Source organism: Cellulosimicrobium sp. NPDC030954 (genome assembly GCF_055571305.1).
Genome location: NZ_JBVIFN010000001.1, coordinates 485393 through 716078, shown reverse-complemented (window position 1 = coordinate 716078; position 230686 = coordinate 485393). Strand labels below are relative to the sequence as shown.

At 73.9% G+C, this 230686-nt stretch carries 163 protein-coding genes and 3 pseudogenes (1 of these 166 only partly in view); 53 read left to right on the top strand and 113 right to left on the bottom strand.

Annotated elements, in window-relative coordinates:
* From ACZ402_RS02930 to ACZ402_RS02790, 29 genes and pseudogenes are all read right to left on the bottom strand, one after another.
* On the bottom strand, window positions 1–642 hold the beginning of the coding sequence (locus ACZ402_RS02930; protein ID WP_375822304.1) for a serine/threonine-protein kinase. The gene continues 1170 nt to the left of window position 1, outside the view; only the first 642 of its 1812 coding nucleotides appear in the window; the start codon lies at window positions 640–642; its stop codon lies beyond the left edge, outside the window.
* Complete coding sequence (locus ACZ402_RS02925) at window positions 639–2297, bottom strand: FHA domain-containing protein (RefSeq protein ID WP_375822305.1); 1659 nt, start codon at window positions 2295–2297, stop codon at window positions 639–641. The genes ACZ402_RS02930 and ACZ402_RS02925 overlap by 4 nt, the downstream gene beginning before the upstream one ends.
* Window positions 2294–3151 (bottom strand): PP2C family protein-serine/threonine phosphatase, encoded by an 858-nt coding sequence (locus ACZ402_RS02920; protein ID WP_375822306.1) that lies wholly within the window; start codon window positions 3149–3151, stop codon window positions 2294–2296. The genes ACZ402_RS02925 and ACZ402_RS02920 overlap by 4 nt, the downstream gene beginning before the upstream one ends.
* Window positions 3148–4812 carry an RDD family protein gene (locus ACZ402_RS02915; protein ID WP_375822307.1) on the bottom strand — a complete coding sequence of 555 codons (1665 nt, stop codon included), beginning with the start codon at window positions 4810–4812 and terminating at the stop codon, window positions 3148–3150. The genes ACZ402_RS02920 and ACZ402_RS02915 overlap by 4 nt, the downstream gene beginning before the upstream one ends.
* Window positions 4809–7310 (bottom strand): transglutaminase-like domain-containing protein, encoded by a 2502-nt coding sequence (locus tag ACZ402_RS02910; RefSeq protein WP_375822308.1) that lies wholly within the window; start codon window positions 7308–7310, stop codon window positions 4809–4811. Before ACZ402_RS02910 ends, ACZ402_RS02915 begins: the two co-directional genes overlap by 4 nt.
* On the bottom strand, window positions 7310–8647 hold the full coding sequence (locus ACZ402_RS02905) for a DUF58 domain-containing protein (protein ID WP_375822309.1): 1338 nt from the start codon (window positions 8645–8647) through the stop codon (window positions 7310–7312). Before ACZ402_RS02905 ends, ACZ402_RS02910 begins: the two co-directional genes overlap by 1 nt.
* Window positions 8648–8756: 109 nt before the next feature.
* On the bottom strand, window positions 8757–9731 hold the full coding sequence (locus ACZ402_RS02900) for an AAA family ATPase (RefSeq protein ID WP_375822310.1): 975 nt from the start codon (window positions 9729–9731) through the stop codon (window positions 8757–8759).
* A gap of 46 nt (window positions 9732–9777) precedes the next feature.
* Window positions 9778–15798 (bottom strand): Ig-like domain-containing protein, encoded by a 6021-nt coding sequence (locus ACZ402_RS02895; RefSeq protein WP_375822311.1) that lies wholly within the window; start codon window positions 15796–15798, stop codon window positions 9778–9780.
* A 356-nt stretch (window positions 15799–16154) separates the two neighbouring features.
* Window positions 16155–17159, bottom strand: a complete 1005-nt coding sequence (locus ACZ402_RS02890; RefSeq protein ID WP_375822740.1) for a polyprenyl synthetase family protein — start codon at window positions 17157–17159, stop codon at window positions 16155–16157.
* 65 nt (window positions 17160–17224) lie between these two features.
* Window positions 17225–19000 carry an NADH-quinone oxidoreductase subunit NuoN gene (gene nuoN / locus ACZ402_RS02885; RefSeq protein ID WP_375822312.1) on the bottom strand — a complete coding sequence of 592 codons (1776 nt, stop codon included), beginning with the start codon at window positions 18998–19000 and terminating at the stop codon, window positions 17225–17227.
* A complete protein-coding gene (locus tag ACZ402_RS02880) occupies window positions 18997–20667 on the bottom strand; it encodes an NADH-quinone oxidoreductase subunit M (RefSeq protein ID WP_375822313.1) in 1671 nt (556 codons plus the stop codon). Before ACZ402_RS02880 ends, nuoN begins: the two co-directional genes overlap by 4 nt.
* A gap of 13 nt (window positions 20668–20680) precedes the next feature.
* Complete coding sequence (nuoL, locus tag ACZ402_RS02875) at window positions 20681–22711, bottom strand: NADH-quinone oxidoreductase subunit L (protein WP_375822314.1); 2031 nt, start codon at window positions 22709–22711, stop codon at window positions 20681–20683.
* A gap of 13 nt (window positions 22712–22724) precedes the next feature.
* Window positions 22725–23024 carry an NADH-quinone oxidoreductase subunit NuoK gene (gene nuoK / locus ACZ402_RS02870; RefSeq protein ID WP_047234414.1) on the bottom strand — a complete coding sequence of 100 codons (300 nt, stop codon included), beginning with the start codon at window positions 23022–23024 and terminating at the stop codon, window positions 22725–22727.
* Window positions 23024–23989 carry an NADH-quinone oxidoreductase subunit J gene (locus tag ACZ402_RS02865; protein WP_375822315.1) on the bottom strand — a complete coding sequence of 322 codons (966 nt, stop codon included), beginning with the start codon at window positions 23987–23989 and terminating at the stop codon, window positions 23024–23026. The genes nuoK and ACZ402_RS02865 overlap by 1 nt, the downstream gene beginning before the upstream one ends.
* Complete coding sequence (gene nuoI, locus ACZ402_RS02860) at window positions 23986–24705, bottom strand: NADH-quinone oxidoreductase subunit NuoI (protein ID WP_375822316.1); 720 nt, start codon at window positions 24703–24705, stop codon at window positions 23986–23988. Before nuoI ends, ACZ402_RS02865 begins: the two co-directional genes overlap by 4 nt.
* The gene (gene nuoH / locus ACZ402_RS02855; RefSeq protein WP_375822317.1) at window positions 24698–26113 is read right to left on the bottom strand and encodes an NADH-quinone oxidoreductase subunit NuoH; all 1416 of its coding nucleotides are present in this window, start codon (window positions 26111–26113) and stop codon (window positions 24698–24700) included. The genes nuoI and nuoH overlap by 8 nt, the downstream gene beginning before the upstream one ends.
* Entirely contained in the window at window positions 26110–28800 is a 2691-nt protein-coding gene (locus ACZ402_RS02850) for an NADH-quinone oxidoreductase subunit G (RefSeq protein ID WP_375822318.1), read from the bottom strand. Before ACZ402_RS02850 ends, nuoH begins: the two co-directional genes overlap by 4 nt.
* On the bottom strand, window positions 28800–30167 hold the full coding sequence (gene nuoF, locus ACZ402_RS02845) for an NADH-quinone oxidoreductase subunit NuoF (protein ID WP_375822319.1): 1368 nt from the start codon (window positions 30165–30167) through the stop codon (window positions 28800–28802). The genes ACZ402_RS02850 and nuoF overlap by 1 nt, the downstream gene beginning before the upstream one ends.
* A complete protein-coding gene (gene nuoE, locus ACZ402_RS02840; protein ID WP_375822320.1) occupies window positions 30164–31090 on the bottom strand; it encodes an NADH-quinone oxidoreductase subunit NuoE in 927 nt (308 codons plus the stop codon). The genes nuoF and nuoE overlap by 4 nt, the downstream gene beginning before the upstream one ends.
* On the bottom strand, window positions 31087–32466 hold the full coding sequence (locus ACZ402_RS02835) for an NADH-quinone oxidoreductase subunit D (RefSeq protein WP_375822321.1): 1380 nt from the start codon (window positions 32464–32466) through the stop codon (window positions 31087–31089). Before ACZ402_RS02835 ends, nuoE begins: the two co-directional genes overlap by 4 nt.
* A complete protein-coding gene (locus tag ACZ402_RS02830) occupies window positions 32463–33164 on the bottom strand; it encodes an NADH-quinone oxidoreductase subunit C (protein ID WP_375822742.1) in 702 nt (233 codons plus the stop codon). The genes ACZ402_RS02835 and ACZ402_RS02830 overlap by 4 nt, the downstream gene beginning before the upstream one ends.
* Before the next feature lie 71 nt (window positions 33165–33235).
* Window positions 33236–33787 carry a NuoB/complex I 20 kDa subunit family protein gene (locus tag ACZ402_RS02825; protein ID WP_047234408.1) on the bottom strand — a complete coding sequence of 184 codons (552 nt, stop codon included), beginning with the start codon at window positions 33785–33787 and terminating at the stop codon, window positions 33236–33238.
* 56 nt (window positions 33788–33843) lie between these two features.
* Window positions 33844–34206, bottom strand: coding sequence for an NADH-quinone oxidoreductase subunit A (locus ACZ402_RS02820; RefSeq protein WP_047234407.1), 363 nt, complete (start codon window positions 34204–34206; stop codon window positions 33844–33846).
* Window positions 34207–34312: 106 nt separating this feature from the next.
* Entirely contained in the window at window positions 34313–35647 is a 1335-nt protein-coding gene (locus ACZ402_RS02815) for a geranylgeranyl reductase family protein (RefSeq protein WP_375822322.1), read from the bottom strand.
* 277 nt (window positions 35648–35924) lie between these two features.
* Window positions 35925–36650 (bottom strand): hypothetical protein, encoded by a 726-nt coding sequence (locus ACZ402_RS02810; RefSeq protein ID WP_375822323.1) that lies wholly within the window; start codon window positions 36648–36650, stop codon window positions 35925–35927.
* Window positions 36647–37234: a signal peptidase I gene (locus ACZ402_RS02805; RefSeq protein WP_375822324.1), complete on the bottom strand. Its 588-nt coding sequence runs from the start codon at window positions 37232–37234 to the stop codon at window positions 36647–36649. The genes ACZ402_RS02810 and ACZ402_RS02805 overlap by 4 nt, the downstream gene beginning before the upstream one ends.
* On the bottom strand, window positions 37227–37703 hold the full coding sequence (locus ACZ402_RS02800; protein ID WP_375822325.1) for a hypothetical protein: 477 nt from the start codon (window positions 37701–37703) through the stop codon (window positions 37227–37229). The genes ACZ402_RS02805 and ACZ402_RS02800 overlap by 8 nt, the downstream gene beginning before the upstream one ends.
* Window positions 37704–38082: 379 nt before the next feature.
* A pseudogene (locus tag ACZ402_RS02795) lies at window positions 38083–38520 on the bottom strand (alternate-type signal peptide domain-containing protein); the annotation flags it as partial.
* 251 nt (window positions 38521–38771) lie between these two features.
* Window positions 38772–39467 (bottom strand): demethylmenaquinone methyltransferase, encoded by a 696-nt coding sequence (locus ACZ402_RS02790; RefSeq protein ID WP_375822744.1) that lies wholly within the window; start codon window positions 39465–39467, stop codon window positions 38772–38774.
* Between the two features lie 67 nt (window positions 39468–39534).
* Here ACZ402_RS02790 and ACZ402_RS02785 point away from each other — a divergent pair, with 67 nt between their 5' ends.
* Both ACZ402_RS02785 and ACZ402_RS02780 read left to right on the top strand, forming a co-directional pair.
* Window positions 39535–40923, top strand: coding sequence for an isochorismate synthase (locus ACZ402_RS02785; RefSeq protein WP_375822326.1), 1389 nt, complete (start codon window positions 39535–39537; stop codon window positions 40921–40923).
* A gap of 135 nt (window positions 40924–41058) precedes the next feature.
* A complete protein-coding gene (locus ACZ402_RS02780; protein ID WP_375822327.1) occupies window positions 41059–41595 on the top strand; it encodes a GNAT family N-acetyltransferase in 537 nt (178 codons plus the stop codon).
* Window positions 41596–41807: 212 nt separating this feature from the next.
* Here ACZ402_RS02780 and ACZ402_RS02775 read toward each other — a convergent pair whose 3' ends face one another.
* The 7 genes from ACZ402_RS02775 to pdxR form a co-directional block, all read right to left on the bottom strand.
* Window positions 41808–43544: a S1C family serine protease gene (locus ACZ402_RS02775; protein WP_375822328.1), complete on the bottom strand. Its 1737-nt coding sequence runs from the start codon at window positions 43542–43544 to the stop codon at window positions 41808–41810.
* A gap of 83 nt (window positions 43545–43627) precedes the next feature.
* The gene (gene menD / locus ACZ402_RS02770) at window positions 43628–45514 is read right to left on the bottom strand and encodes a 2-succinyl-5-enolpyruvyl-6-hydroxy-3-cyclohexene-1-carboxylic-acid synthase (RefSeq protein WP_375822329.1); all 1887 of its coding nucleotides are present in this window, start codon (window positions 45512–45514) and stop codon (window positions 43628–43630) included.
* Window positions 45515–45519: 5 nt separating this feature from the next.
* On the bottom strand, window positions 45520–46524 hold the full coding sequence (locus ACZ402_RS02765) for an o-succinylbenzoate synthase (protein ID WP_375822330.1): 1005 nt from the start codon (window positions 46522–46524) through the stop codon (window positions 45520–45522).
* Window positions 46525–46580: 56 nt separating this feature from the next.
* Window positions 46581–47297: a DUF1345 domain-containing protein gene (locus tag ACZ402_RS02760; RefSeq protein WP_375822331.1), complete on the bottom strand. Its 717-nt coding sequence runs from the start codon at window positions 47295–47297 to the stop codon at window positions 46581–46583.
* A gap of 59 nt (window positions 47298–47356) precedes the next feature.
* Entirely contained in the window at window positions 47357–47962 is a 606-nt protein-coding gene (locus tag ACZ402_RS02755) for a TetR/AcrR family transcriptional regulator (protein WP_375822332.1), read from the bottom strand.
* Window positions 47963–47967: 5 nt separating this feature from the next.
* A complete protein-coding gene (locus ACZ402_RS02750; protein ID WP_375822333.1) occupies window positions 47968–48291 on the bottom strand; it encodes a DMT family transporter in 324 nt (107 codons plus the stop codon).
* Window positions 48292–48353: 62 nt separating this feature from the next.
* Window positions 48354–49844: a MocR-like pyridoxine biosynthesis transcription factor PdxR gene (gene pdxR, locus ACZ402_RS02745; protein WP_375822334.1), complete on the bottom strand. Its 1491-nt coding sequence runs from the start codon at window positions 49842–49844 to the stop codon at window positions 48354–48356.
* Between the two features lie 67 nt (window positions 49845–49911).
* Between pdxR and ACZ402_RS02740 the strand changes: the two genes are divergently transcribed.
* Together ACZ402_RS02740 and ACZ402_RS02735 are read left to right on the top strand one after the other, a co-directional pair.
* Window positions 49912–50925: an EamA family transporter gene (locus ACZ402_RS02740; protein WP_375822335.1), complete on the top strand. Its 1014-nt coding sequence runs from the start codon at window positions 49912–49914 to the stop codon at window positions 50923–50925.
* 5 nt (window positions 50926–50930) lie between these two features.
* Complete coding sequence (locus ACZ402_RS02735; protein WP_375822336.1) at window positions 50931–51950, top strand: 1,4-dihydroxy-2-naphthoyl-CoA synthase; 1020 nt, start codon at window positions 50931–50933, stop codon at window positions 51948–51950.
* An 8-nt stretch (window positions 51951–51958) separates the two neighbouring features.
* Here the strand turns inward: ACZ402_RS02735 and ACZ402_RS02730 are convergent, their stop codons facing one another.
* Window positions 51959–52213 (bottom strand): hypothetical protein, encoded by a 255-nt coding sequence (locus ACZ402_RS02730; RefSeq protein ID WP_375822337.1) that lies wholly within the window; start codon window positions 52211–52213, stop codon window positions 51959–51961.
* A 138-nt stretch (window positions 52214–52351) separates the two neighbouring features.
* The gene (locus ACZ402_RS02725) at window positions 52352–53428 is read right to left on the bottom strand and encodes a DUF3048 domain-containing protein (protein ID WP_375822338.1); all 1077 of its coding nucleotides are present in this window, start codon (window positions 53426–53428) and stop codon (window positions 52352–52354) included.
* Between the two features lie 98 nt (window positions 53429–53526).
* On the opposite strand from ACZ402_RS02725, the gene ACZ402_RS02720 reads away from it, so the two are divergent.
* Window positions 53527–54789 carry an AMP-binding protein gene (locus ACZ402_RS02720; RefSeq protein ID WP_375822339.1) on the top strand — a complete coding sequence of 421 codons (1263 nt, stop codon included), beginning with the start codon at window positions 53527–53529 and terminating at the stop codon, window positions 54787–54789.
* Window positions 54790–54842: 53 nt separating this feature from the next.
* On the top strand, window positions 54843–55712 hold the full coding sequence (locus ACZ402_RS02715; RefSeq protein WP_375822340.1) for a 1,4-dihydroxy-2-naphthoate polyprenyltransferase: 870 nt from the start codon (window positions 54843–54845) through the stop codon (window positions 55710–55712).
* Between the two features lie 27 nt (window positions 55713–55739).
* Here the strand turns inward: ACZ402_RS02715 and ACZ402_RS02710 are convergent, their stop codons facing one another.
* Window positions 55740–56078, bottom strand: coding sequence for a DUF4229 domain-containing protein (locus ACZ402_RS02710; protein ID WP_375822341.1), 339 nt, complete (start codon window positions 56076–56078; stop codon window positions 55740–55742).
* 31 nt (window positions 56079–56109) lie between these two features.
* Here ACZ402_RS02710 and ACZ402_RS02705 point away from each other — a divergent pair, with 31 nt between their 5' ends.
* Window positions 56110–56580 (top strand): PLD nuclease N-terminal domain-containing protein, encoded by a 471-nt coding sequence (locus tag ACZ402_RS02705; protein WP_375822342.1) that lies wholly within the window; start codon window positions 56110–56112, stop codon window positions 56578–56580.
* A gap of 31 nt (window positions 56581–56611) precedes the next feature.
* Here the strand turns inward: ACZ402_RS02705 and ccsB are convergent, their stop codons facing one another.
* The 6 genes from ccsB to ACZ402_RS02675 all read right to left on the bottom strand — a co-directional run bounded on the left by ccsB (window position 56612) and on the right by ACZ402_RS02675 (window position 62460).
* Window positions 56612–57664, bottom strand: a complete 1053-nt coding sequence (ccsB, locus tag ACZ402_RS02700; protein WP_375822343.1) for a c-type cytochrome biogenesis protein CcsB — start codon at window positions 57662–57664, stop codon at window positions 56612–56614.
* A gap of 3 nt (window positions 57665–57667) precedes the next feature.
* The gene (resB, locus tag ACZ402_RS02695) at window positions 57668–59560 is read right to left on the bottom strand and encodes a cytochrome c biogenesis protein ResB (RefSeq protein WP_375822344.1); all 1893 of its coding nucleotides are present in this window, start codon (window positions 59558–59560) and stop codon (window positions 57668–57670) included.
* A 1-nt stretch (window position 59561) separates the two neighbouring features.
* Window positions 59562–60317: a cytochrome c biogenesis CcdA family protein gene (locus tag ACZ402_RS02690; RefSeq protein WP_375822746.1), complete on the bottom strand. Its 756-nt coding sequence runs from the start codon at window positions 60315–60317 to the stop codon at window positions 59562–59564.
* 110 nt (window positions 60318–60427) lie between these two features.
* Entirely contained in the window at window positions 60428–61060 is a 633-nt protein-coding gene (locus tag ACZ402_RS02685) for a TlpA family protein disulfide reductase (RefSeq protein ID WP_375822345.1), read from the bottom strand.
* 127 nt (window positions 61061–61187) lie between these two features.
* A complete protein-coding gene (locus ACZ402_RS02680) occupies window positions 61188–61859 on the bottom strand; it encodes a histidine phosphatase family protein (protein WP_253055050.1) in 672 nt (223 codons plus the stop codon).
* Window positions 61860–61929: 70 nt separating this feature from the next.
* Window positions 61930–62460, bottom strand: coding sequence for a MarR family winged helix-turn-helix transcriptional regulator (locus tag ACZ402_RS02675; RefSeq protein ID WP_375822346.1), 531 nt, complete (start codon window positions 62458–62460; stop codon window positions 61930–61932).
* A 172-nt stretch (window positions 62461–62632) separates the two neighbouring features.
* Here ACZ402_RS02675 and ACZ402_RS02670 point away from each other — a divergent pair, with 172 nt between their 5' ends.
* A complete protein-coding gene (locus tag ACZ402_RS02670) occupies window positions 62633–63184 on the top strand; it encodes a YceI family protein (RefSeq protein WP_253055048.1) in 552 nt (183 codons plus the stop codon).
* 124 nt (window positions 63185–63308) lie between these two features.
* On the opposite strand, the gene ACZ402_RS02665 is transcribed toward ACZ402_RS02670, so the two are convergent.
* Both ACZ402_RS02665 and ACZ402_RS02660 read right to left on the bottom strand, forming a co-directional pair.
* Window positions 63309–63983 (bottom strand): redox-sensing transcriptional repressor Rex, encoded by a 675-nt coding sequence (locus ACZ402_RS02665; protein ID WP_253055047.1) that lies wholly within the window; start codon window positions 63981–63983, stop codon window positions 63309–63311.
* A 58-nt stretch (window positions 63984–64041) separates the two neighbouring features.
* Complete coding sequence (locus ACZ402_RS02660) at window positions 64042–64335, bottom strand: glutaredoxin family protein (RefSeq protein WP_375822347.1); 294 nt, start codon at window positions 64333–64335, stop codon at window positions 64042–64044.
* 60 nt (window positions 64336–64395) lie between these two features.
* Here ACZ402_RS02660 and ACZ402_RS02655 point away from each other — a divergent pair, with 60 nt between their 5' ends.
* Window positions 64396–65277: an HAD family hydrolase gene (locus tag ACZ402_RS02655; RefSeq protein WP_375822348.1), complete on the top strand. Its 882-nt coding sequence runs from the start codon at window positions 64396–64398 to the stop codon at window positions 65275–65277.
* 202 nt (window positions 65278–65479) lie between these two features.
* On the opposite strand, the gene ACZ402_RS02650 is transcribed toward ACZ402_RS02655, so the two are convergent.
* Both ACZ402_RS02650 and ACZ402_RS02645 read right to left on the bottom strand, forming a co-directional pair.
* A complete protein-coding gene (locus ACZ402_RS02650; RefSeq protein ID WP_003792170.1) occupies window positions 65480–65578 on the bottom strand; it encodes a 30S ribosomal protein bS22 in 99 nt (32 codons plus the stop codon).
* A 223-nt stretch (window positions 65579–65801) separates the two neighbouring features.
* Entirely contained in the window at window positions 65802–67043 is a 1242-nt protein-coding gene (locus ACZ402_RS02645) for an acetoin utilization protein AcuC (protein ID WP_375822349.1), read from the bottom strand.
* A 166-nt stretch (window positions 67044–67209) separates the two neighbouring features.
* Between ACZ402_RS02645 and ACZ402_RS02640 the strand changes: the two genes are divergently transcribed.
* Both ACZ402_RS02640 and ACZ402_RS02635 read left to right on the top strand, forming a co-directional pair.
* On the top strand, window positions 67210–68586 hold the full coding sequence (locus ACZ402_RS02640; RefSeq protein WP_375822350.1) for a TrkH family potassium uptake protein: 1377 nt from the start codon (window positions 67210–67212) through the stop codon (window positions 68584–68586).
* A gap of 166 nt (window positions 68587–68752) precedes the next feature.
* On the top strand, window positions 68753–69457 hold the full coding sequence (locus ACZ402_RS02635; protein ID WP_087472801.1) for a potassium channel family protein: 705 nt from the start codon (window positions 68753–68755) through the stop codon (window positions 69455–69457).
* 58 nt (window positions 69458–69515) lie between these two features.
* Here the strand turns inward: ACZ402_RS02635 and ACZ402_RS02630 are convergent, their stop codons facing one another.
* On the bottom strand, window positions 69516–70091 hold the full coding sequence (locus ACZ402_RS02630; RefSeq protein ID WP_375822351.1) for an ArsR/SmtB family transcription factor: 576 nt from the start codon (window positions 70089–70091) through the stop codon (window positions 69516–69518).
* A gap of 77 nt (window positions 70092–70168) precedes the next feature.
* Here ACZ402_RS02630 and ACZ402_RS02625 point away from each other — a divergent pair, with 77 nt between their 5' ends.
* Window positions 70169–71482, top strand: a complete 1314-nt coding sequence (locus ACZ402_RS02625; protein WP_375822352.1) for an MFS transporter — start codon at window positions 70169–70171, stop codon at window positions 71480–71482.
* A 12-nt stretch (window positions 71483–71494) separates the two neighbouring features.
* Here the strand turns inward: ACZ402_RS02625 and ACZ402_RS02620 are convergent, their stop codons facing one another.
* The 21 genes from ACZ402_RS02620 to ACZ402_RS02520 form a co-directional block, all read right to left on the bottom strand.
* On the bottom strand, window positions 71495–72130 hold the full coding sequence (locus ACZ402_RS02620; RefSeq protein WP_375822353.1) for a hypothetical protein: 636 nt from the start codon (window positions 72128–72130) through the stop codon (window positions 71495–71497).
* 359 nt (window positions 72131–72489) lie between these two features.
* Window positions 72490–74508: an Ig-like domain-containing protein gene (locus tag ACZ402_RS02615; protein WP_375822354.1), complete on the bottom strand. Its 2019-nt coding sequence runs from the start codon at window positions 74506–74508 to the stop codon at window positions 72490–72492.
* Complete coding sequence (locus tag ACZ402_RS02610) at window positions 74505–76754, bottom strand: glycoside hydrolase family 127 protein (protein WP_375822355.1); 2250 nt, start codon at window positions 76752–76754, stop codon at window positions 74505–74507. The genes ACZ402_RS02615 and ACZ402_RS02610 overlap by 4 nt, the downstream gene beginning before the upstream one ends.
* 212 nt (window positions 76755–76966) lie before the next feature.
* Window positions 76967–79543, bottom strand: coding sequence for an immunoglobulin-like domain-containing protein (locus ACZ402_RS02605; protein ID WP_375822356.1), 2577 nt, complete (start codon window positions 79541–79543; stop codon window positions 76967–76969).
* Between the two features lie 113 nt (window positions 79544–79656).
* Window positions 79657–84594, bottom strand: a complete 4938-nt coding sequence (locus tag ACZ402_RS02600; protein ID WP_375822357.1) for a family 43 glycosylhydrolase — start codon at window positions 84592–84594, stop codon at window positions 79657–79659.
* A gap of 358 nt (window positions 84595–84952) precedes the next feature.
* Complete coding sequence (locus ACZ402_RS02595) at window positions 84953–87370, bottom strand: family 43 glycosylhydrolase (RefSeq protein ID WP_375822358.1); 2418 nt, start codon at window positions 87368–87370, stop codon at window positions 84953–84955.
* Between the two features lie 153 nt (window positions 87371–87523).
* Entirely contained in the window at window positions 87524–90418 is a 2895-nt protein-coding gene (locus tag ACZ402_RS02590; RefSeq protein ID WP_375822359.1) for a beta-xylosidase family glycoside hydrolase, read from the bottom strand.
* Between the two features lie 169 nt (window positions 90419–90587).
* Window positions 90588–94778, bottom strand: coding sequence for a beta-L-arabinofuranosidase domain-containing protein (locus ACZ402_RS02585; RefSeq protein ID WP_375822360.1), 4191 nt, complete (start codon window positions 94776–94778; stop codon window positions 90588–90590).
* Between the two features lie 247 nt (window positions 94779–95025).
* A complete protein-coding gene (locus ACZ402_RS02580) occupies window positions 95026–98898 on the bottom strand; it encodes an alpha-L-arabinofuranosidase C-terminal domain-containing protein (RefSeq protein ID WP_375822361.1) in 3873 nt (1290 codons plus the stop codon).
* 267 nt (window positions 98899–99165) lie between these two features.
* Window positions 99166–100143, bottom strand: coding sequence for a galactofuranose ABC transporter, permease protein YjfF (yjfF, locus tag ACZ402_RS02575; protein WP_375822362.1), 978 nt, complete (start codon window positions 100141–100143; stop codon window positions 99166–99168).
* A gap of 80 nt (window positions 100144–100223) precedes the next feature.
* On the bottom strand, window positions 100224–101282 hold the full coding sequence (locus ACZ402_RS02570; RefSeq protein WP_375822363.1) for an ABC transporter permease: 1059 nt from the start codon (window positions 101280–101282) through the stop codon (window positions 100224–100226).
* Window positions 101279–102820 (bottom strand): sugar ABC transporter ATP-binding protein, encoded by a 1542-nt coding sequence (locus ACZ402_RS02565; RefSeq protein ID WP_375822364.1) that lies wholly within the window; start codon window positions 102818–102820, stop codon window positions 101279–101281. Before ACZ402_RS02565 ends, ACZ402_RS02570 begins: the two co-directional genes overlap by 4 nt.
* 222 nt (window positions 102821–103042) lie before the next feature.
* Window positions 103043–104056, bottom strand: coding sequence for an ABC transporter substrate-binding protein (locus tag ACZ402_RS02560; protein WP_264031128.1), 1014 nt, complete (start codon window positions 104054–104056; stop codon window positions 103043–103045).
* A 462-nt stretch (window positions 104057–104518) separates the two neighbouring features.
* Window positions 104519–106027: an L-arabinose isomerase gene (araA, locus tag ACZ402_RS02555; protein ID WP_375822365.1), complete on the bottom strand. Its 1509-nt coding sequence runs from the start codon at window positions 106025–106027 to the stop codon at window positions 104519–104521.
* 156 nt (window positions 106028–106183) lie between these two features.
* Window positions 106184–106954 (bottom strand): L-ribulose-5-phosphate 4-epimerase, encoded by a 771-nt coding sequence (locus ACZ402_RS02550; protein WP_375822366.1) that lies wholly within the window; start codon window positions 106952–106954, stop codon window positions 106184–106186.
* Entirely contained in the window at window positions 106951–108621 is a 1671-nt protein-coding gene (locus tag ACZ402_RS02545; RefSeq protein ID WP_375822367.1) for a xylulokinase, read from the bottom strand. Before ACZ402_RS02545 ends, ACZ402_RS02550 begins: the two co-directional genes overlap by 4 nt.
* 142 nt (window positions 108622–108763) lie before the next feature.
* Window positions 108764–109816, bottom strand: a complete 1053-nt coding sequence (locus ACZ402_RS02540; protein ID WP_375822748.1) for a LacI family DNA-binding transcriptional regulator — start codon at window positions 109814–109816, stop codon at window positions 108764–108766.
* Window positions 109817–109851: 35 nt separating this feature from the next.
* On the bottom strand, window positions 109852–110733 hold the full coding sequence (gene proC / locus ACZ402_RS02535) for a pyrroline-5-carboxylate reductase (protein WP_375822368.1): 882 nt from the start codon (window positions 110731–110733) through the stop codon (window positions 109852–109854).
* 195 nt (window positions 110734–110928) lie between these two features.
* On the bottom strand, window positions 110929–111666 hold the full coding sequence (locus tag ACZ402_RS02530; RefSeq protein ID WP_375822369.1) for a hypothetical protein: 738 nt from the start codon (window positions 111664–111666) through the stop codon (window positions 110929–110931).
* A 168-nt stretch (window positions 111667–111834) separates the two neighbouring features.
* Window positions 111835–115002: a family 43 glycosylhydrolase gene (locus tag ACZ402_RS02525; protein ID WP_375822370.1), complete on the bottom strand. Its 3168-nt coding sequence runs from the start codon at window positions 115000–115002 to the stop codon at window positions 111835–111837.
* 518 nt (window positions 115003–115520) lie between these two features.
* The gene (locus tag ACZ402_RS02520) at window positions 115521–116060 is read right to left on the bottom strand and encodes a potassium channel family protein (RefSeq protein ID WP_375822371.1); all 540 of its coding nucleotides are present in this window, start codon (window positions 116058–116060) and stop codon (window positions 115521–115523) included.
* A gap of 76 nt (window positions 116061–116136) precedes the next feature.
* Here ACZ402_RS02520 and ACZ402_RS02515 point away from each other — a divergent pair, with 76 nt between their 5' ends.
* From ACZ402_RS02515 to ACZ402_RS02505, 3 genes are all read left to right on the top strand, one after another.
* On the top strand, window positions 116137–117597 hold the full coding sequence (locus ACZ402_RS02515) for a DNA repair protein RadA (protein WP_375822372.1): 1461 nt from the start codon (window positions 116137–116139) through the stop codon (window positions 117595–117597).
* A 122-nt stretch (window positions 117598–117719) separates the two neighbouring features.
* Complete coding sequence (gene disA, locus ACZ402_RS02510) at window positions 117720–118775, top strand: DNA integrity scanning diadenylate cyclase DisA (RefSeq protein WP_375822750.1); 1056 nt, start codon at window positions 117720–117722, stop codon at window positions 118773–118775.
* Between the two features lie 43 nt (window positions 118776–118818).
* Complete coding sequence (locus ACZ402_RS02505; protein WP_375822373.1) at window positions 118819–119541, top strand: class I SAM-dependent methyltransferase; 723 nt, start codon at window positions 118819–118821, stop codon at window positions 119539–119541.
* A gap of 386 nt (window positions 119542–119927) precedes the next feature.
* Here ACZ402_RS02505 and ACZ402_RS02500 read toward each other — a convergent pair whose 3' ends face one another.
* Both ACZ402_RS02500 and ACZ402_RS02495 read right to left on the bottom strand, forming a co-directional pair.
* Window positions 119928–124580 carry a galactose-binding domain-containing protein gene (locus tag ACZ402_RS02500; RefSeq protein WP_375822374.1) on the bottom strand — a complete coding sequence of 1551 codons (4653 nt, stop codon included), beginning with the start codon at window positions 124578–124580 and terminating at the stop codon, window positions 119928–119930.
* A gap of 537 nt (window positions 124581–125117) precedes the next feature.
* Window positions 125118–125945 carry a hypothetical protein gene (locus tag ACZ402_RS02495; RefSeq protein ID WP_375822375.1) on the bottom strand — a complete coding sequence of 276 codons (828 nt, stop codon included), beginning with the start codon at window positions 125943–125945 and terminating at the stop codon, window positions 125118–125120.
* A 205-nt stretch (window positions 125946–126150) separates the two neighbouring features.
* Between ACZ402_RS02495 and ACZ402_RS02490 the strand changes: the two genes are divergently transcribed.
* Window positions 126151–127101, top strand: a complete 951-nt coding sequence (locus ACZ402_RS02490; protein ID WP_375822376.1) for an HhH-GPD family protein — start codon at window positions 126151–126153, stop codon at window positions 127099–127101.
* A 39-nt stretch (window positions 127102–127140) separates the two neighbouring features.
* Here the strand turns inward: ACZ402_RS02490 and ACZ402_RS02485 are convergent, their stop codons facing one another.
* The 4 genes from ACZ402_RS02485 to ACZ402_RS02470 all read right to left on the bottom strand — a co-directional run bounded on the left by ACZ402_RS02485 (window position 127141) and on the right by ACZ402_RS02470 (window position 132594).
* Window positions 127141–129129, bottom strand: a complete 1989-nt coding sequence (locus tag ACZ402_RS02485; protein ID WP_375822377.1) for a glycoside hydrolase family 127 protein — start codon at window positions 129127–129129, stop codon at window positions 127141–127143.
* Window positions 129130–129248: 119 nt separating this feature from the next.
* Window positions 129249–130142: a carbohydrate ABC transporter permease gene (locus ACZ402_RS02480; RefSeq protein WP_375822378.1), complete on the bottom strand. Its 894-nt coding sequence runs from the start codon at window positions 130140–130142 to the stop codon at window positions 129249–129251.
* A 1-nt stretch (window position 130143) separates the two neighbouring features.
* Window positions 130144–131157: a carbohydrate ABC transporter permease gene (locus ACZ402_RS02475; protein ID WP_375822379.1), complete on the bottom strand. Its 1014-nt coding sequence runs from the start codon at window positions 131155–131157 to the stop codon at window positions 130144–130146.
* 120 nt (window positions 131158–131277) lie between these two features.
* Window positions 131278–132594, bottom strand: a complete 1317-nt coding sequence (locus ACZ402_RS02470; protein WP_375822380.1) for an ABC transporter substrate-binding protein — start codon at window positions 132592–132594, stop codon at window positions 131278–131280.
* A 324-nt stretch (window positions 132595–132918) separates the two neighbouring features.
* Here ACZ402_RS02470 and ACZ402_RS02465 point away from each other — a divergent pair, with 324 nt between their 5' ends.
* Window positions 132919–133950 (top strand): LacI family DNA-binding transcriptional regulator, encoded by a 1032-nt coding sequence (locus ACZ402_RS02465; protein WP_375822381.1) that lies wholly within the window; start codon window positions 132919–132921, stop codon window positions 133948–133950.
* Here ACZ402_RS02465 and ACZ402_RS02460 read toward each other — a convergent pair.
* Together ACZ402_RS02460 and ACZ402_RS02455 are read right to left on the bottom strand one after the other, a co-directional pair.
* Window positions 133943–134590 carry an amino-acid N-acetyltransferase gene (locus ACZ402_RS02460; protein ID WP_375822382.1) on the bottom strand — a complete coding sequence of 216 codons (648 nt, stop codon included), beginning with the start codon at window positions 134588–134590 and terminating at the stop codon, window positions 133943–133945. The two genes, ACZ402_RS02465 and ACZ402_RS02460, sit on opposite strands and share 8 nt — an antisense overlap.
* A gap of 23 nt (window positions 134591–134613) precedes the next feature.
* Complete coding sequence (locus ACZ402_RS02455; protein ID WP_375822383.1) at window positions 134614–135564, bottom strand: sugar-binding transcriptional regulator; 951 nt, start codon at window positions 135562–135564, stop codon at window positions 134614–134616.
* Between the two features lie 230 nt (window positions 135565–135794).
* On the opposite strand from ACZ402_RS02455, the gene ACZ402_RS02450 reads away from it, so the two are divergent.
* The 3 genes from ACZ402_RS02450 (at window position 135795) to glpK (ending at window position 140100) form a co-directional block, all read left to right on the top strand.
* Complete coding sequence (locus ACZ402_RS02450; protein ID WP_375822384.1) at window positions 135795–137543, top strand: glycerol-3-phosphate dehydrogenase/oxidase; 1749 nt, start codon at window positions 135795–135797, stop codon at window positions 137541–137543.
* 193 nt (window positions 137544–137736) lie between these two features.
* On the top strand, window positions 137737–138483 hold the full coding sequence (locus ACZ402_RS02445) for an MIP/aquaporin family protein (protein ID WP_375822385.1): 747 nt from the start codon (window positions 137737–137739) through the stop codon (window positions 138481–138483).
* Window positions 138484–138582: 99 nt separating this feature from the next.
* The gene (gene glpK, locus ACZ402_RS02440) at window positions 138583–140100 is read left to right on the top strand and encodes a glycerol kinase GlpK (protein WP_375822386.1); all 1518 of its coding nucleotides are present in this window, start codon (window positions 138583–138585) and stop codon (window positions 140098–140100) included.
* A 144-nt stretch (window positions 140101–140244) separates the two neighbouring features.
* Here the strand turns inward: glpK and ACZ402_RS02435 are convergent, their stop codons facing one another.
* Window positions 140245–140898, bottom strand: coding sequence for a maleylpyruvate isomerase N-terminal domain-containing protein (locus ACZ402_RS02435; RefSeq protein ID WP_375822387.1), 654 nt, complete (start codon window positions 140896–140898; stop codon window positions 140245–140247).
* A 119-nt stretch (window positions 140899–141017) separates the two neighbouring features.
* On the opposite strand from ACZ402_RS02435, the gene ACZ402_RS02430 reads away from it, so the two are divergent.
* The gene (locus ACZ402_RS02430) at window positions 141018–142319 is read left to right on the top strand and encodes an alpha/beta fold hydrolase (protein ID WP_375822752.1); all 1302 of its coding nucleotides are present in this window, start codon (window positions 141018–141020) and stop codon (window positions 142317–142319) included.
* A gap of 81 nt (window positions 142320–142400) precedes the next feature.
* On the opposite strand, the gene ACZ402_RS02425 is transcribed toward ACZ402_RS02430, so the two are convergent.
* Entirely contained in the window at window positions 142401–143846 is a 1446-nt protein-coding gene (locus ACZ402_RS02425; protein ID WP_375822754.1) for a helix-turn-helix domain-containing protein, read from the bottom strand.
* 181 nt (window positions 143847–144027) lie between these two features.
* On the opposite strand from ACZ402_RS02425, the gene ACZ402_RS02420 reads away from it, so the two are divergent.
* The gene (locus ACZ402_RS02420; protein WP_375822388.1) at window positions 144028–145980 is read left to right on the top strand and encodes a phosphoenolpyruvate carboxykinase (GTP); all 1953 of its coding nucleotides are present in this window, start codon (window positions 144028–144030) and stop codon (window positions 145978–145980) included.
* A gap of 104 nt (window positions 145981–146084) precedes the next feature.
* Here the strand turns inward: ACZ402_RS02420 and trpS are convergent, their stop codons facing one another.
* Together trpS and ACZ402_RS02410 are read right to left on the bottom strand one after the other, a co-directional pair.
* A complete protein-coding gene (gene trpS, locus ACZ402_RS02415; protein WP_375822389.1) occupies window positions 146085–147212 on the bottom strand; it encodes a tryptophan--tRNA ligase in 1128 nt (375 codons plus the stop codon).
* A 193-nt stretch (window positions 147213–147405) separates the two neighbouring features.
* Window positions 147406–147678: pseudogene (locus ACZ402_RS02410) on the bottom strand (EamA family transporter); the annotation flags it as partial.
* A gap of 37 nt (window positions 147679–147715) precedes the next feature.
* Here ACZ402_RS02410 and ACZ402_RS02405 point away from each other — a divergent pair.
* A pseudogene (locus ACZ402_RS02405) lies at window positions 147716–148375 on the top strand (RNA polymerase sigma factor); the annotation flags it as partial.
* Between the two features lie 4 nt (window positions 148376–148379).
* Here ACZ402_RS02405 and ACZ402_RS02400 read toward each other — a convergent pair.
* Window positions 148380–148775, bottom strand: coding sequence for a YybH family protein (locus tag ACZ402_RS02400; RefSeq protein ID WP_375822390.1), 396 nt, complete (start codon window positions 148773–148775; stop codon window positions 148380–148382).
* A gap of 147 nt (window positions 148776–148922) precedes the next feature.
* Here ACZ402_RS02400 and ACZ402_RS02395 point away from each other — a divergent pair, with 147 nt between their 5' ends.
* Entirely contained in the window at window positions 148923–149384 is a 462-nt protein-coding gene (locus ACZ402_RS02395; RefSeq protein WP_375822756.1) for a tRNA (cytidine(34)-2'-O)-methyltransferase, read from the top strand.
* 120 nt (window positions 149385–149504) lie between these two features.
* Complete coding sequence (locus tag ACZ402_RS02390) at window positions 149505–149837, top strand: hypothetical protein (protein WP_375822391.1); 333 nt, start codon at window positions 149505–149507, stop codon at window positions 149835–149837.
* Window positions 149838–149933: 96 nt separating this feature from the next.
* On the opposite strand, the gene ACZ402_RS02385 is transcribed toward ACZ402_RS02390, so the two are convergent.
* Together ACZ402_RS02385 and xylA are read right to left on the bottom strand one after the other, a co-directional pair.
* Window positions 149934–151526: a xylulokinase gene (locus ACZ402_RS02385; protein ID WP_375822392.1), complete on the bottom strand. Its 1593-nt coding sequence runs from the start codon at window positions 151524–151526 to the stop codon at window positions 149934–149936.
* Window position 151527: 1 nt separating this feature from the next.
* Window positions 151528–152718: a xylose isomerase gene (gene xylA / locus ACZ402_RS02380; RefSeq protein ID WP_375822393.1), complete on the bottom strand. Its 1191-nt coding sequence runs from the start codon at window positions 152716–152718 to the stop codon at window positions 151528–151530.
* A gap of 102 nt (window positions 152719–152820) precedes the next feature.
* Between xylA and ACZ402_RS02375 the strand changes: the two genes are divergently transcribed.
* Window positions 152821–154050, top strand: a complete 1230-nt coding sequence (locus ACZ402_RS02375) for an ROK family transcriptional regulator (RefSeq protein ID WP_375822394.1) — start codon at window positions 152821–152823, stop codon at window positions 154048–154050.
* Between the two features lie 41 nt (window positions 154051–154091).
* Here the strand turns inward: ACZ402_RS02375 and arfA are convergent, their stop codons facing one another.
* Together arfA and ACZ402_RS02365 are read right to left on the bottom strand one after the other, a co-directional pair.
* Window positions 154092–155615 carry an arabinosylfuranosidase ArfA gene (gene arfA / locus ACZ402_RS02370; protein WP_375822395.1) on the bottom strand — a complete coding sequence of 508 codons (1524 nt, stop codon included), beginning with the start codon at window positions 155613–155615 and terminating at the stop codon, window positions 154092–154094.
* 65 nt (window positions 155616–155680) lie between these two features.
* The gene (locus ACZ402_RS02365) at window positions 155681–156682 is read right to left on the bottom strand and encodes a LacI family DNA-binding transcriptional regulator (RefSeq protein WP_043654319.1); all 1002 of its coding nucleotides are present in this window, start codon (window positions 156680–156682) and stop codon (window positions 155681–155683) included.
* A gap of 308 nt (window positions 156683–156990) precedes the next feature.
* Here ACZ402_RS02365 and ACZ402_RS02360 point away from each other — a divergent pair, with 308 nt between their 5' ends.
* The 7 genes from ACZ402_RS02360 to ACZ402_RS02330 all read left to right on the top strand — a co-directional run bounded on the left by ACZ402_RS02360 (window position 156991) and on the right by ACZ402_RS02330 (window position 167561).
* Complete coding sequence (locus ACZ402_RS02360; RefSeq protein ID WP_114553153.1) at window positions 156991–157932, top strand: carbohydrate ABC transporter permease; 942 nt, start codon at window positions 156991–156993, stop codon at window positions 157930–157932.
* Between the two features lie 4 nt (window positions 157933–157936).
* Window positions 157937–158875 (top strand): carbohydrate ABC transporter permease, encoded by a 939-nt coding sequence (locus ACZ402_RS02355; RefSeq protein ID WP_043654299.1) that lies wholly within the window; start codon window positions 157937–157939, stop codon window positions 158873–158875.
* 110 nt (window positions 158876–158985) lie between these two features.
* Window positions 158986–160317, top strand: coding sequence for an ABC transporter substrate-binding protein (locus ACZ402_RS02350; protein WP_085388511.1), 1332 nt, complete (start codon window positions 158986–158988; stop codon window positions 160315–160317).
* 138 nt (window positions 160318–160455) lie between these two features.
* Window positions 160456–162696 carry a beta-galactosidase gene (locus tag ACZ402_RS02345; RefSeq protein ID WP_375822396.1) on the top strand — a complete coding sequence of 747 codons (2241 nt, stop codon included), beginning with the start codon at window positions 160456–160458 and terminating at the stop codon, window positions 162694–162696.
* A 203-nt stretch (window positions 162697–162899) separates the two neighbouring features.
* Window positions 162900–166511 (top strand): Ig-like domain-containing protein, encoded by a 3612-nt coding sequence (locus ACZ402_RS02340; RefSeq protein ID WP_375822397.1) that lies wholly within the window; start codon window positions 162900–162902, stop codon window positions 166509–166511.
* A gap of 247 nt (window positions 166512–166758) precedes the next feature.
* Window positions 166759–167091 (top strand): STAS domain-containing protein, encoded by a 333-nt coding sequence (locus tag ACZ402_RS02335; RefSeq protein ID WP_375822398.1) that lies wholly within the window; start codon window positions 166759–166761, stop codon window positions 167089–167091.
* A complete protein-coding gene (locus ACZ402_RS02330) occupies window positions 167088–167561 on the top strand; it encodes an ATP-binding protein (RefSeq protein WP_375822399.1) in 474 nt (157 codons plus the stop codon). Before ACZ402_RS02335 ends, ACZ402_RS02330 begins: the two co-directional genes overlap by 4 nt.
* A 50-nt stretch (window positions 167562–167611) precedes the next feature.
* Here ACZ402_RS02330 and ACZ402_RS02325 read toward each other — a convergent pair whose 3' ends face one another.
* Window positions 167612–169894 carry a SpoIIE family protein phosphatase gene (locus ACZ402_RS02325; protein WP_375822400.1) on the bottom strand — a complete coding sequence of 761 codons (2283 nt, stop codon included), beginning with the start codon at window positions 169892–169894 and terminating at the stop codon, window positions 167612–167614.
* A gap of 263 nt (window positions 169895–170157) precedes the next feature.
* Between ACZ402_RS02325 and ACZ402_RS02320 the strand changes: the two genes are divergently transcribed.
* The 3 genes from ACZ402_RS02320 to ACZ402_RS02310 all read left to right on the top strand — a co-directional run bounded on the left by ACZ402_RS02320 (window position 170158) and on the right by ACZ402_RS02310 (window position 172906).
* A complete protein-coding gene (locus ACZ402_RS02320; protein WP_375822401.1) occupies window positions 170158–170955 on the top strand; it encodes an ABC transporter ATP-binding protein in 798 nt (265 codons plus the stop codon).
* Window positions 170956–171072: 117 nt separating this feature from the next.
* Entirely contained in the window at window positions 171073–171510 is a 438-nt protein-coding gene (locus tag ACZ402_RS02315; protein ID WP_375822402.1) for a YciI family protein, read from the top strand.
* Window positions 171511–171538: 28 nt separating this feature from the next.
* Window positions 171539–172906: an RNA polymerase sigma factor gene (locus tag ACZ402_RS02310; protein WP_375822403.1), complete on the top strand. Its 1368-nt coding sequence runs from the start codon at window positions 171539–171541 to the stop codon at window positions 172904–172906.
* Between the two features lie 33 nt (window positions 172907–172939).
* On the opposite strand, the gene ACZ402_RS02305 is transcribed toward ACZ402_RS02310, so the two are convergent.
* Window positions 172940–173989 carry an aldo/keto reductase gene (locus ACZ402_RS02305; RefSeq protein WP_375822404.1) on the bottom strand — a complete coding sequence of 350 codons (1050 nt, stop codon included), beginning with the start codon at window positions 173987–173989 and terminating at the stop codon, window positions 172940–172942.
* 31 nt (window positions 173990–174020) lie between these two features.
* Window positions 174021–175067, bottom strand: coding sequence for a LacI family DNA-binding transcriptional regulator (locus ACZ402_RS02300; RefSeq protein WP_375822405.1), 1047 nt, complete (start codon window positions 175065–175067; stop codon window positions 174021–174023).
* A gap of 323 nt (window positions 175068–175390) precedes the next feature.
* Here ACZ402_RS02300 and ACZ402_RS02295 point away from each other — a divergent pair, with 323 nt between their 5' ends.
* The 3 genes from ACZ402_RS02295 (at window position 175391) to ACZ402_RS02285 (ending at window position 181960) form a co-directional block, all read left to right on the top strand.
* The gene (locus tag ACZ402_RS02295; RefSeq protein WP_375822406.1) at window positions 175391–177664 is read left to right on the top strand and encodes a discoidin domain-containing protein; all 2274 of its coding nucleotides are present in this window, start codon (window positions 175391–175393) and stop codon (window positions 177662–177664) included.
* A 154-nt stretch (window positions 177665–177818) separates the two neighbouring features.
* On the top strand, window positions 177819–179228 hold the full coding sequence (locus ACZ402_RS02290; protein WP_375822407.1) for a DUF1996 domain-containing protein: 1410 nt from the start codon (window positions 177819–177821) through the stop codon (window positions 179226–179228).
* 104 nt (window positions 179229–179332) lie between these two features.
* Complete coding sequence (locus tag ACZ402_RS02285) at window positions 179333–181960, top strand: discoidin domain-containing protein (protein WP_375822408.1); 2628 nt, start codon at window positions 179333–179335, stop codon at window positions 181958–181960.
* Between the two features lie 762 nt (window positions 181961–182722).
* On the opposite strand, the gene ACZ402_RS02280 is transcribed toward ACZ402_RS02285, so the two are convergent.
* Window positions 182723–183748, bottom strand: coding sequence for a 3-oxoacyl-[acyl-carrier-protein] synthase III C-terminal domain-containing protein (locus ACZ402_RS02280; RefSeq protein ID WP_375822409.1), 1026 nt, complete (start codon window positions 183746–183748; stop codon window positions 182723–182725).
* A gap of 146 nt (window positions 183749–183894) precedes the next feature.
* On the opposite strand from ACZ402_RS02280, the gene ACZ402_RS02275 reads away from it, so the two are divergent.
* Entirely contained in the window at window positions 183895–184947 is a 1053-nt protein-coding gene (locus tag ACZ402_RS02275) for a hypothetical protein (protein WP_375822410.1), read from the top strand.
* Window positions 184948–185018: 71 nt separating this feature from the next.
* Here the strand turns inward: ACZ402_RS02275 and ACZ402_RS02270 are convergent, their stop codons facing one another.
* From ACZ402_RS02270 to ACZ402_RS02250, 5 genes are all read right to left on the bottom strand, one after another.
* Window positions 185019–186563, bottom strand: coding sequence for a UxaA family hydrolase (locus ACZ402_RS02270; RefSeq protein WP_375822411.1), 1545 nt, complete (start codon window positions 186561–186563; stop codon window positions 185019–185021).
* Window positions 186560–187993, bottom strand: a complete 1434-nt coding sequence (locus ACZ402_RS02265) for a Gfo/Idh/MocA family oxidoreductase (RefSeq protein WP_375822412.1) — start codon at window positions 187991–187993, stop codon at window positions 186560–186562. The genes ACZ402_RS02270 and ACZ402_RS02265 overlap by 4 nt, the downstream gene beginning before the upstream one ends.
* 137 nt (window positions 187994–188130) lie before the next feature.
* Window positions 188131–189477 carry an ABC transporter substrate-binding protein gene (locus ACZ402_RS02260; RefSeq protein ID WP_375822413.1) on the bottom strand — a complete coding sequence of 449 codons (1347 nt, stop codon included), beginning with the start codon at window positions 189475–189477 and terminating at the stop codon, window positions 188131–188133.
* Between the two features lie 100 nt (window positions 189478–189577).
* A complete protein-coding gene (locus ACZ402_RS02255; RefSeq protein ID WP_375822414.1) occupies window positions 189578–190555 on the bottom strand; it encodes a carbohydrate ABC transporter permease in 978 nt (325 codons plus the stop codon).
* Entirely contained in the window at window positions 190548–191471 is a 924-nt protein-coding gene (locus ACZ402_RS02250; RefSeq protein WP_375822415.1) for a carbohydrate ABC transporter permease, read from the bottom strand. The genes ACZ402_RS02255 and ACZ402_RS02250 overlap by 8 nt, the downstream gene beginning before the upstream one ends.
* Before the next feature lie 241 nt (window positions 191472–191712).
* Here ACZ402_RS02250 and ACZ402_RS02245 point away from each other — a divergent pair, with 241 nt between their 5' ends.
* Genes ACZ402_RS02245 through ACZ402_RS02235 form a run of 3 tightly spaced genes read left to right on the top strand, consistent with a single transcriptional unit; the run spans window position 191713 to window position 195345 of the window.
* Window positions 191713–193692, top strand: coding sequence for a DUF6807 family protein (locus ACZ402_RS02245; RefSeq protein ID WP_375822416.1), 1980 nt, complete (start codon window positions 191713–191715; stop codon window positions 193690–193692).
* Complete coding sequence (locus ACZ402_RS02240; protein WP_375822417.1) at window positions 193689–194867, top strand: Gfo/Idh/MocA family protein; 1179 nt, start codon at window positions 193689–193691, stop codon at window positions 194865–194867. Before ACZ402_RS02245 ends, ACZ402_RS02240 begins: the two co-directional genes overlap by 4 nt.
* Before the next feature lie 58 nt (window positions 194868–194925).
* Window positions 194926–195345 carry a TIGR03618 family F420-dependent PPOX class oxidoreductase gene (locus ACZ402_RS02235; protein WP_375822418.1) on the top strand — a complete coding sequence of 140 codons (420 nt, stop codon included), beginning with the start codon at window positions 194926–194928 and terminating at the stop codon, window positions 195343–195345.
* A 27-nt stretch (window positions 195346–195372) separates the two neighbouring features.
* Here ACZ402_RS02235 and ACZ402_RS02230 read toward each other — a convergent pair whose 3' ends face one another.
* From ACZ402_RS02230 to ACZ402_RS02195, 8 genes are all read right to left on the bottom strand, one after another.
* Window positions 195373–196488, bottom strand: a complete 1116-nt coding sequence (locus ACZ402_RS02230; RefSeq protein ID WP_375822758.1) for a mannonate dehydratase — start codon at window positions 196486–196488, stop codon at window positions 195373–195375.
* Between the two features lie 2 nt (window positions 196489–196490).
* Window positions 196491–198131: a mannitol dehydrogenase family protein gene (locus tag ACZ402_RS02225; protein ID WP_375822419.1), complete on the bottom strand. Its 1641-nt coding sequence runs from the start codon at window positions 198129–198131 to the stop codon at window positions 196491–196493.
* Between the two features lie 185 nt (window positions 198132–198316).
* Entirely contained in the window at window positions 198317–199435 is a 1119-nt protein-coding gene (locus tag ACZ402_RS02220; RefSeq protein WP_375822420.1) for a Gfo/Idh/MocA family protein, read from the bottom strand.
* The gene (locus ACZ402_RS02215; RefSeq protein ID WP_375822421.1) at window positions 199432–200247 is read right to left on the bottom strand and encodes an ABC transporter ATP-binding protein; all 816 of its coding nucleotides are present in this window, start codon (window positions 200245–200247) and stop codon (window positions 199432–199434) included. Before ACZ402_RS02215 ends, ACZ402_RS02220 begins: the two co-directional genes overlap by 4 nt.
* Entirely contained in the window at window positions 200244–201266 is a 1023-nt protein-coding gene (locus ACZ402_RS02210) for an ABC transporter substrate-binding protein (protein WP_375822422.1), read from the bottom strand. Before ACZ402_RS02210 ends, ACZ402_RS02215 begins: the two co-directional genes overlap by 4 nt.
* A 69-nt stretch (window positions 201267–201335) precedes the next feature.
* Complete coding sequence (locus tag ACZ402_RS02205; protein WP_375822423.1) at window positions 201336–202229, bottom strand: ABC transporter permease; 894 nt, start codon at window positions 202227–202229, stop codon at window positions 201336–201338.
* Between the two features lie 62 nt (window positions 202230–202291).
* Entirely contained in the window at window positions 202292–203119 is an 828-nt protein-coding gene (locus ACZ402_RS02200; protein ID WP_375822424.1) for a sugar phosphate isomerase/epimerase family protein, read from the bottom strand.
* Between the two features lie 470 nt (window positions 203120–203589).
* Entirely contained in the window at window positions 203590–203877 is a 288-nt protein-coding gene (locus tag ACZ402_RS02195) for an adenine nucleotide alpha-hydrolase family protein (protein WP_375822425.1), read from the bottom strand.
* Between the two features lie 304 nt (window positions 203878–204181).
* Here ACZ402_RS02195 and ACZ402_RS02190 point away from each other — a divergent pair, with 304 nt between their 5' ends.
* Window positions 204182–205186: a LacI family DNA-binding transcriptional regulator gene (locus ACZ402_RS02190; protein ID WP_375822426.1), complete on the top strand. Its 1005-nt coding sequence runs from the start codon at window positions 204182–204184 to the stop codon at window positions 205184–205186.
* Window positions 205187–205340: 154 nt separating this feature from the next.
* Window positions 205341–208730 (top strand): 3-keto-alpha-glucoside-1,2-lyase-like domain-containing protein, encoded by a 3390-nt coding sequence (locus tag ACZ402_RS02185; protein WP_375822427.1) that lies wholly within the window; start codon window positions 205341–205343, stop codon window positions 208728–208730.
* A 156-nt stretch (window positions 208731–208886) separates the two neighbouring features.
* Here the strand turns inward: ACZ402_RS02185 and ACZ402_RS02180 are convergent, their stop codons facing one another.
* Window positions 208887–209924 (bottom strand): LacI family DNA-binding transcriptional regulator, encoded by a 1038-nt coding sequence (locus ACZ402_RS02180; protein ID WP_375822428.1) that lies wholly within the window; start codon window positions 209922–209924, stop codon window positions 208887–208889.
* Between the two features lie 118 nt (window positions 209925–210042).
* Here ACZ402_RS02180 and uxaC point away from each other — a divergent pair, with 118 nt between their 5' ends.
* The 6 genes from uxaC (at window position 210043) to ACZ402_RS02150 (ending at window position 217269) form a co-directional block, all read left to right on the top strand.
* The gene (gene uxaC / locus ACZ402_RS02175; protein ID WP_375822429.1) at window positions 210043–211560 is read left to right on the top strand and encodes a glucuronate isomerase; all 1518 of its coding nucleotides are present in this window, start codon (window positions 210043–210045) and stop codon (window positions 211558–211560) included.
* A gap of 74 nt (window positions 211561–211634) precedes the next feature.
* Window positions 211635–213671: an alpha-glucuronidase gene (locus ACZ402_RS02170; RefSeq protein ID WP_375822430.1), complete on the top strand. Its 2037-nt coding sequence runs from the start codon at window positions 211635–211637 to the stop codon at window positions 213669–213671.
* Between the two features lie 4 nt (window positions 213672–213675).
* A complete protein-coding gene (locus tag ACZ402_RS02165) occupies window positions 213676–215160 on the top strand; it encodes a serine hydrolase domain-containing protein (protein WP_375822431.1) in 1485 nt (494 codons plus the stop codon).
* A gap of 204 nt (window positions 215161–215364) precedes the next feature.
* Window positions 215365–215535 (top strand): hypothetical protein, encoded by a 171-nt coding sequence (locus ACZ402_RS02160; protein WP_313661785.1) that lies wholly within the window; start codon window positions 215365–215367, stop codon window positions 215533–215535.
* On the top strand, window positions 215535–215891 hold the full coding sequence (locus ACZ402_RS02155; protein ID WP_375822432.1) for a YciI family protein: 357 nt from the start codon (window positions 215535–215537) through the stop codon (window positions 215889–215891). The genes ACZ402_RS02160 and ACZ402_RS02155 overlap by 1 nt, the downstream gene beginning before the upstream one ends.
* Window positions 215892–215901: 10 nt before the next feature.
* On the top strand, window positions 215902–217269 hold the full coding sequence (locus tag ACZ402_RS02150) for an RNA polymerase sigma factor (RefSeq protein WP_375822433.1): 1368 nt from the start codon (window positions 215902–215904) through the stop codon (window positions 217267–217269).
* A 21-nt stretch (window positions 217270–217290) separates the two neighbouring features.
* On the opposite strand, the gene ACZ402_RS02145 is transcribed toward ACZ402_RS02150, so the two are convergent.
* The 7 genes from ACZ402_RS02145 to ACZ402_RS02115 form a co-directional block, all read right to left on the bottom strand.
* Window positions 217291–219402, bottom strand: coding sequence for a beta-galactosidase (locus ACZ402_RS02145; RefSeq protein WP_375822434.1), 2112 nt, complete (start codon window positions 219400–219402; stop codon window positions 217291–217293).
* A 34-nt stretch (window positions 219403–219436) separates the two neighbouring features.
* Window positions 219437–220168, bottom strand: coding sequence for a glycosyltransferase (locus tag ACZ402_RS02140; protein ID WP_375822435.1), 732 nt, complete (start codon window positions 220166–220168; stop codon window positions 219437–219439).
* Window positions 220165–221715 (bottom strand): GH39 family glycosyl hydrolase, encoded by a 1551-nt coding sequence (locus tag ACZ402_RS02135; RefSeq protein WP_375822436.1) that lies wholly within the window; start codon window positions 221713–221715, stop codon window positions 220165–220167. The genes ACZ402_RS02140 and ACZ402_RS02135 overlap by 4 nt, the downstream gene beginning before the upstream one ends.
* Before the next feature lie 128 nt (window positions 221716–221843).
* Window positions 221844–223505 carry an ABC transporter substrate-binding protein gene (locus ACZ402_RS02130; protein ID WP_375822437.1) on the bottom strand — a complete coding sequence of 554 codons (1662 nt, stop codon included), beginning with the start codon at window positions 223503–223505 and terminating at the stop codon, window positions 221844–221846.
* Between the two features lie 86 nt (window positions 223506–223591).
* Window positions 223592–224512: a carbohydrate ABC transporter permease gene (locus tag ACZ402_RS02125; RefSeq protein WP_375822438.1), complete on the bottom strand. Its 921-nt coding sequence runs from the start codon at window positions 224510–224512 to the stop codon at window positions 223592–223594.
* Window positions 224506–225555: an ABC transporter permease gene (locus ACZ402_RS02120; protein WP_375822439.1), complete on the bottom strand. Its 1050-nt coding sequence runs from the start codon at window positions 225553–225555 to the stop codon at window positions 224506–224508. The genes ACZ402_RS02125 and ACZ402_RS02120 overlap by 7 nt, the downstream gene beginning before the upstream one ends.
* Window positions 225552–227990 (bottom strand): beta-xylosidase/alpha-l-arabinosidase, encoded by a 2439-nt coding sequence (locus ACZ402_RS02115; protein WP_375822440.1) that lies wholly within the window; start codon window positions 227988–227990, stop codon window positions 225552–225554. Before ACZ402_RS02115 ends, ACZ402_RS02120 begins: the two co-directional genes overlap by 4 nt.
* Window positions 227991–228289: 299 nt before the next feature.
* Between ACZ402_RS02115 and ACZ402_RS02110 the strand changes: the two genes are divergently transcribed.
* Window positions 228290–229324: a LacI family DNA-binding transcriptional regulator gene (locus ACZ402_RS02110; protein ID WP_375822441.1), complete on the top strand. Its 1035-nt coding sequence runs from the start codon at window positions 228290–228292 to the stop codon at window positions 229322–229324.
* Window positions 229325–229495: 171 nt separating this feature from the next.
* Window positions 229496–230686 (top strand): glycoside hydrolase family 10 protein (locus ACZ402_RS02105; RefSeq protein ID WP_375822442.1); only part of this gene is annotated, 1191 nt, incomplete at its 3' end.

Here is a 230686-nt window from a genome sequence, read left to right as displayed (position 1 = left end):
CACCTCGAACGGCGTCCGGCCCGCGAGCAGCGTGTACGTGGTCGCGGCGAGCGCCCAGACGTCGGTCGCGATCCCGCTGCGCGGCGGCTCGGCGAACGACTCGGGCGGGGACCACGGGATCGACATGCCCTCGGCGCGCGCGGCGTCGTCGACCGTCGAGGAGATGCCGAAGTCCGTGAGCGCCGGGTGGCCGTACTCGGTGACGAGGATGTTCGCCGGCTTGATGTCGCGATGCAGGATGCCCGCGCGGTGCGCCGTCTCGACGGCGCCGGCGATCTGGACCGCCGTGCGCAGCGCCTCGGCGACCGAGAGCCGCTCGGTGCGGTACCGCGCGCCCAGGTTGGGGCGCGAGCAGTACTCCATGGCGAGGTACGGGCGACCGTCGTCGGCGATGTCCGCCTCGTACATCGTGACGATCGACGGGTGGGTCGAGAGCGTCGCCATGAGGTCGGCCTCGGCGTCGAACGCCGCGCGCTGCGAGTGGCTCGACCACTCGTGCAGCAGGACCTTGACCGCGACGCGCCGGCGAGGGCGCTGCTGCTGGTACAGGAAGACGTCGGAGAAACCGCCCGAGCCGACCAGCGAGACGTACTCGAAGCCCTTGATCTCCGGCGGTGGGGACGGCGCGCGCTTGGTGCTCACCGGATCCCCTCGAACACCAGGGTCACGCCGTCGCCGAGGTCCGCGACGTCGCCGTCGACGACCAGGACCGGCTCCGACGGGTGCAGGCGCCGCGGCGGCTGGCCCGCGCGCAGGAGCGTGGTCCCGTTCGTCGTCGCCATGTCGCTCACGAGCACGTGCCACCCCTCGAGCGTGATCTCGAGGTGCGAGCGCGAGATGTCCTGCTGCGGGCTGGGGACCGTCACCAGGCGGGGCAGCTCGGCCGCCTGCGACCGGGGCGTGCGCGGGCGCCGCCCCACGACGACGGGGCGGTCGAGCTCGACCGTCTGCCCCGTCGAGACGACGACGCGCCCGAGCGGCGGGCGGATCGCGAGCTCGGCGTCGCCCTCGAGCGGCCCGCCGCAGACCGCGCACGTGTCCCGCGACGGCGGGTTCGCGTGCCCCTGGGCGCAGGTGCGCGCCAGGATCTGCTGCTGTCCGGGCCCCGGCGGCGCGCTGAACGACGGCCGCGGCGGAACCGGGGCTGCCGCCCCGGCGTCCTGCGCGGCCGCGCGCAGGTCGGCGATGGCGGACGAGTGGACGGTGTGGCCGTCGTGGTCGAGCCCGGAGGCGGGCTCGGCCTCGGTGGGCTCGCCGTCCGGGTCGACGACGGTCGCGGCGCGGTGCGCCGCGGCGGGCGTCGCGCCCGTCCACTCCCGCGGGACACCCGCGATGAGCCCGTCGTCGGTCGGGGCCGGCGACGGCAGGGGCGGTTCCTCCGCGACGGGGGCCGGGGGGACGGGCGGGGTCACGAGAGCCGGGGCCGCGGGCTCGTCGTGCTCCTCCTCGTCCTCGGTGCGCACCGCCGCGTCCTCGACGGTCCGCAGGATGGTCGACCCCCACAGGTGGGAGTAGTCGTCGTCGGCGTCCTCCTCCGGCGACGCGGCGGCCTCGGGCTCCTCGGTCGCCGTCGCGGGCTCGTCCGCGAGGACCGGCGGGGCCGGGACGTCGGACTCCGGCTCGGGCGCGATGGTCTCCTCGGGGAGGCGGAGCGTCGCGCCGAGCGGTGGCGCGGCCACCACGGGGGCGGACGCGGGCTCCACGGCCGTGGGCGCGGCGGCCGAGCCCCAGGAGGGCCGGTCCGTGGGCGCGGGCTCGGCCACGGGTGCGTCGTCGTCCAGCACGTCCGCGGCAGCCGGCCGGGCGGGACGCTCGGCGAGGGGCCACGCGACGGCGCCCGCGAGGACCACGCCGGAGACGAGCGGCAGCGTGGCCGCGTCCCCGAGCAGGGGCTCGCCGGCGGGCGCCTCGTCGAGGGTGCCGACGACACCGGTCTCAGCGCGCACGAGCAGCTCGACGACGTCGTCCAGGACGCGCTCGGACCAGGTCGTGACGCCCTCGCCCTCGACCCGCACGCGCTCGCCGCCGTCGAGCTCGAGGGTCACGGTCACCCGCCCGCGCGCGGCGACGTGGACGCGACGGTCCGCGACCACCGCCACGACGAACGGCGGCACCGTCCGCAGGCTCGCGCCGAAGGCGCCCGTGAGGACCTGGAGCACCTCGACGACCCCCGCGTCGGTGCCGAGCTGGTCCCAGACCTGCTCGACGAGCGAGGCCTCCACCGGACCCGGCAGCACGACGACCGTGCCGCCTCGCACGACGGCGCGTGCGGTTCCCGTGACGTAGCGCAGCGTCACGTCAGACCCCCGATCTGCAGACGAACATCCCTGGGCAGCGTGTTCTCGTCGACGGCCGGACCCTGCGCCCCGGCGTGGTCGCGCGGTGTCGTGCTCCCACCGCCCGTGTCGTCGGACACGCCCGTCGCGTCGACGACGACGACTGTGATGTTATCCCGCCCCCCGGCAGCGATGGCCTCGTGGACCAGGCGCTCGGCAGCCGCCTGCGGGTCGGGCGTGGAGAGCAGGACCTCCGTGATCCGCTCGTCCGTGAGCTCGCCCGTCAGGCCGTCCGAGCAGACCAGGACGCGGTCGTGCCGCTCGATCGGCAGGTACCAGAAGTCCACCTGCGGGGCGTTGCGCGAGCCGAGCGCGCGCGTGACGACGTGCCGCCGCGGGTGCGTGAGGGCCTCCACGGGCGTCAGCAGCCCGGCGTCGACCATCTCCTGGACCTCCGAGTGGTCGACGCTCACCTGCTCGAGACGACCGCCGGCGAGGTGGTACGTGCGCGAGTCGCCGACGTTGACGACGAGCCAGTACGGGTTCCCGTCCTGCTCCGAGACGACGACCCCGGTGACGGTGGTGCCCGCACCCCGGCCGGGCTCGGTGACGATCGCCTGCACGTTCTCCTGCGCGACCGCGATCCGGTCGCGGACCTCGTCCGGCGTGACGACGTCGAGGTCGGCCAGGGGCCGGAGCGCCTCGACGGCCGTCGCGCTCGCGACCTCGCCCGCCTCGTGGCCGCCCATGCCGTCGGCCACGAAGAACACGGAGCGCGAGACGAGGAACCGGTCCTCGTTGAGGAGCCGGCGCGCGCCCCGGTGCGACGCCGCGCCCCAGGCGAGGTGGACCTCGGCCGGCAGCTCGGTCGTCATGCGGCACCGGGGTGGACGACGATGCGGCGGTCCCCGACGTGGATCGTCGCACCGACCGGGACGCGCACGCGCGTCCCCGGCTCGGCGACCCGCGGCGGGGAGCCCGGCACCGAGACGACCGTGCCGTTGGTGGAGCCGCGGTCCGTGAGCCACAGGCCGCTCGGGTCCGCCCGGAGCTCGGCGTGGGTCTTGGAGACGGACCGCGTCGGGTCGTCGACCGCGACGAGGTTCCACGGCCCGTCGTCGGGCGCCTGCGGGTTGCGGCCGAGCAGGGTCGGGCGGTCGACGGCGCGACGCTCTCCGGACTCGAGCTCGATGACGACCGAGACGTCGGGTGCGGGGTCCATGGCACGGACGTCCCGCGCCGTCATGCGCGTGCTGTCCCACTCCGCCTCGGCGGGCTCGGGCGTGGGCGCGGGGGCGGGCGCTGCGGCGGCGGGCGTCGCCACCGGGCCGGGGGTCACCGCGGCGGGCCGTGCAACGGGTGCGGGCGTGGCGGGGACCGGCGGCGCGGCCGGGGCCGGCCCGCTCCCGACGCCCGGGACGCCGGTGATCAGACCGTCGCCCGCGGGCGCCGGGGAGGACGGGAAGGCCCACGGGTCCGGGACGGGCGCGGCCGGTGCGGGACCCGCCGGGGCCGGTGCCGACGGGGCGAACGCGCCCGGACCGGCAGGTGCGGCCGGGGCCGCAGGACCCGGGCCGCCGACCGGGGTGGGCGGGTAGGGCGCGTACCCCGCCTGGGCCGGTGCGGGGGCGTACCCGGGCTGAGCCGGTGCGGGGGTGTATCCCGGCTGGGGCGTCGGGGCGTAGGCCCCGGCCGCGCCGTGGCCGGCGCCCGTGGGCGCACCGGCCATGAGCGAGGACACCCCCTCGTAGCCCGAGGACGACGAGGACGTGGGGGCGACGCCGCGCACGTCGAGCACGAGCGAGCGGCCGGCCTTGTCGTGCCAGCCCTGCGACCGGCCCGAGGAGTCGAAGCCCGGGCTGAGCAGGACGACGAGGATCCCGCCCGCCGGCACGACGCCGACGATGATCCAGCGCAGCGCGGCCCGGCCGAAGCCGATCGGCTCGCGCGTGCCGGCGTCGACCGTGCGGATGCCCGTGAGGAGGTTGCCGAGCGTCTTGCCCGTCGAGCCCTCCCAGAACCAGACGCCCACCCACCAGGCGAGGGCGAGCACGGCAGCCACGACGTAGACCACGAGCATCTTGCCGAGGAGCGCGGCGGCCTCGTCCTGCGTCACGACCTGGACGCTGCCGAGCGGCGTCCCGACGATCGCGAGACCCGCGACGACGACCACGAGCGCGACGAGGCCAGGGACCGCGACGTCGACCACGTAGGCGAGGAAGCGCCGTCCCCTCCCCGCGAACGGGGCGGTCGCGAGCGACGACGGCGACGGCGCCGCGACGGCCGGGCCGAACGCCTTCTGGGTCGCCGCGTAGACCTCGGGCTCCGTCGTGGTGTCCGGCGCCGAGTGGGGGGCGGCCGCGTACGGCAGGTCGCTCGCCGCGCGCGCGGCGACGGCCTGGACGCTCCCGACCGGGCCCGCGGCGGGCTCGGCGACCGGGCGCCCCGTCCGGGGGAAGGGCTGCCCGCACACCGCGCAGAACGCGGACCCCGAGGACTGCGCGGACCCGCACGCGGCGCACGTCACGTCGCTCATGACTCGTCTCCCTGTCGTCTCGTCGGCTCCGACGACGACCCTGCCGCCGGGGGCACGGCGCCACCCTTCGTGCCGGCGCGGCGGCCGGGCAGCCACCGGCGCAGGCCCGACGAACCGGAGGCTGCGCGGACGGACCGCAACGAGAGTGCGGCGCGGACGCGGGCCCGACGGTTCACGGAGGAGCGTAGCCCCCCGACGACGGTGTCCACGTCCGCCCAGAAGGCCTCGATCTCCTGCTCGGTCGGCTCGCCCTCGCCGAAGACCGTCGCGTCGGCACGGTGCGCGAGGGGGATCGTCGCCGTCGCACCGTAGGCCTGGGACAGGAGCCCGGCGCCCTCGCGCCGCGTGGAGCCCGCGGGGACCGGGGTCCCCAGGTCGGTCGCGGCGTCGAGGACCTCGCGCCACCCTCCGCTCACGCGGTCGACGGGTCGCGACGCCGCGCGGCGTCGGGCCCGCCGGCGCGCCTTGTAGGCGAGCACCAGGATCACCGGCAGGGCGAGCAGCGCGAGCGGCACCACCACGGCGACGGCGACGAGGGCCGCCTGGCCCCAGTCGAAGCCGTCGCTCTCGGCCTTCTCCTTCTCCTCGTCGTCGACCTTCCCGGCCTCGGCCTCGGCGGGCTCCTCCGGCGGCTCCGGGTCCTCGAGGATCGGGGGCTTGGGCACCTGGAGGCTCTTGGGCTCCGGCTGGATCTTGTTGTCCTCGTCGGGGATCGCCGTGATCGGCACCCACCCGTAGCCGACGAACGGCACCTCCGCCCACGCGTGCACGTCGGTCCCGGTCGCCGTGAACGGCTCGCCCGGCTCGAGCGGGTTCTTCTCCATGTCGGGGTAGAAGCCCATGACCACGCGCGCCGGGATGCCGGCCTGGTTCGCCATGAGTGCGAGCGCCACGGCGAACTGCTCGTCGTCGCCCACCATCTCCTCGTCCGCGAGGAGCGTGTCGATGCGCTCCGCGGAGTGGCCCGGACGCGACGGCGGCTGGGTGTCGAGCCCGCTGGAGAAGACGCCGCTGGCCACGAGGCCGTCTCGGAGCGCGAAGAGCTGGTCGACGGGCTCCGTCTCCTCCCCCATGAACTGCGCGGCCTTGCCCGCGAGCGACGCCGGCAGCGCGTCCTTGGGCGGCCTCGGCACCTCGATCGACTGGTCGATCGCGCCCGCCCGCAGGTCGTCCTCGGTGGGCTCGACCGTGACGAGCGTGTCGAGCGTGTACGAGTCGCCGGGTCGCAGCCCGGCGGTCGTCAGCGCCGTCCCCGTGGTCGAGTTGTAGTACGTCGTCTCGCCGAGCTCGCGCGCGCGGTCGCCCCCGTAGGTGATGCCCTCGAGCGTGCCGACGTCGGGCACCCACACGCCGGTGTAGTCCCCGACCTGGACGTCGACGCGCGTCGGCGTCCCGGACGCGACGGTCGCGATCTCCTCGCCCGCGCGCGTGTAGACGCCCGAGCCGGGCAGCCCGCTGGAGACGTCGTAGACGACGCCGTTGTACGTGTCGAGACCGGCGAGGCGGACCTTGGCGCCCGCCGGGAGCCCCTGCACGGTGAACAGCTCGTCCTCGCGCATGTCCTTGGCGTACTTGCGGAACGCCGTGAGCGGGCTCACGTACTCGTGCAGGTCCAGGGGCGGCACGACGGTCTCCCGCAGCACCGTGCGCGGCGCGTCCGGGAGCAGCACGGGGGCGGCGAACGCCGCGGCGACGCCGCCGACGACGAGCATCGCGGCACCGGTGCGCACCCGGTGCCACCAGAGCCGCCGCGTCGCGGCCTTGCTCGCCTCGGTCGTGATCTGGTGCGCGCCGAACCGTGCGGCCGTGACCCGCCACCCGGCCCACAGCAGGCCCACGCCGCCCGCGACGAGACCCTGCACCACCGGGAACGCCGCGATGACGGTCCCGAGGAGGATGACCCCGACGAACGCGACCACGACGGGCACGAGCGCCCACTCGGCGCGGCGCGCGCGCCACGCGATCGTCCCCGCGAGGAGCGCGGTGGCGAGCATGAGGAGGTACGGGACGACCGCGAGCTCCGGGAAGGAGTGCAGCGGCGGCACCGTGGTGACGAACTCCTTCCATCCCGTGACGGCGCCACGGAGCAGGTCGGTGATCGTCTGCAGCGACGGGAGCACCCCGCCGATCGCGTCGGCCGGCAGCGCGAGCGCGCCGCCGAGGAGCAGGTACGCGACGACCGCGACCACGAGGACCGTGGCGGCCGACCACCGGCGCCAGGCGCCGAGCCACGCGACCAGGAGCCCGACGACCGCTCCCCCGGCGGCCGGGACGAGGTAGCCCGTCGAGCCCCACACGGGCCCGAACCCGACGGCGACCGCGCCGAGGACGAGCACGAGCGCGAGCGCGTCGACGGCCCCCAGGGCCGTGAGCGCACGCGGGGTGTCGGCCCCGCGCAGCCGGGTCGTGTTGCGCTGCGAGGTGCCCGAGGACGGCGCGGGCGTGCCGACCGGGGTGGCGCGGCGCGAGCCGCGCGTCGTGGTGCTGGGAGCGCTCATCAGTCGTTCAGCCTCCGCAGGGCGAGGGGGAGCTCGCCGAGCTCGCCGATGGTGAGGACGACGAGCTCCGCGATCGCGTGCCGGCTGAGCGAGGCCCCGGGGACGCACTGGATCGCCATGACGCGGACGTCCTGGGGAAGCCGGGCGGACGCCGCCCGCAGCTCGGTGGGCGTGACCTTGCTGCCGACGATGAACGCCACGACCGACGCGTCGCTGATCGTCAGTCCCGCGACGCGCGCGACGTCCACGAGGGACGTCCGCTGCGCGCGCGTCTCGACGCGCGCGAGGTCGTCGAGCAGGCGGGTGCGGTGGTCGCCGCGCAGGTTGCCGTCGTTGACGAGGACCGTGACCCCGCGGTCCTCCTTGATCGCCTGGAGGCCGAGCGACCCGCACGCGCTCACGGCGAGCTCGAACTCGTCGTCGTGCGCGTAGTCCTCGGCACGCGTCGAGAGGAGCACCGCGAGGTGCGACCGGCGCGTCTCCTCGAACTGGCGGACCATGAGCTGCCCGGTGCGGGCCGTCGTCTTCCAGTGGATGTGACGACGGTCGTCGCCCGGGACGTAGTCGCGCAGCGCGTGGAACGAGACGTCCGAGTTGGAGATGTCCGTCGTGACGCGGCCCTCGAGGTCCTTGAGGAAGCCCGTGGACGAGCCCGAGAGGTTCTTCACGCGCGGGTGGACGAAGAGCTCCTCGGGCTCGGTCCAGACCACCTCGCGGCGCAGCAGCCCGAGCGGGTCCGCCCGCACCGAGCGCACGGGCCCCACGGAGATCACCGAGCGCCGGTGCGTCGGCACCGTGAAGATCTCCTCGTGGCTCGCCTGGGGGCGCAGGCGCGGGACGGGGAACGTCGCCATGCCCTGCCCCACCGGCAGCTCCATGACCGAGGGGAGCAGCGGCCGGCCCGAGTCGTTGCGCACGTCGAGCCGGCCGACGGCGCGGTCGCCGACCGTGACGCGCTGCTGCGCGAGGTCGAGCACGACGGCGTAGCGGAAGCGGCCCAGCACGAACGCCACCGCGGCGAGCAGCGACACCGTGAGCAGGATCGCCACCACCAGCAGCTCGAGCCACGAGAAGGCGAGCCCGGCCCACCACGCCCCGACGGTGACGACGAGCGCGGCCCAGCCGAACGGGCTGACCGCCGACGTCACCGGCTCGACCGCCCGCGTCACCGGCGCGAGCGCGCGCCCGATCGGCGCGGCGACCCGGGCGAGGGGCGCTGCGAGGGGTCGGAGCAGTCCGGCGAGGGCCGACGACGCGGGTGGCGTGCCGGCCCTGCCGCTCGGGCTGCTCGAGCGGGGGCTCGGGCGGCCGGTCGAGGGGCCGTGTGAGGCGTTCATGCGATGGGCTCTCGGTCGGTACGGGGGAGGACGGTCCGCCGGTCGGTGGTCCGCGCGGCGGCGGGACGGGCGGTGGGGGCGGGCGACGTGGGGAGCGCCGCGCGTCCGGTCAGGCGGAGCGTCGCTCCTGCGGCGCCGCGACGTCGGCGAGCAGGCGGCCGAGCACGGCCTCGTTCGTGGCGCCGGCGAACTCGGCCTCCGGGTCGAGCACGAGGCGGTGCGCCCACGCCGGCTGCGCGAGCTCCTTGATGTCGTCCGGCAGCACGTAGTTGCGGCCGTGGGCTGCGGCCCAGACCTTCGCGCAGCGCACGAGCGCGAGCGAGCCGCGGACGGAGACGCCGACGCGGACCTCGGGCGCGTTGCGCGTCTCCTCGGCGAGCCGGGAGACGTACTCCAGGACCGCGCCGTCGACGTGCACGCGCGCGCCGAGCTCGGCCATCTCCGTCACGGCCTGGGTCGTGATGAGCGGCTGGAGCGTCTTGCTCCGGTCGCGCACGGCGGCGCCCGACAGGATCTCGACCGTCGACGCGTGGTCCGGGTACCCGATCGACGCCTTCATGAGGAAGCGGTCGAGCTGGGCCTCGGGCAGCCGGTAGGTGCCGGCCTGCTCGATGGGGTTCTGCGTCGCGATGACCATGAACGGACGCCCGACGTCGTGGCCCACGCCGTCGACGGTGACCCGCCCCTCCTCCATGACCTCGAGGAGTGCCGACTGCGTCTTGGGCGACGCGCGGTTGATCTCGTCCGCGAGCACGATCGAGGCGAAGATCGGGCCCTGGTGGAACTCGAACTTCCCGGTCTTCTGGTCGTAGATCGTCACGCCGGTGACGTCCGAGGGGAGCAGGTCGGGCGTGAACTGGATGCGGTTGTTCGTGCCCTGGACGCTCGCCGCGAGGGCGCGGGCGAGCGACGTCTTGCCGGTGCCCGGCGCGTCCTCGAGGAGGATGTGGCCCTCGGAGAGCATGCACGTCAGGGTCAGGCGCACCACGTGCGCCTTGCCCAGGACGGCCTGGCCCACGTTGCCGACGAGGCGGTCGAAGGTCTGAGCGAACCAGGTGGCCTGCTCGGGGGTCATCGTGCTCATGAGTTTCCGTTTCTCGTTGCGTGCTGTGGAGAGGGCAGGCGTGGGGCTACCAGCCCATGACCGGTGTGCTCGTCCCGTCGGAGAACTTCACCTGGACCTGCTGGCCCGGCCAGCCGTAGTAGCACTGGAGCCGCTGGCGGCCGTTGCTGAGGTTGATCGTCCACCACTCGTTGGAGTAGCTCGACGACGGCGAGAACCGGTGCCAGCCGCCGTCCGAGCCCCAGCACTGGTACTGGACCGATCCGGTCGCGCCGTTGGGGTCGATGCCGAGCCAGCGGCACGAGTCGTCGCCGCAGCCGTCCTCACCCTTGGCGTTGGAGTGCTTGTAGAGCGTCGGGACCGGGCGCTCCTGGGTCTTGGCCGAGTCGCACGCCTCGGCGGACGTGTTGCCCTCGCTGTCCTTCGCGACGGCGCACAGCTTGGCGGTCTCGCCGTAGCCGAGCCCGCTCGCGGTGTACGTGTTCGACCCCGAGCCGGCCGACTGCGAGATGGTGAACGAGCCGGACTTCGCCCCGCTGACCGTGATCGTCACGTTGCGGCCGTTCGTCGAGCCGGAGACCTTGAAGGTCACCTGGCCCTTGCCGCCGCTCGCCGAGACGGACGGGCGCGGCGGCGGGCCGTACGGGGTGGCGGAGTTCGCGGTCGTCGCCGTGCCGGGTTCGTTCGCGCCGTCGACGCCCGCGACGGCGCGGACCTTGATCGAGTACGCCGTCCCGTTGGTGAGCCCGCCCACGATCTTGTTGTCGGCGAGCCTCGTCCAACCGCCGCCGGCGTCGTACTGGTAGAAGATCTCGCTCGCCTTCACGCCGTTGCCGGACGCCGCGCCGAACGAGAGCTGGACCTGCTTGTTCGTCCCGTTCGCCGTGGCCCTGAGGTTGCTCACCGTGCTCGGCTTGGCGAAGGCCCGCACCGGGTCGGACGCGGGCGAGAACTCGGCGTCGCCAAACTTGTCGGTCGCCTTGTTGTGCGCCCGCACGCGGAACGTGTAGCCGGTCGTGTCCGCGGAGACCCCGATCGTCGTCGAGGTCGCCCCCGCCCCGGCGGTGGCGGTCTTCACGACGGAGCCGCCCTGGAGCGCCTCGATCGTGTACTTCGAGATCGCCGCGCCGTTGTCGGACGGGGCGGCCCACGCGACCTGCATCTGCGACGTGTCGCCGACCGAGGTGCGCTTCGCGGTCGGCTTCGCCGGCGCGGCCGGCTTGCCCGCGGGCGTCTCTGCCGTCGAGTACTCGCCCCAGTCCGAGGGGTCGGGCGCGAGGTTGTTCGCCCGGACGCGCACCTTGTACGCGACGCCGTTCTTCAGCCCGTCCCAGGTCACCGAGGTTCCGACGAGCGCGGTCTTCTGGACCGCCCCGCCCGGCGGCGCCGGGGAGATCTCCAGGTCGACGGTCTCGATGGGCGAACGGTCGGTGTAGGCCTTGTTGGTCCAGGTGACGGTGAGGGACTGGTCGCCGAACTCGAGGGTGGGTGCGGCGGGCGGGTCGGGCTTCTCGTCGGGTCGGGCCTCGGCCGAGGGCGGGGAGGCGGGTCCGTCGCCGACGGCGTTGGTCGCGAACACGGTGAAGGTGTACTTGACGTTGTTGGTGAGGCCGTCGAGGGTGCAGGTGGTGGTGCCGCAGGCCTTCTCGTAGCCGTTCTGGGAGCGCACGGTGTAGCCGGTGATGTCGGCGCCGTTGTTGTTCGGCGGGTCCCAGGACAGCACGACCGTCTTGGACCGCACCTCCTCGACCTGCGGGGTCGCGGGAGCCTCCGGCTTGCCGAGGACCTTCATCTGGATCCGGCCCTCGACCTCGCGGTCGGGGTCCTTGGTCGCGTCCTGCACCCGGTACCGGACCACCATGACGCCCACGAAGTCGTCCTGCGGCGTGACGCTCACCTGGTCACCGGCCAGGTCGGCCGCACCCCGCCCGGTCTCCACGACGGCGTCGACGAGCTTCAGCGGTGTGTCCGGGAACGGGTTGGAGTCGTTCGCGAGCACGTCGATCTTCGTGGCCTTGCCCTGGTGGGCGTCGTCGACCGTGTCGGTGTTGGCGCGGACCAGGGGCCGGGTGGAGGCCACGACGGTCAGCGTCGCGGTCCCCTCGACCGGGGGGTGCTCGCCGTCGGTGACGGTGATCGGGACCTGCACGACCGAGCCCTTGGGCACCTCGGGCGTGGCCTGGGCGTGCAGCGTGCTGCCCTCGACCGAGACGGTGATGCCCTGTGCGCCGCCCGGGGACGCGGTGAACTTCAGCGGGTCGCCGTCGGCGTCCGTGGCGAAGCGTGCGAGGTCGACCGAGGCCTCCTCGCCCGCCGCCACGTCGACCGCCGGGGACCCGACGAGCTCGGGTGCGAGGTTCTCCGGAGGGAGGACCTGGACGGGGATGGTCAGGACGTTGGTGTGCCCCTCGGGGTCGTCGGGGCCGGAGCCGTCGGTCACCTCGAACGACACCGACGCCGGCCCGGTGTGGGCGGGGTCGGGCGTGTACACGATCTGGGTCACCGACGGGATCTCGCGCGAGCCCTCCGTGACCTTCACGGCGTCCTCGGTCGTCAGGCGCGGGGTCCTGCCCTCGACGACGAGCACGTGCTCGGTGATGTCGATGGGCAGGGACTCGCCGGCCAGCACCTCGAGCTGCGTCCCCGGTCGGAGCGTGGGCCTCTGGTCGGTGAGGCCGGGGACCTTGACGAAGGCCTTGGCGGTGAGGCCGTCGACGTCGGTCGCGGTGTAGGTCACGACCTGGCGGTTCTCGGTGAGGGTGATGACGAGCTCGCCGGCGTCGGTGACGGTGGCGGTGGTCGCGTCGGTGGTGACGGTGAGCTCGGTCGCGGCGCCGTCGGGGTCCTCGTCGTTGTCCAGGACGGGGACGGTGACCTCGGTCTTGCCGAGGATGTCCTCGACGGGCACGGTGTCGTCGCGGGCGACGGGGGGCAGCAGGGGTGCGTCGGCGGCGACGTTCACGGTGACGGCGCCGGTGGCGCGGGCGCCGTAGGTGTCCTGGACCTGGTAGTAGAAGGTGTAGGCGCCGTCGGCGTCGGGGGAGGTCAGGACGATGCGGTCGGTCACGACTTCGGCGTCCAGGTCGTGGGTGTCCTCGATGCCGCCGGGGACCAGGCCGACCTGGTCGCCGTCGGGGTCGGTGTCGTTGGCCAGGGCCGCGACCGAGACCGTGCGCCCGGGGCGCACCGTGATCTCGTCGTCCACCGCCACCGGAGGCTGGTTCGTCTCCCCCGGGCGCGCGATCCCCACGCGCACGGTGCCGGTCGCCGTCGCCCCGCGGGCGTCGAGCACCGTGTAGGTGAAGGCGTCGAGCCCCACCGCGTTCTTCGCGGCGGTGTACTCGAGGAAGCCGTCGACCACGCCGACCGTCCCCTTGCTCGCCGCGGACGCGATGCCGGTGACCTGGACGGAGTCGCCGTCGGGGTCGATCCCGTCCAGGGGCACCGCGATGCGCACGCTGGACCCGGACAGCACGCGCGCCTCGATCTCGCGCGGCTGCGGGGGTGCGTTGTCCTCCCCGTCGCGGATGCGGATCGTGACCTGGGCCGAGTCCTCCTGCCCGTTGACGTCGCGCACCCGGTAGATCGCGTACGCGGTCCCGGCCTCGGGGCCGGCCTTGAACCGCAGCGTGTCCTCGGAGACGAACGCCTCGCCCAGGGCGGGGTCCACGTCCTGCTCGAGCTCGGGCTGCAGGAACAGCTCCAGCCCGTCGGGGTGGGTGTCGTTCTTCAGCACCGGGACCGTCACCACGTCCCCCGCGTGCACCGTGACCTCGTCCGCGGCCGCCTGCGGCGGCTGCAACCGCGTCGGCGCCGGCACCGGGATGACCCGGACCTCCCCCGGGGCGGACTCCGTGCCGTTCGACACGGTGTACGTGACGGTGACGGGACCGTCGAGCTGCCGCAGCTCCGTGATGCGCAGCATCTGGTGCGCGAGCACGGCGACGGAGACGCCCGCGTCCGCGGGGACCTTGACCGACTGGACGACGAGGACGCCGCCGGCGGGGTCGGTGTCGTTGGCCAGCACGTCGACCAGGGTCGACCCGCCCGCGGGGAGCAGGGCGGTGTCGGTCACCACGATCGGGGCACCCGCAGCCTCCGACGGGGGCAGCACGTCCACCCGCACCAGACCCGTCGTCGCGTTCGGACCGTCCGTGACCTGGTACGTCAGGTCGTACGACCGCGGCTCCATCGACACGAACGTGAACGTCCCCGCGTCATAGTTCGGCGTGATCTCCGCCGGCGCGGACTCCGAGACCGACGCCAGCCGCAGCTCGTCGTCGTTCGGGTCGGTGTCGTTGCGCAACGGCTCCACCGTCACCGGCTGACCCGCCGGCACCACCACGTGGTCGTTCACCGCCACCGGCGGCTGCGGACCCGGCACCACGTCCACCAGGAGCTTGCCCTCGAAGACGCCGCCCTGCCCGTCCGCCACGGTGACCGTGACCACCTTGCGACCCGTCGAGCCGCCGCCGTCGCGGAACTCGACCGTGCCGTCCGGGCGCGAACGCACGTCGTCCCCGGCCACCGTCGCCGCGGCCGAGGCGAGGTAGAGGTCGTCGCCGTCGGGGTCCTTGAAGTACGGCAGCACCTTGATCGTCGCCCGACCACCCTGAGCCACCCGCAGCACCGGGTCACCCGTCTGCTCCGGCGGCGCGTTCTCCCCCCACGGCGACACCTTCAGCGTGACGCCGGCCTCGGCCACACCACCACGCCCGTCGGCCACCGAGTACCGGAACGTGCCCGTGCCCTGCGCGTCCTCGGGCACCACCGCCTGCAGCGCCGCACCACCCATGATCGCCTGCACCGTCGCGTTGCCCGGCGAGTCCCCCGCCAGCGACGCCGTCATCACGTCCCCGTCCGGGTCCACGTCGTTGCCCAGCACCGGCAAGATCGTCGTACGACCCGGACGCACCCCGAACGAGTCGTCCTGCGGCTGCGGCGGCTTGTTCGGCTGCGAACGGTCCGCGATGAACTGATCCACCTGCTCCGGGTTCGTCAGCTCCGCGTCAGACTCCTCCCCCTCGGCCTCCTCCGGCAACTGCACGTCCCAGTCGTCGACCTTCTGGTACTCGTCCGCCGCCATCCACAACGTCCCCGCCGACAGGTCGTTCAGCACGATCACGCGCCGGTTCACCCGGTACTCCAGGCGCGCCTGCGGGTCGATCCCCTCCAGGCGGGTGTCCAGGTCGCGGTCGGTGCCGTCGCAGTCGCGGACGACCTGACCCGTCGAGGCCCACGCCCCGTACGTGCAGCCGCCGAGCTGGACCGGCGCGCCGGGGCGTCCCTCGGCCGAGCGCCGCACGGCGTCCCCGCCCTTGAGCGGCTGCGTGACCAGTCCCCCGGTCGTCGCCACGACGACGTTCGCCGACCCCGCAGACGGCTGCTGGAGCCGCGCCTCGGCGCCGTCGTCCAGAGTCACCGTCTTGCCCCCCGGGAGCACGAGCTGCGAGCCCGACCGGTCGAGCACGACCGGCTTGTCGCCCACCGCGGTCACCTCGACCTCCGCGCCCTTGCCCACGGGCAGCGAGGAGGACGACGGGTCACCGTCAGCGGTGCCCTTGGACGTCGTCGCCACGGTCCACAACGTCCCCGTCGACGGGATCGCCGCGAAGACCGTCCCGTCCTGCGACACCGTGAGGGCTCCCCCGCCCTCGACCTCCGCGGTCGGGTCCGTCTTCTCCGCGTCGAACGAGGCCGCCCCGTCGAACGGCAGCACCCACAGCAGGCCCTCCTCACCGTCGAGGATCGCCGTCGTCGCACCACCGGAGACGACCTGCGCCCCCGCCGGCAGACGGACCTGCCCGTCCAGCTTCAGGTGCGCGACGTCGACCGGAGACGCCGTACCGGTGCTCGTGTCGTCGAGGAGCACACGGCCCGCGTCCTGCTGCACGTCGAACGACGCGCTGCCCGCGTTCAACGTCCCGTCCATCGCCTGGGACTCGTCGTTGAACCGACCCAGCAACCCGGCCGACGACTTCGTCACCCACACGCCCGAGTCGTTCAGGTCCACGTCCGCCGTGGCCTCGCCGTCGTACAAGAACGCCATCCCGACGAGCGCCGTCGAGAACACCGACACGGTGCTCACCGACGCGACGGTGCGGCGGTGCTCGTTCAGACGCGCCAGGAAACCCACAGGTCCTCCGAGGAGTTGGATCGGGAGACGACCGGCCCCCTTCTCCAGCCCCCTCGATCTCGCACGTACCAGGCGGCCCCACCGATCGCGCAACCGAGGATAGCGGGACACCGGGTGAAAACCGACACCCGTCCGATGGGGAGCACTCCCCACTCCGTGCTCCGTCGAGACGCGGTGGTGCCGGGCGGCCCCGCCCTACCGGGCACGTCCGAGCAGGTCAACTCGATGACGAAGGCAACGAAGTCGTCCCCGATCGACGCCGGTGCCGGCCACCGCGGACGGGGCGAAAGATCACCCCGGACGACGGTTCAGGAGGCGCGGTCGGCGAGCGCCTCCGCGAACGAGCGCAGCGAGTCGGCGACGGGCCCCGCGGGGAGCGCGTCGAGCTCCTCCACGGCGGCGCGCGCCCAGCGCACCGCCAGCGCGCGCGTCTCCCCGAGCACCTCGTGGCGTCGCAGCGCGGCCACGGCCGCGGCGAGCGCGGCGTCGTCGGTCAGGTCGGAGTCGAGCATCTCGACGAGCCGGGCGTCCGCCTCGCTCGCGGTGCCGTTCGCGATCCGGGCACGGAGCAGCAGGACCGGCATGGTCGGCACCTTCTCGCGCAGGTCCGTACCCGGCGTCTTGCCCGACTCGTCGCCCGACGACGCCAGGTCGAGCACGTCGTCGGCGAGCTGGAACGCGACCCCGAGCTTCTCCCCGTAGGCCGCGACCGTGTCGACGACGGCCGTCGGGCACCCGGCGAACAGCGCGCCGAGCCGCGCGGACGTCGACAGGAGCGACGCCGTCTTGTCCGCGAGCACCCCGAGGTAGTGCTCGACGGGGTCGTCGCCCTCGCCCGGGCCGATCGTCTCGTGGAGCTGGCCCAGGCACAGGCGCTCGAACGTGCGCGCCTGGATCAGCACGGCCTCGGGCCCGAGCGCCGCGACGGTCGACGCGGCACGCGCGAAGAGGAGGTCACCGACCATGATGGCGACCGAGTTCCCCCACACCGCGTGCGCGGACGGGGCACCCCGGCGCACCGGGGCGGAGTCCATCACGTCGTCGTGGTACAGCGACGCGAGGTGCGTGAGCTCGACGACGACCGCGGACTCCACGACCTCGGGACGCGTCCCGTCCCCGAGCTCGGCGGCGAGCAGGGTGAGCAGCGGCCGCAGCCGCTTGCCCCCCGCGTTGACGAGATGGCGGGACGCGGTGTCGGCGAGCGGGTCGGCGTGCGCGACGGCCTCGCGCAGCCGAGCCTCGACCCCCGCGAGCCGCTCGGTGAGGGCAGCGGCGAGCGCGGGGTCCGAGATCGGGATCGCGGTGGTCGTCACGGGCGCGGTCCGGTCGCGCGGGCCGCGGGGCCCGGCGGGCGCGGGCGGCACGGAAGGCACAGAGGTCACGGGACGAACTTAACCGCCTCGGCCGCCAGATCGAGAACCGGGGACGGGAACACACCGAGGAGGAGCACCCCGAGCGCGCACACGGCGATCGCGATCGTCGTCGGACCGGTCGACCGGACGACGGTCACGCCCGGCCCCTCGAGCGCGGCACCGTCGTCGTCCGTCCCGGCCGCGGACCCTCCGGAGGGCGCCGTGAAGAACATCAGCACGATGATCCGGACGTAGAAGAACACCGCGACGGCCGACGCGATGACACCGACGACGGCGAGCACCCACGTCGAGCCCCCGCCCTGGCCGTCGGGCCCGGCGATCGCCGCACCGAACGTCGTGAACTTCGCCACGAAGCCCGCCGTGAGCGGGATGCCCGCCATGGAGAGGAGGAAGAGGGAGAACACGCCCGCGAGCCAGGGGCTCCGGCGTCCGAGCCCGGCCCACTGGGCGAGGTGCGTCGCCTCGCCGAGCACGGCGACCGGCTGCTCCGCCGCCCCGTCGGTCACGTTGTCCGCGGGGTCGCCCGTCCCGCCGGCCGCGGCTCCCACCGTGGCCGGCACGCGCTCGCGCACCGGGGCGGTCTCGCGCACGAGCGTGACGACCGCGAACGCGCCGACCGTCGCGAGGCCGTAGACGAGCAGGTAGAAGACGGTCGCGCGCAGCGAGAGCTGCGAGAACCCGACGACGCCGACGAGGATGAAGCCCGCGTGCGCGATCGACGAGTAGGCGAGGAGACGCTTGACGTCGGTCTGCACGGCACCCACGACGGCGCCGACGACCATCGTCAGGAGCGTGACGATCCACAGCGCGACGAAGAGGTCCTCGCGCGAGGCGAGGGACGACTGCGCGAGGCCGAGGCTCACGACGTAGAGCACGCGCAGGAGCGCGCCGAACGCCGCCGCCTTGGTGCACGCGGCCATGAAGCCCGTGATCGGCGTCGGGGCGCCCTGGTACACGTCCGGGGTCCAGGCGTGGAACGGCGCGGCCCCGATCTTGAAGAGCAGGCCCGCGAGGATGAGCAGGACGCCGACGACGACGAGGCCGGGCATGGTCGCGAGCGGGCCCTCCGGCGTCGCGAGCGACTGGTACACCTCGACGAGGTCGACCGAGCCGGCGAAGCCGTAGACGAGCGCGACGCCGAACACGAACAGGGCGGACGCGAACGCCCCCAGGAGGAAGTACTTGAACGACGCCTCCTGCGACAGCAGACGGCGGCGGCGGGCCATCGCCGAGAGCACGTAGAGCGGGAGCGAGAGCACCTCGAGCGCGACGAACATCACGAGGAGGTTGCCGGTCGCGGGGAAGATCATCATGCCGCCGACGGCGAAGAGCACGAGCGGGTAGACCTCGGTCTGCTCGAGGCCCTTGCGCCGCGTGAGGCCCTCGTACGGCGAGCCGGGCACCGCCGCCGCGGACGGCGCGAACGCGTCCTGGCCGGTCGACGTCTTGTCGACGATCACGAGGATCGCCAGGAACGCGAGCAGGACGACGATCCCCTGGATCGCGAGACCGAACGGGTCGATCACCATCGACCCGCCGAGCACCCGCACCCCGTACGGTGCGCCGTCGGCGCCCTGCACGGCGGGGTCGCGCCACAGCACGACGACGAGCGCGAACGCCGCGGCCGTCGCGAGGAGCGCGAGGACGACCTGCGTCGTGCGCCGCACGCGCGCCGGGACGAAGGCCTCGATCAGCACGCCGACGACGCCGGCGCCCAGCACGACGAGGATCGGGGCGAGGTAGAGCCAGTCGACCGTGGGGGCCACGAAGGAGTCGTTCACGACTCGCTCCCTTCGTCGGAGCTACGAGTGACGGACGACCCCTGGCTCTCGAGGGCGGCCTGCTCGGCCCCCTCGGCGAACGGGTCGGAGCGCGGCGGGTCCTCGACGCCGGCGACCGCGAGGTCGGACAGGGTGACCTCCGCGGGCTCGCGCACGAGGTCGAGCGCGGGGGCCGGGTAGAAGCCGAGGACCAGGAGGACCGTGATCAGCGGCGCGACGACCCACCTCTCGCGCGCGTCGAGGTCGGGGAGCTGGTCGAGCCCCTCGCGGGTCCCGCCCGTGAAGATCCGCTGGTAGGTCAGCAGCACGTAGAGCGCGGCGAGCACGACGCCGAGCACGGCGAAGAGCGCGGCCCACGGGCTGCGCGCGAACGTGCCGACCAGCACCATGATCTCGCTGACGAACGTCGACAGGCCCGGCAGCGACAGCGCGGAGAGGCCGGCGACGAGGAACGTCCCCGCGAGCACGGGGACCACCTTCTGCAGGCCGCCGTAGTCTGCGATGCGCTGCGAGCGCTCCGGGTGCCGGGCGATGAGGAAGCCGGCGAGGAGGAACAGCGCCCCGGTCGAGATGCCGTGGTTCACCATGTACAGCGACGACCCGGACACGCTGAGCGACGTGAACGCGAAGATGCCGAGCACGATGAACCCGAAGTGGGACACCGACGTGTAGGCGATGAGGCGCATGAGGTCGCTCTGCCCGATCGCCATGAGCGCGCCGTAGAGGATCGACACGACCGCCAGCACGACCACGACCGGGGCCGCCCACGCGCTCGCGTGCGGGAAGAGCGGGAGGCACAGCGTGAGCATCCCGAACGTGCCGACCTTGTCGAGGACGCCGACGAGGAGCGTGGAGGTGCCCGCGGGCGCGTGCTGCGCGGCGTCGGGCAGCCAGGTGTGGACGGGGAAGAGCGGCGCCTTGATGGCGAACGCGAGGAAGAACCCGAGGAACAGCAGCCGCTCGGTGGTGACCGGCATCGGGTTCTCGGCGAAGTACCCCACGAGGTTCGACGTGAGGAACGCGTCCTCGGGGCGCGCGCCCGTCGTCGGGTCGATCGGCACCTGCACGTACAGCGCGATGACGGCCGCGAGCATGATGAGCCCGCCCGCGAGCGAGAACAGCAGGAACTTCACGGCCGCGTAGCGCCGCCGCGCCCCGACGCCGAACCCGCCGATCATGAAGTAGACCGGGATCAGCATCGCCTCGAAGAGGACGTAGAAGAGGAACACGTCGCGCGCGACGAACACCGCGACCATGAACGCCTCGAGCAGCAGCGCGAGCGCGAGGTAGTGGCGCAGCCGGCGCACGTCGCCGTCCTGCTCCTTCCACGCGGCCAGCACGACGAGCGGCACGAGCAGGACCGACAGCGCGACGAGCGCGAGCGCGACGCCGTCGGCGCCCACCGCGTAGCTCGCGCCGATCTGCGGGATCCAGCGGTACGTCTCGGCGAGCTGGTACGTGCCGGCCGCGGACGTGTCGAACGCGGTGAACGCGCCGACGAGGAGGCCGAGCTCGACGAGCGCGGCGCCGAGGGCGATGCCGCGCACGGTGCGCAGGGCGCCCGCACCGACGCCCCGCGTGCGGGCCGCGGCCGTGAGCCACACCGCTGCGGCCCCCACCAGGGGCCAGGCGACGAGCAGGGACAGCCAGGGGACGGAGGTAGTCATGGTTGTCTCCCTCTCAGCTCGCGGAGCCGGTGGTCAGGGCGAGGACGACGGCGACGATCACCACGAGGCCGCCGAGCATCGTCGCGCCGTACGAGCGCACGTAGCCGTTCTGCCACCCGCGCAGCCACTCCCCGATCCGGCCGACGAGGCCGGCGAGGCCCATCCAGCCGCCGTCGACCATCTCCTTGTCGGCGTAGACCAGCGAGCGCGTGAGGTACTGGCCGGGCCGCATGAACACGGCCTCGTTGACGTCGTCCTGGTACAGGTCGCGGCGGGCGGCACGCGTGAGCACGGAGCCCCGCGGCGCGCGGACCGGGACGCTCGACATCGCGTACTGCCGCCACGCGAGCGCCGCGCCCGCGAGGACCAGGAGGAGCGTCAGGGTGATGAGCGACCACACCGGCAGGACCGGCTCGTGGTGCTCGGCGTGCCCGGTGACGGGCTCGAGCCACGTGACGAACCGCGAGCCCGCGGCGAGGATGCCGCCGAGCGCCACCGAGCCGACCGCCAGGACGATCATGGGCCACGTCATGAGCCGCGGGGACTCGTGCGGGTGCTGGACCGGGCCGTCCTGCGGGCCGAGCCCGTCCGCCGACCCGCTGCCGTCGTTCCAGCGACGGCGTCCGGAGAACGTCATGAAGAACAGGCGCGACATGTAGAACGCGGTGATCCCGGCACCGAGCAGCGCGACGCCGCCGAAGACCCACGCCCGCCACGGCTCGCCGTCGACGGGGACGAACGCCGCCTCGATGATCTTGTCCTTGCTCCAGAAGCCGGAGAACGGCGGGATCCCGAGGATCGCGAGCCAGCCCATCATGAACGTGATCCAGGTGATCTTCATGTACCGCGCGAGGCCGCCGAACCGGCGCATGTCGACCTGGTCGTCCATGCCGTGCATGACGGAGCCCGCGCCGAGGAACATCCCGGCCTTGAAGAAGCCGTGCGTCACGAGGTGGAAGATCGCGAACGCGTACCCGATCGGCCCGAGCCCCGCGGCGAGGATCATGTACCCGATCTGGGACATGGTCGACGCGGCGAGCGCCTTCTTGATGTCGTCCTTGGCGCAGCCGACGATCGCCCCGAAGAGCAGCGTCACCGCGCCGACGATCACGACGACGAGCTGGGCGGTGGGCGCGCCCTCGAAGATCGGCGCCGACCGCACGACGAGGTAGACGCCCGCCGTGACCATGGTGGCCGCGTGGATGAGGGCGGAGACCGGCGTCGGGCCGGCCATCGCGTCCCCGAGCCACGCCTGGAGCGGGAACTGCGCCGACTTGCCGCACGCGGCGAGCAGGAGCGCGATGCTCGTCGCGGTGAGCACCGCGGTCGACGCCTCGGGCGCCTGCGCGAACACCGTGGTGAAGTCGACCGCGCCGAACGTCGCGAACATGAGCATGAGGGCCACGATCAGGCCGATGTCGCCCACGCGGTTCATGACGAACGCCTTCTTCGCCGCGACCGCGTACGCGCGGTTGTGGTTCCAGAACCCGATGAGCAGGTACGACGCCAGGCCCACCCCCTCCCAGCCGACGAACAGCAGGAGGTAGGAGTCGGCGAGGACGAGGACGAGCATCGCCGCGACGAACAGGTTGAGGTACGCGAAGAACCGGCGCCGGTCGCGGTCGTGCGCCATGTAGGCGACCGCGTAGACGTGGATGAGCGTGCCGACGAACGTCACGAGGAGCACGAACGTCAGCGACAGCGGGTCGATCCGCAGGCCCATCGCCAGGTCGAGACCACCGGAGACGATCCAGTCACCGATGCGGAAGTCGACCACGCGCTCGTCGACGGGCAGCCCGAGCATCACGAGGAAGAGGACCAGGCCCACCACGAACGCGGCGCCCGACATGAGGACGCCGAACCACGCGCCCCAGCGGTCGCTGCGGCGACCGGCGAGGAGGAGGACGGCCGCCCCGAGGAGCGGGAGCAGCACCAGGAACGGTGCCGCGAGGAACGCGCCCGGCACGGTCTCGGACGCAGGCACGACGTCGGTCGCGGCCAGCAGTCCGCTCGCCGTGGGCAGGGCGGGAAGGAGCGTCGTCATCGGTGCCGGCCCCTCAGCTCTTGAGCAGGTTGACGTCGTCGACCGAGGCGGACCGACGGGTGCGGAAGATGGACACGATGATCGCGAGGCCGACGACGACCTCCGCCGCCGCGACGACCATGACGAAGAACGCGAGCACCTGCCCGGTCACGTCACCGTGCATGCGGGCGAAGGTGACGAACGCGAGGTTCGTCGCGTTGAGCATGAGCTCGATGCCCATGAACACGATGATCGCGTTGCGCCGCAGCAGCACGGTCGCGGCGCCGATCGAGAACAGGATCGCCGCGAGCACGAGGTAGTTGGTGAGCTCCATCAGTCCTCTCCTCCCCGGGTCGCGGCGGGGTTCCCGTCGGGCACCGCGTCCGCGGTGCCGCCGGGCACGCGGGACCGGCCCGGGTCGTCCGGCCCGCCGACCTCGCCGGCGGGCGCCTCGCCCTGCGGCTGGTCGGCGGTCGCGGCCTGCACCGTGCGCTCGTTCGCGTCCTGGGCCCGCAGCGCGGGCAGCGCCCGCAGCGGCTCGTGCTCGACGAGCACCTCGCGCTCGGCCTCGAGGATCGCCCCGGCCGACCGCTCCTGACCGCGGATGCGCAGGATGCGGGAGACCGACTCCTCGATGGGCCGGCCCTGCGGGTCGAGCGCCGGGGTGTCCATGGCGTTGTTCTGCGCGTAGACGCCGGGCGCGGCGAGCGGCGTGAGCCGGCCGCCCGCGGGCAGCGCCGCGACCTTCGCGTCGGCCTGCTCGCGCTGCCCCACCTTCGGGGTGAGGCGCCGCCGGTGCGTCAGCACGAGCGCGGAGACCGCCGCGGTGATGAGCAGGATGCCCACGACCTCCATGGCGAACACGTAGTCCGCGAAGAGCACGCGGGCGAGCGCCACGGGGTTGGTCGCGGCGTTGGCGAGCTCGAGCCCGACCGACGGCGGGAACGTCGCCTGCGCGACCACGCCCACCAGCACGACCCCGAGACCGAGCCCGAGGAGCACGCCGACCCAGCGCTGCCCGCGGATCGTCTCCACGAGCGAGTCCGACGCGTCGACCCCGACGAGCATGAGGACGAAGAGGAACAGCATCATCACGGCGCCGGTGTAGACGACCACCTGGACGACGCCGAGGAACGACGCCTCCTGCGCGATGTAGAGGATCGCGAGGTCGACCATGACGAACATGACCGCGATGGCGGCGTGCACCGCCTTGCGCGCGAAGAGCAGCGAGAGCGCCGCGAGGACCATGAGGGGGGCGAGGACCCAGAAGAGGACCGCCTCGCCGCCGCTCGCGGTCACCGGGCGGCCTTCCGGGCCGACCGACCCGACGACTGCGCGACCCGCCGGACCTCCGGCGGCGGTCCCGTCGGCTCGGGCGGGAGGGTCGGGTCGTCCGGTCGGTGCTCGCGCACCCACTCCACCTGCTCGGCCACCGGGCCGCTCACCTCCCCGCGGTAGTACTCGGTGTCCGAGGTCCCGGGCACCATCGGGTGCGGCGCGGCGAGCATCCGCTCCTGGAGCGGCGCGAGCAGGTCCTGCTTCTCCCAGATCATGCCCTCGCGCGTCGGCCCGGCGAGCTCGTACTCGTTGGTCATCGTCAGCGCGCGCGTGGGGCACGCCTCGATGCACAGCCCGCAGAAGATGCAGCGCAGGTAGTTGATCTGGTAGACGCGGCCGTACCGCTCGCCCGGCGACATGTGGCCGCCGTCGGGCAGGTCCGCGTTGTCCGCGCCCTCGACGTAGATCGCGTCCGCGGGGCACGCCCACGCGCACAGCTCGCAGCCGATGCACTTCTCGAGCCCGTCGGGGTACCGGTTGAGCTGGTGCCGCCCGTGGTACCGCGGCTTCGTCGGCACCTTCTGGCGCGGGTACTGCTCGGTGACCGTCGGCCGGAACATCGAGGCGAAGGTCACGCCGAACCCGGCGACGGGCGCGAGCGCCTCGCGCAGTCCCTTCGCCTGGGGGCGCCGGACCTCGTACTCGCCGGGCCCGCCCGGCTTCTGGTCGTCAGCCACGGTCGACCTCCTTGTCGTGCGGTGTGTCTCGGGGGGCACCGGTGCCCGGCGAGCCGGACGCCCCGGGCGACCCCGCGTCGTCGGGCACGAGGGCACGACGGCGGGGCGAGGGCGGGAGCGACTGGCCCGGCAGCGGCGGGACGGGGAACCCGCCCGCGAACGCGTCGAACGGCTCGGGCCCGGTGCCCGCGGCGCGGGGCGTCGCTCCGGGTGGGGCCTTCTTCTCGGGCCAGAACCAGACGACCACCACGACCACCAGGGCCAGCGCGACGGCGATGCCGACGAAGACCCGGAGGTCGACGTCGAGGAACTGGCGCACGGCCTGCGCGACGGCGAGGAGCACGAGCCACGCGAGGGCGAACGGGATGAGGACCTTCCAGCCGAACCGCATGAACTGGTCGTAGCGCAGGCGCAGCAGCGTGCCGCGGACCCACACGAAGAAGAACATGACGGCCCAGACCTTGACGAGGAACCAGAGGATCGGCCACCAGCCCTCGTTGAACATGCCGTCGTTGATCGCCGAGAGCGGCCACGGGGCGCGCCACCCGCCGAGGAACAGCGTCGTCGCGACCGCGGAGACGTTGAGCATGTTGATGTACTCCGCGAGAAAGAACCACGCGAACTTCATGGACGAGTACTCGGTCATGTACCCGGACACGAGCTCGCCCTCGGCCTCGGGGAGGTCGAAGGGCAGACGGTTCGTCTCGCCGACCATCGAGATCACGTAGATGACGAACGCCGGCAGGAGCGGGAGGAACCACCACAGCTGCGTCTGCGAGTCGACGATGCGCGAGGTCGACATCGACCCCGCCATGAGGAAGACGGAGACGAGCGAGAGGCCCATCGCGAGCTCGTAGCTGATGACCTGGGCCGTCGAGCGGACCGCCCCGAGCAGCGGGTACGTCGACCCGGACGACCAGCCGCCGAGCACGATCCCGTACACGCCGAGCGACGCGCACGCGAGGATGTAGAGCGTCGCGACCGGGAAGTCGGTGAGCTGCGCCGGCGTCACGTAGTCCGTGAACGGGATCTGCACCTCGGGCCCGAACGGGACGACCGCGAACACCAGCAGCGCGCAGAACACGGAGATCATCGGCGCGAGCAGGTAGACGAACTTGTCCGCCGCCTTGACGGTGATGTCCTCCTTGAGCAGGAGCTTCATCGCGTCGGCGAGCGACTGGAGCAGGCCGAACGGGCCGTGCCAGTTGGGGCCTGGGCGCACCTGCATGCGCGCCACGACCTTGCGCTCGAACCAGATCGCGAACAGCACGCTCGTCAGCAGGAACACGAGGATGAGGACGGCCTTGACGAGGTACGTCCAGCCGTTGTCCTGCGAGAAGTTCGCGGTGATCCCGGGCACGCCCGGGGTCTCGGCCGCGAGCGCGTGGACCAGGTGCGCGCCGGTCATGCGTCCTCCCCTCCGTCGGTGCTCCCAGGCCCGAGCCGGACGACGTCGCCCGGCACGGCGCCGAGCGCCGCGTGCACGGACGACCCCGGCGACCGCAGCGGCAGCCACACCACGTGGTCGACCATGTCGGTCACCACCACCGGGAGCGTGACCGCTCCCCGGTCCGTCGAGACGCGCACGAGGTCGCCGTCGAACACGTCGACCGCAGCCGCCGTCGTCGCAGACAGCCGCGCGACCGGGCGCTTCGCCGTCCCCGCGAGGTAGCGCTCGCCGTCCTGGCCGCGCGCGTCGTCGAGCAGGAGCCGCCAGCTCGCGAGGACCGCGGTCCCGGGTGCGACGGCGGGCGGCTCGGTGGTCTCGACGGCCGGCGCGGCGGCGCGCTCGCCGTCCCACGCGCCGTCGCCCACGAGCTGGTCCAGCTCGGCGCGCACCGCGTCCACGGTGCCGAGGCCGAGGCTGACGCCCGCCGCGTCGGCGAGCGCGTCGAGCACGCGGTGGTCCGTCATCGCCGTCGAGGCGAGCGCCGCCGGGAACCGGCGCACGCGGCCCTCCCAGCTCACGAACGCCCCCTCGCGCTCGACGGGCGGCGCCACGGGGAGCACGACGTCCGCCAGCTCGGTCACCGCCGAACGCCGCACCTCGAGCGAGACGACGACGTCCGCCGCCTCGAGCGCGCGGCGCGCGTGCGCGGGGTCCGGCAGGTCGTCGAGCTCGAGGCCGCCGACGAGCACGCCCGCGAGCTGGCCGACGGACAGGGCGTCGAGCATCTCCCCGACGTCGCGGCCCGCCGTGGCGGGCAGACCCGTCGGCTGCGCGTCGGTGGCGGTCACGCCCCACACCGTCGCGACGTCGACGCGGGCCGCCGCGTCGGCGACAGGCCGTCCGCCCGGCAGGAGGTTCGGCAGGGTGCCGGCCTCGACGCCGCCGCGCTCGCCCGCGCGGCGCGGGACCCACGCGAGCCGCGCGCCCGTCGCGGCGACCGCGCGGAGCAGCGCGCTGTACCCGCCGCGCGTCGCGGCGAGCCGCTCGCCGACGAGGATCACGGCACCGGGTGCCCGCAGCGCGTCGCTGACCTCGGCGAGGAGGTCGGTGCCCTCGGCCTCGTCGAGCGTGCGGACCTGGTCGCCCGCGGCGATGCCGTCGAGCCACTCGGCCTCGGTGCCCGGCGCGGCCGGGAGCAGCGTGCCGTGCATGCGCTGCACGCCGCGCGTCGCGAACGGCGCGACGGAGAACACGCGCACCCCGTTCCGCACGGCGCCCTTGCGCAGGCGCAGGAAGGTCACGCCCGCCTCCTCCTCGGCCTCCAGGCCGACGAGGAGGACGGCGGGCGCCTTCTCGAGGTCGGTGAACGTCACCCCGCCGGCGTGGCCGACGGCGCGCCCCGCGACGGCGTGCGCGAGGAAGTCCGCCTCCTCCGCGCTGTGGGCGCGGGCGCGGTGGTCGACGTCGTTCGTGCGCAGCCAGGTCCGGGCGAGCTTCGCGTACGCGTACGCGTCCTCGACCGTGAGGCGCCCGCCCGGCAGGACGCCGACGCCTCCGGCGTCGCGTGCCCGGGTCAGGGCGTCGGCCGCGACCTCGAGCGCCTCCGCCCACGAGGCGGGGCGCAGCTCGCCGCGCGTCACCGACCCGTCCGGGGCGACCTCGCGGTCGCGCACGAGCGGGTGCGTGAGGCGGTCCGGCGCGGACTGCCACGTGAACGCGAAGCGGTCCCGGTCGGTGATCCACTCCTCGTTGACCAGCGGGTCCTCGCCCGCGAGGCGGCGCAGCACGACGCCGCGGCGGTGGTCGACGCGGATCGCGGAGCCCGACGAGTCGTGCTCCGCGACCGACGGCGTCGAGACGAGGTCGAACGGGCGCGACCGGAACCGGTACGCCGCTCCCGTGAGCGCGCCCACCGGGCAGATCTGCACCGTGTTGCCGGAGAAGTACGACGCGAACGGCAGCCCCGACTCGTCCTCGAGCGCGAGCCCGACCGGGCGGTCGCCCGGCGCCTGTCCCGCGGGCGGCGCGAAGTCGAGGACCGCCTCGTCGAACCGGCCGATCTGCTGCGCGGCCCCGCGCTTCTGCAGGTCGATGAAGACGTCGCCCGCGATCTCCTGGGAGAAGCGCGTGCACCGCTGGCACAGGACGCAGCGCTCGCGGTCGAGCAGGATCGTCGTCGAGACCGCGATCGGCTTGGGGAACGTGCGCTTGACGTCCACGAACCGGCTCGTCGCGCGACCGTTGCTCATCGCCTGGTTCTGCAGCGGGCACTCGCCGCCCTTGTCGCACACCGGGCAGTCGAGCGGGTGGTTGATGAGCAGCAGCTCCATGATCCCGTGCTGCGCCTTGTCGGCGACCGGGCTCGTGCGCTGCGTCTTGACCACCATGCCGGGCGTCGCCTCGAGCGTGCACGACGCCTGGGGCTTCGGCATGGGCCGGACGTTGCCCTCGCGGTCCGGCGTCGCCACCTCGACGAGGCACTGGCGGCACGCGCCCGCCGGCTCCAGCAGCGGGTGGTCGCAGAACCGCGGGATCTGGATCCCGATCTGCTCGGCCGCGCGGATCACGAGCGTGCCCTTGGGCACCGACATCTCGACGTCGTCGATCGTGAACGTCACGTGGTCCGCGGGGACCGGGGGCTTGGCCGCGCCACCCGTGGGAGCGGCGGCGGAGCCGGTGCCCGGGGCGGGGGTCGTGGTCGTCATCAGTGCACTCCTGCCGTCAGGACGCGGGCCGGGCGGGGCGTGTAGTCGAAGAGGGCCGCTGCGGCGGGGTCGAACGGGCAGCGGTGCTCCGTGATGTGCGCCTCGTACTCGTCGCGGAACAGCTCGATGCTGCTCGTCACCGGAGACGTGGCGCCGTCGCCGAGCGCGCAGAACGCGCGGCCCAGGATGTTGTCGCACGTGTCGAGGAGCAGGTCGAGGTCGGACTCCGTGCCCCGGCCCGCCTCGATGCGCGCCAGGACCTGCTTCATCCAGTACGTGCCCTCGCGGCACGGGGTGCACTTGCCGCACGACTCGTGCGCGTAGAAGTCCGTCCACCGGCTCACGGCCCGCACGACGCACGTCGTCTCGTCGAAGAGCTGCAGCGCGCGCGTGCCGAGCATCGAGCCCGCCGCCGCGACCGACTCGTAGTCGAGGGGCGTGTCGAGGTGCGCGTCCGTGAACAGCGGCGTCGACGAGCCGCCCGGCGTCCAGAACTTCAGCTTCTTGCCGCCCCGGATCCCGCCCGCCATGTCGAGCAGACCGCGCAGCGTGGTGCCCAGTGGCGCCTCGTACTGCCCCGGCCGCGTCACGTGGCCGGACAGCGAGAACAGCCCGAACCCGGCCGAGCGCTCGGTACCCATCGACGTGAACCAGTCGGCGCCGCGCGCGACGATCGACGGCACGCTCGCGATGGACTCGACGTTGTTGACGACCGTCGGGCGCGCGTACAGGCCCGCGACCGCCGGGAACGGCGGCTTGAGCCGCGGCTGCCCGCGGCGCCCCTCGAGCGAGTCGAGCAGCGCCGTCTCCTCGCCGCAGATGTACGCGCCGGCACCCGCGTGGACCGTCACGTCGAGGTCGAAGCCCGAGCCCTGGACGTCCTTGCCCAGGAATCCGGCCTCGTAGGCCTCCTCGACCGCGCGCAGCAGGCGGCGGTACACGTGCAGCACCTCGCCGCGCACGTAGATGAACGCGTGGTCGCAGCCGATCGCGTACGACGTGATCGCCACGCCCTCCACGAGCGCCTGCGGGCTCGCCAGCATCAGCGGGATGTCCTTGCACGTGCCCGGCTCGGACTCGTCCGCGTTGACGACGAGGTAGCGCGGCCCGCCGTCGGGCGCGGGCAGGAAGCCCCACTTCATGCCCGTCGGGAAGCCCGCGCCGCCGCGGCCGCGCAGGCCCGACGCCTTGACCGTCGCGACGACGTCCGCCGGGTCCTGGGCGAGCGCCGCACGCAGCCCGGCGTACCCGCCGCGGTCCACGTACGACGCCAGCGTCCAGGACCGGTCCGCGTCCCACGTGTCCGACAGGACGGGGGTCAGCGGGTCCGGGGTCGGCCGGGCCACGGTGCCCTGCTGCTCGCTCATGCGTCCGCTCCCTTCGACGGGTCGGGCTGGGTGCCGGGAGACTCGGCCTTGCCGCCGGGGTCGACGTCGGCGCCGGTCGTCGGCTTCCGCTCGGCGCTCGACTGCTCGCCGCCGGTGACCGGCTTCTCGGGCGTGCCCTCGCCTGCGGCGGAGGAGGCGGCGTCTGCCCCACCTGCCGAGGTAGAGGCCTGGTCCGGCGAGGTAGAGGCCTGGTCGGTACCGGGGGCGGTCCAGCCCTGCTCGCGCGCGAGGCGGAGGCCGGCGAGGGTGGGCTCGCCGGCGCCGACGCCCTCGTCGGCGCGACCGTCGGGGAAGCCCGCGAGGATGCGGCTCATCTGCTTGAAGGAGCACACGCTCGCGGCGCCGCGCGTCGGGGCGACGGCCTCGCCCGCCCGGAGACGGTCGACCACGTCGGTCGCCGAGCCGGGGGTCTGGTTGTCGAAGAACTCCCAGTTGACCATCATGACCGGCGCGTAGTCGCAGGCCGCGTTGCACTCGACGCGCTCGAGCGTGATCGCGCCGTCCTCGGTCGTCTCGTCGTGGCCGACGCCGAGGTGGTCGGAGAGCTCGTCGAAGATCGCGTCGCCGCCCATGATCGCGCACAGCGTGTTGGTGCAGACGCCCACGGTGTACGTCCCGTTGGGGTGGCGCTTGTACTGCGTGTAGAACGTCGCGACGGCGGAGACCTCGGCCGCGGTGAGGCCGAGCCGCTCCGCGCAGAACAGGATGCCGTCGCGCGAGACGTAGCCGTCCTCGGACTGCACGAGGTGCAGCATCGGCAGCAGCGCCGAGCGCGACTCGGGGTAGCGCGCGACGATCTGCGCGGCGTCGGCGGCGAGGCGCGCCGTCGTCTCCGCGTCGTACCCGGGGCGCGGCCCGCCGGCGGGCGCGCCGTTCGTCGCAGGTCCGGCGTCGATGGTCATCGGTCCACCCCTCCCAGCACGGGATCCAGCGACGCGACGGCGACCACGACGTCGGCCACCTGGCCGCCCTCGCACATCGCTGCCACGGCCTGGAGGTTGTTGAACGACGGGTCGCGGAAGTGCGCCCGGTAGGGGCGCGTGCCGCCGTCGGACACGACGTGCACCCCGAGCTCGCCGCGCGGGTGCTCCACGGTCTGCCACGCCTGGCCGACCGGGACGCGGAAGCCCTCGGTGACGAGCTTGAAGTGGTGGATCAGGGCCTCCATGGAGGTGCCCATGATCTCCTTGATGTGGTCGAGCGAGTTGCCCTGGCCGTCGCTGCCGATCGCGAGCTGCGCCGGCCACGCGATCTTGCGGTCGCCCACCATGACGGGCTGCCCGGCCGTCCTCTCGAGGCGCTCGAGGCACTGCTCGACGATGTGCAGCGACTGGTAGCACTCCTCGAGCCGCAGCACGACGCGGTCGTAGCTGTCGGCGCCGGTCGCGGTGGGGACGTCGAAGTCGTACGTCTCGTAGCCGCAGTACGGGTCGGACTTGCGCACGTCGTACGGGTGCCCGGTCGAGCGCAGCACCGGCCCGGTGATGCCGAGCGCCATGCAGCCCGCGAGGCTGAGGTGCCCGACCCCGACGAGGCGGCCCTTGAAGATCGGGTTGGCGAGCAGGAGGTCGCCGAGCTGGCCGAGGTACCGGCGGATGAGCGGGTCGGCCTCGCGGACCTGCTCGACGAGGTCCGGCGGCACGTCCTGCGCGACGCCGCCGGGACGCACGTAGGCGTTGTTCATGCGCAAGCCCGTGACCGCCTCGAAGATCCGCAGGATCTCCTCGCGCGCGGTGAACGCGATGGTCATGACGGTCGTCGCGCCCATCTCGTTGCCGCCGGTGCCCAGGCACACGAGGTGGGACGCGATGCGGTTGAGCTCCATCATGAGCACGCGGATGACGCTCGCCCGCTCGGGGACGTCGTCCGTGATGCCGAGCAGCTTCTCGACCGCGAGGCAGTACGCCGTCTCCTGGAACAGCGGCGCGAGGTAGTCCATGCGGGTGCAGAACGTGACGCCCTGCGTCCACGTCCGGTACTCCATGTTCTTCTCGATACCGGTGTGCAGGTAGCCGATGCCGCACCGTGCCTCGGTGACGGTCTCGCCGTCGATCTCGAGCATGAGGCGGAGCACGCCGTGCGTGGACGGGTGCTGCGGCCCCATGTTGACGACGATGCGCTCCTCGCCGAGCGCCGCCGCCGCGACGGCGCTCTCGGCGATGTCCGCCCAGTCGCCGCCCGACGCCTCGAAGCTCGGGACGCCCTCGTCGAAGTCCCCGACCGGCGGCCGGGTCGATCGCGGTGCGGCGCCGGGGGCGCCGGTGGTGTGCGTGCTCACGAGTACGACCTCCTCGTGTCGGGCGGGGGCACGGTCGCGCCCTTGTACTCGACGGGGATCCCGCCGAGCGGGTAGTCCTTGCGCTGGGGGTGGCCCGGCCAGTCGTCGGGCATCTCGATGCGCGCGAGCGACGGGTGGCCGTCGAAGACGATGCCGAAGAAGTCCCACGTCTCGCGCTCGTGCCAGTCGTTCGTCGGGTAGACGGACGTCGTGCTCGGCACGTGCGGGTCGGCGTCGGGCACCGACACCTCGAGGCGCAGCCGGCGCCCGTGCGTGATCGACGTGAGGTGGTACACGGCGTGCAGCTCGCGGCCGACGTCGTGCGGGAAGTGCACGCCGCTCACGCCCAGGCTCAGCTCGAACCGCAGGTCCTGGTCGTCGCGCAGCGCGCGGCACACGTCGACGAGGTGGTCGCGGTGCACGTGGAGCGTCAGCTCGGCGTGCGCACCCGGCGGGTCCACCACGACGCGCTCCACCGCGGCCTCGAACCGCGTGCCGCCCTCGGCGAGGACCTCCGCGAGGACGTCGACGACCTCGTCGAACCAGCCGCCGTACGGCCGCGGGCTCGCGCCGGGCATCGCGACGGGCTGGACGAGCCCGCCGTACCCCGACGTGTCGCCCGAGCCGTGCACGCCGAACATGCCCTCGCGCACCTCGACGACCTCGAGCGTGCGCGGCGCGCCCGCCCCGGTCACCAGGTCGCCCGACCGCGGTCCGGAGACCTCCTCGGGCTGCGGCACCGGCGTGCCGCCGCCCGTCTTCTCGTCCGTCACCGCAGCAGCCCCTTCATCTGGAACGTGGGCGTCGCCTCGAGCGCGGCCGCCTCGGCGGCGCGCGCCGCCTCCTTGCGGTTCACGCCGAGCGGCTCGTGCTGGATCTGGTCGTGCAGCGCCAGGATCGCGTTGATGAGCATCTCCGGCCGCGGCGGGCAGCCGGGCAGGTAGATGTCCACGGGCACGATGTGGTCGACGCCCTGCACGATCGCGTAGTTGTTGAACATGCCGCCGCTGGACGCGCACACGCCCATCGAGAGCACCCACTTGGGCTCGCTCATCTGGTCGTAGACCTGCCGCACGACCGGCGCCATCTTCTGGCTCACGCGCCCGGCCACGATCATGAGGTCCGCCTGGCGCGGCGAGGCCCGGAAGACCTCCATGCCGAAGCGCGACAGGTCGAACCGCGACGCGCCGGCGGCCATCATCTCGATGGCGCAGCACGCGAGCCCGAACGTCACGGGCCACAGCGACGCCTTGCGCAGGTACCCCGCGAGGTCCTCGATCGTGGTGAGCAAGAAGCCCGAGGGAGCCTCCTCGATCCCCATGGTGTTCTCCTAGTTCTCTCGCCGGTGCCCGCTGGCGCGAACGATCGGTCGCCTGCTCAGTCCCACTCGAGACCACCCCGGCGCCACTCGTAGACGAACGGGACCGTGATGAGCGCGAGGAACGCGAGCATCGCGACGAGGCCGAAGGTCGCGAGCGTCGCGAAGTCGACCGCCCACGGGTAGAGGAAGACGACCTCGATGTCGAAGACGATGAACGTCATGGCGACGAGGTAGTACTTGATCGGGAAGCGCCCGCCGCCGATCGCGTGGGGCGTGGGCTCGATGCCGCACTCGTAGGCGTCGAGCTTGGCGCGGTTGTACCGCTTGGGGCCGATGACCGCGCTCGCGGCGACACCGCCGAGAGCCAGCACGGCGGCCACGCCCATGAGGACGAGAAGCGGTACGTACGGGTTGGTCATCGCGTACTCCTCGAGTGGGGGCTCGGGACGGGGACGCCCGGGCGGTGCCCGGGAAGACCTGCAGGTGGTGCGAGCGCCCGCGTCGTTGCGGGCCCACCTCGTGGGCTCATGACGAGGGCACCACCCTCGTCAGCCCCGCGATGACGCGGTCGACCCAGTCGCCGCCGCGGGGCTCGTAGCAGTCGGACAGGAGCTTGAGCACGAACCGCATGACGACCGGGCGCGGGAGCCCGTAGCGCGTGCAGATCCGCATGATCTCGGGGTGCTCGATGAGCTTCACGAAGTACCGGCCGAGCGTGTAGTAGCCGCCCAGCTCGCGGCGCATGATCCGCGGGTAGGTCTGCAGCGCGCGCTCGCGGCCGCCGTCGGTGAGCCGCACGCGCGACTGGGCGACGACGTCGGCCGCCGCCCGCCCGGCCTGCATCGCGTACGCGATGCCCTCGCCGTTGAACGGGCTGACCATGCCGCCCGAGTCGCCCACGAGGAGCACGCCGCGCGTGTACAGCGGCGTGCGGTTGAAGCCCATGGGGAGCGCCGCGCCGCGCACGGGGGCGAGCCGGTTCTCCTCCGTGAACTCCCACTCCTCGGGCGCGTTGCGCATCCAGGTGGCGAAGAGGTCCTTGTAGTCGACGTTCGCGGCCGACTGGCGCGCCGGGGTCGAGCTCACCGAGCCGAGCCCGACGTTCGCGGTCCCGTCGCCGAGCGAGAAGATCCAGCCGTACCCCGGCAGCAGGTTCGACTCGCGGGGCTTGCCGTCCCACAGCTCGAGGTGGGACTCCATCCACGGGTCGTCGTGGCGCGGGGTGCGGAAGTACGTGCGGACGGCGACGCCGATCGGGCGGTCCTCGCGCCGCGCGAGGCCGAGCGCGAGCGCGAAGCGCGACGAGACGCCGTCGGCCGCGACGACGACGGGCGCGCGGTAGGTGACCTCGTCGCCCGCACGCCGACCCTTGTCGTCCACCGGCCGAGCGGTGACGCCGACGACGCGTCCGGTGCGCTCGTCGAGCACGGGGCCCGTGACCGCGGTGCGCTCGAGGAGCTTGGCCCCCGTGCGCTGGGCGTGCTCGGCGAGCGTGCGGTCGAACGAGTGGCGGGCGCGGGCCATGCCGTAGCTCGGGTACGACGCGAGGTCGGGCCACGCGAGCTCCCACGAGCGGCCGCTCGCGACGACGCGCAGGCCCTGGTTCCGGATCCAGCCGTCCTCGGCGCGCGTCGGGACGCCCATGCGCACGAGCTCGGCGACCGCGCGCGGCGTCAGGCCGTCGCCGCAGATCTTGTCGCGCGGGAACGACGACTTCTCGAGCAGGAGGACGCTGAGGCCGGCGGCGGCGCAGTAGTGGGCCGCCGCGGAGCCCGCCGGACCCGCGCCCACGACGATGACGTCGGCGTCGTCGAGCCTCGCGCCCACCGTGCTCACCTCACCGTCCGGTCGTCGGGACATCTCCTGGTGGTCCACCGTGACCCGGGTCGGGACACGGCGCACCCACGGTCCTTGTGAAGTCGGTCACAATGGACATCGTCACTCTAGTCACTCCCGACGCGGGATGTGTAGCAAGGTGACCCTTCCCTGGGAGATCTTGTGACGAAGGTCCTCGCGCGCGGCGACTCCCGGCCCTGTGGATCGGGACCGGCGGGCAAGGGGGCCGGCGCGGCGATGGCCTAGCCTCCCCGCGCCGCCCCCGGTCGCGCGGCGAGCCTCCGCCGCGCGTCGCCGCAGGTCAGCGGCCGCCGGACGACGCTGCGTGCCCTCGTCCCAGGCGGGCGAGCGCCAGGCCGGCGCCGACCGCGAGCGCCGCCGCGGTCGCGAGCCACCACGTGTCGGCCCCGGTGCGCGCCAGGGCGGGGCCGGTCGACGGCGGCTCCCCCGGGGCCGGCGCCGGGCCGGTCCCCGGGACGCCCACGAGGTGCACCGCCTCCAGCACCCCGGCGACCGACCGGCGCGTGGACGACGGCGCGTCCGCCGACATCGCGCCGCTCACCTCCACCCGGCCCACCTCCCCGGGGTCGAGCACGGGCCCCTCCCACGTCGCGGCGCCCGGCGCCACGCCGTCCAGCCGGACGTCGAGCCACGCGCCGAGCCCGGTCCGCGCGACGGCCGGGTCGACGTCGGCGGCGAGGTCCACGAGGACGCGCGCCGCCGTCGGGCCGTCGTTGCGGACCCACAGGTCGCGCGCGACGGTCGCCCCCGGCACGACGAGCGCGTCCGGGCCGAACAGGGACGCCGGGAGGCCCGTCGCCCACGTCGCGCCGTCGGCGCTCAGCCGGAGCGCGTCCTCCTCCCCCGGCGCGGCGCCGGCGCCGGCGCCGGACGAGGCCCCCAACGAGGTCCCCGCTGCGGTGCTCGCCGTCGTCCCCACCGCCGCCTGGCCCGGCCCGGCGAGCACGGCCGCGAGCAGCACGCCGGCGAGCGCGCGGAGCGACCCTCGGGCCGGGCCCCGGCTCACGGGACCACCGCCGGGGTCCTGCGGCGCCGCGAACCTTCGCGCAGTCCCGCCGCGACCTGCCAGGCGCCCCACCCGAGGAGCCCGGCGGCGGCCACGACGGCGACGGTGCGGCGCGTGTCGCCCGACACCGCGGAGCTCACCCACCCGAGCAGCGGGACCGCGTAGACGACGGACCCGCGGAGCTGCACGGGCCGGACGGGCTCCGGGTCGGGCGCGGCGTTCGCGTCGCCCTGCGTCGTGAGGACCCGCGCGTCGTCGGGCCCCACCCCGACGGCGACGACCCGGTGGGTGACGACCTCCGGCCGGCCCGACGCGAGCTGGTACGTCACGACGTCGCCCGGGGCGACGCGCGCGACGTCGACCGGCCGCACGACGACCATCGTCCCGGGCGCGTACGTCGGCCGCATCGACCCGGTGAGCACCGTGTACGGCGTCGCCCCCAGCACGAGCGGCACGACGACCCCCACGAGCGCGAGAGCGACGGCGCACCCGAGCGCGAGCACGCCGAGCGCCCGGGCGAGCGGCCCGTGCCGCCGCGTCGTGCCGCGCTCGCGGTGCCGCCCGCCGCGGGGCCGCTCAGCCACAGGAGACTCCCGAGAGCCCGGTGCCCGCGAGGAGCGCGCCGCGGACCGGGACCGCGTTGCCCGGGACGGAGACCCATCCCGACGCGTGCACGGACTGGACGCTGACCTGCAGGATCGTGCCGCCCAGCAGCAGGTCGAGGATCGACTGCCGGAGCCCGCCGAGCAGCGACTCGGTGATGACGAGCTGCGTCGCCGTGGTCTCGGTGGTCGTCGACTGCCCGCCTCCCGCGATCGTCACGCGGTAGCGGGCCGGGGCGGGCGTCGGGGCGGTCCACCGCACGGTCGCGCTCCGCGCGAGGTTGGTGCCCGTCGTCGTGCACGTCGTCCCGGTCGGGGCGGGGATCGTCGCCGCCGACGCCGTCGTCCAGAGCGACCCGCTCGCCGTCCACCACGCGACGGCCGGGCCGCCGACGAGCGCGAGCGCCACGGCCAGCGCGGCGACCACCCGGAGCCGGGCGCCGCGCGTCACGACGGCCTGCTCTCGAGCGTGACCGTCACCGCGACCTGGGCGCTCAGGCCCTGCCAGTCGCTCGGGCTCCCCGCGGGCAACGTGTAGCGGACGCACACCTGCGTCGTCGCGCCCCGCGCGTACGTCTGCGGGCTGAGCGTCCCGGCGGGCAGGGCCGTCCCCGTGCACGCCCGACCGCACGTCCGCGCCGCTGACCGGCTGCGAGGCCGACCACGTCGCCCACGCCGCGGCCGCCGAGAGCGGGAGCGCGGCGAGCGCGAGCACGACGGCGCCCCGCGCGACGGCACGGCCGCGAGGGACGCGGCCCGCCCCCTGGTCCGGGGTCGGACCGTGCGGCCGTGCGCGGCGGCGGGAGCGGTCGACGCCCACCGTGGGCCTCTCAGAGGTGCTGCTCGAGCGTGAACGTCAGGCTCGACAGGTTCACGACCGAGCTCGTCGCGACCTGGTCCGGCGTGGTCTCGTCGAACGTCAGCGTGACGTCGGCGTCGACCGCCGGGTAGGCCGCGGTCGACGGCGCGACCTCGAACGTCCCGTCGCCGTTGTCCGTCGCCCACGACGGCGGGCCGTCGAGCACGAACGCCACGTCGAGCGCGTCGAGGAGCGCCTGGTCGCCCGTGAGCGTGTCCGTGCCCGCGACGGCGAGCGTCGACTGCAGCGAGTCGCCGGTCGCGGTCACGGTGACCGGCTGGCTGAACGCCAGCACGTCGCCCGGGACGATGCGGACGGCCGTGACGTCCGCGACCGCGGTCCCGTTGAGCGTCCAGGCGGCCGTCCCCAGGGCGAGGTCCAGATCACCGGAGCTGATGTCCCCCGCCTCGGCGACGGCCTGCGAGTCGGACTACAGCGCGTAGGTCCCGGCCCCTCCGAGGAGGAGCAGCGCCCCCGCCCCGATCGCCAGCGCACCCTTGGTCAGGCGTTCCATGTCGTGCCCCCTACGTACCGCGCGCGGGCCCCCGTTGGCCGCGCTCGTCCCTCGACGATAGGTCGGACGACGCGGACCGGCTCGCCCGGGCGCCGTGCGGTACGGGTGAAGTCGCCGCCGGCCGGGGCCCGGGCCGGGCGGTGGGGTCAGGCGGGGCGCGTGCCCCGGTGGAGCGCGACGATCCCGCCGGAGAGGTTGCGGTAGGCCACCTTCTCCCAGCCCGCGCGGAGCAGGAGCCGGCCGAGCCCGACCTGGTCGGGCCAGGCCGCGATGGACTCCGCGAGGTACTCGTACGAGCCGCCCTCGCGCGTCACCGCGGCGGCGATGCGCGGCAGGGCCTGCACGAGGTACTCCTGGTAGACGACCCGGAACGGCGCCCACGTCGGGGTCGAGAACTCGCAGATCACGACGCGCCCGCCCGGCCGCACGACGCGCAGCATCTCGCGCAGCGCCCCGTCGGTGTCGACGACGTTGCGCAGGCCGAACGAGATCGTCACGGCGTCGAACGTCCCGTCCGCGAACGGCAGGCGCGTCGCGTCGCCGGCGACGAACGGGAGGTCGGGCCGGCGCTCCTTGCCGACCTGGAGCATGCCGAACGAGAAGTCGCAGGGCACGACGCGCACCCCGTCGTCGGCGAACGGCTCGGACGACGTCCCGGTCCCGGCCGCGAGGTCGAGGACCTTCTCCCCCGGCAGCGCGCCGACCGCGCGCACCGTCGCCCGGCGCCAGGCACGGTCCTGGCCGAACGACATGATGTCGTTCGTGAGGTCGTAGCGCGAGGCGATCCCGTCGAACATCGACGCGACCTCGGAGGGCTTCTTGTCCAGGTTGGCGCGGGGCATGCCGCCCATGCTTCCACGTCCTCGCACCGCAGGGCGCACCCGCGCGCGCGGCTTACGCTGGGAGGCGATGACTGCAGAACCGTCGGCCACGGCCGCACAGCCCCGACCCCGGCCGAGCATCGTCGTGCGGACCACCCGGGTCCCCGACCTGCCCGGCGGCCTGGGCGCCCTCGTCGACCTCCTGCCCGACGCGCGGCCCCTCGCCTGGGTGCGCCGTGGCGACGGGATCGTGGGCTGGGGCGAGGCGCTGCGGCTCGAGACGTGGGGCCCGGGCCGGTTCGCCGACGCCGAGGCCGCGTGGCACGAGACGCTCGCGCGCGCCGTCGTGCGCGACGAGGTGGGGCTGCCCGGGACGGGTCCGGTCGCGTTCGGCTCGTTCGCGTTCGACGACTCCGCCCCCGGCGACGACGCCCACGACCCGGTCCGCGCGGGCGGCGTGCTCGTCGTGCCGCGCGTCGTCGTCGGCCGACGCGACGGCCAGGCGTGGCTCACGACCGTCGACACCGCCGGCTCCCTGTCGTCCTCCCCGACGGACGCGCTGCGCCGCACGCCGCGCACCCCCGTCACGGCGCCCGGCGAGGTCGCGTGGCACGACGGCGCGCTGCGGGCCGACGACTGGGCCGCCGTCGTGGCGGAGGGCGTCGAGCGCATCCGCTCCGGCGCGCTCGAGAAGGTCGTGCTGGCGCGGGACGTCGTCGCGCACACGGCCGAGCCCGTCGACCCGCGCTGGCTGCTCGCGCGCCTGGCGACGGCGTACGAGGCGTGCTGGACGTTCTCCGTCGACGGCCTCGTGGGCGCGACGCCCGAGCTCCTGGTCCGCAGCGAGAAGGGTCTCGTCACGTCGCGCGTGCTCGCGGGGACGATCCGCCGCGGCGGGCTGTCCGACGACGAGGCGCTCCTGCGGGCGGCCCAGCTCGCCCGGTCGTCGAAGGACCTCGAGGAGCACGAGTACGCCGTGCGGTCGGTCGCGCAGGCCCTCGCCCCGTTCTGCTCGTCGATGAACGTCCCCGACGCGCCGTTCGTGCTGCACCTGCCGAACGTCATGCACCTCGCGTCGGACGTGACCGCGGTCCTCGCGCGCGGCGCGGTCGCGCCGACGACGCCGGGCGGCACCCCGACCCGCACCGCGGCGGGGCCCACGAGCCTCGCGCTCGCCGCGGCCCTGCACCCGTCGGCGGCCGTGTGCGGCACGCCGACGAGCGTCGCGCGCGACGTGATCCGCGAGATCGAGGGCATGGACCGCGGCCGGTACGCCGGGCCCGTCGGGTGGCTCGGCGCGGACGGCGACGGCGAGTGGGGCATCGCGCTGCGCTCGGCCGAGCTCTCGGCGACGGACCCCCGGTCGGTGCGGCTGTTCGCGGGCTGCGGGATCGTCGCCGCCTCCGACCCGGCGGCCGAGGTCGCCGAGTCCGAGGCGAAGCTCGAGCCGATGCGCTACGCGCTCGGCGGAGCCTGAGGACCGCGACGCGCCGTCCGCCTCGTCCGGGCGGTCACGCCTGCGTGCCTGCGTGCGGAACGTCACCCCCGTCGACTTTCGACCGCCACCCGGACGACCGGGCCGGGCGCCCGCGGCGCTGCTAGGTTTCGGGAGGTGTCCGACTCCTCCCAGTTTTCCCGTCCTCGCTCCGCCTCCCCGTCCGGCGTGCTGGTCCGCCGGGCCGTCGTCGCCGACCGCGACGCGGTGTGGCCGCTCGTCCTGGAGCTGCCTCGCCACGACCCCGAGCGGGAGGCGTTCGAGCGGTCCTTCGGCCCCCTGCTCGCCGCGCTCGACACGTACTTCGCGGTCGCGGAGCTGCCCGACCACGGCGTCGTGGGGTACCTGCTCGCGAACCGGCACCTGACCTTCGCGTCCAGCGGCGTCGTCTGCCGGGTCGAGGAGGTCGCGGTCCTCGGGCCGCACCGCCGCCAGGGCATCGGGCGCCACCTGCTCGAGAGCGCCGAGGAGTGGGCCGCCGAGGTCGGGGCGCGCCGCGTCGGGCTCGCGACCGGTCTCTCCAAGGAGTTCTACGTCTCCGGCGGCTACGCCGAGACGGCCGGCTTCTTCACCAAGCGCGTGGAGGCACCGGCCGCGCCGGCCGCGGCCGGCGGCGACGCTCCGTGGGCTCCGAGCCCCGCCGCCGCCGACTGAGCGGGGCCGCACCGACGACGAGCGGCCGGCACGGGATCCGTGCCGGCCGCTCGGTGCGTGCCCGGACCGCGGGGGGACGTCCGTGGCCCGGGCACCCGCCCGCCGCGTTCAGGGGTCGCGGCGGGACGTGGCGCGGGGTGCGGGTCGCGCGTGCCGGCACGACGACCCGCCCCCGCAGATCGTGGGCGCCCCTCGCGGGGCGCCCGCCAGGGTCAGCCCTGGCCGCCGAAGAACCAGTCGAACGGGTTCGGCACGTTGCCCGGGTCGGTCGGGTCGGTCTGCTGGCCCTGGTCGCCGCCCTGCTCGCCCTGGCCGGGGAGCTGCCCCTGACCGCCCTGGCTGCCGTCCTGGCCCGGGAGCTGGCCCTGGCCGGTGGTCTCGTCGTCCGCGGGGCGCGTGGCGAGCGTGACGTCGAGCTCGAGCGTCTTGCCGTCGCGCACCACGGTCAGCGTGGACTTCGCGCCCGCGGCGCGCTCGCGCACGAAGGCGGTGAGCGACTCGGCGCCGCCGACGGCGTGGCCGTCGATCGCGACGATCACGTCGCCGGACCGGATGCCGGCGTCGGCCGCGGGCGACCCGTCGGTGACCTCCTGGACCTCGGCACCGCGACGCGTGACGCCGTCCGCGGTCGCGGTGGCGTCCGCGAGCGTCACGCCGAGGAACGCGTGCTCGGCGGTGCCGTTCGCGATGAGCTGCTCGCTGATCGACTTCGCGAGGTTCACGGGGATGGCGAACCCGAGGCCGATCGAGCCGGACTGGGTGCCGCCTCCCGACAGCGTCGCGATCGACGACGTGATGCCGATGACGCGACCCTGCGCGTCGAACAGCGGGCCGCCGGAGTTGCCGGGGTTGATCGCGGCGTCGATCTGGATGGCGTTCGTCACGACGGACGTCCCGCCGTCCTCGCCCGACGCGGAGACCGGGCGGTCCACGGCCGACACGATGCCGGTCGTCGCGGTGTTCGCGAGGCCGAGCGGGTTGCCGACCGCGAGGACCGACTCGCCGACGCTCACGTCGTCGGAGTCGCCGAGCGTCGCGGGCTGCAGGTCGTCGGGCGCGTCGACGAGCTGCACGACGGCGAGGTCCGTCGCCGGGTCGAGCCCGACGATCTTCGCCTCGAAGAGGCGGCCGTCGCTGAGCGTCACCTGGACGGTGTCGTTCTCCGCGCCGGACACGACGTGGTTGTTCGTGAGCACGTGGCCCTTGTCGTCGATGATGACGCCCGACCCCTCGGCGCCACCCTGCTGGGTCTGCACCTGGATCGCGACGACCGACGGTGAGACGGCCTTCGTCACGGACTCCCAGTTCGGGTTCTGCGAGGACGAGTCGGAGACGGGCGCGGCCGTGTTCTCCTGGTGCTGGCCGACGTCGGCGAGCGACGCCGAGTCCTGGTCGGTGCCGAACGCGCCGGTGAGGCCGGCGGTGCCGACGCTCGCGAGGACCGCGGCCGCGGCGGCCGCGCTCACGACCGGCACCCACGTGCGGCGACGCCGCGGGGCGCCGTCCGCGCCCTGCGCCACCGGGACCGGCGGTGCGGGCGGCGGGCCGTAGGCGCCCGACGGCGCGTGCGGACCGGCGGGGGCGCCCTGGGCGGGGCGCGCGTACGGGTCGTGCATCGGCGTCGCGGCCGCGTGCCCCGACGGCGCGGGCCGGGGCGGCGCGACGTGCTGCACGTGCTGCGGCGCGGCGAGCGGCTGCGTCGGGTGCGTCGTGGGGTACGCGGGCGCCAGCTCGCCGGCGGCGGCCGGGGCGGGGTCCGCGGCCGGGAGGGGCTGCGTCGCGGCGGCCGGGGCCGGCGGCTGCGCGGGCGTCTCGACGGCGACCGTCGCGGCGCGCTCCGCGGCGGCGGGCGTCGTCGCACCGGGCGTCGTGGGCGCCGGCGCCGCGGCGGCCGGTGCGTCGGTGGTCGGCGTGGTGGGGGTGGGCTCGGTGCCCGGGGTGTGGGTCATGGTGGGCCTCCTCGTTTCTGCCCACCACTTCACACCCGCGCGCTTGAACGACGCTTGAACGAGCCTGGGAGTTTGCTGCGAGTTCAGGCGAGCGCCGCGCGCACCGCCTCGTGGACGCTCCCGGCGAGGCGCTGCCCCGCCTCGCGCCGGTCCGCGCGGGGTACGCGCACCTCGAGGACCTGGACGCCGTGGCTCGGCGCGGCCAGCGCGTGCCGCAGCGACGGGACGTCCTGCACGAGCTGGTGGTCCACGCCGTAGCCCGCGCAGAGCTGGGCCAGGTTGGCCCCGTGCGGGGTCGCGAAGACGCGCTCGAACGTGCGGCCCGCCGCCTCCGACGTCTCCCCCAGCGCGCCCGGCTCGAGCCCGGCGAAGATCGAGCCGCCGTCGTCGTTCACCACGACGAGCTGCAGGTCGACGTGCGGCTCGTGCGGACCGCGCAGCAGGCCGCCGGCGTCGTGGAGGAACGTGAGGTCGCCGAGCAGCGCGCGCGTGCGCCGGTGCGGGCGGGCCGTGGCGACCGCCGCGCCGAGCGCGGTGGACACGGTGCCGTCGATCCCGGCGAGGCCGCGGTTCGCCAGGACGCGCGGCGCGTCGGCGTCGAGGCCGAGCACGAGGGCCAGGTCGCGCACGGGGTTGGACGACCCGACGACGAGCAGGTCGTCCGGACCGCACGCGCCCACCACGGCGCGCGCCACGCTCGGGCCGTCGGCCCGCGAGCCGTCGCTCGCGGCGGCGACCACCGCGCCCGCGGCGGCGGAGGCCGCGCGCCAGCGGGAGAGCCACCCGGAACCGGCCGAGGGGTCGCTCGTCGCGGCCGCGCGGTCGTCGGGGCGCGGGTCGAGCCAGGCCGCGGGGACGGCCGGCAGCACGGTCGAGGCGTTGCGCGCGGCGTCGGGCCACGGGCCGGCGCCGGGCGCGACGACGCTCACCGTGACGTCCCACCGCCCGAGCAGGCGCTGCACGGGACGCGAGAGCGTCGGCCGGCCGAGCACGACGACGTGCTCGACGTCGGCCACCAGCGCGTCGACGCCGAGCACGAGAGCGTGCGCGACGACGTGGTTCGGGCCTCCGGCCGCCCCCGACGAGGGTTCGGCGAGCAGCGGCCAGCCGTGCGCCTCGGCGAGGTCGCGGGCGGCCCGACCCGCGCCGTCGCCGGCCACGACCACGGTGCGCGCGCCGGGCGCGGGCACGGAGGCCTCGACGACGGTGCGGCCGGGGAGCACCGCGGCGGGCGCGACCGCGCCCAGGGGGTCGGCGCCGGGCAGCGCGAGCGCGCCGGCGCCCGGCCCGACGCCCGGTCCGGCGACGGCTCCGACGACGGGGACGACGACCGGGACGAGCGGCTCGCGGTACGCGAGGTCGAGGTGCACGGGTCCGGGGTGCCCCCGCCGGGTGCCGGTGGCCTCCCCGAGCGCGCGCGTCACGACGGCGAGGAGGTCGCGCACCTCCCCGGGGCGGCCGTCGGGCGCCGGGACGTCCGCGGCGAACCGCACGGCCGGGCCGAAGATCCCGGCCTGGTGCGTCGTCTGGTTCGCGCCCGTGCCGCGCAGCTCGTGGGGGCGGTCCGCGGTGAGGAGCACGAGCGGGACGCCCGTGTGGTGCGCCTCGAGCACCGCGGGGTGCAGGTTCGCGACGGCCGTCCCCGACGTCGTGACGACGGCGACCGGGCGGGGCAGCTCGACGCCGCCGCGCACGAGCGGCCCGGCGCCGCGCGACAGGCCGAGCGCGAGGAAGCCGGCCGCGCGCTCGTCGACGCGCACGTGCAGCGTGAGCAGGCCCGCGTCGGAGGCGGCCGCGAGCGCGTACGCGAGCGGGGCGCTGCGGGAGCCCGGCGCGAGGACGACGTCCGCGACGCCCTCGTGCAGCAGCCGGTGGACGAGCGCGAACGCGCTGCGGACCGCGGGCGGCTGCTCGTCGAGGCCGTGCAGGAGCGGGTCGACGGGCGTCGCGTCGTCGTCGAGCGGGTGCACCGGGTTCACCGTGCACCGCCCGCGGTCGCGAGCCGGGCGGCGACCCGGTCGAGGCGTTCGCGCCAGCGCCGCTCGGTGTCCGGGTCGGGCGCGGTCGCCGCGAGCGCCGCCTGGGCGGGGACCGGGCGGGTCACGGGCAGGGCGCCGTCGACGGGGACGAGCGGGTGGTCGACGACGTCGGCCGCGAAGAGGTTCACGGTCGCGAGCCCGCACGCGTACGGGAGCTCCGGGAGCGCGGCGGCGAGCGCGACGCCCGCGGCGATGCCCACGGACGACTCGAGCGCGGACGACACGACGACGGGGAGCCCGACCTGCTCGGCGAGCTCGAGGCACGCGCGCACGCCGCCGAGGGGCTGGACCTTGAGGACGACGACGTCCGCGGCGTCGGCCCGCACCACGGCGAGCGGGTCCTCGGCGCGGCGGACCGACTCGTCCGCGGCCACGGGCACGGCCGTGTCGCCCGGCTGCCCGCGCCGGACGGCCGCCAGCCCCGCGACGTCCGCGCACGGCTGCTCGACGTACTCGAGCCCGCCCGCGGCGCGGTCGAGGAGCGGCAGGCGCCGCAGGGCCTCGTCGGCGTCCCACCCACCGTTGGCGTCGACCCGGACGTGCCCGCCCGGCCCGAGGGCGTCGCGCACGGCCTCGAGGCGCGCGACCTCCGCGGCCACGGGCTCGAGCGTCCCGTCGGGTCCGCGCTGGGCGACCTTGACCTTGGCGGTGCGGCACCCGCCGGACGCGGCGACGAGCGCGCGGGCACGGTCGGGCCCGACGGCGGGGACGGTGACGTTGACGGGCACGCGGTCGCGGACGGCGGCGGGCCAGCCCTCGTCGGCCGCCTCGCGGGCGGCCCGGAGCCAGGCGGACGACTCGGCGTCGTCGTAGTCCCAGAACGGCGAGAACTCGCCCCACCCGGCCTCCCCGCGCAGCAGCACGCCGTCGCGGACGTCGAGCCCGCGGAACCGCGTGGTCAGGGGGGTGCGGTAGACGACGGTCTCGAGGCGGTCGGGCACGCCTCCAGGCTAGGCCACCGCGGGCGGCCGCACGCCGCCCGGCGCCGGGTCCCCGCTCACGCGTTGACGAGCACCACGACGACGAGCGCCACGATCACCGCGTTGAACGCGAACGCCACGACGGCGTGGGTCGTGACCATCCGGCGCGTGGCGGTGTCGAGCACGGTCACGTCGGCGGTGGAGAACGTCGTGCTCACGCCCGCGGCGAGGTAGACGTAGTCGGCGAAGGCGCGCGGCCCCCGCCCGGGAAAGGCGAACCCGTCGTCGCCCGCGGCGACGTCGCGCCGGGCGTAGTGCACGGAGTAGGAGACGAGGACCGTCACCCACGAGACGACGATCACCGCGACGCCCAGCACCGTGATCGCGGGGACGGCGGCCCACGCGACCCCCTGCGCGAGCACGAAGCCGACGAGGAGTGCCATGAGCGCGAACTGGACCGACCACGCCGCGGACCCCCCGCCGAGGAGCCACGTGCGCGCCCGGCCCCGGCCCTCGGGGTGCGCGGCGACGAGCGCCCGCTCGAGCGCGGGCCCGCGGCGCCCGGCGAACGCCACGCACGTGAGCGCGCAGTACAGGCCCGACAGCAGGACCCACACGAGGAGGCCGGCCGCGACGGGCGCGGTGTCGTCGTCGAGCCCGAGCGGGCGCGCCGCGAGGACGGCGGCGAGGGGTCCCAGCACGAGGGCGACGCCGGTCGAGGTGAGCGAGCGGACGCTCTCCGGGACCAGGCGGTCGCGCAGCGCGGGTCGGGCGGGCGACGGTCGGGTGCTCATGGGCCGCGAGGCTATCCCGGCGGTCCGGCGTGGTGCCCGCGCCGTCCCCCGCGCGGTCGTCAGGCGGCGCGCGCCCGGCCGACGAGGTCGCCGACGAGCTGCACGGCGAGCTCGCGCACGTCCCGGCCCTCGCTGAGCGCGCTCACGGCGGCCCCGTCCACCACGGCGACGAGCAGCCCGGGCGGCACGGACGCGAGGCCGCGCACCGCGAGGAGCTGGCCGACGGCGTCGTCGAGCCCCTGGCGGCCCTCGCCGTACGCGCGCGCGAGCGCCGGGTAGCGGCCCGCGCCGACGAGGTGCTCGTAGAAGCCGCGCAGCTCGCTCTCGCCGCCGGGAGGCAGCACGGCGTCGACGAGCACGTGCGCGTCCTGGCGCGCGTGGTCCCCGCCCCGCGCGGCCCGCTCGGCGGCGCCGCGCGCGTGGTCCGCCCACCCGGCGACGACGACCTCGCCGGCCGCGCCGATGAGGTCGTCGAGGCCGGTGAAGTAGTAGGTCGTGGCGGCGAGCGGGACGTCGGCCCGGGACGCGACGGCCCGGTGGGTCACCGCGGCGGGCCCCTCCTGGAGGATGAGGTCCACGGCGGCGCGCACGATCGCGTCGCGGCGCGCCACGCCGCGCGCCTGGCGGCGCGGCGCGGGCCGCGGGTCGACGGTCTCGGTCGGCATCGGTGTCAGTGCCCTCCCCCGGAGAGGTTGAGCCCGACGACGCCGGCGACGATCAGCACGAGGGAGATCACCTTGAGGACCGTCACGGGCTCGTCGAACAGGACGACGGCGAGGACGGCGGTGAGCGACGCGCCGATCCCCACCCAGACACCGTAGGCCACGCCGACGGGCAGGGACTTCAGGGCGATGCTCAGGCCGACCATGCTCAGGACGAGCATGCCGACGAACCCGACGCTCGGCCACAGCTTCGTGAAGCCGTGCGACGCCTTGAGGCTGAGAGCCCAGCCGGCCTCGAGCATGCCGGAGAGGATGAGGACGATCCATGCCATGGGGAGACTCCCTCGGGTCGGCGCACCGGGTGGCAGGCCCGCCGTCGTGCGCAGAACTGGTACTAACGTACCAGTTTCTCGGAGCCGGTCAAGGACGCCGCCCGCAGCACGCGGACCACGCGCTCGACGTCGCCGTCGCGCACGCGCGCGGTGCCGACCACCACCCCCGGCTCGTGGCGGTCCACCCCCGTCCCGCTCAGCGGCTCGGCGGGCACCCCCGCCGCCAGCAGCCCGGCGACCGCGGCGCGCTCGGCGGCCGGGCCCGGGAGCGGGACGACGAGGTGCAGCCCGGCGGCGACCCCGCCCACCTCGACCCCCGGCAGGGCGCGCGCGAGCGCGTCGAGCAGCAGGCGCCGCCGCCGCTGGTACACGAGCCGGGCCCGGCGCAGGTGGCGCTGGTAGGCACCCGACCCGAGCAGCGCCGCGAGCGCCGCCTGCTCGGGCACGGACGTCCCGAGGTCCGCGTGCCGCTTCGCCTCCACCAGGGGCCCGACGACGCGCGGCGGCACCACGACCCAGCCGAGCCGCAGCGCGGGCGAGAGCAGCTTCGACACGGAGCCGAGCAGCACGACGCGCTCCGGGTCCAGGGCCTGCACCGAGGCGACCGGCTCCCGGTCGTAGCGCAGCTCGGCGTCGTAGTCGTCCTCGAGGACGAGGCGGTCGCCCGCCGCGGCCCAGGCGAGCAGGGCGCGCCGTCGCGCGGGACCGAGCACGACCCCGCGCGGGAACTGGTGGGCGGGCGTCACGAGGACGGCGCGGGCGTCGTCGGGCAGCAGGTCCGCGCGCAGGCCCTCGACGTCCACGGGCACGCCGACGGTCTGCAGGCCGGCGTCGCGCAGCAGCTCGAGCGCCCCGCGCGACGACGGGTCCTCGACCGCCACGCGCACGGGCCCCGCGGGTCGTGCGCCCGCGACCCGGCCTGCCGTCAGCAGCCGGGCGAGGAGGGAGAGCGCCTGCGCGACCCCGCTCACCACCACCACGTCCTCCGCCGCGACGTGGGCCCCCCGCGCGCGGCGCAGGTGGACCGCGAGCGCCTCGCGCAGCGCCGGCAGCCCCTGCGGGTCCGGGTAGCCCAGGTCCGCGTCGGCCAGTCCCCGCACCCCGTCGCGCACGGCGCGCGCCCACGCGGCGCGGGGGAAGAGCGCGGGGTCGGGCGTGCCGACGCTCACCGGCCGCGCCCCCGGCGCCGGGCGGGGCCCCGAGCCGGGCTCGGTGTCGGGCCAGGTGCCGGGCGCCGCACCGCCCGTGCGGGGCGCCACGGTCCCCGCACGGCCCGACGGCGGCGCGGGCAGCGCCGCGACGACCACCCCCGACCGGGGCCGGGCCACGAGCAGCCCCTCCCCGACGAGCACGTCGACGGCGGTGGTCACCGTGCCGCGCGAGACGCCGAGCGCCGCCGCCGCGTCGCGGCTCGACGGGAGCACGGCGCCCGCCTCGAGGCGCCCGTCCGCCACGGCCGCGCGCAGGCCGGCCTGCAGCCAGCGGCCGACGTCACGACCCGGGCGCGGCCCGAGGAGGAGCAGCAGCGCGTCGGGCTCGGTCCGGGTCGTCATCTGGCCCAGTGAACCAGGCACGATCTGGACCTGCACCCTGGTCCAGGCTCGTCCCTACCGTCGACGCATGACCCTCGCTCCTCGCTCTCCCCGCGGCGTTCCGTCCGACCGCGCACCCGACCGCCCCGGAACCGCGCGGTCGGGCGACGTCCGGTGCGCCGCCGGCATGGTGATCGTCGGCTCGTCGTTCGTCGCGTCCGCCGCCCTCGCCGACTTCCCGGTGCTCGGCGGGCAGGCCGCGCGCTACGCCGTCGCGGCGCTCGTCCTGCTCGCCGTCCTCGCCGCGCGCCGCGTGCCGTGGGTCCTGCCGTCGCCGCGCGCGCTGCTGCGCCTCCTCGCGCTCGCCGCGACCGGGCTCGTGGGGTTCAGCGTCCTCGTCGTCGAGAGCGCGGGCCGCGCGGACCCGTCCCTCGTCGGGGCGGTCGTCGGTGCCTCGCCGGTCGTGCTCGCGGCGGCGGCCGCGCTGCGGGCGCGCCGCGTCGCGGTCCGGACCCTCGCGGCGGCGGCCGTGGTGACGGCCGGCGTCGTGGTCGTGGAGGGCGGCGGCGCCGGCGACCCCGTCGGCGTCGCGCTCGCGCTCGGCGCGCTCGCGTGCGAGGTGTGCTTCTCGCTGCTCGCCGTGCCGCTCCTGCCGACGCTCGGTGCGCTGCGCGTCTCCGCGTACGCGTGCGTCCTGGCCGTCCCGCAGCTCGCGCTGCTCGGCCTCGTCCGGCAGCAGGTCACGGGGCAGCCGTTCCTCGTCGTGCCCGACGCGGCCGAGCTCGCCGCGCTCGCGTACCTCGCCGTCGTCGTCACGGCCGTGGCGTTCCTGCTCTGGTACTCCGGGCTCGCCGCGATCGGCCCCGCGCGGGCCGGGCTGTTCGCGGGTCTCCTGCCCGTCGCGGCGCTCGGGGCCTCCGTCGCCCTCGGGTTCGAGGCGCTCGACGCCCGCTCCCTCGTCGGGACCCTCGTCGTCGGGGCGGGACTCGTCCTCGGCCTCGCGACGACGTCGCGGCGCCCCGACGTGCCGGCGCCCGCACGCCGCGTCGAGGGGCCGGCCCCCGCACCGAGCGCGGGTCTCGCCCCGCAGCGGCTACCGTGACGGTCGTGAGCAGCACCGACCCCGCCCCCGCCACCCCCGCCGACGCCCCCCGCCCGCACGCGCTCCCGCGCCAGGTGTCCGAGACGTTCGACCCGAGCGCCTGGCGCGACGTCGCCGGGTTCGAGGAGCTGACCGACGTCACCTACCACCGGGGCGTGGAGCGCGACGTGGACGGCGCCGTCGTGCGCGACCTGCCCGTCGTGCGCGTCGCGTTCGACCGGCCCGAGGTGCGCAACGCGTTCCGCCCCCACACCGTGGACGAGCTGTACCGCGTGCTCGACCACGCGCGCATGACGTCCGACGTCGGGACCGTGCTCCTCACGGGCAACGGGCCCTCGCCCAAGGACGGCGGGTGGGCGTTCTGCTCGGGCGGCGACCAGCGGATCCGCGGACGCTCCGGCTACCAGTACACGACCGCGCCCGACGGCGGCGGCGAGGTGCACACGCGCGACGCCGTCGACCCGGGGCGTGCGGGGCGCCTGCACATCCTCGAGGTGCAGCGGCTGATCCGGACGATGCCCAAGGTCGTGGTCGCGGTCGTCAACGGGTGGGCGGCCGGCGGCGGGCACTCGCTGCACGTCGTCGCGGACCTGTCGATCGCGAGCCGCGAGCACGCGCGGTTCAAGCAGACCGACGCGAACGTCGGCTCGTTCGACGGGGGCTACGGCTCGGCGTACCTGGCGCGGCAGGTGGGGCAGAAGCGGGCGCGGGAGATCTTCTTCCTCGCGCGGGAGTACTCGGCGCAGGACGCGTACGAGTGGGGCGCGGTCAACGAGGTCGCGGACCACGCCGACCTGGAGGCGCTCGCGATCGAGTACGCGCGGGTGATCGCGACGAAGTCGCCGCAGGCGGTCCGGATGCTCAAGTTCGCGTTCAACCTCGCGGACGACGGGCTCATGGGCCAGCAGGTCTTCGCGGGCGAGGCGACGCGGCTGGCGTACCTCACGGACGAGGCCGTGGAGGGCCGCGACGCGTTCCTCGAACGCCGCGACCCGGACTGGGGCCGGTTCGGCTACGCGTTCTGACCTGCGGGTCAGGAGCCGCCGACGAAGCTCGTCAGCATCTCGATGAGGCCGCGGCCGACGAACGCCGCGGCGACGGCGAGGCCGAACAGGAGCCCCACCGAGATCGCGACGGGCGCGGCCGAGCGGGCGACGCCGGGCTCGTCGTCGCGCGGCGTGCGCGGCGCGTAGGACGGCGGGAGCCGGCCCTCGGTCGAGCGCGGGGCGCCCTCACCGGGGGTGCCGGGCTGGGACGGGTGGACGGGGTGCGGGACGACGGTTGCCATGACTCCACGGTGCCGCCCGGGACCCCGTCGGCGCGTCGGCCCCGCGGCTCGACCTGCGTGGCCGGCGGTCCCCCTCGGGGCGGAGCGGTCGTACGCCGTGGGGAGGACCCGGGAGTCCGCCACCGGACGAGGGGGCCGTCAGGAGATCTCCCAGCTCCCCGACCCGATCGGCACGAGCTCGATCCACGACGCCCCGGGCTCGAGCTCGACGGGCGCGCCGTCCGCCCCGGTGAGCACGAGCGGGGCGTCGACGGCTTCCTTGGACCACGACACCGCCACCTGCTTGCCACCGCTCGCGACGACGCCCTCGCCGGTCCCGACGAGCTTCGTCTCCGGGACGGGCACCCCCGCGGGGTCCTTGAACGAGGTGTTCTCCATCGTCGCCGCGAGCAGGACGACGTTCGTGGCCGCGAGCCGCACCTCGTCCGACGACACGGCGGGCGTGTCGCCCTCGCTGCGCACGTACCGGCCCTCGTCGGCGCTCCACTCCCACACGGCGCGGCTCGCGTGCGTGAGCCGGACGTCGAGCCGCGTCGCGGGCGCGCCCCCCACGGTGGCCGTCGCGGTCCCCGGCTCCCGGGCGAAGGCGAGCTGGGCGGGCGGGGGCGACGTGCGGTCGCCGTCGGCCTGGGCCCAGAACGCCTCCGGGCTGCCGTACACGTTGTGCGGCGCGCGGCGCGCCCGGGTCGTGGTGAACCCGTCGTCGCCGTGGTCCATCACGACCGACTGGGTGCCCGCCGCGCCGACGGCGTCGACGAAGGGATCCTGGCCGCCGGTGTACGCGAGGATCCCGTGCAGCGGCCCGACGATCGCCGGGTCCATGGGCCGGACGGACCGGACGGGCCCCACGGTCTCGGGGACCTGCGAGTGGTAGACGGCGACGAAGCGCGTGATACCGCCCTCGACGACCTCCTCCCACACGACGTCGGCCTGCTCGAGGCCCGTCTGCGGGCGCGCCTGCGGCGCGTTCTCGATCTTCACCGCGAGCGCCGGCCGGTCGGCGACCTCCTCGGCCGCGACCCCGGTGAGCGGCCACACCAGCGGCACGTCCGGCTCCGGCGGCGTGCCCTTGTCCGCGGAGACGTCCGCGTCGACCGTCTCCGTGGTGGGCGCGGCCGGCTCGCCGCCGCACCCCGCGAGCAGGACCGTCGCCGCGGCGAGCGCGGCGACCAGCCCCGCCCGGAGCGCGCCGGACCCTCGTCCCGTCCTCGTCATCCTCGACCTTCCCGTCGGCCCAGGACCCGGTCCTGGGGCAGCCCCTGCGACGGACGTGCGTTTCCCGGCCACCCTACGGCCCGGCCTACGCTGATCCGGTGAACCGCGCCGTCGTCCCCGCCGATCTCGACGCCCTGGTCGCGGCGGTCGGCGCCGCCCTGGACGGCGAGGGCGCCCCGGTGGCGCCCGTCGAGCCGCTCTCCCGGGCCGGGCGCGCCGACGTGCCGCCGGGCGCCGCGCTCGTCCTGCGCACGTCGGGCTCGACGGGCGAGCCGCGCGAGGTCGTGCTGTCCGCGGCCGCGCTGCGGGCCTCGGGCGCCGCGACGCACGACCGGCTGGGCGGCCCGGGTCACTGGCTCCTCGCGCTCCCCCCGACGCACGTGGCGGGCGTGCAGGTCGTCGCCCGCGCGCACGCGGCCGGGCGGGGACTCACGGTCGCGCCGCCGGACGAGCCCTTCACCCCCGCCGGCTTCGCGGCGCTCGTCGGCCGCACGCCGCCCGCCGAGCGGCGGTACGCGTCGCTCGTCCCCACGCAGCTCCACCGCCTCCTCGCCGCGGCGGACGCGGGCGCCGACGGCGGCACGGCGGGCCTCGACGCGCTCTGCGCCCTCGACGCGGTCCTGCTGGGCGGTGCCGCGACGCCTCCCGCCCTGCTGCGCCGCGCGCGGGCGGCGGGCGCGCGCGTCGTCACGACCTACGGCATGACGGAGACGAGCGGCGGGTGCGTGTACGACGGCGTCCCGCTCGCGGGGGTGCGCGTGCGGCTCGGCGCGCCGCAGGAGGGGACGGACGCCCCGGGAGGGACCGCGGGCGTCGTCGAGCTCGCCGGGCCCGTCCTCGCGGACGGCTACCTCGGTGACCCCGACGCGACCGGGCACGCGTTCCGGACCGACGACGACGGCACGCGCTGGTTCCGCACCAGCGACCTCGGCCGGCTCGACGGGCCGCCGGACGGCCGGACGCTCACCGTGCTCGGCCGGGCGGACGACGTCGTCGTCTCGGGCGGCGTCAACGTCGCTCCGGCCGCGGTCGAGGCCCTCGTCGGCGAGGTCGACGGCGTGGGCGAGGCGTGCGTCGTCGGCGTGCCGCACCCGGAGTGGGGGCAGGAGGTCGTCGCGGTCGTCACGACCTCCCGGACGACGCCCCTCGGCCCCGGGCACGTCGCCGGGGACGCGGTCGCGGACGCCCCGGCCGCGCTCGTCGCCGCCGTCCGGGACCACGTCGCGGATAGGCTGGAGCGCGCGGCCGCACCGCGTCGCGTGCTCGTCGTCGCGGAGCTCCCGCGCCGCGGGCCCGGCAAGGTGGACCGCGCCGCGGTGGCGCGGCTCGCCGTCGGGCACCTCCAGGTCTCCCCCGGCTGAGCCGCACGAGGTCCCACCCCCCTGCACGACCCGCACGACCGAGACGGAGCACCATGGCCAGCACCACCGAGTGGGTCGCGGGCGCGCGCCCGCGCACCCTCCCCGCCGCCGCCACGCCCGTCATCGTCGGGTCCGGCGCCGCGGCCCAGGTGGACGGCTTCGCCTTCTGGCCCGCGCTGCTGGCCCTCGGCGTCGCGCTCGCGCTCCAGGTGGGCGTGAACTACGCCAACGACTACTCCGACGGCGTCCGGGGCACCGACCTCGACCGCGTCGGCCCGATGCGCCTCACCGCGACCGGCGCCGCACGGCCGGGCCAGGTGCGCGCCGCGGCGTTCGGCGCGTTCGGCGTCGCGGCCGTGCTCGGGCTCGTGCTCTGTGCGGTCACCGGCCACTGGTGGCTGGTCGCCGTGGGCGCGCTCGCGATCCTCGCGGGCTGGTACTACACGGGCGGGCGCAACCCCTACGGCTACCGCGGGCTCGGCGAGGTCGGGGTGTTCGTCTTCTTCGGGCTCGTGGCCACGCTCGGCACCACGTACACGCAGGCGGGCGTCGTGACGTGGCCGTCGGCCGTCGGCGCGGTCGCGGTGGGCCTGCTCGCGTGCGCGATCCTCATGGTGAACAACATCCGGGACATCCCCACCGACGTCGTCGCGGGCAAGCGGACCCTTGCGGTGCGGCTCGGCGACTTCCGCGCCCGCCGGGCCTACGTCGCGATGATCTGGGTCCCGCTGCTGCTGGCGGTCGTGTGCGCGTTCGCGGCGCCCTGGTCGCTCGCCGTCCTGCTGCTCCTGCTGCCCGCGGTGCTGCTCACGGTCCCGGTGATCGCGGGCGCACGCGGGCCGCTCCTCGTGCCGGTGCTCGCCGGGACCGGGCTGTTCGAGCTCGCGTACGGCGTGCTCCTGGGGGTCGGGCTCGCGCTCTGAGCGCCGTCCGGACCTGTGCCGGAGGGCTCAGCGGGCCGACGGCGCCCCGGGCTGCTCGGTCGGCGTCGCGTCCGCGTCGGTCGAGGCCGCGTCCTCCTGCGCGTCGAGCGCCGCGTCCTCGGCCGCGGCGTCGTCCTCGATCTCGCGCGAGAACCGCTCACCCGTCCGGGCACGGTGCTCGGCCCGCTCGGCGAGGTAGCGCGACGCCGCCTCACGGGGCTTGCGGAGCGTCAGGTAGGACAGCATGAGCGCGACGACCGCGGCGACGAGGACGAGCAGCCAGCCCCGGAGACCGGCGAACCAGAGGACGCCCAGCGCGGCGGCGAAGAGCAGCAGACGCAGGACGGAGTAGATCACGACAGGCACGAGTCCAGGGTACGGCCCGTAGGCTGGAGCCATGCTTCGCGTGCTGCTCCCCCTCATCGCCGTCGGCCTCGCGGTCTACGCGCTCGTCGACCTCGCCTCGAGCGACGAGGAGGAGCGCGGCGGCATCCCCAAGGGCCTGTGGATCGTCCTCATCATCCTGCTGCCGTTCCTCGGTCCGATCGCCTGGATCCTCGTCAAGCGCTCCGCGGGGCGCTCGGGCTCGCGGTACGCGGCCGGCCGCCCGTCGGGCGGCTCGTCGAACGGCGGCACGCGCCGGCGCCGCAACACGCCGCTCGCGCCCGACGACGACCCCGAGTTCCTCTGGCGGCTCGAGCAGCAGCAGCGCCGCCAGGCCCGCGACGTGGCGCCCTCGCCCGCAGCGGACGACGCTCCTCCCGCCGGCCGGGACACGCCCGAGGACGGACGGACCGAGGACGACGGCGACGCCCCGCGCCCCGGGGCGAGCAACGGGTCCGACGACGGCGACGACGCCGCCCGCTGACCCCTCCGCTCACGCTCGGCGTAGGCTCGGGTCAGTCGCTCGGGTTGAGGCCCGAGTACGAGTGCTTGCCGTTGAACAGCAGGTTCACGCCGGTGAAGTTGAAGAGCACGCACGCGTAGCCGACGATCACGAAGTACGCCGCCCGGCGCCCGGACCAGCCGCGGGTCGTGCGTGCGTGCAGGTACGCCGCGTACACGATCCAGACGACGAAGCTCCAGACCTCCTTGGGGTCCCAGCCCCAGTACCGGCCCCAGGCGTGCTCGGCCCAGATCGCGCCGCCGATGATGGTGAACGTCCACAGCACGAACGCCACCGCGTTGAGGCGGAAGCTCAGCGCCTCGAGCTGCAGCGGGCCGGGCGTCGAGTCGAGCCAGCGCCAGCCCCGGGCGCCGAGGAACGCGTTCCCGGCGTCGCGCGAGTCGCGCAGCAGCTGGAGCACCGACGTGACGAACGCGACGGTGAAGATGCCCGTCGCGATGATCGCGACGCCGACGTGGATCACCAGCCAGTAGGACTGGAGCGCGGGCTGCACGCCGGTCGCGGCGACGAAGAACGCGTTCTGCGCGAGCACGAGGAAGAGCACCGCGAGGCCGGTGACGAACGACCCGAGGAAGCGCACGTCCCGCTTGACCGACACGGCCAGGAACACCGCGAGCGCGACGAACGCGCCGACGAGCGTGAACTCGTACATGTTGGCCCACGGCGTGCGACCGGCGGCGATCCCGCGCGTGACGATCGCGACGAGCAGCAGCGCCGTCCCGAGCCACGTCAGCGAGATCCCGATGTTCGCCGCCTTGCGCGACGGCGCGGGAGCCGCGACCGCGTCGGCCGACGCGTCGTCGGCGGTGCCGGACGCGTCCGGGCCGTACGGCGAGGCGGACGACGCGCCCGCGCCCGCGAGCACCTCGGCACGGTCGGCGTCCTGCACCCGGGCGTCGGCCCGCTCGCCGGCGCGCACGGTCGTCTGCTCGGCGTCCACGCGTCCGGCGAGGCGCGCGAGGTCGATCGCGAACGCCACGAGCGCCACGGTCAGCGCGGTCGCCGCGGCCCAGACGAGGTCCTGGCTCAGCTCGGCTACGGTCATCGGTCAGCCTTTCGTGCGCGGTCGCGCGGTCGGGTCCTGTGCGGGACGCGCGGTGGAGCGGGTGCGGTCGGCCGGTGCGCGTCCCGGCGACGAGGTGAGGTCACCCTCACCCGATGGTGCCACGCCCGGGAGCGCGGCGAGAAGCGAGTCCACCTCGCCCTGGAGCCCCGCGTCGTCCCCGCGAGCGAGGCCTGCGACGGCGACGACGGTGCGCCTGCGCGGGGCGTCGTCGCCCGCGCCGGGAACCTCCTCGCGCCAGGCGCGCACCCACACGCGGCGGCGCGGGGTGAACAGCGAGACGGCGAGGCCCGCGAGCGCGCCGAGCGAGAACACGAGCACCCACGTGAGCGACGGGTCGTGCCGCAGGTCGAGGGCGACGTAGCGCGGCAGCGAGTCGAACGTGATCGTGCCGAGGCCGTCGGGCAGGTCGACCGTCTCGCCCGGGGCGACGAGCAGCTTCACGCGCTCGCCGTCCTCGTCGACCGACGGCGTGAGGTCGTCCGTGTCGAGGCGGTAGACGTTCTGCGGCAGGCCCTCGTCGAGGCCGAGGTCGCCCCGGTAGACCTCGAGCACGAGCAGCGGGTTGATCGGCTGCGGGTACACCGACTCGGCGGTCTTGCCGTCCTCGCTGAGCTGGGCCGTCGGCAGGAAGTACCCGACGAGCCCGACCTGGTCGAGGCCGGACGACACGTCGGGCACCTTGATGACGCCGCGCGAGGTGTACATCGTGTCCTCGGGCAGGAACGGCACGCGGCCGGAGAACGCGACCTCGCCGTCGGCGTCGTGCACCGTGACCTCGGGCGCGAACCCGTTGCCCTGGAGGTAGATCTTGGCGCCGCCCGCGGTGAGCGGGTGGTTGACCTTGATGGTCTCCTCGTGGGACTCGCCGTCGGGGTCGCGCACGGTGACCGTCGCGGTGAAGTCGCGCGACTGCGCGAACGCGACGGAGTCCTGGGCGAACTCCGACTCGAACGCGTCGAGGGTCATCGAGAACGGGACGAGCGACGACGGCCGGAACCACGCGCCGTTCTCGAACGTGTCGTAGTCGACGACCGCGTTCGCGAACCCGCGTCCCTCGGTGACGATCGCCTGGCCGCGGTAGTGCAGGAGCTGGCCGGTCGCGACGGCGACCAGGAGGCCGACGAGCGAGAGGTGGAAGAGCAGGTTGCCCGTCTCGCGGACGTAGCCGCGCTCCGCGGACACCGTGCGCGCCGCGGGACGCGCGGCGGCGCGACCCCGCGCCGGGGCGGCCTCCTCGGCACCCGTGTCGACGCGGAACGTGGGCAGCAGGCGCAGCGGGCCACGCAGGTGGGTGCTCGCGGCCGCGACGACGTCGTCCGGCGACGCGTCGGTGACGGCGCGCGCCTGCGCGGGGAAGCGGTCGAAGCGCCGCGGCGTGCGCGGGGGGCGTGTGCGCAGCGCCTGCCAGTGCGCCCTGGTGCGCGGCAGGATGCAGCCGACGAGCGAGACGAACAGCAGGATGTAGATGGCCGAGAACCACACCGACGCGTAGACGTCGAAGAACCCGAGCCGGTCGAGCCACTCCCCCGTCGTCGGGTTCTCCTGGAGGTACCGCAGGACGGCCGCCGGGTCCTGGGGGCGCTGCGGCAGGACGGAGCCCGGCACCGCCGCGACCGCGAGCAGCATGAGGAGCATGAGCGCGACGCGCATGCTCGTGAGCTGGCGCCACGTCCAGCGCAGCGTGCCGCGCCACCCGAGCCTCGGGAGCGCCGGGCCGCCGTCGCCTCCCGCGCCGCCCCCGCCACCCGACGGCGTCCGGTCACCCGGGCCGTCGCCCGCGGAGAACGCGTCGTCGATGCCCTCGGGGCGGTAGCCCGTCGGCGTCGTCGGACGCTCGTCTGATCGCTCGGCCTGGCCGGTGGTCCGCTCGGTCATCTCACACCACCGTCACGTAGCCGTCGATCCAGCCCTGCATGGTCGACGTCCACGTCGTCCACAGGCCCGTGACCAGCGCGAGGCCGATGAGCACGAGCAGCCCGCCGCCGATCCGCATGATCGCGAGGCGGTGCCGCCGCAGGAAGCCGAGCATGCGCTGCGAGCTCTGGAGCCCGAGCGCGATGAGCAGGAACGGCACGCCGAGCCCGAGGCAGTAGGCGACCCCGAGGATCGCACCGCGCCCCGCGGAGGCCTCGTTCAGCGACAGCGACTGCACGGCGACGAGCGTCGGACCGAGGCACGGCGTCCAGCCGAGCCCGAACACGATGCCGAGCAGCGGTGCTCCCCACAGCCCGGCCTGGGGGCTCAGGTGCAGGCGCCGCTCGCGCTGGAGGAACGGGACCGCGCCCATGAAGGCGAGCCCCATGAGGATGACGACCACGCCGAGGACGCGCGTGATGACGTCCTCCCAGCGGACCAGGTGCACACCGATCGCGCCGGCCGCGACCATGAGCGCGACGAAGACCAGGGTGAACCCGGCGACGAAGAGCCCGACGCCAGCGAGCACGCGCCCGCGGCTCGGCGCGGCGACCCGGGTGGCCGTCGCCGTGCCCCCGGACGCGCCGCGCCCGCTCCCGGCGTTCGCCGCGGCCATGCCGGAGACGTAGCCGACGTACCCGGGCACGAGCGGCAGCACGCACGGCGACGCGAAGGAGACCAGCCCCGCCAGGATCGCCACCGGGACCGCGAGGAGCATGGAACCGCTCCAGACCGTCGCGGCGAACGTGTCGCCGACGCTCGTCGCGGCGGCGGCGGGGAGCGCGGCGGCCGGGACGGTGGCGGCGAGGGAGGCGAGGGTGACCACGGTCAGCCGGCCGCCTCGTCCTCGGCGAGCACGTCGTCGACGAGCGCGTTCAGGGTCGAGCCCTCGGCGAGCCCGATGACGCGCGCCGCGACGCGGCCGTCGCGGTCGAGCACGACCGTCGACGGCACGGCCTGGAGCGGGACGGTGCCGGAGAGCGCCGCGACGACCTCCCCGCTGCGGTCGTCGATCGACGGGTACGGCACCTCGAACCGGCGCTGGAACGCCTGCGCGGCGCCCGCCTCGTCGGTCGTGTTGATGCCGAGCACCTGCACGCCGTCGTCGGCGCGGTCGTTCGCCAGGGCCACGAGGTCGGGCGCCTCCGCCCGGCACGGCGCGCACGCCGCGTACCAGGTGTTGAGCACGACGACGTCGCCCAGCCAGGCGCTCGTGTCGACCGGCTCGCCCTCGTAGTCGGTGCCGGTGAGGGCGACGACGTCGCCCCGCTCGCCCGCGTCCCAGGTGCGGACCGAGCCGTCGCCGGAGACGTAGCCCTGCCCGACGACGTCGGTCGTCGCCCCGGACTCCTGGGCGCAGGCCGCGAGGCCGAGCGTCGCGGCGAGCACGACGCCCGCCGTGAGCGCGCGGCGGAGGGGCGGGAGGGCGCGCGCGGCACGCGCGCGCGAGCTGGCGGTCACAGCGGCATCACGGGAGGCACCCTGCCCGGGGATCCTGGACGCCACCTGGGAGACGTGACCTCCGCCACTCCCGAACGGGACGGTTCGGGCGTCCGGACGGCGCCGACGGGGCGGGACATGACCGACGTCACGCCCCCGCGACGGTCGCGGCGCCCGGGAGGAGGTCGGCGACCGGCTCGGAGTAGTGCAGGCCGACGAGGCGGTCGTCCTCGAAGTGCAGCGACGTGAGCGACGCGAGCGAGCACTGCCGCTTGCGCGGGTCGTGCCACAGGCGGCGGTTCTCGAAGCTCAGGCGCGTGAGCCACACGGGGAGCTGGTGGCTCACGAGGAGGGCCTCGTGGCCCGCGGCCTTGTCCCGGGCGTCGGCGACCGCGGCGCGCATGCGCGCGACCTGCTCGGTGTACGGCTCGCCCCACGACGGACGGAACGGGTTCCACAGGAAGCGCCAGTGCTGCGGGTGGCGCAGCGACCCGTCCCCGACGCCGAAGGTCATGCCCTCGAAGTGGTTCGCGGCCTCGATGAGCCGGTCGTCGGTGCCGAGCTCGAGCCCGAACGCCTCGGCGGCGGGCGTGGCCGTCTCCTGGGCGCGCTGGAGCGGCGACGCGACGACGACGGCGAGGTCCGCGCGCGGGCGCGACGCGCCGTCGGGCCCGGGCTCGCCCGCGAGGTGCGCGGCGACGCGGCGGGCCATCTCGTGGCCCCGCTCGGAGAGGTGGTAGCCGGGGATGCGGCCGTACAGGACGCCGTCGGGGTTGTGGACCTCGCCGTGGCGCAGGAGGTGGACGATGGTGGAGACCATGCGCACCAGTGTCCCGCACTCCCGGCCCTGACCGGCACCTGCGGGGCGGCGGCTCCCGGAGCGACCCGGGTCAGGAGTCGCGGTCGGCCTTGCACGCCTCGGCGACGGCCGCCATCGCCTCGCCGAGCGCCCGGAACTGCTCCGGCGTGAGCACGTCGACCATGAACCGGCGGACGGCGGCCACGTGCGCGGGCGCCGACGCCACGAGGACGCGGTAGCCCTCGGTCGTCATCTCGCAGTTGACCCCGCGGCGGTCGCCCGTGCTCGCCGAGCGCCGGACCAGGCCGCGCGCCTCCATGCGCGCCACGGTGTGGGTCACGCGGCTGCGGGACCGGGCGAGCCCGTCGGCGAGGGCGGACATCCGCAGCGTGTGGTCCGGGCTCTCCGAGAGCCGCACCAGCAGCTCGTACTCGTTGAGCGACACGTCCGACCGCTCCTCGTGGTCGCGCCCCAGCGACTCGATGAAGCGCACGGTCCCGTCGAGGTAGGCGCGCCACAGGCGCTGCTGCTCGGCGTCGAGCCAGCGCGGCTCCTCGCTCGCGCCCGCGGTGGTCCCGCGGGCGGTCGTCGTCAGCTGGTGGTCGACGTCGTTACTGGTCATGGGTCCTCGGGCGCTGGCGGACGGGGGCGGGTTCAGGGGTGGAACCTCGCCGAACATTGTTCCACCTCACCGGGAATAGACGGATCACCCCCTGCGGTTGATACGCTCGTACGAAGTTGAACCTTCAACCAAGTTCGGTCCCCCGGGACCCTCGACCCCTTCAGGAGCACCCATGGCCACGCCGCTGCCCGCCGGGCTCAACGCTGGTACCTACGCCCTCGACTCGTCCCACTCGCAGGCGGCCTTCACGGTCCGCCACGCCGGCATCTCCAAGGTGCGCGGCACGCTCGCCATCACGGCCGGCACCATCACCGTGGGCGACGACCTCGAGTCGACCTCCGTGACCGCCGAGCTCGACGCCGCGTCCGTGAGCACGGGCGACGCGAACCGCGACAACCACCTGCGCAGCGCGGACTTCTGGGACGCCGAGAACAAGCCGACGTGGACCTTCGCGTCGACCAGCATCTCCGGCGACGGCGACGACTTCGTCGTGGCGGGCGACCTGACCATCAACGGCGTCACCAAGCCGGTCGAGCTCGAGACCGAGTTCGCGGGCACCGCGACCGACCCGTTCGGCAACGCGCGCGCCGGGTTCGAGGCGACCACGGAGATCTCCCGCAAGGAGTTCGGCCTGACCTGGAACGCGGCGCTCGAGACCGGCGGCGTGCTCGTGGGCGACAAGATCAAGATCGCCCTCGACGTCTCGGCCATCAAGCAGGCCTGACGACCGACTCCCGGGACCCCCTTCCCGGGGCCCCCTTCCTCGGGACCCTTCCCGGAGCACTGCACCCACCGGCAGGGGTGCCGCCCCGAGGGGCCGCGTGCGCGAGCACGCGGCCCCTCGTCGTTCAGCGGTCCTGGGCCTCGGCGAGCGCGCGAGCCTGGGAGTGGAACGCGAGGATCTGCAGCTCGCTGCCGACGTCCACGCCGCGCACGTCGACGTCCGCGGGCACCTGGAGCGCGCGCGGCGCGAAGTTGAGGATCTCCCGCACGCCCGCCGCGACGACCCGGTCCGCGACGGACTGCGCGTGCGCCGCCGGCGTCGCGAGGACCACGATCGACACCTTCTCCCGCGCCACGACCTCCTCCAGCGCGTCGACGTGCTCGACGACGAGGCCCGCGGCCCGCGTGCCCACGACCTCCGGCGACGCGTCGAGGAGCGCCGCGACGTGGAAGCCCCGCTGCTCGTACCCCGAGTAGTTCGCGAGCGCGTGCCCCAGGTTGCCGATCCCGACGATCGCGATGCGGTGCTCGTCCACGAGCCCCAGCGCCTCGGTGATGTACTGCGCGAGCGAGTCGACGTCGTAGCCCACGCCGCGCGTGCCGAACGAGCCCAGGAACGACAGGTCCTTGCGGAGCTGCGCCGGACCGACGCCGGAGAGCTCGGCGAGCTCGACCGACGACGTCGTCGCGACGCCCCGCGCCACCAGGTCGCGCAGCGCCCGCAGGTAGGACGGGAGCCGCGCCACCGTCGCGCTCGGGATACCCGGCGCCGTCACCTCACCGACTACCTGCTCAGCCACCCGTCACCCCGTCGTCCTGGGACCGTCCTCGTCGACGGTCGCGCTCCACCGGGAGGAATCATCCCAGGTCCGCGCGCGCCGTCGAAATCCGACCCACCGCGCGCGCGAGCCGGCGGGCGTCCACCCGCCAGAACCCCTGCTGGACGCCGCCGACCGTCACGACCGGCACGTACTCGCCGTACTGCTCGCGCAGCGCCGGGTCCGCGCCCGGCGCGTCCACGTCCACCTCCGCCCACGCGACCCCCGCCTCGGCGCACACCGCCTCGACGACGGCCCGCGCGTCGTCGCACAGGTGGCACCCGGCGCGGCCGTAGAGGAGGACGGGAGGGGTCGGCGCGTCGGAGGTGCTCACGCCTCCCAGGGTACGAGGACGCGGCCCCGGGCCGGGCGGGAGACCCCCTAGAGTGGGGACATGGCGACGTCTTCCGGTCCGGGCCCCGTCCCGACCCCCGGGTCGACCGCCCCCGAGGACGCGCCCGACGCCGGCCGCACGCCATCGGCCCCCGCGCACCGCACCGCCGCGTTCTTCGACGTGGACAACACGATCATCCGCGGCGCGTCGTCGTTCCACCTCGCCCGCGCCCTGTACCAGCGGCAGTTCTTCTCGACGCTCGACATCGTGCGCTTCGCCGTGCACCAGGCGCGCTACCTCCTGTTCGGCGAGAACAAGCAGCAGATCGACCGCATCCGGTCGCGCGCGCTCGCCCTCATCGCGGGTCGCTCCGTCGCGGAGGTCACCGCGATCGGCGAGGAGGTCTACGACACCGTCCTCTCGCTGCGCATCTACCCCGGCACGCGTCGCCTGCTCGACGAGCACCTCGCCGCGGGCCACCAGGTGTGGCTCGTCTCCGCGACCCCGGTCGAGATCGGCGAGCTCATCGCCCGCCGCCTCGGCACGACCGGCGCCCTCGGCACCGTCGCGGAGCACGAGGAGGGCTTCTACACCGGCCGCCTCGTGGGCGACATGATGCACGGCCGCGCCAAGGCCGCCGGGGTGCGCGCCCTCGCCGAGCGCGAGGACATCGACCTCGACGCGTCCTACGCCTACGGCGACTCGCTCAACGACGTCACGATGATGGAGACGGTCGGCCACCCCTGCCCCATCAACCCCGACGCGCGGCTGCGCAGGCACGCGCAGGACGTCGGCTGGCCCATCCGCGAGTTCCGCGGCCGACGCCGCCGCGTCGCCCGCAGCAGCGTCCGCACCGCGAGCTGGGCCGGGGCCGCCTGGGCCGCCGCGCTCGTCCTGCGCTCCGTCCGCCGCGCCGTCGACCGCCGCATCGCCCGCCTCTGACCACCCGCTCCCCCCGAGCCGGCACCCTCGCCCCGCCAGGGTGGACCCTCGTCACGCGAGGTAGAGCCCTGGTCCGCAGAGGTAGAGCCCTGGTCACGCGAGGTAGAGCCCTGGTCGCGTGACCGTCGGAGACGCGTCGAGCCCGGTCCCTCGGGAGGGGCCGGGCTCGACGACGGGTCGGCGCGTCAGGACGCGCGCGACGTCACTTCTTGTTGCGACGCTGGTGACGCGTCTTGCGAAGCAGCTTGCGGTGCTTCTTCTTGGCCATGCGCTTGCGGCGCTTCTTGATGACGGAGCCCATACGGTCCTCGCAATGCTCGAGCGGCGTGTCGGTCGGCGACCGGTCGACCGGCCGCGTGTGGTCCACGGTTGATCGGGGCGCCCCGGCGACCACGAGGGCGCCGCGAGCCGACCAACACGAGAGAAATCCGCCCCCTAGACTACCTGCTCGCGCTCGTGCCCCGGTACGCCGCGCGCCGCGCGGGCTCGCACGACGCCACCGCCACCGGGGCGGGGCGACCGCGTCAGTCGAAGTGCGGGTCGAGGCCGAGCAGCGGGAAGACGGCGCGGCGCGTGGCCGCGACGGCGCGATCGACGTCGTCGTCCGGGTCGTAGCCGCTGCTCCAGCGCCGCACGTCGACGGGCGGACCGAAGGCGAGCGGAGCGTCGAACCCGGCGACCTCGGCGACACGGGCGCGCCACTCCTCGGGGAGCGGCTCGCCCGCCGTCACCGGCCGGTGCACGACCTCCCCCACGACCGCCGTCCACACGAGCGGCACGACGCGCGCGATCGCGTACCCGCCGCCGCCGAGCGCGAGCCAGCGGCCGCCGGTGAGCTCGTGCGCGAGGTCGTGCACCTGGGCGAGCGCCGTCCGCTGGGCGTCCACGGAGACGTCGAGGTCGGAGAGCGGGTCCTCGCCGTGCGCGTCGCACCCGTGCTGGGTGACGAGGACCTCGGGCCGGAACGCCCGCAGCACCGGCGGCACGACGGCGTCGACCGCCCGCAGCCAGCGCGCGCCGTCCGTGCGGCGCGGGAGCCCGACGTTGACCGCCGTGCCCTCGGCGCCCGCGCCCCCGACGTCGGTCGGGTGCCCCGTGCCGGGGAAGAGCGTCGTCCCGCTCTGGTGGACGGACACGGTGAGGACGCGCGGGTCGTCCCAGAACGCCTCCTCCACGCCGTCGCCGTGGTGGGCGTCGAGGTCGACGTACGCGACGCGCGCGACGCCGTCGTCCAGGAGGCGTCGGATCGCGACGGCCGCGTCGTTGTAGACGCAGAAGCCCGACGCCGCGCCGGCCTTCGCGTGGTGCATGCCTCCCGCGACGTTCACCGCGTGCCCGACGCGCCCCGCGGCGATCTCCCCCGCCGCCTCGTAGGAGCCCGCGACGATCCGGGCCGCGGCCTCGTGCATCCCCGGGAAGACCGGGTCGTCCTCGGTGCCGAGACCACGGGCCGGGTCGGGGGTCCCGTGCTCCGACGCCGCGCGCACGGCCGCGACGTACGCCGGCTCGTGCACGAGGCCGAGCACGTCGTCGCTCGCGGGCTCCGGTCCGACGACGCGGGGCGCACCTGGAGCCGCCCCGTCGCCGTCGAGCAGGCCCAGCGCGCGCACCAGGCCCATCGTCAGGTCGAGCCGGGCCGGGGACATGGGGTGCCCGGGACCGAAGTCGTACCCGAGGAGCTCGGGGCTCCACACGACGCAGGATCCGGGCGCCGCGGCGCTCGCACCGGCGGGGGCGGGCGACGACGTGGGGTCGGTCGTGGGCATGGCTCACGGTAACGCCCGGCGACGCGCACCCGCCCCGACGGACCGGTCACCGGACCCCGGTGCGGCGCGCGGGGGCCGGAGGCGGCATGATGTCCCGGCGCCGGAACGGCGACATGACGGGTCACCAGGCCCGTGGCAGAGTGACGCGAGTGGTGAGGGAGGCTCCATGCCGACGAGCATGACCGGGCGCCTGTTCAAGGGGCGGGAGATCGTCGACCGCCTCGCCCGGCAGTCGCCCGCACGCCTCGCCGTCACCGTGTTCGCCGCCGTCATCGCGGTCTTCACCGCGCTCCTCATGGCCCCCTGGGCGACCGCGAGCGGCCGCGCGGCCCCGTTCGTCGACGCCCTGTTCACCGCGACGTCCGCGGTGTGCGTCACGGGTCTGGTCGTCGTCCCGACGGGCACGTACTGGTCGACGTACGGGCAGGTCGTCATCCTGCTCGGCATCAAGATCGGTGGCCTCGGCGTCATGACGCTGGCGTCGATCCTCGGCATGGCGGTGTCGCGGCGCATCGGCCTCACGCAGAAGCTGCTCACCGCGTCCGAGACGAAGACGACGCGGCTCGGCGAGGTCGGGTCGCTCGTGCGGGTCGTCATCATCACCTCGACGTCGCTCGAGCTCCTCATCGCGCTGCTCCTGCTGCCCCGCTTCATCGTCCTCGAGGAGACGTTCGGCGAGGCTGCGTGGCACGGCATCTTCTACGGCATCTCCGCGTTCAACAACGCGGGGTTCATCCCGACCGAGCACGGGCTCGCGCCGTACGTCGGCGACTGGATGCTGTGCCTGCCGATCATCCTCGGCGTGTTCATCGGCTCGCTCGGGTTCCCCGTGATCCTCAACGTCATGCGCAACCGCAAGCGCGTGACGAAGTGGAGCCTGCACACCAAGCTCACGCTCACCACGAGCGCGGCGCTCGTCGTCGTCGGCACCGTCCTCTTCGCCGCGTTCGAGTGGACGAACCAGCGCACGCTCGGCCCGCTCGCGTTCGGGGAGAAGCTCCTCGCGTCGCTGTTCGCCGGCGTCATGCCCCGCTCCGGCGGCTTCTCGACCGTCGACACCGGCGGCATGCACGAGGCCAGCTGGCTCATCACCGACGCCCTCATGTTCGTGGGTGGCGGCTCCGCGTCGACCGCCGGCGGCATCAAGGTCACGACGCTCGCCGTCATGCTCATCGCCATCGTCTCCGAGGCGCGGGGGGACCGGGACATGGAGGCGTTCGGGCGACGCATCCCGCGCGACACGCTCCGCCTCGCAGTCGCCGTGTCGTTCGTCGGCGCGACCGCCGTCCTCGTGTCGAGCCTGCTCCTGCTCGAGATCACCGGCGAGACGCTCGACGTCATCCTGTTCGAGACCATCTCCGCGTTCGCGACGGTTGGCCTCAGCACCGGCATCACGCCCGACCTGCCCGACGCAGGCAAGTACGTGCTCGTCGCGCTCATGTTCGTCGGGCGCACCGGGACCATGACGTTCGCCGCGGCGCTCGCGCTGCGCGACCGTCGTCGCATCGTGCGCTACCCCGAGGAGCGCCCCATCATCGGGTGAGCGACACCGCCCGGCGCACCGTGCGCCGTCGGGCACCGCCCCCACCCTCCCGACCACGAAAGGCCCCACCGTGACCGACCCCTTCTCCCACGGCGCCGACCCGAGCACCACCGGGGGTGCGGCGACCGGGAAGGACGCCCTCCCCGCCGACCCGGTCGCGCGCCGCATCGTCGAGCGGGGCCGCGCCGAGCGCTCCCGCCGCGACGAGGCGAAGGCGCCGCGCAAGGACGCCGGCGTGCTCGTCATCGGTCTCGGACGCTTCGGGACGGCCATCGCGGCGACGCTCGACCGCCTCGGCCAGGACGTGCTCGCCGTCGAGCGCGACCCCGAGCTCGTCGCCCAGTGGAGCGGTCAGCTCCCCCTCGTCGAGGCCGACGCGTCCAACCCCGTCGCGCTCGAACAGCTCGGCGCGCGCGACTTCCCCGTGGCCGTCGTCGGCGTCGGGACGTCGCTCGAGGCGAGCGTGCTCATCACGGGCAACCTCGTCGACATGGGCACGCCCCAGATCTGGGCCAAGGCCATCTCCGCCGAGCACGGGCGCATCCTCCAGCGCATCGGCGCGCACCACGTCGTCTTCCCCGAGGCCGACGCCGGCTCGCGCGTCGCGCACCTGGTCTCCGGCAAGCTGCTCGACTACATCGAGGTCGAGGACGGGTTCACGATCGTCAAGATGCGCCCGCCCAAGGAGGTCCAGGGCTTCACGCTCACGCAGTCGAAGGTCCGCGAGCGCTACGGCGTCACCGTCATCGGCGTGAAGTCCCCCGGCGAGGACTTCCTCTACGCGACCCCCGAGACCCGTATCAGCGCCAACGACCTCCTCATCGTCTCGGGCCACGCCGACCTCCTGGAGCGCTTCGCCGCCCGCCCCTGAGCCCCCGCGGCGCCGGGTCGGGTCGGGCTGCGGCCCGCGCGGTCGCGTCCGCGCCAGGTCAGGGCTGCGGGCGGTGCAGGAGGAACACCCCGCGGTGGAGGGGGCGGTCGAGGCGCTGGTCGTCGGTCGCGACGTACTCGTCGAGGACGGCGAGGATGCGCCGGTCGAGCTCGGCGACGTCGTCGTCGGAGAGGTGGAGGCCGAAGGTCGCGGCCGTCGAGACGGCGTCGGGGCCTGCGGCGAGGGCGTCGTCGAGCGCGGCGGCGAAGGGTCCGAACCGGACGTCGGGCGCCGTCCCGCGCAGGGGGTCGTCGAGCCACCAGGTAGCACCGGTCGCGCGGTAGGGGCGTTCGAGCGCTCCCCCGGCACCGGTGCGCACGTCGGCGGGCTCGAGCAGTCCGGCGCGGACGAGGAGCCGGACGTGGTGGAGGGCCGTGCCGGGGGCGACGCCGAGGTGGTCGGCGAGCTCCTTGTTGGTCATCTCGCGCGTGCCGCACTGCCGGACGATGCGCTGGCGCAGGGGGTGGGCGAGGGCCTTCGCCTCGAGCGCCGTGGGCGGACGCCGTCCGGGCACGCCGGGCGGCGTCGCACCCGCGGTCGCTGCTGGCTCCTGCGGCGTGGGCTCGGCGCTCATGGCACCCATCGTACGTCGATCGAATCGAGATCCACCGATCGATTGGGATTTCTCGATCACTGTGCCATGCTGGCGCCATGGCCCTCGCACCCCGCCGACGACGGACGGTCGACACGCCCCTGGGCGGGCCGTTCCGGCGCCTCTGGACCGCGTCGACGGTCTCCAACCTCGCCGACGGCGTGCTCAAGGTCGCGCTGCCGCTCGTCGCGGTCCGCTACACCGACTCGCCCGCGCTGGTCGCCGGGCTGACGTTCGCCCTCACGCTGCCGTGGCTGCTCTTCGCGCTCCCGGCCGGCGCGCTCGCGGACCGCCTCGACCGGCGCCACGCGATGATCGGCGCCAACGTGGCGCGCGCGCTGCTCGTGGTCGCGCTCGCCGCCGTCGCGCTCGTGCCCGACGCCGGGAGCATCGCCGTGCTCTACGTCGTGGCGTTCGGCGTGGGCGTCACCGAGACGCTCTACGACACCGCCGCGCAGTCGATCCTGCCGCAGGTCGTCCCGCGCACCGCGCTCCCCCGGGCGAACGGACGTCTCTACGCGGCGGAGCTCACCGCGAACCAGTTCGTCGGCCCGCCGCTCGGCGGGCTGCTCGTCGCCGCAGGGGCGGCGGTGGCGTTCGGCCTCCCGGGCGCGCTGTGGGCGCTCGCCGTCGGGCTGCTCGTCGGCCTGCCCGGCTCGTACCGCCCCGAGCGCACGACCCGCACGACGCTGCGGGCCGACATCGCCGAGGGCCTGCGCTTCCTGTGGCACGACCGGATCCTGCGCACGCTCGCCCTGATGGTCGGCGGCATCAACTTCGCGAGCAACGCCGCGTTCGCGATCTTCGTGCTCTACGCCGTCGGCCCCGACTCGCCCCTGGGGCTGTCCGAGCCCGCGTACGGGGTCCTGCTCACGACGACCGCCGTCGGCGCGTTCGCCGGGTCGTTCGTCGCGGAGCGCGTCGTCGCGCTCCTCGGCCGGGCACGCTCGCTGGCGCTGACCGTGCTCAGCACGGTCGCGCTGGTGGGAGTCCCCGCGGTGACGACGGACGCGTGGGTCATCGGCGCCGTCTACGCCGTGGGCGGGGCGGGGATCGCCGTGTGGAACGTCGTCACCGTCTCGCTCCGGCAGCGGATCACGCCCGACGCGCTGCTCGGTCGCCTCAACTCCTGCTACCGGCTCGTCGCGTGGGGGACGATGCCGCTCGGCGCGGCGGCCGGCGGTCTGCTCGGCGAGCTCTTCGGCCTGCGGAGCGTGTTCGTCGTCATGGCGGCGGTGTCGGCGGCGACGCTGCTGGGCATGCTCGTCGTCGACGACCGCGCGATGGACGCCGCGGAACGCGCCGCCGACGAGCGCGACGACCTCGGACGCCGGGACGACGAGCAGGCGGCGGACGTGGCCACCGAGGAGTGAGCCTCGCCGCGGTCAGGCGGCGGACCGGCCCCGGTACGCCCGACGGCGCAGCGCGGCACCGGCCGCGACGGCCAGCCCCGCGAGCACGGCGACCCCGACGAGTCCCGTGCCGGTCGTGGCGAGGCCGCCCGGGCGCGGGGAGGCGGACGTCCCGCCACCGGTCGTGCCGCCCGTGCCGGTGGAGGGCGTGCCGCCGGGCTCGTGGGGCTCGCCCGACGCCGCCAGGACGACGAACGGCTCGGACAGGACGTCGGCGCCCACACCGGGCGCGGTGAGGCGGACGTGGTGCTCGCCCGGCGCCGTCCCGGCGGGGATCGTCGTCACGAGCTCGAACGCGCCGTCGGCGTCGGTCGTGACCGTGCCGAGCAGCACGGGCTCGCTCTCGAGCCAGACCTCGTACGTGGTGTGCGGCGCGAGACCGGTCCCGCGGACCACGAGCTCGCCGCCGACGACGAACGGGCCGTCGCCCACGACGACGACGCGCGGCCCCGCGGGGACCTCGCGCTCGGTGATCTCGACGCTCACGCGCACGCCGTCGGCAGGGTCGGGGACGGCGGCGGTGAGCGCGGCGGCCGAGGCGGCGCCGGCGGGGACGACGAGGGAGCCGGCGATCACGAGGGCGGCGAGCAGCCTGCGGGTGGTCGTCACGCGATGAACCTCTTCGTCCGGCCCGGGGTGGGCGCCGCTGGGTCCCCCCGAACCCGGCTGGACGATCGTCCAGCCGCGATCATCTTGCCATCTTGGACGCATGAACTGAACATCCGTCCAGGTTGTTCACCCGCTCGCCGCCGGCCGGACGCCCTCGGCAGCACGAAGCTCGGCCCCCGCCGCTCCGAGGAGCGACGGGGGCCGAGCCGGACCCGGGCGGTGCCGGCACACCGCCCGGGGGTCTGTGGTCACCCACCGTGGCGAGGTAGAGGCGTGGTCACGACCACGCCTCTACCTCGCGGTACCGGGGCTCTCCCTCGCGGGACCAGGGCTCTCCCTCGGCGATGTGGGGCGACGGGTCAGCCGCAGTCGAGCGCGTCGAACGGCGCGTCGACCGTGGCGGTCACCTCCTCGGGGCCGTCGGAGCCGTCGACCGTGGCGGTCCCCGTGACGGTCGCGGTGCCGGCCGGGGCCGACGTCGCGCGCGTCGCGAACGACTGGTAGGCGTTCTTGCCCGGCGCCACGTCCGCGAACGCCTTCTCGCCGTACGGCGTCGAGAGCGACACCGACACCGGGACGTCCTCGCCGTTCGTGACGCGCACGGCGACGTACGCCTTGCCCGCGAGGCACCGGGGCGCCACCTCGACCGCGAGGTCCAGCCCCGGCTCGCTGCCCAGCGCGGGCAGCACGACCTGCTGGCGCGTCTCCTCGTTGCCCGCCGCGTCTGTCGCGGCGAACTCGATCACCTGCGGCTCGTCGGTGAGCGCGCGCGTGAACGGCTCGGTGTACGTGCCCCAGAACGTGCCGGGACCCTCCCACTGCACCTTGTCCACGCCCGAGCCCGTGTCGGTCGCCGCGAGCGTGATCTCGACGCTGCTGCCGACCTCGCGCAGCGTCGCGACCGTCACCGGCGCGACCGTGTCGACGCGGAGCTCGCGCGAGCCCGTGCCGACGTTGCCCGCCGCGTCGGTCGCGCGCACGTCCACGGTGCGCACGCCGTCCTCGTCGACCGCGAACGGGCCGTCGTAGGGGGCCCACACGCCGCCGTCGACCGAGACCTCGACCGCCGGGGCCGGGTCGCGGTTGTCGGACGCCACGACCGTGACGGTCGGGTGCTGGACGTACCAGCCCGACGTCGCCGCGCCCGGCTGGGCCGTGACGGTCACCGTGGGCGGCGTCGTGTCCTCGCCGGTGTCCGGCGCGACGACGAACACGACGGCCTCGGCCCGCACGTCCGTCCCCTCGACGTCCCCGCCGACGAAGAACAGCCCGTCGGGCTCGGCGTAGTCGGCCGGGTCCACGGCGTCCCACGTCACCGGGATGCGGCTGTCCTTGGACGCGTCCTCGTACTCGGCCGTGACGGTCGCGGGGAGCGCCGGGGCGGTGCCCGCGAGCGTCACGACGCTCACGTTGTCCACCGCGGTGACGTCCCCCGGCGCGCCGTCGCGCACGTGCACCGTGCCGCTCACCGGCTCGACGAGCTCGGCCGACGTCCCGGTGACCTCGAACGCCCCCGCGGCGGCGACGTCGTCGGCCGTCACGTCCTCCCAGTCCACGGGGACCGTCTCGACACGGCCGTCGGTGAAGATCGCGTCGATCTCGGCTGGCAGGTCGGGCAGGACGCCGAGGTCGGTCGGGATGTGGACCGGCGAGTAGTCGATCGGCCCGTTCGGGTCGACCGGCTCCGGCTCCTCGACGCCGCCCGTGCCCCAGACCTCCCACTCCGACACCCCGACGCCCGAGTACGTCGTCGCCGTGGCGCCCCGCAGCGCGTCGAACGTCGCGCGCAGGCGCGTCGTCGTCACCGCGTCGAAGGTCGTCTCGTTGGTCGTGAGTCGCTCGGTCGGGTAGCCGCTCGGGTTCGGGACGTCGACGAACGCGCCGGCGTCCGCGTCCCAGTACTGGAGCTTCCACGACGCCGGGACCCGCACGTTGTCGCCGTTCGCGTCCGTGCCGTCGGACCAGAACCGGACGACGGACCGGTCCACGGTGACCGGTGCGGGCCACGAGTACTCGAGCCACTGCGTCGCGGGCCGGTCCCCGCTCCACGTCGCCCAGGTCGCGTCGTGCGCTCCCCCGGTGCTCACGCCCGCGCCGTCGTTCACGGCCGCGACCTTGTTCCACGACGCCGTGTAGCTCGCCTCGGGCGTGCCGAGCAGCGCCACGTTCGACGGCGCCTCGTCGGCCGCCGCCAGGACCTCGTCCCCGGTGCCCGAGGTCGTGGCCCACGCCCCGACGCCCGCGCCCGTGAGGGCCAGGGCGAGGACGGTCGCGGTGGCGACCACGCGCCGTCGGGCCCGCGGTGCCCCCGGCTGCTCCCCGAGCGGGATGAGCACGGTCGAGCCCGCGCCCCGCGATGAGTTGGTGCGCGCGCTCATGCCAGCCTCGCCTTCCCTGCCGTGACCAGGACCTTCTGACCGTCGCGGCGGCTCAGGAGGCCGTCCGCGGTGAACTGCTCGACCGTGCGCTGGACCTTCTGGAGGAAGGCGGCGCGGTCGGCGAACCCGCCGTCGCCCCACACGACGTCGAGGAACGTCGTCCCGTTGGGCCGCGCGGCGTTGGCGACGCCGCTGTCGAGCCCCGCGAAGACGACGCGCGGCTCGGAGCGCTCGACGTACATGTGGTACTGCGTGTCGTCGCCCGACCACGCCGGCTCGAACGCGAGGTCCCCGAGGCGGAAGTACCCGTTCCCGACGTCCGTGAACGCGCCCTCGAGCGTGCCGTCCAGACCCATGTGGGCGTAGAGCGACAGCTTGAGGTACTCGCGCGACGCGCTGCGCGCGAGCAGGACCGTCGGCCCGTTCTCGATGCTCTGGATCGCGGGGTTGTCGATCGTCGGCACGGCGCGGATGCTCAGCGGCATCGACACCTCGACGACGTCGCCGGGCGACCACGAGCGCGACACGCTCACGTACGTCCCCGGCACGGCGTCGAGCTCCTGCTCCACGCCGTTGACCGTCACCGTGAAGCCCTTGCGCACCCAGCCGGGCACGCGCAGGCGCAGGTCGAGCTGCCCGGAGCCGTTCACCGTGAGGCGGGTCGCGCCGACCTTCGGGTACTGCGTCTCCTGGACGACCTCGAAGCCCTTCTCCTCCCACGTCAGGGTGGACGCGAGGTAGAGGTTGACGTACAGCACCTCGCCGTCGACGGACCGGAAGTAGACCGAGTCGCGGTACTTCACGTGGTTCTCGAGCCCCGTACCGCCGCAGCACGTGCCCGTGTTGCCGTACTCGCGGCGCGTGCCCGGGTTGACGCCGTACATGTACGTGACGTCGGGGCTCGTCGTGGACTGCGTGTTCTTCTTCGAGCCGACGATGTGGTTGAGCAGCCCGCGCTCGTAGAACTCCATGTACTTCGGGTCGAGCGAGTGGAAGTACAGCAGCCGCGAGAGCTTGAGCATGTTGTACGTGCCGCACGTCTCCGCGTTGCGCGCGCCGATGTCGCCCGCGACCGTGTTCGGCGGACCGAACAGCTCGCCCTCGCCGTGACCGCCGTGCGCGTACGTGCGCCCGGGCACGACCATGCCCCAGAAGCCCTCGACGGCCCGGAGGTATCGCTCCTCGCCCGTGAGGTCGTAGACCTTGAGGTACCCCGGGAACTGCGGGATGTGCTGGTTCGCGTGCTTGCCGTTGAGCGTGTCCGTGCCCGCGGCGCTCGCGTCCACGAGCGTGTTGAGGTCGAACAGCCTCGCCGTCGCGACGTACGTGTCGTCGCCCGTGATCGACGCGATGTCGGCCAGCACCTCGTTCATGCCGCCGTACTCGCCCGCGATGTAGATGCCCCACATCCGGTCGAGCTGCGCCTGCGGCAGCACCGACAGGCGGCTGTGCACCCACGCCGCCATCGAGGACGCGAGCTCGAGCGCCTGGTCGTTGCCCGCGAGGCGGTAGGCCTCGAGCAGACCGGCCATGATCTTGTGGCACGTGTAGTACGGCGCCCAGATCTCGCCGTACGGCGCGTACTTCTCGAGCTGGCTGAACTGCCACTCGCCGTAGGCGGCGAGGAACCCGGGGTGGCTGAACCGCCCCATGGCCGCGAGCGCCGTCTGGACCTCGCCGAGCCCTTCGACGATCTGGTCCACCTTGTCGCGGAACACCGTCTCGCCCGTGCTCGCGTACGCGAGGGACACCATGGACAGGAAGTGCCCGCCGTAGTGCCCGCGCAGGAGGTTGGCGGTCTGGGTGTTCGCGCGGCCCGGGTAGTCGTCCGGGCCCCACGGCTGCTCGTTGGCGTGGCCGAAGCCCTCCCAGCCGCCGGGCGCGGACGCGCCCAACGTGTCGAGCCCGGCGTTGCGCCGGAACACCGCGAGGACGCGATCCACGGGGTACTCGCGCGCGAGGTGCAGGATCTGGTCCTGCGAGCGCGTCGCGACGCTCGGGGCGAGCGTCACGTCGGACATCGGGAACGGCTCGGCGGCCCAGCCGTCGAGGGTCACCGAGCGGTCGAGGGACCGCAGGAAGGCCCGGCTGACGGGCGGTCCGCTCGGGACCGTCAGTGCCGGGACCGGCGGCGCGGCGAGCGCGCTGCCGCCGCCCGCGAGCGCGACGGCGCCGGTCGCCCCGGCGGCCAGCGCCCCGAGCCGCAGGACGGCCCGCCGCGAATAGCTGGAGTCGTGCACGTGCATGAGCTGTCGCTCCTTCTCACTCGTCGTCGAGTGGTGGAAGCGTCGTCGGCGGCAAGGAGGGAAGCCCCGCGTCCGACGCTCGTGCTGGTTCCGCCCGGCCGCCGCGTCGCCGAGGGAGAGCTCTGGTCCGTCGAGGGAGAGGCGTGGTCGTGACCACGCCTCTCCCTCGCGGTACCTCGCCTCTGCCTCGGCGCGGTGCGACCTCGCGGGTGTCAGGCGCAGTCGAGCGCGTCGACCTGCGCCTCGCGCGTGGTCGTCACCTCCTCCCCGTCGAGGGTCGCGACGCCGGTCACCGTGACGGTCCCGGCCGGGACCGTCGTCGCGCGCGCCGCGAACGACTGGTACGCGTTCTTGCCCGGCGCGACGTCGGCGACGGTCTTCTCGCCGTACGGCGTCGCGAGCGTCACGGTGACGGGGACGTCCTCGCCGTTGGTCGCGCGGACCGCGACGTACGCCTTGCCGGCGAGGCAGCGCGACGTCGCCTCGACCGCGAGGTCGAGCTCGGGCGCCGGGGGCTGCTCGCCGTAGGCAGCGAGCAGCGCGGCGTGCTCGGCGGCCGTGATCGGCAGCACCGTGCCGTGGCGCGGGCTGCTCGGCAGGTGCGCGTCGACCGACGTCCACACGCCCGAGTCGAGGTCGGTCGACTCGAGCGGCAGGTACCCCTGGCCGCCGTGGTAGCTCGGCTGGTCGACGAAGAGGTACCACTTCTCCTCGGTGTTCGACTTGAACACGGTCGGCCCCTCGCCCGCGGTGAGCGTGCCGCCCCACGGGTTGGGCTGGCCGTAGCCGATCTTCTCCGCGACCAGGTCCCAGTCGGTCGAGCGCAGGTCGGTCGACCTCTCGAGGCGCGGGATCATGTACGCCTCGTCCTTGGTGAACCGGTAGTACGTGCCGTCGTGCTCGACGATCGACGAGTCGATCATCCCGAGGCCGTTGCCGCGCTTCTCGTCGATCCACACCTGCGGCTCGGAGAACGTCACGAAGTCGCGCGTCGTGGCGTACATCATGCGCTGGTAGGAGTCGGCGATGCGGCGGCCGTCGGTCGACGTCGTCGGGTAGAGCGCCGAGGCCCAGTAGACGATGTACTCGCCGCGCTGCGCGTCCCAGAACGCCTCGGGCGCCCAGGTGTTGCCCGCGTAGGCGCTCGACACCGTGACCATGCGCTGGTCGGACCAGTGCACCAGGTCGGTCGACTCCCAGATCATCAGGGCGCGCGACCCGCGCTCCTGCGCGTTGCCGAAGTTGTTGCCGCCGTAGATGCGCAGGTCGGTCGCGAGGAGGAAGAACCGGTCGCCCTCGGGCGAGCGGATGATGAACGGGTCGCGCAGGCCCTTCTCGCCGAGCGTCGACGTGAGCACCGGCTCGCCGTCGTTCAGCTCGACCCAGTCCAGCGGGTCGTTCCCGTTGCTCGCGCTGAAGTAGACCGACTCGCCGTCCGCGGTGCTCTCGCCCTCGAAGTAGGGGAAGAAGTAGCCCTCGTAGTCGGCCTCGTCGGGCAGCGGACGGACCGTGGCGTCGTAGGTGTGCGTCGCCGTCGCGCCCTCCTTGGTGGCGGTCGCGGTGAGCCGCACGACGGCGGCCGGCTCGCCGTGGGCGGGCCGCGTCACCTCGCCCGTGGCCGAGACGGTCGCGGGGTCGGAGCTTGCCCAGGTGAGAATCGAGCCGTTCGCGCCCTCGGCGGGCAGCGTGAGGTTGCCGCGCACGTCGTCGAGGTGCGGCACGACGACGTGGCTCGCGTCCCACGCGACGGCCTCGGCCGGCGCGAGGTGCGCGAGGACGGTGACCTCGAACTGGGCGGTGCGCGCGACGGCGCCGCGCGTGACGAGGGCGGTGAGCGTCACGGTCGCGTCGTCCTCGCCGGCGGCGGGCCGGGTGACCTTGCCCGTGGCGCTGACGACGCCCGCGTCCGACGACGTCCACGTGACGAGCGAGCCCTGCGCGCCCGTCGTGGGCAGCACGAGGTCCGCGGTGACGGCGCTCGTGTCGCCGAGGTCGAGCGCGGCGAGGTCGGCGTCGGCGGCCGCCGTCGAGGTCTCCGCCGCGAGCTCGCCCGCCTCGGCCGCCGTGAGCGCGCGGTCGTAGAGGCGGAAGTCGCGGACCTGGCCCTTGAGGTACCGGTCGCCGGAGTAGAGCGAGCGGCCCACGTAGTTCGCGGTCGTCTGCCCGCCCCCGATCTGGCCGGGGTCGGTCGTGACGTTCGTGGCCTGCTTGACCTGCACGCCGTCCTCGTAGAGCGTCGCGGTCGTGCCGGTGAGCGTGTACGTGAGGGTCTTCCAGACGCCGCGCTGCAGGTTGGAACCCTTGGTCACCGTCTGCTCGGTGGTCCAGCTCCCGGTGGCGATCGAGGTCCGGTAGGCGTTGCCGGTCGTGAACAGGTAGCCGTTGCCGTTCGACCCGCTCGTGTTGCCGAGCCCGTAGACGAAGTACGGCGTGCCCTGGTCCTGGCTCACGAGCACGTCGAGGCTCACGGTGGCGTCCGTGAGGCCCGCGAGCAGGTGGTCGGGCAGGTCGACGTAGTCGTCGGTCCCGTCGAGCGTCGTGCCGTCGGCCGTCGTCGTGCCGCCCACCACCGTGGCCGGGCCGAACGCCGAGCCCTCGGCGAGGTTCGCCGTCGTGCCGCCGGTCGTGCTCGCGGCGTCGAGCGGGTACCAGGCGACGAGCCCGTCGTCGGTGGGCCCGCCGACGTCTGCGGCCGCCGGTGCGGCGACCGCGGTGGCGAGCGTGGAGACGGCGAGCGCCCCCACCAGCCCGGCGGCGAGCGCCGAGCGTCCTCGGTGTGCGGAAATCATGTCGTCCTCTCCTCGTCGAGATGCAGGTCGTGCCGCGAGGTAGAGCCCGCGGTCGCGAGGTAGAGCTCCGAGAGCTCTACCTCGCGACGTGCGGCTCTACCTCGGCGGGGTCGTCAGCCGCAGGTGTGCGCGGCGTACGCGACGTCGTACGTCGTCGTGGCCGGGGTGCCGTCGAGCGTCGCCGTGCCGGTGACGGTCACCGTGCCGGCCTCGACCGACGTCGCGCGGGACGCGAACGACTGGTACGCGTTCGCCCCCGGGGCCACGCCCGCGAACGTCTTCGTGCCGTACGGGGTCGTGAGCGTGACGTCGGCGGGCACGTCGCCCGCGTTCGTCGCCCGCACCGCGACGTAGACCTTGCCCGCGAGGCACCGCGGGGTGGCCTCGACGGTCAGCTCGACCACCGGGGCGGGCGAGACGTCGACCGGGTCCACGCTCTCGAGCGTCGGCACGACCTTCTGGATGAGGCCGTCCTCGCCGAACGTGAGCCGGTCGATCGTCGTCTCGCGGTTCGTCCCGTCGCCGCCGGGGATCGCGAAGCGGTGGTACGCGATGTACCAGTCGTCCGTGCCCTCGACGTTGAGGATCGAGCTGTGCCCGGTCCCGAGGATGCCCTGGGACGGGTCCTTCTCGAGGATCACGCCGCGGTAGGTCCACGGTCCGTCGATGCTGTCCGCGGTCGCGTAGCCGACGCGGTAGTTCTCCGAGCCCGTGTCGTCGATCGAGTACGTGAGGTGGTAGACGCCGTCGCGGTAGTTGAGGAACAGGCCCTCGCGGAAGTCGGTCAGGCCGGGGATGCGCCGCAGCGTGTCCGGCTCGATCGACGTCATGTCGTCGTTCAGCTCCGCCATGACCGGGCCGTTCGACGGCCCGCCGTTGCCCCACAGGAGCCAGTACTTCCCGGTCTCCGGGTCGCGGAACGCGGCCGGGTCGATGGCCTGTCCGGACGTGACCGCCTCGCCGTTCGTGATCATCGCCGTCGGCTGCGCGGTGAACGGTCCTTCGGGGCTGTCGGCCACGGCGACGCCGATCGTCTTGCGGTCGTACGTCGGGTTGTGGCCGGAGAAGTAGAACCAGTACTTCCCGTCCCGCTCGATGATCGTGGGCGCCCACGCGTTGCCGGTCGCCCACGGGACGTTCCCGTTCGCGCCGTCGAGCGTGAGGAACGGCTGCTCCGAGCGCTCCCACGTGACGAGGTCGGTGGACGTCCAGACGTAGAAGTCCTTGCCGCCCCAGCCCGGCGTGCCGTCCGTGGTCGCGTAGAGGTAGAACGTGTCGCCGAACTGCGCGATGTTCGGGTCGGCGTACGTCCCGGGGAGCACGGGGCTGCCCATCTCCTTGGCCTGCACGGTCCACGTGCGCGACGACCCGTCGGGCCCGGTGACGGTGTACGCCACAGGCTGCGTGAAGTCCTGCACCGAGCCGTTCGCGGGCGTGACCGTCGCGCGCGGCGAGACCGTGAGCACCGGCGCGAGCGCCGCGACGTCCGTGCCCGGCACGACGGGCAGGGTGACGGTCGAACTCGCGCCGTCGACGATCGCCGGCGCCTTGAGCGTGTCGAGCTCCGCCCCGGTGACCGCCGTGTGGTCCGCGCCGACCTGGTAGACCTCGTCCGCCGTGAGCGCGCGGTCGTAGATCCGGAAGTCCCGCACCGAGCCCTTGAGATAGCGGTCGCCCGAGTACAGCGAGCGGCCGATGTAGTTGGCGAGCGTCGAGCCGTTCCCGATGTCCTTCGGGTCGATCGTGACGCCGGTCTGGCGGCCCACCTCGACGCCGTCCTCGTAGAGCACGGCCGTCGTGCCGGACAGCGTGTACGTGAGGTGCTTCCACACCCCGCGCTGGAGGTTCGCGTTCTTGGTGACGGTCTGCTCGGTGGTCCAGTTCCCCGTCGCGATCGACGTGCGGTACGCGTTGCCGGTGGTGAACAGGTACCCGTTCCCTGCCGTGCCGCTCGTGTTGCCCAGGCCGTAGATGAAGTACGGCGTGGCCTGGTCGGTGGCGACCTTGACGTCGAGCGCGACCGTGACGTCGGTCAGCCCGGCGAGCAGGTGGTCGGGCAGGTCGACGTAGTCGTCCGTCCCGTCGAGCCGGACGCCCTCGCCGGTGCCGGAGAACGCCGCTCCGTTCGTCAGCGTCGCGGGGCCGAACGACGACCCCGGCGCGGTGTTCGCCGCCGACGTGCCCCTCGTCTCGTCGAGCGCGTACCGCACGACGAGCCCCGGGATCTCCGTGGTCACCTCGACCGCGACGTACGCGGTGTGCGACCCGTCGGCCGTCGTCGCCGTGACCAGCGCGTGGCCCTCGCCGACGCCCGTGACGACGCCGTCGGCCGAGACCGTGGCGACGTCGGCGTCGTCCGACGCCCACGTGATCGCGCGCGCCGTCGCGTTGGCGGGCGTGACGGTCGCGGTGAGCTGCCGCGTGCCGCCGACGCCCACCTCGAGCGACTCCGGGGTGACGCTCAGGCCCTCGACGGGGACGACGTCGTCGGTCACGGTGACGACCGCGCGGGCGCGGACGCTCACGCCGCCGCCGAGCGTGCCGGCGACCTCGAACGACCCCGCCTGCGCGTAGGACGCCGGGTCGACCGCGTCCCACGTGACGTCGGCCGGGCCGGTCGACCCGTCGGCGTACGTCGCGGTGACGGTCGCGGGCAGCACCGGGGCGGATCCCGTCTGGACGGTCACGGCGACGTCCTCGACGGACTCGACGAACGCGTCGGGCTGGTAGGTCTTCAGCAGGCGGTCGTACTCGGCCTGCGTCACGGGGAGCACGGTGCCGTGGCGCGGGCGCGACGGCATCTGGTAGTCGGTGGACATGGTCCACTCGGCCGCGTCGAGCGAGGTCGACTCGAACGGCACGTAGCCGCGGCCGCCGAACTCGTCGATGAAGAGGTACCACTTCTCCTCGGTGTTCGACTTGAAGATCGTCGGGCCCTCGCCCTGGTTGATCCCGCCGCCGAGCGAGTTCGCCTTGCCGATGCAGTCGGTGATGAACTCGTAGTCCGTCGAGCGCAGCTCGGCCGACTTCTCGCCGAGGATGAACTTGGAGCACGGCGTGGACGACGTGTTGTTCCGCTCGTCCTTGGTGAAGCGGTAGTACTGGCCGTCGTGCCGCGTCACGGTCGAGTCGATGACCGAGTAGCCCGGGTCGACCCACACCTGCGCCTCGGTGAACGTCACGAAGTCGCGCGTCGTGGCGTACATCATCCGGTTGTAGGTGTTGCCGGTGTGGCCCGGGTCGTCCTCCGCGTAGAGCTTCGAGGCCCAGAACACGACGTACGCGCCGATGGTCTCGTCGTAGTACGCCTCCGGCGCCCACGTGTTGCCCGCGGTATCGGGCGAGACCTGCACGAGGCGCTGGTCGGTCCAGGTCACGAGGTCCGTGGACTCCCACACCATGATCGACTTCGAGCCGGTGCGCTGGGACGCGTCCCAGTTCCCGTTGCCGTAGATCTTGAGGTCGGTCGCGATCTGGTAGAACTTGTCGCCCTCGGGCGAGCGGATGATGAACGGGTCCCGCAGGCCCTTCTCCCCCAGCTCCGACGTGAGGACGGGCTGGTTGTCGTTGAGGTTCTGGTACCTCAGCGGGTCGTTGCCCTGGCTGAGCCCGAAGTAGACCTGCTCGCCCGTGGCGGTGCCCTCGCCCACGAAGTAGGAGAACAGGTAGCCCGCGAGGTCCTCCTGCTCGGGCAGCGGCGGCACGTGCGCCGCGAGCTCGCGCGTGGCGGTGGCCGTGCCGACCGTCACCGTCGCGGTGAGGGTCACGGTCTCGGCGTCCTCGCCGTGCGCCGGGCGCGTCACCTCGCCCGTCGGGGTGATCGCGCCCGACGACGCCTCCCACGTCACGCTCGCGCCGTGCAGCCCCGTGGTGGGCAGGGTGAGGTTGCCGCGCACGTCGTCGAGGTTCGTCACCTCGAGCGCCGCGGCCGCGGCGTCGGCCTTGGCCTGGTCGCCGTCGCCCGGCAGGACCGTGACGTCGAACGTCCGCGTCTCGGTCGCGCCGCGCAGCGCCACCGTCGCGGTGAGCGTCGCGGTCGCGGGCTCGTCGCCCGCGGGGCGCGTGACCGCACCGCTCGCGGAGACGACGGCGTCGTCCGAGCTGGCCCAGGTGACCGCCGAGCCGCCGACGCCCTTCGCGGGGAGCGCGAGGTCGGTGACGACGGCGGTCGTGTCGCCGAGGTCGAGCGCGGCGGCGTCGGCCGCGACGGCGTCCTGTGCCGAAGCCGCCGCGACGTCGGCGACCTCCTGCGCGGTCAGCGCGCGGTCGTAGAGCCGGAAGTCCTTCATGCGGCCCTTGAAGAGGTTGTCGGCGGCGTAGGCCGACTTCCCGAGCGCGTTCGCGGTCGTCGTGCCGCCGCCGATCGCGCCGGGCGTGATGGTCACGGCCGTGTTCTGCCCGACCTGCGCGCCGTCCTCGTACAGCCGCGCGGTGCCGCCGCCGAGCGTGTACGTGATCGTCTTCCAGACGCCGCGCTGCAGCGCGGCGGCGGGGGCCTTGGCGGTGTTCTGCTCGCGACCCCACGCGAGGTCGGAGATCGACGCACGGTAGTTCGCGTTGCCCGTCGAGAACAGGTACCCGTCCCCGGACTGCGGGGTGCCGACCGCGGGGTTGCCGAGGGTGTAGAAGAAGTAGTTGCCGGTCAGCGACGCGTCGACCCACACGTCCGCGCTCACCGTCACGGCGTCGTAGCCGGCCAGGAGGTCGTCGGGCAGGTCGACGTGGTTGGACCCGCCGAACGTCAGGCCCTGGCCGGGCTGCCAGCCGCCGCCGGAGCCGGTGAGGGTCCCGTCCAGGCCGTTGCCGGAGGCGTCGTGCGCGACGGTGCCCGCGGTCTCGTCGAGCGGGAGCCAGAGCCGGAGCCCCTCCGCGCTCGGCTCGGCCGCAGCCGGGACCGGCGCGGGTGCCGCGGGCATCGGGCCGGCGGCCGCCGCGCCCACGGGCGCGAGCGGTGCCACCAGCGCGAGCCCGAGCAGCGCGGCGAGCGAGCGGCGTCGGCGTCGGGCGCGGGGCTCCGCGGGCGTCGGGGGTGGTTCGTGGCGTGAGGTCATCGGTGACTCCTCGTCGTCGTGCCCGGCGGCAGCGCCGGTCGCACGTCCGCCGTCGGACGCGCGTGTGAACGCTAACATGTGCGCGCAAACATAGCGAGAGTCGAAGGCGACCCACCCCGCCGAAACCGTTATCGAGTTTCCGCGGTGCCCGGGCCGGCACGTCCCGGCACCTGGACACCCGTGCGGGTCTGCCCGACCGACGATGCGCTTCCGACCGAGCGATGCGCGCAGACGTGCATCACTCGATCGGAAGCGCATCACTCGACGCACAGAGGGGCATCCAGCGGCAGAGCGGGCCGGCGTCCGCGACGCCGACCCGCTCACGGGACGTCCGGGCGCGACGTGCGCCCGTCCGCCCTCAGCCCCCGCAGGCGAGCGCGTCGAACGCGACCTCGTACGGCGTGCTCACGTCGGCGCCGTCGAGCACGGCCGCGCCCGTGACGGACGCGACCCCGGCCGCGAGCGACGTGGACCGGGCCGCGAACGACTGGTACGCGCTCGCACCCGGCGCGACGTCGCTCACGACGCGCGTCCCGAACGGCGTCGCGAGCGTGACGTCGACCGGGACGTCGCCCGGGTTCGTCGCACGCACCGCCACGTAGGCCTTGCCCGCGAGGCAGCGTGCGGACGCGGTCACGTCGAGCTCGACGGCCGGGCCGGCGGCGTCGGCCGCGAACTCCCACGTGTCCACCTCGACGAGGTCGACGCCCGCGGGGCCGGCGAACGTGAAGTACACGTCGTGGACGCCGCTCACGCCGTCCAGGGCGGCAGTCACGTCCGCCCACTCGCCGACGGGGGTGTCGAGGTCGAGCGTGCCGACGACGGCGCCCTCGCGGTCGTCGAGGCGCACCTCGACGGTGGCGCCCTCGACGAGCGGCTTGACGCGCGCCGTGACGCTCGCGGCGCCGTCGCCGAGGTCGACCGACGACAGCGCCGACCAGTCGCCGGCGTCGACGTCGCGGACGACGAGGTTCGGCGCCCCGTCCCCGAACTGCGCCGAGCCGCCGTCGACCTTCGCGGTGGCGAGGCCCTGCTGCCACGCGAACGTCTCGGCCTCGAGCACCTGGAACGGGTCGAGGTCCTTGACCTGGTCCACGCCCGCGTAGTCCCCGACGACCTGCTGGACCGTGCCGTCCGCGTTGAACGTCAGCTCCTGGATGTGCGGGCTGCGGTAGCCCTGCGTGGTGCTCCCGTTGATGCGCTTGTTGAGCGTGGGCGCGTGGTACGTGAAGTAGTACTTGCCGTCCAGCTCGAACACCGACTGGTGGTTGTTGCCGCCCGTGCCCGCGCCGAAGAACTGCGACTGGTTCGGGAACATCACGCCGGCGTACGTCTCCTTGGGGAACGACATCGGGTCGTCGGAGATCATGTAGCCGATCTGCCCGCCGCCCGGGTACCCCGGGAGCGTGGCCTGGTTGCCGCCGAAGTCGTTCCCGCCGAAGTGCGACGAGTACGACAGGTAGTACTTCCCGTCGCGCTCGAAGACCTGCGCCGCCTCGAACGCCACGGGCGCGTCCACGACGGCCGCGGTGCCCTGCGTCGTGACCATGTCGTCGCCGAGCTCGATGACGCGGATGTTCTTCGGGTTGTTGAACCGCTCCGCCGCGGGCATCGACGTCGACGCCGGGCCGCCGCCGAAGTAGAGGTACGCGCCGTCGTCGGTGACGAGCGGGGCCGGGTCGAACTTCCAGGCCACGGCCTCGGCGCCCGGGGTGCGCCCGTCGATGAGCGTGCTGTCGCGCTCGCTCGTCCACGGCCCGAGCGGCGAGGCGCCCGTGATGACGTTCGACGACCCGCCGCCGTTGGCGTAGTAGAGGAAGTACTTGTCGACGCCGTCGACCGTCTTCTTCGCCATGCCCGGCGCCCACGAGTTGTTCGTGAAGGGCGCGACGCCCTGCGGCCCCGCGACCTGGATCTCGCCGTGGTCCGTCCAGTTCACGAGGTCCTCGGACGAGATGAGCGTGATCTGGTTGATGCTGCCGTAGTTGATCTGCGGCGAGACGCCCGTCACCGGGTCGGGCGCGTAGCCCTGGGTGTCGTTCGTCATGTACATGTACACGCGCCCGTCCTCGACGAACCCGAACCCGTCGGCCCCGAACTTGTGGGAGATGAGCGGGTTGTGCTCGCCGGGCAGCTTGCCGAGCACCTCGATGGTCTTCGAGGGTGGCCCGGGCGGGGCCGCGCCGACGACGGAGACGTCGTCGAGCACGAAGTCCATGAGGTGCGTCGCCGGGTCGGCGGACGGGTTGCTCGTCCACGGCGTCTCGAAGAACAGCCGCGCCGTGCTGACGTTCTGGTCGGCCGGGATCGTGAACCGGCCGTCGAACGTCGCCCACTGGCCCTTGGTCGCGGTGACGCTCACCAGGTTCGTGTACGTCCCCCCGCCGTAGTGCATCGTGGCGAAGAACTGCTTGGTGGCCGGGGCCGCGGCGGCGTCGTACCGGATCTTCGCCGTGAGCTCGTACGTCTCGCCCGCGCGGACCTTGCCGCTGAGGTCCTGCATCGGACCGGAGCCGGTCGTCGCGCGCTCGGTGGTCAGGGCCGCGGCCTCGCCCGCGAACGCCTGGTCGGTGGTCGACAGCACGGCCTTGTCGGTCGCGTTGCCGTTGTTGACGAACCAGCCGGTCGTGCCGTCCTCGAAGCCGCCGTTGACGACCAGCTCCTCGTCCGCGGCGTACGACGGGAGCGCGGCGAGCGACGCCGAGAGCAGCGTCGCGAGCGCGGCCCCGGCGACGGCGCCGCGCAGGCGACGTCGTCTGCGGTGGTGCGTGTCCATGGATCCTCCTCGATCGATGTGTCTTGCGTGGGTGTCCGCGCGCCTCGCGCGGACGGTCGTGCCGACGGCGGGGTCGCGCCGTCGTCCTGCGCCCTCCTCTCGTCCGGCACCGGCGGGCCGCCCGGGCGGCCCGCCTGCGGATCAGCGGCAGGGTCAGCTGCCGTACGCGACCGTGCGGGTCGCGGTGGACCCGTCGGTCGAGCGGGTGACCGAGACCGTCACCTCGCCCGCCGGGGCGTTCGCGAGGCGGCTCGCGAACGCCTGGTACGCGTGGCGGCCCGGCTCGACGTCGGCGAACGACCGGCTGCCGTACGGCGTGGTGACGACGACGTCCACCGGCACGTCCTCGTCGTTCGTCACGCGCACGGCGACGTAGTCCTTCCCGGCCAGCGCGCGCACGCTCGCCTCGGCCGTGAACACGACCTCGGCGACGTCGGCCCGCACGAGCGACGCGACGGCGAGCGCGAGCGCCCGCGCGGGTGCGTCGGCCTCGTTCTGCGTCGACGGCGCAGTCGTGGCCCGCGCCGCCGCCAGCTCCTTCGCGACGGCGGACCACGACTCGGCCGTGTAGTCCGCCGGGTCGAGCCCCTCGGCCTCGGCGACGACGGCGTCGAGCGCCGTCCGGTCGGCGCCGCCGTCGGTGTCGAGCACGTCGCTCAGGAGGAAGTGGTCGAAGTCCACGTGCCCGCCGGTCTGCTCCTTGGCGTAGGAGAAGAGGCCGAACCGGTACCCCATGAAGTGGGACAGGCTCCAGTCCATGACGAGCGGCCCCTGGCGCGCACCGAGCGGCTGCCAGGTACGCCCGTCGAGGCTGTAGGAGTACTGCACCCAGAGCTGGCCGTCCGGCGAGGCGAAGTCCGCGTCCGCCTTGAGGTGCACGTCCGCGTGCTCGCCCAGCGGGACCTGCGACCCGGGGACGAACGACTCGACCGCCTCGCGGTCGATCGTGTCGGCGAACGGCTGGAGCCGGGTGACGAGACCGAGCGTGCGCTCGCCGTCGACCTGCTGGATCCCCGCGTACGCGAAGCTGCGCCCGTAGACGGCGAGCCCGGCGACGTCGCCGTCGAGCATGCCGGAGACGTCGAGCCTCGTCTGGGCCGACGACGTCGGGCCGAACGTGCGCTGCCCGAGGGTGTTGCGCGCCTCCTCGAGATACGTGAGGTCGCGCCCGGGCGCCTTGGTGTACTCCGCCTCGCCGGTCACGACGTGCCCGTTGGTCAGGCGCAGCCAGCCCTCGCGCTCGGTGAGCGACCAGTACCGGTTGTCCGGCGCGTGGTTCCACTGCCACGCGAGGTCGAGGTCGGAGCCGTTGTACGACACCTCCTCGAGCGTGGGCGTCTCGACGTCCGGCGCACGGCCGACGACGGACACGTCGTCGAGCAGGTACTCGACGCTCGACGACGGCGGCTGCGGGTTCGCCCACGGCGTCTCGACCGCGAGCTTGAACGTGCTCACGTCCGTGCCGGTCGGCACCGTGTAGGTGCCGCTGACCGTGGCCCACTCGCCGGGGGTCGCCTCCGCCCAGGCCAGGGTCTTCACGCCCGCACCCCAGTCGCCGACCAGGTTGAAGCGGACCGTCGAGGGCCCCGTGGCGTAGCGGACCCGGGCCGAGACCTCGTAGGTCACGCCCGCCTGGATCTTCCCGCCGAGCTGCTGGTTCGGGCCCGAGCCGTTGAGCGTCCGGTCCGCGACGCGCAGCGCGCCCGTGCCCGACGCGGCGCCGCTCGTCTCGCGCGACAGCGTCGCCCCGAACTGCGCTGCCCAGGGCGCGGTCCCGGCGTCCTCGAACCCGGGGTTGGCGACGAGCTCGACGCCGAGCAGGGACTCGTCGTACGTGGGCGCGTCGGGGACCTCCCAGACGGTGTCGCTGAACGCGCGGTGCTCGGCGTCGTTCGCGAAGTCGTCGGAGGCGACGATGCTCTTCAGCCGCTCCCGCCGCTCCGTCGCCGGGTCCAGCACGATCGGCTTGGCGAACGTGTCGCCGACGCGGACCACGCCGTCGTCGCCGAACGTGGGCCAGCCGTCCTCCCACGTCGCGGGGATGAGCGCGGGGATGCGTCCGAGCGGGTAGGTGTCGCGGAAGAACATGCCCCACCACTCGTAGCCGCCCGCGCCGTCGGGCACCTCGACGAGCCCGCCCTGGGCGAAGCCGTCGGAGTTCAGCGCGCTGCGCGCCACGTACGGGTTCGACCCGTCGGCGGTCTCGTAGCGGCCCAGCAGGTGCGGCGAGCGGAACAGCACCTCCTGCCGGTTCTGGCCGCTGGGCCACGTGATGATCGCGACGTAGTACTCGCCGTCGATGTAGTGCACCTGGGCGCCCTCGAACAGGCCGCCGACGAACGGCTCGGCGGCGTAGTCCTCGGCGCGGAAGATGTTCGGGAAGTCCTGCTCGATCGCGGTGAGGTCGTCGTTCAGCCGGACGGCGCTCGTCGCCCCCGAGCCGTAGAAGATGTAGGGCGTCCCGCCGTCAGCCTCGTCGAAGAAGAGCGACGGGTCGTGGAACCCCCGTCCGAGCGGGGTGCGCTCCCACGCGCCGTGCTCGACGTCGTCCGTGCGGAAGAGGTAGGACCCGCCCAGGTCGTTGGTGTTGAACACCACGTAGAACGTGCCGTCGTGGTAGCGCAACGACGACGCCCACTGACCGTTGCCGTAGCCGTTCTGCCCGTTGCGCAGCGAGGAGACGTCGCCCACGCCGAGCCGGTCGTAGACGTACCCGACGATCTCCCAGTTCACGAGGTCGAACGACTTCATGATCGGCGCGCCTGGCGCGAGGTGCATCGTGGTGCTGATCATGTAGTAGACGTCGCGACCCTCGTCGCTCTCGGCCGCGGGGACGCGCGCCACCGAGATGTCGGGGACGTCGCTGCCCAGCAGCGGGACACCGTACGTCCCGTCGCCGTGGTCGGTGGTCGTCAGCCCGGTGATCGTGCTCGTTCCTCCCGGTCCCTCGCTCGACTCGTCCGCCACCGCCGCGGACGTCGTGCTCGCGCCGAGCGCGAGCACTCCCGCCAGCGCCGCCGCGACGGCCGCCCTCACCTGCCTGCTCATCTCTCTCTCCTCCTCGTCGAGGTCATGGTCGATCGTGCGGAGAGCGGTATCGATACCGATATCGCTCTCGGGCCCGCCCGGCGCGGGCCACGGTCCGCCGGGGTGGTCGCGGGGGCCGTGGCCCCGGACCTCCCCGGCGGACTGCGTCGCTCCGTCGGCGGGACGGGCGTCACCCGCAGGCGCGGGCGCCGAGAGGGACGTCGTACGCCGTGGTGACCTCGCGCGGGCCATCGGGGCCGTCGAGCACCGCGGAGCCCGTGACGGTCACGGTGCCGGCGGGGACCGACACCGAGCGTGCGGCGAACGACTGGTACGCGTTCGTGCCCGGGGCGACGTCGGCGAACGACCTCTCCCCGTACGGCGTCGCCAGCGTCACGTCCACCGGCGCGTCGCCCGTGTTGGTCGCCCGCACGGCGACGTAGACCTTCCCCGCGAGGCAGCGCGGGGAGACCTCGACGTCGAGCGGCACGACGGCCGTCGCCCCCGGCACGATCTCGACGCGGTAGGTCGTCGCCGTCTCGTGGTCCTGCGCGACGCCGACGACCTCCACGGTCCGGGTGCTCCCGTCCGCGGGGAGCGGCACGACGCGACCCTGCGTGTCGTCGATCAGCACGCCGTCGACACGGACCAGTCCGCTCGGCACGTGCGGGTCGGCGTCCAGCACGACGCTCGTCGTGCCCGCGGGCACGGTGAGCGTGTAGTCGGTCGTCGCCGGGTCGAACGCGGGGACGAGCGACCCGGTGTCGAACGCGAGCGCCGCGAGCCCGGGCGTCGCGTCGTAGGACGCCGCGCGGTCGACCCGGACGCCGAACACGCCTCCGGCCCAGCCGCCCGTCGCCTGGAAGCGCACGGTGACCACGGGGATGCGCTCGCCGTCCTCGTCGAGGACGTACTCCCCCGCGCTGTCGACCTTCCAGCGCGTGCCCTCGCCGATCTCGAGGTACTTCGCCGGGAGCGCCGTCGTGTCGACGTAGAACCCCTGCTCGTCCTTGGTCGGGGCGTTCGCGACCGTGGTGATCGTCTTCAGCTTCTCGTCGTTCACGTACACGTCGAAGACGCGACCCTGGTCGCCCGAGTACAGCGTGACGCCCAGGTGGTTCGACGCCGAGGCCGGGTCGATCATCAGGTCGTAGCTGAACCAGCCCGTGCCGTTCGCATGGCGGAACTGACGGCCGGAGAACGTCCCGACCGACGACCCGCTCTGCTTGAGGTTCTTCGCGTTCTCGAAGTTGTTGTTGTCGAAGCTCGTCAGGCTGTCGACGGTGCGGTCGGCGTCGCGCAGCTCCTGCTTGGCGCGCAGGATGCGCTCCTGCGACGCCGCGGAGTCCGGCTCGTCGAGGTTGAGGTAGAGCCCGTACGTCACGTCCCAGTTGGTGTGGTGGGGCGTGAACACGAGGTCACCGCCGTCGGCGGTGTTCCGCAGCCGGAGCTGGACCCGGCCCTCGGCGTCGTCCTCGACGCGGACGAGGTTCTCCGCGATCCGCTCCTTCCACTCGTCGGCGCCCATGCTCGCCGCCGTGATCGTCGTCTGGGCGTCGGCGTCGCGCGTGGAGGAGCGGACGAGGATGCCCGTGCCCTGCCACGCGGGCTCGGGGACCTCGCCGAGGGTCGCGGAGAGGACGACCGGCCCGTACCGGAACGCGACGAAGTACGGGTTGTCCGGGGTGTCGACGACGGACGCCGCCATGGGCATCGTGTACCGGACCACGTCGCCCGCGGCGACGGGCAGCACGACGTACCCGCGGGACACGACCGGCTCGACGGCGGCGCCGTTCACCTCGAGGGCCGGGTCGCCCGCGATCCACGACGGCACGCGCAACCGCAGCGTCGCGCCGTCGGCGACCGCGCCGCCGTCGAGCGCGTCGACCCGGAAGGTCACCGTGTCCTCGTTCGGCAGGTTCGCCTCCTGCGTGAGCCGCAGGTTCTGCTCCGCGTGCTCGACGGTCGAGGAGAAGAACAGGTTGACCCACACCGAGCCCTGGCCGGTGAAGTAGATCGAGTCGCCGAGCTTGGAGAAGTTCTCCATGCCCGTGCCGGTGCAGCACCAGAACTCGGTGAACGGCAGGTTGTACACGCGGTGGTAGCCCGACGCCATGGGGTTGAAGTACGTCGTCGTCCCCGTCTCCGGGTTCTGCGACGCGAGGATCGTGTTGATGAACGCGTTCTCGTAGTAGTCCGCGTACCGGACGTCCTTGCTGAGCTTGAAGAGCTCGCGCGCGAGCTTGAGCATGTTGTACTCGTTGCACGTCTCGGCCGTCTCGGCGTTGCGCGCGGTGCCCTGCTCGTCGGCGCGCTCGTGCAGCGAGCCGGGCGCGTGGAAGTGCTCGGCCTGGCTGTTGGCGCCGGTGACGTAGGTGTGGTCGCGCACGACGATGTCGAAGAAGTTCTCCGCCGCCGCGAGGTACATCGGCAGCTCGTCCTTCTCGGCGGGCGTGAGCAGGTCGTAGTAGTCGGGGTTCTGCGTGAAGACGCGGTAGCGCTTGAGCGCCCCGAGCAGCTTGGGGATCTGCGTGTTCGCGTGCTTGCCGGGCAGCACGTCCTGGCCCGCGGCGAGCTGGCGGAAGAACGTCACCTCGTCGAACGCCTCGGCGGCCTCCTTGATCCGGACGTCGCCGGTGAGGTCGAACAGCTCGTACAGCGCCTCGTTCATGCCGCCGTACTCGGTGCGGAGCATGACGTCGGTGTTCGGGAGCTTCGCGACGCGCCCCTGCACGTAGAGGCCGAACTCGGTCGCGACGGCGAGCGCCTGGTCCCCGACGGGGCCGTCGACGTACTCGGCGACGTCGAGCAGCCCGGCGAGCACCTTGTGCAGGTTGTACCAGGGCACGATGACGTTCTCGTCCGACGTCCCGGTGCCCTGCACCTGGTCGAGGATCGACTCGCGGAACGCGGAGACGTACCCGGCCGAGCCGGGGTGGGCGGCGGCGTACGCGTCCTGCACGCGCGCGAGCCCGCCCACGCCCTCCTCGATCTCGGTGAACAGCGCGTCCTTGGTCGCCTGGTCCCGGGTCGAGGACCACGACATCGCGAGCGCCGAGAGGTAGTGCCCGAACGCGTGGCCGCGGAAGTTCACGGCGTTGCTGCGCTCCCAGCCGCCGTACCCGGCGGCGGTGGTCGGGGTGAGCCCGCCGACCTTGTAGAACTCGTAGAGGAACGTCTCGGAGTCGAGGCTCAGCAGGTACTCGTGCTCCTTCGCCGCGGCGTTCTGGAGGAAGTCGTCGGAGAGCAGCACGGACGGCAGCGCGGTGTCCTCGAGCGGCGTCTCGTCGACGAGCGCGGGCACGACGACCTCCAGGTCGCGCGTCACGGGCTCGCCGTCCAGGTAGCGCACGGTCGCGGTGAGCGTGACGTGCGCGTCGTCCTCCCCGATCGTCGGCCGGACCACGGTCCCGTCGGTCCCGACGATCTCCGGGTGCGACGACCGCCACGTCACGGTCGAGCCGCGCGAGCCCGTCGTCGGCAGCACGAGCGCGACGGTCGCGCGCTCGGGCAGCGACAGCGCGTCGGCGTCGTCCTGGGCGATCGCGTCGCGGTCGACCGTGCGCCCGCTCTCCTCGTAGAGCCCGACGACGTCGCCCAGGTCCGCGACGGCGTCGTACAGGCGGTAGTCGTCGAGCGCGGCCCGGAGGTAGGCGCCGTTGTACTGGGGTCCGTTGAACCCGATCGTCTTGGGCAGGGCCGGGTCGGAGCCGAGCACGCCCGTCGCGTCGCCGCCGACGGCGTTGGCGACCGTGGACGGGACCTTCTCGCCGTTGCGGTAGAACGCCACGTCCTTCGTCACGTGGTCGTACGTGACGACGACGTGCGTCCACTCGTCCGCCGGGAAGAACGCCGCACGGTCGGAGCTTGCGACGCGGACCTTGTACGGCTGGCCCGACGCCGGCCCGACCGACAGCGCGAGCGGCACCGTGTCCGACTCGGACGACAGGTACCAGCCGTCGGAGTTGTAGGCCCGCTTGTTCCACGTGATCACGTGCTCGCCCGAGAGCTTCCCATTGGGCTCCACCCAGAACGAGAGCGTCAGGTCCTCGGGCTGCAGCGCGGTCGACGACCCGAGGTCGAGGTACGTGCTCCCGCTCAGTCGCAGGGCCTGCCCCGCGCCGTCTACGCCATCGACGTAGGAGTAGCCGGTGGGCGCGGAGCCGGCGTGGCCCTTCAGCGTCACCGGGTGGGCGAGGGGGCTCGCGTCGGCGACGTCGCCGTCGAACGCGAGGTCGAGGACAGGGTCGGGCAGGGCGTCGGCCGCGACGGCGGACGGCGCCCAGGTGGTCAGGGCGAGCGCGGCGGCTGCCGCCACGGCAGCCAGCCGGGCCGCGCCGCCGGGTCGACGGCGGACGCCGTCGGTCGGTCGGGGGTGCATCGTTGCTCCTCAGGGTCGCGCGCGGGCGGCGTCGCCCGCGCGTCGGGACGTGCGGTGTCGTGCAGCTCGTCGCGCGACGACGTCGTCGCGCGGTCGTGCGAGAGCGGCCCGCGCACGACGCGCGGGCCGCGCCCTCGTGGCCCGCCGGACCGGCCACGAGGGAAGCAGGCACCCGCGAGGTAGAACCGGCGGTCGCGAGGTAGAGCCCGGAGGCTTCTACCTCGCGACCTGCGGTTCTACCTCGGGGTCAGCCGCAGTCGAGCGCGTCGTAGGCGACGGCGACGGTCGTGGTGACCTGTTCGCCGTCGAGCGTCGCCGTGCCCGTCATCGTCGCCGTACCCGCCGGGGCGGACGTCGCGCGCGTCGCGAACGACTGGTACGCGTTCTTGCCGGGCGCCACGTCCGCGACCGCCTTCTCGCCGTACGGCGTCGAGAGCGTCACGGAGACCGGGACGACCTCGCCGTTCGTCGCGCGCACGGCGACGTACGCCTTGCCCGCGAGGCAGCGCGGCGAGACCTCGACCGCGAGGTCGAGCTCGGGCGCCGCGTCGGACGCGTGCAGCCGCACGAACGTGATCGAGTGCGCGGGGAACTCGTAGGAGAACTCCTCGCCTACGCCCGTGAGCGTCCGCTCCACCGGGACGACCCGCTCCGGGTCGGCCTTGGTGTTGGTGTCCGACGGCGCGCCCACCATCTCCGTGACCGTCGCCTGGTCCGCGATCCCCTCGGAGCCCTCGACGTGCACCTGCGTGCGCGCCGCGGTCGCGGTGGGGTTGACGACCTTGACGACGACGTCGCCCGTGTCGTCGTCGCGCGTGACGACCTGGTAGAGCGACTTGGTCGACGGCTGCTCGTAGGACATCTGGAGCTCGCCGTCGAGGTAGAGCTCGATGGTCGAGCCCTCGACGACGACCTTGACGTGGTACGGCTGGCCGGCCTCGATGCTGTGGTTCTCGACCGCCTGCACCTCGTTGGCGCTCCCGCCCGACGCGCGCTGGAGGGCCTGGCGCGAGTTGTTCCAGCCGCCGAGGTTCCACCAGTAGTAGTCGTTGGGGCCGCCGGCGGCGAAGCCGACGAGGAAGCCCTCGGCGCCCGACGTCTTGCGCGCGTCGAGCTCGAGCGTGAAGCTCGACCAGTCCTTCGCGTACGCCCCGGCCACGATCGACCGGGCGTCGGTGACGTTCGTCGCCGACTGCACGTAGGCACCGTCCTGCGCGGCCCACGTCCCGGACTGCGGCTCCCACTGCGACGCACCGGACTCGAAGTCGTCCGAGAAGAGCACGTCGCCGCTCGCGTTGTCGGTCACGCGCACGTTGTCGTACTGCGCGGCCGTGTTCCACGTCGAGAGGAAGATCCCGCCGTCGAGCGTCGCGTCCGCCGCCGCCGGACCGGAGTGCGTGCTCGGCACGACCTCGTCGCCGGCGTTCGCCGAGAACATCTGCTGGACGTAGTAGTTCACCGAGCCCCACGACTCGTCGTTGTCGAACCAGATCGCGTCGGGCGACCACTGGACGTACGACTCGTTGGCGAGCAGCGGCGCGTACGACGCGAGCCGCACGACGTCGGAGTTGCGCTCCAGGCCCGTCATGAACGACGCCTCCGCGAGCGCGTTCGCGAACGTGTTGCCGCGCGACGCGTACTCGCCGAGGAACACGTGCGGCCCCTCGCGGTCGTAGGAGTCGTAGCGCTCGTCGTTCTCGAGGAACCACTGCGGGTCGTTGTAGTAGTGCTCGTCGACGAGGTCGACGTCCTGCTCGCGGTTGAACTCCCAGAGCTCGTCGAACCGCTGGCCCGTGTCGTCCGGACCGGAGTTGGAGATGATCTGGACGTCCGGGTAGGCGGCCGCGATCGCGTCGCGGAACGCCGGGAAGTTGGCCTCGAAGGTCTTGGTGTTCTCCTCGTTGCCGAGCCCGATGTACTTCAGGCCGAACGGCTCGGGGTGGCCGAGCTCGGCGCGCACGGCACCCCACTCGGTCGTGACGTCACCGTTGGCGAACTCGACGAGGTCGACCGTGTCGTCGACCCAGCGCTGGATCTGCGCGGGGTCCGTCATCTCGGGGATGGTGCTGCCGCAGCCGTTGGCGCCGACCGACACCACGGGCAGCGGCGTCGCACCGAGGTCCTCGGCGAGGAGGAAGTACTCGAGGTACCCGATGCCGTACGACTGGTTGTAGCCCCAGAAGTTCCAGTTGGTCGCGCGCTCCTCGACCGGGCCGATCGTCTCCTTCCACTGGTACGTGCGGCGACGGTCGGTGAAGTTGCTCTCCTCGTACGTGCGGAACGTGCCGACGTTCGTCACGCAACCGCCGGGGAAGCGCAGGAACTGCGGGTCGAGCGCCTCGATCTTCTCGGCGAGGTCCTTGCGGAGCACGGACTTCCCGTTGACCGGGCCGACCCACGTGTCCTGCGGGAAGAGCGAGACCTGGTCGAGCGCGAGCGTGCCCGCCGCGCCGGAGAGCAGCGCGAGGCGCCCGGCGTTCGTCGTGCCGGTCGCCGTGAGCGTGACGTCGTACTTCTTCCACGCGTTCGAGCCGTCGACGGTGACCTCGCCGGTCGCGTACGCCGTGGTCCCGGCGGCGTCCTCGACGCGCACGGTGACGGTCTGCGCCGTCGCCGACCGCGCCCAGACGGAGAAGTCGTACGACTCCCCCTCCTCCACGAACAGGCCCGTGTTGTACCCGGCGTTGCGCACCCCGGCGCCCGCGGCGGTCGTCGTGAGGTTCAGGTAGTTGCGGTTCGTCGCGTTGAGCCGCCCGGCGTCGTTCACGACCTGCGTCATCGCCGTCGCGCCGCCGCGGTTCGCGGCGCTCCACGCAGTGAGGCCGGTGAACGACCCGTTGTCCTGGTTGTTGAACTCGAACGACCGGTTGCGCACGAGCTCGGCGTACAGGCCGCCGTCGGCCGCGTAGTTGATGTCCTCGTAGAAGATGCCGTACAGCTCGTCGCTCATCGCGGTGCGCTCGCCGGCGAGGTCCACGGTGATCTCGTGGTCCGCGCTCGCGGCGGGCGTGACCGTCAGCTTCGTCGCCGCCTCACGCGAGCCGAGGACGAGCGCACCGTCCTGCGCGCGCACGCCGGCGTACCGCTCCGGGTCGGCCGCGTCGCGCAGCCAGACCTTGCCGCCGCCGGCGTCGGTGAGCCGCAACGCGGTCGCGTCGTCGCCCGCGGCTCCGAGGGAGAGCCGGGACGAGCCGGTGACGACGACGGGCCGGTCGCCGACGGCGAGCGTCACCGGGGACGTGCCCTCGGGGCCGTCGGCCGCCGTCGCGTCGAGCGCGACCGTCGTCGCGGGGCGCTCGTCGTCGAGGGCGAGGCCGTCGTCGGTCGCGACGAGGTACCGGGCGTCGCCCGGGCCTGCGAGCGTGAACGCGCCGTCGGGCACCTGGTCGGCGCCCTCGGCGGTCTGGAGCGCGACGTAGTCGAACGCCGCCGCGTGCGACGTGCCGTTCTGCGCGGCGAGCGCGTAGAGGCCGACCTGCGTGGTCGGGAAGTCGACGGTCACGGAGCCCGCGGGCTGCCACGCGGCGCCGTCCCAGAAGCTCGTCGCGATCGTGTCGCCGGTGCGCTGCATGCGCAGCGTCTCGCCCGTGGAGCCCGGGCGGTCGGTGAACGCGGCCGCGGAGAAGACGCCCCCGGTCTCGACGTCGTTCTCGATCGCGCGGCCCGACGGCGACAGGCTGCCCACGAAGGTCAGGCCGGAGCGGACGTAGTTGTCCATGTCCTGCCACGCGATGAGGCCTGCGCCCTGGTACACCGTGGCGACGGGTGCCTCGAGGTGGGTGACGACGGTGAAGTCGCCGGCGGGCACGTCGAGCAGCACGACGTTCTTGGCGCTGTTCGCGTCCTGGTAGGTGTCGCCGGGCTGCGACGCGAGCGTGAGCTTCCCGCCGCCGACGGTCAGCGCCTCGGGCACCGGGTTGACGACGGTCCAGTCCGCGCCGAGCGCGGCACCCTCGAACGCGTCGACCCAGGCGCCGTCGGGCTGGTCGGGCTCCGCGGCGGAGGCGGGCACCGACGTCGCGAGCGCGACCGTGCCCACCAGGCCGGTCACGAGCGCCAGCGCGACCGCGCGCCGGCGGCGGGCCGTTCGGGGCCGTGGCGGGTGAAGGGACGTATCCATGGGCTTCCTCTCTTCGTCGAGAGACACGCACCGTTGCGTGTGAGCGTTAACAGGATCGTGGCCGAGCCTAGTGTGAACGCTCACATTCGACAAGGTCATGTCGTGACACACCGTCGGCAGGGCTCGTGCCCGGCCGACCCAGGGGTGCCGGCCCCCGTCCAGCTCCGGTGATCCCGGGCGAGAGCCCGGGCAGACGACCGCGGCACCGGGCCGGTCCGCGGGAGGTCACGAGGACGCTCCCGCCGGACCGGCGCCGGCGCCGTCGGCTCACCTCCGCCTGACGACCAGCACGCGCTGCAGGATCACGAAGACCAGGAGCAGCACGCCGATGACGATCTTGGTCCACCACGAGCTCAGCGTGCCCTCGAAGGTGATGATCGTCTGGATGAGGCCGAGCACGAGCACGCCGAGCACCGACCCGAGCACGAAGCCCGTGCCGCCCGTGAGCAGCGTGCCGCCGATGACGACCGCCGCGATCGCGTCCAGCTCCATGCCCACGCCCGTGAGCGAGTAGCCGGACCGCGAGAACATCGCGAACAGCAGGCCGCCGATGCCGGCGCACGTACCGCTCACCACGTACACGAGCACCTTGGTGCGCGCGACGGGCAGGCCCATGAGCATCGCCGACTGCTCGCCGCCGCCGATCGCGTACACGGTGCGGCCGAACTGCGTGTAGTGCAGCACGTAGAAGGCGATCGCGACGACGACCAGGGCGATGATGACCGCGGTCGTGATGCGCCAGCCGTCGCCGAACTGCTGGCTCCAGCCCGCCAGGGCGACGAACGACTCGTCCGTGATCGGGATCGACTGCAGCGAGATCACGTAGCAGAGACCGCGCGCGAGGAACATCGCCGCGAGCGTCGCGATGAACGGCTGGATGTCGAAGACGTGCACCATCAACCCGACCGCGAGGCCGAGGACCGTCCCGATGAGGACCGAGATGAGGAGCACGACGGCGACGGGCCACCCGCTCTGGAGCAGGGACGCCGTCGTGATGCCCGAGAGCGCCACGACCGCGCCGACCGACAGGTCGATGCCGCCCGTGAGGATCACGAAGGTCATCCCGACCGCGAGCACGATGAGGAACGAGTTGTTGATGAAGAGGTTCGAGATGACGCGGGCCGAGAGGAAGTTCTCGTACCGGCTGCCGCCCACCACCAGCATGAGCGCGAGCACCGCGAACGTGCCGAGGACCGGGAGGTAGCGCCGGTCGAGGCGGAAGCGGCTCGTGAGTCGCTCGGTCATTCTCGGGCCTCCGGGGGTGGCGGTCTCGGCGCCCCGGGGGTCGGGCGGCGAGGTCGGGGCAGGGGTCTGCACGGCGGACATCAGGCGCTCACCTCCGCGGCCGCGGCGGCCGTCGGGGCCGCGCGACGTCGTCGGGCGGCGACCAGGTCGCGCACCTTCGGCGACTGCGCGAGGCAGACCGCGATGACGACGATCGCCTTGAACAGGGGCGTGACGGACGGCGAGATGCCGAGCATGGTCACCGTGAGCGTGAGCGTCTGGATGATGAGGACGCCGACGAGCGTGCCCGAGAGCGAGAACTTGCCGCCCGCGAGCGACGTGCCGCCGATGACGACGGCGAGGATCGCGTCGAGCTCGATGAAGAGGCCGGCGTTGTTCGCGTCGGCCGCCATGGTGCTCGAGGAGATCATGAGGCCCGCGAGGCCCGCGAAGAGCGCGCACACCGCGTACACGGTCCAGATGATGCTGCGGGACTTGACGCCGGCGAGGCGGCTCGCCTCGGGGTTGATACCGACGGACTCGATGAGCATGCCGAGCGCCGTGCGCCGCGTGAGCAGCGCGACCGCGGCGAAGACGACGCCCGCGAGGACGACCGCGACCGGGACGCCGAGCCAGAACCCGGAGCCGATCGCCTTGAACGGCGCGCTGTTGACGGTCGTGATCTGGCCGCCCGTGATGAGCATCGCGACGCCGCGGCCCGCGGTCATGAGCACGAGCGTCGCGATGATGGGCTGGATCCCGAGGACCGAGACCAGGAAGCCGTTCCACACGCCGAGGACGAAGGACAGCGCGAGCGCGATCCCCGCGGCGACCAGGACGGTCGTCAGGCTGTCGGGCGAGGGCGACGACGCGATGAAGCTCAGCGCGACGGCGCCGGAGATCGCGACGACCGCGCCGACCGACAGGTCGATGCCCCGCGTCGCGATGACGAGCGTCATGCCGAGGGCGACGAGCAGCAGCGGCGCGCCGTTCTTCAGCAGGTTGACGAGCGAGCCGAACAGATGACCGTCCTGCAGCCGGATCGAGAGGAAGCTCGGCCGGTTGATGGTGTTGACCGCCAGCAGCAGGACCAGCGCGACGATCGGCCAGAAGAGCCGGTGCTGGACGGCGCGCTGCCAGGCGGGTGCCGTGGTGCTCATGACTCCTGCCCTCCGCTCGCGATGAGCTCGACGACGTCCTCGACCGTGACGTCCTCGTCGTTGGTGATCTCCGCGACCTTGACGCGGTCGCGCATGACGGCGATGCGGTGGCTGAGCCGCAGCACCTCCTCGAGCTCGGCCGAGATGAAGACGACCGACATGCCCTCGCCCGAGAGCTGGGCGACGAGCTTCTGGATCTCGGCCTTGGCGCCCACGTCGATGCCGCGCGTCGGTTCGTCCAGGATGAGGAGCTTGGGGGCCGTCGCGAGCCAGCGCGCGAGGAGCACCTTCTGCTGGTTGCCGCCCGAGAGGTTCTTGATGAGCGCGTCCGGGTTGCCGGGGCGGATCGCGAGCGCCTTGATGTACGTCTCGACGATCTCGTCGACCTGCTTCTTCGGCAGGCGTCGGGCCCAGCCGCGCTCCGCCTGGAGCCCGAGCACGATGTTCTCGCGGATCGTCAGGTCGCCCACGATGCCCTCGGCCTTGCGGTGCTCCGAGGAGAACGCGATCTTGTGCTGCATCGCGCTGCGCGGCGTGCGCAGGCGCGCGGGCGCGCCGCCCACGCGCACCTGGCCGGAGTCGGCGCGGTCCGCGCCGGCGAGCAGGCGCGCGAGCTCGGTGCGGCCCGAGCCGAGCAGGCCGGCGAGGCCCACGACCTCGCCCGGGTACACGTCGAGGTCGAACGGCTGGACGGATCCCTTGCGGCCGACGCCGAGCGCCTGGACGAACGGGGTGGTCCCGTCGCGGTCGGCCACCGAGCGCTTGGGGGCCTCCTCGAGCTCCTCGAGCACCTCGAGGGAGGTGCCGATCATCTTGGAGACGAGCTCGAGGCGCGGCAGCTCGGCGGTGACGTACTCGCCGACGAGCTTCCCGTTGCGCAGGACCGTCATGCGGTCCGAGATCTCGTAGACCTGCTCGAGGAAGTGCGAGACGAAGAGGATCGCGACGCCCTCGTCGCGCAGCCGCCGGACGACGGCGAAGAGCTGGGCGACCTCGTCCGCGTCGAGGCTCGAGGTCGGCTCGTCGAGGATGAGGACCTTGCACTCGACGACGAGCGCGCGGCAGATCGCGACGAGCTGCTGCACGGCGAGCGAGTGGGCCGCGAGCGACGAGGCCGGGTCGATGTCGAGGTTGAGGCGGGCGAGCATCTCCCCCGCGCGGCGGCGCGTCGTGCGCCAGTCGATCGCGCCGAGGCGGCGCGGCTCGTGGCCGAGCATGATGTTCTCGGCGACCGAGAGGTTCTCGCAGAGGTTGACCTCCTGGTACACCGGCGAGACACCGGCGGCCTGGGCCTCGCCCGGGCCCGAGAACGTGTGCTCGGCGCCGTCGACGACGATGCGACCGGAGTCGATCGAGTAGACGCCGGTGAGCGCCTTGATGAGCGTCGACTTGCCGGCGCCGTTCTCGCCCATGAGGGCGTGGACCTCTCCGGGCCGGAGCGTGAGGTCGACTCCGTCGAGCGCCTTGACGCCCGGGAACTCGATCGAGATCCCGGTCATCTCGACGACGGGTCGACCGTCGGGGACGGCGGTAGTCATGGGTGACCTTCCGTGCAGCGGTGGCGACGGGGCTGCCGGGCCCCGGGGCGCCTCAGGACGCCGGCGACGTCGGCATGCCGGCGGTGGTGCGTCGGCCGCGCGCCGGGGAGACGTGCTCTCCCGGCGCGCGACCCGTCCGTGGTGGCGGGGCCGGTCGGCGTCGACCGGCCCCGCCGGGCGGGCGTCCTCTCGGATCGCTCCGAGAGGGCCGCCGAGCGCCGGTCAGTACTCGCGCGTCGGGAGCGCCTCGACGGCCTGCTCCTGCGTGAAGGACTGGTCCTCCACGACGATGCGCTTCTCGACCTCCTCGCCCGCGACGACCTTCTTGATGATCTCCGCCAGGTCCGGGCCGAGGAGCGGGTTGCACTCGACGATGAAGTTGATCTTGCCGTCGGCGAGCGCCTGCATGCCGTCCTTGACCGCGTCGACGGTGACGATCTGGATGTCCTCGCCCGGGACGAGGCCCGCGGCCTCGATGGCCTCGATGGCGCCGAGGCCCATGTCGTCGTTGTGCGCGTAGACGAGGTCGATGTCGTCGTGCGCCTGGAGGAAGCCCTCCATGACCGTCTTGCCCTCGGCGCGCGTGAAGTTGCCCGTCTGGGAGTCGATGATCGTGACGTTCGGGTTGTCCTTCGTGGCGTTCTCGAACCCGGTCTTGCGGTCGATCGCGGGCGCCGCACCGGTGGTGCCCTGGAGCTCGACGACGTTCATCGGCTCCGTCGCGGCCTCCGAGACCCAGTCGCCGGCCATCTCGCCCTCGAGGATGAAGTCCGAGCCGATGAACGACTCGTACAGCGTCTCGTCCTCGGAGTCGACCGCGCGGTCCGTGAGGATCACGGGGATCCCGGCGTCGCGCGCCTCCTCGAGCACCGCGTCCCAGCCGGACTCGACGACCGGGGAGAACGCGATGACGTCGACGCCCTGCGCGATGTAGGAGCGGATCGCCTGGATCTGGTTCTCCTGCTTCTGCTGCGCGTCGGAGAACTTGAGGTCGAAGCCGTTCTCGGCCGTGAGCGTGTCCTGGATGGACTTGGTGTTCGCCGCGCGCCAGCCGGACTCGGCGCCCACCTGCGAGAAGCCGACGACGATCGCGTCGCCGCTGCCGCCGTCGCCACCCGCGTCGTTGCTGCTGTCGTCCGTGCTGCCGCCCCCGCTGCTGCACGCCGCGAGCGCGAGGACCGCCACGCCGGCGAGGACACCCGTCAGACGCGTGCGCGCCTTGGTCGTGCTGAACATGCTCTCCTCCTTGAGATGCGACCTCGGCGCCGTGCCGAGGGTCGTCGGGTCGTGCCAGCCCACCATCGGGCTGTTGACTCTTGTTGATACATGTTTGCTTGTGTCAATGTCTAGCGGTGTCAGTGCCCCTCCCGCAAGCCCCGACCCGGCATTCCGCATAACCGTTCGGTAACCGTTGTGGTCACCGCCCGGCACTGCGGCGTGCCGTGCGCGCGGAGCCTGCCGAGGCACCGAGCCCCAGACCTGCGGATGTGATCGCTCACACCCTCCCGAGAGACGATGTTAGCGCTCACACGCGCGGAGGGGAAGCGACCCCCCGTCACGGTTCGGTCACGACCGCACCGACCGAGAGGGCCCCCGCCGCCGAGATAGCGACGTACAGCCGCGACGGCGCGCGAAAGGGTGTCGCAGGTCGCTATCTCGGCCGGGGGGTCGCTATCTCGGCGTCAGAGCGGGAGGGGTTCAGAGGCCCTGCGCGACGCGGTAGAACACCTGGTTCCACCGCACCTGGTCGCGGAAGCCTCGGCGCGTCGTGGCCTCGTCGATGACCAGGAGCTCGGTGCGGGCGATGTCCGCGAAGACCTCGAACGCGTCGATCCCCGCGGCCGTGGAGAGCACCGTGTGGTGCGCGCCGCCCGCCGTCAGCCACGCCTCGGCGGAGGTCGCGAAGTCGGGGCGCGGCTCCCACACCGCACGCGCCACGGGCAGGTGCGGCAGCGGCGCGCTGGGCGCGACGACGTCGACCACGTTGGCGGTGAGGCGGAACCGGTCGCGCATGTCCGCGAGGGACACGACGACGCCGACGCCCGGATCGGCGTCGAACACCATGCGGACGGGGTCCTCCTTGCCGCCGATGCCGAGCGGGTGGATCTCGACCCGGGGCCTGGAGGTCGTGAGCGACGGGCAGATCTCGAGCATGTGCGCGCCGAGGATCTTCTCGCTGCCGGGCGTGAGGTCGTAGGTGTAGTCCTCCATCAGCGACGCCCCACCGGGCAGGCCTTCGCCCATGACCTTCGCGGCGCGCACGAGGACGGCCGTCTTCCAGTCGCCCTCGGCGCCGAACCCGTAGCCCTTGGACATGAGGCGCTGCACCGCGATGCCGGGGAGCTGGCGCAGGTCGCCGAGATCCTCGAAGTTCGTCGTAAACGCCTTGGCGCCGACCGACTCGAGGAACGTCTCGAGCGCGATCTCCTGCCGGGCCGCGTACCGCAGCGACGCGTGCCGGTCGCCGTCCTTGCGCAGCTCGGGGACCACGTCGTAGAGGTCCTCGTACTCCGCGACGAGCGCGTCGACGTCGGCCTCGGAGACCTCCTCGACCGCGCGCACGAGGTCGTTCACGCCCCACGTGTTCACGCTCACACCGAACCGGAGCTCGGCCTCGGTCTTGTCGCCCTCGGTGACCGCGACGTTGCGCATGTTGTCGCCGAACCGGGCGAGGCGCAGCTCGTGCGTCGCGGCCCAGCCGGCGGCGCCGCGCACCCACGACCCCACGCGCGCCGTCACGGCGGGGTTCGACACGTGCCCGACGACCGTCGTGCGCGCGACGCCCAGGCGTGTCGCGACGTACGCGTACTCGCGGTCGCCGTGCGCGGCCTGGTTGAGGTTCATGAAGTCGAAGTCGATCGTGTCCCAGGGCAGCTCGACGTTGGCCTGCGTGTGCAGGTGCAGCAGCGGCTTGCGGAGCTGGTCGAGGCCCCCGATCCACATCTTCGCGGGGCTGAAGGTGTGCATCCACGTCACGACGCCCAGCACGCGGTCGTCCGCGTTGGCGTCGAGCATCGCGCGCCGGATCGAGCCGGCGTCCTTGAGCACGGGCTTCCAGACCACGTTCGCCGGGACGTCGGGCGACGCGTCGAGCGCGCGCGCGACCTCCTGGGACTGCTCGGCGACCTGCCGGAGCGTCTCCTCTCCGTACAGGTCCTGGCTCCCGGTGAGGAACCAGATCTCGCGGTCCGCGTAGGGCTTGCTCATGTCGGTCCATCTCTCGTGTCGTGAGGCGGGCGCCGCACCGCTGCGGTCCCGTCCCGGGTGGTCGTGCTGCTGTCGTGCTGCGTCGTGCTCCACGTGCCCGGTGCGCGGCGCACCGCGGGTGCCGAGACCGCCGCGGGGGGCGGCACCGACCCGTGGTCAGCGCGGGTCGGGTGCGGGCTGCTGCCCGTAGACGTGCTGGTACCGCGCGTAGAGCGAGTCGACGTCGTCCTGCGCGATGCGCGTGGGCTCGCCGAGCTGCCGGCTGACGTGCACGGTCCGCGCGACCTCCTCGCACATGACGGCCGCCTTGACCGCCGCGCGCGCGTCCGTGCCGATCGTGAACGGGCCGTGGTTGCGCATGAGGACCGCGGGGCTGCGGGATTCGCGCAAGGTCTCGACGATGCCGCGCCCGATCGAGTCGTCGCCGATCAGCGCGAACGGCCCGACGGGGATGTCGCCGCCGAACTCGTCGGCCATCATCGTCAGGACGCACGGGACGGGCTCGCCGCGCGCGGCCCAGGCGGTCGCGTACGTCGAGTGGGTGTGCACGACCCCGCCCACCTCCGGCAGGTGCCGGTACACGTAGGCGTGCGCCGCCGTGTCCGACGACGGCGACCGGTCGCCCTCGACGAGGGCCGCGTCGAGGTCGCACACGACCATCGCCGCGGGGGTGATGTCGTCGTACGCGACGCCGGACGGCTTGATGACGAGCAGGTCGCCCGAGCCGTCGGGGCGCGTGGTGTCGCGGACCCGCTCGGACACGTTGCCCGCGGTCCACACCACGAGCTCCCAGCGCGGGAGCTCGGCGTGCAGCGCGGCGACGCGCTCCTTGGCGGCATCGACGGCGTCGCGCAGGTGGGCGGGCACGGCGGGCACCGTGGGCTCAACGGGTGCCGCGACGTCCGCGGCCGGGGTGGGCGTGGTCATGCGAGGTCCTCTCCTTCGGTGCGGGCGGGCAGCGCCGTCACGGCGGCTCGCTCGACGGCGAGCCCCGCGGCGTAGCGGTCGAGGTAGGCCGCGAACCCGGCGACGTCCGCCGGGTCGGGCGCGACGGTCTCGATCTGGGCCGACGCGAACACGTGGTCGCGCAGGTACGCGCCGAGGTCGTGGCCGACGACACCGTCCGCAGACCCGGACGCGGTGCCCGACGCCTGGGCGCGTGCGAACCCGGCGAGCACCGCGATGCCCCACGCGCCGCCCTCGCCCGCCGTGCCTCCGACGCTCACCGGCGCGTCGATCGCCGCGGCGAGCAGCCGCTGCGCGACGCCCGCGGTGCGGAACATGCCACCGTGCGCGAGCATCCCGTCGAGCCGGACGCCCTCGCCCGCGAGGACGCGCATCCCGAGCGCGAGCGTCCCGAACGCGCCGTAGACCTGGGTGCGCGCGAAGTTGGCGAGCGTCAGGCGGCTCCCGGGCGTGCGCACGACGAGCGGCCGCCCCTCCGCGAGCCCCGTGATCGGCTCGCCCGCGAGGTAGTTGTAGGCCAGCAGCCCGCCACCGTCCGCGTCGCCGTCCAGCGCGGCGCGGAAGAGGGCGCCGAACACGTCGTCCGGGCCCGCGTCGCTGCCGACGGCCGCGGCGAGCTCGCCGAGCAGGCTCGCCCACGCGTCGAGCTCGCTCGCGCCGTTGTTGCAGTGGACCATCGCGACGAGGTCGCCCGCGGGGGTCGTGACGAGGTCGAGCTCGTGGTGCACGCTGCCGAGCGGAGCCTCGAGCACGACCATCGCGAAGATGCTCGTGCCCGCGCTGACGTTGCCGGTGCGCGGCGCGACGGCGTTGGTGGCGACCATGCCCGTGCCGGCGTCGCCCTCGGGCGGGCACAGCAGCACCCCGGGGACCAGCGCGCCCGACGGGTCGAGCCAGGCGGCGCCCTCGGCCGTGAGCCGGCCGGCGTCCGCACCCGCCACGAGGACCTCGGGCAGCAGCTCCGCGAGCTTCGGGCCCGCGCGGTGCGTCGCGGCACGCTCGTCGACGAGCGCGAGGAGCGCGTGGTCGTAGTCGCGCGTCGCCGGGTCGACGGGGAACATGCCCGACGCGTCGCCCACGCCGAGCACGTGCCGCCCGGTGAGCCGCCGGTGGACGTACCCGGCGAGCGTCGTGAGCGACGCGACCTGCGCGGCGTGCGGCTCGGCGTCGAGGATCGCCTGGTACCAGTGCGCGACCGACCAGCGCAGCGGGACGTTGTACCCGAGCAGCTCGGTGAGCTCGGCGGCGGCCGGGCCGGTCGACGTGTTGCGCCACGTGCGGAACGGGACGAGCAGCTCGCCGTCGGCGTCGAACGCGAGGTAGCCGTGCATCATCGCGGACACGCCGAGCGCGCCGTAGGTCGTGGGGCGCACGCCGTACCGCTCCTCGACGTCGTCGACCAGGCGCGCGTAGCACTCGCGCAGCCCGGCCTCGACGTCGTCGAGCGAGTACGTCCACACGCCGTCCTCGAACCGGTTCTCCCACGCGTGGCTCCCGCTCGCGAGCGGCGTGCCGTCGACGTCCACGAGGCACGCCTTGATCCGCGTCGACCCGAGCTCGATCCCGAGCGCGGTCTCCCCTGCCACGACGGCTGCCCGACGGCGGCCGACCTCGTCCTGCTGCACCATTGCTGCTTCTCCTCGTCGCGGCGTCGCGCCTCGGTCGTGACTGTCTTCTCGAATGTTAGCGCTCACAACCGGCGGGGCCAACTCCCCCGGCACTGGCATCTCCGATGTCTCGCGGATGTCTCGCAGGCAGGAGCGCGCGACGTCAGCCGCGCGGCGTCGCCGTGCTCTCGCGGACCATGAGCTCGGGCGGGATGGAGACGGGACGGACGGTCGCGCCGGACAGGGCGTCGATCATCATCCCCATGCACCGGCGCCCGAGGGAGCCGAACGGCTGGCGCACCGTCGTCAGCGGCGGGATGAAGTGCCCCGCGCCCGCGACGTCGTCGAACCCGACGACCGAGACGTCGCCCGGCACCCGCACGCCCTGCTCCCAGAACGCCCGGAGCAGGCCGAGCGCGAGCTGGTCGTTGCCGGCGAAGACCGCGGTCGGCCCGTCGCCCGCGCGGACCGCGTCCGCGAGCTCCTTCCCGACGGCGTAGCCGCGGTCGGAGGACCAGTCGCCGCGCACCGGCTCGGGCACCGGAGCACCGTGCTGCTCCAGCGCCGCGCGCCAGCCCGTCTCGCGCTCGCGCGCGTCGAACCAGTCGAGCGGGCCGGACAGGTGCAGCACCGTGCGGTGGCCCAGGCCGAGCAGGTGCTCGGTGGCGAGCCGGGCGCCGAGCCGCTGGTCGACCGCGATCGACAGGATCGCGCCGGGAGCGCCCAGCGCCCCGGCGCCCGGGCGCACGACCTCGGCGGCCTCGCCCTCGCCCGGGCGGTCGCGTGCCGCGATCATGATGACCGGCACCGGGGCGCGGAACGAGTCGACCGCCGCCGCGACGTCGGTCTGCGGCGCGATGACGACGATGCCCTCGACGCCCTGGTCCATGAAGTGCTCGAGCACGCGGTGCATCGTGTCCGCGTCGTAGCGCCGGATCGTCGCGACGCTCACGAAGTACCCCTGCTCGCGCGCGGCCTCCTCGACCGCGATGAGGGTCGACGTCGGCCCGTACAGCGCGGAGCCCGTCGTCACGACGCCGATCGTCCCCGAGCGCATCGTGACGAGCGCGCGGGCCGCGCTGTTGCGGCGGTAGCCGAGCGTCGCGATCGCGTCGAGGACGCGGTCGCGCGTCTCCGGCCGCACGCTCGGGTGGTCGTTGAGCACGCGCGAGACCGTCTGGTGCGACACGCCCGCGAGCCGCGCGACGTCGGACATCGCGGGCGGGCGCGTGCGCGGCGACGGCCCGTCGCTCACGACCCGGCCCCCTCGGGGTCGCGGCGCGGCGCGGGAGCGGCCGCGAGCGCCGCGGCAAGCTCGGCCGACCGGTCGCGCGCGGCCTCGAGCGCATCGAGGAACGCGGCGCGCACGCCGCCCGCGTCGAGGCGGCGCAGCGCGGCGACGGTCGTCCCGCCGGGCGAGGAGACCTTCTCGCGCGCGATCGCCGGGTGCTCGCCGGTCTCGCGCAGCATCGTCGCGGCGCCGTGCACCGTGGCGGTGGCGAGCTCGAGCGCCGTGGCGCGCGTCAGGCCCAGGAGGACGCCCGCCTCGGCGAGCGCGTCGATCACGTAGAAGACGTAGGCGGGGCCGGAGCCCGAGAGCGCCCCGACCGCGTCCTGGTCCTTCTCCGCGACGCGCACGACGAGCCCCGTCGCGGACAGGAGGCGCTCGACGAGCGCGACGTCGTCGTCGTCCGCGGCGGCACCGCCGCTCACGGCGCTCACCCCGGCGCCCACGACCGACGGCGTGTTCGGCATGACCCGCACGACGGCGGTGCCCGCCGGGAGCCGGTCCTCGTAGAAGGCCGTGGGGAGCCCGACGACGACGCTCACCACGACGGTCCCCGCGCCGACGGCGTCGTGGACCTCGTCGAGCAGCGCGGCGACGTCCTTCGGCTTGACCGCGACGACCACCACGCCGGCGCCGCGCACGGCCTCGACGTTGTCCTGGGTCGTCCGGACACCATGGCGCGTCGCGAGCTCCTCGGCCCGCTCCGGCCGGCGCACCGTCGCGACGACGTCGCCGGGGTCCCAGCCCGACGCGAGCGCGCCCGCGAGGACGGTCTCGCCCATGACGCCCGCGCCGAGGACGGCGAGCGGTCGCGCAGGGACGGACGGGGTCGGACGGTCGGTCATGGGCGATCAGCTCCCGGTGGTCGGTGAGGGCATTCTTGCGCACCCGGCGGGTGCGCGGGACCGCGGGGCGGCCGCCGCGGCGCCGCGCCGCGGGCCGTACGCCCCGGGCAGTGGGCGCCCGCAGGGCGTCGGGACGGCGTCGGGGACCGCGTCAGGACCGCGTCAGGACCGCGTCAGAGCGGGGTCAGAGCGGGGTCACAGCGGGTAGGCGGAGTACACGTCGGTGACGACGTCGGCGGGCCCGGTGGCCTGGAGGACGGCGGTGCCGTTGGTCCAGGTGACGGTCGCCTGCCCGTCGGCCGCGGGCGTCACCGCGTACGTGCCGGCGACCTCGCCGGCGACCTCGACGTCGCCCGTGTCCGTGGGCTCGCCGGCCGCGGCGACGAGGTCGCTCGCGGCGGTCTCCGCCTCCGCGACGGTGGGCCACTGCCCGGCGACCACCGTGACCGTCGTGGCGTCGTCGCCCTCGCCGTCCGCGTACACGAGCTCGTACGCCTCGAGGGCCCGCTCCGTGGACCACGCGTCCGTCGCCGAGTCGCTGCGCAGCACCAGGTCGAGCACCGTGTCCGGGAGCGCCTGCGCGAACGCGGTGGTCCCGGTGCGTGCGACGGGCTCGAGCGTGGGGGTCGGCGGGTCCGCCGTCACGGTCACCGTGGGCGCGGGCTCCGCGTCGGCACGGGCGAACCCCGGCCAGCCCCAGGCGAGCAGCGCGACCACGAGCCCGACGACGAGCACCAGCCCGACGAGCACGACGAGCCGACGGCGGCGGTACACGGCCGCCGAGGAGGGCCGCGTGTGGCGGCGGTCGCTCGCACCGACGGCGTCGCCGGGGCGGCGCGCGGCCGCGCCCTGCCCCGGTCGCGCCGGGCTCTGCCCCGGTCGCGCGGGTGCGGGCGCTCGTCCCGTCGGGCTCCCGCCGGGCGACTGGCTCATCGCGCCTACCTCCGCTGCTCTCGGTCCTCGCGGGCCCGGTCCTCTCGGCCGGGACTCTGCGGCCAAGAGTAGGACGCGCGCGTGCCCGACCCCTCGCGCTGACGCGGGGTGTCGGGCACGCGCGGACGGGTTCACCCGCCCGTCATGTCCCGGGCGGGGTCGGGATCGTCACCCGCAGCCCAGGGCGGCGTACTCCGCCCCGGTCTCCGTCGTCACCTCCGTGCCGTCGACCGTGCCGGTCGCGCGCACGACCATGGCGCCGGCCTCGACGGTCGTCGCGCGGACGGCGAACGACTGGTAGGCGCTCTTCCCGGGCGCCACCGCCGGGAACGACCGCGTCCCGTACGGCGTCTCGACGACGACGTCGACGGGCGCGTCGTGGTCGTGGGTCGCGACCACGGCGACGTACGCCTTGCCGGCGAGGCAGCGCGCCTGCGCGGTGACGGTGACCGGGAGCTCGGGCTCCGGGCCGCCCGTGCCCGGGTCGTCCGCGAACGCGCGCCACTCGGTGACGGCGACCGCCGAGTACGTCGACCCGTTGCCGTTCGCCGCGAAGGTCGCCCGGAGGCGCGACGTGGTGACCGGGTCGAACGTCACGGTGTTGAAGGCGGTCGTGCTCGTGCCGTACCCGGACGGGTTCGCCACGAGGGCCCAGTCCTCCGCCGCGTCGTCCCAGTACTCCAGCACCCAGGAGTCGGGGCGGACGACGCCGTCCCCGCTCCCCGGGTCCGAGTCCCGCCAGAACTTCAGCTCCGCGCCCGTGAGGCGGATCGGGCGCGACCAGTCGTACCGGACCCACTGCGTCGCCGGCCGCGTCCCGGACCACGTGCCCCAGATCTGGGCCTGGCTCGGGTTCGCCGGGTCGGCGCCGTCGTTGAGCGCGCCGACGCTGTTCCACCCCGCGGTGTACGACGCGCTCGCCGTGGCGATCGGCGCGACGTTGCCTGTGAGCGGTCCGGAGACGTCCGCGGGGACCGTCACGACCTTCGGCGTCTCGGCATTGCCCGCGGCGTCGACCGCGCGGAACGACACCCGGTGCTGGTTCGCGTCCGGAGCGGCCACGGGACCGCCGTACGGCTGCCACGCGCCGGTCCCGATCGCGTACTCGACGCGTGCGACCCCGGAGGTCGCGTCGGTCGCGGTGACCGTCACCGTGCGCGCCGCCGGGTCGAGGACGCCCGTGCTGACCGGCGCCACGCGGTCGATCCGGACGTCGAGTGCCGCCTCCGGCGAGACGTTCCCCGCGCGGTCCGCGGCCGTCGCGACGACCCGGTGCTCGCCGTCGCCCGCGACCGCGACCTCGGTCGACCGGGTCGGCTCCGTGGTGACGGGCGCGCCGTCGTCGACGGTCGTCGTGAGGACCACGCGCCCGCCGGAGTCGTCGGCGCCGTCGACCCGGACGCGCACGTCGGAGCGGAACCAGCCGTCGCTGCCCGCGCTGCCCAGCGGCGTGAGCGTCAGCGTCGGCGCCGTCTCGTCGCCCTCGGCCGGCTCGGCAGGGACCACCGTGACCTCGGTGCGCACGCGACCGCCCGCGTAGCCGAGCACGGACCCCTCGACGGCGAACGTGCCGGGGGCGGCGACGTCGTCCGCGGGGACCTCGTCCCAGAAGGCGGGGACCTGCAGCGTCTCCCCGCCGGGGAACGTCACGGGCACGGTGCCCGGCAGGTCGGTCTCCCCGACCTCGACCGTCACGCCCGGCGGCTCGACGGCGGCGGGCTGCTCGGCCAGGACCTTCCACTCCTCGACCGCGACGGCGGAGTACGTGCTGCCGTTGGTCGAGGCGTCGAAGACCGCGCGGACCTGGGTCGTGGTGACCGGGTCGAACGTCGTGTCCTGGAACCCGCTCGTCCCGGTGCCGTAGGCGCTGGGGTTCGGCACGTCGACCCACGCGCCGCCGTCGGACGCGTCCCAGTACTGGATGCGCCACGACGCCGGGGCGGCGACGCCGACGCCCGTGCCCTGCGGCTGGTCGTTCCAGAACTCGATCTGCGAGCCGGCGAGACGCATCGGCTGGTCCCACGTGTACTGCACCCACTGCTGCGGGGGGTTGTTCCCCGTCCACGTGCCCCACATGTCCGGGGGCAGGGGGTTGGGCCGCACGATCTCGTCGTTGAGCGCCTTCTTCCAGTACTGGGTCGGGACGGGCTCGTTGGAGACGGTGGCGGCCGCCTCCTGCGCGACGTTCGCGCGCGGCGTCGTGTCCTTGACCTTCGCGGGTGTCGTGACGACCTGCTTCATGCGGGGCGGCGACTGCGTGTCGTCCCACTCGACGCGGTCGATCGCGACCGAGCGCCGGAAGTGGTTCCCGCCGTCGGCGTCGGCCGTGTGGTAGGCGATCCACCACTCGCCGTCGAACTCGAGGATGCCCGGGTGGCTCGTCGTCGAGGAGACCGGGGCGAGGACCGTGCCGCGGTACGTCCACGGCCCCTCGGGCGAGGTCGCCGTGCCGTACGCGATGCACGCGTGGTAGTTCGCCGGGGTGCACGACGACGTCGGCCCGGCGTTGTTCCCCGCGTACGCCATGTAGTAGGTGCCGTTCCGCTCGAACGCCCACGCGGCCTCGAAGAACCCGGTGAGCCCGGTGACCGTGCGGACCTGGCCGACGGGCGTCTTCATGTCCTGCGCGAGCTCGAGCATGCGCAGGTTGGAGAAGCTGCCCCACCAGACGTAGACGCGGGCGTCGTCGCCCTCGCCGTCGACCAGGATCGTGGGGTCGATGTTGTGGATCGTGTTCGGGGTCGGGACGCGCTGCGAGATGATCGGCCCGCCGACGTGGTCGGTCCACGGGCCGGTCGGGGTGTCGGACACCGCGACGCCGATGCCGAACGCGTCGCTCGCCGTGCTGTCCGCCTCGTTCACGGGGACGTACCAGTAGTAGCGCCCGTCGACGCCCTGGACGACCTGCCCCGCGTACGCGCGGCCCGGCGTCGCCCAGTCGAACACGTCCTCGGGCCGCATGAGCGACGGGTGGTGCGTCCACTCCCCCGCGTCGACGTCGCTCGTCACGAACGCGCCCCACTCGTTCATGACGAAGTCGTTGCGCGTCGGGCCGGCCTCGTCGTGACCCGTGTAGACGTAGAGCTCGTCCTCGCCCGTCTCGTTGCCGGGCGCGCCTGCGGGGACGACGAGCGGCGCCGGGTCGGCCGAGTAGTAGCTGCCGTCGCCGAGGATCGGGTTCTCGGTGCTCGTGAACGTGTACGGGTCCGCGGCGGCGGCCGGCGCCGCGGTGGCCGCGAGCCCGGTGAGCGCCAGGCCGGCGCTGAGCACGCTCGCGAGCGCGGCGCGCGCGGGGCTCCGCCCGCGCGACGGTCGGGTGGTCGGTCTGTCGGTCATGGGCTGCTCTCCTGACGGTCGGGGCTGCTCTCATACCTGCACGGAGCGGGCCAGAGGTTCTGCGTGGAGGTCGTGCACCCCGGGAGTTCCCTCGGCCCCCGGGGCGCACGGTCGTGGAGCCCGTGCCGGCGGGCAGGTCGGCCGTGTGCCCGGCTGACGGGCGGTGACGCCCCCGCGAGCGGGGGTCGGACGCGTCACCGCCGTCGTCACGGCACCGTCGTCGTGCGCGGGGTGGTGGCCGTGCCGGACGGGCCGACGGCGGCGCGCACCTCAGCGGTGCCGCGTGCGGGCCGTCGTCGCGCTCGCGTCGTCACGGGCGTGCACCTCTCGTCGTCGAGCCGGTCGTCCGGTGCCGACCCTGCCACAGACAGAAACCTCATCGCAATGGTTTTCGGTCATCCGGTGCCGACATTGCTCGCGCGCTGGCGCAGGAAGGCTCGCGTCCTGCGCTACGAACCGCAGGATGCTGCGCACCGGCAGGTCGGGGCAGGCAGCGGCCGTCGCACGCCGGGAGAAAGTCAGTCCGGCCGGTTTTCGGTGTGCAGCCCGTGCTCGTGCTCGTGCCGGTGCTCCGCCCGGGCGCGGGCGCGCGACGTGGCGATCGAGACGAGCACGCCGACCACGACGAGGTCGAGCACGATCTGGACCATCGCCACGATCTTCGCCGCCTCGCCGACCGGGTGGACGTCGCCGTACCCGACGGTCCCGAGCGTCACCACGGCGAAGTACAGCGCGTCGGTGCGGTTCTCGATGCCGACGAACTGGTCGGCCATGAGGTAGTAGGCGAGGGCGAAGAACGTGACCACCGGCAGGAGCAGCCCCATGACCGACTGGACCCGGACGCTCGGCGTCCCCCACGCGCGGAGCTGGCGGCGCACCTGGACCACGAGGAGCGCGCACAGCAGCACCAGCCCGACGGCGAACACCACGAGCTGGACGACCTCGGGGGCGTCGTCGGTCGGCAGCGGGACCCCGTAGTAGACCGTGAGGCACGCCGTCGTGGAGGCGACCGTGAGGATGAGCGTCCACCACGGGCTGTCGTGCGGGAGCCTGCGCATGCGCCCAGCATCCCGCGCGAGGGCGTTCCCGTCGCGGCGTCGCGCCGGTGTCGGCGGCCGTGGCTAGGTTGGGCCCGTGACGTCGTCGACCACCGCGGCCCGCTCCGCGGCCGCCAAGCGCTCCCGCCCCGCCTACCGCTGCTCCGAGTGCGGCTGGACCACGGCCAAGTGGGTGGGCCGCTGCGGGGAGTGCCAGGAGTGGGGCACGGTGACCGAGGACGCCCCCGCGGCCTCCGGCCCGCGCACCACCCCGGTCTCGCCGACCCGCTCCCCCGCGCGGCCGATCGGGGAGATCAGCGTCGAGGCGGCGCGCGCCACGCCCACGGGCGTCTCGGAGTTCGACCGCGTGCTCGGCGGCGGCATCGTGCCGGGCGCGGTCGTGCTGCTCGCCGGGGAGCCGGGAGTGGGCAAGTCCACGCTCCTGCTCGCCGTCGCGAGCAACGTCGCCGCCGGCGGGTCGGACCTGCCGACGGTGCGCCCGGCCGGCGAGCGCGCCACCGCCGCCGCGCGCCCGACGCCGACGCCGCGACGCGTCCTCTACATCACGGGCGAGGAGTCCGCCGGGCAGGTGCGGCTGCGCGCGGAGCGCGTGGGCGCCCTCGCGCCGGGCCTCCTCCTCGCGTCCGAGACCGACCTGGCGACCGTCCTCGGTCACATCGAGGCGACCGAGCCCGACCTGCTCGTCGTGGACTCCGTGCAGACCATCGCGTCCGCCCAGGTCGAGGGCGCGCCCGGCGGCGTGAGCCAGGTCCGCGAGGTCGCGGCCTCGCTCATCGCCGCGGCGAAGGCCCGCGACCTCCCGGTGATCCTCGTCGGGCACGTCACCAAGGACGGCTCGGTCGCCGGGCCGCGCACGCTCGAGCACCTGGTCGACGTCGTGTGCCAGTTCGAGGGCGACCGGCACTCGCGCCTGCGGCTCGTCCGGGCCGTCAAGAACCGCTACGGCCCGACGGACGAGGTCGGCTGCTTCGACCTCACCGAGAACGGCATCGTCGGTCTCGCCGACCCGAGCGGGCTGTTCCTCTCGCACACCGGCGCCGGGTCCCCCGGCACGTGCGTCACCGTGACGCTGGAGGGTCGTCGCCCGCTCGCGCTCGAGATCCAGTCGCTCGTCGTGCCGAGCTCCCTGACCAACCCGCGCCGCACCACGAGCGGCGTGGACTCCAGCCGCCTCGCGATGATCCTCGCCGTCATGCACCGCCACGCGGGCGTGCGGCTCGTCGACCAGGACGTCTACGCGTCGACCGTCGGCGGCGCCAAGGTCACCGAGCCCGCCGCCGACCTCACGCTCGCCCTCGCCGTGCTCTCCGCGCGCGAGGACGAGGCGCTGCCCCAGGGCACCGTCGCGTTCGGGGAGGTCGGCCTCGCGGGCGACATCCGTCCCGTCACGGGCCTCGACCGCCGCCTGGCGGAGGCCGCGCGCCTCGGCTTCACGCGCGCCGTCGTGCCGCGGGGGTCGTTCCCGCGCCCCGTGGAGGGCATGACGATCCTCCCTGCGCGCCACCTCGGCGAGGCGGTCGAGCTCGCGCGCACGTGACCCCGTGGACCCGAGACCGGATCGTGACCTCTTTGTGGCGCGGGACCGCGGGTCCCTGCGGCCGGCAGAGCCGTACAGCGTAGGATTCCTTCGTGGCCAATCCCCCCGCGCACCCCGACGAGATGCTCCGGGAGACCCTTGCCGCCGTGGCACCCGGGACCGAGCTCCGTGACGGTCTCGAACGCATCCTCCGCGGCCGGACGGGCGCGCTCATCGTGCTGGGCCTGGACAAGGTCGTCGAGGAGATGTGCTCGGGCGGCTTCCAGCTCGACGTCGGCTTCTCGGCGACGCGCCTGCGCGAGCTGTCGAAGATGGACGGCGCGGTCGTGCTCGACCGCGACGCCAACCGCATCCTGCGCGCCGCCGTGCAGCTCCTGCCGGACCCGACCATCGAGACGACCGAGTCGGGGACGCGGCACCGCACCGCGGAGCGCGTCGCCAAGCAGAGCGGCTTCCCCGTCATCTCGGTGAGCCAGTCGATGCGGATCGTCGCCCTGTACGTCGGCGGCCAGCGCCACGTCCTGGAGGACTCCGACACGATCCTGTCGCGCGCCAACCAGGCGCTCGCCACGCTCGAGCGCTACCGCGCCCGCCTCGACGAGGTGTCGGGCACGCTCTCCGCGCTCGAGATCGAGGACCTCGTCACGGTCCGCGACGTGTGCGCGGTCGTGCAGCGCCTCGAGATGGTCGCCCGCATCTCCGAGGAGATCGCCGGGTACGTCATCGAGCTCGGCACCGACGGCCGCCTCCTCGCGCTCCAGCTCGACGAGCTCATCGGCGGCATCGGCTCGGACCGCGAGTTCGTCATCCGCGACTACGTCGACCTCGGCCGCAAGGACCGCTCGCTCGCCGAGGTCCAGAAGTCGCTCGGCGGCCTCGACTCGACCCAGCTGCTCGACCTCGGCCAGATCGGCCGCGTGCTCGACCTCCCCGGCGGCGGCGACGCGCTCGACGCCGCCGTCGCGCCGCACGGGTACCGCCTGCTGTCCAAGGTGCCGCGCCTGCCGGCCACGATCATCGACCGGCTCGTCGCGCACTTCGGCGGGCTGCAGAAGCTGCTCGCCGCGAGCATCGACGACCTCATGACCGTCGACGGCGTGGGCGAGCAGCGCGCGCGGGCCGTGCGCGAGGGCCTGTCGCGGCTCGCGGAGTCGAGCATCCTCGAGCGCTACGTCTGACCCACCTGACCGTCCGACCGACGAGCCCGCACGGAGGGGGACCGTGGACCACGTCGACGAGTGGTCGGCACTGGCCGACGCCTGGGCGCGCTGGTGGGCGCCCGCCGCGGCCCCGGCCCAGCAGGCGATCCTCGACGCCGCGGGCGTCGGGCCCGGCTCGCGCGTGCTCGACGTCGGGTGCGGCACCGGCGAGCTCGTCGCCCTGGCCCTCGCCCGCGGCGCGGACGCGGCGGGCTGCGACGCCGCCGCCGGGATGATCGACGTCGCGCGCCGGCACAGCCCCGGCGCCGACCTGCGCGTCGCCCAGGCCGAGCACCTCCCCTGGCCCGACGACGCGTTCGACCTCGTCACGCTCGTCAACGCCCTCGCGTTCACCGACGTCGCCAAGACGCTGAGCGAGTGCCGGCGCGTCGGCGACCTGGTCGCCGTCGCGACCTGGGCCGAGGACGACCGCAACGACCTCACCGTCCTCGAGCGGGCCGTCGCCGGCGAGGACCACGAGCCGAGCGACGAGGGCCGCGAGGAGGGCCGCCTCGGCACGCTCCTGGCCGAGCACGGCTTCACCGTCCTCGCCGAGGGCGTGGCGGACGCACCGATGGTGCTCGCGGACGCGGACGAGGTCGTCGCCGCGATCATGTTCGGCGAGTCGGACGACCTGCGCGCCGAGCTCCGCCCCGACGTCCTCGCCGCCGCCCGCCCCTTCCGCCGCCCCGACGGCACCTACCTCCTGCGCAACACCTTCCGCTGGGCCGTCGCCGGCCGCTGACCCAGCCGGTTCCCCGTCGAGGAGACCCCCCGCCGGCCGAGGGAGAAGGCCGCGCGAGACAGAACCGTGGTCGTGCGAGGTAGACCCCTGGTCCCGCCCGACGGGAGTGAGCTGGCGAACGCAGGACGATCCCGACCGAGACCGCGGGAGCCGCGAGGAACGAGCGGCGGATGGTAGACGCGGCACCACTACCCACCCCGCCACCCCAGGTGACCAGACCGCCGTCGGACAAGCCGACCACGGCTCTACCTAGCGCGACCGGCTCTACCTCGCGGGACCACGGCTCTATCTCGCGGAGGCGGGGGTCCTCATGCGCGCAGACGGGTCTCGCCCCGGTCCGTGGGGACGGACCGGGGCGAGACGTGGTGCGACGCGCAGGGTGCGGGTCAGCCGCAGGTGGCGGCGTCGTACTGCGCGGTGACCGTCGTCGACCTCCCCTCGGCGTCGGTGGCGACGACCGTGGCCTCGCCGGCCTCGACCGACGTCGCGCGCGACGCGAACGACTGGTAGGCGTTCTTGCCGGGCTCGACGCCGTTGAACGTCTTGGTGCCGAACGGCGTGTCGAGACGGACGGTGAGGGGCACGTCGTCGTCGTTGAGCGCCCGGACCGCGACGTAGACCTTGCCGGCGAGGCAGCGGGTCTCGGCCGTGACGGTGACCGCCGGACCGGCCGGGACGCCGTCGCCCACGGTGAGCGTGAGCGTCGTCGTGGTGGTGCCGGCGGTGCTCACGTAGTCCGGGAGGACGAGGTCGCCCTGGATCACGTACACGCCCGGCGTCTCGACGACGGACTCGTCGTAGTCCCACTCGACGCCGATCGCCTGGTTGTCGCGCGAGCCGTCGTTGTACGACACGAGGACCTTCGTGGGCAGCCACGGCTGCTCGCCGACGGCGACGCTCTGCTCGAACTGCTCCGCGCCCTGGATCGAGATGCCGCCCTGGGAGTTCTCCGGCCGCACGTAGACCTGGGCCTCGGCGATCAGGCCGTAGGTCGTGTTCGTGCCGTAGACGGTGAACGGCTCGACGTTGGTCTCCGCCACCATGGCCGGCGTGATCGGCTGCCAGGTGAAGTCGACCGCGCCGCGGCGACCGCTCGAGTAGACGACGTCGAGCGACGCGGGGAGCGTCGGGACCTCGCCCGTGACGGTCCGGACGACGACCGGGCTCGCCACGGAGTCCACGGTGTCGCCGTTGACGCGCCACCGCAGGATGCCGGTGCCGGCGCCGCCGGTCTGCACGCCGGTGATCCGGACGCGCAGGTAGCTGGCCTCGACGGGCTCGAACTCGAGGTGGTTGTAGGCGTTGCGCTGGAGCGCGCCCGCGTACGTGGAGCCGTCGGTCAGGGTCACGGGCGTCCAGTCGGTGCCGTTCTGCGAGTACTCGACGGTGTAGGTGTCCGCGCGCGGCATGCGCGTCCCGCCGTTGTCGTCGTACCAGTAGATGTCCGTCGAGGCGACGAGCACCGGCGACTGCCACGCGTAGCGGATCCACGCGGCGGTCTGCGCGCTCGTCCCGTTCGCGGCCTGGCCCCACGTGCCCCAGCCGTTGCCCGCACCCGGGTTCGAGCTGCCGGGCGTCGAGGACTCGTTGACGCGCAGCGGGTTCTCCCACGACGCCGACCCGCTCGTCGTGATCGTCGCGAGCGCGCCGAACTCGGCGGAGGTCGCCTTCTCGGTGAGCTCGACCTGGACGTCGCGCTCGGTCGTGAGCCCGCCGTCGGACGCGGTGAGGCGGAACGTGTACTCCCCCGCGACCGTGCCGGTCACGGTCGTGGTCAGGGCGTCGGCGTCGCCGAAGATGACGCTCGCGCCGTCGGGGGCGGAGACGGTCGTCCACCCGGAGGTGAGCGTGCCGTCGTCGGGGATGCCGTCGTCGGTCACGGTGCCGACGAGCGTCGTGGACAGGTTGCCGTCCTTGGACCGGTCGACGTTCACGGTGACCGTCGGGGCGTCGTTGACGACCTCGGGCACCTCGCGGCCGGAGTCGAAGACCTGGATCTCCGAGATCGCCGTCCAGTAGCTCGGCGTGTTCGTGAACGCGACGCGGACCTTGTCGGTCGTCACGGCCTCGAAGAGCGCCTCGTTGAACTTGGGGCCGGGGATCTTCGGCGCCTTGAACGCGTCCGGCACCGAGGTCCAGCCGCCCGAGCCGTCGGGCACCTGGACCGAGTACCGGACCGGCTCGCGGTACCCGCCCGCCTGCCGGTCGCTGACGAACCAGACCTTGACGTTGTCGAACGTCGTGGGCTCGCCGAGGTCGAGCTCGACGTACCCCGTGTCGCCCTCGGTCCCGTAGTTGCCCCAGTACGGCTCGTTGACGGTCGTGCCGTCGGTGACCGCGTCGAGCGACACGGGCCGCTCGGTCTCCTTGATGGCGCCCGGCGTGTAGTTCATCGACCCCGTGCTCCAGCCCGGTGTGTGGAACTGGCGCCACGGCGTCGGGCGCACGCCCTGCTGGGTGGCCGACGACGAGAGCTCCGCCCCGCGCGCGAGGTTGCCCGCGTCCTCCGTGAGGTCGATGCCCGCGGTCTTCAGGTAGGACACGACGCGCTCGTCCTCGATCGGGGTGTCGACCGCGGTCGGCAGGTCGGCGCCCTGGTCGTCCACGACCTCGACGGCCAGCCCCTCGTCGGACTCGACGACCTCGTTGGCCGCCGGGTCGTAGACGAACCGGCCGAGCGCGTCGGCCGCGGCCTTGCGCTCGCCGTCGACGAACAGGCTATAGCCCTCGCCGAGCCCGTAGTGCGAGCCGTCCTCGTCCCAGACGATCGTGACGTCCTTGCCGTGGTACCGCAGGTTGTTGACCATGAAGTGGTCGTACCCGAGGTCGATCGGCCAGAGCTCGATCTTGTCGTCGGACCGCGGCTGGATGCCGCCCATGTCCTCGACGTAGATGTAGTTCATGTTGCCGAGCATCACGTGGTTCGGGTTGTTGCGGTTGAACGTCTGCGTGCTCGCGTTCCAGTTCGAGTAGTACTCGGCCTGGTTCGGGACCAGCGCGTTGCCGTTCGGGTAGATGCTCCACGCCATCCAGTCGAGGAGCTTCGCGGCGTACTCGGGCGTGACGTACGTGTGGTCGGGGTCGTAGTGCCGCAGCGCGGACCGCACGCCGCGGTACTGGACCGTGAAGTTGATGTTGGAGAAGTTGTTCGAGCCGCCGATCCCGAACTTCGCCCGGTCGTACTGGTTGGCCGTGTAGAACGGGAAGATCGGGAAGTTGTCGCCGTACCGCAGGAAGCGGAAGCCGTCGACGTACCGGTCGGCGTCCTCGAACGGGATGAGGTTCTCCGCGTAGACGTCGTAGAGGTTCGACTCCTTCGCCGGGATGAGGTCGCGCTCGGCCTGGCTCAGCGGGTTCTGGTTCCCGCCCGACGTCGCGCCGTGCGACGTGCCCGCGAGGAACATGCGGGTCTCCTCGCTCCACAGCCGGCCGAGGATCGCGTCCCGGATCTCGTCGGCCGCGGTCCCCATCTCGGCGACCTTCGCCGGGTCGGCCCCCGCCATCGCGTAGAGCTGGCGGGCGGCGTCGAACGCGCCCCACACGTACGCGGACTCCGGGCGCTCGATCGTGCGCGCGCCCGGTGCCCCGGCGTTCACCTTGGGGTAGCCGAAGCTGATCGCGTCGGCGTCGTTGCCGGGCATGTAGTTGGTGTCGTAGGCGATGAGCTTGTCGTCGTTGCCGTCGTAGTGCTCGAGCTGGCCGACGCCGTCGCCCTCGAAGTACGTCGCGAAGCGCTCGGCGACCGCCGGACCGCCGCCGTGCACGTTGTACGCCTCGAGGCCCGCGGTGCCGAGGTACTGCGAGTAGTGGTTGTTCCAGCTCGTGTGGCCCGGGCTGTCGAGGAACGCCGACGACCCGGACAGCTCACCGATGTTGAGGATCTGGCCGTACCCGAGGTACGGGTTGCGGATCCACTTGGTGTCCTGCAGGTGCATGGGCTGCGTGAGCGCCACCGAGTTCTGGTAGAGGTTCACGCCCTCGATCGTCGTCGGGTACTGGTACACGTAGCCCGGCTCGTTCGCGTCGAGGCTGTTGTACCGCTCGCCCCACCAGCGGTACACGATCGCCTTCTCGATCGCGGCGTCGGGCACGTCGAGGTACGGGATGTCCTGCGCCCACTGCCGGTTGAACTCCGTCACGCCCGTGCGGAACGCGTCCGCGGGCGACAGCGCGGCGTACTCGTGGAAGCTCTCGACCGACTCGGGGAGCGTGTCGCTGGAGAGCACGCCGAGGACGGACAGGTCGACCGACCCGCCCGCCGGGACGGTCACCTCGCGGTCGAGGTTGGTGCCCACGCGCTCGAACCCGGGCGCCTTGAGACCGACCGTGACGTCGGACCACGGGGTGTCGACGAGCCCGTTGTTCGCGCCGCTCGTCAGGGTCCGCGTCCCGGTGAGCTCGTCGGCCGCGTCCGTCGACGTGGTCGCCAGCGGGGACGCCGCGCGGACCGTGAACGTCACGTCGCTCGCGCCGGGGTTGGTGAACGTGATCGCCGAGAGCGCCACGTTGTCGTACGTGATGAGCTTCTTGAGGTCGGCGGTGACGCCCGTCGTCCCGACCGTGTAGCGCGCCTTCGCGTGGCTCGGCGCGTTGAAGCGCTGCGCCCCGACCTCGGTGATCGTCTGCCCCGGGACGGTCACGGTGTAGAGGTTGCCGAGGTTGTTGGGCCCGCCCGCGAACGCGGAGCCCGCGAAGCCCATGACCGCCCAGTTGCTGTTGCCCCGCAGGTACAGCGAGCGGCCGCGCGTCTGCAGCACGGTGTTGCCCGACGTCCCGCTCACCCCGAGCACGCGGTCCAGGTAGTAGTCCGTGCCGCCCGCCGCGCGGTCCTTCTCGAAGATCGACCCGTGCATCGAGCCCGCCGTCCACGGGACCCCGGGCTCCAGGGCCGCGGCGACCTGGTCCAGGTTCGAGTAGACCGGGTCACCGATGTCCATCGAGTCGGTCGTCCCGTCGGTGTACACACCGACGTCGCTCTCGTTGCCCGGCACCACGTCGGCCTGCGCCCCCGGTGCCAGCGCGACGCCGGTCACGGCCATCGCACCTGTCATCGCCGAGGCGACGACCCTTCTCAACGCTCTCCCCGACATCACCAAGTCCTCTCCATCGGGAACCGGAAAACAGGTTTCGGGACGACGACGGGCCTCGCCTCGCACGGGCGGACTGCCTCGTCCGCCCGCCCCGCTGCGGGACGCGGGACCCTGATCGTCGTGCCGCCTCGCGCCGCGCCGTGGAGCGCTCGCGCCCGGGGCCGGGGCCCCGAGCACCTCCGCGGTGAGGTCGCCAGACGCGAGCCAGTCAACCAGCCACGAAGGGCTGACCGCAATGGTTTTCGGTCTCGACTTTGCCTCGTCGGCCGGAGCCTCACGGACCGGTGTGGCGCCCGATGATCGTTGGTACGACGCCATCCGGGCTCCGTGCGACGCAATCTCACAGGCAGGAGGAGCGGCTGACATGGGGCGCTACCGAAAGGTCGTGTCCATCGCTTTCAAGCGCCCCGGGGCTCGCGCGGCAGCAGGATGCGTCCCGCCACGACGGCCAGGGCTCGCCGCCGGGGACGGCCCCGCACCCGCCTATCAGGCGCCGTCGGCGGGCGGGGCGGTCCCGTCCCCGGGCGGCGTCGCACCGTCCGCCGGTGGTGCGGTCCCGTCCGCGGGCGGCGTCGCACCGTCCGCGGGCGGCGTCTCACCGTCCGCCGGCGGCGCGGTGCCGTCCGCCGGGGCGGTCGTGTCCGCGGGGTCCGGGGACGGCGGGGGCGGCTCGAGCAGCGTGAACGTCACGGGCTCGCTCGTCGCGCCGTCGACGCCCGCGATGCTCAGGACCGCGGTGTACGTGCCCGGTCCGACCTCCGGCTGGTCGGGCGCACAGCCCTCGGCCGAGCGGTGCCGGTCCCAGCGCACGAGCTTCGACGGGTCCTCGTCCCCGGTGCTCATGAGCAGCAGCCGCTCCGTCGTGCCGCAGTCGGCCGACGACCAGACGAGCTCGTCACCGGCGTAGACCTGCACCTGACGCCCGGCGTCGGAGCCGTCGACGAGGCAGGGGCGGCCGCCGGACTGCCGGAGCGTCACGGTGAGCTGGACCGCGCGACCTGGCTCGTACTCCGCCGCGCTCGCCGTCAGCCCGAGCTCGAGGGACGCCGCCGTGCAGTCCTGGGGCGGGCCGGCCGCCTCCGGGGTCGGCGGCGCGGACTTGCCCTCCTGCGCCGTCTCGTCGCCGGCGAGCAGCGGCTGCACCGCCCGCACCACGACCTGCCCGAGCAGGACGAGCCCCACCACGAGGCCGACGAGCAGCGCGAGCACGACGAGGCGGCGTCGGAGCAGGGCCCCGCGCGTGGGCCGGTCGCCCGGCCCGCTGCGGGGGCTGGCGCCCGGCCTCGGGGCGCGGTCGGTCCGCGGCGTGCTCACGGGTCCTCCGTCGTGCAGGTGCTGGTCGCGACCACGGTAGCGGCGACCGACGCCCGGCCCCGTGCTGCCGCGCCGACGACCGCCCAGGTCGGGGCAGAATGGGTCCCTCCCCACCCGACGGCGCCCGCCACCGGCACGACCGCCGGCCAGCACGGCGGCGCGGCGGCGCGGGGCCCACCGACGACCGAGAGGGACGACCGCCGTCATGACCGCCCCGGCCGCGCGCCCGGCCCGACCGCACGTCGCCGCCACCGTCACCACCGCCGCTGCCGCGGGACCGCACCCGCACGCCGACCTGCGCGACGCCGTCGGGCGCTGGTTCGGCGAGACGGCGCGCGACCTGCCGTGGCGCGCGGCGGACCGCACCGCGTGGGGCGTCCTCGTGAGCGAGGTCATGCTCCAGCAGACGCCGGTGGTGCGGGTCGAGCCCGCGTGGCGCGCGTGGATGGAGCGCTGGCCGGAGCCCGCGGACCTCGCGGCGGCGTCGACGGCAGACGTGCTGCGCGCGTGGGGCCGCCTCGGCTACCCCCGCCGCGCGCTGCGCCTGCAGGAGTGCGCCCGGGCGGTCGTCGAGCGGCACGGCGGCGAGGTCCCGCACGGCGAGGACGCCCTGCGCGCGCTGCCGGGCGTCGGCGAGTACACCGCCGCGGCGGTGACCGCGTTCGCGCACGGCCGGCGCGCCGTCGTGGTCGACACGAACGTGCGCCGCGTCGTGGCGCGGGCCGTCGGCGGGAACGCCCTGCCCGCGCCGTCGTACACGGCCGCCGAGCGCGCGACGGCGGCCGCCCTCGCCCCGGCGGACGACGCGGACGCGGTGCTCTGGGCTGCCGCCTCGATGGAGCTCGGCGCGCTCGTGTGCACCGCCCGGACGCCGCGCTGCGGCGTCTGCCCCGTCCGCGACGCGTGCGCGTGGCGCCTCGCCGGTCGCCCGGGCGACGAGCACGCGGGACGACGGCGCACGCAGGCCTGGGCGGGCACCGACCGGCAGGTGCGGGGTCGGGTCATGGCCGTGCTGCGCGACGCGCCGGGACCGGTGCCGCGCGGCGTCGTGACCGAGGTGTGGCACGACGCCGCGCAGCTCGACCGCTGCGTCGCGAGCCTCGTCGAGGACGGGCTCGTCGAGCAGGTCGACGACCTCTACCGGCTCCCCGCCTGACCCGCCGCCGGCGACGGGGCGAGCGGCTCCGGCGCCGGGTCACAGGGTCGGCAGCCAGACCCGCATCGTCGACGGACCGCGCTCGGCCCAGTCGTGGTACGGCACGAGCCGGACGTCGACGGGGACCTCCGCCGAGGTCGCGACCGGCTCCTCGCCCGGGCGGTCGGCGCCCGTCCGCCCGGGCGCCCCGCCCCGGAGCGGGGTGTACGGCCACGGAGCCGTCGCCGGGTCCACGAGGAGCCCGCGCACGACGACGCGCCCGTCCTCCTCGCGCGGGGGCACGGCCACGTCGACGCGCAGGTCGGCGACGTCGCGCCCGCCCGGCAGGTCGACGGACTCCACGCACAGGACCTCGGGCCCGCGCTGGACGGCGACGCACCCGCGCACGGCGTCCACGCGCTCGTCGGGCACGAGGAACCGGGGCGTGACGTCGAGGTCGAGCGTGACGACGCTCCCCGCGCGCAGGTCGGGCACCGCGACCGTGCCCGCGGGCACCTGGCGGGCCGGGCCGTCGTCGACCACGAGCAGCCCCGAGCCCGACCACGCGGGAACGCGCAGCGTGAGCGCCCAGCGCTCGGGCGCCTCGACGACGCGCACCCGCACGCGCCCGTCCGCGGGGTAGCCGGTCTCGACGTCGAGCGCGACGGGCTCCCCGGACGGCAGCGTCGCGCGGACCTCGCTCGTGGCGTACTGGTGGAGCTGCACGCCGCCGTCGTCGACGGTGGCGAGGTACCCGGCGAGGCTCGCGAACGTGCGTGCGACGTTGGGCGGGCAGCACGACACCTCGAACCACGGCGCGCGCAGCGACGACTCGGCGCGCTTGCTCACCTGGTCCGGTGCGGCGGGCTCGCCCGGGACGCGCTGGTGGAGCGTGTTGGCGTAGTAGAAGGCGCGGCCGTCGTGCGCGGGCGACGTCGCGACGACGTTGAACAGCGTGCGCTCGACCACGTCCGCGTACCGCGGGTCGCCCTGCGCGAGCAGGAGGCGCCACGCGACCATCACCGACCCGATCGACGCGCACGTCTCCGAGTACGCGCGGTCGGGCGGCAGGACGAAGTCCTCGCCGAACGCCTCGTCCTGGTGGTGCGAGCCCTGGCCCCCCGTGACGTAGGTGCGCGCGGCCTGCGTGCGCTCCCACTGCCGCGCGACCGCGGCGACGAGCTCGTCGTCGCCCGTCTCGACCGCGACGTCGACCGCACCGGCGGCGAGGTAGTTCGCGCGGACCGCGTGGCCCCGGAAGACGGTCGCCTCGCGCACCGGGACGTCGTCCTGGTAGTAGGAGCGCCCCCACTCGATGTCCGCGAGCGTGCCGTGCCCGCGCCGCTCGACGAAGAGGGCCGCCTGCCGCACGTACCGGGGCTCGTCGAGCGCGCGCCCCAGCTCCGCGAGCGCCACCTCGACCTCCGCGTGCCCGCAGACCCCCTGGATGCCGTCCGGGCCGAACGCCTCGCACACGTGGTCGGCGGAGCGGCGCGCGACCTCGACGAGGAGGTCGTCCGGGTGCCCGGTGCGCGCCCGCGCGACGGCCGCCTGCAGGAGGTGGCCCTGCACGTACAGCTCGTGGCCCCACTCGAGGTCCGTGTACCGGGCGTCCTGACCGGGGCTGCCGAACCGCGTGCAGAGGTAGCCGTCGGGCGCCTGGGCCGCCGCGACGCGCCGCACGATCGCGGCGAAGCGGCGCTCGAGGTCGTCGTCGGGGCGGCGGCCGAGCTCCCAGGCCATCGCCTCGAGCAGCTTGTACACCTCGGAGTCGCTGAACTCCCGGCCGCGGCGGGTCGTCGCGACGTCGCCGCGCACGACGGCGTCGAAGTTCGGCAGCCAGCCCTCGGCCTCGAGCCAGTGCTCGATGTGCCCGAGGGTCGCGGCGCGGTTCACCTCCTGGCGCTCGGCCCAGAACCCGCCCGTGATGCGCACCTGCGCCAGGCCGAGCGGCTGCAGCCGCCCGGTCGCGGGGACGACCGGCCGTCCGCCGTCCGTGGGGCGGGCACCGGTCCCCGTCGTCCGGGGCACGGTCGGGGTCGTGGTCATGGCAGCACCTCCGGAGGCGACGGCGTCGCCTCGTGGTTCGTCGGGTCGTCGTGGTGGGACGACGCCGGGCGTCGTGGGGTCGGTCGGTCGGACGGGGGTCGGGTCGGGGGCGTGGGTCGTCATCCCTTCAGCGCCCCGGACATGAAGCCGCGCACGTAGTGGCGCTGCAGGAGCAGGAACAGGACGATGCACGGGGCCGCGAGGACGACGACGCCCGCCTGGGTCGCGCCGTAGTCGACGATGCCCATGACCTGCTGGCGCATGTTCGCCACCGCGAGCGGCAGCGGCGCCTTCGTCGAGTCGGTGATGAGGATCAGGGGCGCCACGAAGTCGTTCCAGGCGGCGAGGAAGGCGAACAGCCCGACGGTGATGAGCCCCGGCTTCACCGCCGGCAGCAGGACCCGCCACAGCGCGCCGAACGACGAGCACCCGTCGACCATCGCGGCCTCGTCCAGCTCGCGCGGCACCGACTCGAACGCGATGCGCATCATGAACGTCGCGAACGGGAGCTGGAACATCGTCAGGACCAGCGCGAGGCCGAGCAACGAGTTCTGCAGGCCGAGGGTGTTGAGGAGCACGTAGAGCGGGATGAGCAGCGTCGCGTACGGGACCATGAGGATCGCGAGCGTCACGAGGAACAGCACGTCGCGCCCGGGGAAGCGGAACCGCGCGAAGGCGAAGCCGCCGAGCAGCGACACCCCGAGCGTGAAGAGCACCGTGAGCCCGGACACGACCACGGAGTTCAGGAGGTACTGGCCGATGCCCGCCTGGTAGTTCGCCAGGGTCACGTAGTTCCCGAAGCCCCAGCCGTCGACCTGGTTGCTGCCGGGCTGCGGCGAGAACGAGGCCACGCCCGCCCAGATCAGCGGGAAGAGGAAGACGATGGCGAGGCCCCCGGTGAGCACCCAGTACGGGGTGCGGGTGAGGACGCCGGCGATGCGGGCGCGCGGGGCCGGCCGGCCGGTGGGAGCGGGTCGCGCCGCGGGTGCGGGAGCGGGTGCGGTGACGGTCATGTCACTTCTCCTCGGGTGCGCGCATGCCACGGACCTGCGCGACGTTGATGAGCACGAGGGCGGCGAGCACGATGATCGACAGCGCGGCGGCCACGCCCAGGTCGTTCTGGCCCTGGAAGGCGATGTTGTAGATGAGCTGGACCACGGTGATCGTGCTGTTGTCCGGGCCGCCCTTGGTGAGGATGTAGAACTGGTCGAACGCGAGCAGCGAGCCGGTGACGCACATGATCGTGCACAGCGCGAGCGACGGGCGCAGCAGCGGGAGCGTCACGCGCCCGAACGTCTGCCAGCGGTTCGCGCCGTCCATGCGCGCGGCCTCGTAGACCTCGTGCGGGATCCCCTGCAGCCCCACCATGAGCAGGAGCATGTAGAACCCGGCGAAGCGCCAGACGATGAGGAACACCGTCGACCACAGCGCCCCCTCGGGCGAGCCGAGGAACGACACCGGCTCGTCGACGATCCCCAGCCGCTCCAGGAGCGGGGAGATCGGCCCGACCTGCGGCGAGTACAGCGCGTAGAAGAGCAGCGACGCGGACGCGAGGCCCAGCGCGCTCGGCACGAGGATCGACGTGCGCAGGAAGCTCTTCCACCGGCTCGACTCCTGCACCAGGAGCGCGAAGCCGAGCCCCAGGGCGATGAGGAGCACGGTCGCGATCACCGTGTACGTGAGCGTGAAGACGATCGAGTCCCAGAAGAACCGGTTGTCGACGGCGTCGCGGAAGTTGTCGGGGAAGTTGGGGCCCCGGTTGCCGGCGAGCAGCGGCCAGTCGGACACCGACATCTGGCCGACGAGCAGGACGGGCAGGACGAAGAACACGAGGACGAACACCGCGGTGGGCGCGGCGTAGGCCCACCCGCGGGCGGCCTGCGAGCGCCCCGGCCGACGGCGGCGCCGCCCGGCGCTCGCGGTCAGGGTGCCGCGGGGCGGTCGGTGGTCGCTCGCGGCGGGGCCCGGCGACGCCGCGCCGTGCTGCGCGGGCGAGGGCGGCGTCGAGGACGCGGACTGCACGGACATGAGAGGTCTCCTGGAACAGGGCGAGGGAAGCCGGACCCGGCCCGCCGCCGCACGGGTGGCCGCGGCGGCGGGCGCTGTGGTCACGCGGGGTGGTCGCTCGGGACGATCACGCCGGACCGGTCACTGCGAGAGGACCGCGGTGATCTCCTCGTTGTCCGGCTCGATGCTCGAGGCGTCGCCGAAGACCGCGTTGCGCACGAGCGTGAGCCACGGGCTGTTCGGCGCGTTGAACGCCTGCTGGAAGTTGCGGGCGACGGGCGTGCGACCCTTGCTCGCGATCTCGTTGATCGTCACGACGCGCGGGTCGGCCGAGGAGTACTCGTTGTCGACCAGGTCGGCGCGCGAGACGACGTCGCCGTTCTTGGCGAGCACCTCGACCTGGGCGTCCTCGGACATCATCCAGGAGAGGAAGTTCCACGCCTGGTCGGACTGCTCGCTGTCCTTGGAGATGCCGATGCCGTCGCCGCCGACGAACGTCGACTCGCCGCCGCCCGGCCCCGGGATCGGCGCGACGCCGACGTCCACCGTCTCGTCCGCCGTCGACAGGAGCGTCGCCGGGTACGGCATGACGCCGACCTTGCCCTCCTGGAAGGGGGCGACCCAGGTCGCGCCGGTCTCGTCCCGCGTGCCGGCGCCCACGGCGTCGGAGTCGACGAGGTCCTTGTACACGGCGTAGACGTCCTGCGCGGTGTCGCTCGCGAGGAGCGACTCGGTGCCGTCCGCGCTGAGCACGTCCTCGTCCGCGGCCCAGACCGACGGGAACCACGTGAAGACGAGGCACCCGCCGCAGTTGCCGCCGAAGAAGGTGCCGTCGACGCCGCCCCCGAGCGCGTCGACCGCCTTCGCCTGCTCGGCGAACTCCTCGAGCGACGTCGGCCCGGCCTCCGGATCGAGGCCGGCCTGCTCGTAGAGGTCCTTGTTGTAGAAGAGGACCGAGATGTCGAGCACGAACGGCAGGACGTACTCCTCGTCCTCGTACGTGCCGGCCTCCAGGTGGCCCTGGTTGATCTGGTCCGCGAAGTCGAGCTGGTCGATGCGGTCGGTGACGTCCTGGTAGAGCCCCTGCTCGACCCAGTTCGGCACGTACACGATGTCGGCCGCGAACAGGTCGGGCAGCCCGCCGCTGCCCGCGGAGGCCCCGACCTTCGCGACGTAGTCGTCGTTGGGGACGATCGTGAGCTCGACCTGGTTCTCGTGGCTCGCGTTGTACGCGTCCACGAGCAGCTTCGCCTGCTTCTCGAGCGGCGCGCGCGTCCACAGCGTGAGCGTGCTGCCGTCGTCGACCCCCTCGACGCCGCCGTCTCCCGTCCCGCCCGTCGCGGCGTCGTCGCCGCCGGATCCGGACCCGCCGCACGCGGCGAGCCCGAGCGCGACGAGGCCGGCGAGCGTCGTCGTGGCCACGGACCTCTTCCACGAGGCCCCGCGGTGGTTCTTCATCTCGTGTCTCCTCGTACTCGTCTTCGAGCCGTTGCACCTGTGCCCCGTGCCCGCGCTGTGGGCGAACACGTTTTCGGTCACCGTGTCGCGCTGCAGCGCGCTCCACGTGGCCGACCCTCCCCTCAGGCGGCTAGTGTTCGATGTCCTGGCGTCATCCGCGAGCAACGTGCTCGCGACGTCGCCAGCACCGAAACCAACCGAAAAGGTTTTCTGAATGTATGGCAGCGCGGTAGTCTCGTCAAGCAGGGCAGCGGGTTACAGTTCGATCACGGCTCGATCGTCGAGGGCGCAGCGCAGCGCACCGGCAGGAGGGGGAACGGCCTCATGACGACCCAGAGCGGGAGCGCCACGCCGCGCGCGGCGACCCTGACCGACGTCGCGCGCCTGGCGGGCGTGTCCATCGCGACCGCGTCCAAGGCGATCAACGGGCGCGACCAGGTCAAGGCGGAGACGCGCCTGCGCGTCCTGGAGGCCGCCGAGCGGCTGTCCTTCGCCCCCAACGCGCTCGCGCGCGGGCTGCTCAAGGGCCGCACCGGCACGGTGGGGCTGCTCACGAGCGACCTCGAGGGACGCTTCTCGATCCCCGTCCTCATGGGCGCCGAGGACGCGTTCGGCGCGGGCCGCGTGTCGGTCTTCCTGTGCGACGCGCGGGGCGACGCCATCCGCGAGCAGCACCACGTGCGGGCCCTGCTCTCGCGGCGCGTCGACGGCCTCATCGTCGTCGGCTCGCGCACCGACCCGCGGCCGCCGCTCAGCGCGGACATCCCCGTCCCCGTGGTCTACGCGTACGCGCCCTCCGAGGACCCCTCGGACGTCTCGATCACGGCGGACAACGTCGGGGCGGGGCGCCTCGCCGTCGAGCACCTGCTCTCGTGCGGGCGCCGGCGCGTCGCCCACGTCTCGGGCGACCCGGGCTACAAGGCCGCGCAGGACCGCGCGGCGGGCGCGCAGGCCGCGGTCGCCGCCGCCGGCCTGGAGCTCGTCGGCGGCCAGACCTTCTTCGGCTCGTGGAGCGAGGGCTGGGGGCGCGGCGCCGCGCGCATGATCGTCGAGCAGCACGGCGACGTCGACGCCTTCTTCTGCGGCTCCGACCAGATCGCCCGCGGCGTGCTCGACGCGCTGCGCGAGCTCGGCCGCGACGTGCCGGGCGAGGTGTCGGTCATCGGGTTCGACAACTGGGAGGTGCTGACGACCAACGCGCGCCCCCAGCTCACGAGCGTCGACATGAACCTCGAGCGGCTCGGGCGCGTCGCCGCGCAGCGGCTCTTCGCCGCGATCGACGGGACCGTGCGCCCGGGGGTCGAGGAGCTCCCGTGCCGCGTGGTGACCCGCGCGTCGACGGTGCCGATCAGCTGAGCGTCGCGCCCGCGGCGCCGCCGTCGAGGTCGTCGAGGGCGTCGAGGTCGAGCAGCATGCGCGTGTTGCCGAGCGTGTTGGGCTTCACGCGCGCGAGGTCGAGGAACTCCGCGACGCCGTCGTCGTGCGAGCGCAGGAGCTCGGCGTACACCTCGTGCGAGACGGGGGTCCCCTCGATCACGCGGAAGCCGTGCGCCCGGAAGAAGTCGACCTCGAACGTCAGGCAGAACACCCGACGGAGCCCGAGCGCGCGCGCCCGCGCCAGGAGCTCGACGACGAGCGCGTGCCCCACGCGGTGCCCGCGCCACGCGGGGTCGACCGCGAGGGTGCGGATCTCGGCGAGGTCGTCCCACATGACGTGCAGCGCGCCGCACCCGACGACGCGTGGCGCCCGCTCGCCGTCGGGCTCACCGGTGGTGCCCGGCACGGCCGGGTCCACCTCGGCGACGACGAACTCCTGGACCGCCTCGTAGTACCCGACCAGCTCCTTGGCCAGGAGGATCCGGTCCTCCGCGTACGGCTGCACGAGCGCACGGACCGCGCGCACGTCCGCGGGCAGGGCGGGACGGACGCGGACGGCGGAGGTCGTGGGCACCGCGTCACTGTACGCGGATCGGCGCCCCGGTGCATAGTCATGCATCGCACCGCATATCTCCGTGGAGGTCAGGTGCCCCCGACGAGGTGCGCCGCCGTGATCTCGTCCACGACGAGGTCGGTGACGACCCCGGCGCGCAGCGCGGCGCGCAGCGGCGCCACCTTGTTGTCGCCCGCGACCGCGCACACGCGTCGCGGGACGCGCCGCAGCTCCTCCGGCGCGGGGCCGGTCGCACGGCCGTTGAGGGCGATGTCACGGTAGGTGCCGTCCGCGCGCAGGAACACCGTGCACACGTCGCCGACGACGCCCTCCGCGTCGAGGACCGCGATGTCGTCCGGCTCGAGATACCCCGCCGAGTACACGTGCGACGGCACGCCGCCCGCCACGGCCCCGACGGAGAAGAGCGCGATGTCCGCCCGGTGCTGCACGTCGAGCACGCGCCGCACCGACCGCTCGCGCCACATCGCGCGCTTGGTCTCGGCGTAGTCGAAGAACGCGGGCACTGGGAAATGGTGCACGTGCGCGTCGAACGCGGTGCCGAAGCCCGCGATGAGGTCGCCCGCGTAGTGCACGCCCGACGTGCGCGTGTTCGCGGCGCCGTTGAGCTGGACGACGGCGCTCCCCCGCGTCGGCTTCCGCGGCAGGTGCCGGGAGATCGCCGACAGCGTGGTCCCCCACGCGATGCCGAGGATCATGTCGGAGTCGAACCACGTCGACAGCAGGCGCGCGGTCGTCAGGGCGACCTGCTCCAGCCGCTCGACCTGCGGCGCCTGGTCCGGCACCGGGACGACGTACGCGTCGATGCCCCACGTGCTCGAGAGGTGCTGTCCCAGCCCGGGGCCGCGGCTCCGCGCCGGCCGCAGCGAGATCTCGACCAGCCCCGTGTCCCGGGCCCGCTTCACGAGCCGCGACACGGTGGACCGCGACGTGTGCAGGTGCTTGGCGATGGCCTCCATCTTCATGTCCTGCAGGTAGTACATCGAGGCCGCCCGCAGGACGTCCTGCTCCCGGTCCACCATGCCCGTCTCCCTTCGCTCGACCTCCATTCTGCACGTTTGTGCACCACGGTTGCGCGTCCGTTCGGCGCGTGGTGGTCTGGAGGGCGTGCCAGCGCGCCGGGACCCCGGCGCGCCCACGACGGTTACCGCTCGCGCACCCTGGTCGGGCGTGGGACCGTCGCTGTGAGCGCACCGTGGGCGCATCGTCCCGCGGCGTGCCCGCAGCACCGAGGGACGAGAGAGGAAGACGGATGGCATCCACGAGACTCACCGCGGAGTCGCGCCGGCAGGCGCTCGCCGCGCTCGAGGCCAGCACGACCCCCGACGCGGAGCTCGACGTCCTCGTGATCGGCGGCGGCGTCACCGGCGCGGGGATCGCGCTCGACGCCGTGACGCGCGGGCTGTCGACGGCGATCGTCGAGGCGCAGGACTGGGCGGCCGGGACCTCGAGCCGGTCGAGCAAGCTCGTCCACGGCGGGCTGCGCTACCTGCAGATGCTCGACTTCCACCTCGTCAAGGAGGCGCTGACCGAGCGCGACCTCCTGCTCAAGGACATCGCTCCGCACCTCGTGCGGCCCGTCCCGTTCCTCTACCCGCTCGAGCACCGCGTGTGGGAGCGCGCCTACGTGGGCGCGGGCATCGCGCTCTACGACACGCTCGCGAGCCTCGCCCCCGGCAAGCGCGCCATGCCGATCCACCGGCACCTGTCGCGCAGCCGCATGGAGAAGAAGTTCCCGGACCTCGCGCACGACGCCGCGATCGGCGCCGTGCAGTACTGGGACGCGTCCGTCGACGACGCGCGCCTCGTCACGACGCTCGTGCGCACGGCCGCGTCCTACGGCGCGCACGCCGCCTCGCGCACGCAGGTCGTGTCCCTCACCAAGGGGTCGACGGGCGCGGTGAACGGCGCCGTGCTCCAGGACCTCGAGACCGGGGCCGAGATCACCGTCCGGGCCCGCGCCGTCATCAACGCGACCGGCGTCTGGACCGAGGACACCGAGGCGCTCGCCGGCAGCGAGGGCGGGCTGCGGGTCCTCGCGTCCAAGGGCGTCCACATCGTCGTCCCGCGCGAGCGCATCAAGGGCCAGGTCGGGCTGATCCTGCAGACCGAGAAGTCGGTCCTGTTCATCATCCCGTGGTCGCGCTACTGGATCATCGGCACCACGGACACCCCGTGGGAGCAGGACTTCCAGCACCCCGTCGCGACGTCGGCCGACATCGACTACGTGCTCGACCACGCGAACGCGGTGCTCGCCCACCCGCTCACACGCGACGACATCATCGGCACGTACGCCGGGCTCCGCCCGCTCCTGCAGCCGGGAACCAAGGAGGGGACGAGCTCCGCGAAGGTCTCGCGCGAGCACACCGTCGCCTCCCCCACCCCGGGCCTGACCGTCATCGCCGGCGGCAAGCTCACGACCTACCGCGTGATGGCCAAGGACGCGGTCGACTTCGCGATCGGCCAGCGCGCCAGCGCCCTGCCGTCGATCACGCAGAAGATCCCGCTCCTGGGCGCCGTCGGCCTGGACGCCGTCCGGCGCCAGGCGCGCCCGTGGGCCTCGCGCTACGGCTGGACGCCCGCGCTCGTCGACCACCTGCTGCACCGGTACGGGTCCAACCTGCGCGAGATCGTCGAGCTGTGCGAGGCGCGGCCGGACCTCGCGAAGCCGCTGGAGCACGCGCCGGCATACCTGCGCGCCGAGATCGCGTACGGCGTCTCCCACGAGGGCTCGCTGCACCTCGAGGACCTGCTCCTGCACCGCACCCGGCTCAACTACGAGGTCGCCGATCGCGGCCTCGCCGCGCTTCCCGAGATCGCCGACCTGGTCGCCGAGCTCCTCGGGTGGGACGACGCGACCCGCGCCGCCGAGATCGCCAGCTACACCGACCGCGCGAACGCGGAGGCCGCCGCCGAGCAGGAGCCCGACGACGCGTCCGCCGAGCGCACCCGGCTGGAGGCCGACGACGTGTCGCCCCTGCAGCCGCTCCGTACCACCTGACAGCAGCACACCGCCGCGAGCGAACCTCGGGCGCCGTCCGGCAGGGGACGGCGCCCGACCGGCCCTCGCACACCGACCTCACGGGGCGCACGCCGACGGCGGACCGGCCCGAGGACCCGGCGCTCAGGCGCGCCGGGACGGTTGAGACAGAGAAGTCCACCACGAAAGAGAGAGCACGATGGATCAACTCCTCATGAACGCCTTCTGGTCCGAGGTCCTCGGCACGGCGACCCTGATCCTCCTCGGTGCGGGCGTCGTCGCGAACGTCGTCCTGCCGAGGTCCAAGGGCTTCAACGGCGGCTGGCTCCTCATCAACTGGGGGTGGGGCCTCGCGGTCTTCGCCGGCGTGTACGTGGCGCACAAGTCGGGCGCCCACCTCAACCCCGCCGTGACGATCGGCCTGTTCGCAGCCGACCAGCCCTTCGCGACCATCACCGGCCCCGAGGGCGTGGTCACCGCGACGATCGAGCCGACCGTCGGGAACATGTTCATGTACTTCGGCGCAGAGATGCTCGGCGCCTTCATCGGCGCGGTCTTCGCGTTCCTCGCCTACAAGAAGCACTTCGACGAGGACGCCCCGGGAGCGACGAAGCTCGCCGTGTTCTCCACCGGACCGGAGATCCGCTCCTACTGGTGGAACTTCCTCACGGAGGTCATCGCGACGTTCGTGCTCGTGTTCTTCGTCGTCGTGTCGGGCAAGACGCCGTCCGGTCTCGGGCCGCTCGCCGTCGCGCTCATCGTCGTCGGGATCGGCGCGAGCCTCGGTGGTCCGACCGGCTACGCCATCAACCCTGCGCGCGACCTCGCGCCCCGCATCGCCCACGCGCTCCTGCCGATCAAGGGCAAGGGCTCCAGCGACTGGTCCTACTCGTGGGTCCCGGTCGCCGGCCCGCTCGTCGGCGGCGTGCTCGCGGGCCTGCTCGGCGCCGCATACATCTGACGGACGCCCACGTGGCCGGGGAGGGGCACCCCGGCCACGTGGCCACACGCTGCTGCACCTCAACCCACACCCACACCGACGTGAAGGACTGAACGCACCATGGCCGACTACGTTCTCGCCATCGACCAGGGGACCACGAGCTCCCGGGCCATCGTCTTCAACCACTCCGGGGAGATCGTCTCCACCGGCCAGCTCGAGCACGACCAGATCTTCCCGCGCGCGGGGTGGGTGGAGCACAACCCGGAGCAGATCTGGAACAACGTCCGCGAGGCCGTGGGCCTCGCCCTGACCCGGGCGAACGTCACCTACCAGGACATCGCCGCCGTCGGGATCACGAACCAGCGCGAGACAGCGGTCGTGTGGGACAAGACCACCGGGAAGCCCGTCTACAACGCCATCGTCTGGCAGGACACCCGGACGCAGAAGATCGTCGAGGAGCTCGGCGGCTCCGACGGCCCCGAGAAGTACAAGTCGGTCGTCGGTCTCCCGCTCGCGACCTACTTCTCCGGCCCCAAGGTCAAGTGGATCCTCGACAACGTCGAGGGCGCCCGCGAGGCCGCCGAGCGCGGCGACCTGCTGTTCGGCAACACCGACACGTGGACGCTGTGGAACCTCACGGGCGGCGTCAACGGCGGCGTGCACGTCACCGACGTGACCAACGCGTCGCGCACCATGCTCATGGACCTCGACACCCTCTCGTGGCGCGAGGACATCGCCGCCGACATGGGCATCCCCCTGTCGATGCTCCCGGAGATCAAGTCGTCCTCCGAGGTGTACGGGCACGGGCGCCAGCAGGGCCTCCTGCCGGGCGTGCCGATCGCCGGCATCCTCGGCGACCAGCAGGCCGCCACGTTCGGCCAGGCGTGCTTCGAGGTCGGGCAGGCCAAGAACACGTACGGCACCGGCAACTTCATGCTGCTCAACACCGGGACCGAGAAGGTCATGAGCGAGAACGGCCTGCTCACGACCGTCTGCTACAAGATCGGCGACCAGCCCGTCCGCTACGCGCTCGAGGGCTCCATCGCCGTCACCGGCTCGCTCATCCAGTGGCTGCGCGACAACCTCGGCATGTTCGAGGACGCACCCGACGTCGAGTGGCTCGCCGGGAAGGTCGAGGACAACGGCGGCGCGTACTTCGTGCCCGCGTTCTCCGGCCTCTTCGCCCCGTACTGGCGGCCCGACGCGCGCGGCGCGCTCGTCGGCCTCACCCGGTACGTCAACCGCAACCACATCGCGCGCGCCGCACTCGAGGCGACGGCCTTCCAGACGCGCGAGGTGCTCGACGCCATGAACGCGGACTCCGGCGTCGACCTCACCGAGCTGCGCGTCGACGGCGGCATGGTCGCCAACGAGCTGCTCATGCAGTTCCAGGCCGACCAGCTCGGCGTCGACGTCGTGCGCCCCAAGGTCGCGGAGACCACCGCGCTCGGCGCCGCGTACGCCGCCGGCATCGCCGTCGGGTTCTGGCAGGGCGAGCAGGACGTCATCGACAACTGGGCCGAGGACAAGCGGTGGAGCCCGTCGATGGACGACTCCGAGCGCGAGCGCCTCTACCGGAACTGGAAGAAGGCCGTGACGAAGACGTTCGAGTGGGTGGACGAGGACGTCGAGCAGTAGTCCCTCTCTCGACGGAGGTCCCGCCTTCCGGAGGGGGTGGGGTGGTGTCGCCGGTCGTGGCGACACCACCCCACCCCCTCTTCGCGCGTCGCCTCTCGTGCGGGGCGTGCCCCCACGTCCGGAGAGGCGACCAGGGCGCGGGTGTCAGCCGAGGCTGAGGGGGAGGCGGGTCGCCAGGGGGCCCAGCGCAGCTCGCTCCGCGGCCGTCGGGGCGCGGCGCCCCGTCACGACGCGCAGGGCGTCCGGGTCCGCGAGGGACGGCGGGACCGGCGCGCCCAGGAGGGCCTCGAGGAGCGTGCGCGACGCCGCGAGCGTGGCCTCGGGCGGTCCGGCCGCGGACGGCAGGTGCGCGACGAGGTCGAGGTGGTGCACGGTCCACTCCAGGACGTACGCGTCCAGGAAGTCGCGGACGGTGAGCGTCTCCCCCTGCGTCCCGACGACGGCCGTCGGGTCCGCGAGCCCCGCCGCACGTCCCGCGGCGGCGAGGAGGTCGTCGACGTGGTGCCGCAGGGCGCCCGGCAGCCCGTAGGCCGCCGCGAGCCGCGCGACGAGGCGGCCGTGGGGGTCGGGGTGCGCCTCGGCCTCGCCCGCACGCCAGTACGCGACCGCGTCGACGGTCGGCTCCGCGTCCTCCGGGGTCACCAGGGTGACGAGGACGTCCTGCGCGCCGATGGTCAGGTGGCAGACGAGGTCGCGCACCAGCCACCCGGCGCAGCCCGACGGCCGCTCCCAGTCGTCGTCCGCGAGGTCGTCCACGGCGTCCTGCAGGGCGGTCACCGCCTGGGTGAAGAGGAGCATCCCGGCACGCTAGCCCCGCCGCCGAGGCCGGACAAGGGGTCGCCGCGGTCCCCCCGCCGCGTGGGCGTCGCGCCCGACCGGCGCCGTCCCCGGCGACTAGGGTGAACCGGGTGAGCGTCGTGCGCGAGACCAGCTACACCGTCCCCGGGATCCACGTCACCGACCGCGAGCTCGAGGTGCCGCTCGTCTGGGGCGACGACGGCGACCCGCGCCGCCTGACGCTGTTCGTGCGCGAGCTCGTCGACCCCGTGCGCCGTCGGGACGACCTGCCGCTGCTCGTCTTCCTCCAGGGCGGCCCGGGCGGCAAGGGGCCGCGCCCCACCGGCCCCGACGGCTGGGTCGGCACGGCGCTCGAGACGCACCGGGTGGTGCTGCTCGACCAGCGGGGCACCGGGCGGTCGTCGGCCGTGCGGGGCGCGGCGCTCGCGGCCCGCGGGTCGGGCGCCGCCCAGGCCGACCACCTGTCGCACTTCCGCGCCGACGCGATCGTCGCGGACGCGGAGCACGTGCGACGCACGGTCTACGGCGGCCGGCGCTGGTCCTCGCTCGGGCAGTCCTACGGCGGGTTCCTCACCATGACCTACCTGTCCCGGGCGCCCGAGGCCCTCGACGCGTGCTACGTGACGGGCGGGCTCCCGGGTCTGACGGCGGACGCGCGCGAGGTCTACCGCCGCACCCAGCCGCGCGTCGTCGCGAAGAACGCCGCGTACCGCGAGCGGTATCCCGACGACGCGGCCCGGCTCGCGCGCGCCGCGGACCGCCTGGCGGTGGGCGACGTGCGTCTGCCCGACGGCGACGTGCTCACCGTCCGCCGGCTCCAGTCGCTCGGCATGGACCTCGGGATGAAGCCGGGGCCCGAGCGCATCCACTGGGTCGTGGACGAGGCGTTCGACGCGGACGCGCCGGACGAGCTCACCGACACGTTCCTCGCGGAGGTCGCCGCGGCGACGTCGTTCCGCACGAACCCGCTCTACGCGGTGCTGCACGAGTCGATCTACGCGCAGTCCGGCACCGGAGCCACCGCGTGGGCGGCGGAGGCCGTCCGTGCCGAGGACCCCGCGTTCGACCCCGCGGCCCGGCCGCTGCTGCTCACGGGCGAGATGATCTACCCCTGGATGTTCGACGAGGTCGCCGCGCTGCGGCCGTTCCGCGCGGCGGCGGAGGCGCTCGCCGCCCGCGACGACTGGCCGGACCTGTACGACCTCGACGTGCTCGCCCGCAACGAGGTGCCCGTCGAGGCGGCGGTCTACCACGACGACATGTTCGTCGACGCGGGCCTCTCGCTCGAGACCGCGGCCCGCGTGGGCAACGTCCGCACCTGGGTCACCAACGAGTTCGAGCACGACGGCCTGCGCACGGGCGACGTCCTCGCCCGCCTCCGAGACCGCCTCGCCGCCCGAGGCGGCCCCCTCCCCACATGACCCCACCTTGCTGTGGGCGTGAAATGGGCTCGGTTGAAGCGCTTCAACCGAGCCCATTTCACGCCCACAGCGGGTGACGGGTCACGACGGGGCGTGCTTGGCCAGGAATGCGTAGACCTCTGTCGCGTCGACGCCCGGGAACGCGCCGGACGGGAGCGCGGAGAGCACGTGCTGGTGCATGCGGGCGCTCGGCCACGACGCGTCCTCCCAGCGCGTCGCCGCGTCGGCGGCGGGGCGGCGGCAGCACGACTCGTCCGGGCACGACGACTGGCGCCGCACGGTCGTGTCCCGGCCGCGGAACCACTTCGCCGACGCGAAGGGCACCCCGACGGCGATCGAGAACTGGCCGGTCGTCGTCGTGCCGGTCTGGGTCGAGCACCAGAACGTCCCGGCGGGCGTGTCCGTGTACTGGTACGACTCCTGCGCGCGGTCGCGGCGCGTGAACGCCTCCCGGACGGCCCACCGTCGGCAGACCATCTGGCCCTCGATCGCGCCGGTCACGTCGGCGGGCAGGGGCAGCCCGTCGTTCTCGTACCCCCGGAACAGCGCGCCGTCGTCGCCCACGCGCAGGAAGTGCAGCGGGATACCGAGGTGCACCGTCGCGAGGTTCGTGAAGCGCTGCGCCGCGGCCTCGTGCGTCACGCCGAACGCGTCGCGGAGGTCCTCGACCGCGAGGTCCTTCTCGCGCTTGCGCCGCTCGAGGAACTCGACGGCGGCGGACTGCGGGATGAGGCAGCACGCCGCGAAGTACGTGATCTCGACGCGCTGGCGCAGGAACTCCGCGTACGAGCGCGGCCGCTCGTGCCCGAGGACGCGGTGCGCGATGGCCTGGAGGGCGAGCGAGCGCAGCCCGTGGCCGCCGGGGATCGACGCCGGCGGCAGGTAGATGCGCCCGTTCTCCAGGTCCGTGACGGTGCGCGTCGAGTGCGGCAGGTCGTCCACGTGCCAGATGGTGAAGCCGAGCTGCTCCGCCATGCGCGCGACCGTCCGGTGGGTCAGCGCGCCGACGGTGTACCCGGCCGCGCGGGCCATCTCCTCCGCGAGGGCCTCGATCTCCGGGTAGTAGTTGTCGCGCGCCTGGCGCTCGAGGCGGAGCTCGGTGTTCGCGCGCCGCGCCTCCTCCGGGGTCGCGACGGCCTCCGTCGCGCGGCGCTGGAGCTCGGCGTGCAGCCCGACGAGGTTCTCCAGGACGGGGAGCGGGAGCTTCTGGCTCGCCTTCACGGACGGCAGGCCCAGCCCGGCGAACAGCGGCCCGCGCTGCGCGCGGTCCAGCGCGATCTCCAGGGCGGCCCGGCGCGACGGCGGCTCGTCGGCGAGCAGGTCGGTCACGGGGACGTCGAGCGCCTGGGCGAGGTGCTGCAGGAGCGACAGGCGCGGCTCGCGGCGCCCGTTCTCGATCATCGACAGCAGGCTCGGGGCGGTGCCGACCGCCGCTCCGAGCGCGTCGAGCGTGAGCCCGCGGGCCGTGCGGAAGTGGCGCAGCCGGCGCCCGAGCGTGATGAGGTCCGCCTGCGGCGCGGCCGGCACGGGCTCGTCGGGGCCGCGGCCGGGCGGGGTGCGCGGAGGCACGCGGGGCTGCGAGCTGGTCACCCCTTGACAGTACGTCAAGATCCACGGATCTTCACAGCGTTCCGGTGGGAAAGTTCGTGCGCTGCTGCGTGAGGGTGGAAGGAGCACGAGGCCACCGCCGACCCCAGGGAGCACCCTCATGACCACCGCCGCCCGCACCGCCCGCACGCGCCGCACGCGGTCCGCCGCGCTGCTCGACGACGTGGAGACCGACCTCGCCGGTCTCCGGGCGCCGTCCGGCACGACCTCCGGCTCCGCCGTCGGCTCGCCGGACGGCGACCCGCGCCCCCGCGACGCCCGCGCGTGGGTGCGCGAGATCGCGAACCTCACCGAGCCCGACGCGATCGTGTGGTGCGACGGCTCCGCGGCCGAGAAGCAGCGGCTCACCGACCTGCTCGTCGACGCCGGGACGCTGCTCCCCCTCGATCCCGCCCTGCGGCCGGGCAGCTACCTCGCGCGGTCCGACCCGAGCGACGTCGCGCGCGTCGAGTCGCGCACCTTCATCTGCTCGCGCGCCGAGGTCGACGCCGGCCCGACGAACAACTGGCGCGAGCCCGCGGCGATGCGCGCCGAGCTGCGCGGGGTGTTCGACGGCTCGATGCGCGGCCGGACCATGTACGTCGTCCCGTTCTCGATGGGGCCGGTCGGCGGGCCGATCTCGCAGGTCGGCATCGAGGTCACCGACTCGCCGTACGTCGTCCTGAGCATGGGGATCATGACGCGCGTCGGCCAGGAGGTCATGGACCTGATCGACGCCGGCGCCCCGTTCGTCCCGGCCGTCCACTCGGTGGGCGCGCCCCTGGTCGACGACACGGGCGCGGTCCGCGAGGACGTGCCGTGGCCGTGCAACGACACGAAGTACATCGTCCACTTCCCCGAGACGCGCGAGATCTGGTCCTACGGCTCCGGGTACGGCGGCAACGCGCTCCTCGGCAAGAAGTGCTTCGCGCTGCGCATCGCGTCCGCGATGGCGCGCGACGAGGGCTGGCTCGCCGAGCACATGCTGCTCATCCGGGCGACGTCGCCCGAGGGCCGTGCGTACCACCTCGCCGCCGCGTTCCCGTCGGCGTGCGGCAAGACGAACCTCGCGATGCTGCGACCGACGATCCCCGGCTGGACGGTCGAGACCATCGGCGACGACATCGCGTGGCTGCGCCCCGGCCCCGACGGCCGCCTGCGCGCCATCAACCCCGAGGCGGGCTTCTTCGGCGTCGCGCCCGGCACCGGCGTCGAGACCAACCCGGCCGCCGTCGAGACGTTCGCGCGCGACACGATCTTCACGAACGTCGCACTCACCGACGACGGCGACGTGTGGTGGGAGGGCCTGACCCCCGAGCCGCCCGCGCACCTGATCGACTGGACCGGCCAGGACTGGACGCCCGACGCCGGCCGTCCCGCCGCGCACCCGAACTCGCGGTTCACCGTCTCCGCCGCGCAGTGCCCGACGATCGCCGACTCGTGGGAGGACCCCGAGGGCGTCCCGATCGACGCGATCGTGTTCGGCGGGCGCCGCGCGAGCAACGTGCCCCTCGTCGCGCAGGCGTACGGCTGGGAGCACGGCGTGTTCATGGGCGCCACCATCTCCTCCGAGCAGACGGCCGCCGCCGAGGGCACCGTCGGCGCCCTGCGCCGCGACCCGTTCGCGATGCTGCCCTTCTGCGGCTACAACATGGCCGACCACTGGGCGCACTGGCTGCGCGTCGGTGCATCGCTCGACCCGGACAAGCGGCCGAAGATCTTCCAGGTCAACTGGTTCCGCAAGGACGCCGACGGCCGCTTCCTGTGGCCCGGGTTCGGCGAGAACTCGCGCGTGGTGGCGTGGATCGCGGCGCAGGTCGACCGCTCGCGCGGCGTGCGCACCGACTCCGGCGCCGTGAAGAGCCCCGTCGGCCTGCTCCCCGCGCCGGGCGCGCTCGAGCTCGGCGGCCTCCACATGGACGACGGCGACCTCGACGCCCTGTTCGACGTCTCGCCCGAGCAGTGGCTCGCCGAGGCCGAGCTGACCGCCGAGTTCTTCGACACGTTCGGCAACCGCGTGCCCGACGAGCTCTGGGCGCAGCTCGCCCGGCTGCGGGACCGGCTCGGCGCGTAGCCCCCGCCGAGAGCCGCCCGACCGATGCGCTCCGGTTCGAGCGCTGCACTCCCCCGTGCAGCACTCGAACCGGAGCGCATCGTCCGGCGCGGGACGCGTCGCCGTCAGTACGCCGTGCCCATGAGGTCGCGGACGTCGGCGAGGGTGCGGTCCGCGATGGTGTTCGCGCGGGCGTTGCCCTCGCGGAGCACGTCGAGGGGGTCGGGGCCGTCGCCCGCGGCGAGCGCGCGGCGTCGGTCCCGCAGCGGACGCAGGTGCTCGACGAGCGCCTCGGTCACCACCTGCTTGAGCCGTCCCGCGCCCGCCGCTCCGACCTCGTCCGCGAGCGCCTCCGGCGTCGTCCCGGCCGCGAACGCGCCGAGCGTGAGGAGGTTCGCGACCTCCGGGCGGCGCTCGGGCTCGTAGGTGACGTGCCGCTCGGAGTCGGTGCGGTGGCGGCGGACGAAGCGCGCGGTCGCGTCCTCGTCGTCGCGCAGCTCCAGCGCGTTGCCCGCGGACTTGCTCATCTTGCGACCGTCCGTGCCGAGCACGGTGGGGGCGGGCGCGAGCAGCACGTCGGGCTCGGGGAAGTACGGCGCCGCGGCGGCGTAGCGCTGGTTGAAGCGGCGTGCGACGGTGCGCGTGAGCTCGACGTGCGGGAGCTGGTCCTGCCCGCCGGGCACGAGGTTGCCGTGGCAGAACAGGATGTCGGCGGCCTGGTGCACGGGGTAGGTGAACAGCAGGCCGCTCATGGGCCGTCCCTGCCGGGCCGCGGCGGCGACGGCCTCGGCCTTCACGGTCGGGTTGCGCTCGATCTCGGCCGTCGTGACGAGGCTGAGGAACGGCAGCAGGAGCTGGTTGAGGGCCGGGACCGCGGAGTGCGTGAAGATCGTCGTGCGCGCGGGGTCGATCCCCGCGGCGAGGTAGTCGAGCACGACCTCCCGCACGGTGGCGGGCAGGTCGCCGGCGTCGTCACGGTCGGTGATGACCTGGTAGTCGGCGACGACGAGCACGACCTCCACGCCGTCGTCCTGGAGCCGCACGCGGTTGGCGAGCGTGCCGAGGTAGTGGCCGAGGTGCAGCGCGCCGGTCGGGCGGTCGCCGGTGAGGACGCGGTACCCGGACGGGTCGGTCGCGAGGCGGGCCTCGATCTGCGCGGACCGCTCGCGCGCTGCGGCGACGGACGCGGTGGACGACGGCGCGGCTCCGGCCGCGGGGCGGGTCGCCTCGGCGACGGCGAGGGTCGTGGTCATGGTGGCTCTCCTTCGGTGGGGAGCCGCGCGCCGCGTGCCCGGTCGGGTGGGCCCGGACGTGACGACGTCCCGGCTGCGGCGCGCAGCTCGGGACGTGGGCAGGACTGGTCACGGCTGCGGGGGCAGCCACCACCAGCTCTGCGTGATCATGCGTCCACCTTACGCCGCGGGCCTCGCAGGGACGGAGCCCGGGTCAGGTCGCGCGGCGGGGAGCCCGGTCCGGGGGCACGGCCCGGCGGGCCGGGAGCGTCGCGATGGCGACCCCGGCGAGGCAGAGCGCGCCGCCCGCGAGAGTGACGGCCGCGGGGACCTCGGCGAGCACGAGCCAGGACAGCACGACGACGAGCGGCGGGACCAGGTACGTCGTCGCGGCGGCGCGGCCCGCGCTGAGGCGGGAAAGGGCGTACCCCCACGTCGTGAAGGCGACCGCCGTCGAGCCGAGGCCGAGCAGCACGACGGCCCACGTCGACGACGGCGGCGCCGCGGCGGTGTCGGCCGCGAGCGCCGGGGCGAGCGGGAGGAGGGCGGTGCGCCCCGACCTCGCCCACGAGGCGCTCCGGCTCGCGCGCGTCCTCGCCGGACTGGTCCCCGACGAGCACGAGGCCCACGCGCTGGTCGCCCTCCTCGAGCTCACCGCCGCGCGGTTCCCCGCCCGCACCACGCCCGACGGCGACCCCGTGCTGCTCGCCGACCAGGACCGACGGCGGTGGGACCGGTCCGCGATCCGGCGTGGCCGCGCGGCGCTGGCCCACGCCGACGCGGTCGGGCCGCCCGGTCACGGGCGCGGCGCCTACGGTCTCCAGGCCGCGATCGCCGAGTGCCACGCGGTGGCCCCGTCGGTCGAGAAGACGGACTGGGATCGCGTCGTCCTGCTCTACGAGGCGCTGGGACGGCTCGCGCCGTCGCCCGTCGTCGAGCTCAACCGGGCCGTCGCGGTCGCGATGGCGCACGGTCCGGCGGCGGCGCTGCCGATCGTCGACGAGCTCGTCGCGACCGACCGTCTGCCCGGGTTCCACCTCCTGCCGAGCGTGCGCGCGGAGCTGCTCGGCCGCCTGGGCCGCGTCGAGGAGGCCCGCGCGGAGTACGCGCTCGCGGTGCGGCTCTGCCCGAACGCCCGCGAGCAGGACCTGCTGCGCCGCAAGGCGGCCGCGCTCGGCACGTGAGGCGCTACGACGCGTCGGACGCCGTGTACGACCTGCCCGGCCAGTACGGCCACTCCTCGAAGTGCGCGACGCGCCCGTCCGGGGCGAACCGGAGCACCCAGAGGTCGCGGTACTCCTGCTCCTGGGGCGCGAGGTACCGGACCTCGAGGCGCACGACGGCGTCCGGCCCGTCCACCGCGACGGGCTCCGCGGTCACGGTGAACGTCGCCCCCTCGTCCGCGGTCCAGAAGCCGCGGATCGCGTCGTGGCCGCGCAGGGGCTCGTCGTCGTAGGGCGAGCGCAGGTACGTCGCGTCCGGGGTGAACAGGCGCTCGACGGCGGTCGTGTCGTTCGCGCGCCACGCCTCCTCGTACGCGGCGACCCAGGCCATCACGGCCTCGCGGTGGACGGCCTCAGCCACGGGAGCCTCCTCGATCGTTCGTCGACGGCCCCACCGACGCTACCCGTCCCGCGACGCTGCGAGAATCGGTGCGTGAGCGAGACCCCCGACCCCCGCACCGACTGGCGGCCGCACGTCGCCGACCCAGCCGCCCGACCGCCGTCGACCCTGCCCCACGTGGTGTTCTTCGAGCCGCGCATCCCCGGCAACACGGGCAACGCGATCCGGCTCGCGGCGGTGACCGGGGCACGTCTGCACCTCGTCGAGCCGCTCGGGTTCGACCTGGACGAGCCCAAGCTGCGCCGCGCGGGCCTGGACTACCACGACCTCGCGTCCGTCGAGGTCCACGCGGACCTGGACGGCGCGCTCGCGACCCTTCCCGGCCGGGTCTTCGCGTTCACGACGCGCGCGACGACGTCGTTCACCGACGTGACCTACCGGCCGGACGACGTCCTGCTGTTCGGCCCCGAGCCCACGGGCCTGCCCGACGACGTGCTGGCCCACGAGCGCATCACGGACCAGCTCAAGATCCCCATGCTCCCCGGGCGCCGCTCGCTCAACCTCACCAACGCGGCGTCGATCGCCGTCTACGAGGCGTGGCGGCAGACGGGGTTCGCCGGCGGCGCGTAAGGGAAAGCACGTACCTGGTGAAGGTCAAAGTTACGTACTCCTCGAGTTGCTGGCAGGGCTGCACCACGGTGAACTGTGGCCGAGCCGATCCCGGCCTTCACACCTGAGCAAAGGAGCTCCATGCGAACCATCCGACTGCGCGCCCTGGCCGTCTCCGCCCTCGCTGCCGCCGCCGTCGCGATCGCGCCCTCGGCGAGCGCGGCCCCCTACGACGGCGGCGTGTGCTCGTTCGACGTCACCCGGTCCGGGAACGTCTTCACCGTCAGCGCGGGCACGTGCGACTGGGTGCTGCTCGAGGTGTACGGCTACGCCTACGGGATGAACCTCAACCGCTCGGTCTCGACGACGAGCGTCGCGTCGGTGACGATCGAGGGACCGGTGTGGGGCGTGACCGGCGCTGCCGCGGTGGGCCGCAAGGGTGGCGTGACGGGACCCGTCGTCCGCGTGCTCTGACCACCCCTACCCCGGTGGTGTGGGCATGAAATGGGCCTGGTCTCCTGACGGAGACCAGGCCCATTTCATGCCCGCAGTGCGGGGTTGACGGTCCGGTCAGACGAGGTCGCGGACCGCTGCGTACTGGTCGCGGATCGCCGGGACCGGGTCGGCCTCGACCACCGTGGCCGACGACGCGGCCCAGGTGGGCGGCGCGACGTCCGCCCCCGGGCCGGCCTTGTGCGCGGCGAGGACCCACGCGGCCTGGCGCGCGGCGCCGTCGGCCACGTACTCGCCGGGCTCGGGGACCGTGACGGGCAGGCCGAGGACCTGCGGCGCGATGCGCCGGACCGCCTCGGACTGCGCGCCGCCGCCGATGAGCTGCACGCGCTCGACCCGGACGCCGAGCGCCCGCAGCGCGTCGAGCCCGTCCGCGAGGCCGCACAGCATGCCCTCGACGTACGCGCGCGCGAGGTGCTCCGGCGTCGACGTGCCGAGCCGGATCCCGTGCAGCGTGCCCGACGCGTCCGGACGGTTGGGCATGCGCTCGCCCTCCAGGTACGGCACGAGCACGAGCCCGTCCGCGCCGGGGGGCGCCTGGAGCGCGAGCCGCGACAGCCCCGCGTGGTCGACGCCGAGGACGGCGCGCGCCGCGTCGAGCACGCGGCTCGCGTTGAGCGTCACCGCGAGCAGCAGGTACCGACCCGTCGCGTCGGAGAACCCGTTGACGAGGCCCGACCCGTCGGCGGTGCGGTCGTCGGTCACCGCGGACACGACGCCCGACGTGCCGATCGACACCGCCACGTCGCCCGCGACCATGCCGAGGCCGAGGGCCGCGCCCGCGTTGTCGCCCGCGCCGGGGCCGAGGAGCGTGCCGCCCTCGACGGCGCTGCCTGCGACCGAGGCGTGCGCGACGCCCGCCACGGCCGACGGCGCGACGACGCGCGGCAGCACGACGTCCGTCCGCCCGAACGCGAGCTCCAGCAGGTCGAGGCGGTACGCGCCCCGTCCGTCGTCACCGTCGCCGCGGGTCGCGTCGTAGTACCCCGTGCCCGACGCGTCGGACGCGTCGGTGACGAGCGCGTCGAGGTCCGGGCCGAGCGGCGCGGACTCGTCGCCCGCCGGGCCGTACCCGGCGATGCGCCACGTGAGCCAGTCGTGCGGCAGCGCGACGGCGGCGACGCGCGCCGCGTTCTCGGGCTCGGCGTCGCGCAGCCAGCGCAGCTTGGTCACGGTGAGCGAGGCGACCGGCACCGACCCGATCGCGTCGGCCCACGCCTGCGCGCCGGCCTCGGTCGCGGACTCGACCCGGTCGTGGGCGTCGGGGACGCCCTCGGCGAGGCGGGCCTCGCCGAGCTCACGGATCAGGTCGCGCGCCGCGGGCGCCGAGCGCGTGTCGTTCCACAGGAGCGCGTCGCGCACCACGTTCCCGTCCGCGTCGAGCGCGACGAGCCCGTGCTGCTGGCCGCCGACGGCGAGCGCCGCGACGTCGTCGAGCCCGCCCGCCGCGGAGGCGGCCTCGCGGAACGCGGCCCACCACGCGTCGGGGTGGACCTCCGTGCCGTCGGGGTGCTTGGCCGAGCCCGTGCGCACGAGGGCGCCCGTCGCGGCGTCGCGCACGACGACCTTGCAGGACTGCGTGGACGTGTCGACGCCGGCGACGAGCGTGCGCTCGCCGCCGGCGTCGGACGTCCGGGCGTCGGTCGTCACCTCAGCCGATCAGGTGCTCGAGCGCGAGCTGGTTGAGGCGCACGAAGCCGAAGTCGCGGTTCGCCGCGGCGTCGACGTCGAAGTCCTCGTACGCGCTGCGGTCCGCGAGCAGGTCGGCGACGGACTCGCCCTCGCCGAGCGTGGACTGGCCGAGCTCGAACACGCCGGAGTGCGCGAACGCCTCCTGGACGCGGCTGTCGGCGCGGTACGCCGCGGCCTTGCGCGCGAGCAGGCGGTAGGTCTCCATGTTGGCGCGCGCGGAGTCCCACACGCCGACCTCGTTCTCGGTGCGCGACGGCTTGTAGTCGAAGTGGCGCGGGCCCGTGTACGTGGGGCCGCCGTTCGGGAAGCCGTTCTCGAGCAGGTCGACCGTGAAGAACGCCGAGAGCAGGTCGCCGTGGCCGAACACGAGGTCCTGGTCGAACTTGATCGAGCGCTGGCCGTTGAGGTCGATGTGGAAGAGCTTGCCCGCCCACAGCGCCTGCGCGAGGCCGTGCGTGTAGTTGAGGCCCGCCATCTGCTCGTGGCCCGTCTCCGGGTTGAGGCCCACGATGTCGCCGTTGTCGAGCTTGGCGATGAGGCCGAGCGCGTGGCCGATGGTCGGCAGGAAGATGTCGCCGCGGGGCTCGTTCGGCTTGGGCTCGAGCGCGATCTTGAGGTCGTAGCCCTTCTCCTTGATGTACGCCGCCGTGAGGTCGAGGCCCTCGGCGTAGCGCTCGTGCGCGGAGTGCAGGTCCTTGGCGCCGTCGTACTCGGTGCCCTCGCGGCCACCCCACATGACGAACGTCTTGGCGCCCAGCTCGGCCGTGAGGTCGACGTTGCGCAGCACCTTGCGCAGCGCGTAGCGGCGCACGCCGCGGTCGTTCGACGTGAGGCCGCCGTCCTTGAACACGGGGTGGCTGAACAGGTTCGTCGTCACCATCTCGATGACCAGGCCCGTGTCCTGCGCCGCCTGGCGCACGGAGTCGAGGCGCTTGGTGCGCTCGGCGTCGTCCGCGCCGAACGGCACGACGTCGTCGTCGTGGAACGTGAAGCCCCACGCGCCGAGGTCGGCCAGGCGGCGCACGGACTCGGCCGGGTCGAGCGCGGGACGGCTCGCGCTGCCGAACTGGTCCTGCGCGGTCCAGCCCACGGTCCACAGACCGAAGGAGAAGTTGATGTCTGCGTCGTGCCGGGTGGTCTCGTCGGCCACGGTGGTCTCCTCGTCGAGAGGGCCGTGACGCGGTCCTCGCGTCGACGGCCTATTTTTGTCTTACGGATGAACTTATCCGCCCGGGTCGGTAAGGTCAAGACCGTGAACCGCAGCGTCGCGACCCGCACGGGTCCCCCAGCAGCACGGCAGGCCACGCTGCGCGAGCACAACCTCGCCCTCGTCGCCCGCGCGGTCTTCGAGTCCGCCCACCCCTGCTCGCGCGCCGACATCGCCGCGGCGAGCGGCCTCACGCGCGCGACCGTCTCGACCCTCGTGGACCGGCTCGTCGCCGCGGGCATCGTCGCCGAGCTCCCGCCGGCGACCCCGCAGCGCGCCGGACGGCCCGCCGTCCCCCTCGCGCCCGCGCCGCACTCGCTCGTCGGGCTCGGCCTCGAGGTCAACGTCGACTACCTCGGCGGCCGCGTGCTCGACCTCACCGGCGCCGTCGTCGCCGAGCACGTCGACCCGGACGACCTGCACGACAGCGACCCCGCCGAGGTGCTCGCCCGGCTCGGTCGCATCGCGCAGGACCTCCTCGCGACCGTCCGCGCCGACGGCATGACGGTCGCGGGAGCCCGCCTCGCCCTCCCCGGCCTCGTCGACACGCGCGCCGGACGGCTCGAGGTCGCGCCTAACCTCGGCTGGTCCCACCTCGACCCCGTCCGCCTCCTCGGCCTCGACCCGGACGTCCCCGTCGAGATCGGCAACGAGGCCAAGCTCGCCGCGCTCGCCCAGGCGAGCCGCGGCGTCGTGCCCGACGACGCGACCGAGCCCGCACCGTCCACCTACCTCTACGTGTCGGGCGACGTCGGCATCGGCTCCGCGATCGTCGTCGACCGCCGGCTCTTCCACGGCCGCCACGGCTGGACCGGCGAGGTCGGGCACGTCGTCGTGGACCCGCGCGGCCCACGCTGCCGCTGCGGCGCGACCGGCTGCCTCGAGCAGTACGCGGGCAAGGACGCGCTCCTGCGCGGTGCGGGCCTGCCGGTCGACGCCCCCACCGAGACGCTCGTCGCCGCGCTCGACGCCGCGGAGCCCGCCGCGCTCGCCGTCGTCGAGCAGGCCGGGACCGCGCTCGGCAGCGCGCTCGCCGACTACGTGAACCTCGTCGACATCGACACCGTCCTGCTCGGCGGCATCTACCCCGCGCTCCTGCCGTACCTGCGCGGCGCGGCCGAGGCCGAGCTGCGCACGCGCGTCCTCGCCGCCCCGTGGACGGACGTCGTCCTGCTCCCCGCCCCGGTCGGCGACCACGCGGCCCTCACCGGCGGCGCGCGCGAGGTCCTGCGCGCCGTCGTCGAGGACCCGAGCGCCTGGGTCGCCGAGGACTGATCCCCGGGCGCGCGCCGGTGGTGCGCGCCCAGGGGCCCGCGTCAGGCCAGGTCGAGCCCGACCGCCGCCCACGAGAGCGCCGGGAGCGTCAGCCGCACCTCGCCATCCTCGACGCGCGCGCCGAGCGGCACGGGGCGGACGGGCTGCGCGTCCCGCGTGTTGGTCACGAACCGGTCGTGCCCCTCGGGGACCGTCAGCACGACGGCGTCGCGCACCGCCCGCACCCCGCCCGCGGCGAGCGTGACCTCGACAGGGTGCTCCGGGTCACGGTTCACGCAGAACACCTCGACACGACCGTCGGCGGTCGTCGTCGCGGAGACGTCGACGACGGGCACGTCGCCGTACGCGGCGGTCGGGACGGTCGGGCAGTCCGCGGCGACGCGCAGCGCGGCGCCCCGCGCACGGGCGGCCGTGATCGCGAAGGGCCAGAAGATGGTCTGCCGCCACGCGTCGGTGTCGGGCTCGGTGCGGATCGGCGCGATGACGTTGACGAGCTGCGCCTGGTTCGCCATCGAGACCCGGTCCGCGTGCCGGACGAGCGAGTTGAGCAGGCTCCCGACGACGACGGCGTCCGCCACCGCGTACTCGTCCTCGATGATCCGCGGCGCGACGTTCCACGCGCCCGTCAGCAGCGGCTCCTTGTCCCGCTCGTTGAAGCGGTCGAGGTACCACACGTTCCACTCGTCGACGCTGATGCCGAGCCGCCGACCCTGCATCCGGTCGCCGAGCGCCGCCTCCTCCTCGTCGAGGATCTCCGCGACGGTCGCGATGTAGCGGTCGAGCCCGACGCCGGACGCGAGGAAGGAGGGCAGGTCGCCCGGGGTCTCCTCGTAGTAGGCGTGCAGCGACACGTGGTCGACGAGCCCGGCGGTCTGGCGGACCACCTCGCGCTCCCAGTCCCCGAACGTCGGCTGGTCGGCCGACGACGACCCCGCCGCGACGAGCTCGACCGTCGGGTCGACGAAGCGCATCAGCCGCGCGGTCTCGGCCGCGAGCCGGCCGTACTCGTGGGCCGTCTTGTGGCCGATCTGCCAGTCGCCGTCCATCTCGTTGCCGAGGCACCACAGGCGGAAGCCGAACGGGTCCGGCGCGCCGTTCGCCCGACGCTCGTCGGACAGCGCGGTACCGCCCGGGTGGTTGCAGTACTCGAGGAGCTGCGCCGCCTCGGCCGCGCCGCGCGTGCCGAGGTTGACCGCCATCATGACCTCGAGCCCCGCGCGCTCGGCCCACCCGGCGAACTCGTGCAGCCCGACCTGGTTGGTCTCGATGCTGTGCCAGGCGGCGTCCAGCCGGACCGGGCGCTGCTCGCGCGGGCCGACGGAGTCCTCCCACCGGAAACCGGAGACGAAGTTCCCGCCCGGGTAGCGCACGACCGTCGCACCCAGCTCGCGCACGAGCTCGAGCACGTCGCCGCGGAAGCCGTCGGCGTCGGCCGAGGGGTGCCCGGGGTCGTGGATCCCCCCGTACACGCAGCGCCCCATGTGCTCGACGAACGTGCCGAACAGCCGCGGAGAGACGGCGCCCACGGCGTCGTCCGGATCGATCTGGATGCGTGCGTGGGTCATGGTCCTCGTCTCGTGGGTCGGTGCCGACGGGTCGACGGCGGGGCTCTGCGGTGCGCGGGCGACGCTCAGCGACGTGTGGCCGCGGCGGGCGGGGGTGCGGTGCTCGCGCGCTCGACGAGACGGGTGGGCACGAGCCGCGTCCCGGTCTCGGCGACGCCGTCGTGCACCTGGCGCAGGACCTGCTCGACGCACCGACGCCCCACCTCGGCGAAGTCCTGGTGGACGGTCGTCAGGGGCGGCAGGAACTCGCTCGACTCGGGCAGGTCGTCGAACCCGACGACGCTCACGTCCTGCGGCACGCGCCGGCCCGCGTCGTGCAGGGCGCGCACGAGCCCGAGCGCCATCTGGTCGTTCGCGACGAACACCGCGGTCACGTCGTCGTCCTCGGCGAGCCGCCGCCCGGCCTCGTAGCCCGACGCGGGCGACCAGTCGCCCCGCTCCGGCTCGGGCACCGGACGGCCGGCGCGCTCCAGCGTCTCGCGCCACGCGACGGCCCGGCGCTCGGCCGCGAAGGAGCTCTCCGGGCCGGCGAGGTGGTGGACGGTGCGGTGGCCGAGGTCGAGCAGGTGCTGCACCGCCTGGCGGGTGCCGTCCGCCTGGTCCGTGTCGACGACGGCGTACGCGTCGCCGGCGTCGGAGTCGGCGACCACGACCTTCACCCCGGGCGGGAGGTTGACTCGCGCCACGTCGAGCAGGTGCACCTCCATGAGGAGGATGATCGCGTCGACGGCCAGCTCGCCGAGGCGCGTGAACGCGCCGTGCACGCCACCCTGGGTCGGCGCGGCGACGGGGATGACGGTGATCGCGTAGCCCTGGGCGGCCGCGGACGTCGCGATGGCCTCGAGCGTGCGGACGTTGCCCGTGGTCGCGAGCGAGAAGAGGATCACGCCGATGGTCCGGAACGTGCCGCTCTTGAGCGCGCGGGCCGCGCTGTTCGGCCGGTAGTCGAGCTCGGCCATCGCGGCGAGCACGCGGGTGCGCGTCTCCTCCACGACCCCGGGGTGCCCGTTGGCGACGCGCGACACGGTCTGCGCGGACACCCCGGCCATCCGGGCGACGTCGGCCATCGACACGCGGCGGACGTCGTGCGGCCGGCGGGCCCGGGCCGGCTCGACGGCGGGGACCGTCTCGGCGACCGGAGCGGTCCGCCGCTGCGGCGCCGTCGTCGTGACGGGGGCGTCGTCGTCGAGCCGGTTGGTCATCCGTCGTCCTCGCGGTCAGTGGCGGCACAGCTCCAGCGCTGGTTCGGCGCCGTCGCGCCGACGTCGACCACCCTAAGCGATGTTTGCGCAAACATCGAATGTCGTGCATGCTGATGTTTGCGTAAACAAGGGCGACGACCGGCGTCCCCTTCCCCCGACGACGAGGACACAGCATGACGACGACGTCCCCACCCGTGGCAGGAGCGTCCCTGCCATCGGTCGACGCACCTTCGTCCCCCCGCACCCGACGCCACCGGCGCTCGTGGGTCGGCTGGGGCTTCGTGGGTCCGTTCATGGCCGTGTTCGCCCTGGTGTTCCTCGCACCCATCGCGTACTCCCTGTACCTGAGCCTGTTCCGCACGCAGATGGTCGGCGGCACGCACTTCGTGGGTCTCGACAACTACGCCCGGGCGTTCTCGGACCCGCAGTTCTGGGAGGCGCTCGGGCGCGTCAGCCTCTTCCTCGTGGTCCAGGTGCCGATCATGCTCGGCCTCGCGCTGCTCGTCGCCCTCGCGATCGACAGCGGCCGGCTCTACGGCAAGTCGTTCTTCCGCATCTCGATCTTCCTGCCGTACGCCGTCCCGGCCGTCGTCGCGACGCTCATGTGGGGCTTCATGTACGGCACGCGGTTCGGGCTCGTCGGCAACATCAACGACGCGCTCGGCGTCTCGCTGCCCAACCCGCTCTCCCCCGACCTCGTGCTCGCCTCGATCGGCAACATCGTGACCTGGGAGTTCGTGGGCTACAACATGCTCATCTTCTACTCGGCGCTGCGGGTGATCCCCACGTCGCTGTACGAGGCCGCGGAGCTCGACGGGGCCAGCCAGTGGCGCATCATCTCGGCGATCAAGCTGCCCGCGATCCGCGGCGCGCTGGTCATCGCGACGATCTTCTCGATCATCGGCTCCTTCCAGCTCTTCAACGAGCCGAGCATCCTGCAGGCGCTCGCCCCGAACGCGATCACGACGTACTTCACCCCGAACCTGTACGCGTACTCGCTGTCCTTCTCCGGGCAGCAGTACAACTACTCGGCCACGGTCGCGATCATCATGGGCGTCGTCACGATGATCGTCGCCTACGTGGTCCAGCTCCGCGGCATGCGCAAGGAGGCCTGAGACCATGACCACCGCGACCCCCACGGCCTCCGCAGCGTCCCGCCCCGGACCGAAGCCCGTCCGCCTCCGCACGCCCCGGCGTGCCGCGTACTCCGCCGACAAGCCCCGCCGCAGCGTGCTGCTCACCGTCCTGACCGGCGTCGTGCTCGTGTACTCGCTCGTCCCGCTCGTCTGGCTCGTCGTCAACGCGACGAAGACCCAGCCCGACCTCTTCGACAGCTTCGGGCTGTGGTTCGGCAGCGAGTTCGCGCTGGTCGACAACGTCGTCCAGACGCTCACCTACGACGACGGCATCTTCGTCCGCTGGCTCGCCAACACCCTGCTCTACGTGGTCGTGGGCGCCGGCGGGGCCACGTTCCTCGCCGTGATGGGCGGGTACGCGCTCGCCAAGTTCGACTTCCCCGGCAAGCGAGGCGTGTTCGCGACCGTCATCGGCGCCGTCGCGGTGCCGGGCACGGCGCTCGCCGTGCCGACGTTCCTCATGTTCAGCCAGATGGGCCTGACGAACACTCCCTGGGCCGTGATCATCCCGTCGCTGATCTCCCCGTTCGGCCTCTACCTCATGTGGACCTACGCCGCCGAGTCGGTGCCCCAGGAGCTGCTGGAGGCCGCCCGCGTCGACGGCGCCAACGAGGCCCGCACGTTCTTCCAGGTGTCCCTGCCGCTGCTCGCGCCCGGCATCGTCACCGTCCTGCTCTTCACCATGGTCGCGACCTGGAACAACTACTTCCTGCCGCTGATCATGCTCAAGGACCCCGACTGGTACCCGCTGACCCTCGGGCTCAACGCGTGGAACGCCCAGGCGGCCACCGCGGGCGGGCAGGCGATCTTCAACCTCGTCATCACCGGCGCGGTCCTGACGATCCTGCCCCTCGTGATCGCGTTCCTGTTCCTGCAGCGCTACTGGCAGTCCGGCCTCGCGGCCGGCTCGGTCAAGGAGTGACGGTCCGACGCCGGACCGTCCACCCACCCGCCGGCACCCCGGCGCACACCCCCACCCGCACCACCCCACGCACCACCCGTCCGTCTGACGACGAAGTGAGAGGAACCCGCATGTCCCCCATCACCCGCAGGTCGCGCCGAGCGACCGCCGCCATCGCCGCCACCGGCGTCCTCGCCCTCGTGCTCACCGCCTGCAGCGGCGGGTCGGGCGGCGGGAGCTCCGACGACGCGGAGAGCGCCCTCGAGGAGGGCGGCACGATCACCGTGTGGGCCTGGGACCCCACGCTGGAGAGCGTCGCCGCCGACTTCGAGGAGGAGAACCCCGGGGTGACGGTCGACATCGTCAACGCCGGCACCGGCAACGACCAGTACACGGCCCTCCAGAACGCGATCGCCGCCGGCTCCGGCGTGCCCGACGTCGCGCAGATCGAGTTCTACGCCCTCCCGCAGTTCGCGCTCTCCGAGGCGCTCACCGACCTCTCGTCCTACGGGGCCGACGACCTCGACGGCACGTTCACGCCCGGCCCGTGGGACGCCGTGACGCAGGGCGACGGCGTCTACGCGCTGCCGACCGACTCCGGCCCGATGGCGCTCTTCTACAACAAGCGCGTGTTCGACGAGCACGGCATCGCGGTACCGACGACGTGGGACGAGTACGTCGAGGCCGCCCGGGCGCTGCACGCCGCCGACCCCGGCGCGTACCTCACCAACGACACGGGCGACGCCGGCTTCACGACCTCCATGATCTGGCAGGCCGGCGGGCGCCCCTACCAGGTCGACGGGACCGACGTCACCGTCGACTTCTCCGACGAGGGCACGCAGAAGTTCGCGACGACGTGGCAGCAGATGATCGACGAGGACCTCGTCGCGCCCGTCACGTCGTGGAGCGACGAGTGGTACCAGGGCCTCGCCGACGGGTCGATCGCGAGCCTCGTGATCGGCGCCTGGATGCGCGGCAACCTCGAGACCTCGGTCGAGTCCGCCTCGGGCGACTGGGCCGTCGCGCCCATGCCGCAGTGGGAGTCCGGCGCCGACGTCACCTCCGAGAACGGTGGCAGCTCGCTCGCCATCCCGGCGGCGAGCAAGAACCAGGACCTCGCGTGGGCGTTCCTCGAGTACGCGACGGTCGGTGACGGGATCGCGACCCGCGTCGCCGAGGGCGCGTTCCCCGCGACCGTCGCCGAGCTCGAGGCCGACGACTTCACGCAGCAGGAGTTCGAGTACTTCGGCGGCCAGAAGGTCAACGAGGTCCTCGCGGACTCCGCCGCGCACGTCGCCGAGGGCTGGGCGTACCTGCCGTTCCAGGTGTACGCGAACTCCGTCTTCAACGACACCGTCGGCAAGGCCTACGTCTCGGGCACCCCGCTCGCCGACGGGCTGACCGCGTGGCAGGACGCCACGGTCACCTACGGCAAGGACCAGGGCTTCACCGTCAACGAGTGACGCGCTGACACCGTCACCCCCGGTCGTCGGGCCGGCGCTCGCTCGCCGGCCCGACGACCTCCCCGAGGACGCCGTCGCGCGTCCTCCCGACCGGCCGGGCACCGCCCGTCGCCGCGCACCGTCCCGCTAGGAGCACGCATGTCTTCCCCCACCCCGTTCCGCTGGCTGCGCCGTCCCGGGCCGCACACGCCGCCGGGCGAGCCCGGTGCGTACACGCCGTCGGTCCTGTCCTACGGCGCGGACTACAACCCGGACCAGTGGCCGCGCGAGGTCTGGGACGAGGACGTGCGCCTCATGCGCGAGGCGGGCGTGACGGTGGTCTCGCTCGCGATCTTCTCGTGGGCCCGCATCCAGCCGACCGAGGACACGTGGGACTTCGCGTGGCTGGACGACGCGATGGACCTGCTCCACGCGCACGGCATCACGGTCGACCTGGCGACGGCGACGGCCTCGCCGCCGCCGTGGCTGACGACGAAGCACCCGGAGGTCCTGCCGCAGACGCGCACGGGCGAGACCCTGTGGCCGGGCGCGCGGCAGCAGTGGCGCCCGACGTCGCCGGTCTTCCGGGAGCACGCGCTGCGCCTCGTCGAGCGCATGGCCGAGCGGTACGGCGACCACCCGGCGCTCGTCGCGTGGCACGTGTCCAACGAGCTGGGCTGCCACAACGTCGACGACTTCTCCGACGACGCCGCCGCGGCCTTCCGCGCGTGGCTGCGCGAGCGCTACACGACCCTCGACGCGCTGAACGACGCCTGGGGCACGGCGTTCTGGTCGCAGCGGTACAGCGCGTGGGAACAGATCCTGCCGCCGCGGCTGGCCGCGTCGCACCCGAACCCGACGCAGCAGCTCGACTTCAAGCGCTTCTCGTCCGACGCCCTGCGGCAGTACCTGCGCGCGGAGGCCGAGATCCTGCGCCGGATCACGCCCGACGTCCCCGTGACGACGAACTTCATGGTCATGGGCGAGACGAAGGGCATGGACTACGCGGCCTGGGCCGACGAGCTCGACTTCGTCTCCAACGACCACTACGTGCTCCCCGGGCCGCAGGCCCTGGACGAGCTCTCGTTCTCCGCCAACCTCACCGGCGGCATCGCCCGGCACCAGCCCTGGTTCCTCATGGAGCACTCGACGAGCGCTGTGAACTGGCAGCCCGTCAACGTCGCGAAGAAGCCGGGCGAGCTCGCGCGCGACTCGCTCACCCACGTGGCCCACGGCGCCGACGCGGTCTGCTACTTCCAGTGGCGCCAGTCCGCGGCCGGCGCGGAGAAGTACCACTCGGGCATGGTCCCGCACGCGGGCGAGCGCTCGCGCCTGTTCCGTGACGTCGTCGCGCTCGGCGCGACCCTGCGCGACCTCGCGCCCGTCGCGGGCAGCACGCAGAAGCCCGCGCGCGCCGCGATCGTCTTCGACTGGGACTCGTGGTGGACGAGCGAGCTCGACTCCCACCCGACGGACCGGCTGCGCTACCGCCAGGAGGCGCTCGACTGGTACTCGGCGTTCCTCGCGCTCGGCGTGCGCGCGGACGTCGTGCCGTCCGCGACGGACCTCGCGACGTACGACGTCGTCGTGGCGCCGGTGCTGCACGTCGTCCCGGCCGGCCTGCGCGACCGCCTCACGGCGTTCGTCGAGGCGGGCGGCCACCTCGTCACGACCTACTTCTCGGGCGTCGTCGACCAGGACGACCACGCGTGGCTCGGCGGCTACCCGGGCGCGCTGCGCGACCTGCTCGGCATCCGGGTCGAGGAGTTCGCCCCGCTGCTGGACGGCGAGAGCGCGACGGTCGAGCTCGCGGGCGAGCAGCTCGAGGGCACGGTGTGGACCGAGCCGGTGGACGTCGTCGACCCCGACGTCGAGGTGCTGGGCTGGTACAAGACCGGCGAGCAGGCCGGCCGCGCCGCCGTGACGCGCCGGACGGTCCGCACCGGCGACGGCACGGGCGCCCGCGAGGGCTCCGCCGCGTACGTGTCCACGCGCTTCGGCCGCCAGGGCCTCGTCCCCGTGCTCGCCCGTCTGCTCGACGACGCGGGCGTGCGCAGCGAGCTGCCCGCCGCCGTGCGCGGCGACGTCGAGCTCGCGGTCCGCACCGACGGCACGGACGACTTCTGGTTCCTCGTCAACCGCACGGCCCGTCCGGTCGAGGTGCCCGACGTCGCGGGCGACGTCCTCGCCGGGCGCCGCCTCACGGCGTCGGGCACGAGGGCCGGCACGGCGGAAGGCACGGCGGAAGGCACGGCGGAAGGCACGGCGGAAGGCACGGCGGAGGCCGCGGTGGAGGGCACGGTGGAAGGCGCCCTGCTGCTCGAGCCGCGCGGCGTCGCGGTCGTCCGCCGCCCGGCCGAGCCGACCCCGCCGAGGAAGCAGCCCGCCACCGCGAGGTAGAGCCCCGGTACCACGAGGTAGAGGCCTGGTACCGCGAGGTAGAGGCCTGGTAACGCCGAGGTGGAGGCAGCGGTCGCGGTCGTCGAGACCACGCCTCTACCTCGGCAGACCAGGGCTCTACCTCGGCAGACAGACCCCGCGGGAACGACCCGCACCCGGTGCACCCCGCCGGTTCGCAGCGACGCGAAGGAGGTGGCTCAGGGATGAGCCCGACCGACACCGACACGACCACGCGGGGTGGACCACCCGGTCCTCGCCGCACGAGCCCGGGCGGCCCGGCCGCCCGCCGGACGGGGGCCCGCGTCGTGGCGGGCCTCGGCGCCGGGGCGCTCGTCGCGGGCTGCGCGCTCGCGACCCTGCCCGCGCAGGCCTCGCCCTTCGGCGCGGTCTCCGCGGCGGGCACGATGGCGGCCGCGGCCGACGTCCCGGGCGTCACCGTCACGCCCGACCCGTCGTACGCGGGCGCTCCGTTCGAGGGCTGGGGCACGAGCCTCGTGTGGTTCGCGAACGCCACGGGCGACTACCCGGACGAGATCCGCGAGAGGCTCGCGGACATGGTGTTCGGCGACGAGGGCCTCAACCTCAACATCGCGCGCTACAACGTCGGCGGCGGCAACGCGCCCGACGTGCCGGACTACCTGCGCGCGGGCGGCGCCGTCGACGGCTGGTGGAAGGCGCCCGAGGGCACGACGCGCACCGACGTCGACTGGTGGGACCCCGAGAACCCCGACCACTGGGACACCGACGCCGACGCGACGCAGCGCTGGTGGGTCGACCGGATCAAGGACGACGTCACGCACTGGGAGACGTTCAGCAACTCCCCGCCGTGGTTCATGACCGTGAGCGGGTACGTCTCGGGCGGGTTCAGCTCGACCGCGGACCAGCTCAAGACCGAGAGCATCGACGACTTCGCGGCCTACATGGTCGGCGTGACCGAGCGCCTCGAGGACGCGCACGGCATCGAGGTCGACACGATCGACCCGTTCAACGAGCCCAACACGAACTACTGGGGCACGCAGCTCGGCGCCGACGGCAACCCCACCGGGGGCCGCCAGGAGGGCGCCCACATGGGCCCCGCGCTCCAGGCGAAGGTCGTCCCGGCGCTCACCGCGGCGCTCGAGGGCTCGTCGACCGACGCCGTGATCTCGGCGATGGACGAGACCAACCCGGGCACGTTCGCGACCAACTGGAACGCCTACCCGCAGGCGGTCCGCGACCAGGTCTCGCAGCTCAACGTCCACACCTACGGCACGGGCCAGCGCACGACGGTCCGCGACATCGCCAAGGGCGAGGACAAGCCGCTGTGGATGAGCGAGGTCGGCGGGAACTGGAGCTCGACGGGCCAGGACTTCGAGACCATGGAGTCCGGCCTCGGCAGCGCGCAGCACATCGTCGACGACCTGCGCGAGCTCGAGCCGAGCGCGTGGGTGTTCTGGCAGCCGGTCGAGGACTACGCCAACATGGCGCCCGGCGGCGAGAGCGCGAACGGCATGAACTGGGGCGAGATCCAGATCCCGTTCGACTGCACCGCCGAGGACACGCTCGAGACGTGCCCGATCTACACGAACACGAAGTACTGGGCGACCCAGAACTTCACGCACTACATCGAGCCGGGCGACTCGCTGGTCCGCTCGGACGACGCCAGCAGCACGGCTGCGGTGTCGGCCGACGGCACGTCGGCGACCGTCGTGCACGTCAACGCCACCAAGGCCGAGCGCGCCGTGACGCTCGACCTGTCGAAGTTCGGTGCGGTCGGGTCCGATGCGACCGTCACCCCCGTGGTCACGAGCACGGCCGGCTACCTCGTCGAGGGCGAGCCGGTGGCCGTCACGCCCCGCGCCGCGGACGGCACGACCGGCCCGAGCGCGACGCTCGTCGTGCCGGCCGAGTCCGTGACGACGTTCGTCGTCGACGGCGTCTCCGGCGTCGCGGACGACGCCGCGCTCGTCCAGGACGGTCACGCCTACCGTCTCGACGGCGTGCAGGCGGACCGCTCGCTCGCGCCGTCGGCGTCGGGCACGGGCGTCGTGATCCGCACCGACGCGCCGGTCGCGGAGCAGGCGTGGGAGCTCACGGCGCTCGGCGCCCCCGAGGGCTCCGGCACGCACCGCACGCGCTACGCCGTGACGAACGCGGCCACGGGCCGCCAGCTCGCCGTCGCGGCCGACACGTCCGCCGTCCTCCAGGACGCGCCCGCCGACGTCACGGACACCCCGCTCGCCGCGCAGTGGATCCTCTCGACGACCGGCGACGGCACCTTCACGCTCGTCAACGCGTCCTCGAACACCCTCCTCGAGGTCGGCGGCCAGGCGACGGCCGACGGGTCGTCCGTGGGCACGTACCTCGCGAACTCCGGCGTGAACCAGCGCTGGCGCGTGGTCGACGAGACGGTCCTCGGCACCGAGCCCGTCCAGGCGTTCACGACGCCGGGCACCGCACCCGCGCTCCCCGCGACCGTCACCCCGGTCTACCGCGACGGGGCGCGCGGCACGCTCCCCGTGACGTGGGACGTGCCGGACGACGACGCGTGGGCCGAGCCCGGCACCGTCGAGGTGACGGGCACCGTGGCCACGCCGACCGGCGGCGAGGTCGCCGCGACGGCGACCGTCGTCGTCGACGAGCTCGCGTCCACGCTCCCCGCGCGCGCCAAGGCGTACGCGGGCGGCACCCCGGCCCTGCCCGCGACCGTCACGGCGGTCGCCGCGGGCGGCGCGGAGGTCCAGCGCCCGGTGGTCTGGGACGACGCCCCCGCGGGCGCGTACGACGCCGTCGGGGTCGTCGAGCTCGCCGGCACGGCCGACGCCGGGGCGGGCGCCACGCTCCCGGCCACCGTCCGCGTCCAGGTGACCGAGGCGGCGTCCGCCGACGGCGCGCTCGCCGCGGGCACGACCGCGAGCGCGACGTTCACCGAGCCGGGCTACGCCGTCGGGGGCGTCGTCAACGGCGACCTCACGGACAAGGCGTGGTCCAACTGGGTGTCGGGCACCAAGCGGACCTCCGACACGCTCACCGTCACGCTCCCCGCCGACCGGGACGTCACGGGCGTCGTGACGCGGTTCTGGAAGGACGGGTCCAGCGCGAGCTGGGCGCAGTCCGTCCGGCTCCAGGCCCTCGTGGGCGGGACATGGACCGACGTCGGCGCGCCTGTCACCGTGGACGCCTCGCCGGACGGCCCCGCGCCCGCGGTCGAGATCCCCGCGGACGTGCGGACGTCGTCCGTGCGCGTCGTCCTCACGGCGCGGGCGAGCACGCACATGGTCGTCTCCGAGATCGAGGTCCTCGCCAAGGTGCCGGGCACGGGGACCGACGCCACGGCGTCGGGCCTCACGGTGGACGGCGAGCCCCTCGCCGGGTTCGACCCCACGGTCACGGCGTACGACGTGCCCGTCGCGGGCGGGGTGCCCGTCGTCGAGGCGGTCGCGCACGACCCCTGGGCGACGGTCGCGGTCGAGGCCGCCGACGCCGTCCCCGGCACGACGACCGTGCGCGTCACCGCCGAGGACGGGACGGAGCATGCGTACACCCTGCGCTGGTCCGCCGACGCGGGCGCCGCCCCGGTCACCGCGGTCGCCGAGACGCGGTGCCTCGCCGGGAAGGTCTACGTCGCGGTCCGCGCCACGAACGACGGCGACGCGCCGCTCGACGTGACGCTCGCGACGCCGTACGCCACGCGGACGTTCACGGGTGTCGCCCCGGGCACGAACGCGTACCAGTCGTTCGCGTCGCGCGCCGCGTCCGTCCCCGCCGGGACGGCCGTCGTGACGGTCGACGGGTACGCGCCGCTCGAGGTCGCGTTCGACGCGCGCACCTGCTGAGCGGTCCGGCCCACCGTGCGGGCCCGGTCGACGTCACCCGTGACGCCGGCCGGGCCCGTCGCCGTCCCGCGGGCCGGCACGTGAGGCGGCACGCGAGGCGGCACGTGAGCCGGCCCTCCGGCCGACGCGCGGGACGGATCCGGAAAGGTCGGCGCCACGCCGCCGATCGCAGAGCGAGCGTCGGCAGGTCCGCGTACCGTGTCCCGGGTGCCCGGCACCGTGCCGGGACGAGGAGGAGCGCACCACGGTGACCCCGACGACGAGCGGCGACGTCCTGACGACGAGCGGCGGCACGCGCTGGACCATGCGAGGCGAGATCGACGCCGCGGTCCAGGCCCGCCGCGAGGACGAGCTGCTGCGGCTCGCGCAGTCCGCGGACGAGCGCATCCACGTCGACCTCGGTGACGTGACCTTCATGGACTCGGGCGGCCTGCGCCTGCTCTACCACGCCGCCACCGCCGGGTCGGGGTCGCCCGTGCTGGAGCGCGTCCCGCGCCGCGTCCGCGACCTGCTGGAGCTCAGCGGGGTCGTCGAGCTCTTCGAGATCGCGGACGACACCACCGGCGAGGGCGGCGCGTGAGCGTCGAGCACGCCGCGGTCCCCGTCGGCTTCGTCGAGATCGGCTCCTGGCCGCTGCGCGGGCTGGGCGACCTCGCGACGCTCCGCGAGGGACTGCACCGCCTCCTCACCGGCGGGCCGCTCCCGCCGGACCGCGCGCTCGAGGCGACACCGGAGCGCGTCGTCCTCGTGGCGAGCGAACTCGCCACCAACGCCCTGCGCCACGGCCTGCCGCCCACTCGCGTCCGCCTGCTCAGCGACGGGCGCGAGCTCGTCGTCGACGTCGTCGACCACTCGCCGGACGCGCCCGTGGTCGCCGGTCGGCGCTCACCGGGGGCGGGCGGGTTCGGCCTCGTGCTCGCGCAGCGGGCGTCCACGGCCGTCGGCTGGTTCCGGGCCGGTACGGGCGAGAAGCACGTGTGGGCGCGGTTCGACGTCCCGGTCTTCCGCGGCGGCGCCTCCGTGCGCAGCGCGCTCCTCCCCGTCGGCTGACCGCTGTCGGCTGACCGCTGTCGGCTGCCCGTTGACCCGCCGCGAGGCGCTCAGGCGTCGCGGCGCACCAGGAGCAGCGTCGCGTCGTCCGCGGAGCGCGGGTCGCGCGCCGCGGTGACGATCCCGTCCGCGTCCACGTCCGGGCCCGCCGCGAAGACCGCCGCGAGCCGGTCGAGCCCGTCCCGGATCGACTCTCCCCGGCGCTCGACCAGCCCGTCGCTGTAGAGCACGAGCGCTCCCCCGGGCGGCACCTGCAGCACGTGCGCGGTCGGGACGCGGTCCACGATCCCCAGCGGGGGGACGCTCGCGCGCTCGGCCCACGTCGTCGTGCCGTCCGGCCGGACGACGAGCAGGGGCGGGTGCCCCACCGACACGTGCTCGACGACGCCGCTCACCGGGTCCAGGAGCGCGACCGCGAGCGTCGCGACCTCGCCCGGCAGCGTCCAGCGGGCGACCTCGCCCAGCCGCGCCACGGCCTCGACCGCCGAGCCCGAGCTCACGAGCGCGGCGCGCAGCGTCGTGCCGAGCTGGCCCATCGTCGCGGCGGCCTGGAGCCCGTGCCCCGTAACGTCTCCCACGACGAGCGCGAGGCGGCCCGACGGGAGCACGAGGGCGTCGTACCAGTCGCCGCCGACCAGGCCCGTGCCGGCGGACTCGTAGCGCGACTCCAGCGTCCAGCCCGGGACGTCGGGCAGGAGCGCCGGCAGGAGGCTGCGCTGCAGCTCCTCCGTCGCGCGCACCGCCTTGCGCCCACGCAGGTACAGCGCCTCGACGAGGTGGCCGCGCAGCGACGTCGCGACGTCGGTCTGGTCCGAGGTCCACGGCACGCTGTGGCCGCGCACGACCTCGCGCCAGCGCTCGAACGACCTGCGCGGGCTCAGGCGGACCGTCTCGCCCTCGCGCAGCGCGATCGCCTTGTTGTACGGGTCGCCGCCCCAGTCGACGTGCCGCAGCACCTCGTCGCGCACCCACACGACGACCTGACCCTCGGGGAGCACGATGCCCAGCACCCCGGCGACGTCGGGCGCGAGCGCCGCCACCTCGGGCGCGTCGCGGCCCAGCGCCTCGGTCGCGACCAGGTCCTCGCCGTGGCCGAGCACCCAGGCGACGAGCGCGCGGCACCCGTCCTCGCCGGGCGTGCTGCCGACCTTGATGAGGCCGCCCTCCGCGACGACGACCGCGCCGTCGGCCCGGACGAGGCGGCGCAGCCACCCGGATCGGGTGAGCGCGGTGCCGATCGGGACGCTCTCGTCGCGGCTGTCGGCGGCGAGGTGGGCGAGGACCCCCTCCGCGCGCCGCACCTCGGCCTCGCGCTCGTCCTCGGCCTGCGCGACGAGCCGGACCGAGAGCGCGGACCCGAGGAACTCCGCGGCCGTGCGCACCTCGTAGGGCGGCTCGTGCGGCCCCGCGTAGTGGTGGCACGCGATGAGCCCCCACAGCCGCCCCTCCCGCAGGAGCGAGATCGACATCGACGCGCGCACGCCCATGTTGCGCAGGTACTCGAGGTGGATCGGCGAGACGCTGCGCAGCGTGGAGTACGTGAGGTCGAGCGGCGCGCCCGTGGTGGGCAGCAGGGTCGGCACGATCGGCTGCGGCGCGTAGTCCACGTCCGCGATGAGCCGGATCCAGTTCTTCTCGTACAGCGCCCGGGCCTGCGGCGGGATGTCCGACGCCGGGTAGTGCAGCCCGAGGAACGCGTTGAGGTCCTCGCGGCGCGCCTCGGCGACCACCTCGCCGTTGTACGCGTCGTCGAAGCGGTAGATCATCACGCGGTCGAACCCGGTGAGCTCACGCACGTGCCGGGCTGCGTCGTCGTACAGCTCGTCGAGGGTCGCGGCGCGCTCCAGGTCGCGCAGCGCGTGCCGCACCGCCAGGTACGTGTTGGGGAACGTCAGCGGGCGCGCGCCCGCCGCGGTCTCGAGCTCGACGACGAGCACCGGCTCCGTCTCCGGCCCGTCCGCGGGCAGCGGCGGCCGGTGGAGCACGGCGTCCACGGCGAGGGCGGCCCCGTCCCAGCGGTCGAGGTGCAGCGTGACCGGGTTGCGCGTCGCGAGGTCGCCGACGCTCGCGGCGTGGTCGAGCACGCGGCGCGCCGGTTCGGCGCCGAGCGCGTCGCCCAGCGGCCGGCCCACCAGCTCCTCGGCCGGGACGCCCACGTGCTGCGCGACGTTCGCCGACGCCTGGAGCAGCACGCCGTCGTGCTCGCGCACGACGAGCAGCACGCCGCGGGGCTGGATCATGCCGGGCACGTGGATGGGCTCGCGCGCGCAGTTGTCGAGGTCCACCGCCTCGCCGGGCGCCAGCAGCTCCGGCTCGTCGACCGTCCTGGTCACGTGGTCCTCCGTCCGGGTCACCGCACGACGACAGGTGCCGCGGTGCGGGTCGACGGACCACCTGGGCTCGAGGATCCTGGTCGAGTGCCCCAGGCTACCGCGCCCGGGACTCCGGGCCTGACCGGGCCCCGCGTCGTGACGCCGCACCGGGGGGCGACGGTCCCCCGCGTGAGCGACGCCACGGAACTCCGCGGTAGCGTCGTTCGTCGGACGAGCGGGGCCCCGGAACCGCCCGCCCGGCCCCGACGACCAGAAGGTGACCCATGAGCACGACGACCACCCCGATCCTGCGCGCCACCGGCCTCGCGGCCGGATACGGAGGGCCCGACGTCGTGCACGGCATCGACCTCGACGTCGTGCCCGGCACGCCGCCGGTCGGGATCGTCGGCGAGTCGGGGGCCGGCAAGTCCACGGTCGTGCGGGCGCTCGTCGGGCTCGTGCGCCCGACGGCGGGCCACGTCACGTACGCCGGCCGCACGGTCACCAAGCTCTCGCGCCGCGACAAGAAGCAGTTCACCGCCGACGTCCGCCGTGTCTCCCAGGACGGCCTCGCCGGGATCGGGATCGACCCGCGCTGGACCGTCGACCGCACCCTGTCGGCCGCGCTCAAGGACGCCCGCAAGGCCGGTCGCCCCAGCGGCCGGTCCGTCGAGGACCTGCTCGGCGACGTCGCGCTCGAGCCGCGGTACGCGCCGCGCACCGTCCACTCGCTCTCGGGCGGCGAGAAGCAGCGCGTCGCGCTCGCCGTCGCGCTCGCCACGCGCCCGCGCGCCCTGCTCCTCGACGAGCCGCTCACCGCCGTCGACCCGGCGATGCGCGGCGACGTCGTGCGACGCCTCGGCGCCGCGACGGCCGAGCTCGGCACGGCGGTGCTGCTCGTCTCGCACGACCTGGAGCTCGTCGAGCGCCTGTGCCCCACCGTGCACGTGCTCGCCGACGGGACCTTCGTCGCCTCCGGCGCGCTGCGCGACGTCTTCGCCGGGACCGCCCCGGGTGCCGACCACCCGGCCGTGCGCGGGCTCGCGGAGGCCGCCCCGCTCGCCGTCCAGCGCTTCCGCTGACGCTCCGGAGAACTCGTCGTCGGCTCGTGTCGAAAACCGGGGGGCGCCGTCCGACGTCAGGGTGAACACGCCTTCACGACACTAGGGTCGAGGAGGCACTCACCGAGGAGGAACGTCATGCGCGTCATGGTCATGATCACGGGCAACGGGGCCGACGAGGACAAGATCGCCCCCACCCAGGAGATGCTCGCCCAGATGGGCGCGTACAACGAGGAGCTCGTCAAGGCGGGCATCATGCTCGACGGCCAGGGCCTGCAGCCCACGGCCAAGGCCGCACGCGTCGTGTTCCGCGGCGGCGAGACGTCCGTCGTCGACGGGCCGTTCACCGAGTCCAAGGAGATCGTCGCCGGGTACTGGATCTGGCAGGTCTCCTCGCTCGAGGAGGCCGTCGAGTGGGCCCGCAAGTGCCCCAGCGACCCGAGCATGGGCCTGGAGGAGGTCCTCGAGATCCGGCCGATCTTCGAGGTCGAGGACTTCGGCGCCGAATACACGCCCGAGCAGCGCGAGAAGGACGAGCGCCTCGCGGAGCAGATCCGCGCCCAGCAGGGCTCCTGAGGGTCACCGGGCGAGGACGGGCACGGCGATGACCGACGTCTCCCGCACCGTCGAGGCCGTGTGGCGCATCGAGTCGCCGCGGCTCGTCGCGGGCCTGGCCCGGACCCTGCGCGACGTCGGCCTCGCCGAGGAGGTCGCCCAGGAGGCGTTCGTCGCCGCGCTCGAGCAGTGGCCCGAGCAGGACGTCCCGGACAACCCCGGCGCGTGGCTGACGACCGTCGCGCGCCGCCGCGCCGTCGACCTGGTCCGCCGCGAGCGCACGCGCGACGAGAAGTACGCGCGGCTCGCGGCGGACCTCGCCGCGCCCGGTGCGCGGTCCGGCGGAGGGACGACGGCGCTCGCGCACCCGGGCGACGGCGGCGCCGTCCTCGTGGGGTCGGTCCCGTCCCCCGACGCGATCGTCGAGGATCCCGTGGGCGACGACCTGCTCGCGCTCGTCCTCGTCGCGTGCCACCCGGTGCTCCCGCGCGACTCCCGCGTCGCGCTCACCCTGCGCCTCGTGGGAGGACTGACGACGGACGAGATCGCGCGGGCGTTCCTCGTCCCGTCGGCGACCGTCGGGCAGCGCGTCTCGCGCGCGAAGCGGACGCTCGCCGAGGCGAACGTCCCGTTCGACGTCCCGCAGGCCGACGAGCTCGCCGCGCGCGTGCCCGCCGTGCTCGAGGTCGTGTACCTCGTCTTCACCGAGGGCTACGCCGCGACGTCGGGCGACGCGTGGGTGCGGCGCGAGCTCGCCGACGACGCGATGCGGCTCGGGCGGGTGCTCGCCGGGTTGCTCCCGGGCGAGCCGGAGGTGCACGGGCTCGTCGCGCTCATGGAGCTCCAGGCGTCACGCTTCGCCGCGCGCACCGGGCCCGACGGCGAGCCCGTGCTCCTCCAGGACCAGGACCGTGCACGCTGGGACCGCCTCCTCGCCCGCCACGGCCTCGCCGCGCTCGACCGCGCGCTCGCGCTGGGCACCCGCGCCGGGAAGCCGCTCGGTCCCTACTCCCTCCAGGCCGCGATCGCCGCGTGCCACGCGCGCGCCGCGACCTGGGCCGACACCGACTGGGAGGCGATCGTGGCGCTCTACGACGCGCTCGCGTCCGTCGCGCCCTCCCCCGTCGTCGAGCTCAACCGCGCCGTCGCCGTCGGCTACGCGGACGGCCCCGACGCCGCGCTCGTCGTGCTCGACGCCGTCGCGGACGACCCGCGCCTCGCCCGCCACCACCTCTACGGCGCCGTGCGCGGCGACCTCCTGACCCGGCTGGGCCGCCACGCCGAGGCCGCCGACGTCCTCGAACGCGCCGCGGCCCTGGCCCCGACCCGCCACGAACGCCAGCTCCTCCTCGAGCGCGCCGCCGCCGCGTCGTCGTCTGCCCATGGCCACGAGGTAGAACCTCCGGGCCCGAGGTAGAGCCCCGCGAGCTCTACCTCACGTCCGGTGGTTCTACCTCGCGAGGGCGGACTCGATCGCGTCCGACTCGTCGGGCGTGAGCGGGGGTGCCGAGAGCGCGGCGACGTTGTTCTCGAGCTGGCGGACGCTGCTCGCCCCGATGAGCGCGGAGGTGACGCGGTCGTCGCGCAGGACCCAGGCGAGGGCGAGCTGGGCGAGGGTCTGGTCGCGGCCGGCGGCGATCTCGTTCAGCGCGCGAGCCTTCTCGAGATACGCCTCGTCGAGGTTCTGCTCGGACAGGAACGGCGAGTCGGGGCGGGCTGCGCGGGACCCCTCGGGCGCGGAGCCGGAGAGGTAGCGGTCGGTGAGCAGGCCCTGCTGCAGCGGCGAGAACACGATGGTGCCGACGCCGAGGTCACCGACGACGTCGAGCAGCGACTCGCTCTGGACGCCGTCGTACCGGTCCTCGTGCGCCGGGTCCTCGACGTGGCGGTTGAGCATCGAGTAGCTGGGCTGGTGGATGAGCAGCGGGGTGCCGAGGTCGGCGAGGATCGCGGCGGCCTCGCGCGTGCGGGACGGCGAGTAGTTCGAGACGCCGACGTAGAGCGCCTTGCCCTGCTGGACGGCGTCGTGCAGCGCCCGCATGGACTCCTCGAGCGGCGTGCTCGGGTCCGGGCGGTGGTGGTAGAAGACGTCCACGTAGTCGAGACCCATGCGCGTCAGCGACTGGTCCAGCGAGGACAGGAGGTACTTGCGCGAGCCGCCGTCGCCGTACGGCCCGGGCCACATGTCGTACCCGGCCTTGGAGGAGATGACGAGCTCGTCGCGGTACGCGCCGAGGTCCTGGGCGAGGTGGCGGCCGAAGTTCTCCTCCGCAGAGCCGTACGGCGGGCCGTAGTTGTTGGCCAGGTCGAAGTGCGTGATCCCGAGGTCGAAGGCGCGGCGCAGCACGGCGCGCTGCGTCTCGAACGGGTTGACGTCCCCGAAGTTGTGCCACAGGCCGAGCGAGATCGCGGGGAGGTCGAGGCCGCTGCGCCCCGTCCGGCGGTAGGTCATGGTGTCGTAACGGTCGTCGGCGGCGACGTAGCGCGGGGCGAGAGGCATGGGCCCATTCTGCCCCTCCGGCACGGTGGGGCTACGCCGAGTCGCGCACGACGAGCACGGGGTCGAAGATCCGCGACGTGACCCGCGGCTCGCCGGTCTCCACCTGCTCCAGCAGGAGGCGCGCCATCTCGGCCGCCATCTCCTCCACGGGCTGGCGCACGGTCGTGAGGGCCGGGCGCGCGAGCGTGCCGGCGGGGCTGTCGTCGAACCCCACGACGGCGACGTCTTCCGGCACCCGGCGGCCCTGCTCGCGCAGCGCGTGGACCGCCCCCTGCGCCATGACGTCGTTCGAGACGAAGACGCCGTCGAGCCCCGGCGCGGCGCGCAGCAGCTCGAGCATCGCGGCCTCGCCGCTCTCGACCGTGAAGTTGCCCTCGACGCTCGGCACGTACGCGTGCCCCCGCCGTGCCATCGCGTCGCGGAAGCCCTCGAGGCGGTCCCGGGCGGCGAGGACGTCGAGCGGGCCCGACACCACCCCGACCGTCCGGCACCCGCGGTCGAGCAGGTGGTGCGCGGCGAGGCGCGCCCCGTCGGCGTTCGCGACGTCGACGTAGCTCACCGGCAGCGGGCGCGGCGGCCGCGCGAAGAGGACCACGGGTCTGCCCGTGGCCAGGAGCTGCTCGGGGAGCGGGTCGTCGGCGTGCGTGGAGACCAGCAGGGCGCCGTCGGCGTTGCCGAACCGCAGGTAGGACACGACCTGCCGCCTCGCCTCGTCGCCGTCGGCGAGCATGAGCACGGGGTGGACGTCGTGCGGTCGCAGCGACCGCACGAACGACCCCACGACGCGGCCGAAGAACGGGTCGGCGAGCAGGCGCGGGAGGTGCAGGCCGTCGTCGGGGCCCGGCTCGGCGCCGGAGACGACGACGGCGACCGTCCCGGTGCGGCGCGTGACGAGCGAGCGCGCGGCCCGGTTGGGCACGTAGCCCGTCGTCGCGACGGCCTCCAGCACGACCTCCTGGACCGCGGGGGCGACCTTGCGCTTGCCGTTGACGACGCGCGAGACCGTCGCGCGCGAGACGCCTGCCACCCGGGCGACGTCGTCGAGCGTCGGCGCCCGGTGCTGCACGTCCTCGCTCACGCTCCCGACGATAGCAGGGGTAAGAGCGCTTTCCCGGCCCTGCGCAGAAGCCGCCACCCTTCCGGTGTGACACGTTTTTCTTACTGACCAGTTTGTCAGACTTATCGTCCGTTTTTACCCTGTTTATACGGGTATTCCCGCCGCATTGAACGTGCCCTGCGCTTGACAGCCCTGGTGAGCGGGTGAAAACTCGGGCCTCGGGTAAGAGCGCTCTCCCTGCTTCACACCTCAGCCGCGGCGCCGCGGCTGGGGGCACGGCTCGACGACGAACTGTGCCCCGGGTCGACGCCGACCTGGGGCGGACGGAGAGGTAGACGAACACGATGCGCACCACATCCCCCACCGCCCCCGGGCGGCCCCGCAGACGCCGAGCGGCTCGCGCCGCGCTCGCGGCGCTGGCCTCCGGCGCTCTCGCGGGTGCGGCGCTGGTCGTGCCGGCGACGACCGCGAGCGCCGAGCCGGTGCTCCTGTCCCAGGGCAAGCCCGCCACCGCGTCGTCCGTCCAGGACGACTGGGCCGGGTACGCCGCGGGCAACGCCGTCGACGGCGACCTCGGCACGCGCTGGTCCAGCGCCTGGAGCGACCCCCAGTGGCTCCAGGTCGACCTGCAGCAGGACGCGGACGTCGACCGCGTGGAGCTCGTCTGGGAGGGCGCCTACTCCTCCGCGTACCAGGTCCAGGTCTCCGAGGACGCCTCCGCGTGGCGGACCCTCTACTCCACGACCCAGGGCGACGGCGGCACCGACGTGCTCGACGTCGACGGCGAGGGTCGGTACGTGCGCGTGCTCTCGACCGCGCGCCCGGGCGGCTACGGCCACTCGCTCTACGAGTTCCGCGTGTTCGGCGAGGCCGGCGGCTCGGGGCCGACCGACCCGACCGACCCCACGGACCCGACCGACCCTTTCCCCGACTACGTGCACCCCGGCCACCCGACGGTCCCGGTCAAGGACTCGGGTCCGAGCGTCGTGAAGGTCGTCGGCGGCAACGGCGACTGGGACCTCCAGGTGGACGGGCAGCCGTACACCGTGCGCGGGTTCACCTGGGGCGGCACGAGCGCGGAGGAGACCGGTCCGCGCATGCAGGGCCTCGCCGACATCAACGGCAACACGACCCGCACCTGGGGCACGGGCGCCGACTCGCGCGCGATCTTCGACGCCGCGGCCGAGCACGACGTCCGCGTCATCGCGGGCTTCTGGCTCCTGCCCGGCGGCGGGCCGGGGTCGGGAGGCTGTATCGACTACCGCACCGACACGACCTACAAGAACGACACCAAGGCCGACATCCTGCGCTGGGTCCAGGAGTACAAGAACCACCCCGCGGTCCTCATGTGGAACATCGGCAACGAGGCGATCCTCGGCCTGCAGAACTGCTACTCGGGCACCGACCTCGAGGAGATCCGCAACGCCTACGCGTCGTTCGTCAACGAGGTGAGCGTCGCGATCCACGCGATCGACCCCAACCACCCGACGTCGAACACCGACGCGTGGACCGGCGCCTGGCCGTACATCCGCGACCACGCACCCGACCTGGACCTGCTCTCCATCAACGCCTACGGCGACGTGTGCAGCATCGCGAGCGCGTGGGAGGCCGGGAACTACGGCAAGCCGTACGTCCTCACCGAGGGCGGCGCGGCCGGCGAGTGGGAGGTTCCCGACGACGTGAACGGCGTCCCGGACGAGCCCACCGACATCGAGAAGAGCCGCGCGCTGCCGCTGTCCTGGAAGTGCCTCATGGAGCACGAGGGCAAGGCGCTCGGCGCGACGTTCTTCCACTACGGCGTCGAGGGCGACTTCGGCGGGGTGTGGTTCAACGTCACGCCCGGCAACAACAAGCGCCTCGGCTACCACGCGATCGCCAAGACGTGGGGCGTCGACCTCACGGGCGTGAACACCGCCCCGCGCATCACCGGCATGGCGATCCCGGGCTCGACGGCCGTGACCGCCGGCGCCACGCTGGACGTCGACCTCGCCGCGACGGACCCCGACGGCGACCCGATCAACTACGTCGCGTTCTTCAACAGCAAGTACGTCGACGGCGCCGGGGGCCTCGCCTGGACCGAGCTCACGAGCACGGGCCGGGGGACGTTCTCGGTCACCGCACCGTCGCGGCTCGGCGTGTGGAAGCTCTACGTCTGGGCCGAGGACGGGAAGGGGAACGTCGGGGTCGAGACGCGGTCGTTCCGCGTCGTCGCACCGCCGGTCGCCGGGACGAACATCGCGCAGGGCAAGACCACCACGGCGTCGAGCTTCGACCCCTGGAACGGCAACTGGTCCCCCGGGCAGGCGACCGACGGCGACCAGGGCACGCGCTGGGCGAGCAGCTGGAACGACGACGAGTGGCTGACGGTCGACCTGGGCTCCGTCCAGGCGTTCCAGCACGTCCAGCTCGTCTGGGAGACGGCGTTCGGCAAGGCCTACCGGATCCAGACCTCCAACGACGGGCAGTCCTGGACGACGGTCCGCACGGTGACGGACGGCGACGGCGGGGTCGACAGCCTCGACGTCGCGGGCACCGGTCGCTACGTGCGGCTCCAGCTCGACGCGCGCGGCACCGAGTGGGGCTACTCGCTGTTCGAGCTCGGCGTCTACCAGCGCTGACACCCACAGACGTCCGGGTGGGGGCGGCGGCAACCGCCCCCACCCGGCACGGCGCCCGGTGACAGACGCCGGGCGTGCCCATCATCCGCGCAGCGTCGCGCGCTCCTGCCCGAGAGGCTCCGCAGCGCGCGACGACCTCGAAGGAGGAGGAAGCATGCACGGCACGACACGCACCACCACGCTAGCGCCTCCCCGGCACGGTACCCGCCGCCCCGGCACGCGCCGACGCCGGGTCGCCGCGACGATGACCGGCGTCCTCGTCGCGTCGACCTCGGTGGTCGTCACGACGAGCGCCGCGGCCGCCCCGGACACCCTGCTCTCCCAGGGTGCGCTCACGGCGGCGTCGAGCTCCGAGTCCGGTGGCCTGGGGCCCCGGTTCGCTGTCGACGGCGACCGGTCCACCCGTTGGGCCAGCCAGCCGAGCGACGACCAGTGGCTCCGCGTCGACCTCGGCGAGCCGCACGACCTCGACCGCGTCGTCCTCGACTGGGAGGCGGCGTACGGCAAGGACTTCACGGTCCAGGTGTCGCAGGACGGCCGGTCCTGGACGACCGTCGCGACCGTCGTCGACGGGACGGGTGGCGTGCAGTCGTTCGACGTCGACGTGGCGGGACGCTACGTCCAGGTCGTCGGCACCGAGCGCGGCACCCAGTACGGGTACTCGCTGTACGAGCTCCAGGTGTTCGGCGACGGCGACGCGCCGGACCCCGAGAACCCGCCGCAGTGGGACGACGAGGTCACGCACCACGAGTTCCAGGCGAACTGCTCGTTCTCGCACTTCCTGCCCGACGACCCGATCGTCTTCCCGGGGCAGCCGGGGAAGTCGCACCTGCACACGTTCGTCGGCAACCGCGTGACGGACGCGTTCACGGTCCCGGAGGACCTGTTCGAGGACACCGAGTCCACGTGCACGGTCCCGCAGGACCACTCGTCGTACTGGTTCCCGGCGATCGAGAAGAACGGCGTCCCGATCGAGCCCGACATCCCCATGACGATCTACTACAAGTCGGGGATCGACGACTACACGAAGGTCAAGCCCTTCCCGCCCGGCCTGCGGTTCGTCGCGGGCGACATGATGGCGACGTACGACGAGTTCCGGACCGCGCCGGGCGCCGTCGAGGGCTGGGAGTGCGGCGACATCTCGAAGAGCTGGGACATCCCGGCGTACTGCCCCGAGGGCACCGAGCTCAACATCCGCTACCAGGCGCCGAGCTGCTGGGACGGCCTGCACCTGTCCCCCGACGCCTCGGCGCACATGGGCCACGGCGCGCACATGGCGTACCCCGTGGACGGGCAGTGCCCCATGACGCACCCGATCGCGGTCCCGATGATCGAGTTCAAGATCGCGTGGCCCGTGAGCGGTGACATGTCCGACGTGCGGCTCGTGAGCGGCTCCGACCAGTCGTGGCACTACGACTTCATCAACGGCTGGGAGCCCGAGGTGCTGGAGCGCCTCGTGGAGCACTGCATCAACGGCGGGCTCCAGTGCAACCCGCGCGGGTACGACCTCTACAAGCCGCACCGCGGCACCGTCCTCGACGAGAACTACCAGCTCGTCGGCTGACACCCCACCGCCCGACGGGTGCGGCGTCGTCGACCACGACGGCGCCGCACCCGGGGCTCGGCCGTGCCCGTGGCACGACCCACCGACCCGAAGAAGGCAGGACCATGCATCTCCGACTCCCGGCCAGGCTCCGCCTGGCCTCCCTCGCCGCAGGGCTGACCGCGGCGTGCGTCGCCGCGCCGCTCGTGGCGGGCGCGGCGCCCGTCGCGGCCGCGGCGGAACCCGTCAACCTCTCCCAGGGCAAGCCCGCGACCGCGTCGAGCGTGCAGGGCGACTACGCCGCAGCACGGGCCGTCGACGGCGACCTGGGCACCCGCTGGGGCAGCGAGTTCGCCGAGGGCCAGTGGCTCCAGGTCGACCTCGGCCAGGTCTCGACGCTCTCCTCCGTCGCGCTGAGCTGGGAGGGCGCGTACGGCAAGGGCTTCCGCATCGAGGCGTCCGACGACGGCTCGACCTGGCGCACGCTGCGGACCGTCACCGACGGCGCGGGCGGGCAGCAGACGCTGCCCGTGTCCGGGAGCGGGCGCTACGTGCGTCTGCTCGGCACCGAGCGCGGCACCGGCTACGGCTACTCGCTGTGGGAGCTCCAGGTGTTCGGCACGCCGGGGACCGACGGCGGCCCGGTCGACCCTGGCGACCCCGGCGACCCCGGCGACGACTGCACGGCGAACGCCGCGCTCGGGAAGGCGGCGACGGCGTCGTCCGCCGAGGGCGCGTACGCCGCGGGCCTCGCGGTGGACGGCAAGGCCGACACGCGCTGGAGCAGCGAGTTCTCCGACGCGCAGTGGCTCCAGGTCGACCTGGGCGCGATCAAGCCCGTCTGCGGGATCGAGATCGACTGGGAGGGCGCCTACGGCAAGGGCTTCCGGGTCGAGACCTCCGACGACGGCACCCTGTGGCGCACGCTGCGCACCGTCACCGACGGGACGGGCGGCACGCAGGTCCTCGACGTCACCGGCTCGGGCCGCTACGTCCGGCTCGTCGGGACCGAGCGCGGCACCGGCTGGGGCTACTCGATCTGGGAGCTGCGCGTGCTGACCACGGCTGACGGGACACCGAACCCCGGCACGGGCGAGCCGATCGAGGGCGGCGGGGACCTCGGGCCGAACGTGCACGTGTTCGGCCCCGGCACCCCGGTCGCCGACATCCAGTCCGCCGTCGACGCCGCGTACGCCGCGCAGGAGGAGAGCCAGTTCGGCCTGCGCCGCGACCAGTTCCTCTTCGAGCCCGGCACGTACCCGGTGCACGTCAACGTCGGCTTCAACACCGCGGTCAACGGCCTCGGCAAGAACCCCGACGACGTGAACATCACGGGCGGCGTCTGGGCCGACGCGGAGTGGTTCGAGGGGAACGCGACGCAGAACTTCTGGCGCTCCATCGAGAACCTCGCCGTCACGCCGACCGGCGGCGACATGCGCTGGGCCGTCTCGCAGGCTGCCCCGATGCGGCGCATCCACGTCAAGGGCAACCTCATGCTGCACTCGTCCCGCTACGGCTGGGCGTCGGGCGGCTTCACCGCCGACTCGATCGTCGACGGCCAGGTGCGGGGCTACACCCAGCAGCAGTGGTACACCCGCGACTCGACGCTCACGGGCGGGTGGGACGGCACGCTGTGGAACATGGTGTTCTCCGGCACCGAGAACGCCCCGCCGACCACGTTCCCCGAGCCCGCCGTCACCACGCTCGACACCACCGGCACGATCCGCGAGAAGCCGTACCTCTACCTCGACGGCGACGACTACGCCGTCTTCGTCCCGTCGCTGCGCGAGGGCACGCGCGGCGCGACGTGGAAGAACGGCTCCACGCCCGGCACGTCGATCCCGCTCGACGACTTCTACGTCGCGCACCCGGGCGACACCGCCGAGCACATCAACGCCGCGCTCGACCAGGGCCTCCACCTCCTGCTCACGCCCGGCGTCTACGAGCTCGACGAGACGATCAAGGTGAACCGCGCCGACACGGTCGTGCTGGGGCTCGGCTACGCGACCATCGTGCCCACCGCCGGCCAGACCGCCCTGCAGGTCGGCGACGTCGACGGCGTCCGGGTCGCCAGCGTCCTGTTCGACGCCGGGGCGGCCGAGTCCCCGAGCATGCTCACCGTGGGCACGGACGGCTCGACCGCCGACCACGCGGACGACCCGATCTCGATCCACGACGTGTTCGTGCGCGTCGGCGGCGCGCACGCGGGCAAGGTCGACAGCGCGATCGTCATCAACGCCGACGACACGATCGTCGACCACATCTGGTCCTGGCGCGGCGACCACGGCGAGGGCATCGGCTGGGACGTCAACACCGCCGACTACGGCCTCGTGGTCAACGGCGACGACGTCGACGGCTACGGCCTCTTCGTCGAGCACTACCAGAAGTACAACACCCTGTGGCACGGCGAGCGGGGGCGCACGATCTTCTACCAGAACGAGCTCCCGTACGACCCGCCGAACCAGGCCGCGTGGAACCACGACGGCATCCGCGGGTGGGCCGCGTACAAGGTCGCGGACCACGTGCAGGACCACGAGGCCTGGGGCCTGGGCTCCTACTGCGTGTTCACCTCGGACGCGTCGATCGTCTCCGACAACGGGTTCGAGGTCCCGATCACCCCGGGCGTCAAGTTGCACTCCCTGCTGACCGTCTCGCTCGGCGGGGTGGGCACGTACGAGCACGTCATCAACGGCGTCGGCCCCCGCGCCAGCGGCGTCGAGACCGTCCCGGCGAAGGTCGTCAGCTACCCGTAGGCCGGTTGCGTCGGGCGGCCTTGCGGTCGCCCGACGCGACGCCGTTCACCGATCGGTGCGAGCGGTCACTGGTCACCTCCGGCCCGACACCTCCGCGGAGGGCGGGGCGGGTCTACCATCCGCCGCTCGTTCCTCGCGGCTCCCGCCAGGCCCGCCACGACCCGCCCCACCCTCCGCTCCGGCGTCGGACCTCGTCCTGGCCCTCACCTCGGGCGACGGTTCAGGACGTGGGCCGGGTCGGCGTCGGGACATCACCGCCGCCGCCCTCCACCCGGTGCAGGGGCCGGGTCGACGGCGACGCACCCACCGACCGTCACGGCGACGGCTGACAAATGACGAGATGCGAGTTGTTGCCCCTCCGCGTACGGAGAAGAGGGCAACAACTCGCATCTCGTCGTCGGGGCCGGGCCGCTGCCGCGGCGAGCCGCGCGCCGACCTTGCCCAGCGCGGGCGGCGTGCGCCGACGCCCAGGTGAGTCGCGGTGCCGCGGCACCCCGTCGCTCCGTCGCGGCACTCACGTCCGCGGTCACCTCGGTGAGACGGACGGGGAGGTCGGGTGGAGCGAGGGGTGGGGCGGGTCGTGGTGGGCCTGGCGGGAGCCGCGAGGGACGAGCGGCGGATGGTAGACCCGCCCCGCCCCTCGCGGAACTCGACCGGACGCGACCCGACCGCTCGACCCCGGGTGACCCGAGGCGCTCGACCAGGGCGACCCGGAGCACCCGACCGCTCACCCGGGAGCGACCCGAACGGCGGCGAAGAAACTCAGCGGGTCGGGGTCTCCACGACCTGGCCGGCCCAGGCGAACCCGCCGCCGAAGCCGAAGAGCAGTGCCGGGACACCGGCGGGGATCTTGCCGGCGTGCCACCACTTGGAGAGCCCGAGCGGGATGGACGCGGCGGACGTGTTGCCGGACTCGACGATGTCGGTGACGACGATCTTGGACTCCAGCCCGAGCGACTTCGCGAGCGGCTCGATGATGCGCAGGTTCGCCTGGTGCGCGACGAGGACCTCGATGTCGTCGAGCGAGACGCCGGAGCGCTCCACGACGGAGCGCGCGCGGTCGGCCGCGCGGGTGATGGCCCACTTGAAGACGGCGCGGCCGTCCTGGGCGAACTTGTCGGCGGGCGACTCGATGAGCACGGCCGGGGTGAGGTCGGGCTCGGAGCCCCAGGTCACGGGCCCGACGCCGGGCTCGTCCGTCGCGCGCAGCACGGCGGCACCCGCGCCGTCGGCGGTGAGGATGCACGTGCTGCGGTCGGTCCAGTCGGTGAACGCGGTGAGCTTCTCCGCGCCGACCACGACGGCCGTGCGGGCGGAGCCGGCACGGATCGCCTGGTCGGCGAGGCCGACGGAGTGGGCGAACCCGGAGCACGCGACGTTGACGTCGAGCACCGCAGGCCCGACGACGCCGCGCAGGTCGAGCTCGGACGCCTCCTCGGGCGTCGACTGCCCGGGCATGACGCCGGTGCGCAGGTGGTAGGCGACGCGCCCCGCGGTGTTGGGCGAGCGGTCGGTCGCGGTGGCGGTGGCGACGATGACGAGGTCGACCTCGGCGGGGTCGACGCCCGCGTCGGTGAGCGCGTGGCGCGCGGCCGCGGTGGCCATGTCGGCGACGGTCGTGTCGTCGTCGGCGACGTGCCGCGTGACGATCCCCGTGCGCGAGCGGATCCACTCGTCGTTGGTCTCGACGAGCTGCGCGATGTCGTCGTTCGTCAGCGTCTTCTCGGGCTGGAAGTGACCGAGGCCGGCGATGCGCGACCCGGCCGCGCCGGTGGCGGGAGTGAGCATGAGGTCGATCATGTCACGCGCCGCCGCGCCCGAACGACCTCGTCACGAGACGCGGACGGACTCCGCCGCGCGCCGGGCCGGTGACATCACACCCGCCATCCCCTACCCTGCACTTGACGCTTTCTTGACCAGAGAGGAGGGCCGTCATGACCGCATCGCGCGACGACCTCGACGGACCGACCGCCGCCCCGCCGGCGGACGCCCCGGGCTGGGGCTCGGCCTCGGAGCCGACGGCCGGGCTGACGGGCCTGCCCGGCAACCCGGGGTTCCTCAGTCCCGGCGTCCCGGCGTTCGCCGTGCGCGACCGGCACGGCCGGGTCGTCGTCGAGACCCCGCTCTCGCCGCCCGCCCAGACGCGCTACCTGACCCGGCTGGTCCTCGGCTCCGCCGTGCTCGTGGCGGTCGTCGGCGGGGTCGCCCTGGCTCTGCTCGCCGGTCACCTGCTCGGCCCGGGCGCGCTGCCGGGCGGTCGCCCGGCGCCGTGGTGGCTCGTGGTCGCACTCGCCGTCGTCGCGCTCCCCGCGTGCGTCCTCCTGCTGGGCGTCCACACCGTCTCCCACGGTGCGAGCGGCTCCGTGCGCGTGGCCTCGCGCCTGACGTGGGCCACCGTGCTCCTCGCGCTCGCGCTGGGGACGGGGACCGTCGTCGGGCTGGACCTGGCCGGCGTCGCCCACCCGCTCGCCCGGGACCTCGAGCTCGAGCCGCTCCTCGCGCTCGCCGGCGTCGCCGTCGGGGCGCTGGCGTGGGGCGTCGTCGCCGTCCTCGCGACGGCCGAGGCGCAGCTCGAGGCCCGCGCCGTCCAGGAGCGCCTGCGCGCGCTGCGGCGTGACGGCGTCCGCGCTCTCGGCTCGCTGGTGGACCGGCGGTACCAGGGTGCGTGGACCGACGACGGGCGGCCCCGGTTCGACGCGACCGTCGCCTACGGCCCGCCGGGGGCGGAGCGGAGCGTCGAGGTTCTGCTCGTCGCCCCGCAGGACCGCGTGCCCCTGCCCGGCGCGCCGGTCGTCGTCGTGCACGACGTGCGCGACGCCGCGGACGCCGCGGACGCCGTCGCGCGGTCCCGCCGACACGGCCGCCGGCCCCGCCTCGACCGCTGGCTCGACGACCTCGTGCTCGTCGAGCTGGACCAGTCGCGACCCGTGGCCTACGACCCCGACGCCGCGGCGTTCGCGAAGGAGGAGTCCGCGAGCGGCACCTGAGCCACGACCAGGGCTCTACCTCGCGGTGCCAGGGCTCTACCTCGGCCTGCCGGAGCTCTCCCTCGCGGGGGTCAGGTGACCGTGCCGAGGTGCCACGGGACGAACTCCTCGCCGCCGAGGTCGAGCTCCTCGCTCGCCGTCTGCTCCCCCGAGGCGACGGCGAGGATGCGCGCGAAGATCTCGTCGCCCACCTCCTCGAGGGTCGCGACGCCGTCGACGACCCGTCCGCAGTCGATGTCCACGTCGTCGCCCATGCGCGCGAAGAGCTCGCTGTTGGTGCCGAGCTTGATGCTCGGCGTGGGCTTGCAGCCGAACACCGACCCGCGGCCCGTCGTGAAGCAGACGACGGTCGCCCCGCCCGCGACGAGCCCGGTGACGGAGACGGGGTCGTAGCCGGGGGTGTCCATGAACACGAAGCCCGGGGTGTCGAGCGGCTCGGCGTACTCGTGCACCGCGGCGAGGTCGGCCTGCCCGCCCTTGGCGACGGCGCCGAGCGACTTCTCGAGGATCGTCGTCAGGCCGCCGGCCTTGTTGCCGGGCGACGGGTTGTTGTCGAGGGTGCCCCCACCGGCCGCGGCGTAGCCCTGCCACCACTCGAGCCGGTCGAGCAGGCGCTGCCCGACCTCCGGCGTGACCGCGCGGCGCGTGAGCAGGTGCTCGGCGCCGAACACCTCGGGCGTCTCCGCGAGCGCCGACGTCCCGCCGTAGGCGACGAGGCGGTCGGACGCGATGCCCAGCGCGGGGTTCGCGGTGATGCCGGAGTAGCCGTCGGAGCCGCCGCAGTTGAGCCCGAGCACGAGCTCGGACACGTCACGGTCGGTGCGCTCCCAGCGCGCGTCGATCTGCTCCACCATCTCGCGCACCGCCGCGACGCCCGCACGGACGGTGGCCCGCACACCGCCGGTCTCCTGGATGGTCAGGGTGCGCACCACCGTGTCCGGCGAGAGGTCCGCGCCCGCGAGCACGGTGTCGACGGCGATCATCTCGCAGCCGAGCCCGAGGACGAGGACGCCCGTGACGTTGGGGTGGGCGGCGTACCCGCGCAGCGTGCGCAGGAGCACCTGCGCGCCCTCGCTGGTCGGTACGAGGCCGCACCCCGACTGGTGCGTGAGGGCGACGACGCCGTCGACGTCGTCGTACGCGTCGAGCGCGAGCCCGCGGAACTGGTCGGCGATCATGCGCGCCGTGCTCGCGGAGCAGTTCACCGACGTGAGGATCGCGACGTAGCTGCGCGTGCCGGTCCTCCCGTTCGCACGCCGGTAGCCGCGGAAGGTCGGGCGTGGTCCGGGCGGCACCTCCAGCACGGCGCGCACGGTGGCGAGCTCGTGCTCGCGCTCCCCCGGCTCGAACCCCAGGTTCTGCGTGTGCACGTGCTGGCCGGCGCGGACGTCGCGCGTCGCGACGCCGATCACCTGCCCGTACTTGTGCACGGGTTCGCCTGCGGGGACGTCCCGCAGCGCGACCTTGTGCCCGCGCGGGACGGCGTCGAGCACGCCGACGACGCCGCCCGCGGGGAGGTCGACGGCGTCGCCCGGCGCGAGGTCGCGCGTCGCGACGGCGACGTCGTCCTCGGGCCGCAGGACGAGCACGTCGGCCGCGCGCGCGGTCGCGGTCACGACCGCACCGCCGACGTCGGGGTGGCGCTCGCCGTCGCGGGACGCTCGAGCGACACCCCGAGGTCGCCGGTGCGCACGACCTGCCCCGTCTCGAGCGAGCGGTTCACGGCGACGCCGACGGCGACGCTGCGCAGGCCGTCGACGTACCCCGCGGCCCGTCCGAGCGGGTCCTCCCCCGGTCCGCGGAACACGTCGGCGAGGAGCAGGCGGTCTCCGCCGCCGTGCGAGCCCTCACCCTCCTCGATGACGACCTCGCGCGCGGGCTCCCAGTGCCGCTGCACCACGAGCCGCGCGCCGTAGGGCCGGACGTCGCTCGCCCTCGGGTCGTGCACGGCGCTCGGGTCGACGGCGGGGCGGCGCTTCCCGTCCGGGCCGAGGTCCTCGGCCGCGTGACCGGACTGCACGTGCGCGCGCTCGACGACGTCGAGCTCGGCCCGGCCGCGCGTGCCGTTGACGGCGACGCGGTACCCCTCCCACGGGCTGTGCGCGGTCAGGGAGTAGGTGAGCGTGGCGCCGCGCCGGTAGCCGACGAGCGCGCCGATCGTGTCCTCGATGGTGACGCCCGGGGCGAACACGTCGCGGTCGCGGACGTAGCCGTCGGCACCCTCCGCGTCGAGGTAGAGCGCGCGCAGCGTGTCGTCGGCCGCGAGGTCGATCCCGAACGGGTCGTCGGGGGCGGCGTCGCGGCCCAGGCCGGGACGCTCCCCGGCGGGCCGCCCGGCGCCGTCGTCCCCGTAGAAGCGGAGACCGCCCCGCGCGGTCACGGACTCGGGGACGTCGTCGAGCCACCAGTTGACGAGGTCGAAGTGGTGGCTCGCCTTGTGCACCGCGAGGCCGCCCGAGGCGGCCTTGTCGCGGTGCCAGCGGCGGAAGTAGTCGGCGCCGTGCACGGTGTCGAGCAGCCACTCGAAGTGGACGGAGACGACGTCGCCGATCTCGCCCGACGCGATCACGCGTCGCAGCGCGGTGTTGCGCGGCGAGTACCGGTAGTTGAACGTCACGGTGAGCGTGGCCGACGAGCGCTCGGCCGCGGCGCGGATGCGCGCCATCCCGGCGGCGTCCGTCGTGAGCGGCTTCTCGCACACGACGTCGACGCCGGCGTCGAGCGCCGCCACGACGTAGCGGGCATGCGTGTGGTCGGGCGACGTCACGACGAGCACGTCGACCGCCTGCTCGGCGAGCATGAGCTCGAGCGCGGCCGGCTCGTAGCGCGGCAGGGCGCCGAGGCCCGCGGCCTCCAGGCGACGGTCGTGCCAGGCGGCGCGCACCGGGTTCGGCTCGCACCACGCGACCAGGTGCCCGTCCGCGCGGTGCTCGCCGAGCAGCGCGTCGACGAACATGCGCGCACGGTGCCCGGTGCCGGCGAGGGCATAGCGGCGCGGACGGCGGGTCGGCTCGGGCTCGGACGGGGCGGTGCCGGGGTGGTGCACGGGTCTGCGGTCCTCTCGGGGTCCTGGTCAGGTCGGGACGGGCGGCGCGACGGAGAGCCGCGGGGGTGCGGCCGGGCCGGTCCGTGGGGCGACGGACCGGCCCGGCCGGTCAGGGGTGGCGGGAGACCACGGCGGGGCTACTGCCCGATGGCCGCGCCCACCTCGTCGAGGAACTGCGTCGCGGCGTCCTGCGGGGACTTCTGCTCGAAGAGCACCTCGGTGTTGATGCGCTTGAGGATCTCGACGACGTCGCCGGCGCCCTGCGGCGGGACCGGCGGGCCGTCGACGATCTCGGCACCGAGCGCCTCCAGGAAGTCCGCGGCCTGCTTGTCGGCCGGGGAGAGGCTGTCCTTCACGGCCGCGCGCACCTCCGTGTTCGCGGGCAGGCCGCGGTCGGACAGCATGAGCGCCCCGGCCTCGGGGTCGTTGAGCAGGAAGTCCACGAACTTGGCGGCCGCCTCGGGGTGCTCGGACGTCTCGGCGACCGAGTAGTACATGGCGGGCTTGAAGTACATGCCCGTGCGCTCGCCCTCGGACTCGCCCGGGAGACGCAGGAGCTGCAGGTCGCGACCCGACGCGGTGCTGATCGCGCCGAGCTGGTTGGTCCACCACATGCCCATCGCGCCCTGGTTGGTCCCGAGGAGCGAGCCCTCCGGGCCGGCGCCCTCGAGCTCGACGGACCGCGCGGCGTCGGGCTGGCCCCCGCCCGCCTGGAGGTCGAGGGAGAGCTGGAAGAAGTCCGCGACGGTCTCCGCGGAGACGCCGAGCTCGCCGTCGGGCGTGTACAGCGCCTCGCCGCGCTGACGCGCGAGGATCGACAGCCCGGCCTCGTTGAAGCCGTAGTCCTGCGTGCCGTAGATGCCGTCGGTCGCCCCCGCGGTCACCGCGTTCGCGACCTCGACGTAGTCCTCCCACGTCCACGTGGCGTCGTCGGGCACCTCGACGCCCGCGTCGGCGAACACCTGCGGGTCGGCGAGCACCGCGTAGGCGTTGACGCCCGTGGGGATGCCGTAGAGCGCACCGCCCGTCTCGCCCGAGCCCACGACCGACTCGTCGATCGAGCTCGTGTCGATGTCGAGCGCCCCGAGGTCGGCGAGGACGCCCCGCGAGGCGTAGTCCGCGAGGTAGCGCTCCTCCTGCGTGATGACGTCGGGCGCGTCGCCGGCCGCGACCGAGGTCGCGAGCTTGTCCCAGTACCCGCCCCAGTCGGTGTAGTCGGCGACGACCGTGATGTCGGGGTTCTCCTCCTCGAAGAGGTCGATGATCTGCTGCGTCGTCTGGTGGCGGGTGTCCGAGCCCCACCACGAGAACCGGATCTGCACGGTCCCGGACTCCGCGGACGACGACTCGTCGTCGCCGCCCGGGTTGGCGACGCCGCCGTCGCCGCCGCAGGCGGTCAGGGCGAGGGCACCGACGGTCAGTGCGGCGGCCAGCGCCGCACGGCGCGTGCCGGGCCGACGCGAGCGGTGGATCGAGGTGTTCATGACTCTCCTTGTGCGTGACGGGACGTCGTCGTTCTGTCGTGCGGAGCGGTGCCGGGCGGCACCGGGAGACCCGCGGGCGGGCGCCCGCGAGCGGGAGGAGCTACTTGATCCCCGTCGTGGCGATGCCCTTGACGAGGTACTTCTGACCGAAGAGGAAGACGAGGAACACGGGGACCAGGGAGACGATCGACATGGCGAACATCGGGCCCCACGAGCTCTGGCCCGTGGCGTCCACGAAGGTGCGCAGCGCGATCGGGACCGTGTACATGTCCGGCTTGGTCAGGAAGATGAGCTGGCTGAAGAAGTCGTTCCAGGTCCAGATGAAGGTGAAGATCGCCGTCGTCGCGAGCGCCGGGAGCGCGAGCGGCATCATGATGCGCAGGTAGATCCGGCCGTGGCCGCAGCCGTCGAGCCGCGCGGCCTCGTCCAGCTCCTTGGGGATCCCGCGGAAGAACTGGACCATGAGGAAGATGAAGAACGCGTCGGTCGCGAGCAGCTTGGGCACGATGAGCGGCAGGAACGTGTTGATCCACTCGAGCGAGGAGAACAGCACGTACTGCGGCACGATCACGACGTGGATCGGCAGCATGATCGACATGAGCATGATCGCGAACCAGACCCCGCGGCCCCGGAACTGGAGCCGGGCGAACGCGTAGGCGGCGAGCGAGCACGAGACGAGGTTGCCCAGCACCGAGCCGAGCACCACGACCGCGGAGTTGAGCAGGTAGTGGCCGAACGGGTGCGTGAGTGCGTTCCACCCGTCGGTGTAGTTGCCGAGGTCGACCGCGGACGGGATGAGGCCCGGTTCGCGGAAGATCAGCGCCGAGGGCTTGAAGGAGCTCGCGAGCATCCACAGCAGCGGGTACAGCATGACGAGCCCGAACGCGACGAGCAGCACGTGCTTGAGCACGGACCGGACGCGCGCCGACTGCGCACGGCGCCGGGGGCGCGGGGCGGTGGGCGGCGCGTCGGCCGCGAGCCGGGAGAGCGTCGAGCGGGCGCGGTCGCCGGGGGTGGCGTCCTCCGTGACGACGGCGTCGGTGGGGGTCCCCGTGGCGGGGTGCGTGGTGTCAGTCATCGTAGAAGACCCAGTACTTCGAGGCGAGGAAGTTGACGAACGTCATCCCGCCGATGATCAGGAGCAGGAACCAGGCCATCGCCGACGCGTAGCCCATCTCGAGCGAGCCGAAGCCCTTGAGGTAGAGGTAGAGCGTGTAGAACATCGTCGAGTCCGCCGGTCCGCCGGTCCCGCCGCTCACGACGAACGCCTGCGTGAAGGACTGGAACGCGTTGATGAGCTGCAGCACGAGGTTGAAGAAGATGATCGGCGTGAGCATCGGCACGGTGATCGAGCGGAACTGGCGCCACCGGCCCGCGCCGTCGATCGAGGCCGCCTCGTAGTACATGCGCGGGATCTGGCGCAGCCCGGCGAGGAAGATGATCATCGGCGCCCCGAACGTCCACACGTTCAGGGCCACGAGCGTGCCCAGCGCGTAGTCGGGGTGCGAGACCCAGCCCTGCCCCTCGATCCCGACGAGCGCGAGGACCTGGTTGATGAGGCCGTCGGCGCCGAAGACCTGGCGCCACAGGATCGCGATCGCCACGCTCCCGCCCAGCAGCGAGGGCAGGTAGTAGATCGAGCGGTAGACCGCGAGCCCGCGCAGGCCCTTGTCGAGCAGGAGCGCCAGGCCGAGCGCGGCCGCGAGCTGGAGCGGCACGGAGACGAACACGTACGTGAACGTCACCTGCAGCGAGTTGAGCAGCCGTGGGTCGGCGAACATCCTCTCGTAGTTGTCCCACCCGATCCAGCTCGGCGCCTGGAGCAGGTCGTAGTCCGTGAAGGACAGGTACAGCGACGCGGCCATCGGGCCCGCCGTGATGAGCGCGAGGCCCACGAACCAGGGGGCGAGGAAGAGCGCCGCTGCCTTCCCGTCCCCCTTCTTGCGTGCGGGCCGCCGCGTGGCGGTCCCTCGCGCGAGCTCGGTCACCGCCATGCGAGACCCTCCTCGCACCTCGTGCCGGTCATCCGTCACCCTCCGGTCGTCGTCGATCGGTAGTCCGGCTCGTCCCCGTCACGGGGAAACCGGTTGCTGGGTGAGGACCGTAGCACACGTGGAACCGGTTTCCCATGGTGTACGGTCAGGTCATCGCGCAGCACCGGCCGACCCCGGCGAGCGCGGGCACCACGCTGCCGTGGGCGCCCGCGGCGCGCGGACCACGACCCGAGGGAGAACGATGGCAAGCGTGAGCACACGGCGAGGCGGGGTGACGATCGCGGACGTCGCGGCGGCCGCGGGCGTCTCCCGGGCGACGGTGTCGCGCGTCATGAACGGTCGCGCGACGGTCGACCCGGAGATCAGCGCGCGCGTCCGGCAGGCGGCCGCCGACCTGAGCTACCGGCCGAGCAACGTCGCGCGGAGCCTGTCGCTCGGGCGGACCAACACGGTCGCGCTCGTCGTCCCGGACCTGGGCAACCCCGTCTTCCAGCAGATCCTGCGCGGCGTCACCTCCGCGGCCGCCCCGGCCGGGTACCGCGTCCTCGTCGCGGACACGGCCGAGGACCCCACCGAGGAGGCGGCCATCGCCCTCGAGGCGCGGTTGCGCTGCGACGCGCTCGTCCTCGTCTCCCCGCGCATGCCCGCCGCCGAGCTCGCGCGGCTCGTCCCCGACGTCGCGCCCGTCGTGCTCGTCAACCGCGAGCTCGCGCCCACGGGCGAGGCGACCGTGCCGTCCCTCGTCGTCGACTACGCCGACGCCGCGGCCCAGGTCCTCGAGCACCTGCTCTCCCTCGGCCACCGCCGGGTCGCCTACCTCGCCGGCCCGCCCGGCAGCGCCTCGGACGCGCTCCGGCGCACGGGGCTGCGTCGCGTGCTCGACCGCACGCCCGACCTCGAGCTCGTCGAGCTCCCCGCGGGGCCCGACATCGCCGCGGGCCACGCCGTCGTCGACGAGGTCCTCACCGCCCGGCCGACCGCCGTCGTCGCGTTCAACGACCTCGTCGCGTTCGGCCTGCTCGCCGGGCTCAACGAGGCCGGCGTCGCCGTGCCCAAGGACATGTCCGTCGTCGGCTTCGACGACATCGAGCTCGCCCGCTTCGCCACGCCGTCGCTCACGACCGTCGCCGTGCCGCAGGCCGAGCTCGGTCGCCACGCGTGGAAGGAGCTCTCCGCGCTCATCGACGACACCGTGCCCGCGTCCCGCACCACGCGGTTCGAGCCCCGGCTCGAGGTCCGCGCGACGACGGGGCCCGTGCCGCGCCAGGTCGCCCGGGCCCGCGTCGCCCCGGCCGCCGAGCCGACCGGGGCGGTCGTCGTCGAGAGCGCCGGGGCCGGGACGCCGGACCAGCCCGTGCCCCGCGTGGTCCGCTGGACGCCCGACGGGGAGGCCGTCGTCCTGCGCGCCGGCGACCTGCGCCTGGCCCGCTACCAGCAGGGCGACCGCATCCCCGCCGTGCACGCGCCGCGCTCCTACCTGCACCCCGTCCACACCCTCGCGGGCGTCCCCCTCACCGACGCCGGCCCCGTCGACCACCGCCACCACTACGGCGCCTCGATGGCCGTCGCGGACGTCAACGGCACCTCCTACTGGGGCGGGCGCACGTTCGTCGCCGACGTCGGCCCGACCCTCCTGCCCAACCACGGCCGCCAGGTGAGCCACGCGCTCGCCGTCGACCCCGTGGAGCAGCACCTCCTGCACGACGGCGTCCGCTGGCACGACGAGCAGGGCGTCCCCCAGCTCGAGGAGGACCGCCGCCTCGACGCGTGGGTGCTCGACGACGAGACCTGGGTCCTCGACTGGCGCTCGACCCTGCGCGCCGAGCGCGGGGCGCTCGTCATCGGCTCGCCCGCGACCAACGGCCGCCCGGGCGCCGGGTACGGCGGCTTCTTCTGGCGCCTGCGCACGGCGGCCTCGACGAGCGTGCTCAGCGCGCATGGCCGTGGCGAGGAGAGCGCTCACGGCAGCACGTCGCCGTGGGTCGCGTTCGTGCAGGAGCACCCCTCCCACACGACGACGCTGCTCCTGGTCCAGCAGGGCGAGACGGTGCCGTGGTTCCTCCGCGCCGCCGAGTACCCCGGCGCCGGGCCCGCGCTCGCCTGGGACGCCCCGCGGACGATCCCCGCGGGCGGCACGCTCGAGACCGGCGCGCGCGCCGTGCTCGTCGACCGCGGGCTCGACCTCGACGAGGCCGCGGCGCTCGCGGAGCGCGTCCGGTGACCGGTTCGCCCCGGGCCGCCTCCGGGACGAACCACGTGCTCGACCGGGAGCAGGCCGCCGTCCCGGTCGCCGTCGTCGGAGTCCACGGCCACGGCGGGTCCCACCTTCGTACGGTCGCCGCGCTCGCGGCGCAGGGCCGCGTCCGGCTGAGCGCGGTCGTCGACCCGCGCCGGCCCGACGACGCCCCCGCACCCTGGTTCCCGACCCTGGGCGACCTGCTCTCGTCGCCCGACGCGGCCGTGCGCCCCGAGGTCGTCGTGATCTCGACCCCGATCCCGACCCACCTCCCGCTCGCGCGCGCCGCGATGGAGGCGGGCGTCGACGTCCTGCTGGAGAAGCCGACCGCCGTGTCGCTCGCGGAGCACCTCGCGCTGGTCGAGGTGGCCGAGCGCACGGGCCGCCGGTGCCAGGTGGGCTTCCAGACCTTCGGCTCGCACGCGGTGGACGCGGTCGCCGAGCTCGTCGCGGACGGCGAGATCGGCGACGTCCTGGGTATCGGCGCCGTCGGCACGTGGGTGCGGACCACCGGCTACTGGCACCGCGCCCCGTGGGCGGGCCGGCGCCGGCTCGACGGGCGCGACGTCGTCGACGGCGTCGTCACCAACCCCCTCGCGCACGCGGTCGCGACGGCGTTGCGCATCGGCGGCGCCCGCACGGCCGACGACGTCGCCCACGTCGTGACGGACCTCTGGCGCGCCAACCCCATCGAGTCCGACGACACGTCCTCGTTGCGCGTCGTCGCGCGCGACGGCCTGCCCTACGGGTTCGGGCTCACCCTGTGCGCGCCGGAGCGCACCCCGGCCCGCGTGCTCGTGCTCGGGACGGACGGCGATGTCACGCTCGAGTACGAGCACGACCGGGTCCTGCTGCGCACCCCGCGCGCCCAGGTCGAGAAGACCTACGGACGCACCGGGCTCCTGGAGGACCTCCTCGCCGCGCGGCACGACCCCGAGCGTCGGCTCGCGTGCGACGTGCGCGACACCGGCGCCTTCATGCGCGTCATGGAGGCCGTGCGGACGGCGGCGGACCCGCGGCCGCTCGACCCGGGCGCCGTGACGTGGACCGGCGAGGGCGACGACCGGCGTCCCGTCGTCGACGACGTCGCGCGCTGGTGCGAGGAGGCCGCCCGCACGGCCCGGACGTTCACCGAGCTCGGCGCGCCCTGGACGCGCTGAGGGTCCGCGCGTGCCGTAGCGTCGGGACGTCCCGCTGTCCCGACCCGGAGGTGCCGTCGTGTCCCGACCCCCGCTGCCGTCCCGTCCCGTCGAGCTGCTGCGCCGCCCGAACGCCGCCGTCATGGCGACCGTGCGGTCCGACGGCGCACCCGTCACCGCAGCGACCTGGTACGTCTGGGAGGACGACGGCCGCGTGCTCGTCAACCTCGACGAGACGCGGGTGCGCCTCCAGCACCTGCGGAAGGACCCGCGCGTCTCTCTCACGGTGCTCGACGAGAACTGGTACACGCACGTCACCCTGATCGGGCGCGTCGTCGAGCTGCGCGCGGACGAGGGCCTGGCCGACATCGACCGGATCTCGCGCCACTACACGGGGCACCAGTACGCGAACCGGAACAGCCCGCGCGTCAGCGCATGGATCGAGGTCGAGCGCTGGTACGGCTGGGGCGACGCGAAGGCCGCCGCCGGGGACGCGTAGCCCGCACCCCCGCGCGGCGAGCCGCCGTCAGGCGTCGTTGCGGAACGCGTCCCAGGCGCCGAGCAGGTACTGGACGCCGAGCGCGCGGTCGTACAGGCCGTACCCGGGGCGGGGCTTGTTGGTCGTGTTCTCGTCCCACAGGTGCCGGCCGTGGTCGGGCCGCACGTAGCCCTGGTAGTCGGCCTCGGCGTACGCGCGCATGATCCCGGTCGTGTCGACGCTGCCCTCGCACGCGCGGTGCGCGACCTCGGTGAAGTCGCCGTTCCCCAGGTGCTTGATGTTGCGCACGTGGGTGAAGTGGATGCGGTCCATGAACGTGCGCACGGCGTCGACCGCGTCCTGCCCGGGGTTCGCGGAGAAGCTGCCGAGGCACAGGGTCAGGCCGTGGTACGGGCTGTCGTGCAGCGACAGCACGCGCGCGAGGTCGTCCTTGGTCGACACGACGCGGGGCCAGCCGAAGACGTCGTAGGGCGGGTCGTCGGGGTGCACGCCGAGCTTGACGTCGGCCTCCTCGCACGCGGGGATCACCGCGTCGAGGAAGTACCGGTAGTGGGCGTACATGTCTTCGCGCGTCACGCCCTCGTACGCCGCGTCGAGCTCGGCGAAGCTCGCGAGCCGCTCGGGCTCCCAGCCGGGCAGCGTCAGCCCGTGCGTGTTCGCCTCCATGTCCGCGATGAGGCTCTGGGGCGACAGCGCGTCCACCACGGCCCGCTCGAAGAACAGCGCGGTCGAGCCGTCGGGCAGCGGGCGCCACAGGTCGGTGCGCAGCCAGTCGAAGACGGGCATGAAGTTGTAGCAGACGACCTTCACCCCGGCCCGGCCCAGCCGGCGGATCGTCGTCACGTAGTTCTCGATCGCCTCGTCGCGGCTGCGCCCGAGGACGGTCCTGCCGAGCTTGATCGACTCGTGCACGTTGACGGACTCGACCACCTCCGCGTCGAACGTCCGGGTGATCCCGCGCGCCTTCGCCTCGTCGCTCAGGCCGGTGATCGTCGCGACCTCGGCGTCGATCTCCGCCTGCTCCCACACCTCGCCCGCCTGCTTGCCGTGCAGGCTCCACACGATCGTCTCCACCCCGGGGACCTGGCGCACGTGGTCGAGCGTGACCGTGTCGTTCCCCTCCCCGTACCAGCGGAACCCCATCTTCACGGCGCAGTCTCCTCGTTCGTCGGGCCGGTCGGGCCGGTCGTGCGCGCGCTGCCGGCCGCGGCGACGGCCCCGTCGGCGATCTCGTCCAGCCGCGCGTCCGGGACCCCGGGGAGCAGGCCGGGGAGGAGGACGAGCGCGCGGACGGCCGCGGCGTCGTCGGACGCACCCGCGACGACCGCGCGCAGCTCGTCGCCGCGCGGGTCGTCCACCGTGCGGCCCGCGCGCGCCTCCGCGACGACGTACCCGCCCCACGCGGCGAGCGCCGCCACGACGCCCTGCGGCGCCGGGTCGTCCGGGCGCGCGGCGAGGAGGTCGGCGAGCGTCGCGCCCCAGCGGAACGGGATCTTCTGCGTGCCGTCCATCGCGACCTGGCGCGTGGTGTGCCCCGTCGCGGGGTTGGCGAACCGGTCGAGCAGCGTCTGCGCGTACGCGGCGAGGTCGACGCCGTCGGGCGCGTCCAGCGTCGCGAGCGCGTCGGCCTGCAGCGCCCGGGCACCCGCGGCGAGCGCCGGGTCGGCGACCGCGGCGGCGATCGTCGCGTGCCCCGCGAGCGAGCCCGCGTAGGCGAGGTAGGAGTGCGCGCCGTTGAGCAGGCGCAGCTTCGCGCGCTCGTAGGGCGCGACGTCGCGCGTGAGGGTCGCCCCGCCCCGCTCCCACGCGGGGCGAGGCCCCGCGAAGCGGTCCTCGATCACCCACTGCAGGAACGGCTCCGCCACGACCAGGCCCTCGTCGCGCGCGCCGAGCAGCGTCTCGACCTCGTCGCGCTGCGCGGGCGTGGTCGCGGGCACGATGCGGTCGACCATGCTGCACGGGAAGGTCACCGACGCGGCGAGCCAGGCGCGCAGCGCGTCGCCCTCCGCGCCGGGGAGCGCGGCGTCGACCGCCTCGCCCACGAGCCGCGCGAGCACGTGCCCGTTGTCGGCGAGGTTGTCGCAGCTCAGCACGGTCAGGGGCGCTCCCCCGGCCCGACGGCGTGCCGCGAGCCCGCGCACGAGGAGCCCGACGGCGCTGGTGGCCGCGGTGGCCTCGGTGACCTCCCCCGCGGCGTCGCCACGGAGTCCCGCGCCCGGCGCGTCCCCGCCCGGCGAGCTCGTGGCCGCCTCCTCACGGCGCAGCACGTCGAGGTCGCCCGCGACGGCGTCGACGTCGAGGTGCCCGTCGGCGCGGCGCGCGTAGCCCTTCTCGGTGACGGTGAGCGTCACGACGTGCGTCGTCGGCGCGGCGAGCGCCGCGAGGACGCGCGCCGTCTCCTCGGCCGGCCACACGACGTCGGTCACGGACCCCACGACGCGCGGGGACGCCCCGTCGGGCCCGACCGTCAGCACGGTGTAGACCCCGCCCTGCGGCCGGAGCTGGTCGCGCACCGACGCGGAACGCTGCGTCACGCCGAGGATGCCCCAGCGCGTCTCGCCCGTGACGCGCGCGGCGTCCTCGGTGACGACCGCCTGGTGCGCGCGGTGGAACGCGCCGATCCCGAGGTGGACGATCCCGACCTGCGTCGGGCGGACGGGCGCCGGCGGGAACGCGGGGTGGGCGTCGCGGCGCAGGCGCGATCGCGCCGACCGTGCCGCGTCGGGCGGCGTCGCAGCGGATGACGCCGGGCCGGGTCGGCTCGGGACGCGGGTCGGGGCGGTCACGCGGCCTCCAACAGGTCTCGGGTCGGTGACGGTGTCACCACGGTGGTCGGGCCGGGTGCGAAGTCCCGGATACGTACGATGCGAACGATTGTAGCCATAGCAGTGCTGGGTGCAGGAGACTCGGGGTGCCGTGACGTGCAAACGTTCGCAGCGATGGGCACGGCGCCGCGCACGTGCGGACGGCGTCACCGCACCGGTGCCGGCACGCTACGCCCCGCGAGGTCGGCCGGGCGCACGACCCGTCCGGTCGCGGCGGCCTCGCGGATCGCGCACAGGAGCCGGACGGTCTCCACGGCGTCGGCGGCGTCGACCGGGGGCGGCGCCGTCCCGTCCAGGGCCGCGAGCACCCGCTCCCACTGCACGCGGTGACCGGCATGACCGATCGCGAGCGGGTCGGCCGCGCCGCCCGCCGAGGTCCCCGACGTGGGCGCCGGGACGCCCGGCACGTCCCAGCGGAGGACCTCGTCCTGCGCGAGCTCCACCGACCCGTGCGACCCGTGGAGCGCGAGGGTGGCGGGGAACCCCGGGGGCGTGGCCGTCGTCGTCGTGACGACGCCGAGCGCACCCGACGCGAGGCGCAGCGTCGCGACCGTGGTGTCCTCGGCGGCGTCGTCGGCGGCGCCCAGCCCGGGGTCTGCGACGCGCGGCGCGCGCGCGAGCGTCCCCGCCTGGGCGGTGACCGACTCGACCGGCCCGCACAGCCAGCGCAGGAGGTCGACGTTGTGCACGCCCTGGTTCATGAGCGACCCGCCGCCCTCCGCCGTGGACGACCGCCACCGGGCCGCGGCGTAGTAGTCGTCGTCGCGGAACCACGGCACATGCGTCGCGACGAGGCGCAGCTCGCCGAGGGCGCCGTCGTCGAGCGCGCGCCGGAGCGCCTGGTGCTGGGGCTCGAAGCGGCGCTGCGAGACCATCGAGACGACCAGGCCCCGCTCGCGCGCCTCCCGCTCGACGCGGAGCGCGTCCTCGACGGTCACCGCGAGCGGCTTCTCCACGACGACGTGCCTGCCCGCCGCGAGCGCCGCGAGCGCGAGGCGCGCGTGGCTCCCGCTCGGCGTGCAGACCGCCACGACGTCGACGCCCTCGTGGCGGACCACCTCCTCCGGCGCCACGTGCGCCGCGGGCCCTGCCGGCGTCACGTCGTCGTCGAGCGGCGCGCCCCCGCTGTACGCGACGAGCCGCGCCCGCGGCGCCAGGTCGCGCAGCGCCCGCGCGTGCAGCACGCCGATGCTGCCCATCCCGACGATCCCGACGCCGACGACGGGAGCGCCGCTCCCCGGAGCCGACCGCACGGACGCGCTCACTCGGCGACGTGGCTGGCGCCGAGCAGGTCGCGCAGCCGCTCGGCGGCCCCCGTGAACCGGGGGTCGACGAGCGTCGTGCCGTAGTCCCGCTCGTCGGGCAGCCCGGGCTCGAGGGTCTCGACGATCCGTCCGGGGCGCGGGCTCATGACGACGATCCGGCTCCCCAGGAACACCGCCTCGGGCACGGAGTGCGTGACGAGCACGATGGTCGTGCCGGTCTCGCGCCAGATGCGGTTCATCTCGATGTTCATCTGCTCGCGCGTGAGCGCGTCGAGCGCTCCGAACGGCTCGTCCATGAGCAGGACGCGCGGCTCGTGCAGCAGGGCCCGGCACAGCGCGACGCGCTGCTGCATGCCGCCGGACAGCTCGTGCGGCAGCGCCTTCTCGAAGCCCGTGAGCCCGGTCAGCGCGATGAGCGCGTCCGCGCGCTCCTGCGCCCGGCGCTTGTCCATGCCCCGCATCTCCGCCTGGAGCAGGATGTTCTTGCGCACCCCGCGCCACTCGAGCAGCGCCGAGCGCTGGAACGCGAACCCGATGTCGCGCTGCGGCCGCGTGACGGGCTGCCCGTGCAGACGCACCGCGCCCTCGGTGTAGGCCGTGAGGCCCGCGACGATCTTCAGCAGCGTGGACTTGCCGCAGCCCGACGGCCCGACGATCGTCACGAACTCGCCCGGCTGGACGCTCAGGGAGACGTCGTCGAGCGCCACGGTCTCCGACCGCTTCGACGTGAAGCGCATCGTGAGGTCGCGGACCTCGATGATCGGGTCGGCGACGGCCGCGTCGACGGGGGCGGTGAGCTCGGTCGCGGTCACAGGTCCGCCCCGAACGCGCCGTCCCAGAAGTCGGCCGGGGTCGTGCCGCCGTCGAAGTCCGTGTTCTCGGACAGGAACGTGAGGGTGTCCGTCCACTGCTCCTCGGTGTTCACGCCGGGGGCGGGGGCGTCCGCGAGGTTGAGCAGCTCGATCGTCGCGGCGAGCTGGGCCGCCAGGACCGCCTCGTCGGGCGCCTGCTCGGCACCCGCGGCCATCGCCGCGACGGCGGCGTCCGGGTCCTCGGACGCCGCGAGGAACGAGCGCGACGTCGCCCGCACCATCGCCTCGACGAGCTCCGGGTCGTCCGCGATGAGCTTCTCGTTGGCCACGAGCCCCGTGCCGAGCAGGTTCATGCCGAAGTCCGCGAACGGCAGCGCCTCGACCTCCTCGCCGGTCTGGTTCTCGATCGTCGGCGCCTGGTCGTGGTGGAAGCCCTGGATCGCGTCGACCTTGCCCTCGATGAGCGCGGCGATCTTGCCCGCGGCGTCGACGTTGACCACGGTCACGTCGGCCGGGTCGACGCCGTTGAGCTCCAGCCAGGCCGGGAACGTCCCGTACATCGCGTCGCCCGGCGTGCCGCCGACCGTCTTGCCCACCAGGTCGGCCGGCTCGGCGATGCCCTGCTCGGCGAAGAACTCCACCGAGCTGGGGCCGGTCTGGAGGAACACGCCGACGCTGCGCACCGGCATGCCCGAGCTGATCGCGTTCGCGAGCGGCGGCGTGTCCGCCCAGCCGAAGTCGGTGTTGCGCTGCGCGACCTGCTGGACCGTGTTCCCCGAGCCGTTGCCGGGCTGGATCGTGAGGTCGATCCCCTCCTCCTCGAAGATGCCCTGCTCGACGCCGTAGTAGAACGGCGCGTGCTCGCCGTAGGGCACCCAGTTGAGGGTGACGGTGACCTCGGTGAGGCCGTCCGCGCCCTCCGCGGGCCCGGACGGGTCGGCCGACTGCCCGCAGGCCGCCGTCCCCGCGACCACGACGCCGGCCACGGCCAGCGAGACTGTCAGACGTGCACCACGCATGGGAAGACTCCTTCTGCTCGCGCCGCCTCGTCGTCGGGGCGGCGAACTCTGGGGTGGGTCAGGGGCGGGTCAGGAGGACGCGAGGACGAGGTTCCCGCGCTGCGACGCGTGCCACGGGATGAGGAGCCGCTCCAGCAGCTCGACGAGGAGGAACAGCACGACGCCGATGAGCGACATGAGGATGAGGTCCGCGAACAGGAGCGGCGCGTCGAGGTTGCCGCTCGCGAGGAGCAGCACGTACCCGAGGCCGCGGTCGGCGCCGACGAACTCGCCGACGACCGCCCCCACCACCGCGAGCGTGACGGCGACCTTCAGGCCGGACATCAGCTGCGGCAGCGACCCCGGGAAGCGGATCTTGCGGAACGTCTTCCAGCGCGACGCGCCCATGGTCGCCGACATCTCCAGCAGCTCCGGGTCGATCGACCGCAGCCCGGCGACGGCCGAGACCACGACCGGGAAGAACGCGATGAGCACCGCGAGGATGATCTTGGGGGCCGCGCCGAACCCGAACCAGACCACGAGGATGGGGGCGATCGCGATCTTCGGGATCACCTGCGCGAAGAGGATGAGCGGGTAGAGCGACTTCTCGGCCGTCGGCGAGTAGACGAGGAGCACGGCCGTCGCGACGCCGATCACGGACGCGAGCACGAACCCGACGACCGTCTCCATCGTGGTCACCCAGGTGTGCTCGGCCAGCATGGCCCAGTCCTCGACCATCGTGTCCCACACGGCCCCCGGCGACGGGACCAGGTACGCCGGCACGAGCTCGCGCCACGCGACGAACCACCACACGGCGAACAGCGCGAGCAGCACCAGCGCGGGGCGCCAGGCCGCCGAGGCGACCGCCACCACCCGGCTGCCGGCCGACGTCGTGCCGCGCGGGCGCGGGCCGGGGCGCCGGGCCGCCCCGGCGGGCGGGCGCGCCTCCTGGCGGGCCGGTCGCACTTCCTGGGCAGTCGTCATCGTGCGGTCCTCCGTGGTCGTGGTCCTGGTCGTCGGCGGGACGTCCGGGCTGGGCGCGTCGGTCATCGGAACGGCACCGCCTCGGCGTCGAGGATCGTGGTGAAGGCCTCCCAGGCCTCGGTGAACAGCTCCGGCCCGGAGAACCCGCCGAGGCTGTGCGCCTCGCTCAGGTGCGGCTCGAGCGAGAAGAACCCGTCGAAGCCGTCGTCGCGCAGCGCCCGCACGGTCTCGCGCACCTCGCCGTCCCCACGCCCGGCGGGCACGACGGCGCGCGTCGCCGCGAGCGCGTCCTTCACCTGGACGTACTCCAGGTACGGGCGCAGCAGCGCGTAGCCGTCGGTGAAGGGCCGCACGCCCACCTGCACGAAGTTGGCCGAGTCCCACGCGAGCGCCAGGTGCGGCGAGCCGACGGACTCGACCACGTCCAGGCACCGCTCCGGGACGTCGCCGTAGATGTCCTTCTCGTTCTCGTGGACCAGCACGACGCCCGCCGCGCGCGCCACGTCGGCGAGCGCCGCCATCCGGCGCAGGACGACGTCGCGCCACGACGCCGGGTCGGTCCCGGGACGCACGAAGAACGAGAACACCCGCACGTACGGGGCCCCGAGCTGCCGTGCGACGCGCGCGGCGTGCCGCATCCGGTCGAGGTGGGGCGCGAAGTCCTCGTCGACGAAGATCTTGCCGACGGGAGACCCGATGCTGGAGACGCGGAGGTCGTGCTTGTGCAGCAGGCTCGCGACGCGCTCGCGCTGGTCGTCGTCGAGGTCGAGCACGTTGGTCCCCCACGCGCTGCGGAGCTCGACGAACCCCAGACCGAGCTCGGAGGCCACGACGCACTGCGTCTCGACGTCGGGCGATATCTCGTCGGCGAAGCCCGAGAGCGTCCACATCGTGCCGCCCTCCCTTCTGCTGGTGGCTCCCGGACGACGACGCGGCCGGCACCGTGGGCCCGCCGGGCCGCAGCCTCCGGCCCGGGGAGGGGCTCGTGCGGAGGGGCGGCGCGGGGTCGGTGACGCGAGGACGCGGGGTCGTACGGGACGGTGGTCGAGGTCCTGCGCACGGAGCTCGTTCTCCGTGCGCCTGGCATGGACAGTAGGTGCGGGCCATGGCACGGACAACGAGTTGCCATTTGTTGCACCTGACAGCGCTGGACGGGCGACCGCGGCGCCAGGCGCACCGGACCGCGGGTGCCGGGCCGTGCGTGGGCACGAAGCGCGCGGGAGGGCGTGGTTGCCGTCGGTTGCCACCGGTCGGCGTCGCCGGGCGACGCCCGGCGACGGTTCCGTGACGGGGCCGTCGACGGCTGCCCGGCCGCGTCGGTGGCGGTCCGGGCGGGGCGCGCGGAGGGCGCGCCGGAGCGTCAGGTGCCGGGGTCCGCGGGGGTGCCGAGGTCGAGCGCGACGAGCCGGAAGCCCGCCGACCGGACGGCCCGCAGGACCTCGCCGCGCAAGGGCTCGGCCGCCACGACCGGCAGCTCCGTGTGGGGAGCCTCGACCCGGGCGAGGTCGCCGTGGTGGTGGACCCGCAGGTCCTCCAGGCCGAGCCGGCGCAGCTCGCTCTCGGCCGCCTCGACCTGGACGGCGGCCTCGCCGTCGCGGACCCGGTCGACGGCGAGGTCGGCCGACGGCGCCTGGTCGGTGCGGCTCATCGACGCCGTCCGCCGGGCACGACCGGGACGGCACCGGAGGGTCGGGGTCCAGGCCGCCGACGTGCCGCCGTCGGGCGCAGGGACGCGTTCGCACGCGAGATCACGGAGCCATTGGAGGATGCCCGTCGGGGCCCGTCAAGGAGTTGCCGTCGGTTGCCGTGGGGTTGCCACGGGACGCACCGCGGGCGGGCCGGGCACGAGGCGGCCACGGCGCGCGTACCGGCTGGTCACGCGGCACAACCGCGACACGAGGGCGACAACCGGTTGTTGTCCACCGCTGTCACGCCCGTTACAGTCCGACCGCATGACCTCAGCCGGCAATGGTGCCAGCCCGACGATCTACGACGTCGCCCAGGCGGCCGGCGTCGCCCCCTCGACCGTGTCACGGACGTTCTCGCGGCCCGGCCGCGTCAACGCGCAGACCGCGGAGCGCATCCGCCAGGTCGCGAGCGAGCTCGGCTACCGGACGAACCCGCTGGCCCGCGGCCTGCCGACCGGCCGGACCTCGCTGCTCGCGATCGTGGTGGCCGACGTGACCAACCCCTTCTTCTTCGAGATCATCCGCGGCGCGGAGAAGACGGCACGTGACGCCGGGTACACGCTGCTCATGGTCGACGCCCACGAGTCCGACGAGGCCGAACGCCGCGCGCTCGACCGGACGCTGCCCCTCGTGGAGGGCCTGATCCTCGCGACGTCCCGGCTCTCGGACTCCTCGATCCGGGTCGCCGCGAAGCAGCGGCCGACCGTCGTCATGAACCGGCACATGACCGACGTCCCGAGCGTCCTGACGGACAACGCCCAGGGCATGCGCAGCGCCGTCGAGCACCTGGCCGGGCTCGGGCACACGAGCCTCGCCTACGTCGCCGGGCCCGAGGCGTCGTGGGCCGACGGGATGCGCTGGCGCGCGTTCCGCGAGGCGACGCGCGAGACCGACGTCCAGGCGCGGCGTGTCGGCCCCTTCGCGCCGACGCTCGCCGGCGGGCTCTCCGCGGCCAAGTCGCTCGTCAAGCACCCCGCCACGGCGGCCGTCGCGTACAACGACCTCATCGCGATCGGCGCGATGCGCGGCCTGCGCCGGCTCGGGGTCGAGGTGCCGCGCGACCTGAGCATCGTCGGGTTCGACAACATCTTCGGCTCGGACTTCTGCACCCCGCCCCTCACGACCGTCGCCGCGCCGCTGCGCCACTTCGGGTCGTTCGCGGTCCAGCGGCTCCTGGCCCAGCTCCGCACGTCGCCCGCTCCCGCCGCCGGGCCGACGCTGCTCCCGGCGAAGCTCGTCGAGCGCGGCTCGACCGGCCGCCCGGCCTGACCGCACCCCCGCGGGCGTCGCCGCCGTCGGGACAGGGGCAACAAGTGGCAACTCGTTGCCCGGACCGCGCGCGCCCCGGATAGTGACGGCACAGCGCACCGATGCGCGCCCTGTGCGCAGTCCGACGCACGGTCCTCGACGGAGAGGCAGGCTGATGGAACACCCCTCGACCGACGCACCACCCCCGCACGGCACGCCCCGGCCCCGCCGCAGAAGACGGCGCGCCGTCGTGGCCGCGCTCGCCGCCCTGGCCGTGCCGTCCGGCGTCCTCACGGCCCAGGCAGCGGTGCCGACCGTCGCACCCGCCGTGGCACCCGCCGCGACGCAGGCCGACATCCGCCCGCAGGAGCCCGGCGTGACGCTGCGCGTCTTCGACGTCCAGGTCATCCTCGACGACTACTGCACGCTCAAGCCCGGGCAGACGCCCAACGTCGACAAGATCATGCCGACCATCGACTGGACCACGGCCGCCGACTTCGGCCTCACGGACAAGTTCGTCACCGAGGTGTCGGGGTACCTGAACGTCCCCGAGGCCGGCACGTACGACTTCCGGATCACGAACGACGACGGCGCGCGCCTGCTGCTGGACGACGAGCTCGTGGTCGACCACCCGGGCCGTCACGGCGCGACGCCCAAGGAGGGGTCGATCGAGCTCGAGGCGGGCTACCGCGCGCTGCGCATCGACCACTTCGACGGCGAGTTCGACCAGCGGCTCAAGCTCGAGTGGCGCCCGCCGGGCGCGTCGGGCTACGTCGTCGTGCCGAACTCGGTGCTGAGCACCGACGCCGACGTCACGCGCGTCACCTCGCCGGGCCGCAAGGAGTGCGAGGGCGTCACCGAGGCGCCGGGCGACGGCCTGCCGCTCACCGAGGTGCACCCCGACTACACCCTCACGGACCTGCGCCCCGAGGGCTTCCAGCCGCAGGTGACGGGCATGGACTGGCTGCCCGACGGCCGTCTGGCCATCTCCACGTGGGGCGGCGACCGGCTCACGCAGCTCGGCGCGGTGTACCTGATCGACCACGTCCAGGGAGACACCGGCGCGGACGAGGTGACGTACACCCAGGTCGCGGAGGGCCTGACGGAGCCCATGGGCCTGAAGTACGTCGACGGCACGATCTACGTGTCCGAGAAGGACGGCCTCACGGCGCTCGTCGACACCGACGGCGACGAGGTCGCCGACGAGTACGACACGATCGCGACCTGGCCGTTCGGCGGCAACTACCACGAGTTCGCGTTCGGTCTGCTCTACGAGGACGGGTACTTCTACGTCACGACCGGCATCGCGATGATCCCCGGCGGCAACTCGCTCGACCCGCAGCTCGCGGAGAACCGCGGCTCGGTCATGAAGATCAGCAAGGAGACCGGCGAGGTCGAGTACGTCGCGGGCGGCCTGCGCACCCCGAACGGGCTCGGCTGGGGCGCCGACGGCGCCATGTACGTCGCCGACAACCAGGGCGTCCGCATCCCGACGTCCAAGCTCGTGCGCGTCGAGGAGGGCGCGTTCTACAACCACTTCACCAACCCCGACGGCCCCTACGACGACCGGCCCGTCACCGAGCCGGTCCTGTGGATGCCGCACAGCGAGATCTCGAACTCGCCCAGCAACCCGGTCGTGCTCACCGAGGGCGTGTTCGCCGGGCAGCTCGCGATCGGCGACGTGACGTACGGCGGCCTGCAGCGCGCCTACCTCGAGGACGTCGCGGGCCAGGAGCAGGGCGCCGTCTTCCGCATGACGCAGGGCCTCGAGTCCGGCGTCAGCCGCACGAGCGTCGGCCCCGACGGCGCGATCTACGTCGGCGGCATCGGGTGGTCGGGCAACTGGGGCCAGGCGGGCAAGCTCTCCTACGGGCTCCAGAAGCTCACGTACGACGACAACACCGCGTTCGACATGCTCGCGATGCGCGCCGTCGAGGGCGGGTTCGAGATCGAGTACACGCAGCCGCTGTCGGAGGAGACGGCGCAGGACCTCGCGTCGAAGTACACCGCCGCCCAGTGGCGCTACGTCGCGACCCCGCAGTACGGCGGGCCGAAGGTCGACGAGGAGGACCTCGACGTCACGGCCGCGACCGTCTCGGAGGACCGGAAGACGGTGACGCTGCAGATCGACGGGCTCAAGCCGGGTCGCGTCGTGAACGTCCACTCCCCGCGCCCGTTCGCGTCGGAGACCGGTCAGGAGCTGTGGAGCACCGAGGCCTGGTACACCCTCACGCGCCTGCCCGACGGGTCCGTCGCGCCGCCGGTCTACGAGGCCGAGGCAGCGAACATCGAGGGCGGAGCCGGGTGGAACAACAACCACGCCGGCTACTCGGGGTCCGGGTTCGTCGACCGCAACTGGGAGCCGGGCGCGCAGACGACGTTCGCCGTCCGCACCGAGGAGGCCGGCCTGCACGACCTCGCGATCCGCTACGCCAACGGCCAGAACAGCGACCCCGCGCCGCTGCCGAGGAACCTGAGCCTCTACGTCAACGGCGAGAAGATCAAGCAGGTCTGGTTCGACAGCACCGTGGCCTGGTCCACCTGGGCCACCCAGGTCGAGACCGTGCCGCTGCGCGAGGGCGCCAACACCATCACGATCCGGCACGACGACGACGACATCGGTCACGTCAACCTCGACAGCCTCACCGTCACCCCGACCGAGCGCATCGCGCTGTTCGACGGCGACGACCTCGACCGGTGGGCGGCCGTCAACGGCGGCGGTCCCGCGACCTGGCCGATCGCCGACGGCTCCGTCGAGTCGTTCGGCGGCGACATCCGCACCCGGGAGAAGTTCGACGACTTCCGGATGCACGTCGAGTGGTACCAGCCCGAGCACGCCCCCGACGTCACGGGCCAGGCCCGCGGCAACAGCGGCGTCTACATCCAGGAGCGGTACGAGGTGCAGGTGCTCGAGTCGTTCGGCATCGACCCGCCGAAGAACAACGACGCCGGGTCGATCTACCTCCAGAAGGCCCCGGACGTGAACGCCGCGACCCCGATGGGCACGTGGCAGACGTACGACCTCGAGTTCCGGGCGGCGCGGTTCGGTCCCGACGGCGCCAAGACCGAGGACGCCCGCATCACCCTCGTGTGGAACGGGCAGGTCGTGCACGACGACGTCGCGGTCACCGGCAAGACCGGCAACGGCAAGAACGAGGGCCCGACGTCGGGGTACATCAAGCTCCAGGACCACGGCGACCCCGGCCTCAACCCCCGGTTCCGCAACATCTGGATCGAGCGCCTCCCCAGCGTGGAGGAGCCCGGCCAGGAGGAGGTCGCGGTCACCGCGACCGCCGAGGTCCGGTGCCTCGCGGGCACGCCGTACGTCGCCGTCCGCGCGCTCAACGAGGACACCGTCCCGCTGGACGTCGTCCTCGACACGCCGTACGGGTCCAGGACGTTCACCGACGTCGCCCCCGGCAAGAACGCCTACCAGTCGTTCGCCGTCCGCGGCGTGGAGGACCCGGCGGCCGGATCCGTGACCGTCACCGCCCGTCCGTCCGACACCTCCGACGAGCGGGAGACCGTCGCGACGCCGGAGCACGGCCAGCCGTCCTGCGGCTGACCCTCCGGTCCCGGACCCGGGGCTGTCTCGTGCGCCACCCCGGCTCACGAGACGGCCCCGGGTCCGTCGTCTGCCGAGGGAGATTCCGGGCAGCGCGAGAGAGAGGTTCCGGTCGCGAGGTAGAGCCCCGCGAGCTCTACCCGGAGACGGGAGGCTCTATCTCGGCGGGACCGGCTGGCCGGTGGGGGCGAGGGTCGTGGAGTCGCGGACGACGAGCTCGACCGGGAGGACGTCGTCCGGGGACGTCGCGACGTCCGGGGAGCCGTCGGCGTCGCTGGCAGTCCCGCGGCGTGTGCCGAGCGCGGCGACCAGGCGGTCGACGGCGCGGGCGCCGAGGCGCGCGAGGTCCGTGCGGACCGTGGTGAGCGCGGGCGACGCGAGGGTCGCGACGAACGTGTCGTCGAACCCGACGACGCTGAGGTCGCGCGGGACGTCGACGCCGCGCTCGCGCAGGCGGGCCACGAGGCCGAGGGCGACGAGGTCGTTGTAGGCGAGCACCGCCGTCGCGCCGGAGGCGACGACGAGGTCGGCCGCCGCACGACCACCCTCGACGCGGGGGCGGAACGACCCCACCGTCACGGTCTCGACGTCCGGGTAGCGCTCGCGGGCGGCGTCGAGACCGGCGCGGCGGCGCGCGTCCGACCAGGACCGGTCGGGCCCGCCGACGTACGCGACACGACGGTGGCCGAGAGCGCGCAGGTGCTCGACGGCGAGGGCGACGCCGTGCGCGTCGTCCGAGGAGACGGAGGGGACGCCGTCGTGCCGGAGGTTGACGAGGACGACGGGGGCGCCCCGCGCGGCGTCCAGGTCGGCCTCGGCGGCGCGCGGAGAGCACAGCACGAGCCCGTCCGTCTGGGACCGCAGCCCGGTGACGAGCTCGGTCTCGAGCGCGGGGTCCTCCCCCGCGTCGACGACGAACACGGCGTGGCCCGTCTGGCGCGCCCGCGCCTGCACGCCCTTGGTCACGGACGCGAAGTACGGGTTCTCCAGGTCGGGCACGACGAGCCCGAGTGCCCCGGTGCGACCAGCTCGCAGCCCGCTCGCGGCGCGGTTGGGCCGGTACCCGAGGCGGTGGGCGACGGCGACGACGCGGTCGCGCGTCTCCGGGGCGACGCGCTCGGGCTCGGCGAGGGCGCGGGAGACCGTGGAGATCGACACCCCGCTCTCGCGGGCGACGTCACGGACGGTGACCACGGCTGCCTCCTCGGCGCTCGGGGCCCGGCGGGGAGACCCGGGACTGCGAACGATTGTAGCGGCCCCGCGGTTTTCGCTCCGCGAGATCCCGTGACGTACGATGCAAACGTTCGCAACGATGCCTCTGGAGGAACCCGTGACGAGCACGGCCCACCTGGACCCGACCACCGCGACGACGCCGTGGTCCCTGCACCCCGACCGCGCGCTCCCCGCCGACCCCGTGCTCCGACCGCTCGCCCGCGAGGTCTACGCGGCGACGCGCGACCTCCCGATCGTCTCCATGCACGGGCACGTCGACGCCGCCCTGCTCGCCGACGACGCGTCCTTCGGCGACCCCGCGGCGCTGTTCGTCACGCCCGACCACTACCTCGTGCGCATGCTCGTCGCGCAGAGCACGTCACCGCACGGCGCGCCGGGCGTGCGCGGTGTCCAGGACCTCGGCGTCGCGCCCGTGCCCGGCGCTCCCGACGGCACCGCGCCCGCCGAGACGGACCCGCGCGAGATCTGGCGCCGGTTCTGCGCGGGCTGGCACCTGTTCCGCGGCACCCCGACGCGCTACTGGACCGAGCACGCGCTCGTCGAGGTCTTCGGCGCCCCGGTGCGCCCGTCGGCACAGACCGCCGACGCGCTCTACGACCACCTGGTCGACCGCCTCGCGCGGCCCGAGTTCAGGCCGCGCGCGCTCTTCGAGCAGTTCGGCCTCGAGCTCCTCGCGACGACCGACCCCGCGCAGTCCCCGCTCGCCGACCACGCTCGCCTCGCCGCGGACGGCTGGGGCGAGCGCGTCGTACCGACGTTCCGGCCCGACCCGCTCCTGCACGTCGACCGCGCCGACTGGGCCGCCCAGGTGGCCGAGCTCGGCGCGGCCGCGGGGACGGACGTCGTCGACTACCGGTCCTACCTCGACGCGCTGCGCGCACGCCGCGCCGCGTTCGTCGCCGCCGGCGCCCGGGCGACGGACCACGGCCACCTGACCGCCGACACCACCCCCCTCGACGACGCCGACGCCGCCCGCATCCTCGACCGCGCGCTGCGCGGCGAGGCCACCGCGGCGGACGCCCGGGCCTTCTCCGCGCACATGCTCTTCCAGATGGCCGCGATGTCGGCCGAGGACGGGCTCGTCATGCAGCTCCACCCGGGCGTCCTGCGCGACCACTGCGCCGGCGTCGCGCAGGCCTACGGGCCGGACAGGGGCTACGACATCCCCGAGCGCACCGAGTACGTGCGCGCGCTGCGTCCCGTCCTCGAGGCGTTCGGTCACCACCCCGGCTTCCGGATGATCGCGTTCACCGTCGACGAGGACACGTTCTCGCGCGAGCTCGCTCCCCTCGCCGGGGTCTACCCGGCGCTGCGGCTCGGCGCCCCGTGGTGGTTCCTCGACACCCCCGACGGCATGCGTCGCTTCCGCGAGGCCGCGACGGACACCGCGGGCTTCTACAACACGAGCGGGTTCGTCGACGACACGCGCGCGTTCTGCTCCATCCCGGCCCGCCACGACCTCGCGCGCCGGATCGACGCCGGCCACCTCGCCCGCCTCGTCGCCGAGCACCGGCTCGACCTCGACGAGGCGCTCGAGACCGCCGTCGACCTCGCCTATCACCTGCCCCAGGCGTCCTACCCGCCGTTGAGTGCATGAAGTCGTCGCCGCGGCGGCCCGATCTCGCGACCATCTCACGCACTCACGCTCAGACCGTTCCCCAGGAGAGACCCGTGACCACCCCGGACCACCCGTCCGTGCACCCCGCCTGGCTGCCCGACGCCGCGACCGCGTTCCTGCGCGGCCGCACCGTGCTCGTCGCGGGCGACGGCCCGCTCGCCGAGACCGTCCGCGGCGAGGCCCGCCGTGCGGGCGCGACCCTCGTCGACGGCGACGCCGACCTCGTCCTGCGCGACACCGGTGCCGTCCCCGGCGGCGAGGGGTTCGTCGTCGCGCACCGAGACGGCCGCCTGGACGTCGCGGCGGACGACGACGCCGCGCTCCTCCACGCGTGGTTCCACGTCGTGCGCTCCGGGACGACGGACGCCGCCGGCCACCCGGAGGCTCGCCACGAGCCCGCGCACGCGCTGCGCATGCTCGACCACTGGGACAACGTGGACGTCCACCCGGTCATGGGCCAGGTCGAGCGCGGGTACGCGGGCGGCTCGATCTTCTACGCGGACGGGCACGTGCGCGAGGACCTGTCGCGCGTCGAGCAGTACGCGCGCGTGCTCGCGGCGACGGGCGTGAACCGCGTCGCGATCAACAACGTCAACGTGCACGCGCGCGAGGCGCGGCTGCTCACGGACGACCTGCCCGACGTCGCGCGCGTCGCCGCCGCGTTCCGGCCGTGGGGCATCCGCGTGCACCTGTCGGTGAGCTTCGCGGCGCCGATCGTGCTCGGCGGGCTCGCGACGTCGGACCCGCTCGACCCGGACGTGCAGGCCTGGTGGGCGGACGCCGTCCGGCACGTGTACGAGGTGATCCCCGACTTCGGCGGGTTCGTCGTCAAGGCGGACTCCGAGGGCCAGCCGGGGCCGTTCGCGTACGGGCGGGACCACGCCGACGGCGCGAACCTCCTCGCACGCGCCCTCGCCCCGTACGGCGGCACGGTGCACTGGCGGGCGTTCGTTTACGACCACACCCAGGACTGGCGCGACCGCTCGACCGATCGGGCGCGCGCCGCGTACGACCACTTCGCCCCGCTCGACGGGCGGTTCGACGAGAACGTGATCGTGCAGGTCAAGCACGGCCCTATGGACTTCCAGACGCGCGAGCCCGTCTCCCCGGTGCTCGCCGCGATGCCGCGCACGCGCCTCGCCGTCGAGCTGCAGGTGACGCAGGAGTACACGGGCCAGCAGCGGCACGCGTGCTACCTGGGCCCGTGGTGGAGCGAGATCCTGCGGTTCGGACCGTGGGGTCCGGTCGAGGGGGACGACAGCTCCCCCACGGTGTCCGACGTCGTCGGGGGCACCGGCCCGAACGCCTCTCCCCAGGTCGCGGCCGCGCGGGGCGGCGGGATCGCGGCGGTGTCGAACGTCGGCGACGACGCGTTCTGGACCGGGCACCCGCTCGCGCAGGCGAACCTCTACGCGTTCGGCCGCCTCGCGTGGGACCCGACGCTCGATCCGACCGCCGTCCTCGACGAGTGGGTCTCCCTGACGTTCGCGTCCCCGTCGCCCGCGGGCGCCGACCGCACCGTCGACCCCGACGTCCGGGCGGCGCTCCACGCCGTCCTCGACGACTCGTGGCGCACCTACGAGGCGTACACCGCCCCCCTCGGCGTGGGCTTCATGGTGAGCCCCGGGCACCACTACGGGCCGTCGGTCGAGGGCTACGAGTACTCGCCGTGGGGCACGTACCACTTCGCCGACCGCGACGGCGTCGGCGTCGACCGCACGCGCGCGACCGGCACCGGCTACACCGGCCAGTACCCCGCACCGTGGCGCGACGTCTACGAGTCGCTCGACACGTGCCCGGACGAGCTGCTGCTGTTCTTCCACCACGTGCCGTACGGGCACGTGCTGCATGGCGGCACGACCGTCGTCCAGCACGTGTACGACACCCACTTCGCCGGCGTCGAACGCGTGGAGGAGTACGCGCGCACGTGGGAGAGCTTGCGGGGGGTGGTCGACGACGCGGTGTTCGCGCGGGTCACCGAGCGGCTCGCGGAGCAGCTCCGCTCCGCGAGCGAGTGGCGGGACCAGGTGTGCACCTACTTCCTGCGCGCGTCCGGGGTCCCCGACGCGCACGGCCGCACGATCTACTGAGCACGTGACAGAGCCTGCGACCGAGCCCGTGACCGCAGCCGTGACCCGGCCCGGCGCGACCGCGCCGTCCCCCGAGGCGCACGGGATCCCGTCTGCCGCGGTCCTCGACCTGCTCGACGCTCTCGAGGACGGCGGGCTCGACCCGCACGGCCTCGTCGTCGCGCGCGACGGCGTCCCGGTGGTCGAGGCGTCGTGGGCGCCGCACGACGCGCGGCTGCCGGGCCTCGTCTACTCCGTGTCGAAGACGTTCACGGCGCTCGCCGTCGGGCACCTCGTGGCCGAGGGGCGCCTCACGGTCGACGACCTCGTCGGTGACGTGCTCGGCCTGCCCGGCCCGACCGGCCTCACCGTGCGGCACCTGCTGACCATGAGCACCGGGCACACGGCGCGGCAGCTCGCGGAGATCGGGTTCGACCTCCCCCGCCTGCTCGCGACCCCGCCCGAGCACGCGCCGGGCACCCACTTCGCGTACAGCTCACCCGCGTCGCGCGCGCTGTCCTCGGTCGTCACCTCCGTGACCGGTGAGCGCCTGCTCGCCTACCTGCGCCCGCGCGTGCTCGACCCGCTGGGGGTCGCGCACCCGTGGTGGGCCGAGATCGACGGCCTCGACCAGGGCTTCTCCGGGCTGCACGTGACGACCTCCGAGATGGCGCGCCTCGCCGTCGCGATGGCCGACGGCGGCCGGTACGCAGGCACGCAGGTGATCCCGCCCGCGTGGCTGGCCGCGATGCGCGAGCCGTGGTCGGACACGGCGGAGCACGGCGGCGCGCCCGGGGTGGCCGGGGGCGAACCGCCGGACTGGTCGCGCGGCTACGGCTACCAGGTGTGGACGAGCCGGCACGGGTTCCGGGCCGACGGCGCGTACGGGCAGTTCGCGATCGCCGTCCCCGAGCGCGGGCTCGCGATCGGGTACCGCGGCGCGACCCGCAGCGCCCAGCCCACCCTCGACGCGATCTGGGCGTTCGTCGAACGCGCGGGCGACGGCAGCACCCCGCTGCCGCCCGACCCCACCGCCGCCGCGCGCCTCGCCGACAGGCTCGCGACGCTCGACGCGTGGCCGGGCGTCGTCGGCCAGGAGCTCGACCCGCAACCGACGCCGCAGGACGCGATTAGCCCCGTGTTGTGGACGCTCCACGCCGTCCGGGCCGGGTCCCCGTACACCTGGCGCCTCGACGTCGGTGGACAGCCGGTCCCCGTCGCCGAAGACCGCTGGACGACGCGCGTCCTGCCCTGGCCCCACGCCGCCGAGGGCTCCGGCCCTGCCGCGGGGCCCGTCGTCGACCCCGTGCTCGTCGTCTCGACGCGCGGCCGCGCGCTGCCCGACGGCGCCGTCGAGGTGCACGTGGTGCTCCCGACGTCGCCGCACCGCCTCGTCGCGACGGGCCGCCCCGGGGAGCGCCTGACCCTCGCCTGGCACACGACGCCGCTGTGGCACCCGAGCCTGTCGACGCTCGTCGTTCCTGCGGCCCACGCCTCGACGTTCTCCTGACGCGAGATCGACCCGCCCGTCTCCAGATCGGCCCTCCGAGGGTCGATCTGGAACGCTCGGGTCGATCTCGCGGGACCTTGCCGCCCCGCCCTGCCGCCGCCCCGACGGAATCCCAGAACTCGTCGCCCCGTCGTGTCGATCTCGCCACCCGGGCTTCGTCGTCCTGGTGAGCGGCCGGATGGGCCGCACGACCAAGGAGGCACGATGCGATTTCTGGAGACGATCCTCGCGGCGAACCGGGAGCAGCCGCCGGACCTCGCGCGCTACCGTGACGGACGGCGCAGCGTCGGCGACGGGATCGACGTCGCCGACGTGGTGCTCTACGGGCCGACGGCGCTCCGCCGGCCCGCGACGACGAGGGCGGAGGACCTCTGATGCGCTACCTGATGCTCGTGCTCGGCACGCCGCACGACCCCGACCTGCGACCCGAGGAGTTCGAGGCGGCCCCGCCGATCGAGGAGTGGGTCGGACGCCACTACGGCAGCGGTGCCGCGGTGGTCGGCGACCGGCTGCGGCCGCCGGAGGACGCGGTGGGCGTCCGGGTGCGCGGCGGCAAGGTGCTCGTCACCGACGGGCCGTTCTCCGAGACGAAGGAGACGATCGCCGGGTTCGACGTCCTCGAGGCGCCCGACCTGGACACCGCGATCGCCATCGCGTCCGAGCACCCCATGGCGTACGGCGGCGCGATCGAGCTGCACCCGGCGTGGCCGCTCGACCTCGACGGGTCCTGACACGCCGGTCGTGACGGACCCGAGCCGCGCCGTCGAGGATGCGTTCCGCACCGAGTGGGGACGCGTCCTCGGCGCGGTCGCGCGCAGCACGGGCGACCTCGACCTCGCCGAGGAGTCCGCGCAGGAGGCGTTCGCGACCGCCCTGCGCACGTGGGGCCGCGACGGCACCCCGGATCGGCCCGGCGCCTGGCTCACGACGACGGCCCGCCGCCACGCGATCGACGTGCTGCGACGGCGCCGCGTCGAGACGGAGCGCGTCGCCGCCGCGGGACGCCTGGGCGAGCGCGTCGACGCCGCGTCCCGGAGCGGCGGCCCGGACCCCGTCGTCGAGCAGGTCGCCCTCGGCCTGGACGACGACGCGTGGGAGCTCGACGACCCCGACGGCGACCTCCTGCGCCTGCTGTTCACGTGCTGCCACCCGGCGCTGCCCGCCGAGGCCCGGGTCGCCCTGACCTTGCGGTCGCTGACCGGCATGACGACGGCGCAGGTCGCGCGCGCCTTCCTCGTCCCCGAGGCGACGATGGCGCAGCGCCTCGTCCGGGCCAAGCGCCGCATCCGCGCGACCGGGATGACGTTCCGGGTGCCGCCCGTCGAGCTCCGGGCGGAGCGCGTCGAGGGCGTCCTCGCCGTCCTGTACGTGCTCTTCACGGAGGGCTACGACGCGTGGGCGGAGCCCGCCGACGCGGTCGAGGGATCGGCCGACCGGCAGGCGCTCGCCGGCGTCGCCGTCCGGCTCGCGCGGCTCGCCGCACGGCTGCTCGACGACGAGCCCGAGGCCCGCGGGCTGCTCGCCCTCCTGCTGCTCCAGCACGCCCGCCGGGACGAGCGCGTCGGCCCGGACGGCTCGACGCGCACCCTCGCGGAGCAGGACCGCGCGCGCTGGCGGCACGACGAGATCGCCGACGGGGTGGCCGAGCTCGAGGCGGCGCTCGCCATGGGGCGACCCGGGCCGTACCAGGTGCAGGCAGCGATCGCCGCGCTGCACGACGAGGCCGCCGACGCCGACGCGACCGACTGGCCGCAGATCCTCGGCCTGTACGACGTGCTGCTCGACCTCACCGGCTCGCCGGTCGTCGCGCTCAACCGTGGGGTCGCGGTCGCCGAGGTGCACGGCGCAGACGCCGGCCTCGCCGCGGTCGACGCGGTCGCCGCCGAGCCCGCGCTCGCGGGGTACCACCTGCTGCCCGCCGTGCGCGCCGAGCTGCTCGTGCGGGCGGGCCGACCCGCGGACGCCGCCGTCGACCTGCGCCGCGCCCTCGCGCTCGTCGACCGCGAGGGCGACCGCCGCCTCCTGGAACGCCGCCTGGCCGGGCTCGCCGAGGCGACGCGAGATCGACCCGTGCGTCCGAGATCGGCCCTCAGGAGGTCGATCTCGTGACGCTCGGGTCGATCTCGGGGGTCAGGGGCGGTCCTCGCGTAGCACGACGACGTCCGTCGGGGCGAGGCGGAGCGGCTCGCCGCGCTCGATGCGGCGGCCGGTGAGCAGGTCGGTGCCCGACACGTGGGCGGCGACCTCGACCGTCTCGGTGGCGTGGTTGAGGACGAAGGCTGTGCGCTCGCCGTCGCGCTCACGCACGGCGAGCTCGAGGTCGGCGACGTCGGCGTAGGGGCCGACCAGGCCGTGCCGGTCGAGCACGCGGCGCACGACCCACGCGATGCCCGGCTCGTCGAGCGCGGTGGCGACGTACCAGGCCTCGCCGGGGACGCCGTCGGTCCCTCCGACGCGGTGCCGCGTCACGGCGGGGGTGCCGGCGTAGAACTCGGCGCCGTACGTCCCGACGACCTCGGCGCCCTGCGGGACCAGGACCTCGAACACGAGCTCGCCACCCACGACGAGCGGCGCCTCCGCGCTGCCCGGCGTCCCGGCGGCACCGGCGACGTCGTCGAGGTCGGGGTCGTGCAGCGCGACCGGGTTCACGACCCCCGGCTCGGCGGAGTCCGTCTCCTCGACCCGGATGCCGAACAGCGGGCCGAGCGGCCCAGGCGCGTCCAGGAGGAACGCGTTGTCGTCCTCGTCGACGCGGCCCGCCCAGAACGACGACAGCACGGTGCCGCCCCGGGCGGCCACGTCCTCCAGCCGCGCGGCGACGTCGCCCTTCAGGAGGTGCAGCATCGGGGCGACGACGACGTCGTACCGCGACAGGTCGGCGGTCACGGGCACGACGTCGACGTCGGCGTTCGCCTGCCACAGCGCTCGGTAGTACGCGAGCACCGTGTCGACGTAGCGCGCGTGGCGGTTGAAGCCGTCCGTCATCTCGGCGGCCCACCAGGAGTCCCAGTCGAACATCAGCGCGACCCGCGCGGGCGTGCGCGCGCCGAGCACCGCGTCGCCGAGGCCACGCAGCTCGCCGCCCAGCGCCGCGATCTCGCGGAAGCTGCGCGTGTCGCGCCGGCCCGCGTGGTCGAGCACCGCGCCGTGGTACTTCTCGCACGCGCCCTTCGACTGCCGCATCTGGAAGTACAGGACGGCGTCGGCGCCGTGCGCGACGGCCTGCCACGACCACAGGCGCAGCACGCCCGGGCGCTTCACGGGGTTGACGTCGCGCGAGGCGGTGATGGTCGGCGTCTGCTCCATGACCCAGAACGGCGCGCCGTCCTTGAGCCCGCGCATGAGGTCGTGCGCGAGCGCCATGCGCGCGTGCTCGCGCTGCCCGGGCGGGTAGTTGTCCCACGACGCGAAGTCGAGGTCGTCCGCCCAGCGGTGGTAGTCGAGGGGCCGGAACATGCCCATGAAGTTCGTCGTGACGGGCGTCGTCGCGTCGTGCTCGCGGATGCGGGCCTTCTCGTCGCGGAAGTTCTGCCGCATCGCGTCGGTCATGAAGCGGCGGTAGTCGAGCGTGATGCCCTGGAACGCGGTGTGGTCGGGCCCGCGCCAGTGCTCGGTGAGCTTGTTCGGCGGCACGACCTGGTCCCAGTCGGAGAACAGGTGCGACCAGAACGTCGCGTTCCACGCCTCGTTGAGTCGCTCGATGGTGCCGTACCGCTCGCGCAGCCACCCGCGGAAGGCGACGGCGCAGCGCTCGCACCAGCAGCCGCCGTCGTACCCGCCGTACTCGTTGCCCACGTGCCACGCGACGAGGCCGGGCGTGCCGGCGTAGCGCTCGGCGATGCGGCCCGCGAGCTCGGCGGACAGGCGGCGGTAGACGGGCGAGCTGGGGCACGCGTTGTGCCGCTGCCCGTACGCGTGCGCGCGGCCCTCGAAGTCGGTCCGGTTCACCTCGGGGTACGCGTGCGCGAGCCACGGGGGCAGCGCGCCGGTCGCGGTCGCGAGCACGATCTGGCGCCCGCCCTCGACCGCGCGCGCCACGATCTCGTCGAGGCGCGAGAAGTCGTAGGTGTCCTCGGCGGGCTGCAGGTACGACCATCCGAAGACGGCAAGGGTGACCGTGTCGATCGACGCCTCGTCGAACGCGGCGTAGTCGTCGTCCCACACGGCGCGCGGCCACTGCTCGGGGTTGTAGTCGCCCCCGTAGAGGATCTTCTCGGTCGCGGGCAGACGGGCGGGGGTCATGACGGGGACGGCTCCTCGGGTGGGCGGGTCGGGGTCAGTCGGTCGTGAAGCGGGCACGGACGTCGTCGAGCATCCGCCGGTCGTTGCGGTACCAGCACCACACCCACACCCCGCCGACGAGCGCGAGGACGCCGTCCGTGGCGAACCACGCGACGCCGGCCGCGGCGACGAGCAGCGAGACGACGCCGAGGCTCACGAGCGGCGTCCGGCCGAGGTAGTGGGCCGCGAGTCGCGCGACGTCGCGCGTGCGGAACGAGAAGCAGGTCGCGATCGCGACGGCGTGCAGCCCCCACACGAGCGCGAGCGCCGCGATCACGACGAGCACGGCCGCGTACGTCGGGCCGACGCCGGCGGCCGAGGCGTTCGCGAGCACGACCCCGACGACCGCGAGCACCCCGAGCGCGGGCGCCCACACGCGCAGCGCGTCGAGCGCCCCGCGGCGGTAGCCGCGCACGAACGTGCGGGCGGGTGTGACCTCGTCGTCGTTCTCGCGCGCCCGGACGGCGTACAGCGCCGCGGACAGCGCGGGCCCGAGCGGGAGGGCCGCGAGCGCCGCGAGCGGCACGTTGGACGCCGTGCGGTCGAGCAGCAGGAGCAGGACGAGCGTCGGCAGCGCCGCGAGCGCGAGCAGGGCCGTCACGACGACGTACCAGTAGACGAGCGCGGTCGCCCGCCCGAGCGTGCCCTGGCCGAGCGCGCCCGGCAGCGGCGACCCCGTGCTCCTGCCCGTGCCCGACGGCGGCGCGGGCCGGGTCACGTCGCTCACCGTGCGCTCTCCCCGTCGAGGGCCCGACCGAGGATCCGGTCGTCGTCGAGCCACGCGGGCGTCTCGTCGCGCACGGGGTCGATCTCGACGAGCGTGACCTCGTGCCGCGCGAGCGTGAGCGTGAGGTCGACGCGGCCGCCCTCGACGGGGAGCGAGGTGGTCGACCGGGCGGGCTCGGCGGCCTCGTGGAGGAGGTCGAGCTGGCGTGAGGTGGGCGACGCCGGGCGGCCCAGGTGCTGCCACGCGGTGAAGGCGTTGCCGTCGGTCTCGTTGACGACGCTGCGGTGCACCGACACGCGCCGTGGCGAGGACCCCGCACCCCGCGGCACCACGGGGACCGACAGCCGCACCTGGTGCCGCTCGGGCTCGGTCGGGTCGTCGGTCCCGCCGGTGGGCTGCCACGCGAGGACGGTGACCCGGCCGGTCGCGTCGCGCGTCACGAGGTGGTCCTCGCCGCGCGCGAGCACGTCGGCGCCCATGCGTGCCATGAACGCGTACAGGTGGTAGGTGGGCTTGCGCACCTGGCGGTGGGCGAGCATGCCGAACCCGCCGTGGAAGAACGCGGTGGGGATGTTCTCCTCCTCGAAGACGTCGCAGAACGTCCAGTAGGAGAACGAGTCCACCGTGTCGCCGCCGGCGGCGAGCACGGGCGCGAGGGCGGCCGCGTTGTACGCGGTGTCGTGCACCGGGTTGTCGGGGCGGTAGCTCGTGTTGAACTCGGTGACGTGCGCGGACAGCCCCTCCAGCCGGGTCCCGGCGAGGAGCTCGCGGGGGCGCGCGAACTGGTCGAGCAGGTCGGTCGGGTGGCGCAGCGTCTGGTAGACGCCGAAAGGGACGTGCTGCGCGGGGCCGGTCGTGTACGCGTGGAAGGACACGAAGTCGCACGGCAGGTCGCGGGCGGCGACGGCGTCGGCGAACGGCGCCCACCAGTCGTCGGCGCCGGGCGAGATCGCCGGGCCGCCCACCTGGAGGTCGGCGTCGACGTTCTTCACGGCGTGCGCGGTCGCCTCGTACAGGCGGAGGTAGGCCTCCTGGTCGGCGCCCTCCCAGAAGTTCACGAGGTTGGGCTCGTTCCACACCTCGACCGGCCACGTCCGGACCTCGTCGATCCCGTAGCGGTCGACCAGGTGGCGCAGCACCGCAGCCACGAGGGCGGCCCACTCGCGGTGGTCGCGCGGCGGCGTGACGTTGCCCTTCCACCAGAACACCGTCTGGTCGCCCGACGCGAGGCCGGACGGCATGAACCCGAGCTCGAGGAACGGCTTGACCCCGAGCGCGAGGTAGGCGTCGACGACCTGGTCGACGTAGGTGAAGGCGTACCGGGTGCCCTGGTGCCCCGCGACGTCGTACGGGCGGTGGACCCCGACGTCGTCGGACAGCAGGCCGTGGCCGCGGATGTACCGGAAGCCGATCTCGGCCTGCACGAGGGCGAGCGACTCCTGGTAGTCCTGGCGCAGCGCGAGGTTGAACCGGCCCGTGCCCACGCACGTGCGCCACGCGTCGGACAGGACGGCGACGGGCTCGGACGGGACGACGGTGGGTGTCACGGGTGATGCTCCAGCGGGGAGGGGTGGTGCGGTGGGTGCTGCGGGCGGCGGACCGCCGTCGCCCGGTGGGGCGACCGGGCGACGGCGGGGCCGTGGTGGCGGGTGCCAGGGGCACCCGCCGGAGGACGTCAGCCCGCGGAGCGGGTGAGCGCCGCGTTGTAGGTGTCGATGAGCTGCGTACCGCCGAGCCCGTCGATCTCGGACACGTAGGCGTCCCACTCGCTCAGCGGGCGCTGACCCGTGACGAAGCCCGCGGTCGCCGCCATCACGGCGTCCTTGATCTGCGTGTCCAGGAGCGACGTCTGCTCGAGCTCGAGCTCGTCGAGGCTCGCGGCCGGCTTGACCGGCAGCATCTCCTTGCGCTCGAGCACGGCGTCGGTCCACGCCTTCGTCTCGTCGGTCATCACGGACTGGAGCAGCTCCTTCGAGGAACCGTTGGCGAGCAGGAACACGCCGTTGCTGTACCCGAAGTCGGCGTTGAGCTTCTTCGGCGCGTCGGGGTTGAGCGCGTTCCAGCCGATGTCGGCCGGGAGCGTGCGCGTGCCGCCCTCGTTCGTGTACGTCTCGCCCTCGACGCCCCACTGGGCGAACTCGATGCCCTCGTCGGAGTAGTACAGCCAGTCGACGAACTGGAGCAGGGCCTTGAAGTACGGCTTCTCGGCCGCCTCGCTCGAGATCATGAGGCCGGACGACAGCCGGCTCCCGGCGAGCATCCCGCCGAACGGCCCGTCGGGCAGCACGATCATGCGCAGCGTGACGTCCTTGCCCGCCTCCGCCAGCTTGCTGCGGTAGGCCGTGATCTCCTGCGTGTTGCCGGAGATCGCGGCGGCCTCGCCGTTGACGAACTTCTGGATCGCCTGGTCGTCGTTCTGCGTGATCTCGGGGTCGAGCAGGCCGTCGGAGGTCAGGCCGGCGACGTACGTGATCATGTCCTTGTACGCGTCGGTCGTGCCGGTGAGCTGGAACTCGCCGGACTCCTCGTCGAACCACGTGTTGGAGTAGCCCCAGCCGCCCTCGGTGCCGTAGTTCGGGGCGATGTACTGGAGCATCGCGCCGAGCGGCTGCGTGTCGGTCCAGCGGTCGGTCATCGCGTACGACAGCTCGGGGTTCGCGGCCTTGACCGCGGCGAGCTGCTCCGCGAACTCGTCCCAGGTCTCCGGCTCCTCGGTGATGCCGGCCTTCTGGAACAGGTCGTCGTTGACGACGACCGAGTACTGCACGTCGGGGATCTCGCGCAGGCCCGGGAGGAGGTAGTACTTGCCGTCCGCCTGGCGCTTGGCGTCGAGCTCCTCGCCGAGGCCCCACTTCTCCACCTTGTCGGCGAAGTTCGGGAGGTACTCGAGGTAGTCGGAGACGGGCAGGATCGCCCCGCCGGAGACGAACTGGACCTCCTGGCCGGGGTAGGTCACCGGGATGAGGTCGGAGGCGTCGCCGGCGCCGATGAGCAGCGCCTTCTTGTTGTCCCAGTCGGCCAGCGGGACGTCGGTCCGCGTGAAGGTGACGTTCTGGTTGGCCTCCAGGTTCTGGAAGATCGACCAGTCCTCCTTCACCGGGTAGTTCGGGTGGTCGCGGTACATCAGCGAGAAGTCGACCGGCTCCGTGGCCTGGAAGGTCGTGCCGACCTCGAAGTCCTCCATGGCGCCGACGGAGTGCTCGGCGTCGATCGTGACGGCGCCACCCCCCTCCTCGGGGTCGGGCGTGTCGCCACCCCCGCCGCTGCACGCGGTCAGGACCAGGGCCAGGGTGGTCGCGGTCGCCACCGTGGCGGCCGGGATCCGGATCGTTCTCATCTCTCTCCTCGGGTTCGAGCTTCGTCGCTCTGACGTCGCTGAGGTGCGGGTGGTGCGGTGGGGTGGTGCGGGTGGCGCGTGGCGGCTCAGCCCTTGACGGAGCCGAGCATCACGCCGGAGACGAAGTACTTCTGCACGAACGGGTACAGGCAGACGATGGGCAGCACGGTGAGCAGCATCGTCACCGACTGGATGTTCGAGCCGATCTGCACCGCCTCCTGCGAGCCGGGCCCGGTCGCCGCGGCGATGAGGTTGCGCAGGTAGACGGTGACGGGGAAGAGCTCCTTCTTGTCGAGGTACAGGAACGCCCCGAACCACGAGTTCCAGATGCCCACCGCGTAGAAGAGCGTCATGGTCGCGATGACCGCCTTGGACAGCGGCAGCACGATGCGACCGAAGATCCCGTACGTCGACAGCCCGTCGATCGCGGCCGCCTCCTCGAGCTCGGTCGGGAAGTTCTCGAAGAACGACTTCATGACGAGCAGGTTGAACACGGAGATGGCGCCCGGCAGCACGACGGCCCACATCGTGTTCCGCATGCCCAGGACGTCCGCGACCAGGATGTAGTTCGGGATCAGGCCGCCACCGAAGAACATCGTGAAGACCGCGATGCCGATGAACGCGTTGCGGCCCTTGAGGTGGCGCCGGCTGATCGCGTAGGCGTACGTCGTGGTGAGCGCCATGGCGATGAGCGTGCCGACGACCGTGTAGACGACGGTGTTCTTGTAGTTGGTCCAGAACATGGCGTCGGAGAGCACGTACTGCAGGGTCTGGACGTTGAACCCGCGCGGCACCAGGTTGACGTTCCCCGCCGCGATCTGGCCCTCCGACGAGAACGCCTTCGCGACGAGGTTGACGAACGGGTAGAGCGTCACGACGCACACGACCGCGAGGACGACGCCGTTGATCACGCGGAACGCGCGGTACCCGCCCGTGTCCTTGATCGTGCCGCCCTCGCGGCGGACGGCGGTGAGGTCCGGCGTCGCGGACAGGGGGTCGGTCACCACAGCGAGGCTCCTGTCAGGCGGCGCGAGACGGCGTTCGCGGAGAGGACGAGCACGAGCCCGATGAGGGCCTCGAACAGCCCGATCGCGGTCCCGTAGGAGAACTGCGCGGACTGGATGCCGACGCGGTACAGGTACGTCGAGATGACGTCGCCCGTGGAGTAGACCAACGGGTTCTGCAGCAGCAGGACCTTCTCGAACCCGACCGCCATGAAGGAGCCGATGTTGAGGATGAGGAGCACCATCATCGTGGGGCGGATGCCTGGCAGGGTGATGTGCCACGTCTGCTGCCACCGGTTTGCGCCGTCGATGCGCGACGCCTCGTAGAGCTGGTCGTCGATCGTCGTCAGGGCCGCGAGGTAGAGGATCGTCCCCCACCCGACGGTCTGCCAGACCTCGGACGACACGTAGATGGTGCGGAACCACTCGGGCTGCTGCATGAACGCGACCGGGTCTCCCCCGAACGCCTCGACGATCTGGTTCACCGTCCCGTTGACCGACGTGAGCTGCAGCACGAGGCCCGCCACGATGACGATCGACATGAAGTGCGGGAGGTAGGAGACCGTCTGCACGATCTTCTTGAAGCGGCGCGACCGCAGCTCGTTGAGCAGGAGCGCGAAGACGATCGGCAGCGGGAAGCAGATCAGCAGGGTGAGGAGCCCGAGGATGACGGTGTTCCAGAACACCTGCCAGAACTGCTGGTTCTGGATGAACATCTCGAAGTAGCGGAACCCGACCCACTCGTCGCCGAACACGCTGCCGCCCGGACGGAACCGACGGAACGCGATGACGTTCCCCAGCATCGGGAGATAGCGGAAGACCAGCAGGAACAGCACGGGCACCACGAGGAACGTGTACAGGCGCCAGTCCTTGCGCAGCGCGACGCGCCACGGGACGCTGCCCGCCCTGCGGCGCCGGGCGGACCGGCGCGCGCGGCCGCCGTCGTCGCCCGCGGGCTCGCCGGGCCGCGCGTGCTCGGCCGCTGCGACGGCGCTCGCGACGGTGGTGGCCTCGCCGACGTCGACGGGGCCCTGGTCCAGGGTCATCCCACGCTCACCTCCTCGTGATCGTTCTCGCGGTACGTGCCCGGCGCGGCCGGGACGGTCACGGGCCCGGAGACCCGCACGTCGGTGACGAGGCGGCGCGTGTGGTCGACGACGCGCTCGGGCCCCACGAGGCGCAGCGGGAGCGTCGCGACGGCGTCGGTGCTGGACCGCGAGACGCGCAGCTCGACGTCGCCCGGCTCCACGACCCGGTGCCCGTCGAACCCGGTGAAGGACGTGACGTCGGCCGGCACGACGAACGACACGGTCGCGGCCTGACCCGGGTCGAGCGCGACGCGCGCGTACCCGACGAGGCGCACGACGGGCCGCGTCACCTGGGCGACCGCGTCGTGCAGGTAGAGCTGCACGACGTCGGCGCCCGGGACGCTCCCGGTGTTGCGCACGGTGACCTCGACCCGGGCCTCGCCGTCGACCGGCCAGAGGGCGGGCCCGCCGGCCGCGGCGCCGACGACCTGCGCGTCCTCCCACGCGAACGTCGCGTAGGACAGGCCGTGGCCGAACGGGAAGGCGGGCGTCGGGTCGACGCTCGAGACGCCGGAGCGCAGGCCGAGCGGTGCGGACAGGTAGGTCGCGGGCTGGCCGCCGGGGTCGCGCGGGACGCTCACGGGCAGACGGCCCGACGGCGACACCTCCCCGGCGAGCACCTCGGCGACCGCCCGGCCGCCGAGCTGTCCGGGGAAGAAGGCCTGCACGACGGCGGCGGGCGGCGTCGGCTCGTCGAGGAGCGCGCCCAGCGCGTAGGGCCGGCCGGTGAGGAGCAGCAGGACGACCGGGGTCCCGGTCGCGAGCACGGCACGCACGAGGTCCTCCTGGACCCCGGGGAGCCGCAGGTCGGCCGCGTCGCAGCCCTCGCCCGACGTCCCGCGGCCGAACAGCCCGGCGCGGTCCCCCACGGTCACGACGCACACGTCCGCGGCGCGCGCGGCGGCGACGGCCGCGGCGAACCCGCTCGTGTCCGTCCCGGTGACGTCGCAACCCCGGGCGTGCACGACGTCGAAGCGCGACCCGAGCTCGGCGAGGACCGTCGGGATGTCGATCCCGGTCTCGACCTCGGGGTGCTGGGCGCCGACGTGCGCGGGGAAGGAGTAGCAGCCGAGCATCGCCATCGGGTCGTCCGCGAGCGGGCCGACGACGGCGAGGCGCGTCCCGGTCGCGAGCGGCAGCGCGCCGCCGTCGTCCGCGAGCAGCACGACCGCCTCCCGCGCGAGGCGCAGGGCGAGGTCGCGCCCGGCCATGTCGTCGAGCTCCAGGTCGGCGCCGCCGTCCGGCACGGGCTCCCAGCCCGGGTCGAGGAGGCCGAGCTCGACCTTCTGCCGGAGCACGCGGTGCAGGGCCTCGTCGACCAGGGACTCCTCGACGTCGCCGCGGCGCACCGCCGCGGCGAGCGCGGGGCCGAACGCGTCGACCGTGGGGAGCTCGACGTCGACGCCGGCGCGCAGCGCGAGGCGCGCCGCGTCGGTGCCGTCCGCGGCGACCTTGTGCAAGGTCTCGAGGAACCGGACCCCGAAGTAGTCGGCGACGACGGTGCCGTCGAAGCCCCACGTCTCGCGCAGCAGGCCGGTGAGGAGCCCCCGGTCGGCGGCCGACGGCATGCCGTCGACGTCCGTGTAGGCGTGCATCACGGAACGGGGCCGGCCGTGCCGCAGCGCGGTCTCGAACGGCGGCAGGATGACGTCGGCGTACTCGCGCGGGCCCATCGCGACGGGCGCGAGGTTGCGGCCCGCGCGGGACGCGGAGTACCCGGCGAAGTGCTTGAGCGTCGCGACCACGCCTGACGACTCCAGCCCGCGCACGTACGCGGCCCCGACCGTCCCGACGAGGTACGGGTCCTCGCCGATGGTCTCCTCGGTGCGGCCCCAACGGTGGTCGCGCGTCACGTCGAGCACGGGCGCGAGCCCCTGGTGCACGCCCGCGGCCCGCATGCTCGCGCCGATGCGCGCGGCCATCGCCTCGACGAGCTCGGGGTCGAAGCTCGCGCCCCACGACAGCGGGACGGGGTAGGCGGTCGCGCGCCAGGTGGCGAACCCGGCGAGGCACTCCTCGTGCACCTGGGCGGGGACGCCGAACCGGCTCGCGTCGACGAGGTCGTGCTGCGACCGCTCCAGGGAACGGGCCCCGGCCTCCGGGTCGACCGGCGCCGTGCCGTAGGGGCGGGTGAGCTGTCCGAGCCCGTGCTCGATGACGGACTCCCACGTGGGGACGTGGCCCGTCATGTCCGCCTGGTGCGGCGCGACGCCCCCGCCAGAGGCGTCGGCACCGACCCAGACCCCGACGAGCTGGGCGAGCTTCTCCTCGAGCGTCATCGCGGCGGCGAGCGCCCGGGCGCGCTCGCCGGCGGCGAGCCGCACGTCGCGCCAGGGCGGCGTGGTCGTCGCGTCCTGCCGCTCGGTGGCGGCCGGGGTCGTCTGCGTCGTCAATCGTGGTCCTCGGGTCGGTCACGTCGTCGTGCCTCGCCCGGTGTCCCGGGCGTCCACGGCATCGTGGTCTTCGAAAGTATCGGTAACGGTTCCGATACCCGTTGGTTCGGGACGCTAGACCGACGACGGACGCGTCGTCAAGCGAGACTCGGGTCACAGTTCGATGACGACGGCTTGCGAGGCCTTCCTCGCCAAGAGGCGCGGGATACCAGCGAAGATCACCCGCCTCGGCAACGGACGAGCGCCACGCACAAGTGCTACGGTTCGACTCGAAAGTTGCGACCAGCACGAGGAGCGCCATGCCAGCGCAGGACCGGGGTGCCGCCACGGGTGGCCCCGCGACCATCGCGTCCATCGCCGCGGAGGCCGGCGTGTCCGTGCCCACGGTGTCCAAGGTGCTCAACGGCCGGCCCGACGTCGCGGCGTCCACCCGCGCGCGCGTCGAGGCCGCGCTCGAACGCCACCAGTACCGACGCCGGCGGTCCGCCCCCGCGACGCCGACGCCCCTCCTCGACCTCGTGTTCCACCAGCTCGACTCCGCCTGGTCCATCGAGATCATCCGGGGCGTGGAGGAGGCCGCGGCCGCCGCCAAGGTCGGCGTCGTGCTCTCCGAGCTCGGCGGCGAGCACCGGCCGCCCCAGGACTGGCTCGACGCCGTCCTCGCCCGCCGCCCGCTCGGCGTCCTCCTCGTCCTGTCGAGCTTCGACCAGTCCCAGCGGCACCAGCTCGAGACCCGGTCCATCCCGTTCGTCGTGGTCGACACGGAGGGCGAGCAGCCCGCGGGCGTCCCGACCGTGGGGTCGAACAACTGGAGCGGCGGCCTCTCGGCGACGCGTCACCTCCTGGGCCTCGGCCACCGCCGCGTCGCGATCATCTCGGGCCCGTCGGACGTGCTGTGCAGCCGCGCCCGCATCGACGGCTACCGCAGCGCGCACGACGAGGCGGGGATCGCCGTCGACCCCGGGCTCGTGCGCTACGGCGACTTCTACGTGGACGGCGGGTACGAGCACGGCAAGGCGCTGCTCTCGCTCCCCGACCGCCCGACCGCGATCTTCGCGGGGTCGGACATGCAGGCGCTCGGCGTCCTGCGCGCCGCGCGCGAGCTCGGCCTACGGATCCCCGAGGACCTGTCGGTCGTCGGCTACGACGACCTTCCGCTCGCGGGTTGGATCGGCCCCGAGCTGACCACCGTGCACCAGCCGTTGCACGAGATGGCGGGGACGGCGACGCGCATGCTGCTCGACCTCGCCAAGGGCGGCCGGCCCATGAACCAGCGCCTCGATCTCGCGACCGAGCTCGTCGTGCGCGAGAGCACGGCGCCGCCGCAGACCTGACGCCTCCACCCTCACCCGCGCAGCCGTGTCACCGCTGTCGCGTTTGTCCCACGACGTAAAACGTTATCGATAACGATTGCTATCTCCTCGCGGTGTGACTAGCGTCACTCGCGCACGTTGTTCGCGCTGGTGGGCCAACGGAGGTCCACCCCGGGAGGAAGAGGATCGACGATGACCCGAGCACTACCCTTGCGCAGCACGAACGGCAGGAGGTCGGCCGCCCTGGGCGCCCTCCTTGCCGTGCTCATCACGACCGGCGTCGGCGTGGGCTCCGCCCAGGCGGCCGGCTCCACCCTCGAGGCCGCGGCCGCCGAGTCCGGCCGCTACTTCGGCACCGCCCTCGCGGCCGGCAGGCTGTCCGACTCGACGTACTCGACCATCGCGAACCGCGAGTTCGACATGATCACGGCCGAGAACGAGATGAAGATGGACGCGACGGAGCCGTCGCAGAACAGCTTCAACTACTCCCAGGGCGACCAGATCGTCAGCTGGGCGACGAGCCGGGGGAAGCAGGTCCGCGGGCACGCCCTCGCCTGGCACTCGCAGCAGCCGGGCTGGATGCAGAACATGTCGGGCTCCGCGCTCCGCCAGGCGATGCTCAACCACGTGACGCAGGTCGCGACGCACTACCGCGGCAAGATCTACGCGTGGGACGTCGTGAACGAGGCGTTCGCCGACGGCGGCTCCGGCGCGCGCCGCGACTCGAACCTGCAGCGCACCGGCAACGACTGGATCGAGGCCGCGTTCCGCGCGGCCCGCGCCGCCGACCCGGGCGCCAAGCTCTGCTACAACGACTACAACACCGACAACTGGAGCCACGCGAAGACGCAGGCCGTGTACGACATGGTCCGCGACTTCAAGGCGCGGGGGGTGCCGATCGACTGCGTCGGCTTCCAGGCCCACTTCAACTCGGGCAACCCGGTGCCGAGCAACTACCACACCACGCTCCAGAACTTCGCCGACCTGGGCGTCGACGTGCAGATCACCGAGCTCGACATCGAGGGTTCCGGCTCCTCCCAAGCCGAGCAGTACCGCGGCGTCGTCCAGGCCTGCATGGCCGTGTCGCGCTGCACCGGCATCACCGTCTGGGGCGTGCGGGACACCGACTCGTGGCGCGCGTCCGGCACCCCGCTGCTGTTCGACGGCAACGGGAACAAGAAGGCCGCCTACACCGCCGTGCTCGACCAGCTCAACAGCGGTGGCGGGACCCCCGGCGGCCCCGGGGAGAACCCGGGCGGGGACGGCTCCTGCACCGTGACCGTGACGCGGGGCGACTCCTGGGGCGACCGCTTCAACACCACCTTCCAGGTCTCGGGCGCGTCCGACTGGACCGTGACCATCCGCACCGGCTCCGGCCAGAGC

Excerpts from the sequence above, each read along its gene's own strand:
- ACZ402_RS02920 (WP_375822306.1), bottom strand. The coding sequence starts at position 3,151 with ATGACGACCGAGCTGCCGGCCGAGGTCCACCTCGCCTGGGGCGCGGCG.
- ACZ402_RS02915 (WP_375822307.1), bottom strand. The coding sequence starts at position 4,812 with ATGAGCGACGTGACGTGCGCCGCGTGCGGGTCCGCGCAGTCCTCGGGG.
- ACZ402_RS02910 (WP_375822308.1), bottom strand. The coding sequence starts at position 7,310 with ATGAGCGCTCCCAGCACCACGACGCGCGGCTCGCGCCGCGCCACCCCG.
- ACZ402_RS02905 (WP_375822309.1), bottom strand. The coding sequence starts at position 8,647 with ATGAACGCCTCACACGGCCCCTCGACCGGCCGCCCGAGCCCCCGCTCG.
- ACZ402_RS02900 (WP_375822310.1), bottom strand. The coding sequence starts at position 9,731 with ATGAGCACGATGACCCCCGAGCAGGCCACCTGGTTCGCTCAGACCTTC.
- ACZ402_RS02880 (WP_375822313.1), bottom strand. The coding sequence starts at position 20,667 with ATGACTACCTCCGTCCCCTGGCTGTCCCTGCTCGTCGCCTGGCCCCTG.
- nuoL (WP_375822314.1), bottom strand. The coding sequence starts at position 22,711 with ATGACGACGCTCCTTCCCGCCCTGCCCACGGCGAGCGGACTGCTGGCC.
- nuoK (WP_047234414.1), bottom strand. The coding sequence starts at position 23,024 with ATGGAGCTCACCAACTACCTCGTGCTCGCGGCGATCCTGTTCTCGATC.
- nuoH (WP_375822317.1), bottom strand. The coding sequence starts at position 26,113 with ATGACCGGCGCGCACCTGGTCCACGCGCTCGCGGCCGAGACCCCGGGC.
- ACZ402_RS02850 (WP_375822318.1), bottom strand. The coding sequence starts at position 28,800 with ATGACGACCACGACCCCCGCCCCGGGCACCGGCTCCGCCGCCGCTCCC.
- nuoF (WP_375822319.1), bottom strand. The coding sequence starts at position 30,167 with ATGAGCGAGCAGCAGGGCACCGTGGCCCGGCCGACCCCGGACCCGCTG.
- nuoE (WP_375822320.1), bottom strand. The coding sequence starts at position 31,090 with ATGACCATCGACGCCGGACCTGCGACGAACGGCGCGCCCGCCGGCGGG.
- ACZ402_RS02825 (WP_047234408.1), bottom strand. The coding sequence starts at position 33,787 with ATGGGGATCGAGGAGGCTCCCTCGGGCTTCTTGCTCACCACGATCGAG.
- ACZ402_RS02820 (WP_047234407.1), bottom strand. The coding sequence starts at position 34,206 with ATGACCAACCCGTACGTACCGCTTCTCGTCCTCATGGGCGTGGCCGCC.
- ACZ402_RS02815 (WP_375822322.1), bottom strand. The coding sequence starts at position 35,647 with ATGTCCCGACGACCGGACGGTGAGGTGAGCACGGTGGGCGCGAGGCTC.
- ACZ402_RS02790 (WP_375822744.1), bottom strand. The coding sequence starts at position 39,467 with ATGCCCCGCGCCAACCTGGACAAGAAGCCCTCCGAGGTCGCGTCGATG.
- ACZ402_RS02785 (WP_375822326.1), top strand. The coding sequence starts at position 39,535 with ATGACTGCAGAACCGTCGGCCACGGCCGCACAGCCCCGACCCCGGCCG.
- ACZ402_RS02775 (WP_375822328.1), bottom strand. The coding sequence starts at position 43,544 with ATGACCCACACCCCGGGCACCGAGCCCACCCCCACCACGCCGACCACC.
- ACZ402_RS02760 (WP_375822331.1), bottom strand. The coding sequence starts at position 47,297 with ATGAGCACCCGACCGTCGCCCGCCCGACCCGCGCTGCGCGACCGCCTG.
- ACZ402_RS02755 (WP_375822332.1), bottom strand. The coding sequence starts at position 47,962 with ATGCCGACCGAGACCGTCGACCCGCGGCCCGCGCCGCGCCGCCAGGCG.
- ACZ402_RS02750 (WP_375822333.1), bottom strand. The coding sequence starts at position 48,291 with ATGGCATGGATCGTCCTCATCCTCTCCGGCATGCTCGAGGCCGGCTGG.
- pdxR (WP_375822334.1), bottom strand. The coding sequence starts at position 49,844 with ATGACGACCCGGACCGAGCCCGACGCGCTGCTGCTCCTCCTCGGGCCG.
- ACZ402_RS02740 (WP_375822335.1), top strand. The coding sequence starts at position 49,912 with ATGACCCTCGCTCCTCGCTCTCCCCGCGGCGTTCCGTCCGACCGCGCA.
- ACZ402_RS02730 (WP_375822337.1), bottom strand. The coding sequence starts at position 52,213 with ATGGCAACCGTCGTCCCGCACCCCGTCCACCCGTCCCAGCCCGGCACC.
- ACZ402_RS02725 (WP_375822338.1), bottom strand. The coding sequence starts at position 53,428 with ATGACGAGGACGGGACGAGGGTCCGGCGCGCTCCGGGCGGGGCTGGTC.
- ACZ402_RS02715 (WP_375822340.1), top strand. The coding sequence starts at position 54,843 with ATGGCCAGCACCACCGAGTGGGTCGCGGGCGCGCGCCCGCGCACCCTC.
- ACZ402_RS02705 (WP_375822342.1), top strand. The coding sequence starts at position 56,110 with ATGCTTCGCGTGCTGCTCCCCCTCATCGCCGTCGGCCTCGCGGTCTAC.
- ccsB (WP_375822343.1), bottom strand. The coding sequence starts at position 57,664 with ATGACCGTAGCCGAGCTGAGCCAGGACCTCGTCTGGGCCGCGGCGACC.
- resB (WP_375822344.1), bottom strand. The coding sequence starts at position 59,560 with ATGACCGAGCGGACCACCGGCCAGGCCGAGCGATCAGACGAGCGTCCG.
- ACZ402_RS02690 (WP_375822746.1), bottom strand. The coding sequence starts at position 60,317 with ATGCTCCTCGCGGTCCCGGTGGCGATCCTGGCGGGGCTGGTCTCCTTC.
- ACZ402_RS02680 (WP_253055050.1), bottom strand. The coding sequence starts at position 61,859 with ATGGTCTCCACCATCGTCCACCTCCTGCGCCACGGCGAGGTCCACAAC.
- ACZ402_RS02675 (WP_375822346.1), bottom strand. The coding sequence starts at position 62,460 with ATGACCAGTAACGACGTCGACCACCAGCTGACGACGACCGCCCGCGGG.
- ACZ402_RS02670 (WP_253055048.1), top strand. The coding sequence starts at position 62,633 with ATGGCCACGCCGCTGCCCGCCGGGCTCAACGCTGGTACCTACGCCCTC.
- ACZ402_RS02655 (WP_375822348.1), top strand. The coding sequence starts at position 64,396 with ATGGCGACGTCTTCCGGTCCGGGCCCCGTCCCGACCCCCGGGTCGACC.
- ACZ402_RS02650 (WP_003792170.1), bottom strand. The coding sequence starts at position 65,578 with ATGGGCTCCGTCATCAAGAAGCGCCGCAAGCGCATGGCCAAGAAGAAG.
- ACZ402_RS02645 (WP_375822349.1), bottom strand. The coding sequence starts at position 67,043 with ATGCCCACGACCGACCCCACGTCGTCGCCCGCCCCCGCCGGTGCGAGC.
- ACZ402_RS02640 (WP_375822350.1), top strand. The coding sequence starts at position 67,210 with ATGCCGACGAGCATGACCGGGCGCCTGTTCAAGGGGCGGGAGATCGTC.
- ACZ402_RS02630 (WP_375822351.1), bottom strand. The coding sequence starts at position 70,091 with ATGAGCGCCGAGCCCACGCCGCAGGAGCCAGCAGCGACCGCGGGTGCG.
- ACZ402_RS02625 (WP_375822352.1), top strand. The coding sequence starts at position 70,169 with ATGGCCCTCGCACCCCGCCGACGACGGACGGTCGACACGCCCCTGGGC.
- ACZ402_RS02615 (WP_375822354.1), bottom strand. The coding sequence starts at position 74,508 with ATGAGCGCGCGCACCAACTCATCGCGGGGCGCGGGCTCGACCGTGCTC.
- ACZ402_RS02610 (WP_375822355.1), bottom strand. The coding sequence starts at position 76,754 with ATGCACGTGCACGACTCCAGCTATTCGCGGCGGGCCGTCCTGCGGCTC.
- ACZ402_RS02605 (WP_375822356.1), bottom strand. The coding sequence starts at position 79,543 with ATGATTTCCGCACACCGAGGACGCTCGGCGCTCGCCGCCGGGCTGGTG.
- ACZ402_RS02600 (WP_375822357.1), bottom strand. The coding sequence starts at position 84,594 with ATGACCTCACGCCACGAACCACCCCCGACGCCCGCGGAGCCCCGCGCC.
- ACZ402_RS02595 (WP_375822358.1), bottom strand. The coding sequence starts at position 87,370 with ATGGACACGCACCACCGCAGACGACGTCGCCTGCGCGGCGCCGTCGCC.
- ACZ402_RS02590 (WP_375822359.1), bottom strand. The coding sequence starts at position 90,418 with ATGAGCAGGCAGGTGAGGGCGGCCGTCGCGGCGGCGCTGGCGGGAGTG.
- ACZ402_RS02585 (WP_375822360.1), bottom strand. The coding sequence starts at position 94,778 with ATGCACCCCCGACCGACCGACGGCGTCCGCCGTCGACCCGGCGGCGCG.
- ACZ402_RS02580 (WP_375822361.1), bottom strand. The coding sequence starts at position 98,898 with ATGGATACGTCCCTTCACCCGCCACGGCCCCGAACGGCCCGCCGCCGG.
- yjfF (WP_375822362.1), bottom strand. The coding sequence starts at position 100,143 with ATGACCGAGCGACTCACGAGCCGCTTCCGCCTCGACCGGCGCTACCTC.
- ACZ402_RS02570 (WP_375822363.1), bottom strand. The coding sequence starts at position 101,282 with ATGAGCACCACGGCACCCGCCTGGCAGCGCGCCGTCCAGCACCGGCTC.
- ACZ402_RS02565 (WP_375822364.1), bottom strand. The coding sequence starts at position 102,820 with ATGACTACCGCCGTCCCCGACGGTCGACCCGTCGTCGAGATGACCGGG.
- ACZ402_RS02560 (WP_264031128.1), bottom strand. The coding sequence starts at position 104,056 with ATGTTCAGCACGACCAAGGCGCGCACGCGTCTGACGGGTGTCCTCGCC.
- araA (WP_375822365.1), bottom strand. The coding sequence starts at position 106,027 with ATGAGCAAGCCCTACGCGGACCGCGAGATCTGGTTCCTCACCGGGAGC.
- ACZ402_RS02550 (WP_375822366.1), bottom strand. The coding sequence starts at position 106,954 with ATGACCACGCCCACCCCGGCCGCGGACGTCGCGGCACCCGTTGAGCCC.
- ACZ402_RS02545 (WP_375822367.1), bottom strand. The coding sequence starts at position 108,621 with ATGGTGCAGCAGGACGAGGTCGGCCGCCGTCGGGCAGCCGTCGTGGCA.
- ACZ402_RS02540 (WP_375822748.1), bottom strand. The coding sequence starts at position 109,816 with ATGTCCGACGTCGCGCGGCTCGCGGGCGTGTCGCACCAGACGGTCTCG.
- proC (WP_375822368.1), bottom strand. The coding sequence starts at position 110,733 with ATGACCGACCGTCCGACCCCGTCCGTCCCTGCGCGACCGCTCGCCGTC.
- ACZ402_RS02530 (WP_375822369.1), bottom strand. The coding sequence starts at position 111,666 with ATGAGCCAGTCGCCCGGCGGGAGCCCGACGGGACGAGCGCCCGCACCC.
- ACZ402_RS02525 (WP_375822370.1), bottom strand. The coding sequence starts at position 115,002 with ATGACCGACAGACCGACCACCCGACCGTCGCGCGGGCGGAGCCCCGCG.
- ACZ402_RS02520 (WP_375822371.1), bottom strand. The coding sequence starts at position 116,060 with ATGCGCAGGCTCCCGCACGACAGCCCGTGGTGGACGCTCATCCTCACG.
- disA (WP_375822750.1), top strand. The coding sequence starts at position 117,720 with ATGCTCCGGGAGACCCTTGCCGCCGTGGCACCCGGGACCGAGCTCCGT.
- ACZ402_RS02500 (WP_375822374.1), bottom strand. The coding sequence starts at position 124,580 with ATGGCCGTGACCGGCGTCGCGCTGGCACCGGGGGCGCAGGCCGACGTG.
- ACZ402_RS02490 (WP_375822376.1), top strand. The coding sequence starts at position 126,151 with ATGACCGCCCCGGCCGCGCGCCCGGCCCGACCGCACGTCGCCGCCACC.
- ACZ402_RS02485 (WP_375822377.1), bottom strand. The coding sequence starts at position 129,129 with ATGACCACGACCCCGACCGTGCCCCGGACGACGGGGACCGGTGCCCGC.
- ACZ402_RS02480 (WP_375822378.1), bottom strand. The coding sequence starts at position 130,142 with ATGACCGTCACCGCACCCGCTCCCGCACCCGCGGCGCGACCCGCTCCC.
- ACZ402_RS02475 (WP_375822379.1), bottom strand. The coding sequence starts at position 131,157 with ATGTCCGTGCAGTCCGCGTCCTCGACGCCGCCCTCGCCCGCGCAGCAC.
- ACZ402_RS02470 (WP_375822380.1), bottom strand. The coding sequence starts at position 132,594 with ATGAAGAACCACCGCGGGGCCTCGTGGAAGAGGTCCGTGGCCACGACG.
- ACZ402_RS02465 (WP_375822381.1), top strand. The coding sequence starts at position 132,919 with ATGACGACCCAGAGCGGGAGCGCCACGCCGCGCGCGGCGACCCTGACC.
- ACZ402_RS02460 (WP_375822382.1), bottom strand. The coding sequence starts at position 134,590 with ATGCATGACTATGCACCGGGGCGCCGATCCGCGTACAGTGACGCGGTG.
- ACZ402_RS02455 (WP_375822383.1), bottom strand. The coding sequence starts at position 135,564 with ATGGTGGACCGGGAGCAGGACGTCCTGCGGGCGGCCTCGATGTACTAC.
- ACZ402_RS02450 (WP_375822384.1), top strand. The coding sequence starts at position 135,795 with ATGGCATCCACGAGACTCACCGCGGAGTCGCGCCGGCAGGCGCTCGCC.
- ACZ402_RS02445 (WP_375822385.1), top strand. The coding sequence starts at position 137,737 with ATGAACGCCTTCTGGTCCGAGGTCCTCGGCACGGCGACCCTGATCCTC.
- glpK (WP_375822386.1), top strand. The coding sequence starts at position 138,583 with ATGGCCGACTACGTTCTCGCCATCGACCAGGGGACCACGAGCTCCCGG.
- ACZ402_RS02435 (WP_375822387.1), bottom strand. The coding sequence starts at position 140,898 with ATGCTCCTCTTCACCCAGGCGGTGACCGCCCTGCAGGACGCCGTGGAC.
- ACZ402_RS02420 (WP_375822388.1), top strand. The coding sequence starts at position 144,028 with ATGACCACCGCCGCCCGCACCGCCCGCACGCGCCGCACGCGGTCCGCC.
- trpS (WP_375822389.1), bottom strand. The coding sequence starts at position 147,212 with ATGACCACGACCCTCGCCGTCGCCGAGGCGACCCGCCCCGCGGCCGGA.
- ACZ402_RS02390 (WP_375822391.1), top strand. The coding sequence starts at position 149,505 with ATGCGAACCATCCGACTGCGCGCCCTGGCCGTCTCCGCCCTCGCTGCC.
- arfA (WP_375822395.1), bottom strand. The coding sequence starts at position 155,615 with ATGACCCACGCACGCATCCAGATCGATCCGGACGACGCCGTGGGCGCC.
- ACZ402_RS02365 (WP_043654319.1), bottom strand. The coding sequence starts at position 156,682 with ATGGCCGACGTCGCCCGGATGGCCGGGGTGTCCGCGCAGACCGTGTCG.
- ACZ402_RS02360 (WP_114553153.1), top strand. The coding sequence starts at position 156,991 with ATGACGACGACGTCCCCACCCGTGGCAGGAGCGTCCCTGCCATCGGTC.
- ACZ402_RS02355 (WP_043654299.1), top strand. The coding sequence starts at position 157,937 with ATGACCACCGCGACCCCCACGGCCTCCGCAGCGTCCCGCCCCGGACCG.
- ACZ402_RS02350 (WP_085388511.1), top strand. The coding sequence starts at position 158,986 with ATGTCCCCCATCACCCGCAGGTCGCGCCGAGCGACCGCCGCCATCGCC.
- ACZ402_RS02345 (WP_375822396.1), top strand. The coding sequence starts at position 160,456 with ATGTCTTCCCCCACCCCGTTCCGCTGGCTGCGCCGTCCCGGGCCGCAC.
- ACZ402_RS02340 (WP_375822397.1), top strand. The coding sequence starts at position 162,900 with ATGAGCCCGACCGACACCGACACGACCACGCGGGGTGGACCACCCGGT.
- ACZ402_RS02320 (WP_375822401.1), top strand. The coding sequence starts at position 170,158 with ATGAGCACGACGACCACCCCGATCCTGCGCGCCACCGGCCTCGCGGCC.
- ACZ402_RS02315 (WP_375822402.1), top strand. The coding sequence starts at position 171,073 with ATGCGCGTCATGGTCATGATCACGGGCAACGGGGCCGACGAGGACAAG.
- ACZ402_RS02310 (WP_375822403.1), top strand. The coding sequence starts at position 171,539 with ATGACCGACGTCTCCCGCACCGTCGAGGCCGTGTGGCGCATCGAGTCG.
- ACZ402_RS02305 (WP_375822404.1), bottom strand. The coding sequence starts at position 173,989 with ATGCCTCTCGCCCCGCGCTACGTCGCCGCCGACGACCGTTACGACACC.
- ACZ402_RS02295 (WP_375822406.1), top strand. The coding sequence starts at position 175,391 with ATGCGCACCACATCCCCCACCGCCCCCGGGCGGCCCCGCAGACGCCGA.
- ACZ402_RS02290 (WP_375822407.1), top strand. The coding sequence starts at position 177,819 with ATGCACGGCACGACACGCACCACCACGCTAGCGCCTCCCCGGCACGGT.
- ACZ402_RS02285 (WP_375822408.1), top strand. The coding sequence starts at position 179,333 with ATGCATCTCCGACTCCCGGCCAGGCTCCGCCTGGCCTCCCTCGCCGCA.
- ACZ402_RS02280 (WP_375822409.1), bottom strand. The coding sequence starts at position 183,748 with ATGCTCACTCCCGCCACCGGCGCGGCCGGGTCGCGCATCGCCGGCCTC.
- ACZ402_RS02275 (WP_375822410.1), top strand. The coding sequence starts at position 183,895 with ATGACCGCATCGCGCGACGACCTCGACGGACCGACCGCCGCCCCGCCG.
- ACZ402_RS02260 (WP_375822413.1), bottom strand. The coding sequence starts at position 189,477 with ATGAACACCTCGATCCACCGCTCGCGTCGGCCCGGCACGCGCCGTGCG.
- ACZ402_RS02255 (WP_375822414.1), bottom strand. The coding sequence starts at position 190,555 with ATGACTGACACCACGCACCCCGCCACGGGGACCCCCACCGACGCCGTC.
- ACZ402_RS02250 (WP_375822415.1), bottom strand. The coding sequence starts at position 191,471 with ATGGCGGTGACCGAGCTCGCGCGAGGGACCGCCACGCGGCGGCCCGCA.
- ACZ402_RS02245 (WP_375822416.1), top strand. The coding sequence starts at position 191,713 with ATGGCAAGCGTGAGCACACGGCGAGGCGGGGTGACGATCGCGGACGTC.
- ACZ402_RS02230 (WP_375822758.1), bottom strand. The coding sequence starts at position 196,488 with ATGGGGTTCCGCTGGTACGGGGAGGGGAACGACACGGTCACGCTCGAC.
- ACZ402_RS02210 (WP_375822422.1), bottom strand. The coding sequence starts at position 201,266 with ATGCGTGGTGCACGTCTGACAGTCTCGCTGGCCGTGGCCGGCGTCGTG.
- ACZ402_RS02205 (WP_375822423.1), bottom strand. The coding sequence starts at position 202,229 with ATGACGACTGCCCAGGAAGTGCGACCGGCCCGCCAGGAGGCGCGCCCG.
- ACZ402_RS02200 (WP_375822424.1), bottom strand. The coding sequence starts at position 203,119 with ATGTGGACGCTCTCGGGCTTCGCCGACGAGATATCGCCCGACGTCGAG.
- ACZ402_RS02195 (WP_375822425.1), bottom strand. The coding sequence starts at position 203,877 with ATGAGCCGCACCGACCAGGCGCCGTCGGCCGACCTCGCCGTCGACCGG.
- ACZ402_RS02190 (WP_375822426.1), top strand. The coding sequence starts at position 204,182 with ATGACCTCAGCCGGCAATGGTGCCAGCCCGACGATCTACGACGTCGCC.
- ACZ402_RS02185 (WP_375822427.1), top strand. The coding sequence starts at position 205,341 with ATGGAACACCCCTCGACCGACGCACCACCCCCGCACGGCACGCCCCGG.
- uxaC (WP_375822429.1), top strand. The coding sequence starts at position 210,043 with ATGCCTCTGGAGGAACCCGTGACGAGCACGGCCCACCTGGACCCGACC.
- ACZ402_RS02160 (WP_313661785.1), top strand. The coding sequence starts at position 215,365 with ATGCGATTTCTGGAGACGATCCTCGCGGCGAACCGGGAGCAGCCGCCG.
- ACZ402_RS02155 (WP_375822432.1), top strand. The coding sequence starts at position 215,535 with ATGCGCTACCTGATGCTCGTGCTCGGCACGCCGCACGACCCCGACCTG.
- ACZ402_RS02145 (WP_375822434.1), bottom strand. The coding sequence starts at position 219,402 with ATGACCCCCGCCCGTCTGCCCGCGACCGAGAAGATCCTCTACGGGGGC.
- ACZ402_RS02130 (WP_375822437.1), bottom strand. The coding sequence starts at position 223,505 with ATGAGAACGATCCGGATCCCGGCCGCCACGGTGGCGACCGCGACCACC.
- ACZ402_RS02120 (WP_375822439.1), bottom strand. The coding sequence starts at position 225,555 with ATGACCCTGGACCAGGGCCCCGTCGACGTCGGCGAGGCCACCACCGTC.
- ACZ402_RS02110 (WP_375822441.1), top strand. The coding sequence starts at position 228,290 with ATGCCAGCGCAGGACCGGGGTGCCGCCACGGGTGGCCCCGCGACCATC.